Below are 228,659 nucleotides of genomic sequence, written 5' to 3' on the forward strand. Positions count from 1 at the left end.
GACTTTTGGCACGCTGTTGAGTTCTCAAGGAACGGACGCTTCCTTCGAGTCCCTCTCAGGACCCTCCGGGCTTTTCCCTTCGGTCTTGCGTTTCCAACCTTACCAGATCTTTTTCCCGGCCCGTTTCCGGACTTGGCTTTCAATCAGGCGGCCGATTGGAGTGGCCTTTTGCCTTTCGGCTTGATCCGACTTTATCAGAAGATTCTGAGTCGGAATTCCGGCCCTCGTTCGGGGTGTTTGCCCAGACGCACGAGTGCGTCGGGTTCCCTGCGAGGCGGAGCCGTAAACGTACTGGAGCGGGGCGCCCGGATGCAAATCCAGGCGCCCCGCTCCATGAAGTACGACGTCAGGAGGTCAGACCTCGATGACGACCGGGAGGATCATCGGGCGGCGGCGGTAGGTGTCGGACACCCACTTGCCCACCGTCCGACGCACCAACTGCTGGAGTTGGTGCGGCTCGGCGACGCCGTCGGAGGCGGACCGGCCGATCGCCTCCTCGATCTTCGGGATGACGTCGCCGAAGATCGAGTCGTCGATGCCGGAGCCGCGGGCCTGCACGTGCGGGCCGCCGACGACCTTGCCGGTGGTGGAGTCCACCACGACGAAGACGGAGATGAAGCCCTCGTCGCCCAGGATGCGGCGGTCCTTGAGGGAGGACTCGGTGACGTCGCCGACCGAGAGGCCGTCCACGTACACGTAACCCGCCTGGACCTTGCCGACGATCCTGGCCTTGCCGTCGACCAGGTCGACGACCACGCCGTCCTCGGCGATGACGATGTGGTCCTTCGGGACGCCGGTGAGGGCGCCCAGCTCGGCGTTGGCCCGCAGATGGCGCCATTCGCCGTGCACCGGCATCAGGTTCTTCGGCCGGCAGATGTTGTAGAAGTACAGCAGCTCGCCGGCGGAGGCGTGGCCGGAGACGTGGACCTTGGCGTTGCCCTTGTGGACCACGTTCGCGCCCCATCGGGTCAGGCCGTTGATCACGCGGTACACCGCGTTCTCATTGCCCGGGATGAGCGAGGACGCCAGGATCACCGTGTCGCCCTGGACGATCCGGATCTGGTGGTCTCGGTTGGCCATCCGGGAGAGCGCGGCCATCGGCTCGCCCTGTGAGCCCGTACAGACGAGGACGACCTCGTCGTCCGGCAGGTCGTCGAGGGTCTTGACGTCGACGACGAGTCCGGCCGGGACCCGGAGGTAGCCCAGGTCACGGGCGATGCCCATGTTCCGGACCATCGAGCGCCCGACGAACGCGACACGCCTGCCGTACTCGTGGGCCGCGTCCAGGATCTGCTGGATCCGGTGCACGTGGCTGGCGAAGCTCGCGACGATGATGCGCTTCTGTGCGCTGGCGAAGACCTGGCGCAGCACGTTGGAGATGTCGCGCTCGGGCGGGACGAAGCCCGGGACCTCCGCGTTCGTGGAGTCCGACAGCAGGAGGTCGATGCCCTCCTCGCTGAGTCGGGCGAAGGCGTGCAGGTCGGTGAGCCTGCGGTCCAGCGGGAGCTGGTCCATCTTGAAGTCGCCCGTGTGCACCACCATGCCCGCGGGGGTGCGGATGGCGACGGCCAACGCGTCCGGGATGGAGTGGTTGACCGCGATGAACTCGCAGTCGAAGGGGCCGATGCGTTCGCGCTGCCCCTCGACGACTTCGAGGGTGTACGGACGGATGCGGTGCTCCTGGAGCTTCGCCTCGATCAGGGCGAGGGTGAGCTTGGAGCCGATCAGGGGGATGTCCGGCTTGAGCCGGAGCAGGTAGGGGACGCCGCCGATGTGGTCCTCGTGGCCGTGCGTGAGCACGATGCCCTCGACGTCGTCGAGGCGGTCCCGGATGGTGGTGAAGTCCGGAAGGATCAGGTCGATGCCGGGCTGCTCCTCTTCGGGGAAGAGGACGCCGCAGTCGACGATGAGCAGTCGGCCGTCGTACTCGAAGACCGTCATGTTCCGGCCGATTTCACCGAGGCCACCGAGGGGGGTGACGCGCAGTCCCCCCTTCGGGAGCTTCGGCGGCAGGCCGAGTTCGGGATGCGGATGACTCAAAAGACTCTCCTCACCATGTACGCCACCTGCCGCTCGGGCACGTGGCGTACATGACATTCGTGCATGTGCTGAAGTCCGTGGCCGGCGCGACGGAGGTCGGCCGGCTGGATCTGGTTTCGTTCGCTTATTCAGTTGTCAGGTCGTGCCATGTCTGGGGTCAGAGCTGGACGCCGCCGGCCGCGAGGTCGGCCTTGAGCTGGGCCGTCTCCTGAGGGCTCAGCTCGACGAGGGGCAGTCGCAGCGGGCCGGCGGGCAAGCCCTGGAGGGCGAGCGCGGCCTTGGTGGTGATGACGCCCTGGGTGCGGAACATGCCGGTGAAGACCGGCAGCAGCCGCTGGTGGATCTCGGTGGCCTTCTGGACGTCGCCGCTGGTGTGGGCGTCGATCAGGGCGCGCAGCTCCGGGGTGACCACGTGACCGACGACGGAGACGAAGCCGACGGCACCCACGGACAGCAGCGGCAGGTTCAGCATGTCGTCGCCGGAGTACCAGGCCAGGCCGGAGCGGGCGATGGCCCAGCTGGCACGGCCGAGGTCGCCCTTGGCGTCCTTGTTGGCGACGATCCGCGGGTGTTCCGCGAGCCGGACGATGGTCTCGGTGTCGATCGGGACGCCGCTGCGACCGGGGATGTCGTAGAGCATCACCGGGAGTTCCGTGGCGTCGGCGATGGCCGAGAAGTGCTGGAACAGGCCCTCCTGAGGGGGCTTGTTGTAGTACGGCGTGACGGCCAGCAGGCCGTGCGCGCCGGCGCGTTCGGCTGCGCGAGCGAGCTCGACGCTGTGTCGGGTGTCGTTGGTGCCGATGCCTGCGACGATCCGCGCCCGGTCCCCGACGGCCTCCAGTACCGCCCGGACGAGCTGGTCTTTCTCCGCGTCGCTGGTGGTGGGCGACTCGCCCGTGGTGCCGTTGATGATCAGGCCGTCGTTGCCGGCGTCCACCAGGTGGGCCGCCAGACGCTGGGCGCCGTCGACGTCAAGGCCGCCGTCCGGGGTGAACGGCGTGATCATGGCGGTGAGGACCCGCCCGAAGGGGGTCTGCGGAGTGGGGATCGGAGCCATGGGTTACACGCTACTCGCTGCTCAGTGCGGTGTGGCCCTTGAGGGGACGTGACGTACGCCGTGCTACACGGAGCCCGGCACTGCCTGCTCGGGGGTTCAAGCAGTGCCGGGTCCGTTTGATCAGCCTAGATGAAGTTCACGAAACACTGCAATGCGGACACTTCACCCGGGTAATCCGTACATCTGTACCGCTGAGTGCCTCGACTGAGGGACTCCTTCGGGCGTCTCTCGGCGTGTGGGCGCCGTTCTCGCCGCCGGGCGTCAGGGTGCGATCCGGCCGTTCTTGTTGAACGCGGCATGGGTCAGCGGCATCAGCCGGGCCCAGTGCTCTTCCATCCGCTCGCCGACCATCTCGATCTCGCGCTGCGGGAAGGACGGCACCTTCGCGTTCTCGTGCTGGGTGCGCAGCCCGAGGAAGTGCATCAGGGAGCGGGCGTTGCAGGTCGCGTACATCGACGAGAAGAGTCCGACCGGCAGGACCGAACGGGCGACCTCGCGGGCGATGCCGGCGTCCAGCATCTCCTGGTACGTCTCGTACGAGCGCCGGTAGGAGTCCACCATGGCGTCGCTGACGACCTTGTGCTGCTCCGGGCTGCCGTCGATGAAGACGTACTTGCCGGGGCGGCCCTCCTGGACCAGCTTGCGGTCCTGGGCGGGCACGTAGAAGACGGGCTGGAGCTCCCGGTAGCGGCCCGACTCCTCGTTGTACGACCAACCCACGCGGTGCCGCATGAACTCGCGGAAGACGAAGATCGGGGCGCTGATGAAGAAGGTCATCGAGTTGTGCTCGAAGGGGCTGCCGTGTCGGTCGCGCATCAGGTAGTTGATGAGCCCCTTGGACCGCTCGGGGTCCTTGCTGAGCTCGTCGAGGGACTGCTCGCCGGCCGTGGAGACGCGGGCGGCCCACAGCACGTCGGAGTCGGCGGCGCTGTGCTTCACCAACTCCACGGTGACGTCGCCCCGGAAGGTCGGGGCAGCGGGGTCGGTGGGGGTGTCGGTCACCAGTGAAGGTCCTTTCACCTGGGGCTGGGCGGGGGCGGCAACCACCTTAGTCCACCCCTCCCCGCGCCCTTCTTCGGTTGATTCGTCGAAATCGGGCACCGAATCGCCGTTTCGTGCGTCTGTAGGGGTGAGGGCGTCACAACGGCCCCCGCGGCGTCATCGACCCGACGCCGGCACACCGTCACTGCACGCGCACCGCACCGCACCGCACACACCAAGGAGAGTGGTCTGATGTTCCGCCGGCGGGAAGCCGTCCCGTTCTCGTTCGTCGCCGAGTCCGAGAGCTTCCGCAGCAACGTCACGCCCCCGCCGCGTGAACGCGCCACCGCCTCGCAGCTCACCGGTCGTACGGTGACCGGGCTGCTGATCGTGGCCGGGCTGGTCGGCTCGCTGCTCTTCGGCCTGCCGGCGCTGGAGTCGCCCGAGAGCCCGGCGCACTCCCAGCAGAACGAGGCCGCGGAGCGGCGCTGACCCGTACGGCCCCCCTGGGGTGGTAGGGCGCTGGACGCCTCGGTAGCCTCACCCGTCACAGCCCCCATCCGAGTGTGCTGGTGAGTGAGGAACAGTCGTGCCCCTGCCCTTCTTGACGGCCGACCGCGCGTTCGACGCCAACGCGGAGGATTCCGACGACATCGCATTGCCCTTCGACGACCACGACCAGTGGCGTCGGCCGTACCGGCCGGGGCCCTGGCGGGTGGGCGCGGCGGCGGTGCTCCTGTTGCTGGCGAGCTTCGTGATGCTCGCCGCCATGATCATCGCGTTCGCCGGTGCGATGTCCGGCGCCGGGCTCTGCCTGGCCCTGGGGCTGGTGGTGATCGCGCTGGCCCTGAGACTGCTGAGGGCCGGGGTGTGGGTGAGCCGGCACGGGCTGCGCAGGGTGGGCTTCTTCGCCACCACGACGCTGCCGTGGAGCCAGGTGACCGGGGTGCGCACGGTCCAGCAGCCGGTGCGCTGGCTGGGACTGCCGCGTACGGTCCAGGGGCAGGCGCTGCTGCTGGGCCGGAAGGGGCAGGGCGAGCCTCTGGCGCTGCTGACGGACCACAACGCGGACTTCCTGTCCCGGGTGGAGGCGTTCGAGCGCGCGGCGGACACGGTCGAGGCGTGGGGAGCGGAGTACCGGACGGAAACCCCCTGAACGGACCCGAGACGAGGAAGGGACGGACCCCTGGGGTCCGTCCCTTCCTCGTGTCCGGGGACCTAACTGCTCGTACGGGCTGCCTCGTGCAGGGCGATCGCGCGTTGCATCGCCTTGCGCGCCCGCGGGGTGTCCCGGGCGTCGTGGTACGCCACCGCGAGCCGGAACCAGCAGCGCCAGTCGTTCGGCGAGTCCTCGGTCTCGGCGCGGCGCCGGGCGAACACCTCGTCCGCCGCGTCCCGGTCGATCCGTCCGCTGGGGGTGCGGGCGAGGTCGTCGACCGGCAGGCCGCCTTCGGCGTCGAGTTCGGCGGCCAGGCGGTTGGCCCGGGTGACGAACCGGGTGTTCTTCCAGAGGAACCACACCCCGATGACGGGCAGCATCAGCACGGCGACGCCGAAGGCGACCGTGAGCAGGGTGCCCTGCTGGATGAGCAGGACGCCGCGGCTGCCGACCAGGACGAAGTAGACGGCCAGGGCGGCTGCCGTGATGAAGTACGTGATTTTCGCGCGCATGTCGGTCTCGTCGGGGGCCGGGACGGGGATCGGACGGTCAGTCGAGGTCGAGGAAGTTCTCCAGGCCGACCGTGAGACCGGGCGTGGAGACGACTCGACGGACGCCGAGCAGGATGCCGGGCATGAAGCTGCTGTGGTGCAGCGAGTCGTGCCGGATGGTGAGGGTCTCCCCCTCGCCGCCGAGCAGTACTTCCTGGTGGGCGAGGAGCCCCCGCAGGCGTACGGCGTGCACCGGGACGCCGTCGACGTCGGCGCCGCGGGCTCCGTCGAGGGCGGTCTCGGTGGCGTCCGGCTGCGGGCCGAGTCCGGCCTCCGCCCGCGCGGCGGCGATCAGCTGGGCGGTGCGGGTGGCGGTGCCGCTGGGGGCGTCCGCCTTGTGCGGGTGGTGCAGTTCGACGACCTCGACGGAGTCGAACCAGCGCGCCGCCTGCTGGGCGAACTTCATGGTGAGGACGGCGCCGATGGAGAAGTTCGGCGCGATGAGCACACCGGTGCCGGGGGAGCCGTCGAGCGCGGTGCGCAGCCGTGCGAGGCGGTCCTCGGTCCAGCCGGTGGTGCCGACGACGGCGTGGATGCCGTGGCTCACGCAGAAGTCCAGGTTGTCCTGGACGGCCGCGGGGTTGGTCAGCTCGACCGCGACCTGGGCGCCGGACTCCACCAGGGTCTCCAGCCGGTCGCCGCGCCCGAGGGCGGCGACCAGGTCCAGGTCCTCGGCGGACTCCACGGCCCGTACGGCCTCCGAGCCGATCCGGCCCTTGGCGCCGATGACCGCCACGCGCAGCTTGCTCATCTTTCTCTTTCCTCCGGTGCCTACGGGGACGGGGTCGAGGTGTCTAGGAGACCGTCTCGTGGAGGCGGTCGGCCTGGCGGTCCTTGAGCGGGCCGATGACCGCCAGCGACGGGCGGTGCCCCAGGACGTCCGCGGCCACGGCCCGTACGTCGTCGGGGGTGACGGCGGCTATCCGGGCCAGCATCTCGTCGACGGACATCTGGGCGCCCCAGCACAGCTCGCTCTTGCCGATACGGTTCATCAGCGCGCCGGTGTCCTCCAGGCCCAGCACCGTGGAGCCGGAGAGCTGGCCGATGGCGCGGCCGATCTCGTCGTCGGTCAGCCCCTCGCCGGCCACCCGGTCCAGTTCGTCCCGGCAGATCTTGAGGACGTCGTGGACCTGGCTCGGGCGGCAGCCGGCGTAGACGCCGAAGAGGCCGCAGTCGGCGAAGCCCGAGGTGTACGAGTACACGCTGTAGGCGAGGCCGCGCTTCTCCCGGACCTCCTGGAAGAGCCGGGAGGACATGCCGCCGCCGAGTGCCGTGTTCAGTACGCCGAGGGCCCAGCGGCGGTCGTCGGTGCGGGCGAGGCCCGGCATGCCGAGGACCACGTGCGCCTGCTCCGTCCTGCGGCTCTGCAGGTCCACCCGGCCGGCCGTGCGCAGGCTGCGCCGGCCGTCGCGCGGGGCGAGCGGGGCCGCGTCCGTACGGGTCAGGGCGCCGGCCTTCTCGAAGGCGCGGCGGACCTGGCGCACCACGGCGGCGTGGTCGACGTTGCCCGCGGCGGCGACCACCAGGTGGGTGGGGTCGTAGTGCTTGCGGTAGAAGCGGCGGACCCGCTCCGCGGTGAGCGCGTTGACGGTGTCGACCGTGCCGAGGACGGGGCGGCCGAGCGGGGTGTCACCGAACATGGTCTGCGCGAAGAGGTCGTGCACGCAGTCGCCGGGGTCGTCCTCCGTCATCGCGATCTCTTCGAGGATCACGCCGCGTTCGGCGTCCACGTCCTCCTGGAGGATCAGCGAGCCGGTGAGCATGTCGCAGACCACGTCGATGGCGAGCGGCAGGTCGGTGTCGAGCACCCGGGCGTAGTAGCAGGTGTACTCCTTCGCCGTGAAGGCGTTCATCTCGCCGCCGACCGCGTCGATCGCCGAGGAGATGTCGAGGGCGGACCGCCGTTGGGTGCCCTTGAAGAGGAGGTGCTCCAGGTAGTGCGTGGCGCCGTTGAGTGACGGCGTCTCGTCCCGGGAGCCGACGTGCGCCCAGATGCCGAAGGTGGCGGAGCGCACCGACGGCAGGGTTTCGGTGACGATCCGCAGACCGCCGGGGAGGGTGGTGCGGCGGACGGTGCCGATGCCGTTCTCGCCCTTGAGGAGCGTTTGGGTACGGGCGACGGCCCGCACCTCCTCGGAGGTGCGGGCCGTCGCCTTGAAGCCGCGCGACGTCACTTGGCAGCGTCGTCCTTCTTGTCCGCCGCGTCGTCGCCGTCCTCGCCCTCGATCACGGGGATGAGGGAGAGCTTGCCGCGGGAGTCGATCTCGGCGATCTCGACCTGGACCTTGGCGCCGACGCCGAGGACGTCCTCGACGTTCTCCACCCGCTTGCCGCCGGCGAGCTTGCGGATCTGCGAGATGTGCAGCAGTCCGTCCTTGCCGGGGAGCAGCGAGACGAAGGCGCCGAAGGTGGTGGTCTTGACGACCGTGCCCAGGTAGCGCTCGCCGACCTCGGGCATCGTCGGGTTGGCGATGCCGTTGATGGTGGCGCGGGCGGCCTCGGCGGCCGGGCCGTCGGCGGCACCGATGTAGATCGTGCCGTCGTCCTCGATGGTGATCTCGGCGCCGGTGTCCTCCTGGATCTGGTTGATCATCTTGCCCTTGGGGCCGATGACCTCGCCGATCTTGTCCACGGGGATCTTGACGGTGATGATCCGCGGGGCGTTGGGGGACATCTCGTCCGGGGTGTCGATCGCTTCCATCATCACGTCGAGGATGTGGAGGCGGGCGTCGCGGGCCTGCTTGAGGGCCGCGGCCAGGACGGAGGCCGGGATGCCGTCCAGCTTGGTGTCGAGCTGGAGGGCGGTGACGAACTCCTTCGTGCCGGCGACCTTGAAGTCCATGTCGCCGAAGGCGTCCTCCGCACCGAGGATGTCGGTGAGGGTGACGTAGTGCGTCTGGCCGTCGATCTCCTGGGAGATCAGGCCCATGGCGATGCCGGCGACGGGGGCCCGCAGCGGCACACCGGCGTTCAGCAGCGACATGGTGGAGGCGCAGACGGAGCCCATCGAGGTGGAGCCGTTGGAGCCGAGGGCCTCGGAGACCTGACGGATCGCGTACGGGAAGTCCTCGCGGCTCGGGAGCACCGGCGCGATCGCGCGCTCGGCGAGCGCCCCGTGGCCGATCTCGCGGCGCTTGGGGGAGCCGACGCGGCCCGTCTCGCCGACGGAGTACGGCGGGAAGTTGTAGTTGTGCATGTAGCGCTTGCGGGTCACCGGGGAGAGGGTGTCCAGCTGCTGCTCCATGCGGAGCATGTTGAGGGTGGTGACGCCCAGGATCTGGGTCTCGCCGCGCTCGAACAGGGCGGAGCCGTGCACCCGCGGGATGGCCTCGACCTCGGCGGCCAGGGTGCGGATGTCGGTGACGCCGCGGCCGTCGATGCGGACCTTGTCCTTGATGACGCGCTCGCGCACCAGGGACTTGGTCAGGGAGCGGTAGGCGGCGGAGATCTCCTTCTCGCGGCCTTCGAACTGCGGGAGCAGCTTCTCGGCGGCGACCGCCTTGATGCGGTCCAGCTCCTCTTCGCGCTCCTGCTTGCCCGCGATGGTGAGCGCCTGGGCCAGCTCGCCCTTGACGGCGGCGGTCAGGGCGTCCAGGACGTCGTCCTCGTAGTCGAGGAAGACGGGGAACTCGCCCTCGGGCTTGGCGGCCTTGGCGGCGAGGTCCGACTGGGCCTTGCACAGGACCTTGATGAAGGGCTTGGCGGCCTCCAGGCCGGCGGCGACGATCTCCTCGGTCGGGGCCTCGGCACCGCCCTTGACCAGCTCGATGGTGCGCTCGGTGGCCTCGGCCTCGACCATCATGATCGCGACGTCGCCGTCCTCCAGGACGCGACCGGCGACGACCATGTCGAAGACGGCGTCCTCAAGCTCGGTGTGCGTCGGGAAGGCGACCCACTGGCCCTTGATCAGGGCGACGCGGGTGCCGCCGATGGGGCCGGAGAAGGGCAGGCCGGCGAGCTGCGTGGAGCAGGAGGCGGCGTTGATGGCGACCACGTCGTAGAGGTGGTCGGGGTTGAGCGCCATGACCGTCTCGACGATCTGGATCTCGTTGCGCAGGCCCTTCTTGAAGGAGGGGCGCAGCGGGCGGTCGATCAGGCGGCAGGTGAGGATCGCGTCCTCGGAGGGCCGGCCTTCGCGGCGGAAGAAGGAGCCGGGGATCTTGCCGGCGGCGTACATCCGCTCTTCGACGTCGACGGTCAGCGGGAAGAAGTCCAGCTGGTCCTTGGGCTTCTTGGAGGCCGTGGTGGCCGACAGCACCATGGTGTCGTCGTCCAGGTAGGCGACGGCGGAGCCGGCGGCCTGGCGGGCGAGGCGGCCCGTCTCGAAGCGGATGGTGCGGGTGCCGAAGGTGCCGTTGTCAATGACGGCCTCGGCGTAGTGGGTCTCGTTCTCCACTAGCGTGTTCTCCGTTACGTTTCGTTACGTTGTCGTCTTTTCGTCCCCGGGCCCGTGTGGCGGGGGGACGGGTGGAGAAGCGCTCGTACGGGGCCGGTCTTCGATCGAAGCACCCGGGGTTCGAGTCCCGGGCGCCACTACCGAGGACCGGCGTCGGCGAGTCGGCCTTCTCACGTCTTCTGTCTGTTGTTGTGCGACCAGACTAAAGGCCGGGTGGCTGGTCGCGCACGCACAGCGGGCACGTACGGCGAATCGGTCGCCGCGCGCGGTGTGCGATCCGCACTCCGACGTGCGTGCCGGGTGCGGGCCGTATAACGAAGAGGAGCGGTCCCCTAGGGCGGGAACCGCTCCCCTTCACGGCGTCTTACTTGGCGCCGCCGGCCGCACCGCGGCGGATGCCGAGGCGGTCGACCAGCGTACGGAAGCGCTGGATGTCCTTCTTGGCCAGGTACTGCAGCAGGCGGCGGCGCTGGCCGACGAGGATCAGCAGACCACGGCGGGAGTGGTGGTCGTGCTTGTGGGTCTTCAGGTGCTCGGTCAGGTCCGAGATGCGGCGGGAGAGCAGCGCGACCTGGACCTCGGGGGAACCGGTGTCGCCCTCCTTGGTGCCGAACTCGGTCATGATCTGCTTCTTGACGGCGGCGTCGAGAGACACTCGGTACTCCTCATGTGATGTTCGAAGCGCCTTCGAGTGCCCCTGGCGTGTTCTCAGGAGGGCTTCCGTGACTCGGAGGCGAAGGTCCGATGGGCGCTGTTCCCAGGAGGCCGGTCCCCGGGGTGCGGGGTCCGGTCGAGTCCGGGAACGCGTACACAAACGGCCGTCACACAGCGTACCAGCCCCTCGGAGCTGCCCGCCCCGCAATTCGGCCCCCTGACCTTTGCGCTGGTCAGGGGGCCGATGACGGTGAGCTGCCAGGGGGTTACGAGGTCAGGGCGCGGATCGAGTGGTAGACGTCGAAGACCGCGAGGCACAGGGGCAGCAGGGTCAGCAGGACGAAGGTCTCCGCGATCTCCAGGAAGCGGCCCCAGAAGGGGGTGACGCCCTTGCCGGGCACGATGAGGCCGATGGCGGTGATCACCGCGGCGACGCCGGCGACGGCCGCGGCGAGCCAGACCGTACGGATGTCCAGTGCGGTGGTGTCGCCGCGGAGCGCGTCCGCCATCAGCTCGATCGGCGGGTTGATCGCCAGGCCGAGGCCGAGGGCGACCAGGGAGGCGAGGCCGGCGGCGAGGGCGCAGCCGACCTGCGCGGTGTAGCGGAAGAGGTGGGCGCGCATCAGCATGGCGACGCCGGTGGCGAGGGCGAGGAGCTGGCCCCACACGTTGCTGGAGAAGCCGAGGACCACGGCGGAGCCGGCGGCGACCAGGGCGCAGCCGCCGACGAGGCCGACGAGGAGCTCGTGGCCGCGGCGGGCCTTGGCGGCGATGCGCTCGCCGTCGACCGGGCCGGCGGGCTCGGGGTCGGTGCCGTAGTCGCCGACGGTGGTGCGCGGCGGGTCGAAGCCGATGGGGAGGCGGGCGAAGCGGGTGGACAGGCCCGGCAGGAAGGCGAGGGCGCCGACGGCGAGCGGGGAGCACATCGCGGCGGTCTCGACCGGGGTCAGCTTCTGGAGGATCGCGACGAAGGTGGCGATCACGCCGATGGTGGCGGCGAAGACGAAGGCGACGAAGGGGCCGTCGCCGCCGGGGGCGACGATCGTGAGGATCACGGCGAAGAGCAGCACCGCGGCGCAGGCCAGCAGGAACTGGAGCTTGCCGACGCCTTCGCCGTCGGCGGGCGGCAGCAGTCCGGTGCCGCCGATCGCGGCGTTCGCCATGGCGCCGACGCCGAGGGCGACGGCGGACGCGCGGTCGTCGTAGACCCGGGCGCGCACGCAGGCGAGCGCGAGCAGGAGCACGGCCATGACACCGGCGAGGACGCCGGACAGCCCGTGCATCTCGTTGCGCGGGTCGGAGGTCCACAGCACGAAGGCGAGCAGGAGCAGCAGCACGGAGCCGCCGAAGAGGCCCGCGCCGCGCATCAGGCCGTCGCTCCACAGCGTGCGGTCCTTGGCGACCGCGGAGGCGACCGCGTCGGAGACGTCGTCGAAGACGGCCGGGGGCAGCGACTCGGCGAAGGGGCGCAGCGACAGCAGTTCGCCGTCGAGGATGCGCTGGACGCCCAGGGAGCGGGCGCTGTCGAGGACGGTGCCGTCGCGGCGTACGAGGTGGTAGCCGACGGGGGCGCCGGGCTCGGGGCTCTGTCCGGACAGTCGCAGGATCTCCGGGTAGAGGTCCGCGATGGCGATGTCCTCGGGCAGGGCGACGTCGACGCGTCCGTCCGGCGCGACGACCGTCACCCGGCAGAAGCCGGTTCCACTGCTGGACGGGGTCACGGGTCCCGGGGAACCGGGTCCGTGCGCCGCCGCTGAGGCCGTCATACTCACCTGCTGCATCCCCTCGTGTTCTTCACCTGCACCGGCTCGCGCGTGCCGCACGCCCGGACGTGGCCGGTCGTACGGCCGGACCGTCCGCACGGGGTGATCGCCCGCGCGGGGTCGGCGCCGCGTACGGCGTCGACATGGGTACGGGTCGTTGGTACGGGGTGATCGCGCGCATTGTCAGTGCGCACACCGACTTCATACAGAGGCTTCACACTTCACCTGCATACGACCCCCGCGCCGCAGCTCCGTACCAAAGGTCCGGCTTTGCACCGCTCCCGAACGACCTGAATTCAGACACTCGACCCGAATTCATTTCGTCCGGGGCATTTAGCGGTCAGTACGGTCAGTTCGGCGTGACGACTTCGCATCGTCCCGCCCGACCGCCCCGTTCGCACCCCGTTCACCACGGCTGTTCGCGGCAGTTCGCGGCTGTGCCCCCGCATCTCGTCACCCTACCGCCCACCGGCGGGGGCGGGCGCAAGTAGGATCCCTGACCGCGGGTGGAAGCCGTCGCCACGGGGGCGCCGAAAGGAACTTATCCGCCCGGCGAGGGAATTGGTGAGCTTGTGAGTCAGATCGTCGTCAAGCGCCCACCACGGGCCCTGCCTTCGGAGGTGCCGAGCGAGCACCTGCAACTGCAACCCCCTCCGGAACTGCCCCGCGGGCAGCAGGAGGGCGCGCTCATGCAGTTGCTGCCGATGCTGGGCATGGGCGGATCGGTCGTGTTCTTCTTCATGACCCCGAATCCGATCATGCGGATCATGGGCATGGTGATGATCGCGTCGACGGTCGCCATGGCGATCGCCATGCTGGTCCGGTACCGGCGCGGCACCCAGGGCGAACTGGCCGACCTGCGGCGCGACTATCTGAAGTACCTCAACCAGACCCGGCGTCAGGTGCAGCGCACGGCCCGGCTCCAGCGGGACGCGCAGTACTACCTCCACCCGTCGCCCGAGCAGCTGTGGGCGCTGGTCGCCGAGGGCAGCCGGGTGTGGGAGCGGCGCGTCGGCGACGCCGACTTCGGCCAGGTGCGCATCGGGCTGGGCGTACAGCAGCTCGCGACCCCGATCGTGGCACCCGAGACCGCGCCGGTCGACGAGTTGGAGCCGCTGACGGCGAGCGCCATGCGGCAGTTCCTGACCGCGCACAGCACCCTCGACGGGCTGCCGATGGCGGTGTCCCTGCGGGCCTTCTATCACGTGACGGTCAGCGGGCGCCCGGACTCCGCACGCTCCACGGCGCGCTCCTTGGTGGCTTCGCTGGCGTCCCTGCACTCCCCCGACGACCTGGTCGTCGTCATCGCCACCGGGCGGGATTCGGCCGAGCACTGGGAGTGGGCGAAGTGGCTGCCGCACGTCCAGGCGCCGGGCGAGGGCGACGGCGCGGGCAGCCGACGGCTGATCACCTCCGACGCGCGCGACCTCGACGACCTGCTGCTGGGCCGGCTCGACGGCCGGCCGCGCTTCCAGAGCGGCGGACAGCCGCTGCTCGACCAGCCGCACGTGGTCGTCGTCCTGGACGGCCAGTCGGTGTCGCCGACCTCGCCGCTGGCGTCCCCCGAAGGACTCCAGGGCGTCACGGTCATCGAGGTCGTCCCGGGTGAGGTCACCGGCCAGCGCGGCGGCCTGTCGGTGGTCGTGCAGCCCGAGGCGCTGCGGCTGGAGTCCGGGCACGGCCTGGTGTACGACGGGCTGCCGGACCTGCTGAGCGTGGAGGCCGCGGAGGCCCTGGCGCGCCAGCTCGCGCCGCTGCGGATGGGCACCGGCGGGGACGACGACGAACCGCTGCTCGCCAACCTCGACTTCACCGACCTGCTGAACCTGGGCGACGCGGCGTCCGTCGACGTCAGCCGGACCTGGCGGCCCCGCTCCCAGTCGGAGCGGCTGCGCGTCCCGATCGGCGTCGGCGAGGACGGCGTGCCCGTGATGCTAGACCTGAAGGAGGCGGCGCAGGAGGGCATGGGTCCGCACGGACTGTGCGTGGGAGCGACCGGTTCCGGAAAGTCGGAGCTGCTGCGCACCCTCGTGCTGGGCCTGGCGGTCACCCACTCGTCGGAGACCTTGAACTTCGTCCTCGCGGACTTCAAGGGCGGTGCGACCTTCGCCGGCATGTCCCAGATGCCGCACGTCGCCGCCGTGATCACCAACCTGGCGGACGACCTGACGCTGGTGGACCGGATGGGCGACTCCATCCGCGGCGAGCTGAACCGCCGACAGGAGATGCTGCGCGACGCCGGCAACTACGCCAACATCCACGACTACGAGAAGGCGCGCGCCGCGGGCGCCCCGCTCCAGCCGATCCCCTCGCTCGTCCTGGTCATCGACGAGTTCAGCGAGCTGCTGACCGCGATGCCGGACTTCATCGAGATGTTCGTGCAGATCGGCCGGATCGGCCGGTCCCTCGGCGTGCACCTGCTGCTGGCCTCGCAGCGCCTGGAGGAAGGGCGGCTGCGCGGCCTGGAGACGTACCTCTCGTACCGCATCGGTCTGCGGACCTTCTCCGCGGCGGAGTCGCGGGCCGCGATCGGCGTGCCCGACGCGTACACGCTGCCGAACGTCCCCGGCTCCGGCTATCTGAAGTTCGGCACGGACGAGATGGTGCGGTTCAAGGCGGCGTACGTCTCCGGCGTGTACCGCGAGGCCGGCAGCCGGACCGTCACCGCCGGCGGACCGCTGCCGGTGGACCGTCGGCCGGTGGCGTTCACGGCCGCGCCGGTGCCGGTGCGCTACGTCCAGCCCACCGCGCGCCCCGCCGTACCGGACGCCCGGACGCAGGAGGACGACGCGCTCGCCGACTCGGTGCTCGACGTGATCGTGCGCCGGTTGGAGGGGCGCGGCGTGGAGGCGCACCAGGTGTGGCTGCCGCCGCTGGACAACCCGCCGCCGCTGGACGAGGTCGTCCCCGGTCTGGCGAACGTCGAGGGGCGCGGGCTCACCCAGCCCGGGTACGAGGGCGCGGGCCGGCTCGTCGTCCCGCTGGGCGTCGTCGACAAGCCGTTCGAGCAGCGTCGCGACACGCTGTACCGGGACTTCTCCGGCGCCGCGGGACACATGCAGATCATCGGCGCCCCGCAGTCCGGCAAGTCCACCCTGCTGCGCACGCTGATCTCGGCGTTCGCCCTCACCCACACCCCGCACGAGGTCCAGTTCTACGGGCTGGACTTCGGTGGCGGCGGCATGTCGGCGGTCGCGGGGCTGCCGCACGTCGGCGGCATCGCGTCCCGGCTCGACCCGGAGCGGGTACGGCGCACGGTCGCCGAGGTGTACGGCATCCTCAGCCGGCGCGAGGAGTACTTCCGCAGCGCCGGCATCGACTCGATCGCCTCCTTCCGCTCCATGCGGGCGCGCGGCGACATCTCGGTGGTGGACCAGCCGTGGGGCGACGTCTTCCTGGTGATCGACGGTTGGGGCAACTTCCGCACCGACTACGAGAGCCTGGAGCCGGCGGTGCTGGACATCGCGGCGCGCGGGCTGGGCTACGGCATCCACCTCGTCATCGCCGCCGGCCGTTCGATGGAGGTCCGGGCCAATCTGAAGGACCTCCTGATGAACCGGCTGGAGCTGCGGCTCGGTGACACGATGGACTCCGAGCTGGACCGCAAGGTCGCGGCGAACGTGCCGACGGGGGTGCCGGGGCGCGGTCTGACCCCGGAGAAGCTGCACTTCATGGCGGCGGTGCCGCGGATCGACGGCATCACGTCCGACACCGACCTGTCGGAGGCGACGTCCGCGATGGCCCAGGAGGTCACCCGCCACTGGACGGCGCCCGGCGCGCCGGGCGTACGGCTGCTGCCGCGCGAACTGCCGGCGGAGAACCTGCCCAACGGCCAAGCGAACCCGCAGCGCGGCGTCGCCTTCGCCATCGACGAGAACAACCTGGAGCCGGTCTTCGTCAACTTCGAGCGCGACCCGTTCTTCCTGGTGTTCGGGGACAGCGAAACGGGCAAGTCGAACATGCTGCGGCTGCTCATCAAGCAGCTGACCGAGCGGTACGACGGGGATTCGGCGAAGTTCTTCGTCATCGACAACCGCCGTGCGCTGCTGGACGCCACCCCCGCCACGCACCTGGCGGAGTACGTCCCCATGTCCAACAACATGGAGCACCACGTCGACGCGCTGGCGGACCTGATGCAGCGGCGGACGCCGTCGGCGGACGTCACCGCCCAGCAGTTGCGGGACCGCAGCTGGTGGCGGGGTCCGTCGGTGTACGTGGTGGTCGACGACTACGACCTGGTGTCCACCTCCAGCGGCAATCCGCTCAGCAGGCTGACGGAGCAACTGCCGTTCGCGCGCGACGTCGGAGTCCGGTTCATCATCGCGCGGAGCGCGGCGGGCGCGAGTCGCGCCTCGTACGAGCCGTTCATGCAGCGGATGATGGAGCTGGGCGCGCAGGGGGTGCTGCTGTCGGGTGACCCGACGGAGGGCGACATCCTCGGCGGGGTGCGGATGCGGCCGATGCCGGCGGGTCGGGGCATCTTCGTGTCGCGTCAGCGGGGGAACCCCTTGGTGCAGACCGGTCTCATGCCGGAGCATCTGGGCTGAGCGTACGCAGCACGGGTTGGGGCGGTGCTCAGGCACCGCCCCAACCCCTTTTTTGGCGAGCTCGTTTGGCGAAGCTGTCGGGTGAAGGTGCCGAGGGAGAAGTCGGGCATGGCGTGGGAAGAGTGGGACCAGTTGAAGGCGACGGCCGCGGACCGCGGCAACCAGCAGATGCAGCTGAACGGGTTACCGCCGGGAGAAGGGGGCGGTTCGAGTGGCGGTCAGGGCGTTCTCCGGGCGTCCCAGACCGACCTCGCGGCGGTCGGCGACCACGCGTTCAAGCTCTACGACCGCCTCTGGCCGGAGGCGCGGACGCCGATCGCGCGCAGCACCGGCCGGGCGGCGGACGACCTGGTGGCCAAGTCCTTCGCGCTGGGCGGGGCGCTCAGGCACGTGGCCGCCCGCTGGGACAAGCAGCTCGGCACGCTCATGGACGCCTGTGCGCACATCTCGAACCACATGGACTTCACGAAGAAGACGCACAAGGACGACGACGAGCACATCAAGCGCAACATGAGCAGCATCGCGATGCTGGATCGGGGGTTCGACGAGTCGTACGCCCCCGCGGGCAAGAAGAAGACGTAGGCCATTTCCAGGTCCGCGCCCGCACGGCGACGAGCAGCCTGGCACTGCTCGACGGACCGATCGCCGGACAGACGGTTGGACGCACAGAAGGCAGTGGAGCCACCCTTGGAATTCGATTCCTTACGCACATTCAACTTCGAGTCGCTCAACAACGCGGTGGACGACTGGTCGAAGGTCGTCAAGAGCCTGGAAGAGTTGGCGGACAGCGCCGACAAGGGGCTCCGCACCCGGGCCAACAAGGCGAACTGGTCCGGTGTGAACGCGAAGGTGTCACGTCAGTTCATCGGCAAGACGGCGGGGGAGTTCTCCGACGCCAACGCCCAAGCCACCTCCATCCGCAACATCCTGCGGGACACACGTGGTGAGCTGCAGACTTTCCAGGGTCAGCTCAAGGCCGCGCTGGAGCGCGCCAGCAGCAAGAACCTCACGGTGGCCTCGACCGCCGACGGCGGTTTCACCGTCACCAAGGTCGTCCATCCCGATCGAGCGGCGAAGGGGACCGATGTCCCCGCCGGCTCTCCCGATGACGCCACGACCCTCCGCGACGAGATCCAGGCCATCCTCGACAGGGCCACCGAGAGCGACACGAGCGCAGCCCGGGTCCTCAAGGCCCTCGTCGACCAGACCGACCACGGCTTCTCCGGCGCCCGGTACGCCGACCGGGACGCGGGAGCGAACGCGCTCAAGGAAGCCGACCGGCTCGCGGCGCTGGCGAGGAAGAAGCCCGCGGACATGTCCGTCGAGGACTTCGACGCCATCAACGCGGGCCTGAAGAAGTACGGCACCGACGAACTCTTCGCGGAGCGCTTCGCCACCGTTCTCGGCCCCAAGGGGACCCTGGACTTCTGGGCCGGGTTGAACGATCCGCAGCGGAACATGGAACTCACCAGCCGTCGCGCCGACGACCTCGACGACCTGCAGAAGCACCTCGGCATCACCCTGGCCACCGCTTCGCACGGCGACGCCCTCGCTATGACGACTTGGAAGCGCGAGATGGTCGACCTCGCCGGCCAGCCGCTGAACCGGGATACCCACGTCATGGGCGCCCAGGTGATGAGCAACCTGATGCGCTGGGGCGACTACGACGACCGCTTCCTCGGGGAGTACGGCGCCGAGCTCGTCAGGACCGAGAAGAAGCTGAGCGACAACGGCAGCCACGTCCCCATGGGATGGCAGCACATGGCCGCGGACCCGCTCCTCAACCGCACCGGCACCGACTCGGGCTCGGACCCCATGACGGGCTTCCTGAAGGCGCTCGCCAACAACCCCGGGGCCGCGACGGACTTCTTCGGCGAACCGTTCACCACCGACGACGACGGCAAGCAGGAACTCAGCAACTTCCAGTACTTCTTCGAGGAGCGCGACTGGCCCGAGGGCCCCGGCGAAGGCGAGAACGACGCCAAGACCGGCCGCGACTACATGGCCGAGGCCCTGGAGTCGGCCCTCACGGGCCACCCCGCCGGCGAACTCCCGACCCCGGACACTCCCCAGCACACTCCACAGCAGGCCGCCCTGATGAAGAGCCTGGTCGAGTCCATCTCCGATGAGCCGGAACGGTTCACGGACCACATGTACATGGGCGACAGCATCGGGCAGATCACGTCGGAGTACCTGCCGGACATCAACCGGTCCCTACGCGGCGAGGGGCTGGGCAACACGAACCAGCTGCTCCCCATCGCTGGGGCAGCCATCGAACTCGGCCAGCAGCACTCCACCCGGTTCCTGGTCACGATCGGCCAGTCCCCGGAGGCGTACGCGGCGGTGGAGGTCGGCCAGGCCAGGTACACGGCCGATCTCATGGACTACCACCTGAACCCCAACCTCCCGGAGGACCGCCGCTTCCCCCACCCACCCAAGGACACCATCGAGGCCATCGCCCACCAGACCGGCCACATCAACGGAACCCTGGCCATCGGTCGCCAGGAGGCCGTGACAGGAGCGGCCGCACAAGAAGTGGCCGCCTTCACCGACTCGATCGACCAGCAGAAGAACATCTGGTCGGGCGCGATCGGCACGGGCGTGGGCGTCGGCGTCAGCTTCATCGCAACCCCCGTAGGCGGCGCGATCGCGGGTGGCGTGGCGAGCACCGTCGGCAGCGTGGTGCTGGAGGGAATCTTCAAGCAGTCCGAGACGGACGCGCTTCAGAATGCAGGGAAAGAGGCCGCGGATCTGTGGGCAGTGAGCCAGCAAAACTCGGTCGCTCATGTTCAGGCGGCTGCTGAAATAGCAGCAGGGGCCCACGATGCGACCTACCAGGATCAAGTCCGGGAGTGGATTTTGGTAGCAACCAAGTCCGGTTTCACCGAGGCTTCTGCGGGCGCCCAGCACATGGCCGACGACTTGACCACGGAGATCCAGCCATGAAGCACCTAGTTCCTCGAACGTCGCCAACCCACTCTGCAGCCAGAGCATCATCTCGGTTTACATCCGCGAAGGCCACCATAGCGGCGATCACCATCCTCGGCCTCGCACTATCCGCTTGCTCTTCGGATGAGCCACGGAAGAAGTCGTACACCGCCCCCACGACACTCTGTGGCGCGGCTGTCCCACCCGAAATCCTCACAGCCGTCCTCCCTCCCGGAAAGGAACTCCGCACCGAGTTGACGAAAACCGGATACCTGCAGAGCACCTGCCGCGTATTCATCGACGACGAGCCGGTTCTCGCAGCCCACTACGACTGGATGCTGAAGGAGCGCACCGTATTCGATGCCACGGCGCCCCTACTGAGGCTTGACGCCGAGAAGGACGTGAACCCAGAGGGAACATTCGGCTACACGGAAAAAGGAGGCGTCACTAGAGTAGCGTGCCCCAATCCCTCTGAAAGCAAATACAAGACATGGCAGCTCTTCGCCTACATCATCGCCTATGACAACGACGGAACAAAAGAAGACGTGAAGAACCTCGTGGCTGCGTACGGCAAAGGCATGACCGAGTCAAGCGAATGCGCGAGCAAGAGTAGAACGACCTGATTCACGATCAAAACACAACAGGGTGGGCATCTCCCGCGCATGCCCACCCTGTTGCTGTTCTGTTTTGATTGTACGCAAAGACCGACTAGAAGTTGCCAGCGGCCTTCTTGTCGCCCGCCTGGTACGCCGGGCCCGCGTCGCGGACCGCGCGGGAGATACCCTTCAGCGCGTTGTGAATCTGACGCGTCCCGCACCCCACATCTTGCACGCGCCGCCAGCAGCGACCTTCTCCTCACCCTCAGAGACGCTGGAGGGAATCTTCAAGCAGTCCAAGACCGACGCGCCTTCAAAACGCGGGGATAAATACCGCGGCTGCTGAAACAGCGGCGAGGGCACACGACGCAACCTATCAAGACCAAGTACAGGACTGGGCATTCAAAGGGACCAACTCCGTTTTTCGCGAGGCAGATGCTGGTGCCACAGAAATGGCCGACGACTTGACCACGGAGATCCAGCCATGAATCACCTAGCTCCTCGAACGTCGCCAACCCACGCTGCAGCCAGAGCATCTTCCCGGCCCGCATCCGCGAAGGCCACCATCGCAACGATCACCACCCTCAGCCTCGCACTATCCGGCTGCTCTTCGGATGAGCCGCCAAAGCCAAAGAAGTTGTACACCGTCCCCACAACACTCTGCGGTGCAGCTGTCCCACCCGACCTCCTCACAGCCGTCCTCCCCCCAGGAAAGAAACTCCACACCAAGCCGTGGACATCTGGATACAACCAGAGCACCTGCCGTGTATTCATCGACAACGAGCCAGTTCTCGTAGCCCAGTACGACTGGCAGCGGAAAGAACGCACCATTTTCGATACCGCACCGTCCCTCACGGGGCTTGACCGCAAAAAGGACGTGAACCCGGAGAGGACGCTCGGTTATACGGAAAAGGGAGGCGTCACTAAAGCAGCCTGCCCCAATCCCGCAAGAAGCGAATACAAAACATGGCAGCTCTTCGTCTACATCACCACCTACAAAGATGAGGGCACAAAAGAAGACATGAAAAACCTCGTGACTGCCTACGGAAAAGGCATGACCGAGTCAAGCGAATGCACGAGCAAGGGCAGAACGACCTGATTCACGATCAAAACACAACAGGGTGGGCATCTCCCGCGCATGCCCACCCTGTTGCTGTTCTGTTTTGATTGTGCGCAAAGACCGACTAGAAGTTGCCAGCGGCCTTCTTGTCGCCCGCCTGGTACGCCGGGCCCGCGTCGCGGACCGCGCGGGAGATGCCCTTCAGCGCGTTGTGGATCTGACGCGTCCCGCACCCCACATCTTGCACGCGCCGCCAGCAGCGACCTTCTCCTCACCCTCAGAGACGCTGGAGGGAATCTTCAAGCAGTCCAAGACCGACGCGCCTTCAAAACGCGGGGAGAAATACCGCGGCTGCTGAAACAGCGGCGAGGGCACACGACGCAACCTATCAAGACCAAGTACAGGACTGGGCATTCAAAGGGACCAACTCCGTTTTTCGCGAGGCAGATGCTGGTGCCACAGAAATGGCCGACGACTTGACCACGGAGATCCAGCCATGAATCACCTAGCTCCTCGAACGTCGCCAACCCACGCTGCAGCCAGAGCATCTTCCCGGCTCGCATCCGCGAAGGCCACCATCGCAACGATCACCGCCCTCGGCCTCGCACTATCCGGCTGCTCTTCGGATGAGCCATCAAAGAAGTCGTACACAGTCCCCACGACACTCTGCGGCGCGGCTGTCCCACCCGAAATCCTCACAGCCGTCCTCCCTCCAGGAAAGAAACTCCGCACCAAGCTGTGGAAATCTGAATACAACCAGAGCACCTGCCGTGTATTCATCGACGACGAACCAGTTCTCGCAGCCCACTACGACTGGCGGCTGAAGGAAAACACCATTTTCGATGCCGCGCCGGCCCTCATGGAGCTTGACCGCAATAAGGACGTGAACCCGGAGGGAACATTCGGTTACACGAAAAAAGGAGGCATCACTAAAGCAGCCTGCCCGAATCCCGCAAGAAGCGAATACAAAACATGGCAGCTCTTCGCCTACATCATCACCTACGAAGATGAGGGCACAAAAGAAGACATGAAAAACCTTGTGACCGCCTACGGAAAAGGCATGACCGAGTCAAGCGAATGTACGAGCAAAGGTAGAACGACCTGATTCACGATCAAAACACAACAGGGTGGGCATCTCCCGCGCATGCCCACCCTGTTGCTGTTCTGTTTTGATTGTGCGCAAAGACCGACTAGAAGTTGCCAGCGGCCTTCTTGTCGCCCGCCTGGTACGCCGGGCCCGCGTCGCGGACCGCGCGGGAGATGCCCTTCAGCGCGTTGTGGATCTGACGCGTCTCCGCGTCCCACTTCTTGTGCGCGCCGTCAGCGGCGGTCTTCGCCTCACCCTCGAAGGTGCTGGAGACGCTACGGATCTTCGTCTGCAGCGCTTCCAGGGTGTCGTCGAGGCGCTTGGCCTGCTTGTCGATGGTGCTCGCGGCCTCCTCAAGCGAGGCGTACGTGACGAGCATGAGGCCGGGATCGGACATGGGGTCCTCCAACTAGCTGCGGAAAAACTGGGGTCTGCGGGGTGATCTGCCGTACGCGTGCCGAGCCGTAGCCGAAGCGGACGTACGACTCAGTACGCGGCGAGCTTCGACGTGGGAGCTCCCCCACCGCCGCCCGAGCCGCCCGCGCCCGCCGAGGCGTCGACGCTCTGCATCGAGGCGCGCACGTCCTCATCCGTGCCGGCCGCGGTGGTGCGGGTGACCGCGATCGCTTCCTGGAAGTCCGCCAGCAGCTTGGCGATGCGCACCATGCCCTGGTTGATCTCCGCCTGCTTCCCGTCGAAGGCACCGGCGCCGATGCCCTTCCAGCGGCCCTCCAGGCTGTCGATCACGCCCTGGAGCTGCTGCACCTGCCCCTTGATGTCATCGAACTGCCGGGAGATTTCGTCCTGGAAATCCTTGAGACTCTGATCTCCAACCTTCTGGACTCCTGCCATGTCCCCGTATTCCTTTCCTTTTGTTGAACTGAGGTGGTACTTGGTGGTGCGTGGGGCGGTACGCGGCTATGCGGCGCGACGGCGCAGGAGGAAGAAGGCCCCTCCCGCAACGACGACCACGGCCGCGATTCCGCCGATGATGAGTCCGGTCGAACTGCCGCCGTCCTCACTCTTGTTCTTGCTGGAGCCTGCCACGACAGCCCCGTCCTGAGAATCGCCCTTCGGCGGTTGTGACGAGGCTGGTGCAGACGGCGCGGTGGACGCGGGAGCACCGCCCGTCTTCTGGTTCGTCAAGGGGCTGACGTCCGGAGCACCGGGGTCGCCCTTCCCGTCGACGAGAATCTGCCGCGGGCGGATCAGCCCGTGCCCGAGGTAGGTGCTGCGGGTGTCCTTGGCCCAGTCGCGCCCTGCGGTGTCGATGAGGGCACGGAGAACCTGGTTGCCGGTCCAGTCGGGGTGAGCCGACCAGACGAGGGCTGCAGCGGCAGAGGCGATCGCCGTGGCGGAACTGGTTCCACCGTCGCCGTCACAGTAGGACTTGAACGACGTGTCGCACCAGCGCGGCATGCCCCTTCCGGGCGCGGTGATGTCGACGTTGTCACCGTGCTGGGAGTACTCGGCAACAGTGCCCTTGCTATCGGCCGAGGCAACCCCCACCACGTCCGGATAGGCAGCCGGGAACTGAGGCTTGTTGCCTTCCTTGGCATTGTTGCCGGCTGCGGCGAAGAACAGCTTGCCCTTCTTCGCTGCGTACTCCGCCGCAGCACGCTCCTCCCGAGAGGAGTAGTCACTGCCGAACGACATGCTGATGATCTTCACGTCGCTGTCGGCCGCGGCTCTAATGGCGTCGACAGTGTCCTGGGCATTCGTCTTCTCCCTGTTCTGCAGGTCCGTGTCAGAAATCCGCATGGGAACCAGCTGGGCACCAGGGGCGAGACCTCGGATACCGCCGCCCTTCCCTGTACCGGCGATCAGCTCAGCCATTGTGGTGCCGTGGCCGTCGTAGTCGTCGGTCTCGTCGCCCTTGGCTCCGGAGGCGTCAAGGCCCTTGAGTACCTGCCCCTGCAGAGTGGGAGTTGAAGAATTCACTCCTGTGTCGATAACGGCGATCTTGACACCTTTGCCGGTGGAGACTTTCCAAATATCCTCGGCCCCCATGGCGTCCAGGTGCCACTGCTTGGGCTGTCCAGGCGCAGCCACGGCAGCCGGTGCCATCGTGGGAACGGTACCGGCCCACATAAAGACCGCGGCCAGCGAGCACAGCAAACCTCGCCGCAGGGCTCGGGGCGTGCCCGACTGCCGCGCCTGGAACATTCCTGCCGTCATCCTGGCTTCCGAGCCTTCCGTGTGCCTACTCGATGACCGGCGGCGTCGTGTCGCGCCGCCGGTCCGTCCACGTCTCTTCGTCTTCTGTCAGGTAGTCCGGGCGCGTGGACTCGTTGTCGTCCGATTCCTTGTCGGAACGCTTCTGTCCCGGACGTCCGCCGACGAGCCCGGATCCACCAGTCGTGAATCCGCTCTTCCCAGGTCGGGGGTTGACTCCGCCCTGCTGGCGCGGGGCTCCCACGACTCCGTTCACGCTCGGCGTTCCCCGTCCGGTGGGCCGGTTGGCGTTCCCCATCGGGTTGGCGCCGACCACACCGGACTGTCCCGGGCGCCCTTGCGTTGCCCTAGTCGCTCCGGGGCCTTCGGCACCGATGACCGTGCCCTTGGGCACCCGGGACCCTGAGGGGCTGCCGGTGGTCCGCTGTGGCGTGCCACCGACGATGCCCTGCCCCTGGCGCGTCCCGCCGCCGGTGCGACCGGTCGCAGGCTGGCCCTGCATGGGACCACCGGCCGTGTTCGGACGACCGGTCATCGACTGCTGATTCCCGGTGTACGGACCACCCGCACCAGGGCCGCTGGGGCGTCCAACGGGTCCCTGGGAGGAGGAAGGGCCGGCTGTCATCGGGCCCGAGGGCCGTCCAACCGGACCGTTGGTCGACGGCGTGGCCGTGGTGGGGTTGCCGGTGATGCTCGGGCGTCCCGGCACTCCAGGCTGCCCGGTGGCTGTGAACGGAGGCGCGCCACCCGTCTTCCCAGGGCCACCCGTGGCTTTCGAGACGACGGGGGACGTCGGCACCGGTCCCCCGGTCTTGGCCGTCACTGGCCCGGTCACGGGACCGACGGGCGAGATCGGAGCAACGGGCGGAGTGCCCGTCGGCCCGGTGGGTGGTGCCACCGGGGCCACGGGAGTCACGGGTGGTGCACTGTTGAGGTTCGTCGAAGGGGAAACGGCCGGTGGTGCCACGCTGTCGATCACCGTTGCCGGGTCACGCTCCACGTTGGCCGACGGAGGCATTCCGGGGATCTCAGTTGGTCGGTCACTCCTCGGCTGCGACTCGTCACCGTACTTCCGCGCCGGCTGGACAGAGGCCGTGCCCGGTTTGGTGGATCTACTCGTGCTTGAAGGGGGCAGGAACTCCTTCCCCCGGGGCCGCGGAACATCAGCCTGGAGAATCTTCTCGAACTTCGGCGGATCCTGATTCGCCAACGTCTGTTCCGACACCGCGTAGTACGACGCCAGTCGGTTCATCTGGTTGATGGCCTCTTGGCGATCCTGCTCGACCTTCTTCGCCGCTACGTAGTCAGGGTTGGTGTCAACCTGCTGAGGCATCGGCATCTTCCGCACGTCGTGCCTCACCAGGCGCGTGTCCCGCGGCGGCATCGAACTGCGCACCGAGGCCAGGCCCATGCCCGCGGCCGTGATCTGCGTCCCCGCGATGCCGGCGAAGGTGCCCAGTCCGTCAGCGTGAGCCGCAAGCGCCTTGCCGAACTCGCGGAACGCCTCGGCGCTCTCGCCCTCCCAGTGGACCCTTCCGATCTCGGCCTCAAGCTCACGGCCGGCCTTCTTGAGGTCGTCGCGTGCCTTGCGGAGGCTCTCGCCCGCGTTTTCGAGGTCGACCGGCTTGGCGTTCTCCACCAGGTCGACCATGACGTTGAGGTCGTGTCCCTCGAAGTCGGTACGGGCGTGCGGCCCGTTGCCGCCGAAGATGGAACCGACCACGCGGGTGACGTCGGTGAAGACGTTCTGCGCCTGCGCCTGGGCGAGGTCCTGCTTCTCCTGCTCCTCAGGCGTCAGCGGCTTGGTGTCCTTCTCTTGTTCGGTCATGTCAAGACCACCCGGAGTCAGAGGACTTGTCCTGGACGGTCTTCGGCGCCTGAGGCTGCTGAGCGGACTTGTCCAGATCGCTCTTCACAAGCGCTGTCTGGATCTCGGCGAAGCGAACGCGCCGCTCCTCGTCCACGTTGTCCGTCCCCACGTCCGCCGCGTGCACCGCGATGTTCAGCGCCTCGATCTGCAACCCGAGGTCCCGGGAGAGGTCGGTGAGCGCCTGCTGGACGCGGTTGTACTGCGTGAAGAGACCATCCGCCTCGGCGAACGGCGCGTTGCCCCCGCTGAGGGCACCGCGCGGGACCCTCTGCTCGGAGATCGCCGTCTTGCCGCCCGCGCCCTTGTTCAGGTCCGCGAGGATGACGTTCACCTTGCGTTGGAAACTACTGAGTGCGGCGATCCCTTTGACAAGGTCAGCCATGGCTCTGCCCTCGGACCCCGCCGTCGGTTGGATAACCCACGATGCCCACGATGCCCGTTCCTCCCCGTTGATCCAGCTGCACCACGTCGCAAGCGTGGCGAATCGGCCATCTTCCAGGCCGCATACCACTTTAGCTACTGGCTATGACAAGCCCCAAGTGACATACACGTCATCCGACTTCCGGGGGCCCGCCCAGGAAGGCCCGGGTCGCCGGGCTCGGCTGTCGAATCGGTCACTCGGTGACTCGTTCGCTCGCTCGCCACTCGTCCACCGGCCCGTGGAGCGGGCGTCGCCACGTCCGCACGCGGTTGCGTCAACCATCTCATCATGTCCGCTTCACCGACGTCTCTTTGCGGGCGTTCTCTCCTCGGTTTCTCCCCAAAGCGTTCCCCTCAAAGGGGCCGGAGCGCCTCCCCGACCCCTCAGCCCCCGGCCACCCGGCTCGCCCGCCGCCGTGCGTCACGCACCGCCACCGCGCCGCCCGCGACCGCCGCGACGAGGACGCCGCCACCGATCACCACGTACGTGGCGAGGCGGGCGTTGCGCTCGGCCGCCGTCTCGCCCAGGTCGTGCTTGACCGGAGTCGGGCCCTCGGCCTGGGTGAGTCCGCCGCCCTCGGTGGGCTCCTCGATCGGCTCCTCGTCCTCGGTGAGGGCGCGCAGGGGGTCGACCACGCCCCAGCCGACGAGCGAGTCGTGGCCCGCGGTGGCGCGCTCCGCGGTCTGCTGCATCTGGGCGACGATCTGCTGCGGGGTCCACGTCGGGTGCTTCGCCTTGATGAGGGCGGCGATGCCGGCGACGTACGGCGCCGAGAAGCTGGTGCCGTTGTCCGCGCAGTGGCCCTTGCCGGGGACCGTGCTGACCATGTCCACGCCGGGCGCCGCAATGCCGACGAAGTCGCCGGACTGCGAGAAGGGGGCGCGTTCGTTGTTGCGGTCGGAGGCGGCGACGGCGAGGACGCCGGGGAACGACGCGGGATACGTCTTCTTCCTGTTGCCGCCGGCGCCGTCGTTGCCCGCGGAGGCGACGACCACGACGTCCTCGGCCAGGGCGCGGTTGACGGCCTGCTTCAGCGCGGGGTCCGGTTCCACGGCGTTGGCGGTGTCCTGGGAGATGTTGATGACGCCGGCGCCCTTGTCCACGGCGTGATCGATGGCGTCGGCGAGGGTTCCCGCGCTGCCGTTCCCGTCGGAGTCGTTCTGCTTGATGGGGATGATCTTCGAGTCGGGTGCGAGGCCGACGAAGCCGGTGCCGTCGACCTTGCGGGCGGCGATGATGCCGGCGACCTTGGTGCCGTGCCCGACGGAGTCGTCCGTGCCGTCGGCGTTGCCGCGGTCGAGTTCCTCGCCCTTCTTGTTCTTCTTGGGCAGCAGGTTCGCACCGCTCTTGGCGTCGACCGCGGCTTTGAGCTGCGGGTGTTTGATGTCGACGCCGGTGTCGATGACGGCGACCTTCACCCCCGCCCCGGTGGACTGCTTCCACAGTTCCTCCAGCATGACGCGCTGGAGCGACCAGGGGACGCCCCGGTACTGCTTGGAGGGGTCGCACTGGGTGGTGTCGGCGGCGGCCGGGGCGATCGGCAGGCCGATCACGGCGAGCGCGGTGGCCGCGGTCACCACGGCGACTCGGCGGCCGCGCCCCGCGGCGAAGGCGGTGACGGTGGTGGTGGTGGTGGAGTGGGTCATCTGCCGACCGCCTCAGGATCCCTGGGGTTGGTTCGCGTCACCGATGGACAGCCGCGGCCCCCTCGGCAGGAACTCGGTCCACGCCTTGGGCACCGGTACCGGCCGCACGTCCTTGTACCCGAGCTGTCGCTGGGCGAGTTGGGTCTGGGCCTCCAACTGCTGCTTCTTCTCCTCGTCGGAGCCGGCGCCGGGGTCGGCGCTCGCGCTGTCGCTGTTGGACTGCATGGCGTAGCGCAGTCCGGTGTCGGTGACGAGGAAGAGGAGTCCGACGTCCGTGCCCTGGCCCTGGAACTGGCGGAACAGCAGCCCCGATCCGGGGGTGACGTACGCGCTGCTCGACCCGATCGGCAGCTGGGCCGGGAAGTCGTTGCCCGCCCAGGTGCTCAGCGTGGTGGTGCCCTTGTCCCGGTCGACGTCGCGCAGCACGCTGCACACGGCGTTGCGCTTGCCCTCGCCCGCACTCGGGTCGTTCACCGCGACGGGTGCGCTCTGGGGCCACTTCCTGTCGTCGCCGAACCGCTCGCCCGCCTGGAACTCGGAGGCGCTGACCTTGCGGGCCTTCCCGTTCTGGTCGAGGTCCTTCAGGGGCTTGCTGTTGATGAGCAGCTTGGCCATGAAGTCGGAGATCGGGGCCACCCGGTCCTTGAGGACGACGTACTGCTGTTCCTTGGTGCCGTCCGTCGCCTGGAGGATCATGCCGACCTTGCCGAGGCCGGACTCCAGACCGGAGACGTCGGCGTCGTCTCCGGGGGTGCCGGGGATCGTCGGCATGCTGATCGCCTGGCCGTCGTGCAGGGTGTCCACCCACTCCTTGGAGACCTTCTGGGGAGTGCGGTTCTGCCCGACGACGAGTTGGCGCACCAGGTCGTCGCCCTCCTTGAGGGCGTACTTCGTGCCGTTCGCGTCCACGACGTACTCGACGCCCGCGGCCTCGACGTAGAGGAGTTCGCCGCCGGTGAGGCGGTTGTCGCCGTCGACCTTGCCCTTCTCCCGGTCGGCGAGCACGAAGGCCGCCTTCTGCGTCGTCGCCCGGCCCTCGCCGGGGCGTTCGCACACGGCCCACCGCTTGGCGGTGCCGGCGTCCTTCGCCTTCGGGAGCCGGTCGGGGGCGTAGGGAATTCCCACGGTGACGCCGTGCGGGATTTTCCCGCTGTCGAGGACGGACTCGGAGACGTTGATCACCTTCCCCCTGTCGAGATTCAGGAGAAGTTTTGCGGAGGCCATGTTGAGAACGGGATGGAGTTGCTTCTTTCCGTCCGTCTCCAGCACCACATATCGGGTGGTGGACTTGCTGGCGACGATGACGTTCTCACCGGGCTTGTCCCAGCCCTTGGGCGCCACGGGCTTGAACATTCCCCAGGCCCCGAACCCGGCGAGGATCACCACCCCGATGATGGCTCCGGGCACCACGGCCCGCAGCGGGCGCGGTGCGCCCTCCTCCGAGCCGGTGGCGTTGGGCTGGAGGAACTGCGCCACCAACCGCCGTTTGGCGAAGGTGTAGGCGTTGAGTTCGTCCCGACGTGATGCCATCTGTCCGCTGTCCCTCTCCCCGCTTCGCGGCCAGGCTCCCCTGTTCATCGAATCGGCCTGCCGCCGTATCGGCCCCTACTATGCCTGCTGAAGCCGGTCACGCACCGCTCAGGTAGGGTGATCGGCCTGTCAACACCCAGTGGAAATTAGGAATTCTGGGAATTACGGACACGAGGGGGCATCGCGGCGATGGCAACGGGGACGCGCGCGCGAAATGGGCGAACGCCCGAACGACGCGCGCAGGGCGCGCGCGGCGATCGGGGTCGTAGCTCCTCCCGGGAGCCCCGGGGGGCCCGGGGCACTCGTGCACCACAGGGCGGCCGGGGCAGCGGCGGATCGCGCGGGCCGGCGCCCGCGCCCGCGAAGACGACCCTGCGCCCGCTGTCCCGTACGAGCCGGGTCGGTCCGCTCCAGTTGCGTCAACTCGCGCTCGTCGAGATCGCCCTCGGCATCGCCGCCGTCGGTGCGGTGCTCGGCGGGCTGTGGCTGATCCCCGCCGTCGCCGTGGCGTGCGTGCTGGTGCTGTTGGCCTTCATCCGCCGCCGCGGCCAGGCCGTCCAGGACTGGATGGCGACGGCGTTGGCGCTGCGGGCGCGCAAGCGGATCGCCGGCCCGGCGCCGGCGGAGACCGACCCGTCGATCGCGCCGGTGGTGGAGGGCGTCCCGGAGCTTCGCCCGCATCCGTACGTCGACAAGAACCGGCGCACGGTCGGCATGCTGGGCGACGGCACGTTCCTCACCGCGGTGGTCCGGGTCGAGGCGAGCGGCGCCGCGCTGCGGCCCGCCTTCGGCGCCCGCTCGCTGCCGCTGACCCTCCTCGGCGGGGCGCTGGAGGTCGACGACATCGTGCTGGAGTCGGTGCAGTTGGTGCAGCAGGTGCGTTCCGCGCCGGCACCGCACCTGCCGCAGCAGTCGGTCGCCCGGCTGTCGTACGCCCCGCTCCAGGAGCGCACCGGCGCACCCGCGCTGCGGATGACGTGGGTCGCGGTGAAGCTGAATCCGGAGCTGTGCCGGGAGGCCGTGGAGGCGCGCGGTGGTGGCGTCCAGGGTGCCCAGCGCTGTCTCGTCCGGGTCGCCGACCACATCGCGAGCCGGGTCGCCGGCGCCGGTTTCCAGGCCGTGGTGCTGGACCAGCAGGAGCTGAACTCCACGCTCGCCACGGCCGTCTGTGCGAGTCCGCGGCTGGCCGTCCGGGCGAGTCGGCCGGACGCGACGCCGCTGCAGCGGACGGCGGAGACGGCGCGGGTGTGGCGCTGTGACGACCGCTGGCACACCACGTACGCGGTGGGCCGCTGGCCGGAGTTGGGGCGCGGGGCGGCGCCGCTGCCGAAGGTGGTGTCGCTGCTGACGGCCGCGCCCGCGTACGCGACGACCTTCAGCGTCACGGTGCGGCGGGGCGAGCGTCAGGGAGCGTTGTCCCTGGCCGGCCACGTCCGGGTGACGGGCGGTTCGGACACGGAGTTGATCGGGGTGCGCAGGACGTTGGAGCAGCACGCGCGGACCGCGAAGGTCGGTCTCGTCCGGTTGGACCGGGAGCAATTGCCCGGGGCGTTCGCCACGCTGCCGCTGGGAGGTGCCCGGTGAGCGGAGTGATGGGAGCGGTGCGCCGGCTCGTCGGTCCGCGCCATCCGGGGCACACGGTGGCGGCCGACCACCTCGGCGCGCTGTCGCTGCCCGTCGGTGACGACGGCGTGGTGATCGGCGAGGACACCGAGAGCCGTCCGCTGATGGTGGGCTTCCACCGTTCGACGCCGTACGACGTTGTGCTCATCGGCGGGTTGTGGACGGCGCAGGTGATGGCGCTGCGGGCGGCGGGCACGGGCGCCCGGGTGGCCGTGGAGACCGGGCGCGCCCAGGCGTGGACCGGGCTCGCGCAGGCCGCGGGCGCGGGGCTGGACTGCATCACGCTGTACGAGGTGGGCCGGGTGCCGCCGATGGGCGCGACGGTCGGCAGCCCGGTCGTGGTGATCCGGGACTGCGGCATGCGTCCGCCGCGCGGGCGGGTCGTCTCGGCGCCCTGGCAGTCGGTGTTGACGCTGCTGCCGTATCTGAGTCCGGTGGCGCCCCGGTTGTTGCGGGCCGCGACGCTCGTCGGCGTCCAGCGGGTCTCGCCCCAGGAGGCCGAGCAGATCGGCGAGATCCTCGGGCTTTCGGAGGCGGAGCGCGGTGCCCTGCCGACGCTGGCGGACGGGGTGACCCTGTGGGTCGCCGGCCGGGAACGGCACTGGGTGATGACCAGCGGTACGGACGCCGAGGCGGGGTTGCTGGGCGTCGCCCGGCGCATGGACTGACGCGGACGCTGCCGACCGCGGACTCCGCTGGACGTGCCCGTCGTTGGCTGTCCGTGGGCGTCGTTGGCCATGGGCGTCGTGACCGTGGACGTCGTTGACCGGAGTCCGGCATGGCGTGGCAGTACGGACGCGGGCCCGGCACCCGGTACGTACGGGCTTTCGACACCGACGTCCGTTCGATGGCACATGCGTTCCCGTTGCGCTCCGTCGGCGTGAAGCAGGCGGGGAGTACGGCGGGAGTTCACGGGGATCTTCCGTGATCTCGCCCCGGGCGGTGGGGCCGGTGTCCGTAAAATCCGTCGCGTAAGACGTATGACGTGACGCGGCCGTGCCGGCCGTGACGACGAAGGGGAGCGTGACCGGTGGGGAGCGAGAAGGAGAAGGACGAGCTGTACGCCCTCGACATCTCCGGCGTCGAGTGGGTGAGCGCACCGGGTACGAGCGAGGACGAGGAGCGCGTCGAAATCGCCCATCTGCCGGGCGGCGCGGTGGCGATGCGTTCGTCGTTGGACCCGGACACGGTGCTGAGGTACACGGAGGCTGAGTGGCGGGCGTTCGTGCTCGGCGCTCGGGACGGGGAGTTCGACCTGCGCTGAAGCGCCAAGACGCTGAAGCCCTGCCGCGCTCCCGCAGTGGTGCCGTGCCGCGCGGCCGGGTACGGCGGAGCGAACGCGCGGGCGGTGCGCGGTGGTCGTGCGCCCGGCGCGCGCCGCCGGCGGGCGCACGAAGTGCTCACGACACCGAGACCGGATTGTTGGGCGGTGTTCGCCGGGTGTTCACGGCCACGGATCGAGCCAGCGTTTACCGGGGAGTTGTACCGCTTTGCCCGGTCGCCTTCCGTGTCCCTCGCCACCTGCCGCCCGCCCGGGATCCCCGAGTGGCCTGCGGTGCGTCGGCCGGAGCGCGCTCGGGCCTGCCGGCCTGTCGTCGTTGGCGTTTAGGGTGGTAAGAAGCGGCGGATCGAACCCGCGAGCACCCCGCCGCGGCACGACGGGGCGGGCCGGCCGGGACACAGCGGTCGCCCCCCACCCCGCAACGGCACCCAGGGTGCTCGACCACACCAGGAGGCACAGTGAACAGCGATCGGGACGGGATCCGCGGGGGATGGGACCTTCCCGCCGACGAGTCCGACGCGGATCCCGCCGAGATGACGGGTGAGTTCACCATCGACTACACCCCGCCGGCCTGGTACACGCAGAACGCGTCGGGGGACAGCGGCGACACCCCGCCGCCGCCCCCGCCGAACGGCCCGCCGGTCGCCGTGCCGGGACTCCCTTCGGACGGCGGCTTCCAGCCGCAGTGGACGCCGAACGCCCCTGCGTCGAACGCCCCTGCACCGTCCGCCCCGCCCCAGCAGCAGGAACCGGCCCAGGCGCAGTCGCAGGTCCCGCCGTCGATGGGCGAGGAGCCGTCGGAACCTGCCCCCGACCCTGCCCCCGAACGGCCGGCTCCCGCCGCCGAGCCGTTCGGCGGCGGTGACGTGGAGAGCGGCGCCACCATGCGCTTCTCCCCCGCCGCCTTGAAGCGCGAGATCGCGGAGCGCGACGCCGCTGCCCGTCGGGCCGAGGAAGCAGCCGACGCCGCGGCGTCCGACGCTCCGTCAGGCACCGGTGCGGATGACGCGTCGGACGCGACCCGGGACGCCGGCGACGCTGCCGCCTCCACCCCGGACGCCGGCGCCGCTGTCGACGCCGCTCCCGAGGAGGGTCACGACGGCGTCGACGCCCCGCACGACGCGGCGGCCCCGTCCGTCGCGCCTCCGCCGCCGGTCGCTCCGCCCGCCGTCCCGCCGGTGCCCGCCCCGGCCGACGCCGCGTCTGACGCCGCATCGGGCGCCGCGCCGCACTGGTCGCCCGCGCAGGGCTCGCCGCTGCCGCTGCCGCCCGCGTTCCAGCCGGCCGCCCCCGCGTCCGCGCCCCAGTGGCCGGTGTCGCCGCAGACGTCCGACCAGTCCGCGCCTCCCCCGCTGCCCGCCGCGCCGCACGCCGGGCCCCCGCAGCCGCCGGCCGACCAACAGCCGGGGTACGGATTCCCGCCCCCCGCGCAGCCGCCGCATCAGCAGCCGCCGGCCGACCAGCAGGGCGGTTACGGCTTCCCGCACCAGGCCCCGCAGGTCGCACCGCCCCCGGCAGCGCCCGTGGCGCCTCAGCCGCCCGCCGTGCCGGCCGCGTCGCAGCAGCCGTACGCCCAGCCCGCACCGGACGCCCAGGGCCACCAGCCCGGGTACGCGTACCCCCCGGTCCAGCCGCCGCAGCCACAGCCCGACGTGCAGCCGCCGTCGGCCCCGCTGCCGCCGGCCGTCCCCCAGGCCAGCGCGCCGCCGGTGCCGCAGCAGAGCGGCTACGGATTCCCGCAGCCCGCACAGCCGCCCCAGCAGCCCCAGCAGCCGCACCCCGCGCAGCCGGGGCCGGAGCAGGGTCAGCAGCCGCCCGTCGACCCGCGGTCCGGCACGGCCTGGCCCACGCCGGTCACCCACGACCAGCGCGAGCGCTCCGTTCCGGGCGCCCCCCTCGGCTACACCGCCGCCGTCGAGCTCTCCTCCGACCGCCTGCTGCGCAACACCCGGCAGAAGGCCAAGTCGAGCCGCAATCCCTCGGCGTCGTCCCGGTTCAAGCTGGGCGGCAAGAAGGAGGAGGCCGAGCGGCAGCGCAAGCTGGAGCTGATCCGTACGCCGGTGCTGTCCTGCTACCGGATCGCGGTCATCAGCCTCAAGGGCGGCGTCGGCAAGACGACCACGACGACCGCGCTGGGGTCGACGCTGGCGACCGAGCGGCAGGACAAGATCCTGGCGATCGACGCCAACCCGGACGCCGGCACGCTCGGGCGCCGGGTGCGGCGCGAGACCGGAGCGACCATCCGCGACCTGGTCCAGGCGATCCCGTACCTGCACTCGTACATGGACATCCGCCGTTTCACCTCGCAGGCGCCCTCCGGGCTGGAGATCATCGCCAACGACGTGGACCCGGCCGTCTCCACGACCTTCAACGACGAGGACTACCGCCGGGCCATCGAGGTCCTCGGCCGGCAGTACCCGATCATCCTCACCGACTCCGGGACCGGGCTGCTCTACAGCGCGATGCGCGGCGTGCTGGACCTCGCGGACCAGCTGATCATCATCTCGACCCCGTCCGTCGACGGTGCGAGCAGCGCGTCCACCACGCTCGACTGGCTCTCCGCCCACGGGTACGCGGAGCTGGTGCAGCGCTCCGTGACGGTGATCTCCGGGGTGCGCGAGACCGGCAAGATGATCAAGGTCGAGGACATCGTGGCGCACTTCCAGACGCGCTGCCGCGGCGTGGTCGTGGTGCCGTTCGACGAGCACCTCGCCGCCGGTGCGGAGGTCGACCTGGACATGATGCGACCCAAGACGCGCGAGGCGTACTTCAACCTCTCCGCGCTGATCGCCGAGGACTTCGCCCGGGCCCAGCAGCAGCAGGGGCTGTGGACCGCGAACGGAAACCCCCCGCCAACCATGGCGCCGCCGATGCCGGGCCACCCCCAGCAGCCGGCTCCGGGCGGCTACCCCGGCCAGCCGTACGGCGGCCAGCAACCGTATCCGCAGGGCGGTCAGCCCCAGCCGTACGGTGGTCAACCGCCCCAGCAGCCCTATCCACCGCAGGCACCGCCCCAGGCGCACCAGGCTCCGCCGCCCCAGCCGCAGGGCTGGCCCCAGCAGCCGCCGGCAGCGCAGCCGGGGCAGCAGCCACACCCGGGTCAGCCGGGTCAGCCGCCGATTTCCGGTGATGCGGCGCAGCCCGACGCATCCGGTCAGGCGCCGCCCCCAGGCTGGCCGCAACTGCCCCCGCAGGCACCGCCAGCCCCTCAGCAGTAGGGCGACACAGGACTGGACCAATGAGGGCCCGCACCGCTACGACGGTGCGGGCCCTCGGTCTGTTCTCGCAGCCCAGGCGGGGTGTCAATCTGGCGTTGACGGGACTGGAGCACCGCTGGTACAACCACGCTCCACCCGTTGGCCACTGCTCCCATCAGCCCGCCCGCTCCCCGTGAGCGCTGACGCGAGGTCATGCCCATGGTCATCAAGGTCCCGTCGCCCCCGGCGACACCACCCGCCCCACGGCTCTCGACCCGCACCCGCACCCGCTCCCTGCTGGCCTTATGCACCGTCAGCGCCCTGCTGGCGGCGGTGCCCCCGGCCGCCCACGCCCGGTCCGCGGACCGGGCCCCGAAGGTCCTCACCATCGCGGTGTCGCAGAGCGTGGACTCCCTCAGCCCCTTCCTGGCCCAGCGCCTGGTCTCCACCAGCGTCCACCGACTGGCGTACGAGTACCTGACGAATTACGACGTGAAGGACGGGCGGACCGTCCCGGGCTTCGCCACCGCGTGGAGCGCCTCCCCCTCCAAGCTGACCTGGACCTTCACCGTCCGCGGTGACTCCCGCTGGTCCGACGGCCGGCCCGCGACCGCCGAGGACGCCGCCTGGACCTTCAACACGATGATGTCGGACCCCAAGGCGGCGACCGCGAACGGCGCCTTCACCGCCAACTTCCGCAAGGTGACCGCGCCCGACCCGACCACCTTGGTCATCGAGCTGAAGAAGCCCCAGGCCACGATGACCGCCCTGGACGTCCCGATCCTGCCCAAGCACGTCTGGGAGGGGGTCGACGACTTCTCGGCCTTCAACAACGACGAGCGGTTCCCCCTCGTCGGCAACGGCCCCTTCGTCATCACGGACTTCAAGGTCGACCGGTACATCCGGCTGAAGGCGAACAAGAACTTCTGGCGCGGTGCGCCGAAGGTCGACGAGCTGCTGCTCAAGTACTACAAGGACGGTGACGCGGCCGTCGCCGCGCTGCGCAAGGGCGAGGTGTCCTTCGTCCAGGGCCTCACCCCCGCCCAGGCCGCCTCCCTCAAGAGCGCGCCGGACGTCGCGGTGAACGACGCCCCCGGCCGTCGGTTCTTCGCCCTCGCCACCAACCCGGGCGCCCGTTCCCGGGACGGCAAGACCTTCGGCAACGGCCACCCGGCGCTCCTCGACCCGGCCGTGCGCAAGGCCCTCTTCCACGCCACGGACCGCAGGACCCTCGTCGAGCGGGTCTTCCGCGGGCACGCCGTGGAGGGCCAGGGCTATCTGCCGCCGCGCTTCGGCCCGTACTTCTGGCGGCCCTCCGCGGCGCAGCGGATCGACTACGACCCCGCGAAGGCGGCGGCCCTGCTGGACGGCGCGGGGTACCGCAAGGCCCGCGGGGGCAAGCGGCTCGGCAAGGACGGCCGTCCGCTGTCCTTCAGGATCCTGTGCCACGCCACCGACCCCAACGACAAGGCGGTCGGCAAGTACCTCCAGGAGTGGTGGGGCGCGCTCGGCATCGGGCTGCGGATCGACTGCCTCGACAACGTCTCCGACCCCTGGCTCAAGGGCGACTACGACCTCGCCTTCGACGGCTGGTCCGTCAGCCCGGACCCGGACCTCGTGCTGTCCATCCACACCTGCGCGGCGCTGCCCGCGACCCCCGCGGACACCGGTTCGACGGACAACTTCATCTGCGACCGGCAGTTCGACGAGCTGTACGCCCGCCAGAGCGCGGAGTACGACCCGGCGAAGCGGGCCGATCTGGTGAAGCAGCTCCAGTCCCGGCTGTACGACACGGGCTACATGAACGTCCTCGCGTATCCGAACGCGGTCGAGGCGTACCGTACCGACCAGATCTCGTCCATCACGACGATGCCCGAGGCCGCGGGGAACATCTGGGGCCAGGACGGCTACTGGAGCTGGTGGTCGGCGGTCCCCGCCGACGGATCCGGCGACGGCGGCTCGGACGACGGCTCCCGGACCGCGCTGGCGATCGGGGCCGGTGCCCTCGCGGTGCTGGTCGCCGCGGTCGCCGGACTGGTCGCGGTACGGCGTCGCGCCACCGTGGAAGACCGTGAATAGCCATGACCTCCACCTCGCCATCGACGTCGTCGCCCCCGCCGCCGGCCGAAGCCGCCCCGCGGGAGCCGGTCGCCGCACGGGAGCGGCGCGGCGCGGGCCCGGCGGTCCGCGCGTACCTGCCCTACACGGCGCAGAAGGTGGGCGGGGCGCTGGTCTCCCTGCTCGCGGTCCTGGTGACCAGCTTCTTCCTGTTCCGGATCGTCCCGGGCGACCCGGTGAAGACCATGACGCACGGCCGGCCGACGTCGGCCGAGCAGTTGGCGGAGCTGCGTCGACAGTTCGGGCTCGACCAGCCGCTGTGGCGGCAGTTCACGGACTACTGCGCGGCGGCGCTCACCGGTGACTTCGGTACGTCGTACCAGTTCCGGGCGCCCGTCGGGGAGCTGATCGCCGAGAAGGTGCCGGCGACGCTGCTGCTGACCGGGGTGGCCGTGGTGCTCTACTCGGCGCTCGGGCTCTGGCTGGGCACCCGCTCGGCGTGGCGGCACGGCGGGCTCGGCGACCGGGTGAACACGGGGCTGGCGCTCACCCTGTGGTCGGTGCCGTCCTTCTGGCTGGGGCTGCTGCTGATCATCACCTTCTCCGTGGGCATCGGCCCGGTCCCCGGACTGTTCCCGACCGGCGGCATGGAGTCCGGTGACGAGACGGGGCTGGCGTACGTGCTGGACGTGGCCCACCACATGGTGCTGCCGGTGCTGACCCTGGTCGCGGTCGGATACGCGCAGACGCTGCTGGTGATGCGGGCCTCGCTGCTCGACGAGATGGGCGGGGACTATCTGACGACGGCGCGGGCGAAGGGGCTGCGGGACGCCGCGGTGCGCCGCCGCCATGCGGTGCCGAACGCGCTGCTGCCCACCGTGACCATGGTCTTCATCAATCTGGGCCATGTGGCGGCCGGATCGATCCTGGTGGAGACCGTCTTCTCCTGGCCCGGGCTCGGCGGGCTGTTCTACCAGGCGCTCAGCGTCCCGGACCTACCGCTGGTGCAAGGGCTGTTCGTCGTCTTCGCGGGAGCCATGATCGTGATGAACCTCCTGGCCGACCTGGTGTATCCGCTGCTCGACCCCCGGGTGGCCCGATGAGCACCGCGTCCCTGTCCCGGGCCCGTCGCCGGGCGTCCGCGGGCCGCTTCTGGCGCTCGTACCGCACCCATCGGGCCGGGCTGTTCGGCCTCGGCGTGCTGGGGCTGATCGCCGTGGTCGCGCTCGCGGCGCCGCTGCTGGTCGACGGTGACGTACGGAGCGTGACCCGGGCGCCGGGCGGGCCGCTGGAGTCGCCGAGCGCCGAGTTCCCGCTGGGTACGGACCAGTTCGGCCGCTCCCTGCTGGGGCTGCTGGTGTGGGGGGCGCGGATCTCGCTGACCGTGGGGCTGCTGGCGGCGGCCCTGTCGGTGGCGATCGGCACCCTGGTCGGCATCGTCGCGGGGCACTACGGCGGCTGGTTCTCCACCGTGCTGATGCGGGTCACGGACTGGTTCCTGGTGATGCCGGCGCTGGTGCTGGCGATCGTGCTGGCGACGGTGCTGTCCCGCAGCGTGTGGACCGTGGTCCTCGCGATCGGGGTGACCAGTTGGCCCACCACGGCCCGGCTGGTGCGGGCACAGACCATCGCGGTCGAGTCCCGCCCGTACATCGAACGCGCACAGGCGCTCGGCGGCGGACACGGCCACGTCATGAGCCGGCACGTGATGCCCAACGTGATGCCGCTGGTGCTGGCGCAGACCACCCTCGGCATCTCCACCGCCATCCTCACCGAGGCCACCCTCGCCTTCCTCGGGCTCGGCGACCCCTCGGTCGTCTCCTGGGGCGGCATGCTCCAGGACGCCCGGGAGGCGGGCGCGGTCTCCTCCGGCCACTGGTGGTACCTGGCTCCGCCGGGGCTGGCGATCGCCCTGGTGGCGCTGGCGTTCACGCTCTGCGGCCGGGCCGTGGAGCGGGTCCTCAACCCGAAGCTGGGGGTGCGGTGATGACCCGGCCGCTGCTCCAGGTGCGCGACCTGCACGTGACGTACGGCTCCGGGCCCGACGCGGTGCCCGCCGTCCGCGGCGTCGACCTCGACCTGGCCCGGGGACGGAAGCTGGGCGTCGCCGGGGAGTCGGGGTGCGGCAAGTCGACCCTGGCGCTGGCGCTGCTGCGGCTGCTGCCCCCGTCGGCCCGGATCACCGGCCGGATCCTCCTCGACGGCGAGGACGTGCTCACCATGCGCTGGGGCCGGCTGCGCGCGGTCCGCTGGGCGGGGGCCTCCCTCGTCTTCCAGGGCGCGATGCACTCCCTGAACGCCGTGCACCGCGTCGGCGACCAGATCGCGGAACCGATCCTGCTGCACCAGCGGGCCACCCCGGCGCAGGCCCGGGAACGCGTCGCGGAGTTGCTGCGCCAGGTGGGGCTGCCCGCGGCGCGCGCCCGCGCGTATCCGCACGAGCTCTCCGGCGGTCAGCGCCAACGCGTGATGATCGCCATGGCGCTCGCCTGCGACCCCGAGTTGATCGTCGCCGACGAGCCGACCACCGCGCTCGACGTGATGATCCAGGCGCAGATCCTGCGCCTGGTCGAACAGCTCGTCGCCGACCAGGACATCGGCCTGCTGATGATCAGCCACGACCTGGCCGTGCTCGCCGAGACCTGCGACCGGCTGGCGGTGATGTACGCGGGGCGGGTCGTCGAGGAGGGCCCGGCGGGCGCGGTCCACACCGCGGCCCGCCACCCCTACGGGCAGGCGCTGGCGGCCGCGTTCCCCCGCGTCGGGGACCCCGCGTCGCGCCGGGCGCCGCGCGGACTGCCCGGCGATCCCCCGGACCCCGCCGCCCTGCCTCCCGGCTGTGCCTTCCACCCGCGCTGTCCCGTGTCGCTGCCCGGCTGCACGACCGACGACCCGGTGCTGACCGGCGTCGTCGACCACCGGGCGGCCTGCGTCCATGCGAAAGGCGGCCCCGCGTGACCACGTCCGCTCCCCTGCTCCACGCCGACGGGCTCCACGTCACCTTCCCGCCACGGCGCGGTCGACCGGCGGCCCGCGCCGTCGACGGGGTCGACCTCGCGGTGGGGACCGGTGAGATCGTCGCCCTCGTCGGTGAGTCGGGCTGCGGCAAGACGACCCTCGCGAGAACGCTGCTGGGGCTGGTGCCGCCCACGTCCGGCCGGGTCAGCTTCGCCGGCCGGCCCCTGGAGTACTCCACCGCCGCCCTGCGCGCGTACCGCCGCCGCGTGCAACTCGTCCTCCAGGACCCCAGCGGCTCCCTCAACCCGCGGCACACCGTGTACGACGCGGTCGCGGAGGGCCTGCGCATCCACGGCCACCGCGGCGACGAGCGCGAAGCGGTCGGCCGGGCGTTGGCCCGCGCCGGTCTACGTCCGCCGGAACGGTTCTTCCTGCGCTATCCGCACGAGCTTTCCGGCGGCCAGCGCCAACGCGTCGTCATCGCCGGCGCGCTGGTGCTGGACCCGGAACTGATCGTCGCGGACGAGCCCGTCGCCTCGCTGGACGCGTCCGTGCGCGGGGAGATCCTGGCGCTGCTGCTGCGGCTGCGGGACGACCTCGGGCTCTCCGCCCTCGTCGTCACCCACGACCTGGGGCTCGCCTGGAACGTCGCGGACCGGGTCGCGGTGATGTACCTGGGGCGCATCGTGGAGGAGGGCCCGGTCGACACGGTCCTCACCGCGCCCCGGCACCCCTACACCCGGGCCCTGATGTCGGTGCTCCCCAACTCCCCGACGCCGCCGACGGTGCTGACGGGAGAGCCGCCCGACCCCACGCGCATCCCGCCCGGCTGCCGCTTCCACCTGCGCTGCCCGGCGCTGGCGTCGGGCGAGGCGGAACGGGCGGGCGTCGCGTCCGCCTGCCGCACCCGCGACCCCCTGCTGCGCCCCGACACCGCGGTGGCCTGCCATCTATAGCCTCGGCCGACGCGGTCCCGCCGTGCGGCGAGCTGTGTTACGGCGTCTGCGGCCCGGTGGAGGGTTGCTCGCGCAGTTCCGCCCTCCATGCCCAGAGGGCATGGAGGGCGGAACTGCGCGAGAAGCCACAGACGGGCCGCAGAGACCAACGCATCCGCAGGGAAACGGCGAGTACGTCCACCCGCACACAACCTACGGCGCCGCTGTCAGCTCGCGGCACTTCTTGACGTCCCGCGCCATCGCATCCAGCAGGTCCTCCACCGAGGCGAACTTCTGCATCGGACGGACGTACGCCAGGAACTCCACGGCCGCGTGCAGCCCGTACAGATCGAGGTCGACCCGGTCGATCGCGTACGCCTCGACGCTGCGCGCGGTCCCGTCGAACTGCGGGTTCGTCCCGACGGAGATCGCCGCCGGCATGCGCTCGCCGGCCGCCGTCAGCCAGCCCGCGTACACCCCGTCCGCGGGGACCGCGGTGTGCGGCAGCGTCTCCACGTTCGCCGTGGGGTAGCCCAACTCGCGCCCGCGCTGCGCACCGCGCACCACGACGCCCTCCACCCGGTGGGGGCGGCCCAGGATCTCCCCCGCGCCCTCGACGTCGCCCGCCGCGACCAGCCGGCGCGCCAGCGTGGAGGAGAACGGCTCCCCGCCGCCGGCCTCGCCGCTGACGTGGAGGTCGATCACCTCCACGTCGTAGTCGTACGTGGCCCCCAGCTCCGCCAGGTACGCCACGTTGCCCGCGGCCTTGTGGCCGAAGCGGAAGTTCGGCCCCTCCACGACCGCGCGGGCGTGCAACTTGTCGACGAGGACCTTCACGATGAAGTCCGCCGGCGAGAGCTTCGAGAACTCCGCGGTGAAGGGCAGGATGAGCACCGCGTCGACGCCCAGCTCGGCCATCAGCTCCGCCCGGCGGTGGTGCGGCGCGAGCAACGGCGGATGACTGCCGGGGCGCACCACTTCGCTGGGGTGCGGGTCGAAGGTGACCACGACGGACGGCACGGACAGCTCCCGCGCCCGCTCCACCGCCCGCCCGATGATCAGCTGGTGACCCCGGTGCACCCCGTCGTAGGAGCCGATGGTGACGACGCTGCGTCCCCAGTCCTGGGGGATGTCCTCCAAGCCGCGCCAGCGCTGCACTGTGACCGCTCCTCGCCGAACTTCATGTGTTCCCGACCAGTATTCGCAGCTCTAAGACTGCCATGCCCCCGCCCGCCGATCCGCATCGGCCCGTGACCTGCGGGCGCGGGCCGGCGGGTCAGCCGAAGACGGCGAGGCTCTTGGCCTTGCCCTTCTGGTCCTCGACGAGTGCCAGCAGCCGGTCACCGGGGCCGAAGACGGCCACGGGCGACCGGTCGAAGGCCGGCATGTCGAGGCGTACGCCGTTGGTGAGCAGCCGGGCCCGGCGCTCGTCCACGTCCCAGCGCTCGAACGCTGCCGACGCCGCCTGTGCGACGGGCATCACGGTCAGCTCCTGCTGGAGCTGGTCCAGGGTGCGCGCCGCGTCGATGCCGTAGGGCCCCACGCGGGTGCGCCGCAGCGCCGTGAGGTGACCGCCGACGCCGAGCCCCGCGCCGAGGTCCCGGGCCAGGGCCCGGATGTAGGTCCCCGACGAGCAGACCACGGAGACGACGAGGTCCAGGACGGGGGTGCCGTCCTCGGCGACCGCCTCGCGCACGTCGTAGACGCGGAAGGAGGAGACCGTGACCGGGCGGGCCGGGATCTCGAAGTCCTCGCCGCCGCGCACCCGGGCGTAGGACCGCTTGCCGTCGATCTTGATGGCGCTGACCTTCGACGGCACCTGCATGATGGCGCCGGTCAGGGCCGCCACACCGGCGTCGATCGCCTCGCGGGCGATCCCGGAGGCGTCCGCGGAGGCCGTGATCTCGCCCTCGGCGTCGTCCGTCACGGTCGACTGACCGAGGCGTACGGTGCCCAGGTACTCCTTCTCCGTGAGCGCGAGGTGGCCGAGCAGCTTGGTGGCCCGCTCGACGCCGAGCACGAGCACCCCCGTGGCCATCGGGTCGAGGGTGCCGGCGTGGCCCACCCGGCGGGTCCGGGCGATGCCGCGCATCTTGGCCACGACGTCGTGCGAAGTGAAGCCCGACGGCTTGTCGACGATGACGAGGCCGTCGGGCACTGGGGTGTGCTGGGTCATCCGGAGGTGCTGTCCTCACCGTTGGCGGAAGCCGCTTCGTCGGAGTCCCCGCCGTCGGCGTCCTCGGGCTTGCGGTACGGGTCGGCCCCGGCCGCGTACTTGGCGCCGGAGGACTCCTCGCGCACCCGGGCGTCGGAGGCCCGCGCCCGGTCCAGCAGGTCCTCGATGGTCCGGGCGTTCTCGGGGAGCGCGTCCGCCACGAAGCTCAGGGTCGGGGTGAACTTGGTGCCGGCCGCGGCCCCGACCGCGCTGCGCAGCACGCCCTTGGCGCTCTGCAGGCCGGCGGCGGCGTTGGCCCGGTCCTCGTCGTCCCCGTAGACCGTGTAGAAGACCGTGGCCTCCCGCAGGTCCCCGGTGACCCGGGTGTCGGTGATGGTCACGTGGGAGCCGAGCCGCGGGTCCTTGATGCCGCGCTGTAGCTTCTCGGCGACCACTTCCCTGATGAGGTCGGCCAGTTTCCTCGCCCGCGCGTTGTCGGCCACTGGTTCTTCTCCTTCTTACCTGCTTGCCTTGCCATCGCTTCAGTCTTCGTCACTGTGGAACCTGCGTCGAACGGACAGCAGCTCCACCTCCGGCCGGCCGGCGACGAAGCGTTCGCACCGGTCGAGCACGTCCCTGAGGTGGCCCGCGTCGCCGGACACCACGGCCAGGCCGATCTCGACCCGGCGGTAGAGGTCCTGCTCACCGGTCTCCGCCGCGCTCACCACGAATTTCCGTTGGAGCTCGGCGACGATCGGGCGGACCACGGAACGCTTCTCCTTCAACGACCGTACGTCGCCGAGGAGCAGGTCGAAGGACAGGGTCCCCACATACATGGATGCATCCGGATGTCCCGCCGGTTCGGGTTCAGGTGCGTCTGCCGTCGTTTCGGCAGAACAGCAGAACCGTACACGCGGCGGCCGGGGCGGATCGACGGAAAATCACTCCGCAGACCCGCCCCGGCCGACCGCACGCACGTTCGGTCGCGTACCGGCCGACGTACGGCCGGCCGGTACGCACTCCGCGCGTCAGACGCGCGGCTTCTCGCGCATCTCGTAGGTCGCGATGACGTCGTCGACCTTGATGTCGTTGAAGTTTCCGAGGTTGATACCGCCCTCGAAGCCTTCGCGGATCTCGGTGACGTCGTCCTTGAAGCGGCGCAGGCCCTCGATGTTGAGGTTCTCCGCGATGACCTTGCCGTCCCGCAGGAGGCGGGCCTTGGTGTTCCGCTTGACCTCGCCGGAGCGGATGAGGACACCCGCGATGTTGCCCAGCTTGGACGAGCGGAAGACCTCGCGGATCTCCGCCGTGCCCAGCTCGACCTCTTCGTACTCCGGCTTGAGCATGCCCTTGAGGGCCGCCTCGATCTCCTCGATGGCCTGGTAGATCACCGAGTAGTACCGGACGTCGACGCCCTCGCGCTCCGCCATCTGCGCGGCACGGCCGGCCGCGCGGACGTTGAAGCCGATGACGATGGCGTCGGAGCCCATCGCCAGGTCGATGTCCGACTCGGTGACGGCACCCACACCACGGTGGAGGACGCGGATGTCGACCTCTTCGCCGACGTCCAGCTGGAGCAGCGAGGACTCGAGAGCCTCCACCGAACCGGACGCGTCACCCTTGATGATGATGTTGAGGTCCTGCACGAGGCCGGCCTTGAGCACCTTGTCCAGGTCCTCCAGGGACACCCGGCGGGTGCGCTTGGCGAACGCGGCGTTCCGCTCACGGGCGGCGCGCTTCTCGGCGATCTGCCGGGCCGTGCGGTCCTCGTCGACGACGAGGAAGTTGTCGCCGGCGCCCGGGACGTTGGTGAGGCCGAGGACGAGGACCGGGGTCGAGGGACCGGCCTCCGTCACGTTCTCGCCCTTGTCGTCGAGCATGGCCCGGACGCGACCGTAGGCGTCGCCCACGACCATCGTGTCGCCGATGCGGAGGGTGCCGCGCTGGACCAGGACGGTCGAGACGGCGCCACGACCGCGGTCGAGGTGGGACTCGATCGCGATGCCCTGCGCGTCCTGCTCCGGGTTGGCCCGCAGGTCGAGCGAGGCGTCCGCGGTGAGGACCACGGCCTCCAGCAGTTCCTCGATGTGCAGGCCCTGCTTGGCGGAGATGTCGACGAACATGGTGTCGCCGCCGTACTCCTCGGCGACCAGGCCGAACTCGGTCAGCTGACCGCGGACCTTGGTCGGGTCGGCACCCTCGACGTCGATCTTGTTGACCGCGACCACGATCGGCACGTCGGCCGCCTTGGCGTGGTTCAGCGCCTCGATCGTCTGCGGCATGACGCCGTCGTTGGCCGCCACCACGAGGATCGCGATGTCGGTCGACTTGGCACCGCGGGCACGCATGGCGGTGAACGCCTCGTGACCGGGGGTGTCGATGAAGGTGATCTTGCGCTCGTCGCCGTTGACCTCGGTCGCGACCTGGTAGGCACCGATGTGCTGGGTGATGCCACCGGCCTCGCCCGCGACCACGTTGGTCTTGCGGATCGCGTCGAGCAGACGGGTCTTTCCGTGGTCGACGTGGCCCATGACGGTGACCACCGGCGGACGGGAGACCAGGGCCTCGTCGCCGCCCTCGTCCTCGCCGAACTCGATGTCGAAGGACTCCAGGAGCTCCCGGTCCTCCTCCTCCGGGCTGACGATCTGAACGATGTAGTTCATCTCGCCGCCGAGCAGATGGAGCGTCTCGTCGGAGACGGACTGCGTGGCAGTGACCATCTCGCCGAGGTTCATCATGACCGCGACCAGGGACGCCGGGTTGGCGTTGATCTTCTCGGCGAAGTCGGTGAGGGAGGCACCGCGCGACAGGCGAATGGTCTCGCCGCCGCCGCGGGGCAGCATCACGCCGCCGACCGACGGGGCCTGCATGGCCTCGTACTCCTGGCGCCGCTGCCGCTTCGACTTGCGACCGCGACGGGCCGGGCCGCCGGGGCGACCGAAGGCGCCCTGCGTGCCACCGCGGCCACCGGGGCCGCCGGGACGTCCACCGAAGCCGGGACGACCGCCGAAGCCGCCGCCACCGCCACCGGGACCGCCGCCACCGGGACGACCGCCGAAGCCGCCGCCACCACCGGGACGACCGCCGCCGCCACCGGGACCGCCGGGACGACCGGCGAAGCCGGGACGACCGCCGCCGCCACCGGCACCGCCGGGACGACCGCCGGCACCGGGGCCGCGACCGCCGGGGCCACCGCCGGGACGGGGGCCGGCAGCGGGACGCTGCGGCATCATGCCCGGGTTCGGACGGTTACCGCCGGGGCCGCCGCCGGGACGGGGCGCCTGCGGACGCGGCATCGCGCCGGGCGTGGGACGGGGACCGCCCTGGCCCTGCGGACGCGGGGCGCCGCCGGGGCCGCCCTGCGGACGCGGAGCACCGGCACCGGGGCCACCCGGACGGGGGGCGCCGGGACGGGGCGCCTGCGGGCGCGCCATGCCGGTGGAGCCACCGGACGTGAAGGGGTTGTTGCCCGGACGGGGACCGGCCGGACGGTTGCCGCCGGGGCGGGGACCGCCCTGGCCGGGCGCGGGACGCCCGGGACGGTCGCCGCGGTCGCCGCGCTCACCGCGGCCGCCGTCGCGCTGACCGCCCGACGGACCCGGACGGGCGCCGGGGCGCGGGCCGGGAGCGGCCGGGCGCGGCGCCTGCGGGGCGGCGGGCTGGGCCGGCGCCGGAGCGGAGAACTCCGCGGCGACGGGGGCCGCCGGAGCGGGCCGTGCCGGAGCGGGCCGCGGACCCGGACGCGGGCCCGGGGTCGGCGCGCTGGAGGGGGTGCCGCTGGGCGCCTCGGACGCGGCAGGCTTGGGAGCCTGCGCGCCGGGCTTGGGCGCGGCGGGACGGGGCGCGGCCGGAGTCGGCGCGCCGGGGGTGGGGCCACCCGGACGGGGGGCGGGGGACGGCGCTGCCTTGCGGGGCGCGCCGGGCTTGGCAGCGGTCTTGCCGGCGCTCTGGCCGGACCCCTGCAATGCGTCAGTCAACTTGCGCACGACCGGCGCCTCGATCGTCGAGGACGCCGAACGGACGAATTCACCGAGTTCCTGGAGCTTGGCCATGACGACCTTGCTCTCCACACCGAACTCCTTGGCGAGTTCGTATACCCGGACCTTAGCCACTTCGCTCCTTTTAGGTCCGGTTACCGCCGGACCGTCGCTACTTCATGGGCGTACTCATCGCGTACTCATCGAGTGCTCATCGCAATCTCGACCTACTTCCGACTCGCGAGGTACCTGACCGCACGGGAATCCGTGCCGTACTTCTTCTTACACATCCTGCTCCGCCGCCCGTTCCGCCTCGTGCACGTACTGCCGTACGGCAGTCGTGTCGAGCGGACCCTCGGCCCGCAAGGCCCGGGGGAACGCCCGGCGGCGGACCGCCAGATCAAGACAGACCACGGCGGGGTGTACATACGCACCCCGGCCGGGCAGCGTACCGCGATCGTCGGGGACGCACTCGCCCCCGACCCTCACGATGCGCAGCAGATCGCTCTTGGCCGTCCGACTCCGGCAGCCCACACAGGTGCGTTCAGGGCATACGCCGACGTCCGTCCGGCCAGACACGGTTAAGTCTACCTCCCCGTAGCGACCTCACCCCTTTGGGGCAAAAATCGAACACCCATATGTCTTGATCGACTGTCTTGACCGACCGCGCCCCGCGGCGGAGCGCCGCGAGGCGGTCCGCTCCGAGGCCGGTCGGCGGCCGGCTCAGTCGGCGGCCGGTCCCGGCTCCCGCTCGCCTTCGCCCTGCTCGGTGTCCGGGCGGATGTCGATGCGCCAGCCGGTCAGCCGGGCGGCCAGCCGGGCGTTCTGCCCTTCCTTGCCGATGGCCAGCGAGAGCTGGTAGTCGGGGACGGTCACCCGGGCGGAGCGGGCGGCGAGGTCGACGACCTCCACCTTGCTCACCCGGGCCGGGGAGAGCGCGTTCGCCACCATCTCGGCCGGGTCGTCCGACCAGTCGACGATGTCGATCTTCTCGCCGTTCAGCTCGCTCATCACGCTGCGCACCCGGCCGCCCATCTGACCGATGCACGCGCCCTTGGCGTTCAGCCCGGCGCGGGTGGGGCGCACCGCGATCTTGGTGCGGTGGCCGGCCTCCCGGGCGATCGCCGCGATCTCGACGCTGCCGTCCGCGATCTCCGGGACCTCCAGCTCGAAGAGCTTCTTGACCAGGTTCGGATGGGTGCGCGAGAGGGTCACGGACGGGCCGCGCACCCCCTTGGCAACCCGGACGACGTAGGTGCGCAGCCGCAGCCCGTGGTCGTACGTCTCGCCGGGCACCTGCTCCTGCACGGGCAGGATCGCCTCCAGCTTGTCGTCCAGCTTGACCAGGACGTTCTTGGGGTCCTTGCCCTGCTGCACCTGGCCGGAGACGATGTCGCCCTCGCGCCGGGCGTACTCGCCGAGGGTGGCGTCGTTCTCCGCGTCCCGCAGCCGCTGCTGGATCACCTGGCGGGCGGTGGTCGCCGCGATCCGCCCGAAGTCGGTGGGGGTGTCGTCGAACTCCTTGGGCTCCTTGCCCTCGGGCACGTCCGCGGGGTCCTCCTTGGCCCACACGGTCACGTGCCCGGAGTCCCGGCTGATCACCACCCGTGCGTGCCGGCGGCTGTCCGGGGTGCGGTGGTACGCGATGAGGAGGGCCGACTCGATCGCCTCGACCAGGAGGTCGAAGGGGATCTCCTTCTCCTGTGCCAAGCCCTTCAGGAGCTTTACGTCGATGTCCACGGCTACGCCTCCTCTTCCTTCTTGTCCTTGCGGTTGAACTCGATCTCCACGCGGGCCTTCGCGACCTCGTCGAAGGCGAGTCGACGGGCGGTGGGCTTGCGGCCCTTGACCCCGGGCACCTCGACGTCGACCCCGTCGCCGTCGACGACGAGCACCCGGGCGACGAGTTCCCCGCCGTCGTGCAGCTGGAACTTCACCAGCCGGCCGGCGGCGCGCACGTAGTGGCGGTGCTCCGTCAGGGGGCGGTCGGCGCCGGGCGAGCTGACTTCGAGGGTGTACTCCTCGTCGCCCATGGCATCGCTCTCGTCGAGCTTCTGGGAGATCTCGCGGCTCAGCTCCGCGCACGCGTCCAGGGTGGGGCCCTCGTCGGAGTCGACGGTGATCCTGAGCTGCCGGCGACGGCCCGCCCGGCCCACCTCGACCTCTTCGAGGTCCAGTCCAGCGGCGCGCACGAGCGGCTCCAGCAGCCCGCGCAGCCTCTCGCTCTGGGTGGTGCTCATCCGGGTGACTCCTCGGCCGCGTGTGCTGTTGTGGGAACGCTGTGCTCGTCGCGTGTCTGATGGACGTCTGGACAACGTCAGCCCACAGCCTATCCGGTCCCGCAGGGTGTTGCCGTCCACCGCAGGGGGACCCGCGGGTACGCTCGCCTGCGGCGATGATCACCGAGATGTCGAGGGAGACACCCGTGGGGCGCACCGGAACGACACGAAGACGGGCCCTGCTGGTGACGGGCGCGGTGGCCGGCGCCGCGGCTGCGGGAGTGTTGTCGGGCTGCTCGGGCGAGCGGTCCGAGCCGGGCGCGCGCTCCAGCGCGCAGGGCGCGGGGGCAGCGCCCGAAGGGGCGGAAGCGACCGATGCCGCCGTGAGGAAACGGTTGGCCGCCGCCAGCGGGGCGCTGCGGGACCAGTACGACGCGGTGATCGCGGCCCATCCGACGTTGGCCGCCCGGCTCACCGCGCTGCGCACCTCCGTCGCCGCGCACGCCTCGGCGTTGGGCGGGACGGCGCGGGCGGCCGGCTCGCGCCCGGTCGCCGTCGAGCCCGCAGCGGCGCTCAAGGAGCTGGCGGCGGCGGAGCGCCGCACCTCCGACGCGCTGACCGCGGCCATCGGCGGCGCCCGGCCCGAGCTGGCGCGGCTGCTGGCCTCGGTCGCCGCGGCCGGCGCCGCCCACGCGTACTTGCTGACGGCGCCCGCCGCCGGCGGTGCCCGGTGAACGCCCGGGAGCCCGCGGACGCACCGGACCCGCAGGAGCTGCTGGCCGCGGTGCAGGCGGCGCTCGCCGCCCAGCACGCGGCGGTGTACGGCTACGGCGTGGTCGGCGCGCGGGTGGACGCCGGGCGGGAGGCGGAGGCCCGGGCCGCGTACGCCGCCCACCGGGCCCGGCGCGACGCCCTCGCCCGCACCGTGCGCGACCTCGGCGGCGCGCCGGTCACCGCCGCGCCCGGGTACGCGCTGCCGTTCCCCGTGACCGACGCCGCCGCCGTCCTGCTGCTGGCGGCGCATCTGGAGGACCGGGTGGCGGGGGCGTGCTCGGACCTCGTACGGGCCGCGGAGGGGCGGCTGCGGCAGGAGGCGGCGGTGGCGCTGCGCGAGGCCGCCGTGCGCGCGGTGCGCTGGCGCGGCAGCGGCGTAGCCTTTCCTGGGCTCGTCGAGCGGGCGCCCCGGGGCTGACCACCTGGCGGACCGCGTCCGCGGGGCGGCGTGCCGGTGTCGAGTGGAGTGAGAGGAAGTCGCGTACGCATGGATCTGCAAGCGCCTGGACGTCTGGTGCGGGCGCTCGGCGAGCGCGGCGGCGAGGGTGACGGGGCTTGGCTGGAGGGGCTGGCGGAGCTCGTCGAGGAGACCGCGGCCCGGGCTCGGCTGGACGTCGAACGGGTCGTGGTCCCCGGTGGGCGCAGGGGGCTGGTGCTCCTGGTGCGGCTCGCCGACGGGACGCCCGCCGCGTTGAAGCTGGCGCCGCCGTCCGCGGCCCCCGATCTGGAGCGGGCGGCGCTGGAGCTGTGGGACGGCTTCGGGGCGGTGCGGGTGCTGGGCGCCGTCGACGGGGGGACGGTGCTGGAGCGGCTGCGTCCCGAGGTGTCCCTGCGGTCGCTGCCGGAGGCGAAGGCGCTGTTGGAGGCGGCCGGGACGGTGCGGCGCCTGTGGGTGCCGCCGCCGGCCGGGCACGGTTTCGAGTCCGTCGCCGAGCGGACGGAGGCGCGGGCCGGGCTGTTGCGGGCGGACGCCGGGGACGAGCCGTTGGTGTCGGCGGCGCTGAGCGCGCGGGACGAGTTGGTGGGCTCGGCGCCCGAGGACGACAGCTTCGTGCTGCACGGCCGGTTCCGGCAGGGCAAGGTGCTGGCCGGTGAGCGGGCGCCCTGGCTGACGGTGGGGCCCGAGCCGCTGGTCGGCGAGCGCGCCTACGACCTGGCGCGGCTGGCCCGCGACCGGGCGGAGGACCTGGTGGCCGCCGCGTCCGGGGCGTCCGCGGCGCGGCGCCGGGTGAACAAGCTGGCGGACTCCTTGGACCTGGACGCGGACCGGCTGCGCGGCTGGACGCTGTTCAGGGCGGTGGAGTCGGCGCTCCGGGCGGTGCGGGCGGGCCGCCGGCAGCAGGGCGAAGGGCTGTTGGAGTTCGCGTCCTGGCTGTGACCGGCCGGGGCGCGCGGTCCCCGTGACGTCGCGAAGGCCGCGTCCCCTCAACGGGGGCGCGGCCTTCGGAGCGTCCGGGCGGGCGGTGCGTCAGGAGGCGCTGAGCTTGGCGACGGCCTCCGCCAGCGGCAGTTCCTCGCGCTCGCCGGTGCGGCGGTCCTTCAGTTCGACGATCCCGTCGCCGGAGCGACGGCCCGCGACCAGGATCTTCGGGACGCCGATCAGCTCGGCGTCGGTGAACTTGACGCCGGGCGAGACGCCGGGGCGCTCGTCGACCAGGACGCGCAGGCCGGCGGCGGCGAGCTGCTCGGCGGCCGTGAGGGCGAACTCCGTCTGCAGGGCCTTGCCGGCGGCGACGACGTGGACGTCCGCGGGGGCGATCTCGGTGGGCCAGCACAGGCCCTGCTCGTCGGCGGTCTGCTCGGCGAGGGCGGCCACGGCGCGCGAGACGCCCACGCCGTACGACCCCATGGTGACGCGCTCGGGCTTGCCGTTCTGGCCGAGGACGTCGAGCTGGAAGGCGTCGGCGTACTTGCGGCCGAGCTGGAAGATGTGGCCGATCTCGATGGCGCGGTCCAGCTTCAGGCCGGTGCCGCACTTGGGGCAGGGGTCGCCCTCCTCGACGACGACCACGTCGAGGTAGGCGTCGACCTCGAAGTCCCGGCCGACGACCACGTTCTTCGCGTGCACGCCCTCCTTGTTGGCGCCGGTGATCCAGGCGGTGCCGGCGGCCACCCGCGGGTCGGCGAGGTAGCGCACCTTGTCCAGGCCCTGCGGGCCGACGTAGCCGCGGACCAGGTCGGGGCGGCCGGTGAAGTCCTCGGCGGTGACCAGCTCCACCTCGGCGGGGGCGAAGTGGTCGCCGAGCTTGCCCAGGTCGACCTCGCGGTCACCGGGGACGCCGACCGCGACGATCTCGCCGTCGACCTTGACGAGGAGGTTCTTCAAGGTGGCGGACGCGGGCACGCCCAGGTGCGCGGCCAGGGTCTCGATGGTGGGGGTGTCGGGGGTGTCCAGCTCCTCGACGGCGCCGACCTCCCCGGCCGGGGCGACCCCGGCGGTGAAGGTGACGGCCTCGGTGTTCGCCGCGTAGTCGCAGGCGGGGCAGTCGGCGAAGGTGTCCTCGCCGGCCGCGGCGGGCGCCAGGAACTCCTCGGACGCCGAGCCGCCCATGGCGCCGGAGACGGCGGAGACGATCCGGTGGTCCAGGCCCAGCCGCTCGAAGATCCGGATGTACGCCTCGCGGTGCAGCGCGTACGACTGCGCCAGACCCTCGTCCGTGGTGTCGAAGGAGTACGAGTCCTTCATCAGGAACTCGCGGCTGCGCAGGATGCCCGACCGGGGGCGGGCCTCGTCGCGGTACTTCGTCTGGATCTGGTAGAGGATCACCGGCAGGTCCTTGTAGGACGTGCACTGGTCCTTGACGAGGAGGGTGAAGATCTCCTCGTGGGTGGGGCCGAGGAGGTAGTCCCCGCCCTTGCGGTCCTTGAGGCGGAACAGCTCGGCGCCGTACTCGTCCCAGCGGCCGGACGCCTCGTACGGCTCCTTGGGCAGCAGCGCGGGCAGCGTCACCTCCTGGGCGCCGATGGCGTCCATCTCCTCGCGCACCACGCGGGTGATGTTCTCCAGCACCTGCTTGCCCAGCGGCAGCCAGGACCAGATGCCGGCCGCGTTGCGGCGTACGTAACCGGCGCGGACCAGCAGCTTGTGGCTGAGCGTCTCCGCGTCCGCCGGGTCGTCGCGCAGTGTCTTGACCATCAGACGGGACATGCGCTGGACCTGGGCTGCCATGGGGAATCTCCTGCGTGAAGAACCTGAAGGTGGTGTGCAGGAGGTTAGCCCCCTGGCGGCGGGGGGCGGTAATCAGTTGCCGCGCAGCAGCGGCAGCGGGGCGCCCATCACGGCGTAGGGGCGGGGGGCGCTCGGGAAGTGGACCTGGCGGGCGAGGTCGGCGTAACCCAGGCTCCGGTACAGGCCGCGGGCGGGGGACTCGGTGTCGATGGCGGAGAGGATGGACCGGGGCTCGACGGCGGCGTCGGTGATCGTGGTGATCAGCGCGCGGCCGATGCCGCGCCCCTGGAAGCGGGGGTGGACGTGCAGTTCGGTGATGACGAACGCGTCGTCGAGCCACTCCTCGGTGCCGGTGCGGCGCAGATGGGGTTCGACGACGGTGGACCACCAGTGGCTGCGGTCGTTGGGCATCCCGTAGACGAAGCCGACGAGGCGGTCGGTGTCGGTGAGCGCGCCGAGCGCGCGGGCGCCCGGCTGCTGGAGGTGGCGGTGGACGATGTGGCGCCGTACGTCGATCTCGCCCTGGGTGAGGCCGAAGGCGAGGGCCTGCACCATGAGCGCTTCGTCGAGCCGGGAGGCGAGGTCGACGGTGGCGACCGTGACGTGGGGGAACTGGGCCGGGCCGCCGGGGACTGATGCCATGGGCGCACCCTACTGGCCGGGGCGCCGGCCCCGAACGGCCGGTCCGCGCCGCGGAGCACGGGGCGGGGCGGTTCAGAACAGGACGCTCATGAACGCGCCCACCTCGCGGAAGCCGACGCGGCGGTAGGAGGCCCGGGCGGGGGTGTTGTAGTCGTTGACGTAGAGGCTCACGACGGGCGCGACGTCGGCGAGGGCGTAGCGCAGCACGGCGGCCATGCCGACCTCGGAGAGGCGTCGGCCGCGGAACTCGGGGTCCACCCAGACGCCCTGGATCTGGCACGCCTGGGTGGTGGCGGCGCCGATCTCGGCCTTGAAGACGACCCGGCCGTCCTCGATCCGGGCGAAGGAGCGGCCGGAGCCGACGAGTTCGGCGACCCGGGCCTGGTAGAGCAGTCCGCCGTCGCCGGCCATGGGCGAGACGCCGACCTCCTCGGTGAACATGGCCACGCACGCGGGCATGATCACGTCCATCTCGTCCTTGCGGATGCGCCGTACGTACGGGTCGGGCTCGACGTCGGCGGAGGGGCCGTCGGCCACCATCAGCGGCTGGCGGGGGCGCACGTCCCGGGCGGGGCCCCAGCTCGGCTCCAGCAGCCGCCACAGCTGGGCGGTGGGCTCGGCCGGGCCGACGATCGAGGAGCAGCGGCGGCCGGTCCTGCGGGCCCGGTCGGCGAAGGCGCGCACGGCCTCGGGGGTGGCGCAGACCGGCACCAGGTTGGCGCCGGAGTAGCAGAGCGAGCGGAGCCTTCCGTCCGCGTACCAGCCCCACATCTCGCCGCCGAGGCGCCAGGGGTCGAGCCCGGCGACCTGGACCCGGGAGGTGACGAAAGCATTCGCCACGGGCTCGCTCTCCAGCACCGCGAGCGCGGCGCCGAGGTCGCCGGGTTCGAGGACCCGGGTGGTGGTCTGCGTCAACACGTGGGGGGCCTCACCGTACGGTCTGCTGATCTCCGCACTGTACCCGGCGTCCGTGCCGGGTGCCGAGCGATGGATACGGCCCCCTCGTTCCCGGGAACGAGGGGGCCGGGGGTCCGTACGGCGCGGGCGGAGGCGTCAGACGCCGATCGAGACGGAGGGCTCGCCGGAGGCGACGCCGTCCTTCTCCATCTGCTCGGCGATCTTCATCGCCTCGTCGATGAGGGTCTCCACGATCTTCGACTCGGGGACGGTCTTGATGACCTCGCCCTTGACGAAGATCTGGCCCTTGCCGTTGCCGGACGCGACGCCGAGGTCGGCCTCGCGGGCCTCGCCGGGGCCGTTCACCACGCAGCCCATCACGGCGACGCGCAGCGGGACCTCCATGCCCTCCAGGCCGGCGGTGACCTCGTCCGCGAGCTTGTAGACGTCGACCTGCGCCCGGCCGCAGGACGGGCAGGAGACGATCTCCAGCCGGCGCTGGCGGAGGTTGAGCGACTCCAGGATCTGGATGCCGACCTTGACCTCTTCGGCGGGCGGCGCGGAGAGGGAGACCCGGATGGTGTCGCCGATGCCCTCGCTCAGCAGCGCGCCGAAGGCGACGGCGGACTTGATCGTGCCCTGGAAGGCGGGGCCCGCTTCGGTGACGCCGAGGTGCAGCGGGTAGTCGCACTGGGCGGCGAGTTGGCGGTAGGCGTTCACCATCACGACGGGGTCGTTGTGCTTCACGGAGATCTTGATGTCGGTGAAGCCGTGCTCCTCGAAGAGGGACGCCTCCCACAGCGCCGACTCGACGAGGGCTTCGGGGGTGGCCTTGCCGTACTTCTCCAGCAGGCGGCGGTCCAGGGAGCCGGCGTTCACGCCGATGCGGATCGGGGTGGCGGAGGCGGACGCCGCCGCCGCGATCTCCTTGACCTTGTCGTCGAACTGCTTGATGTTGCCGGGGTTGACGCGGACCGCGGCGCAGCCGGCGTCGATGGCGGCGAAGACGTACTTGGGCTGGAAGTGGATGTCGGCGATCACCGGGATCTGCGACTTGCGCGCGATGGTGGCGAGCGCGTCCGCGTCGTCCTGCGTCGGGCAGGCGACCCGCACGATCTGGCAGCCGGAGGCGGTGAGCTCCGCGATCTGCTGGAGCGTGGCCCCGATGTCGGAGGTCCGCGTGGTGGTCATGGACTGGACCGACACGGGGGCGTCGCCGCCCACCGCCACGGAGCCGACCTGGATCTTGCGGCTGACGCGGCGGTCGGCGAGCTTGGTCGGAACGGACGGCATACCGAGAGAAATCGCGGTCATCTGCTGTGCAACCCCAAGGTGTGGATCGTGGCCCCGGAAATCGGCGGGCTCCGGTTTTCGAGATTACGTCACAGGGGTTACAGGGAGCACATCGCACGCCCGAACCGTGCGCAATTGTCACGGCGACCGAGCACATGTGCGCCCGGTCGCCGTAGCGTGTCCGGTCCGCGTGGTCGCGCGGACACGGACCGTGCCGACGGGCCCGTACTAAGTGATCTTGACGGGGTTGACGATGTCGGCGACGAGGACGAGCAGGGTGAAGCAGATGAAGACGCCGGCGACCACGTACGCGACCGGCATCAACTTGGCCACGTCGAAGGGGCCGGGGTCGGGCCGGCGGAAGAGCCGGGCCACCTTGCGCCGCAGCGACTCCCACAGCGCACCCGCCATGTGCCCGCCGTCCAGCGGCAGCAGCGGCAGCATGTTGAAGAGGAACAGCGAGAGGTTGAAGCCCGCGAGCAGCATCAGGAACATCGCGAAGAGGTTCTGCGCGGGCGCGTCCAAGGTCATGACCTCGCCGCTGATGCGGGCCGCGCCGACGACGCCGACCGGGGAGTCCTCCTTGCGCTCGCCCTCGCCGAAGGCCGCGTTCCACAGGTCGGGGACCTTGGACGGCAGCGCGACCATCGACTCCACGCCGTTCTCGATCATGCCGCCCATGCGGTCGACGGAGTCGGTGAAGGAGAGCGGCAGGATCTCGGTCCTGGCGGCGAAGCCGAGGTAGCCGGCGGGGACGAACTCCCCGGGCACGACCTCGCCGTCCGCGTCCTTCTTGGCCACCATGTTCTTTTCGAGCTTGGCGTTCAGGACGACTTCCTGGCCGCCGCGGTCGACGGTGAGGGTGGCGGGGCCGATGGTGTCGCGGATGCGGTCGGAGAGGGTGGACCAGTCCTCGACGGGCTTGCCGTCGAAGGCGACGATCTTGTCGCCCTCCTGGAGCCCGGCCGCCTTGGCCGGCGAGACCGGGTCGCTCGCGACGCAGGTGTCCCGGTTGTCGCTCTGGGCGATCACGCACTGCTGGACGCCGGCGACCTCGGTGGTCTGGGTGGAGAAGCCGAAGCTCATCGCCACCCCGAGGAAGATCGCCACGGCGAGGACCAGGTTCATGAACGGCCCGGCGAACATCACGATGAGCCGCTTCCACGGCCGTCGCGTGTAGAAGAGCCGGTGCTCGTCGCCGGGCTCCAACTCCTCGTACGCCGCCGAACGCGCGTCCTCGATCATGCCGCGCCAGGGCGAGGTGGAGCGGGCCTCGATCCGGCCGTCCACGCCGGGCGGGAACATCCCGATCATGCGGATGTAGCCGCCGAGCGGGATGGCCTTGATGCCGTACTCCGTCTCGCCCTTCTTCCGGGACCACAGGGTCGGGCCGAAGCCGACCATGAACTGCGGCACGCGGATGCCGAACATCCGGGCGGTGGTGAAGTGGCCCAGTTCGTGCCAGGCGATGGAGAACAGCAGCCCGACGGCGAACATCACGATGCCCAGCACCGTCAACAACATCGTCATGCGCGCGCCTCCGCGGTGGCCTTCGCCGCCAGTTCACGGGCCCGGGCCCGCGCCCAGGTCTCCGCCTCCAGAACGTCGTCGACCGTGAGGAGGGTTCCCCCGGCGGGGGTGCCGTGTTCGGCGACGACATCCGTGACCGTATCCATGATTCCGTTGAACGGCAGCCCGCCGGCCAGGAATGCGTCAACGCACTCCTCGTTCGCCGCGTTGAAGACCGCGGGGGCCGTGCCGCCCAGTTCGCCCACGTGCCGGGCGAGCGAGACGGAGGGGAAGGCGACCGTGTCGAGGGGGAAGAACTCCCAGGTGGAGGCGGTGGTCCAGTCGAATGCGGGGGCCGCGTCCGGGATGCGCTCGGGCCAGCCGAGGCCGATGGCGATGGGGCCGCGCATGTCGGGCGGGGTGGCCTGGGCGACGGTGGAGCCGTCCGTGAACTCCACCATCGAGTGGACGTAGGACTGCGGGTGGACGACGACCTCGATGCGGTCGAACGGGATGTCGTACAGCAGATGGGCCTCGATCACCTCCAGGCCCTTGTTGACCAGGGTGGCGCTGTTGACCGTGATCACCGGGCCCATGGCCCAGGTGGGGTGGGCGAGGGCGTCGGTGGGGGTGACGTCGGCGAGCTCCGCGCGCGTACGGCCGCGGAAGGGGCCGCCGGACGCGGTGACGACGAGCTTGCGCACGTCGGCGCGGGTGCCGGCGGCGAGGGCCTGGAAGAGGGCGGCGTGCTCGGAGTCCACCGGGATGATCTGCCCGAGCGCGGCCAGTTCCCGCACCAGCGGGCCGCCGACGATGAGCGATTCCTTGTTGGCGAGGGCGAGGGTGCGACCGGCGCGGAGCGCGGCGAGGGTCGGGGCGAGGCCGATGGAGCCCGTGATGCCGTTGAGGACGGTGTGGCAGTCGGAGGCGGCGAGGTCGGTGGCGGCGTCCGGGCCGGCCAGGACCTCGGGCTGCGGCTCGGTCCCGTACCGGGCGGCGAGCGCCTCGCGCAGCGCGGGCACGGTGTCCTCGCGGGCCACGGCGACCGTCGCCACCCGCAGCCGGTGCGCCTGCTCGGCCAGCAGTTCGGCCCGGGTGCCCGCGGCGGACAGCGCGGTGACGCGGAACCGGTCGGGGTTGCGCAGCACGAGGTCGATGGCCTGGGTGCCGATGGAGCCGGTGGAGCCGAGGACGACGACGTCCCGGGGGCCCGTGCCCGTGTCCGGGGCGAAGACGACGTGCGGATCGGCAAGGGGGGATGGGCGGTCGCTCATCCCCCCATTGTGTCCGCCCGCCACGCCCGGGGCGCCGGGGGATCCCCAAACGCGGCCGGATGGTGCAGCGCGTCCCCGCCGCGGCACCCCGCGTGCGGCACCGGTGCCGCACGCGGGGTGCCCGGCCGGTCGGGCTCAGCGGATCGGCCGGTGGACGTTCTCCCGCTCGGCGGGGCCGGGAGCCGCGTCCGCGATCCAGGGCCCGTCGCCGCTGGGGTCGAGGACGCCCTCCTCCAGCCAGGCGTACGCACCGGAGAGCACCTTGGCGACGACCTTGCGGTCCAGGTCGTCGGTGTTGCGCCAGAGCCGGTCGAAGAGTTCTTCCACCCGGATCCGGGACTGCCGGCAGAAGGCGTCCGCGAGCTGGTACGCCTCCCGGCCGTGGCCCTCGCCGGCGCGCAGCAGCTCCGCGCGCACGCACGCGGCGCTCATGGCGAACAGTTCGGCCCCGATGTCCACGATCCGGCCGAGGAAGCCCTGTTTCGTCTCCATCCGGCCCTGCCAGCGCGCCATGCCGAGGAAGGTGGCGCGGGCGAGCCGGCGGGAGGCGCGCTCCACGTACCGCAGGTGGGTGGCGAGGTCGGCGTGGCCGGTGGGGTGGAACTCCTGGTACGAGCCGGGGAGCCGGCCGGGTCCCGCCATCAACTTCGGCAGCCAGCGCGCGTAGAACGCGCCGGCCTGGGCGCCTGCCTTCGCCTTGTCGCCCAGGGACTTGTCCGGGTCGATCAGGTCGCCGGCGACCTTGAGGTGGGCGTCGACGGCCTCCCGGGCGATCAGCAGGTGCATGATCTCGGTGGAGCCCTCGAAGATCCGGTTGATGCGCAGGTCGCGGAGCAGCTGCTCGGCGGCGACGGCCCGTTCGCCGCGCTCGGCCAGCGAGGCGGCCGTCTCGTAGCCCCGTCCGCCGCGGATCTGGACGAGTTCGTCGGCCATCAGCCAGGCCATCTCGGAGCCGTAGAGCTTGGCGAGGGCCGCTTCGATGCGGATGTCGTTGCGGTCCTCGTCGGCCATCTGGGAGGCGAGGTCGACCACGGCCTCCAGGGCGAAGGTGGTGGCGGCGATGAAGGAGATCTTGGCGCCGACGGCCTCGTGGCGGGCGACCGGCCGGCCCCACTGCTCGCGCACGGCGGCCCACTCGCGGGCGATCTTCAGGCTCCACTTGCCGGCGCCGACGCACATCGCGGGCAGCGAGAGCCGGCCCGTGTTCAGGGTGGTGAGCGCGATCTTGAGGCCGGCGCCTTCGGGGCCGATGCGGTGCGCGGCCGGGACCCGGACCCGGTGGAAGCGGGTGACGCCGTTCTCCAGGCCGCGCAGGCCCATGAAGGCGTTGCGGTGCTCGACGGTGACGCCCTCGCTGTTCGCCTCGACGACGAAGGCGGTGATGCCGCCCTTGTGCCCTTCGGAGGCGGGGACGCGGGCCATCACGACGAGCAGGTCGGCGACGACGCCGTTGGTGGTCCACAGCTTGACGCCGTCGATGACGTAGTCGTCGCCGTCGGGCACGGCGGTGGTGGCCAGCCGCGCCGGGTCCGAGCCCACGTCCGGTTCGGTCAGCAGGAACGCGGAGATGTCGGTGCGGGCGAGCCGGGGCAGGAAGGCGTCCTTCTGCTCCTGGGTGCCGAAGAGCTTCAGCGGCTGCGGCACGCCGATGGACTGGTGCGCCGAGAGCAGCGCCCCGATCGCCGGGCTGACGGAGCCGATCAGCATCAGGGCCTTGTTGTAGTAGACCTGGGTGAGGCCGAGGCCGCCGTACTTGGGGTCGATCTTCATGCCGAGCGCGCCGAGTTCCTTGAGGCCGCGGACGACCTCGTCGGGGATGCGGGCCTCGCGCTCGATCAGGGCGCCGTCGACCTCGGTCGCGCAGAACGCGCGGAGCCGGGAGAGGAACTCCTCGCCGCGTCGGACGTCCTCGCCGGACGGCAGGGGGTGCGGGTGGATCAGGTCGAGCCGGAAGCGGCCGAGGAAGAGCTCCTTGGCGAAGCTCGGCTTGCGCCAGTCCTGTTCCCGAGCGGCTTCGGCGACCTGCCGGGCCTCGCGCTCGGTGACCCTGGGGGGTCGGTCCTTCTCCAGTGGTGCGGTCATGAGGTCCACCTCGCCGCGGTTGGGTTGCGGACGTTCGGGCGGCCGGGGTGCGGCCGCCGACCGGTTCTCCTCATCTGGTACTACCCGATGGTAGGCGGCGGCACCATCTCTCCGGCGCCGGTGGAGGTACGCACCGGGCCGCGGGAACGGACGACGGCCGGAGCCCCCGCACAGTAGGGCTCCGGCCGTCCGGTCCGGTGGGGACCGAGGGTCAGAGGGCGAGACCGGTCAGGACCAGCACGCGCTCGTAGGTGTAGTCGTCCATCGCGTAGGCGACGCCCTCGCGTCCGACGCCGGACTGCTTGGCCCCGCCGTACGGCATCTGGTCGGCGCGGTACGAGGGTACGTCGCCGATGATCACGCCGCCCACCTCCAGCGCGCGGTGGGCGCGGAAGGCGGTCTGGACGTCGTGGGTGAAGACGCCGGCCTGGAGGCCGTACTTGGAGTCGTTGACGGCGGCGAAGGCCGCGGCCTCGCCGTCCACCTTGGTGACGGTCAGCACCGGTCCGAAGACCTCCTCGCTGGCGAGGGTGACGTCCGCGGGGACGTCCGCGAGCACGGTCGGCGCGTAGCTGGCGCCGTCGCGCTTGCCGCCGGTGAGCAGGGCTGCGCCCGCGGCGACGGCCTCGTCCACCCAGGACTCGACGCGTCGGGCGGCGTCCTCGCTGACCAGCGGGCCGACGTCGGTGGCCTCGTCGGAGGGGTCACCGGTGACCTGCGCCTCGACCGCCGCGACGAGCTTGGGCAGCAGCCGGTCGTACACGGCGGCGTCCGCGATCACCCGCTGGACGGAGATGCAGGACTGGCCGCCCTGGTAGTTGGAGAAGGTGGCCATCCGGCTCGCCGCCCAGTCCAGGTCGGCCTCGCTGGACCAGTCGCCGAGGACGACGGCGGCGCCGTTGCCGCCCAGTTCCAGGGTGGTGTGCTTGCGCGGGACCGACTCCATGATCGCGTAGCCGACCGGGCCGGAGCCGGTGAAGGAGATCACCGGCAGCCGCTCGTCCTGGACGAGGGCGGGCATGCGGTCGTTGGGAACCGTCAGCACGGACCAGGAGCCGGCCGGCAGGTCCGTCTCGGCCAGCAGTTCGCCGAGGACCAGGGAGGAGATGGGGGTGGCCGGCGCGGGCTTGAGGATGATCGGGGCGCCGACGGCGATGGCCGGGGCGACCTTGTGCGCGCTGAGGTTCAGCGGGAAGTTGAAGGGCGCGATGCCGAGGACGACGCCCCTCGGGACGCGGCGGGTGAGCGCGAGGCGGCCGACGCCGCCGGCGTCGGTGTCCAGGCGCTGGGCCTCGCCGCCGTTGTAGCGCCGGGCCTCCTCGGCCGCGAAGCGGAACACCGAGACCGCCCGGCCGACCTCGCCGCGGGCCCACTTGATCGGCTTGCCGTTCTCGGCGGAGATCAGCGCGGCGATCTCCTCGGTGCGCTCGGCGAGCCGGCGCGATACGTGGTCGAGCGCGGCGGCGCGGACGTGCGCCGGGGTGGCGGCGAACTCGTCCCGCACCGCGTGCGCTGCGGCGACGGCCTCCTCGACCTGCGCATCGGTGGGCACCGAGACCGTGCCGACGAGGCGTCCGTCCCACGAGTTGGTGACGTCGAACGTGGTCTCGCCGGTGGCCTGGCGACCGGCGAGCCAGAAGGCGTGGGTGGAAGTCATGTCCCGACCCTTCCGAGGTAGAGGTGGCGCGTGCGTGCTCCCACGGTAGGTGCGCGGGGAGCATAGGGGGTTTGTCCGAGGTGGAGTGGTCGGCGTGCGGTACGCGACGCTTTGGCGGGTGGGGCCCCTCGGGAGCCGGCGGCGGCGGCTCAACCGCGGCGTTCGGTGCTCACGATCAGGCAGACCGCGGCCACCACGATCCCGCCGCCGAGCGCGATCGGCCAGGTCACCGGCTCGCTCAGGACGAGGGCGCCGAGCAGTACGGCGACCACCGGGTTGACGTACGCGTACGTCGCCACCAGCGAGAGCGGGGCGGAGTGCAGCAGCCAGGCGTACGCGGTGAAGGCGACGAGGGAGCCGAAGACGACCAGGTAGGCGAGGGCGACCCAGGAGCGGGTGGAGACCTCGGAGAGGGCGAAGTCGAGGTGTTCGCCGCGCCCCAGGCCCACCAGGGCGCAGCCGATGCCGCCGGCGACCATCTCGTACGCGCTGGCGGCGAACGGGTTCGCCGGCATGGGTATCCGGGAGGAGACGAAGGAGCCCACGGACCAGCTCACCGTGGCGCCGATGACGATCAGCACGCCCCACAGGCGCACGTCGCCGCTGAGGCCGGGAAGGGTGAGGACCGCCAGGCCCGCGAGGCCGATGGCGACGCCGGCGTACGCGCCGGCGCCCGGGCGCTCCCCGGTCGCCCGGCGCAGCACGACGACCCAGGCGGGCACGATGGCGACGAGGAGGGCGGCGAGGCCGGAGGGGATGGCGGTCTCGGCGAGGACGACGAGGCTGTTGCCGCCGAGCAGGAGGAGCAGTCCGACGGTTGCGGCGGAGGCGAGTTGGGCCCTGGTGACCTTGAGGGCGGCCGGGCCCTGGCGCCAGGCGACGATGGCGGCGAGCAGCAGGCCGGCGAGGGCGAAGCGGGCGCCGGCGGAGAGGAAGGGCGGCATCGTCTCGACGGTGATCGCGATGCCGAGGTAGGTGGAGCCCCAGACGACGTACACGATGGCGAGCGCGGCCCAGACGGCGCCGGAGATCCGACGGGCGGGGGCGCCGCCCGACGCGGCGGCGGGGGTCTGCGGGGTCTGTGGGGTGCCCGTGACGGAGGAGGCGGGACGGGTCATCTGATCCTTCTCGAAACTACCCGGACGGGACCGGACTTCTACCCGGCCGGCCCTCGTCGGACGTCAGCAACGACGAGACTTTAGGTACTGACAAGCCCGGCTGCCAAGATATTTGCCCGCGTTCGGGCACGGCTGGCGGCTATCGGTCGTCGACCTGGGAGTCCGTTCCGGGAAGGGCGGGCTACCGGGGGGCGGGGCCCGCCGTCGTCTTCAGCGCCAGCCACAGCTCCATGCGGACGTCCGGGTCGTCCAGCGAGCGCCCCAGGATCTCCTCCACCCGCCGCATCCGGTAGCGCAGCGTGTGCCGGTGCACCCCCAGGTCGGCTGCGGCGGCGTCCCACTGGCCGTGCCGCGACAGCCAGGCGCGCAGGGAGGCGACGAGGTCGCCGCGGCCCGTCGCGTCGTGCTCGTACAGCGGGCGCAGCAGTCCGTCAGCGAAGGCGCGCACGGCGTCGTCGGCGAGCAGCGGGAGGACCGAGTCGGCGGCCAGCTCCCCGTGCTCGACGAGCGCGCGGCCGCGGCGCCGGGCCACCGACAGCGCCTGCTCGGCCTGCTGTTGGGCACCGGCCGCCTGTGCCGGGCCGGCCGGGGAGGACAGCCCCGCGAAGAGGGCCGGGCCGTCGGTGTCCTCGACCTCCCGACCCGTGTACGCGGCGCGGCAGGCGGCCAGCACCGCCCCCCCGTCGACGGCGAGCACCACCAGCCGGCCGACGTCCCCGCCCCCTTCGGCGCCCTCCGGTGCGTCCGTCGGCTCCGCCACGACCAGCACGGGCTCGCCGGCCCGCGACGCCGCCGTCTCCAGCGTCTCGACGAGTTCGCCGACGGCCGCGCCCCGCCCGTCCGCCGGCTCGACGACCAGCAGCCGGAAGGGGGCGTCGAGCAGCGTCCCGTACAGCTCGCCGGCGACCGAGCGGGCGTGCTCGGGGGCGCCGGCGAGCAGCATCCGCAACACCGCGGCGCCGAGCCGCTGTTCGGCCCGCTGGAGCGAGCGGGAGCGCTCGGTGGCGAGGGTCAGCAGGGCGACGGCGGAGTGCACCGCGTACCGCTCGGCGGTGCCCAGCGGCGCTCCGGTGCCCACCGCGAGCGCTCCCCTGACCCGGCGCCCGGTGCCCAGCGACTGGATCTCGACCCGGTCGTCCCCGGTGCCGGTGTCCGCGACGACGGCGCCGGCGGGCGCGGCCCGCTCCCGCATCCGCTCCACCTCGACGGCGAGCTTGGCCGCCCGGCGCGCCGCCCACCCCGGCGACGCGGTGACGACCGCGCCGGACGCGTCGTACAGCGCGGCCCAGCCGTCGACGTACCCGGCGAGCTTGGCCACCACCGCGCCCGGGCCTTCGGCGAGCGCGGCGCGCGTCAGCTCCCGCTGGGCCTCGAAGCCCGCGGTCACGGCGCGGTACTGGTCGGCCGCGATGGCCGCCGACACCGCCTTGCTGATGGCGAGGAAGGGCGTGCGGCGGGGCACGGCCAGCAGCGGGAAGTCCGCCTCGCGGGCCGCCGCCAGCAGCGCTTCGGGGACGTCTTCGTGGTGCACGCCGACGCCGAAGCCGAGCCCGACGACGCCCGCGCCGCTGAGCCGACGGACGTATCGGCGCATGGCCTCCCGGTCGTCGACGGGGAGGGTGATGGCGGTGACGAGCAGCAGCTCGCCGCCTTCCAGGTACGGGACGGGGTCGGCCAGCTCACTGACGTGCGCCCAGCGCACCGGTCGCTCCAGTTGGTCCTCGCCGGCGCGCACGGTGAGCTTGAGCGCGGAGTGCTGGGCGAGGCTGGCGAGGGTGGGGGGCATGGACCGTGGTCCCTTCGGACGGTGCACCGGAGACCGGACGGAGCGGGTGGGAACACGCCGTCCCGTATGAACGGCCTGGCTCGATTCTGCCAGCTCGTAGCAGTCCCGGCCGGGCGGCGGCGCCCCCCGGCGGGCGCCGGCCGTCAGGTCCGCAGGTCGACCAGGACCGGCGGCGAGTGCTCCCCGCGCACGGTCGTCAGGGACAGCACCGCGTGCCCCGCCGGCACCTGGTGCGCCAGGTCGGACGCCGACCAGCGGGCCCGTTCCACCTCCCGCACGGTGACCGCCTCGGCGGTGGTCGCCCGCCCGGTGACCAGCCGGCGCATCATGTGCAGCGCCTTGGTCAGCGGCTCGTCGGAGATGATCTGACGGTTGGTGACGTCCCGGGTCTGCACCCACTCGGTGCCCCAGGTCTCCGCGAAGCGGTTGCCGTCCCACGGCGCGAGGCCGGAGAACGCCATCCGGCACCCCACCGCGCCCAGCAGCGGTCCCCGCAACGGCTCCGGCACGTCCTCCAGGGTGCGCAGCGCGAGGACGACGCCCGCGTTGGCCGAGCGCAGCCGCTGGACGGCGCGGACCGCGTCGCCGGTCACGGTGTACGCCGCGTCGTCCAGGACGAGCGCGGCGAACAGGGAGCGGTCGGAGCGGGCCAGGGCCGCCTCCGTGAACTGGGCGAGCACCAGCCGGGCCACGATCCGCGACGCCTCGGCGTGTCCGCGCTCCGGCAGGTCGATGCGGACCCGTAGCGGGTGCTCGATGGCCCGCAGCGAGAACTGCCGGCCGCCGCCGTCGGTGCGGAAGAAGTCCGTGAAGGCGGGGCGGTCGAGGAAGGCGACCCGCTCCGCGAGCAGCACCCCGACGTCGTCCGCGCGCGCCGCCTGTCGCTCCCGGGCGTCCAACTCCCTGAGCTGCGCGGCCGCCGCGGGCCCCGCCTGCGTCTGGAGCGCGGTGCGCAGCGCGTCGAGCGCGGCCGGGGTGCCGCCGAGCAGTTCGCGCAGCTCGGGAACGGCCGGGAAGCGGCCGTGGACGCAGCGGAAGGGGCCGATGAGCTGGGCGAGGGCGGTCGCGGCGCGCCTGCTGTCGCCGCCGGGGAGGGTCACCGCGAGATCGCCGACCAGGGCTTCGGCGAGGGTGCGGGCGGCCTCGTCGGGGTCGTCCGCGCCGCCGTACAGGTCCAGGTCGTGGCTGGCCTCGGGCCGCCCGACGCCGATGACGAGGTCGAAGGCGTCGTCGGGCGCGACCCCCGAGCCGTGCGCGGTGACCGCGACGACGGCGCTGCGGCCGGCGAGCGCGAGCAGGCACAACGACTCCACCACGGGCCGCACCAGGCGCACGCTCTTGCCGGAGCCGGAGGGCCCGACGGCGAGCAGGGACGTGCCGAGCAGGGCGGGGTCGAGCGCGACGCCGGTGGTGCGGCGGGGGTAGGGATTGCGCACGCTGTCGACGGCCGTCCCGATCCGCACCTGTCCGGTCGCCAGGTCGTGGAGGGCGCTGCGCACCGGGAGGTCGCGCAGGCCGGAGGGGTGGGCGCAGGCGGCGGGGCCGTGGGTGCGTACGGTCTCGGTGAAGGCCGCCAGCCGGTCCGGGCGGGCGCCGACCTGCTGCCAGGCCCGGCGGATGCGGGCGTAGTCCACGTCCCCGAGCGCACCGCTGCGGGCCGCGTCCGTCAGCCGCTCGGCGCTCTCGCCGAGCCCGGCGCCGCGCAGTTCGGGCCAGGTGGCGGGGTCGACCTCGGGCTCGGGGGCGGCGGGCTCGGCCGGCCGGCCCGGCAGCCGGCGCCGCACCGCGGGCCACCGGCCGGCGCAGCCGACCGCGGCCACGACGGACGCCACCAGCAGGACGTAGTAGAGGTTCGACGCCCAGGTGAGCCAGGTCGTGGCGCGCGGCATGTCGCGCCAGACGCTCGGCACGACGACGAACAGCGGCCACAGCGGGACGCCGAAGCGCTGCCACACCTCGGACCAGTTGCCCACCCGTCCCATGCCGACCGAGATGAGGGCGATGACCAGGCCGTAGTAGAGGTACGTGACGGCCACGAACAGCTCGAACCGGGGGTGCGTCGCCACCTTCCAGGAGTCGGGGACGAGCCACTCCATCGGCAACAGCCACCAGTTGTCGACGAAGATCCACCACCCCTCCAGGTACCCGTTCCAGAGCAGGGACCACAGCAGCCACCCCGCCAGGAAGGCGATCAGCGCCCCGCTGAAGAGCTGGCGGCCGGGAACCAGGTCGGGCTCCTCGTCCGGGCGGGGCACGTGGCCCAGCCGCCACACGCCCGGACCGGCCGGCGGGCGCGGCGTGCGCAGCCAGTCGACGACGGCGGGGCGGGTCACCGGCGCGTGACCGGGCACGGCCGGTACGGCGGGGCGGGCCGCGGGCGCGTCGGCCCACTCGCCCGCGGGCCGGGGCACGGCCCCCGCGGGGACCTGCGGCGGCGCCGGCGGAAGGGGCGGGGGGCCCTGCGGTACGGGCGGGGGCGGCACCGGTGGTGCGGGGTGCGCGCCGCCCGCGCCGAAAGCGTCGAACGTACCCGCGGAATCCTTCTCCATCTGAACCGCTGCCCCCTGACCAGCCAGGCCCGCCTCTTGTGCACGGCCAATCTAGTGCGTCCGTACGGCCTATGTCCGGCACGGACAAGGAGCCGGCCCCCAACACTCCCGATCGGCGCATGCCCGTGCCCCCGTCCCGCGCCTAACCTGCCGATGAGGAACCGTCCAACCCCGTCCCCAGGAGCCCCCATGACCGCGATCCCGCAGGAACGCCGCATCGTCACCGCCATCCCCGGACCGAAGTCGGTGGAGCTCCAGGCCCGCCGCACGGCCGCGGTCGCCGCGGGCGTGGGCTCCGTGCTGCCCGTCTTCACCGCCCGCGCCGGCGGCGGCATCATCGAGGACGTCGACGGGAACCGTCTGATCGACTTCGGCTCCGGCATCGCCGTGACCAGCGTCGGCGCCAGCGCCGAGGCCGTGGTGCGCCGGGCGTCGGCGCAGCTCGCCGACTTCACCCACACCTGTTTCATGGTCACGCCCTACGAGGGGTACGTGGAGGTCGCCGAGGCGCTCTCCGAGCTGACCCCGGGCGACCACGCCAAGAAGTCGGCGCTCTTCAACTCCGGCGCCGAGGCCGTCGAGAACGCCGTGAAGATCGCCCGCGCCTACACCAAGCGCCAGGCGGTCGTGGTGTTCGACCACGGCTACCACGGCCGCACCAACCTCACGATGGCGCTGACCTCGAAGAACATGCCGTACAAGCAGGGCTTCGGCCCGTTCGCGCCCGAGGTGTACCGGGTACCGGTGGCGTACGGCTACCGCTGGCCGACCGGGGCCGAGAACGCCGGCGCCGAGGCGTCCGCGCAGGCCATCGACCAGATCAGCAAGCAGATCGGGGCCGACAACGTCGCCGCGATCATCATCGAGCCGGTGCTCGGCGAGGGCGGCTTCATCGAGCCCGCGAAGGGCTTCCTGCCGGCGATCGCGCAGTTCGCCAAGGAGAACGGCATCGTCTTCGTCGCGGACGAGATCCAGTCCGGCTTCTGCCGCACCGGTCAGTGGTTCGCCTGCGAGGACGAGGGCATCGTCCCGGACCTGATCACCACCGCCAAGGGCATCGCCGGCGGGCTGCCGCTCGCCGCCGTGACGGGCCGCGCCGAGATCATGGACGCGGCGCACTCGGGCGGCCTCGGCGGCACCTACGGCGGCAACCCGGTCGCCTGCGCCGGTGCGCTGGGCTCGATCGAGACGATGAAGGAGCTGGACCTCAACGGCAAGGCCCGGCGCATCGAGGAGGTCATGAAGGGCCGGCTGGCGGCGATGGCGGAGAAGTTCGACGCCATCGGCGACATCCGCGGCCGGGGCGCCATGATCGCCATCGAGCTGGTGAAGGACCGCGGCACCAAGGAGCCGGACGCCGCCGCCGCTGCGGCGCTCGCCAAGGCGTGCCACGCCGAGGGTCTGCTGGTGCTCACCTGCGGCACCTACGGCAACGTGCTGCGCTTCCTGCCGCCGCTGGTGATCGGCGAGGACCTGCTGAACGAGGGCCTGGACATCATCGAGCAGGCGTTCTCCGCCATCTGAGCGGGACCCGGCCCGAACGGGCCCGGGAAGGGCCGAAAACGGTCCGTTCCAGGGCTTGTCCACCGACCGGAAACGGCCTCCGCGCATCCGTTCGCGGGGGCCGTCTGCCCAACCGTCAGGGCCTGTGAAGAAGTCGTGGCGGGATGGCGGTCCGACTGTCCGCCGCCCTGGCCCCTGCCGTACGGTTTTCGCAGATGAGAGAAACACCCCGCCCGCAGAACTCTGCGGGCGACCCCAAGTCAGAGCCTCCCCAGCCCTGCCTTGGTCGTGCCCTTGCGCACAGCACCGGAGCTTCGGGCTCCGGAACTCCTCACGGATCGGATGGCCGCCCGCCCCAAACCCCCCGGGGCGCGCGGCAGCCCGATCCAGCCGGCTGTTTCGGAACTGTCCCCCCTGTTCCGAGGCAGCCGGCATCCGTCTTTTCCGACCCCCGCGCACGGCTGTATGCCGCCCTGGGGCTGCTCTTCCTCTTCGCGGTCGTGACCTGGCAAGTCGTCGTCGACGGACCGCTGCGTGCGCTGGACGAGCGCGTGGAGTCGGCGGTCGTCGGCCGCGGGCCGCGTCCGCTCACCGAGCTCCTGGCCGACCTGGGCAACATGGGCGTGGCCCTGCCGGTGCTGGCCGCGGCGGTGGCGTACGTGCTGTGGCGGGGCGGCAAGGAGCGCCGCGCCGACGCCCTGTGCGCGGTGCTCGCGATGGCGGCCGTACCGGCGCTGGTGGTGCCCCTCAAGGCGCTCACGGACCGGCCGGGGCCGCTCACCGAGGCCACCGGCTACTTCCCGTCGGGTCACGCGGCGACCGCGCTGGTCGCCTACGGCGGCGCCGCACTGCTGCTGGGGCACGCCCGGCGCTGGGCGATGCCCGCCGCCCTGGTCCTGACCCTGGCGACGGGCATCGGTCTGGTGCTGCGCGGCTATCACTGGCCGCTGGACGTGCTCGGCAGTTGGCTGCTGTGCGGTGCTCTGCTCGCCGGCCGCTGTCGGCCTCAGCTCCAGCGGTAGGCGTCGAAGTTCCGGGAGAACTCGAACTGGTTGAAGCGGTCCCAGTTGATCGACCAGGACATCAGTCCGCGCAGCGCCGGCCAGGTGCCGTGCGTCTGGTACGAACCGCAGTTGACCTTCTTCGTCAGGCAGTCGAGCGTCTTGGTGACCTCGGCCGGAGCGGTGTGGCCGTTGCCCGCCTGCGTGGAGGCCGGCATGCCGATGGCCACCTGCTCGGGCCGCAGCGGCGGGAACATCCGCGCGGTGTTGCCGGCCACCGGGAAGCCGGTGAGCATCATGTCCGTCATGGAGATGTGGAAGTCCGCGCTCCCCATGGTGTGGTACTGGTTGTCCAGGCCCATGATCGGGCCGGAGTTGTAGTGCTGGACGTGGAGCAGGGTCAGGTCGTCCCGCAGGGCGTGGATGACCGGCAGGTACGAGCCGGCGCGCGGGTCCTGACCGCCCCAGGGCCCCGATCCGTAGAACTGGTAGCCGAGCTGGACGAAGAAGGTCTCCGGCGCCATGGTGAGCACGAACTTCGCGCCGTACTTCGCCTTGAGGGTCTTGACCGCCGAGATCAGGTTGACGATCACCGGGGTGGTCGGGGACCGGAAGTCGGTGTCGCCGGTGTTCAGGGAGAGCGAGTGCCCCTCGAAGTCGATGTCGAGGCCGTCGAGCCCGTACTCGTCGATGATCCGCGACACGGAGCTGACGAAGGCGTCCCGGGCGCCCGTGGAGGCCAGTTGGACCTGCCCGTTCTGGCCGCCGATGGAGATCAGGACCTTCTTGCCGGCGGCCTGCTTCGCCTTGATCGCGGCCTTGAAGTCGGCGACGGACTCGACGTTCGGGCACTCGGTCGCCGGGCAGAGGCTGAAGCGGATGTCGCCCGAGGTGACGGAGGTCGGCTCGCCGAAGGCCAGGTTGATCACGTCCCAGGAGTCGGGGACGTCGGCGAGGCGGGTGTAGCCGGAGCCGTTGGCGAAGCTGGTGTGCAGATAGCCGACGAGGGCGTGCGGCGGCAGGCCCCCGTCACCGCCTCCGCCGCTGGTCGTGGTGGCGGCGACCGCGGCCGACTTGGGTGACTCGCCGGCGCTGTTGCTGGCGGTGACCTGGAAGGAGTACGGGGTGGACGGCGCGAGGCCGGTCACGGTCGCGGAGGTGCCGGTGGTCGACAGGACCCGGTCGGCGCCCCGGTAGACGTGGTAGTCGGTGGCGCCGGGCACGGCGCTCCAGTTCAGCGGTACGGAGGTGGAGCCGGGCGAGCCCGCGGCGAGGCCGGTGGGGGCGGCCGGGATCGTGACGGGTCCGCCGCCGGGCCCGAAGAGGGAGACGTCGTCGGCGTGGTAGGCGGGGGTGCCGTACCAGCCGTGGGTGTAGAGGGTGACCGAGGTGGTGTTCGCGCCGGTGCGGAAGGTCGTGCTCAGCTTCTGCCAACTGGGCGCGGAGGGCGTCCAGGTGGCGGTGTCGGTGGTGCCGGTGCCGGTCACGCCGAGGTAGGCGTACCCGCCCTGGACCCAACCGCTGAGCGTGTACGCGGAGTTGGGTTGGACGGTGACGGTCTGGCTGCACCGGGCGTTGTCGCCGCCGCTGGGGGTGGCCTTGAGCGCGGACGTGCCGGTGCGGACCGGGGTGCTGACGGCTGCGCCGCTGCCGCCCGAGCAGCTCCAGCCGGTCAGGCCGGCCTCGAAGCCGCCGTTGACGGCGAGTTCGGCGTCGGCCGCCCGGGCGTCGGTGGTGGTGGCGACGAGGCCGGTCAGGGTGAGTGCGGTCGCCGCGGTGACGGCGAGCAGGGTGCTGAGGCGTTCTCTGGTTCGGCGCGTTCTGGTGCGTACCACAACTGCCTCCAAGAGGTGGGGGGATGGAAGCGGAGCGGGGAGGCACAATTTGGTCCAGACCAATACGGTTGTCAAGACCTGTGGCACGTGCGACCGCGCCGCCCGCTCCCCTCCCCCGGGGGTCTGGCCATCACCCCACCCCGTTCTCCCCCGTCGGCGGCCCTTGCCGGCGGGTCAGGCTCGCGGCGGCCTCGTGCATCGCCAACTCCAGCAGCGCCGGGTCGGACAGGGTGCCCGAGCCGTCGGGGGCGACGAGCCAGCGGACCCCGCCGCCGCCGACCCGACCGGGGTACGGGACGACGATCCAGGTGCCCCGGCCGGCGCTGCGGACCCCGGTGCCGACCCAGCGCGAAGCCGTGCCCGGGGGCACGAAGAAGCCCATCCGGGCGGCGCCGAAGTCGGTGAGGACCGGCCCGGGCCGGTCGACGAGCCGTCGCAGGACGTCGAGCGTGGGGTACCCGAGGTCCCCGGGGACGATCAGTACGTCCCAGCGCCGGCCCGCCGGCAGCAGGGCGACCCCCAGCGGGTTGCGCTCCCACTCCCAGCGGGCGGCGTCGGGGTCCGGCGCCACCGACACCAGCCACTCCACCGCGGTCTTGGCTCCCGAACCTGTCATTTCGCTGCCTCCCTCATGTCCACGTGACGTGCCGTCACGAGGGAGAGGGGCCGGCGGCCCAACTATGACGCGAGTTCCGGCTACCAATCGGTAGTGAACTGCGTCACGCCGAACTGCCCAGCTGTCTGGGGGCGCGGCAGCACCGTGGTGGGTACGCAGCACCGGCGCCTGCGGTCCGGTGGTGAGCCGCTGAGACCAACGCACCCGCAGGGGCTGCGGCGGCCCCGTCCCAAGGCGCAAGAAGGCGCGGACGCGCCCCGGGGCCGGCGCGGTCAGCTGTCGAAACCGAGGCCGAGCCGGTCCATCGTGCGCAGCCAGAGGTTGCGCTGCCCGCCGTCGGCGTCGGCCCGCGCCAGCGACCACTTGGTGAGCCCGATCCCGGCCCAGGCGATCGGCTCCGGCGGAAAGGGCAGGGGCTTGGTCCGCACCATCTCCAGCTCCGTGCGCTCGGTCCGCCGCCCGGCCAGCAGGTCGAGCATCACCTCGGCGCCGAACCGGGTGGCGCCCACCCCCAGGCCGGTGTAGCCGGCCGCGTACGCCACCCGGCCCTCGTGCGCGGTGCCGAAGAAGGCGGAGAAGCGGGAGCAGGTGTCGATGGCCCCGCCCCAGGCGTGGCTGAAGCGCACCCCTTCGAGCTGCGGGAAGTACCGGAAGAAGTGTTGGGCCAGCTTCAGGTACGTCTCGGGCCGGTGGTCCAGCTCGGCGCTGACCCGGCCGCCGAAGGGGTAGATCGCGTCGTAGCCGCCCCACAGGATGCGCCGGTCGGCGGTGATCCGGAAGTAGTGGAACTGGTTGGCGACGTCGCCGAGCCCCTGCCGGCCGCGCCAGCCGACCGAGGCGAGCTGTTCGTCGGTCAGCGGCTCGGTCGTCAGGGCGTAGTCGTACACCGGGACGGTGTACGGGCGCACCCGCTTGACCAGCGACGGGAAGACGTTGGTGCCGAGCGCCACGTGCCGGGCGAAGATCCGGCCGTAGGAGGTGCGGACGGCCATCCGGGGCCCGGGGCGGGCGGGGGCGAGTTGGAGGCCGGCGGTGTTCTCGTAGATCCGCACGCCCGCGTCGACGCAGGCCCGCTTCAGGCCCCACGCCAGTTTGGCCGGGTGCAGCATGGCGGTGCCGCGGCGGTCCCAGAGCCCGCCGAGGAAGAGCGGGGAGTCCACCTCGGCGCGCACGGCGTCCCGGTCCAGCAGTTCCAGCCCGTCCAGCCCCAGCGCGCGGGCCTGCTCGTACTCCTCGGCGAGACCGGCGACCTGGTAGGGCTCGGTGGCGACGTCGATGGCGCCGGTGCGCTCGAAGTCGCAGTCGAGGCCGTACTTCTCGACCGTCTCCTCGATGGCGTCCAGGTTCCGGGCGCCGAGCTCCTCCAGGGTGGTGATCTCCTCGGGCCAGCGGGCGACGCCGTTGCCGAGGCCGTGGGTGAGGGAGGCGGCGCAGAAGCCGCCGTTGCGGCCCGACGCCGCCCAGCCCACCTCGTGGCCCTCGATCAGCACCACGTCCCACTCGGGGTCGCGCTCCTTGGCCAGCAGCGCGGTCCACAGCCCGCTGTAGCCGCCGCCGACGACCAGCAGGTCGCAGTGTTCGTCCCCGGTCAGCGCGGGGAGGGCGGCGGGCCTGGCCGGATCGTCCAGCCAGAAGGAGACGGGCCGGGCGTCGGCGAGGGACGGGGCGACGTTCATGGCTGCTGGGGCCATGGTTTCCACTCCTTAGCGGTGCCCGCCCGGAGGTCCGGGCGGGCGCGGTGGTACGGGTTTCGGGCTGGTCACGCGGTTTTCCTGCGCCGGTTGCTGACGAGCTGTCCGGCCACGACGATCAGCACGGCGAGGGCGAACATGGCCGTGCCGATGACGTTGATCTGAACGGGCGTGCCGCGCTGTGCCGAGCCCCAGACGAACATGGGGAAGGTGACGGTGTTGCCCGAGTTGAAGTTGGTGATGATGAAGTCGTCGAAGGAGAGGGCGAAGGCGAGCAGCGCGCCGGCCGCGATGCCGGGCGCGGCGATCGGCAGCGTCACCCGTAGGAAGGTCTGCACCGGCCCGGCGTACAGGTCGCGCGCCGCCTCCTCCAGCCGCGGGTCCATCGACAGCACCCGCGCCTTGACCGCGACGACGACGAAGCTGAGGCAGAACATGGTGTGGGCGATCAGGACGGTCGTCGGCCCCAGCTCGGCGCCGAGGTTGAGGAAGAGAGTCAGCAGCGACGCGGCCATCACGACTTCGGGCATCGCCATCGGCAGGAAGATCAGCGCGTTGACCGCGCCGCGCGCCGTGAAGCGGTACCGCACCAGCGCGAAGGCGATCATCGTGCCGAGCACGGTGGCGCCGAGGGTGGCGAAGAACGCGATCCGCAGCGAGAGGCCGAGCGAGCCGCACAGGTCGGCCACGCCGCACGGGTCCTGCCAGGCGTCGGTGGAGAACTCCCGCCAGGTGTAGTTGAACTTCCCCGCCGGCTTGTTGAACGAGAACACCATCACGACGAGGTTGGGCAGGATCAGATACCCGAGGGTGAGCAGTCCGGCGATGACGACGACGTTGCGCCGGAGCCAGCCGCCGAGCGACTTGGATGCGGTCATCACAGCAGATCCTCCGTTCCGGCGCGCCGGATGTAGACCGAGACCATGATCAGCACAACGGCCATCAGAAGGAACGACAACGCGGCGGCGGTGGGGTAGTCGAGCACCCGGAGGAACTGCGACTGGATGACGTTGCCGACCATCTTGGTGTCGGTCGAGCCGAGCAGCTCGGCGTTGACGTAGTCGCCGCTGGCCGGGATGAAGGTCAGCAGCGTGCCGGAGACGACCCCCGGCAGGGAGAGCGGGAAGGTCACCTTGCGGAAGGTGGTCGACGGGGAGGCGTACAGGTCCCCGGCGGCCTCGTGCAGCCGCGGGTCGATCCGCTCCAGCGAGGTGTACAGCGGCAGGATCATGAACGGCAGGAAGTTGTACGTCAGACCGGTGACGACCGCGAGCGGGGTGGCGAGCACCCGGTTCCCGTCGGTCATCCCGAGCCAGTTGGTGACGTCCAGGAAGCCGACCGTGCCGAGCACCTCCACCACCGGACCGCCGTCGGCGAGGATGGTCTTCCAGGCCAGCGTGCGGATCAGGAAGCTGGTGAAGAAGGGCGCGATGACGAGGACGAGGAGCAGGTTGCGCCAGCGGCCGGCCTTGAAGGCGATCAGGTACGCCAGCGGATAGCCGAGCAGCAGGCACAGCAGGGTGGCGGTGCCGGCGTAGAGCACCGAGCGCACGAAGTGCGGCCAGTACTCGATCAGCGCGTCCCAGTAGGTGGCGAAGTGCCAGGTGACGGTGAAGCCCTCTTCGAGGGAGCCGGTCTGGACGGACGTCGACGCCTGGTAGACCAGCGGCAGGGCGAAGAAGACGACGAGCCACAGGATGCCGGGGAGCAGCAGCCAGTACGGCACCAGCTTGCGGCGCACCGACGGCTTGCGCGGGACGCCCGGTTCGGCCGGGCCCGCCGCCCCTTCCCGCGGGGTCGCGGTGGCGGTGCTCATGCCGCCTCCGCCGCGCCGTCCGCGACGCCGGCCGCGATGTCCTGGGCGGCGTCCAGGCCGAAGGTGTGCGCGGGGTTCCAGTCCAGGACGACGTCGGCGCCGGGGACGAGGCGGGGGTCGCGCTCGATGTTCTGCACGTACACCTGGAGTTCGCCGCAGCCGGGGCTGTCGATGACGTACTGGGTGGAGACGCCGATGAAGCTGGCCGCGGCGATCGTTCCGGTGAAACGATTCCTCGCAGCAGTGGAGCCGGGGGCGTCGTCGGCGTGCGCGAGGGAGATCTTCTCGGGCCGTACGCCGATCAGCAGCCGGCCGCCGACGGCGGGCGCGGTGGCACAGCGGTCCGCGGGCAGCCGCAGTTCGGCGCCGCCCGCGGTGACCTCGACCTCTCCCCCGCCGACGGCCGTGACCTTCGCCTCGATCAGGTTCGAGGTGCCGAGGAAGTTGGCGACGAAGGTGGTCCGCGGGGTCTCGTACAGCTCGGCGGGGGCGCCGAGCTGCTCGACCCGGCCGCCGCTCATCACCGCGACGGTGTCGGCCATCGTCATGGCCTCCTCCTGGTCGTGGGTGACGTGCACGAAGGTGATGCCGACCTCGGTCTGGATGCGCTTGAGCTCCAGTTGCATCTGGCGGCGCAGCTTGAGGTCGAGGGCGCCCAGCGGCTCGTCCAGGAGCAGCACCTGGGGGTGGTTGATGAGCGCCCGGGCGACCGCGACGCGCTGCTGCTGGCCGCCGGAGAGCTGGTGCGGCTTGCGCTGGGCGAGGTCGCCGAGCTGGACGAGCTCCAACATCTCGCCGACCTGCTTCTTGACCGAGCGGATGCCGCGGCGGCGCAGCCCGAAGGCGACGTTCTCGTGGATGGTCAGGTGCGGGAAGAGGGCGTAGCTCTGGAAGACGGTGTTCACCGGGCGCTTGTGCGGCGGCAGGTCGGTGACGTCCCGGTCGCCGAGCAGCACGGTGCCCGTGGTGGGGTCCTCCAGGCCGGCGATCATCCGCAGGGTGGTGGTCTTGCCGCAGCCGGAGGCGCCGAGCAGGGCGAAGAAGGAGCCTTGGGGGACGGTGAGGTCCAGCGGGTGGACGGCGGTGAAGGAGCCGTAGGTCTTGCTGATCCCGGTGAGGCGGACGTCGCCGCTGGCTGAGGTGTCTGTCATGGGTCGCGGTCCCAGGGGTCGGGAGCAGGAGCTCGAAGGAGGATCGGGCGAGGGCCGGGGCCAAGGCGCCGGGCGAGGGCCGGGCTGGAGCGGGCCGGACCGGGGCGGGCTTCCGCCGGAGCGGGGCTTCTGCCGGAGCGGTGCCGTTACGGGAGCAGGGCCGTTACGGGAGCGGGTCAGGCGCCGATGAGCTTGGCGAACTTCTCCTCGTACGCCTTCTCCTCCTCGCTGCTGAGCGAGCGGAAGGCGTGCGACTTCGCCGCCATCGCCTTGTCCGGGACGATCAGGGTGTTGCCCGCCAGCTCGGGGTCGATCTTGGCGAGCTCCTCGGCGACGCCCTCCACCGGACAGACGTAGTTGATGTACGCGGCGAGCCGGGCGGCCACCGGGCGTTCGTAGTAGTAGTCGATCAGCCGGGTGGCGTTGCGCTGGTGCCTGGCCTGCGCCGGCACCAGCAGGTTGTCCGAGGACGTGATGTACCCGGGGGCGGGGATCGCGTACCGGATGTCCGGGTTGTCGGCCTGGAGCTGGATGACGTCGCCGGCCCAGGCGAGACAGGCCGCGAGGTCCCCCTTGGACAGGTCCGAGGTGTAGTCGTTGCCGTGGAAGCGTCGGATCTGCTTCTTGTCGACGCCCTTCTGGAGCCGGCCGATCGCCTCGTCGTAGTCCGCGTCCGTGAACCGCCCGGGCGTCTTCCCCAGGTCGAGCAGGGTCATCCCGACGGTGTCGCGCATCTCGGTGAGGAAGCCGACGCGCCCCTTCAGCGAGGGGTCGTCCAGCAGTTGGCTGACCGAGTCGACCTTCTTCCCGCCGGTCGCCTTCGCGTTGTAGGCGATGACGGTGGAGATCCCGGTCCAGGGGTAGGAGTAGGCGCGGCCGGGGTCCCAGTCGGGCCGGCGGAACTGCGGGGCGAGGTTGGCGTAGGCGTTCGGCAGCAGGGCGGCGTCCAGCTTCTGCACCCAGCCCAGCCGGATCATCCGGGCGGCCAGCCAGTCGGTGACGTTGATCAGGTCCCGTCCGGCGTCCTGGCCGGCGGCCAACTGCGGCTGGATCTTGCCGAAGAACTCGACGTTGTCGTTGATGTCCTCGGTGTACTTGACCTTGATCCCGGTGCGCTTGGTGAACTCGGCGAGGGTCGGCCGGCTCTTGTTGTCCTCGCTGATGTCCATGTACTCGGTCCAGTTGGAGAAGACGACCTGCTTCTCCTTCTCCGAGTGGTCGTCGGCGGCCGCGGCCCCGCCCTCCCGCTTGGCGGGCGGGATGCCGCAGCCGCTCAGGGCGGCGCCGCCGCCGACGGTGAGCGCCCCGACGCCGAAGGCGCGCAGCGCGGTCCGTCGGGACAGGGCGCCCCGGCCGTTGGTCAGGCTGCGGCGTATCGCGGCCAGCTCCACGGCGGACGGGCCGTCGGGCTCGTGGTGGTCCATGCGCTGTGCCCTTTCGCAGTGCGTGCGCCGCCGACGGCGGCCCGGTTATCTGTCCCCGAAGACCGTGCGGTGCCAGTCCTTGCGGACCACCGCGGTGTTGTCGTACATGACGTGCTTGACCTGCGTGTATTCCTCGAACGAGTACGTGGACATGTCTTTTCCGAAGCCCGATGCCCGATAACCGCCGTGCGGCATCTCGCTGATGATCGGAATGTGGTCGTTGATCCAGACGCACCCGGACCGGATCTCGCGGGTGGCGCGCCCGGCCCGGTACACGTCGCGGGTCCAGGCGGAGGCCGCGAGGCCGTACGGGGTGTCGTTGGCAAGCGCGATGCCCTCGTCGTCGGAGTCGAACGGCAGGATCGTCAGCACCGGTCCGAAGATCTCGGCCTGGACGACCTCGCTCTCCTGCGGCGCGTCGGCGATCAGCGTCGGCAGGTAGTACGCGCCGTCGTTCTGCGGTGCCGCTCCCCCGGTGACCACGGTGGCGTACGCCCTGGCCCGCTCCACGAAGCCCGCGACGCGGTCGCGCTGGGCGTGCGAGACCAGCGGGCCGAGGTCGGTGCAGGGGTCGAAGGGGTCGCCGACGCGCACGGTCGCCATCGCGTCCGCGATGCCGTCGCGCACCTGTTCGTACAGGGCGCGCTGGACGTACACCCGGGTGGCGGCGGTGCAGTCCTGCCCCGAGTTGATCAGCGAGCCGGCGACGGCGCCCTGGATCGCGGCCTCCGGGTCGGCGTCGTCGAAGACGACGAAGGGGGCCTTGCCGCCGAGTTCGAGGTGGAGCCGCTTCACCGAGGCGGTGGCGAGCTCCGCGACCCGCCGACCGACGGCGGTGGAGCCGGTGAAGGAGGTCATCGCCACGTCGGGATGGCTCACCAGGTGTTCGCCGACGTCCTTGCCGGCGCCGGACACCACGTTGACGACCCCGGCCGGAATGCCCGCGTCCGTGGCCGCCCGGGCGAACATCAGCGAGGTCAGCGGGGTGATCTCGGCCGGCTTCAGCACGATCGTGTTGCCCGCCGCGATCGCCGGGAGGACCTTCCAGGCGGCCATCTGGAGCGGGTAGTTCCAGGGTGCGATGGAGCCGACGACGCCGATCGGCTCCCGGCGCACGTAGGAGGTGTGGTCGGCGCTGTACTCACCGGCCGACTGGCCTTGGAGGTGGCGGGCGGCGCCGGCGAAGAAGGCGGTGTTGTCGACGGTGCCGGGCACGTCGAACTCGGTCGACAACTTGATCGGCTTACCGCACTGGAGGGACTCGACCCGGGCGAAGTCGCCGGCCCGTTCGGCGAGGACGGCGGCGAAGCGGTGCAGTGCGTCGGAGCGTTCGCCGGGCGTCGCCCCCGCCCACCCGGGCAGCGCCGCGCGCGCCGCGGCGACGGCCGCGTCCACGTCGTCGGTCCCGGCCAGTTCGTAGCGGTGGACGGTGTCGCCGCTCGCCGGGTCGACGACGTCCTGCGTACGTCCCGAGCTGCCGGGCCGCAGCTGTCCTCCGACGTACTGCGCGCCGTCCGCGAAGCGGTCCAGCACTGGGAATCGGTTCCCCATGACGCTCTCCGTAGTCCCGGCCCGAAAGCCGTCGCATGAAATGCCGTCGTGGACGTGCAATTGCACGCCGCGGTCCGCCGCCGTCCGCGCATTCACCGATTGAATGTGGAACGAGCGGTAAGTGAGTGCCGATCCTGGCAGAGCGACAGTTCGCCAACAAGTGATTCCGTAGTTGCCTTTTGATTACGCAACGGATTCGGTCGACCAAGTGTCGCGTCGGCGGGCAAATACCGATACGGAATGTCAGTGGCAGCTGCGACACTCGCATGCATGTCCAGAGAAGAGCTGATCCAGCAGGTCAGACGTGGTGAGCGGCGGAAGTACGTGTTCTTCTGGGGCGCCGCCCCGCGCCCCGACGGCCGGGTGGGCGCGAGTTGCCTGAGCCAGTGGTGGCCGTCACCCTTCGCGGTCGACGGCGTGCGCTACGCCACCGCGGAGCACTGGATGATGGCGGAGAAGGCGCGCCTGTTCGAGGACCCGCAGGCCGAGCGGATGGCGCTGGACGCGGTGCATCCGGCGGAGGCGAAGCGCGCCGGCGGTCTGGTGCGCGGCTTCGACGAGGCGGTCTGGCGGCGGGAGCGCTCCGGAATCGTCCGCACGGGCAACGTGCACAAGTTCGCCCACCACCCGGACCTGCGCGACTTCCTGCTGGGGACGGGCGATCGGGTCCTGGTGGAGGCGAGCCCGATGGACCGCATATGGGGCATCGGACTGGCGGCGGACGACGAGCGGGCCGGGGATCCGGAGCGTTGGCGCGGCTTGAATCTGCTCGGCTTCGCGCTGATGGAGGCCCGGGAAGAGTTGCGCGCCCGCGGTCGGGGGACCACGGGCGCGCAGAGCTAGCGGGGGGAGGGCGTTGGTGCGGCTCAGCGGCTCCCGGCGGTCGCCTGGAAGGGGGCGATCGGCTCCTGGTCGAGGACGAGCGACAGGGAGTACGTGTCGTCGGTGACTTCGGTGATGGTGTCCTGGTCCGAGTCGTCGGTGAAGTCGGTCGACACCAGCCAGATCAGGAAGGCGAGGAAGGCCGCGCCGAGCACGATGCCGATGGCGCCGGTGATGATGCCCGCGAGCGCCTGACCGGGGTTGTTCGCCTCGCCCCTGCCCGCCCGCCGGCGGCCGATGACGCCGAGGATGACCGCGATCACACCGAGGACGAAGCCGAAGATCCCGTAGATGTAGAAGGTCGCCAGCGAGCAGATGCCGAGCACCATCGCGGCGATGCCCATGCCGTTCTGCGGCTCGCGGGGCAGTTGCCAGCCGCCCTGCGGGTACGCCTGGTAGCCCGGGTAACCGGGGTAGCCCGGGTTCGCGGCGCCGGGGGTGAAGGCGCCGTACGCCTGGGCACCGGGGTTGGGACCACCGGGGCCCGGGTTCGGTTGGGCGAAGCCGGCGGGGCCGCCTGCCGCTCCGGCTCCGGGGTAGCCGTACGACGGCGGCTGCGTCGGGCCGCCGGGCGCGGTGGGCGGCGGAGGTGCGGCTCCGTCGCCGGGCACGGAGGTCATCGTCGGCATGGAGTGCACGGGCGGAGCCCCGGCCCCGGCCGGTGCCTCGGGCCCGCTCGGCGCCGCGGCGCCGGCCGGCTCCTTCGTCAGGCCGACGCGCTGCGCCGCGTCACGGGCCGCGCTGCTCTCCGGCGGCGCCCATGGGTCGCGGTCGCGGGGCTCGGCCCCGTCATTCGGTTGTGACATGGAAGTTCTCCCCCCGATCGTGGTCCGGCCATGCTACGGCGTTCGCCGGCCCGACCACCCGAGCCCCTACGATGATCGGGCCCCTCGTCTCGGGGCCGATCAGCCGATCACACGAGAAGGAATCCCGATGGCCGACCTCACCCCGTTCATCGCGGGCCTCCCCAAGGCCGAGCTCCACGTCCACCACGTGGGATCCGCGTCGCCGCGCATCGTCGCCGAGTTGGCCGCGCGGCACCCGGACTCCAAGGTCCCCGCCGACCCGCAGGCCCTGGCCGAGTTCTTCACCTTCACCGACTTCGCCCACTTCATCGACATATACCTCTCGGTCGTGGACCTGATCCGCACCCCCGAGGACGTACGGCTGCTGACCTTCGAAGTCGCCCGGGACATGGCCCGGCAGAACGTCCGCTACGCGGAGCTGACGATCACCCCGTACAGCTCGGTCCGCCGCGGCATCGACGAGCGCGCGTTCATGGACGCCATCGAGGACGCCCGCAAGGCCGCCGAGGCCGAGTTCGGCGTCGTGCTGCGCTGGTGCTTCGACATCCCCGGCGAGGCCGGCCTGGAGTCCGCCGAGGTGACCACCCGGCTCGCGGTGGACCTGCGCCCCGAGGGCCTGGTCTCCTTCGGGCTCGGCGGCCCCGAGATCGGGGTGCCGCGGGAGCAGTTCAAGCCGTACTTCGACCGTGCGATCGCGGCCGGGCTGCGGTCCGTGCCGCACGCCGGCGAGACCACCGGGCCGCAGACGATCTGGGACGCGCTCACGCATCTGCGCGCCGAGCGCATCGGCCACGGCACCAGCGCCGTGCAGGACCCCGCGCTCGTGGCGCACCTGGCCGAGCACCGGATCCCGCTGGAGGTCTGCCCCACCTCGAACATCGCCACCCAGGCCGTCGCCGACCTCGACGCCCACCCCATCAAGGAGATGGTGGCGGCCGGCGTCCTGGTCACCGTGAACAGCGACGACCCGCCGATGTTCGGCACGGACCTGAACAACGAGTACGCGGTGGCCGCGCGGCTGCTGGAGCTCGACGAGCGCGGAGTCGCGGAGCTCGCCAAGAACGCGGTCCAGGCGAGCTTCCTGGACGCGCCCGGCAAGTCCCGGCTGGCGCAGGAGATCGACGCGTACACGACGGAGTGGCTCACCCGGGCGTGAGTGAGTGCGCGGACGACGGCGGGGCGCGCCCCGCCGTCGTCCGCGGACGTTGATCGCGGGCGTTGATCGCGGGCATCGCTCATGGGCGTCGATCGGGAGCGTCATCGCCGTACGAGAGCGGTAGCGCAGTACGGGAACGTCAGCGCGGTACCGGAACGCCACCGCAGCAAGGGCCGCCCCGCCGCCGTACGGGATCGTGCGCACCCGCGACAATGCCCCCATGCGACACGTCACCGCCGTCGCGCACCGGGGCGACCCGTACCTCGTGCGCGAGAACACGCTGCCCTCGCTCAGCTCGGCCGTCGCCCGCGGCGCGGACGCCGTGGAGATCGACGTACGGCTGACCGCGGACGGCGTGCCCGTGCTCCTGCACGACGCCACGCTGAAGCGGATGTGGCGGCACGACCGGCCCGTCAAGGAACTCACGCACGCCGAACTGACGGAGGTCACCGCAGGTGGGGTGCCCACCTTGGAGCGGGCGTTGGCGCTGCTGGCGGACCGCCGCGTGATGGTCGACCTGCCGGGGGCGACCGGGGAGTCGGTGCGCACGGTGGTGGGCACCGTCCACGAGTGCGGCGCGGCGGAGCGGGCGTACTACTGCGCCGGGCCCGCGACCATGCTCGCGGTGCGCGCCGCCGACCCGGCCGCGGAGATCGCCCTCACCTGGACCACGTCGGCCCCGCCCCGCCCCGCCCTGCTCGACGCCGTGCGCCCCCGGACGCTCAACTTCCGCTTCGGGCTGGTCAACAAGGCGCTCGCGGAGCGGGTGCACCGGGACGGCCTGTTGGTCTCCGCGTGGACCGCGGACACCCGGCGCACGATGCGCCGGCTCGTCGAAGCGGGCGTCGACTCCATCACCACCAACCGGATCGGCACGCTCCGTTCCGTGCTCGACCCGGCCGCGGTGCCGGGCCGCGGAACCGCGGGCCTCGCGCGCCGTGACGCGTGATCGTGTTGGGCGATCACGTCCGGCATGATGTTCGAAGCACCGGCCGGCACACCGGTCGGCGCGCCGGTCCACGCACCGGCGCGCGCACCGGTCCGCGACGTCGAGGAGCCCCGATGAGCAACGACAGGATCCGCACCGACGTGGCGCACAACGCCCGCGTGTGGAACCACTGGTTGGGCGGCAAGGACAACTACCCGGTGGACCGGGCCGTCGGCGACCACGTCACGGACCTGTACCCGAGCATCGGCGAAGTCGCCCGCGCCGACCGCGCGTTCCTGGGCCGCGCGGTGACGTACCTGACCGCGGAGGCGGGCGTACGGCAGTTCCTGGACATCGGGACGGGCCTGCCCACCGCCGAGAACACGCACGAGGTGGCCCAGCGCATCGCGCCGGAGTCGAAGGTCGTCTACGTGGACAACGACCCCATCGTGCTGGCGCACGCCCGCGCCCTGCTCACCTCCTCGCCCGAGGGCCGCACGGAGTACCTGGACGCGGACGCGCACGCCCCCGAGGCGATCGTCTCGGCCGTCGCGCCCCCGCTCGACCTGCGGGAACCGGTCGCCGTGATCATGCTCGGGATCCTGAACTTCATCATGGACACCGACCGCGCCCGGGGCATCGTCCGCACCCTCATGGACGCCGTGCCGTCGGGGAGCTTCCTGGTGCTGACGCACCCCACGCTGGAGTTGGGCGGCGAGGGGAACGCGGACGCCATGGCGTTCTGGAACGAGAACGCGACCCCGCCGATCACCGCGCGCACCGGCGCGGAGGTCGCCTCGTTCCTGGACGGCCTGGAGGTCCTGGAGCCGGGCGTCGTCTCCTGCTCCCGCTGGCGTCCCGACGCGGCCGCCGCCGAGCCGCCGCTGGTGGCACAGTTCGGCGCGGTGGCCCGCAAGCCGTAGCCGACGGACGGACGGACGGTGCGGCCACGTGGTTTCCGTAGTGCCTTCCGAGGTGCGGACGTCGGCCTGACGCTGCTGGTGATGGCGGCGACGACGATCCCGTTCGTGGTCCCGCGCGCCCCGGAGCTGCCGGCCGCGACCTGGTCCGCGTATCTGTTCACGCTGACGGGCGCCGTCCCGCTGGCGTGGCGGCGCCGGGCCCCGGTGACCGTCCTCGCGGCCGTGCTGCTGGCCGCCGGCCTGTACGGCGGCCTGGCCGACGGGCCCGGTCAGCCGCTGCCGTACGCCGGGCTGCTCGCCCTCTACACCGTCGCCGCGCTGTCCCCGCCCCGCAAGCGGCTGACGACCGCGGTGGCGACGGCCGCGGTCGTCATCGGCTCGGTGCTGTGGCGCACCGGCGACGCACGGGAACTCCTCTTCTCGCTCTTCGTGTTCGGCGCCGCGTACGTGCTCGGGCGGCTCACGGACACCCGGCAGGCGTACCTCGCGGCCGTGGAGGACCGGGCGGCGCAGTTGGAACGGGCCAACCGCATCGAGGCGGAGCAGGCCGCCGCCCGGGAGCGGGCACGGATCGCCCGGGAGATGCACGACGTCCTCTCGCACGCCGTGAGCCTGATGGTGGTCCAGGCGGAGGCCGGCCCGGTCGCGGTGCGCACCGCGCCGGAGCGCGCCGAGGCGGCGTTCGACGCGATATCGGAGGCGGGGCGCGACGCGATGGTGCAGTTGCGCAGCATGTTGGGCGTGTTGCGGGAGGAGTCCGAAGGGAGCGCTGAGGCGCTGCCCGCCTTGCTGGATCGGGTCCGGGAGAGCGGGCTCGCGGTCTCGTACACGGCCGAGGGACCGGTGGCCGGGCTCGCGCCGACGGTGGCGGCGACGGTCCACCGGGTGGTGCAGGAGGCGCTGACGAACGTGGTCAGGCACGCCGGGGCCGGTGCGGTCGAGGTCAGGCTGACCGTGGGCGAGACGGTGACGGTACGGGTCGTGGACGACGGGTGCGGACCAGGTGGTGGCAGTTCCGCGGGCGGGGGCGCGGGCGGTGGGCTCGGGCTGGTCGGCGTGCGCGAGCGCGCGGCGGCGCACGGCGGGACGGCGTACACGGGGGCGGGCCCCGGGGGCCAGGGCTTCGAGGTGCGGATGGAGCTTCCGGGCTCCGCGGCGGAGGAGGAGGTGGCCCGGTGACGATCCGGGTGGTGGTCGCCGACGACCAGGAGTTGGTGCGCAGCGGGTTCGCGATGATCCTCGACGCCCAGCCGGACATCGAGGTCGTGGCGGAGGCGGGCGACGGCGCCGCTGCGGTGGCGGCCGTCCGCGAACTGCGGCCCGACGTGGTGCTGTTGGACATCCGGATGCCGGTCGTGGACGGCATCGAGGCGTGCCGTCGGATCGCGGCGGGGAGCGACTGCCGCGCGGTGATGCTCACGACGTTCGACTCCGACGAGTACGTGTACGAGGCACTGCACGCCGGCGCCAGCGGGTTCCTCCTGAAGGACGTGCGGCGGGACGACCTGGTGCACGCGGTGCGGGTGGTGCGTCGGGGCGAGGCGCTGCTGGCGCCGTCCGTGGCGCGTCGGCTGGTCGAGGCGTACACGCGCGCGCCGCGGGCGCCCCGTCCCGATCTGCTGGTTCACGGGCTGACGGCGCGCGAGCGCGAGACGCTGCTACTGGTGGCGCGGGGGCTGTCGAACGCGGAGATCGCCCGGACGATGATGGTCAGTGACCACACGGTGAAGACGCACGTGGGGAACGTGCTCGCGAAGCTGGGGTTGCGGGACCGGATCCAGGCGGTGATCTGGGCGTACGAGTCGGGGCTGATCGCGCCGGGAAGCGCACGGGACGTGGCGTCTCCCCCGGCCGGGTGAGTCGGCCTCGGGTCAGCTCCCTCGGGCGAGCGAGGGAACGGGGTCGGAAAGATCGCTCATGACGGGGATCCGCGGGCGGACGTCGGTCAACAGGATGGAGGGGTGACGGAGTTCGTCCGTTCTCGCCTTCGATCCCGTCTTCGATCCCGTCTTCGATCCCGTCTTCGATCCCGTCTTCCGGGGAGTGCATCATGATCAGCAGTGGTTACGGTCTCAGCGGCGCGCGCCGTGCGGTCATCGCGACCGCGATGGTCCTGGCGGTGGTGGGGGGTTCGTCGGCCGTCTTGCCCGCGGCGTCGGCCGTCGCGGCGCCTCCGCCGTGTCGCCCCGCGCCCGGCGCAGCCGCTCTCACGGATTCAGCCGCGGGCACGGCGTCGGCTTCGCGTACGAACCCGCACACCCCGCCGAACGGCGCCGCGCTCTCCGCGGCGATCGCCGGCCTGCCCGCGCCGCACACGACCGCCGCGCTGGTCCGCGTCGGGGGCGACGGCAGTTGGCGGGGCAGTTCGGGCGTGCGCGATCTGCGCAGCGGTCGACCGGCCCTGCCCGACGGCCGCTTCCGGGCCGGGTCGACGACGAAGGTGTTCGTGGCGGCGGTGGTCCTCCAACTCGCCGCGGAGGGCAAGGTCTCCTTGGACGCCGCCGCCCGTTCCTATCTGCCCGAGTTGATTCCCCCGGCGTACGGAGCCGTCACCGTACGGCAGTTGCTCAACCACACCCACGGCATCCCCGCCGCCGGCCTCCCGGGCGCCACCCCGGAGGAGGCGTACGCCCACCGGTTCGACCGCCACGACCCGCGGGACCTGGTCCGCAGCGCGACCGCCCGCCCCCCGGAGTTCCGTCCCGGCAGTTGCCAGCGCTACCACAACATGGGGTACACGATCGCGGGCCTGCTGATCGAGCGCATCACCGGCGACTCGTACGAAGCACAGGTCACCCGGCGGATCCTGAGGCCGCTCGGCCTGCGCGACAGCTATCTGCCGGCAGGGGAGGTCCACATACGCGGCCCGCACAACCGCGGTTATCAGTCGCTGAAGACGGGCGACGGCACGGCCACCGAACTGAGGGACGTGACGCGATGGGATCCGACGGACAGTTGGGCGGCGGGCGATCTGATCTCCACCACCGCCGACCTGGAGCGGTTCATCACCGCCCTGTTCCAGGGCCGGGTGGTCCGCGGCCCCCTGCTGGAGGAGATGTTCACCCTCCCCGCAGTACCCGACCGACAGACCGGCGCCCCGGCCGCCTTCAGCGTCGGGCTGTCGGTGCAGCAGTTGGGCGGACGTGAGGTCTGGGGCAAGACGGGCGGGCGGTACGGCTACAACACCGCCATGGCGGCGACCCGCGACCTTTCCCGCACCCTGGTCTACAGCGTCAATGCGACGAACGCCAAGGCACGGGACACGAACCAGGTCGCTGGCGCCCTGGCGGTAGCAACCTTCGGCCGCCCCTAGGGAGTATCCGGAAAGTCCCGCCCCGTCTGCGGCGCCGGGACGGCGCGAGGGGCGCGGACGAAGCGTCCGCGCCCCTCGGGCGGTCATCGCGTGGAGCTCGCGGCTCAGCCTTCGAGCGACGTCATCACGTGCTTGATGCGCGTGTAGTCGTCGAAGCCGTAGGCCGACAGGTCCTTGCCGTAGCCGGACTTCTTGAAGCCGCCGTGCGGCATCTCCGCGACCAGCGGGATGTGGGTGTTGATCCAGACGCAGCCGAAGTCCAGCGCCTTGGACATCCGCATCGCCCGAGCGTGGTCCTTGGTCCACACCGAGGACGCCAGGGCGTACTCGACGTCGTTGGCGTACGTCAGCGCCTGCGCCTCGTCCGTGAAGGACTGCACGGTGATGACCGGGCCGAAGACCTCGTTCTGGATGATCTCGTCGTCCTGCTTGAGGCCGGAGACCACGGTCGCGGCGTAGAAGTAGCCCTTGTCGCCGACGCGCTGACCGCCCGCCTCGACCTTGGCGTGCGCGGGCAGCCGGTCGATGAAGCCGGAGACCTGCGTGAGCTGGTTGGCGTTGTTCAGCGGGCCGAAGGCCACGTCCGCCTCGTCCGGCGCACCGGTCTTCGTCTCGGACGCGACCTTGGCGAGCGCGGCGACGAACTCGTCGTGGATGGACTCGTGGACGAGCACGCGCGTGGCGGCCGTACAGTCCTGACCGGCGTTGAAGTAGCCGGCCTCGGCGATCCCCGCGACGGCCTTCTCGATGTCGGTGTCCTCGAAGACGACGACCGGCGCCTTGCCGCCGAGCTCCAGGTGGACGCGCTTGACGTCCTTGGCGGCGGAGGCCGCGACCTGCATGCCGGCGCGCACGGAGCCGGTGATGGAGGCCATCGCGGGCGTCGGGTGCTCCACCATCGCGCGCCCGGTCTCGCGGTCGCCGCAGATGACGTTGAAGACGCCCTTGGGCACGATCGCACCGATGATCTCGGCGATCAGCAGGGTGGACGCGGGCGTGGTGTCCGACGGCTTCAGGACGACCGTGTTGCCCGCGGCGAGCGCCGGGGCGAACTTCCACACGGCCATCATCATCGGGTAGTTCCAGGGGGCGACCTGCGCGCAGACGCCCACCGGCTCCCGGCGGATGATGGAGGTGAAGCCGTCCATGTACTCGCCGGCGGAGCGGCCTTCCAGCATCCGCGCGGCGCCCGCGAAGAAGCGGATCTGGTCCACCATCGGCGGCACCTCTTCGGTGCGCACCAGGTCCAGCGGCTTGCCGGTGTTCTCCGATTCGGCGGCGATCAGGTCCTCGGCCCGCTCCTCGAACGCGTCCGCGATCTTGAGCAGTACCTTCTGGCGCTCGGCCGGGGTGGTGTCCCGCCAGGCCGGGAAGGCGGCCTCGGCAGCATCCATGGCCGCGTCGACGTCAGCCTGACCGGAGAGCGGCGACGTGGCGTACGCCTCGCCGGTGGCCGGGTTGATGACGTCGATCGTCCGCCCGTCGGCGGCGTCCCGGAACTCCCCGTTGATGTAGTTGCGCAGACGACGCAGCTCGGTGGTCACTGTTGCCACCCCTCCTGTCTGACGGCTGTTCTCCGTGGTGTGGGTGAAGGTCCGCCCTCGCGTCGAGCCGGATGTCGTGGATCTAGGTCACGACGCTCGAACTCACGGGTAAGCCTTCGCCCCCACCCTAACCGTGCAGTGACGCTTTCGTCAGCCCTGACCCACGCCACCTTCGGATTCAGTGAGAATTGAGCTCCTCAACGACGAATTTCATCGCCAAGGGCTTGCGGGACGGCGGAGTCCCGGTGCATGGTGAATTTGTGGCCAGTCGAAGCGCAGACTCCAGGAACGGGACCGCCGGGAACGCTCAGTCCCCGACGATCGACGCCGTGTCCCTAGCGATCATCGAACAGCTCCAGGAGGACGGACGCCGTCCTTACGCCGCCATCGGCAAGGCCGTGGGCCTGTCGGAGGCGGCGGTGCGCCAGCGCGTGCAGAAGCTGCTCGACCAGGGCGTCATGCAGATCGTCGCCGTGACGGACCCGCTCACCGTGGGCTTCCGCCGTCAGGCCATGGTCGGCATCCGCGTCGAGGGCGACCTCGACCCCGTCGCGGACGCCCTGACCGCAATGGCCGAATGCGAGTACGTGGTGATGACCGCGGGCTCCTTCGACCTGATGGTGGAAGTCGTCTGCGAGGACGACGACCACCTGCTCGAAGTGATCAACAAGCGGATTCGTGCACTCCCCGGTGTGCGGTCCACCGAGAGCTTCGTCTACCTCAAGCTCAAGAAGCAGACCTACATGTGGGGAACCCGATAGCCGTGAGCAAGGACCGCAGCGACCTGTCAAAGACCGCCTACGACCACCTGTGGATGCACTTCACCCGCATGTCGTCGTACGAGAACTCCCCCGTCCCCACCATCGTCCGCGGTGAGGGCACCTACATCTACGACGACCAGGGCAAGCGCTACATCGACGGCCTCGCCGGCCTCTTCGTGGTGAACGCCGGTCACGGCCGCGTGGAGCTGGCCGAGACCGCCTACAAGCAGGCCCAGGAGCTGGCCTTCTTCCCGGTGTGGTCCTACGCCCACCCCAAGGCCGTCGAGCTGGCCGAGCGCCTGGCACACGAGGCCCCCGGCGACCTCAACAAGGTCTTCTTCACCACCGGCGGCGGCGAGGCCGTCGAGACCGCCTGGAAGCTCGCCAAGCAGTACTTCAAGCTGCGCGGCCAGCACACCAAGTACAAGGTCATCTCGCGCGCCGTCGCCTACCACGGCACCCCGCAGGGCGCCCTGTCCATCACCGGTCTGCCCGCGCTCAAGGCCCCCTTCGAGCCGCTGGTCCCCGGTGCCCACAAGGTGCCGAACACCAACATCTACCGCGCCCCGATCCACGGCGACGACCCCGAGGCGTTCGGCCGCTGGGCCGCCGACCAGATCGAGCAGCAGATCCTCTTCGAGGGCCCGGAGACCGTCGCCGCGGTCTTCCTGGAGCCGGTGCAGAACGCCGGCGGCTGCTTCCCGCCCCCGCCCGGCTACTTCCAGCGGGTCCGCGAGATCTGCGACCAGTACGACGTCCTGCTCGTCTCCGACGAGGTCATCTGCGCCTTCGGCCGCCTCGGCACGACCTTCGCCTGCGACAAGTTCGGCTACGTCCCGGACATGATCACCTGCGCCAAGGGCATGACGTCCGGCTACTCCCCGATCGGCGCCTGCATCGTCTCGGACCGCATCGCCGAGCCGTTCTACCAGGGCGACAACACCTTCCTGCACGGCTACACCTTCGGCGGCCACCCGGTCTCCGCGGCCGTCGGCATCGCCAACCTCGACATCTTCGAGCGCGAGGGCCTGAACAAGCACGTCCTCGACAACGAGGCCGCCTTCAAGGGCACGCTGGAGAAGCTGTACGACCTGCCGATAGTCGGCGACGTCCGTGGAAACGGCTACTTCTACGGCATCGAGCTGGTGAAGGACAAGGTCACCAAGGAGACCTTCACGGACGAGGAGACGGAGCGCGTGCTCTACGGCTTCCTCTCCAAGGCCCTCTTCGACAACGGTCTGTACTGCCGGGCCGACGACCGCGGCGACCCGGTCATCCAGCTCGCGCCGCCGCTGATCGCCGACCAGTCGACGTTCGACGAGATCGAAGGCGTGCTGCGCACGGTCCTCACCGAGGCGTGGACCAAGCTCTGAGCCCGCGCGACGGCCGATTAGGCCCGGCCCCTGACCGGCCCTTCGACCGAGTCGCACGACGGCCCGGGTGCACCCATCCGAGTGGATGGCAGGCACCCGGGCCGTCGTGTTTCCCGGCACCCCGCATCCTGCTGCCTAGCCTTCCCCCTGCCCGCCCGCGGGCCTGGGAGGACCCCCAGTGACCGATCAGCCCCGAACCTCGTTCCCCCATACGGGGGACGACCGGGGGACGACGCATCTATGCCGACGCATCTGATCAGAACCGAGGTGTACGCCATGGCGGCTCCGCCGGACAACGACGTGCTCTGGGCACGTTCGCTCCACCACGCCCACCGGGGCTCCCCCGCACTCGTCGGCGTCTCGCTCGGGGTGCGGGAGGGCGAGATCCTGTCCGTGCAGGGCCCCCGCGGCTGCGGCAAGACCACGCTGCTGCGCTGCCTGTCCGGACAACTCGTCGCGGATGAGGGCGAAGTGTGGTTCAACGGCGCCCCCGTCCACACCCTGCCCGCGCTCCACCGCGAGCGGCTGCGCCGGGAGCACTTCGCCTGGATCGGCGCCGAACCCACGCTCGTACCGGAGCTCACGGCCTGGGAGAACGCCGCCCTGCCGCTGCTGCTGCGCGGAGTGCCCCACCGGACCGCCAAGACCACCGCCCTGGAGTGGCTGGACCGCCTCGACGTCGGCCAGGTCGCCCGCCGCCGACCGCACGCCCTCACCCAGGCCCAGCGCCAGCGCACCGCCACCGCCCGCGCCCTGGTGGCCGAGCCCGCCGTGCTCTTCGCCGACGAGCCGACGGCGCCGCTGCACAGCGCCGAGGCAGCCCAACTGCTGCGCACGGTGCTGGCGGCGGCCCGCTCCCACCGCATCACGGTCCTGCTGGCCAGCTACGACCCGGACGTGGCGGCGCTCGCCGACCGCACCCTCCCCCTGGTCGACGGCCGTCGCACCGGCTCCGTCACCGCCGAAGCGGAAGGCCGGGCCGAGTGCTCGCTCTCCGTCTAGCCCGCGGCGCCCACCCCCTGGTCGTGCTGCGCCGACTGCTCGTCGCAGCCGCATCGGCAGGGGTCGGCTTCCTGCTGCTGAGTGCCCTCACCCACGCGCTCGCCCACCCGGACGACCCCTCGACGTCCCTGCTGCGACTCTCCTGGTGCCTGGTCCCGCTCGCCGCCGCCGTGCACTTCGCGGTCGCGGTCGCCCGTACGGACCCGAGCACCCGGCCGCGCAGCGGCCTGTCCGCCGCCGGGCTCGGCCCCGGCCAACTCGCCGCCCTCGCCGCATCCGGCACGGCCGTCTCCGCCGCGCTCGGCAGCGTGCTCGCCCTCCTGGTCTTCCTGCACCTACGGGGCGATCTGACGGGTCTGCCGTTCGACGGCGCCGCCGCCGAACTGCTGGCCGCGGACGAGTCGCTGCCGCTCGCTGCGGCGCTCACCCTGCTGGCGGTCGTCCCCTTGGCGGCGACGGTCACCGTCGCCCTCGCACTGCGCTCCCGCATCCGCGCCACCGCCGACGACGAAGCCCCGCCCGAGGAGCCCCCGGCGCCCACTGCCCCGCCCGGCGGGCTGCCGTGGGGCTGCGCCCTGACGGCCGCGGGCCTGGCGATCGGCACGTACGCGGCCCGGGCCCAGTCCGGGGAGGGGCCCCGGCTGCCGGGCGAGTTCGGCTCGAACCCGGCCGGCGTGCTGACGGGCTGGGCCCTCACCGCGGTGGGCCTCGCCGTGGCAGGGCCCGCGCTCACCCACTTCTGCGGCCGTCTGCTGCAAATGGTGCGCCCCAACGCGCTGCGGCTGCTCGCGGGCCGGGTCCTGATGGAAGAGGCCCGTCGGATCGGCCGCCCCATCGGCGTGCTGTGCGCCGTCGCGGCCGCGGTGCTCGCCGGCTGGATGCTGTCCGACAGCGGAGCCCGCCCCTTCGGACCGCTCACCGGCCTGGGCACGACCCTGGTGATCGCCTGCTCGACGGCCACCCTCCTGGTCTCCACGGCCGAGGCGCGCGCCCTGCGCACCACCACCCGCGAGGAACTGCGGCGCCTGGGCACCCCGGCGAACACCCTGCGCACCGCCACGGCCCTGCGGGTGCTGATCCTGCTCGCCGTGTACGCCCCGCTGACCTGGGCGGTCGCCGCCCTGGCCGTGGCCCCGCTACGGGGTTAGGGCCTGCCTTCTCGAAGCCCCGTCCGTCCGGTCGGACGGGGCACCGGGCCCTCAGCCCAGTACGACCACGTCCTCCGGCGCGAAGACGACGCCCACCTCGGCGTGCTCCTCGGGTGCGTCCCGCAACGGCACCTCCGCCTCCAGCACGGGGCCCGTCGCCGGCCTCAGCCGTACGGCCACCCGGTCGCCCCGGAAGGTCCGCGCCACGACCGTGCAGCCCAGGCCCTCCTCCGCGTCCGTCAACCGCACCCCCGCCGGCCGCACCAGCACCTCGCGCTCGCCGTCCCCGGCCGGGCCCGCCAGCGGCAGCTTCCCCCACGCCGTCGTCGCCACCGATCCGCTGACGGTGGCGGCGACCACGTTGTCGAAGCCGAGGAACCGCGCCACGAAGGCGTCCGCGGGCCGCTGCCACACCTCCAGCGGCGCCCCCGTCTGGGCGATGCGCCCCTCCCGCATGATCACCACGCGGTCGGCGAGCGCGAACGCCTCGCCCTGGTCGTGGGTGACCGCCAGCACGGTCGTCCCCAGCCGCCCGAAGAGCGCCCGCAACTCCACCACCAGCCGCTCCCGCAGCCCGCGGTCGAGCTGGCCCAACGGCTCGTCGAGCATCAACAGCCGCGGCTCGGGGGCCAACGCCCGCGCCAGCGCGACCCGCTGCTGCTCGCCCCCGGAGAGGGAAGCGACCGCACGCCGCTCGGCGCCGGGCAGGCCGACGAGTTCCAACAGCTCCGCGACCCGCAACTCCCGCGCCTGCCGCCCGTCACCACGCATCCGCAGCCCGAAGGAGACGTTGCCGCCCGCGTCGTGCTGGGGGAAGAGTTGGTGGTCCTGGAACATCAGGCCCACGCCGCGCCGGTGCACCGGCACGTCCGTCTGGTCGGCGCCGGCGAGCAGCACCCGCCCCCGATCCGCCCGCTGCAACCCGGCGACCACCCGCAACAAGGTGGACTTGCCGCTGCCGCTGGGCCCGAGGACGCAGACGACCTCGCGGTCGGCGACCGTCAGGTCCACCCCGTCGAGCGCCGCCCGCACCCCGAAGCGTACGGTCACGTCGTCGAGTACCAGCATCAGAACTCCCCGGTCGAGCCGTTGGTCGTGCGCAGGCGGATCCGCTCCAACAACAGCAGCGCGCCCGCGCACACCACCATCAGGATCGTGCTCAGGGCCATCGCCTGCCCGTAGTTGAGTTCGCCGGGCCGTCCCAGCAGCCGGGCGACGGCGACCGGCAGCGTCGGGTTGTCGGGTCTGGCGATGAAGACGGTCGCGCCGAACTCCCCGAGCGACACGGCGAACGCGAAGCCCGCGGCGATCAGCAGGGCACGCCGCACCAACGGCAGGTCCACCTCCCGCCACACCCGCAGCGGCGAGGCCCCGAGGACCGCCGCCGCCTCCCGCAGCCGCCCGTCGACCGCGCGCAGCACCGGCAGCATGGTGCGCACCACGAACGGCACGCCGACCAGCGCCTGCGCCAACGGCACCAGGATCCACGAGGCCCGCAGGTCCAACGGCGGCTCGTCGAGCGTGATCAGGAAGCCGAAGCCCACCGTCACCGCCGAGACCCCGAGCGGCAACATCAACAGCGCGTCGAAGCCGCGCACCAGCCGCCCCGCCCCGCGCTCCCGGCCCTCCGGCCCGGGCCGACGGGCCAGCGCCGCCGCCGCGAGCCCGCCCACGACGACCGCGATCGCCGTCGCGGCCAGCGCGTACTTCAGCGAGTTCCCCACGGCGTGCACCGGTGGTACGAGGAACGCGCCCCCGCTCGCGTCCAGCGAGCCGAGCGCCCGGTAGTAGTCGAAGCCGTATCCGTCGGGGGTGGACAGCGACCGTTCCACCAGCACCCCCAGCGGCACCAGCACCAGCAGGGCGACCGTGGTCAGCACCCCGCCGAGCAGCGCCCACTGCCGCACCCCGTGCGGCCGGCGGGCGGTGGACGTGGGGTCCACCAGCGTCAGCGCGCCCTCCCGGCGCCGCACCGTCCACGCGTGCACGCCCAATACCGCGCCGACGGCGGCGAACTGCACCAGGGTCAGGACGGCGGCCGTGCGCAGGTCCAACAGTTGCGCGGTCTGCCGGTAGATCTCCACCTCCAAGGTGGCGAAGCCGGGGCCGCCCAGGATCTGGACCACGCCGAAGGAGGTGAAGGTGAAGAGGAAGACCATCAGCGCCGCGGCGGCCAGGGACGGCGCGAGCGCCGGGAGCGTGACCGTGCGCCAGGCGGCGAAGCGGCCGGCGCCCAGCACCCGCGCCGCCTCCTCCTGACGCGGGTCGAGCTGTGCCCACAGGCCGCCCACGGTCCGCACCACCACGGCGTAGTTGAAGAAGACGTGCGCGAGGAGGATCGCCCACACCGTGGTGTCGAGCCGGATCCCGAACGTCTCGTCGAGCAGTCCGCCGCGGCCCAGCAGCGCGAGGAAGGCGGTGCCGACGACGACGGTCGGCAGCACGAACGGCACGGTCACCACGGCCCGCAGCAGCCGCTTGCCCGGGAAGTCGTAGCGGGCCGTGACGTACGCTCCCGGCAGCGCGACGAGCAGGGTGAGCGCGGTCGACGCGAGCGCCTGCCAGGTGGTGAACCACAGCACGTCGAGGACGTCCGGGCGGCTCAGCACCTCACCGATGCGCCCGAACTGCCAACGACCGCCGTCCCGCAGCCCGCGGCCGACGATCGCGGCCACGGGGTACGCGAAGAAGACGCCGAAGAACGCGACGGGCAGCGCCATCAGGGCGAGCCGCGTCGCGTTCCCCGTGCGGGGCGCCCGGCCGCGGCGGCCCGCCGCGGGCCGGGCTACTTCACCACGAGCGAGGACCACGTCTGAACCCACTGCTCACGGTTCTTGGAAATGGTGTCGGGCGCCAGCGTCGCCGGCTTCTCGACCACCGCGCCGTGCCGGGTGAACAGCTCGGGCAGCTTCGCCCCGCTGACCACCGGGTTGACGAACATGTTCAGCGGCATGTCCTCCTGGAAGGTCTTGGAGACCATGAAGTCCAGCAGGGCCTTTCCGCCGGCCTCGTTCTTCGCGCCCTTCAGCAGGCCCGCGAACTCGACCTGTCGGAAGCAGGTTCCGGTGGCGACGCCGGTGGGCGCCTCGGTCGGCTGCGGCTCGGCGAACAGCACCTCGACCGGCGGGCTGGAGGCGTACGAAACCACCAGCGGCCGGTCCGCCTTGGCCTTCTTTCCGCCGGCGGACCCGGAGAACTCCTCGTTGTAAGCCTGCTCCCAGCCGTCGACGACCTTGACGCCGTTGCCCTTGAGCTGCTTCCAGTAGTCCTGCCAACCGTCCTCGCCGAAGTGCGCGACGGTGCCGAGGACGAAGCTCAGGCCCGGGGAGGACGTGGCCGCGTTCTCCACGACCAGCAGGTCCTTGTACTCGGGCTTGGCCAGGTCCTCGAAGGTCTGCGGCGGCGCGAGCTTCTTGTCCGCGAAGTACTTCTTGTCGTAGTTGACGCAGACGTCGCCGGTGTCGATCGGGGTGACCCGGTGCTTGTCCTTGTCGAGCTGCACGGTGGCCGGCACCTGGTCGAGGCCCTTGGCCTCGTGCGGGGTGAAGACGCCGTTGTCGAGCGCCCGGGACAGCAGGGTGTTGTCGACGCCGAAGAACACGTCGCCCTGCGGAGAGCCCTTCGTCAGGATCTCCTTGTTGAGCGCGACCGCGGTGTCCCCGCTCTTGAGGACCTTGACGGTGTAGCCGGTCTGCCGGGTGAACTCCTTGAGCACGGCCTCGGAGGCGGCGAAGGAATCGTGGCTCACCAGCGTGACCGTCTTCGAGCCCTTGCCGTCGCCGCCCTTGGCACCGGAGTCACCGGAGGACTCGCCGCCGCAGGCGGCGAGCACGCTCACGCCGAGCGCCGCGGCCAGCGCGGCGGCCGTCTTCTTCCTGATACTGCTCACGGATGGATTCCTCCTGGGGGTGGCCAGGAAGAGACGCGGCCCGGCCCGGTCCCGTCGTGGACCCGGGCAGGGCGCAACAGCTTGAGTGGTGACCGAACTTCCTACCCAGAATGACCTGGGCGAGGTTCAGAGGGTCTGCGGTCTGATGGGTACCGCACTCTCAGCGCTGTGGCGCTCCCCTGTCGGATTTATGTAGATGTACGGGTCAGCTTACAAGGTCACCCGCGGACGGCAGCAGGGGTGGGTGGCCGTGCGCACCCTCGCCCCGAGTCCTGCGCCCGCGGCCCGACATCCGAACTCGGCCTCGTGGCCCGCCCTGCTGAGGGACCTACTGAGGGAGCTGCCGTCAGCGCTCGGACGCCGCGAGCTGTCCGCACGCGCCGTCGATCTCCTGACCCCGGGTGTCCCGCACCGTGACCGGAACGCCGTGCGCCGCGATCGCCGCCACGAACGCCTTCTCGTCCTCCGGCCTCGACGCCGTCCACTTCGACCCCGGAGTGGGGTTCAGCGGAATCAGGTTCACATGGACGCGTCGGCCCTTCAGGAGCCGTCCCAGCAGGTCACCGCGCCACGCTTGGTCGTTGATGTCACGGATCAGCGCGTACTCGATGGAGACGCGGCGGCCCGACTTCTCCGCGTACTCCCACGCGGCGTCCAGGACCTCGCGGACCTTCCAGCGGGTGTTCACCGGGACGAGCGTGTCACGCAGCTCGTCGTCCGGGGCGTGCAGCGACAACGCGAGCCGGCACTTGAAGCCCTCGTCCGCGAAGCGGAGCATCGCCGGCACCAGGCCGACGGTGGAGACCGTGATCCCGCGCTGGGACAGTCCGAGGCCGTCGGGCTCGGGGTCGGTGAGCCGACGGATCGCGCCGACCACCCGCTTGTAGTTCGCCAGCGGCTCGCCCATGCCCATGAAGACGATGTTCGACAGCCGGGCGGGGCCGCCGGGGACCTCGCCGTCGCGCAGGGCCCGCATCCCGTCCACGATCTGGTGCACGATCTCCGCGGTCGACAGGTTGCGGTCGAGGCCGGCCTGCCCGGTGGCGCAGAACGGGCAGTTCATCCCGCAGCCGGCCTGGGAGGAGATGCACATCGTCACCCGGTCGGGATAGCGCATCAGCACGGACTCGACGAGCGTCCCGTCGTGCAGCCGCCACAGGGTCTTGCGGGTGGTGTCCTCGTCGCAGGAGATGTGCCGCACCACCGACATCAGATCGGGCAGCAGCTCCGCGGCCAGCTTCTCCCGCGCGGCGGCCGGGATGTCCGTCCACTGCGCCGGGTCGTGCGCGTACCGGGCGAAGTAGTGCTGCGAGAGCTGCTTGGCGCGGAAGGGCTTCTCGCCGATCGCGGCGACGGCGTCCTTCCGCTCGGCGGGCGAGAGGTCGGCGAGGTGCCTCGGGGGCTTCTTGGCTCCGCGAGGCGCGATGAATGTGAGTTCTCCGGGCTTGGGCATGGTCCATCCAGTGTCGCAGAGATACGACGAAGGGCTCGCCATCCTGTGGATAACAAGCCCTTCACCGTGAAGCCGCAGGTCAGCCGCTTCCTACGAACACCACGAACAACAACCAGACCACGGGCGCCGTCGGCAGCAACGAGTCCAACCGGTCCATGATGCCGCCGTGTCCCGGCAGCAGCGTGCCCATGTCCTTGATGCCGAGGTCTCGCTTGATCATCGACTCGCCGAGGTCTCCCAGCGTCGCGCTGACCGCCACCGCGAGGCCCAGCAGCAGACCCTGCCACCAGGTGCCGTCGTCGATCATGAACTGCATGCACAGCGCGCCCGCCACCATGGCGAAGCCCACCGCGCCCAACAGCCCCTCGCGGGTCTTCCCGGGACTGATCCGCGGAGCGAGCTTGCGCTTGCCGAAGCGCCAGCCGACCGCGTACGCGCCGGTGTCGCTGACCACCGTGAGGAGGAGGAACGCGAACACCCGCCAGGCACCGTCGTCGGCCGTGAGCATCATGGCGACGAAGGTCGCCAGGAACGGCACGTAGAACACGGCGAAGATCCCCGCCGTGACGTCCTTCAGGTACCCCTCGGGCGGCTCCGTCATCCGCCACACCAGCACGGCGAGGGCCGTGAGCGCCGTGGCGACCCAGGCGCCCTCCGCGCCGCGCACGTACCCGGCGACCACCATCGCCGCGCCGCCGACGGCGAGCGGCACCAGCGGCGCCTTGATCTCCTTGCGCTCCGCCAGCCGGGAGGTGAGCTCCCACAGGCCGACCACGACGGCGACCACGACGACGCCGACGAACACCGCCTTGACGAAGAAGAGCGACGCGATGATCACCGCACCGAGGCCGACGCCGACCCCTATGGCCGCCCGCAGGTCACGGCCGGCACGCTTCTTCACACCGCTCTCCCCCGTGCGCCGGGCTCCGTGCCGGGCTGCCGGCTGACCGGGCTGCTGCGGCGGCTGCGCCGCGGACGCGACCGGCTCCGTCGGCCCCGTACCGGGAGCTGACGAACCCCCGCCCGCACCCGCACGTCGCTCGTGCCCGGAGCGCCCGCCCCGGTCCTTCTGACCGGACGGGCCGCCCATACGGCGTCTGTGCGACGACTCGGGTGCCGGCGGCTGCGCACCGGCACCCGGCGCCGGCTCCCGCGGGACCTCGTCACGGAACAGCGGACCGTTCAGCCGGGGCGACTCCCGCTCGCCGTCGTCCCTGTGGTCGCGGTCGCCGGGACCGTTGCCGTTGGCGTTTCTACCTGCGTCGGGGAAGTCCGGCACGATGGGCATGGGCCGAGTCTGCTGTGCCTCATGCCCATCGAAGGCGGGACCCGCCGAGGCAGGACCCTGGTCGTGCGGACGCCACCCTCCGGTGTAGTCGGCCCTCTGCGGGGCCCCCCAGGAAGCGTCGTTCATCAGACTTCGAGCAGCTCGGCTTCCTTGTGCTTGAGCAGCTCGTCGACCTGCGCCACGTACTTGGCGGTGGTGTCGTCGAGCTCCTTCTCGGCGCGACGGCCCTCGTCCTCGCCGACCTCGCCGTCCTTGACGAACTTGTCGATGGTCTCCTTGGCCTTGCGGCGCACGGCGCGGATCGAGATCTTGGCGTCCTCGGCCTTGCCCTTGGCGACCTTGATGTACTCGCGGCGGCGCTCCTCGGTCAACTCCGGGAACACCACACGGATGATGTTGCCGTCGTTGCTCGGGTTGACCCCGAGGTCGGAGTCGCGGATCGCCTGCTCGATGTTGCGCAGCGCGGACTTGTCGAACGGCGTGACCACGGCCATCCGCGGCTCGGGCACCGAGAACGAGGCGAGCTGGTTGATCGGGGTCAGCGCACCGTAGTAGTCGGCCACGATCTTGTTGAACATCGCCGGGTGCGCACGCCCGGTGCGGATCGCGGCGAAGTCATCCTTGGCGACCAGGACGGCCTTCTCCATTTTCTCCTCTGCCTCGAGGAGGGTCTCTTCGATCACCACTTGCTCCTGCGTGTCTTGAGTAGGCCCGGCTGACAACTGCCCGGTCGGGCGGAACCTGTGTCGCGTCTTCCCTGCACGGTGTCCGACCGGCAGGGCTCTGTCTATCCCAGGACATCCTCGGGCATCCGTTCCCCGGACGCCCGGGACGCCCCCCGGTTCAGGACCGGGTGCCCTTGTCGCTCACGAGCGTGCCGATCTTCTCACCCCGTACGGCCCGCGCGATATTGCCCTCGGCCAACAGCTCGAAGACGAGGATCGGCAGGGCGTTGTCACGGCAGAGGGTGATGGCCGTGGCGTCGGCGACCTTGAGGTCCTTGGTGATGACCTCGCCGTAGTCGAGCGCGTCGTACTTCACCGCGGCCGGGTTGGTCCTGGGGTCGGAGTCGTACACCCCGTCCACGCCGTTCTTGCCCATCAACAGGGCCTCGGCGTCGATCTCCAGGGCGCGCTGGGCCGCGGTGGTGTCGGTGGAGAAGTACGGCATGCCCATGCCGGCGCCGAAGATGACGACGCGTCCCTTCTCCAAGTGGCGCACGGCGCGCAGCGGGATGTAGGGCTCCGCGACCTGGCTCATGGTGATGGCGGTCTGGACGCGCGAGTCGATGCCCTCCTTCTCCAGGAAGTCCTGGAGGGCGAGGCAGTTCATCACCGTTCCGAGCATGCCCATGTAGTCGGAGCGGGCCCGGTCCATGCCGCGGACCTGGAGCTCCGCACCGCGGAAGAAGTTGCCGCCGCCGATGACGATCGCGATCTGCGCGCCGTTGCGGACGACCGCGGCGATCTCACGGGCGATGGCGTGCACGACGTCGGGGTCCACCCCGAGGCCCCCGCCGCCGGAGAACGCCTCTCCCGAGAGCTTCAGCATGAAGCGTCCGGCACCGGCCTTGGCGTTGGGCTTGGTCACGTCGTGCTTCCCGTCGTGGTCGGTGTTGTCGCCGGCTGCCAGTTTGGCGTCCACGCCCTGGTTCATGGAGATCTCCTCGTGCACATACGAGGAAGGCCATCGCCGCGGGTACTGGTGTCCCTGTCGGCAATGGCCTCCTCGTCACATCTGCGGTCGTTCCGGCGCTCCGGGCGCGGTGGTGGCGCCCGGGGCCCACGCGGCCGATGACTGCGTGGGAAACCCTAGCGGGCTCCCGGATCGATCGCGTACTCGACGTACCCGCGCAGCCGTCCTCGCGGCCCGCGTACGCGAGTACTCGCGTTCTCTGGGTGGCTGATCAGGCGCCGACGCGGATGCGCGCGAAGCGCTTCAGCTCGACACCGGCCTCGTCGAGAACCTTCTTGACGGACTTCTTGTTGTCCTTCGCGAACGGCTGGTCGAGGAGGGTGACCTCCTTGAAGAAGCCGTTGACGCGACCCTCGACGATCTTCGGCAGGGCGGCCTCGGGCTTGCCCTCCTCGCGCGAGGTGGCCTCGGCGACGCGGCGCTCGTTCTCGACGACCTCGGCCGGGACGTCCTCACGGGTGAGGTACTTCGGCGAGAAGGCGGCGATGTGCTGCGCGACGTCCTTGGCGACCTCGGCGTTCTCGGCGCTGAGCTCGACCAGCACGCCGACCTGCGGCGGCAGGTCCGGCATGGTGCGGTGCATGTAGACGCCGACGTACGCACCGGAGAACTGCGCGAAGCGGTCGAGGACGATCTTCTCGCCGAGGTTGGCGTTGGCCTCGTCGACGTACGCCTGGACGGTCTTGCCGGCCTCGATCTCGGAGGCGAGCAGGGCCTCCAGGTCGGCCGGGGAGGTCGCGGCGACGTGCGCGGCCAGGGCGTTGGCGACGGCCAGGAACTTCTCGCCCTTGGCGACGAAGTCCGTCTCGCACTTCAGCTCCAGCAGGACGCCGGAGGTCTTGTCGTCCGAGATGAGGGAGACGACGGCGCCGTTCTCAGCGCTGCGGCCCTCGCGCTTGGCGACGCCCTTCTGGCCCTTGACGCGCAGCAGCTCGACGGCCTTGTCGACGTTGCCGTCGGCCTCGTCCAGCGCCTTCTTGCAGTCCATCATGCCGGCGCCGGTGAGCTCGCGGAGCTTCTTGACGTCAGCGGCGGTGTAGTTCGCCATGTCCTTGAGTCTTTTCTCGAAAGTCGGAAGTCGATCGAAGTCGAGACCGGATCCGGAGATCGTCCGTGGACCCGGTGACGATCCGGTGACGGAATCTACGGGCGGGCGGCGGGGGGCGGTGTCCGTGACACCGTCCCCCGCCGTCCCCACCCGCACGGCTCAGCCGGGCGGTGTCAGCCCTGCTCGGCGTCCGCGGCCGGCTTCTCAGCCTCAGCCTCGGCGGCGGGAGCCTCAGCGGGCTTCTCGGCCTCGGCGGCGTCGTCGGCCTTCTTCTCGCCCTCGAGGAGGTCGCGCTCCCACTCGGCGAGCGGCTCGCCGGCGGCCTTCTCACCCGGCTTGGAGTCACCGGTGGCGACGCCGGAGCGGGCGATGAGGCCCTCGGCGACGGCGTCGGCGATCACGCGGGTGAGCAGCGTGACGGAGCGGATCGCGTCGTCGTTGCCGGGGATCTTGTAGTCGACCTCGTCCGGGTCGCAGTTGGTGTCGAGGATCGCGACGACCGGGATGTTGAGCTTGCGGGCCTCGCCGACCGCGATGTGCTCCTTCTTGGTGTCCACGATCCAGACGGCGCTGGGCACCTTCTGCATCTCGCGGATACCGCCCAGGGTCTTCTCCAGCTTGGCCTTCTCGCGGGAGAGGACCAGGAGCTCCTTCTTGGTCAGGCCGGAGGCGGCCACGTCCTCGAAGTCGATCTGCTCCAGCTCCTTGAGGCGCTGCAGCCGCTTGTAGACGGTGGAGAAGTTGGTCAGCATGCCGCCGAGCCAGCGCTGGTTGACGTAGGGCATGCCCACGCGCGCGGCCTGCTCGGCGATGGCCTCCTGGGCCTGCTTCTTGGTGCCGACGAACATGATGGAGCCGCCGTGCGCGACGGTCTCCTTGACGAACTCGTAGGCGCGGTCGATGTACGACAGCGACTGGAGCAGGTCGATGATGTAGATGCCGTTGCGCTCGGTGAAGATGAAGCGCTTCATCTTCGGGTTCCAGCGACGGGTCTGGTGACCGAAGTGGACGCCGCTTTCCAGCAGCTCCCGCATCGTGACGACGGCCATGGCCGTATCTCCTTGATTTCTCGGTTGTGTCCTGACGCCCCGGCGCGCCTGCCGCGAGGGACCGAGGGGCGCGGCCACCGACCCTGACGGGTGACTGGTGGCGGGGCGTGCGAAGTCGACCCGGTGGCCCGGATCGCCAGAAGAAGTGTACGGGACCCGGACACCGTCGGGTGACGGCGTTGTCCACAACGAGCCCGTTATCCACAGATCCAGACCATGATCCACAACACAGCGGGGGTGTGGGGCACCGTCGTCACATGGGTCGTCACAGGAGTCGTCACAGGGAACGCAGAGTGCCGGAGCGGTACGGGAAGGCGGTCGTCGCGGTGCTGCTCGCGCTGGCGTCGGCGCTCGCCGTCGGGCCCGAGTTCGCCGGGACTGCGGCGTGGGCCGGTGCCTTCGCGGGGGTGGCCGGGTGGGCGGCGCCGAGCGGGCGGGAGACGCCGGAGGGGGTGCGCCGGGCGCAGCGGAGTTGGCCCGTGGGGCCTGCGGGGCCGGCCGGGGCGGCTCGTCCCCGGGTCGTCCGCGGTTGGGAGCCGCCCTCGTCGCCGTACGGGGCCGGGCATCGCGGCGTGGACCTGGCCGCCGCGCCCGGGGCCCGGGTGCGGGCGGTGGGCGCGGGGCGGGTTTCGTTCGCGGGGCGGGTGGCCGGTCGGGGTGTGCTGTCGCTGGCCCTCGCCGATTCGGGGGAGCCGCCGCTGCGGGTGACGTACGAGCCGGTCGAGGCACTGCTGCCGGTGGGGACGGAGGTGGTCGCCGGCGAGGTGGTGGGGCGCCTCGCTGCGGGGCCGTCGCACTGTGCGACCGGCTGTCTGCACTGGGGGCTGCTACGGGGCTCCACCTATCTGGATCCGCTCTCGCTGCTGCCGGCCGACATGCTGCGCCGCACGCCGTCCCGGCTGCTCCCACTGATCGGGACGCCGGCGACTGCGGCCGTGGCACCGACCGCCGCGGGGCGGGCCGGAGCGCTGCACGGGGTGGTGCTGGGAGCTGTGGCGGCGCTGGCGCACCGAGCGTTGCGCCGCCGCGCAGGCGTCTGCCCGCGGTGGTCCGCACGCACGCCGGACCGGCGACGGCGCCGGGCGGCCCGTGGCGTCAGGCCCGGACGCCCCGCAGCGCCATCGAGACCGCCGCGTCAGCGATCACCTGGGGCTCCTCCGCCGCGCCGAGCTCGATGCGTCGCACCGCGGCGTCGACGACCCCCTGGAGCAGCATCGCGGCGAGCCTGGGCTGCTCGTGGCCCAGCTCCCCCAGCGCTTCGACGATCATGGCGATCAGCCCGCCGTGCGCCGCGCGGATCTTCTCCCGGGCCCCGTCGTCGAGCTCTCCCGCGGAGATCGCGACCACCGCCCGGTGCCTGCGATCGCCGACGAGGTCGAGCTGTCGGCGGACGTACGCCTCGATCTTGCCCTCGGCCGTCTCGGCCCGCTCCATGGCGGCCTCGACCTCCGCCGCCCAGACGGGGAAGTCCACCGCGCACAGTTCCTCGACGACGGCGGCGCGGGAACGGAAGTACTCGTACACGGACGACCTGGCCAAGCCGGTGCGTTCCGCGAGGGCGGGGAAGGTCAATGCCTCCGTGCCGCCCTCGGACAGCAGGGAGCGCGCGGCGTCGAGCAGGGCGCCGCGCTGCATGGTCCGGTGCTCGGCCACGGAGGCCGCTCGAATCCTGGGCACCCTTCCACTTTACGGATGCCGCGCAAGAGGCAGGGGCGTTTCCGACTCAACGACCCACGTCAGCAAGTTTCGCCCGTAGCTGGAGCACCGACTTCGTGTGGATCTGACTGACCCTGCTCTCGGTGACCCCGAGCACGTTGCCGATCTCCGCGAGCGTCAGCCCCTCGTAGTAGTAGAGGGTGACGACGGTCTTCTCGCGCTCGGGGAGCGTGTTGATGGCGCGGGCGAGCAGTCGCCGCAGTTCGCGGTCCTCGGCCACCTCGACCGGGTCGTCCGCCGCGGTGTCCTCCAGGGTGTCCATCAGGCTGAGCCGGTCGCCGCCCTCCCCGCCGACGTGCAGCAACTCCTCCAGGGCGACCACGTTCGCCAGGGACAACTGGCTGAAGACGGAGTGCAGTTCCTCGATGCTGATGTCCATCTCGGAGGCGACTTCGCCCTCGGTCGGCGTGCGCCTCAACTGCGCTTCCAGCGTGGCGTACGCCCGCTCGACGGCGCGCGCCTTCTGCCGCACGGAGCGCGGAATCCAGTCCAGGGCGCGCAGTTCGTCGATCATCGCGCCCCGGATGCGGGTGATCGCGTACGTCTCGAACTTGATGGACCGCTCGATGTCGAACTTCTCGATGGCGTCGATGAGTCCGAAGATTCCGGACGAGACGAAGTCCGCCTGCTCCACGTTCGACGGCAGCCCGACGCTCACCCGGCCCGCGACGTACTTCACCAGGGGTGAGTAGTGCAGGATCAACTGCTCGCGGAGCCGCTCGTCCCCGGTGGCCTTGTACGACTGCCACAACTCCTCAAGCGACGAGGGAGCGGGGGGCCGCGCGGTGCCACGGGCAGGGGATGGCACTGCCGCGCGATCAGACCCGGAGGTGTGCTGGGGCATGCGTTGCCTTGAGCCGTTCTGCTGAAGAGGGGGACTCGGTGCGGGTGAACTCGACGAGGGGCGGGTGTCTTGGGGCGGGAATGTGAGCGTAGCGTGACTGCGTGGTCGCGGTGGGCGAAGGCCGTGGCGGCCCCGTGCGCGGTACGGGCCGTGACCCGCGCCGTCGAACCGTCGTCGGCTGTACACGTGCCAGTCCTTCCGGCGCGGCGGAGGACAGCGCAAAGGTCGCCCGCATCACTTTTTCACCCGAATGCTCCAAATCAAGAACCGCCTCGCCGCGCGTTCGACCCCTCGTGCGCCCGGCGCGTCAATCGCCAGCTCCCACCGTGTCGTTCGACGAAACCCAAGGCGTGCAGTTCATACAGCCTGCCGAGCGTTTCATCGGTCGGGGTGCCGGTGTCACGGGCGAGCCGCGCGGCGTCGACCTCCCCACGTGCGGGAAGGGCTTCGAGGACGCAGGCGCTGACGGGGTCAAGGACGTCACGCGGGCGGTCGACACCCCAACGCTCCGGCGCCAACTCGCCCATCCCCCCGACCAGTTCGACCACTTCATCGGCGTCGGTGACCAGCGCCCCCTCGCCCCGCAGCAGTTCGTGCACACCGGCGGAGAGCCCGCTGGTGACCGGGCCGGGAACGCCCATCACATGTCGCCCCAACTCGACCGCGCGCCGTGCGGTGGCGAGCGCCCCGCTGCGGTACTCGGCCTCGACCACGACCGTGCCGCGAGTGAGGGCGGCGATGACTCTGTTCCGCAGGATGAAGCGACTGCGCGTCGGATGGTTCCCCGGCGGTAACTCCCCGACGACCAGGCCCTGTTCCCCGATGCGGCGGATCAGCTCGGCATGGCCCGGTGGATAGGCGACGTCCACTCCGCAGGCCAGTACGGCCACCGTGGCGCCGCCCGCGGAGAGCACGCCCCGATGGGCGGCCCCGTCGATCCCGAACGCCGCTCCCGACACCACCACCCAACCCCGCTCCGCAAGCCCGCTGCCGAGTAGGCCCGCCACGTGCGCGCCGTAGGGCGTGCACGCCCGGGCGCCGACGACGGCGACCGAGCGCACCGCCCAGGTCCGCAGATGGGCACCGCCTCGCACCCAGAGCCCGATGGGGCGGGCGCCCCCGAGGTCGTCGAGCTGGGTCGGCCACTCCCCGTCGCCCGGGCACACGAACCGTCCGCCAGCCACCGCGATCCCTTCCAGGTCCCGCTGTGGGTCAGCAGCTGCCGCCCGTGCCCGATAGCTCGCCAGTCGCCGCTGTGACGCCCCGGGCAGCGTCGCCTCATCGACCTCCACCGCGGTGAGGCGGTCCATCAGCCCCACCGCCCCGAACCGGCTGAGCCATCTGCCGCCGCTCTCGTCCCCCGGCTCGATCACCCTGGTCAGCGCGGCACGGGCGATGCGCTCCCGATCTTCGATGGCGGTCATCGCACGCCGACCCCCTGCCCCGATCCAGGCCCGGGCCTCCACCACGGACGGCAGCGGCAGCCCGCAGAAGCCAGCGGCCCTGCCGCCTCGCAGGCGCGCGGCGCTTGCGTCCCACCGCACCTCATGAGGCACCCCTCGCACCGACCGGCAGCGGAGCGCCGCGCGATACTCCGGTACGCAACTCCAGCGCCAGTTCCACGTCCTGCGGTCCGGGGCAGGCGCGGCCGGCCAGGTCGGCGATCGTCCAGGCGACCCGCAGCACCCGGTCCAGGCCGCGAGCGGTGAGCAGGCCGCGCTCCAAGTCCCGCTCCGGCGCGGCGAGGGCGCCCGGCGCGACGGGCCAGCGGGTGCGCAACTCATGGCCGGGCACTTCGCCGTTGACCGTCCAGGGCGTGCCGTCGAGCCGGGCGGCAGTGCGCTCCCGGGCCGTTCGGATCCGCTCGGCCACCTGTGCGCTCGTCTCGCCACGACCGCCCTGCGCCAGCAGATCCCTTCGGTGCACCGGCTCGACCTCGACCCGTAGGTCGACCCGGTCGAGCAGGGGACCGGACATCCTGGCCGCATACCGCCGGATCACCGAGGGCGGGCACTCACAGCCCGCCCCCTGCGCGGTGTGCTGGCCACAGGGGCACGGGTTCGCGGCGAGGACCATCAGGAACCGTGCCGGGAGCCGAACCACGCCCCCGCTGCGGGCCACCACCACATGCCCCGATTCCAGCGGCTGGCGCAGCGCGTCCAGCACCTTGCTGGCGAACTCGGGCGCCTCGTCCAGGAAGAGCACGCCGCGATGGGCCAGGGAGACCGCACCCGGCCTCGGCAGACCGTTGCCGCCGCCGACGAGCGAGGGCATGGTGGCCGAGTGGTGCGGGGCGCAGTACGGCGGCCGGCTCACCAGGGGCTGACCGGGTGGCAGGATGCCGGCGACCGAGTGCACCGCGGTGACCTCCAGCGACTCCTGCCGCGTCAGCGCCGGCAGCACGCCGACCAGCCGCTCCGCGAGCATCGTCTTGCCCGCACCCGGCGGGCCGGTCAACAGCAGGTGGTGGCCGCCCGCGGCCGCCACCTCCAACGCCAGCCGGGCCATCCGCTGCCCGGCCACGTCCGCGAGGTCCGGTCCCTCGCCCGGCGCCGTCGCAAGCCCGGTGCCGACCCCCGCCCCGGGCACCATCAGCCCGGCCAGCATCGGATCCGGCCCTTCGGGAACGGGCTCCTCCTCGGGCACCGGCTCGTCGTTCAGCACCGCGATCAACTGGCGCAGGCTCCGCACCCCGAGCACCGAGACGCCCGGCACCAACGACGCCTCCCCGACGGTCTGCTCGGGGACCACTACCTGGCGATACCCGGCCTCGGCCGCGGCCAGCACCGCAGGGAGCACCCCGCGCACCGGCCGCACCCGGCCGTCCAAGCCCAACTCCCCGATGAGCACCAGGTCCGTGATGGAGCGCGGGTCCACCCGCTCGGACGCCCCGAGGACGGCGCAGGCCACCGCAAGGTCGAACCCGCTGCCGCCCTTGGGCACGGACGCCGGACTCAACCCCACCGTGAGCTTGCGCTGCGGCCATTCGGCGCCGGAGTTCACCACCGCGGCCCGCACCCGGTCCCGGCTCTCCACCAGGCTCTTGTCCGGCAGACCGACCAGCGTGAACGCCGCCACTCCCGGCTCCAGGTCCGCCTGGACCTCCACCACCACGCCTTCGACGCCGACCAGCGCCACCGAACACGCACGTGCGAACGCCATCACGACACCCCCCGGGCGTGCTCCACCACGGGGGCGCCGCGCTGGGGGACCACCACTCCCACGAGGTCGATCCGCACCCCGCCCGGCGGCGCTTCCCCGTGCCGTTCGAGCCAGCCCTCGGCCAGTCGCCTCAGCCGGGCCATCCTGGCCGGGGTGATCGCCTCCATCGGGTGCTCGAAGGGGCCCGCCCTACGCGTCTTGACCTCGCAGACCACCACGGTGTCGCCGTCACGGGCGACGATGTCGATCTCCCCCGCGCGTCCGTACCGCCAGTTCCTCGCGAGAACCTGCATGCCGGACTCCGCCAGCAGCCGCGCCGCCAGCTCCTCGCCGTACTTCCCCAGTGCCCCGGTCGCGTTCATCTCGGCACCACCTCCTGGCACCGACGATGACGCGACCGCTCAACAAAAGTGGATCTTGGTGGATGAGCAGATGTTTGTGAATAACTCCGTCACCCGAACGGGCGGTTCCGCGGCCCGCCGCTCACGCTGCTCCCGGCCACGTCCGCCGCTCCCCGCCCGCCGACTCAGCCGCTCGGCAGTTCGAGATCGCTCTTGTTCAGCTCCTCAATATTCACGTCCTTGAACGTGAGGACGCGGACCTGCTTGACGAACCTGGCCGGGCGGTACATGTCCCAGACCCAGGCGTCAGCCATCGAGACCTCGAAGAAGACCTCCCCCTGCACCGAGTGGACCTGCATCTCGTAGTCATTGGTGAGATAGAAGCGCCGCTCAGTTTCGATCACGTACTTGAACAGTCCGACGACGTCCCGGTACTCCCGGTAGAGCTTCAGCTCCATCTCGGTCTCGTACTTTTCGAGGTCCTCGGCGCTCATGGCATGTTCCCCTTCAGCCGTGCGTCCCCCTATTGTGCTCCAGTCACTCCCGCCCCTAGGCGATTTCGGGGGCCAAGACCACCGGCACCGGCGGAGGACCCTCGTCGAGCAGCGTGCGCAGCAGCTCGGCGAGCCTGGTCGGGTACACCGTCTCACGCGCCGACGCCAGTTCGGCGGAGGTCCACCACCTCGTCCCCGTGACGCTGCGCCGCTCCTGCTCCGTCAGCCCGAGGGGTTGCGTGCCCGTCTGGTCGGTGCGGGCCAGGAAGTACCACTCGTCCTGCTCCCAGCGGCGCCCGTCGAAGGGGAACGAGCACCTGCGCCGCCACAGCACCGGGCCGAGGTCCACCTCGGTGATGCCGGTCTCCTCGGCCAGCTCGCGCAGGGCGGCCTCGGCCCGCGTCTCGCCCTCCTCCAGCCCGCCGCCCGGGGTGAACCACCAGTTGCTGGCCGGGTCGTCCGGCTCGTACCCGTGCATCAACAAGATCCGGTCCTGGGAGTCGAGCAGCACGACCCGGGCGACCTTCCGCAGTTCCCCGCCGAAGTCGCCGCCCCGCTCCGAGTCCGCGGAGCCGCCCGCGTCACCCGACATCGGCCGCCACCCCACTCCTGCTCCCCCGCCGTCGACGTGCGCGCATCCGCGCCAGCGGCCCGTAGGCCGCCCCCGCGAAGATCAGCACGGCACCGGTCGCAACGGACGCCAGCACCAGCTTCACCGGCCCCGTCTCGGACGTCCCGCCCGGCAGCGCCCCGAACCCTTCGGGCCGCTCCAGGAAGTCCCCGGGCAGCGGCCACGCCACCGCGTCCAACCGGGCCTCCACCGCCGAGCGCGGCACGGAACCCTGCGCCGCGTCCTGAAGGTGGGTCCGGGAGTCCAGCGACACCGTCCGGTCGTCGCCGAGCATGAAGAGCTGCCCCTCGGGGACGGTCGCGCTGAAGCGCGTGGGCGACGCAGGCCCGTCCGCCCGAAGATACGATTCCGCGATCGGCCGGCCGTTCACCCTCAGCTTGCCGTCCGCACCGCAGCAGGAGACCGTGTCGCCCCCGACCCCGACGACGCGCTTCACCATCGGCATGTCGCCCCACTCCTTCTGCCGGAAGACCACCACGTCACCGCGGCGCACCTCGGCGCCGTCGATCCGCTCCGCCAGCACCCGGTCCCCCACGTCCACGGACGGGGCCATCGAGTCCGTCGGCACGGTGTACGGCTGGTAGACCACGGCTCCCCAGACGAAACCTCCGAGGAAGAGCACAGAACCGACGGCCACGACCAGCCCCGACAGCACGCTGCCGAGCCGGCCGTGGCCGTCTTCCGAAGCTCCCTTTCCCATCCCAGGCCCCCACCTCGAAGGTCCCCGCCGGTGCGCGGCCCGCCCGCGCACCCGTGACCTGGGACGGCACCCTACCGGGCGGTATGCCCGGCGGTCAGCCTCCGTCGCCGCCACAGCACCAGCGGCACGGCACCCATGGCGCCCATGACCAGCGGTGCCGACGAGGTGACGATGGACGCCGCCTTGTCGTTGATGCCCGGCTGGTCGTACGTGTCGGGGATCGGGAGGGTCGACCAGCGGTTCACCGGCCAGGCCACCACGAAGGCACGGCCGACGACCTTGTCGACCGGCACGAACCCGCCGTTCGCGTCCGCGGTGTGGTACCGCGAGTCACGCGAGTTGGAGCGGTGGTCGCCCATCACCCAGATCTTGTCGTCGGGGACCTTGAACGGGCCGAAGGGCTGGTCGTCGCAGGGCGTGTCACCGGGGAAGACGTACGGCTCGTCGAGCGGCTTCCCGTTGACCTTGACCGGGCCGCCCTTCTTGCACTCCACGGTGTCGCCGCCGATCGCGATCGTCCGCTTGATCAGGTCCTTCTCCTCGGACGAGGGCATCAGACCGATGAAGCTGAGGAACTTCTGCACCGCGTTCGGCTCGGGCGTCGGCTCGCCTTCCAGCCAGCCGCCCGGGTCGTGGAAGACGACGACCTCGCCGCGCTCGGGCTCGGAGCCGAACCAGGGCGTGAGCTTGTCCACCAGCACCCGGTCGCCGCGCTGGAGGGTGTTCTGCATGGAGTCCGAGGGGATGGAGAACGCCTGCACCAGGAAGGTCTTGATGATCAGCGCCAGGACCAGGGCGATGCCGATCAGGATCGGCAACTCCTTCCAGAACGACCGCTGCGCCTTGCGTCGGGTGTTCCCCGCGCCGTCGCCGTCGTCATCGTCCCCGAAGCCGTCACCGGACGAGGCGTCCCCGCCGGAAGCGCCCGCGGCACCCGCTCCGTCCGCCCCGGAAGTCCCAGAAGGCCCGGAGGCCCCGGGAGGCCCCGAAGGCTTGGCGAAGGCGGAACCCCCGGACGCCGGTCCCGGCACCCCGGCGGCGCCGCCGGAAGCACCCCCGTCGCCTCCGGCGGCGTCCGCGGCGCGCCCCGCTGTGGCGTCCGTCACGGACGCGGAAGACGTCGGCGAGGCCGCAGACTCCGACGAAGCGGAAGACTCCGTCGGGCCCTGGGGCCTGTCTTCCGGCTGTCCTTGTCCGGACCGTGCGCCGACCGCAACGTCCCCCACATCCACTCCTCACTCTGCGCGAACCGTCTGTCTCGGAAACCCGGGAACCTCCGGAGGAGAAACAGACCCACCACTCCGATAACGAGCGAGAGTTCCGCAAGGTTTGGGACGAGGACCATTCCTTTCCGGTCCTGGGACGACAGACTATGCGACGGACCCAGTGCCGCGCCCTCTCCCGGACGCGCGTTCGGCACGGAGGCGTACGTATCGGGCTCGTCCAGCCTGGTCCAGTGCTTGACGGGCCAGGCGATGACGACGGCCCGCCCCACCACCTCGTCCACGGAGACCGTCCCCTGGTTCTCCTCGTCGAGGTGGGCACGGGAGTCCGCGGAGTTCGCCCGGTGGTCCCCCATCACGAAGATCCGCCCGGGCGGGACCTTCACCTCGAAGCTCTGCGCCGATGGCGCGTTCCCCGCGTTCACGTACGACTCGATCAGGGGCACGCCGTTGACCGTGACACGGCCGTCGCGGTCGCAGCACTTGACCGTGTCGCCGCCGACCGCGACGACCCGCTTGATCAGGTCCTGCTCTCCTTCGGACGGCAGCAGTCCGATGAAGGTCAACCCCTGCTTGATCTGCTTGATCCCGACCGGGTCGTCCTTCTTCTGTGCGACCTGCTCGTTCGCGAGCCAGCCGCCGGGGTCCTTGAAGACGACGACCTCGCCGCGTTCGGGCTCCGCGCCGAACCACGGGGTGAGCTTGTCGACCAGCACCCGGTCGTCGATCCGGATCGTCTGCTCCATCGAGCCCGACGGGATCACGAACGCCTGCACCAGGAAGGTCTTGAGCACCAGGGCGATCGCCAGCGCGACACCGATCAGGAGGGGGATCTCCTTGAGGGCGGACCTGCGCCGTCTGCGCTTGACCTTGCGGGCCAGCTTGCGCCGCTCCGCCCGGCCCGGCAGCGCCTGGGCGCCGTCCGTCGGTCTGCTCCCGGTGGGCAGCGGCTCCTCGGCGCGGTGGCCGGCCGGCCGCCCGCGCCTACCCATGGGGCCGCCCGCTTGGGGACGCCCCCGTGGCCGGAACCGCCCCCGCGTCCGGCACGCGCGCGAAGACGTCCGTGCGCTCCAGGGACTGCCAGCGGCCGACCGGCCAGGCGATCCAGTCGGCGCGCCCGATGACCTTCTCCACGGGCACCATCCCGCCGCCGGGGGAACCCAGGTGGTCGCGGGAGTCCCGGGAGTTCGAGCGGTGGTCCCCCATCACCCACAGGGTGCCGTCGGGGACGACGATGTCGAAGGGGACTTCGGAGGGGTCGTCGCCGGGGTGCAGGTAACCCTCGTCGAGCGCGGCGCCGTTCACCGTGATCCTGCCTCCCTTGTCGCAGCAGACCACCCGATCACCGCCGACGCCCACGACCCGCTTGACGAAGTCCGTCTCCGCGGGCTCCGCGAGGCCCAGGGCCGCGAGCGCCCCCCGGGTCGCCTCCTGGACGGGGTTCTCCTGCGCCCCTTCCCGTACGAAGGAGCCAGTGCCGTCGAACACGATCAGGTCACCGCGTTCGGGCACCGAATCGAAACGGTACGCCAGTTTGTTGACCAACACCCGGTCCCCGGTCCGCAGCGTGGGCTCCATGGAGTCGCTGGGGATGTGGAAGGGCTGTACGACAAACCGACTGATCAGCAGGGTGACGCCGAGGCAGACGACGCCCAGCAGGGCCGCCGTGCGCCAGGACGTCCACCCGGAACGCGCAGAGCGCGACCCCTCTTCCCCGGCCCCGTTCTCGGGGTCCGCCCCACCGTCGGGGGTGACCCCGGTGGCGGGGGCCTCCGCGGTGGGTTCCCCACCGTCGGGGCCGGAAGAGCGGTCGCGCTCCATACGTGTCGATTCGGTGTCCATCAAGGGCGAAGCCTAGCCGCCCGGGCTGTGGACCCCTTCTCGTCCCGGTCCGCGGATCGAACCGACCGCGGACCGAGGGGCGCCGGTGGCGCCGCGGGATCAGTTGTCCCGCTTCTCCTTGATCTTCGCGGCCTTGCCGCGCAGCTCACGGAGGTAGTACAGCTTGGCGCGGCGGACGTCACCACGGGTGACGAGCTCGATCTTCTCGAAGATCGGGCTGTGCACCGGGAAGGTGCGCTCGACGCCGACGGAGAAGGAGACCTTGCGGACGGTGAAGGTCTCGCTGACGCCCGCGCCCTGGCGGCGGATGACGACACCCTTGAACTGCTGGATACGGGAGCGGTTGCCCTCGATGACGCGAACGTGGACGTTCACGGTGTCACCGGGACGGAAGGCGGGGACGTCGGTCCGCAGCGAGGCGGCGTTGACGGCGTCGAGCACGTGCGACATGTCGGCTGCTTTCTTCGTCGATGCCACAGGTCATCAACGGGAGAGGGGTGAGTTCCAGGTGGCCGTTCCGTCGGGGCGGGCGTCGTGTCCCCCTGCGGCAGGGGCGCGCGCCGGACGGACGGCAGCGGCCTATTCTTCCACGTCCTGGGGCCTGCGCCAAAATCGGCCGGCGGGCTCGGGGGCCCAGCCCAGGATGGACAGGACTTCGCGGTCCTTGCGGTCGAAGACGGCCGGGTCGCAGCGCTCGATGAGGTCGGGGCGGTTGCGGGCGGTGCGCCGCAGCGCCTCGTCCCTGCGCCAGCGCGCGATCTTGCCGTGGTGACCGCTGGTGAGCACGTCGGGCACCGGGTGCCCGCGCCAGCTCGGCGGCTTGGTGTAGACCGGGCCTTCGAGGAGGTTCGCCATGGCGCCGGGGGCGAACGAGTCGTCCTGGTGGGACTCGGCGTTCCCGAGGACCCCGGGGAGCAGCCTGGCGACCGCCTCGGTGATGACGAGGACGGCCGCCTCGCCGCCCGCGAGGACGTAGTCGCCGATGGACACCTCGTGGACGGGCATCCGGGTGGCGTACTCGTCCATGACCCGGCGGTCGATGCCCTCGTAACGGGCGGGGGTGAAGATCAACCAGGGTTGACGCGCGAGGGCGACGGCGACCTCTTGGGTGAAGGGGCGGCCGCTGGGAGTGGGGACGACCAGGACGGGTTCGTGGGCCCCGGCCTCGTAACCGTCGGCGATCGCCGAGTCCAGCGCGTCCCCCCAGGGCTCGGTCTTCATGACCATGCCGGGGCCGCCGCCGTAGGGGGTGTCGTCGACCGTGCTGTGGCGGTCGTACGTCCAGTGGCGCAGGTCGTGCACGCGGACGTCGAGCTGGCCGCGGGCGCGGGCCTTGCCGACCAGGGAGACGTTCAGCGGCTCCAGGTACTCGGGGAAGATCGTGACGACGTCGAGCCGCATTACTTGGCGTCCCCTGACGTACCCGAAGCGTCCGGGGCGCCCGACGCGTCCGCGTCCCGGGCCGAGGCGATCTCCGCCCGGTCGTCGATGAGCCCAGGCGGCGGCGCGACGACGACGCGCTGGGCCTCCAGGTCGACGGCGGTGACGATCTCCGCCACGAACGGGATCAGGACCTCGGATCCGTCCGGCCGCTCGACGATGAAGAGGTCCTGCGACGGCAGGTGGCTGACCTCGGCGATCCGACCGATCTCGGTGCCGTCGGCGAGGACGACGTCGAGGTCGACGAGTTGGTGGTCGTAGTACTCGTCGGGGTCGTCGGGGGTCTCGTCCGGGTCCACGTCGGCGATCAGCAGGACGTTGCGGAGGGCCTCCGCGGCGTTGCGGTCGCTCACGCCGGCGAAGCGCAGCAACAGCCGTCCGCTGTGCACCCGCCCCTCCGCGATCGTCAGCGGACCCGCGCTCGCCGGATCGGTGGCCAGGACGGCGCCGGGCCCCAGCCGGACCTCAGGCTCGTCCGTGCGCACCTCGACGGTGACCTCGCCCCTGATGCCGTGGGCGCGGCCGACCCGGGCGACTACCAACTGCACTTCGCTGTCTCCTGTCACCGATTGTCACCGATTGTCGGTGAATGCGTCACCGAAGGCTCGGGGACCGACGGGGTCCGTATCCGGAATCCGGGCCGTTCCCGGGCCCATACGACGTCGGGCCGGGGGCGGCCGGAACGGCCTCCCCCGGCCCGAGCCGGTGTTCAACTGCTCAGCGGACCTGGTCCACGTCGACGAGGTCGACACGGATGCCACGGCCGCCGATGGCGCCCACGACGGTGCGCAGGGCGCGCGCGGTGCGGCCGTTGCGGCCGATCACCTTACCGAGGTCGTCGGGGTGCACCCGGACCTCCAGCACCCGCCCGCGGCGCAGGTTGCGCGAGGCGACCTGCACGTCGTCCGGGTTGTCGACGATGCCCTTGACGAGGTGTTCGAGGGCCTCTTCGAGCATGATCAGCCCTCGGTGGACTCGGCGGCGTCAGCGGCGTCGGCCGCCTCGTCCGCCTTCTTGTCGGACTTCTTGGCCTTCTGGGTGATCGCCTCGCCCTTGGGCTCGCCGCCCTCGAGGGACTTGGCGAACTCGTCGAACGCGGCGCGCTTGTCGGCCTTCGGCTCGGCCACCAGCAGCGGCGCCGGGGCCGGCAGGCCCTTGTGCTTCTGCCAGTCGCCGGTGAGCTTCAGGATCGCGAGGACCGGCTCGGTCGGCTGGGCGCCGACGGACAGCCAGTACTGCGCGCGCTCCGAGTTGACCTCGATGCGCGAGGGGTTCTGCACCGGGTGGTACAGACCGATCTCCTCGATGGCCCGGCCGTCACGGCGGGTGCGGGAGTCGGCGACGACGATGCGGTAGTGAGGCGAACGGATCTTGCCCAGACGCTTCAGCTTGATCTTGACTGCCACGGAAGTGGTGTCTCCTGGTCTTGACGTGGTTGGGCACAACGAGATGCCACGTGGGGTTGCGGTACTCGGGTGCCCGATGGACGCGTCAGCCGGAGGAGAGAGGGGTCCTGTGCGGCCGTCGAGTACAGCTAGCCATTGTGCCACACGCCGATGACGCGCTTCCCCCCGGACCTGCACCGCCCCCGTCAGGCGGCCGGCCGAGGGGTCAGCTCGCCGCGGCGACCGGTTCGGGAATGCGGAACGGCTTGCCGCAGCCGCCGCAGACGATGGGCGCCTGGGCGAGGACCGACGGCACGACTCGGACGTTGCGACCGCAGTCGCAGACGGCCTTCACCCGGACGCCCCCGCCCGACGAGCCGTGCCGGGCGGCCGGTCCGCGGAAGGAGCGCTTGGTGTCGGACGCCGTGGCGACGGTGTGCGCCTTCAGGGCGCGCTGCAGTCTCTCGATCGTGGGGCGGTAGCGGCGCTTCGCCTCCGGGCTGAGCACGACCAGCGAGAAGCCGCTGCTGGGGTGCGGCTCCTCGGCGTGGTCGAGGCCCATCTCCTCGGCGATGGCCAGGAATCGACGGTTGTGGTAGCGGCCGGCGCGGGAGGTGTCGCGGACACCTCGCGCGGCGGCGATGCCGTGGACTGCTTCGTGGAGCAGTCGTTCGAAGGAGAGCTCACCGCCGCACGCGGACGACGACTCTCCGATCAGGGACTCTGGCGCGGCGAGATCTGGCAGTTCAGGGTGGTGCCGCTGAATGTCGGCCCACGCCTGTGCCAGCTCTGCGGCGAGAACAGGTGGTGTCGTGCTCACGTCGTGATAACGAGCCGGAAGCGCCCACGGTTCCATTCCGGGGCATCTCAAATATTTTGCACGTACCAGTCAGTTGACGTTGATGGGTTCCGACGAGGGCGGGTACGCCGATGTGCGGAGAAGCCTCACAGCTCGCACCAAGGTGGTACGTAGCACCCGGTGGGCAGGACGGTGTGGGCGCCCGCGACGGGGCACCCTCACCGTATCGAAGCGGACCGTCGCGCGCGGGCGGAGGGGGGGAACAAGATCGGCCAACTCCGGACGGGACCGGGCACGTCGGGGAGAACGGGCCGGGTCCGCCCGGTCAGGCATCGCCCTTCGCCAGCCGCGGAACGCCCGCCGCCCGGTACGCGGCCTCCTCGTCCAGCGTCTCGTTCTCCAGCAGCGCCGCGGCCAGCGAGTCCAACCGGTCCCGGTTCTCCCGCAACTGGTTGCAGGCGCTCTCGTAGCACTCGTCGACGATCCGCCGCATCTCGTGGTCCACGGAGTCCAGCGTCTCGGGGGCCGCCGACAGTCCGTACGGCACCTGGGCGTCCTGGGGGATCGCGGTGAGCCGCCCCACCCGCTCGCTCATCCCCCAGCGCCCGACCATCCCCCGGGCGAGCGCGGTGACCTGCTCAAGGTCGCTCTCCGCACCGGTGGTGATCACTTCGAAGACGACGTGCTCGGCCGCCATCCCGCCCAGCGCGCCGATGATCCGGCCGCGCAGGTACGACTCCGTGTACGCGTACTTGTCCGCCTCCGGCGTGGACAGCGTGACGCCGAGGGCCCGGCCGCGCGGCACGATGGTCACCTTGCGGACCGGGTCGGCGCCGGGTTGCAACATGCCGAGCAGGGCGTGGCCGCTCTCGTGGTACGCCGTGCGGCGGCGCTCGTCCGGCGCCAGCACCAGCGGCCGTTCCGCACCGAGCTGCACCTTCTCCAGCGCGCTGAACAGGTCCGCCTGGGTCACCGCGGTCTGCTTGCGCTTCACCGCGATCAGCGCCGCCTCGTTCGCCAGGTTGGCCAGGTCGGCGCCGGTCATGCCGGGGGTTGACGCGGCGATCCGGGCGAGGTCGACGTCGGCGTCGAGCGGGATCTCCCGGGTGTGGATGCGCAAGATCGCCTCGCGCCCCGGGCGGTCGGGGGGCGATACCTGGACGACGCGGTCGAAGCGGCCGGGCCTGGTCAGCGCCGGGTCGAGCACGTCGGCGCGGTTGGTGGCGGCGAGCACGACCACGCCTTCGGAGCCGGTGAAGCCGTCCATCTCGGTGAGGATCTGGTTGAGCGTCTGCTCCCGCTCGTCGTGTCCGCCCAGGCCGGCGCCGCCGCCGCGGACCCGGCCGATGGTGTCGATCTCGTCGATGAAGACGATCGCGGGGGCGACCTTGCGGGCCTCCGAGAACAGCTCCCGCACCCGTCCGGCGCCCACGCCCACGATCATCTCGATGAACTCGGACGCCGACGCGGAGAAGAACGGCACCCCCGCCTCGCCGGCCACCGCGCGGGCGAGCAGCGTCTTGCCGGTGCCTGGCGCGCCGGCCAGCAGCACGCCGCCGGGCATCCGGGCACCCATCCTGCGGTACGCGTCGGGGTTCTTCAGGAAATCGACGACGTCGTTCAGCTCCCCCTCCACCTCGTCGATGCCGGCGACGTCCGCGAAGGTCGTCCGCTTGCCCGGCAGCAGCGCGACGGGCTTCGGCGGCTCCTTGCGGCCCAGCACCCCGCCGCCGAGCGCGGCGCCCATCCGCCGGGCCGCGAACACCCAGACCGCGATCAGCAGCAGCATCGGCAGGAAGGCGATCAGCAGGCTGGGCCAGAAGCTGGTCTTCTCGACGACCGGTTCGGCGGTGACGGTGACGTTCTGCCGGCTGAGCTCGCCCCACAGGTCGTCCGTGGCGAAGGCCGGCCGCTGGGTCATGAACTTGGTGTAGTCGCCGTCGCCGTCGGGCAGCGGCGCCTTCGTCTTGAGCTCCCCCTCGATCGACTCGTCCTTGGAGTAGATCTTCGCGATGTTCCCCGCCGTGACCTGCTTGTTGAACTCCGTGTAGGAGACCGTGGGCTCCTTGGTGCCCGAGCGGATCAGCGAGATGACGAGGCTGGTGATCAGGTAGACCACGACGGCCATCAGGACGAGCCCCCACCAGCCGCCGGGCATCTTCTTCCGGGGCGGCGGGGGTGGGGGCGCCCCCTCGGAGCGCCACGGGTCGTCGGGGGCCCGACGCGGTGGCACAGGGTTGCTCATACCGGGACGTTAAGCGAGAAGAACGGTGTCGGCATCCGCGCGGAACGCGGCCGTCGACACCGTTCTCAGTCCTGTCCGGACCCGGCCGGGTGCGCCTCAGCGCATGAACTTCTTGAACTCCTCCGGGAGCTCGAAGTCCTGGGCCTGGGCATCGGCGGGGAGCCCGAAGGCGCCGCCCTGCCCGGCCTGCTCGCGCCGCTCGGCGGCGGCCTGCTCATCGGCCTTGCGCTTCATCGGGTTGCCGCTGCGGCGCTTGCCCTTGGCCTGCTTCTGCTGCTTCTTCTGCCGGCCGGGGCCGCCGCCCATGCCCGGGATGCCGGGCATGCCGGGCATCCCGCCGCCCTGGGCCATCCGCGACATCATCTTCCGCGCCTCGAAGAACCGCTCCACCAGGCTCTTCACCGCACTGACCTCGACGCCCGAACCCCGGGCGATACGGGCCCGGCGCGAGCCGTTGATGATCGTCGGCTCGGCGCGCTCGGCGGGCGTCATCGACTTGATGATCGCGGCGGTGCGGTCCACGTCGCGCTCGTCGATGCTGTTGATCTGGTCCTTCATCTGGGCCATGCCGGGCAGCATCCCCAGCAGCTTGGAGATCGAGCCCATCTTCCTGACCTGCTCCATCTGGGCCAGGAAGTCGTCGAGGGTGAAGTCCTTGCCCTTGCTGCTCGCCAGCTTGGAGGCCATCTTGGCGGCCTCTTCCTGGCTGAAGGTCTGCTCGGCCTTCTCGATCAGCGAGAGCACGTCGCCCATGCCGAGGATGCGGGACGCCATGCGGTCCGGGTGGAACGCGTCGAAGTCGTCCAGCTTCTCGCCGTTGGAGGCGAACATGATCTGGCGGCCGGTGACGTGGGCGATGGAGAGGGCGGCACCACCGCGGGCGTCGCCGTCCAGCTTGGACAGCACCACGCCGTCGAAGCCGACGCCGTCGCGGAACGCCTCGGCGGTGTTGACCGCGTCCTGACCGATCATGGCGTCGACGACGAAGAGGATCTCGTCCGGCGAGACCGCGTCGCGGATGTCCGCGGCCTGCTGCATCAGCTCCTGGTCGATGCCGAGGCGACCGGCGGTGTCGACCACGACCACGTCGTACTGCTTCGCCCGGGCGTGCTCGATCGAGTCCTTGGCCACCTGGACGGGGTCGCCCACGCCGTTGCCCGGCTGGGGGGCGTAGACGGCGACGCCGGCGCGCTCGGCGACGACGGAGAGCTGGTTGACCGCGTTCGGGCGCTGGAGGTCACAGGCGACCAGCAGCGGGGAGTGGCCCTGGGCCTTGAGCCAGCGGCCCAGCTTGCCCGCGAGGGTGGTCTTTCCGGCGCCCTGGAGGCCGGCGAGCATGATCACGGTCGGGGGCTGCTTGGCGAACCGCAGACGGCGGGTCTCGCCGCCGAGGATCTGGATCAGCTCCTCGTTGACGATCTTGATGACCTGCTGCGAGGGGTTCAGCGCCTTGGAGACCTCGGCGCCGCGCGCCCGCTCCTTGACGCTGGCGATGAACGCCCGCACGACCGGGAGGGCGACGTCCGCCTCCAGCAGCGCGATGCGGATCTCGCGGGCCGCGCCGTCGATGTCCGCCTCGCTGAGACGACCCTTGCCCCGCAAGGTCTTGAAGGTGTTCGCCAAGCGGTCGGAGAGAGTATCGAACACGGCGCTCTTCGGTCCTCAGAGTCGGGGGCAAGGGGAAATCGCCCTCCAGGGTATCCGGCCGCGCGGACATGCGTGCCGCTCCGGGCTCCCGAAGGCCCGCGCGGGCCCCGCTCCGTCCGCCCCGATCACCCCCCGGCGCACTCCGGGAAGGTGCCCAGAGCGGCCTCCAACGCGGCCTGGAGCCCCAGGGCCAGCGTCGCCGCCGTGGGCTCCGGCAGCGGCTCCCCGTCGGCGGAGGTGACGTAGAAGGCGTCCACGGCGTTCGCGCCCAGCGTGCTCACGCGCGCGCTCCTGACCCGGACGCCCGCGTCCTCCAGGGCGTGGCCGATGCGGTGCAGCAGCCCGGGGGCGTCCGGGGCGCGCACCTCGATCACGGTGGCCCGGTGGGAGGCGTCGGGGGCGACGGTGACCTTGGGCGGCGGAGGGCGGACCCCGCGGCGCCGCGGATGGGCCGCGTCCCGCTCGGCCAGCTTCGCCCGGATGTCCAGGGAGCCGTCCAGGGCCCGTACGAGGTCCGCCCGCAGCCGGGCGGCCTGCGGCAGGGAGCCGTACGCCGCGGCCACGCGCCAGTTCAGTACGAGGACCGGGTCCGGCCCCACCGCACCGGGCAGGTCGACCGCGCGCAGGTCGGCGGCGCGGACGGTGAGCCGGTGGAGGGCGAGCACCCCGGCGACGGCGGGCAGCACCCCGGGCTGCTCGGGCACGGCGACGACCAACTCCACCCCGACGGGCTCGACCGCCCCCTCTTCGTCCTCCCCGCGCGGCTGCTGCGGTGCGTGCAGGGCGAGGGTCGGGCCGCCGGTGCGCAGGGCTTCGATCGCCAGGCGCTCCTGCTCCGCGCCCGGGACCGGGGGGCGCGGTGGCTCCACGGGCGCACCCTCCAGTGCCGCTCCCACCCGTGCGGTCAGATCGGCCACGAGTGAGGCGCGCCACGCGGACCAGGCGGCGGGGCCGGTGGCGAGGGCGTCCGCCTCGCTCAACGCGTGCAGCAACTCCAGGGTTCCCGTGGTCCGTACGGCGCTCGCGACCGCGCGCACGGTCGCCGGGTCGTCCAGGTCGCGCCGGGTGGCGGTGCTGACGAGCAGCAGGTGGTGGCGTACGAGCGAGGCGACCTGGGCCGCGTCGGCCCGGTCGAACCCCATCCGAGCGACCACGTCCCGGGCGATGGTCTCGCCGGCGACGCAGTGGTCCCCGGGCCAGCCCTTGCCGATGTCGTGCAGCAAAGCCGCGACGAGCAGCAGGTCGGGGCGGCCCACCCGCCGGGTCAGCGCGGCGGCCCGGACCGCGGTCTGCACCAGGTGGCGGTCGACGGTCCAGACGTGCACGGCATTGCGCTGGGGACGGCAGCGCACCCGCTCCCAGTCCGGCAGCAGCCGGCTGATCAGCCCTTCGGCCTCCAACGCCTCCCAGACGGCGATGGTCGGCTCCCCCGCCCCCAGGAGGGTCACGAACTCCTCGCGGGCCTCGGCGGGCCACGGGACCGGCAGCGGCGGCGCTGCGGCGAGCCTGCGCACGGCGTGCGGGGAGAGCGGCAGTCCGCACTGGGCGGCGGCTGCCGCGGCGCGCAGCGGCAGGACGGGGTCCTTCTCGGGGCGTGCGGTGCGGGCGAGCACGACCTCGCCGTCCTGTTCGACGACGCCGTCGGCGAGCGGGGTGCGCTCGGGGTCGGGCCGGCGGGCGCCCCCGGTGAGCAGGGTGCGCAGCCGGGGGCGCAGGGCCCTGGCCCGCAGCACCCGGTGCACCTCGCGCCACGTCACGTCCGCGGCGTACGCGATCGTGCCGGCCGCTTCGTACACCCGGCGCAGCAGGGCGTCGGCGTCGAGGAGCGCCAGCTCGGTGGCGACCTGGTCCTGTTCCTGGAGGGCGAGGCGGTCCGTGGCGCGGCCGGTGGTGAGGTGGAGGGCGTCGCGGGTGTCGAGGAGGACGCGGCGGGCTTCGGCGAGGCCGGCGCGGGGGGCGTCGGCGAGCCAGGAGGCGGCGACCGCGCGCAGGGCGGTGGCGTCGCGCAACCCGCCGCGGGCCTCCTTGAGGTCGGGTTCGAGCAGGAAGCGGAGGTCTCCTTGGCGCGTGGCCCGCTCGCGGCACAGCTCGTCGAGTTCGGGGAGGCGTCTGGCGGCCCGGTTGCGCCAGTCGGCGAGTACGGCGGTGCGCAGGGCGGCGACCAGTGCGAGGTCTCCGGCGACGGGTCGGGCGTCGAGCAGGCCGAGGTGGACCTTGAGGTCGTCGGTGGCGGTGGTGCGGGCTTCGCCGGGGGTGCGCACGGAGTGGTCGAGCGCGATGCCCAGGTCCCACACGGGGTACCAGATCCGGTCTGCGAGGGTGGCGACGGCGCCGGCGCCCGCGTTGCCGTCGTGCAGGAGCAGCAGGTCGAGGTCGCTGCGCGGGGAGAGTTCGCCCCGGCCGTAGCCGCCGACGGCGACCAGGGCCGCGCGGCCGACGCCGGTGGCCCGGCAGGCCGCGCCGAACAGTTCGGCCAGCCATTGGTCGGTCAGACCGGCGAGCGCGGCGCGGCGCGGCGGGCCCAGCGGGTCCGTTCCGGTGAGCAGCCGCAGCCGGGCCGCGGCGTAGCCGTCGGGGCGGGTCGGGGCGCCGTCGCCCGCCGGGTCCGTGCGGTCCCGGCCGTCGGTGCCCGTCGTGGGTGTTCCTGGACTCTGCACGACCTCGTACCTCCTCGCTCGCCCGGTTCCGGCGCCGGTGCTCCACCGAGGTGGCGCCGGCGCCGGAACCGGTCTGTCGGCCCGACGGGGGTCCGGGGCCTACAGGGCGTCCGGGCCGCGTTCGCCGGTGCGCACCCGCACCGCCGTGTCGACCGGGACGCTCCAGACCTTCCCGTCACCGATCTTGCCGGTGCGGGCCGCCTTGACGACGACTTCGATGAGCTGTTCGGCGTCGTCGTCCTCGACCAGGACTTCGATGCGGACCTTGGGCACCAGGTCGACGGTGTACTCGGCGCCCCGGTAGACCTCGGTGTGGCCGCGCTGGCGGCCGTAGCCGCTGGCCTCGGTGACGGTCAGGCCGTGCACGCCGAACGACTGGAGGGCCTCTTTGATCTCGTCGAGCCGGTGCGGCTTCACGACGGCGGTGATGAGCTTCATGCGTCCACCTTCTTGTTGCGACCGGCTTCGGCGCGGTCGGTGTCCGTACGGCCTGGTTCCGTACGGTCCGCATCCAAGCGGTCCGCGGCCGGTTGCGCCTCCGTTGCGGCGGGCGTCGTCCTGCGGTTGTGCGTGCCGCCGCCCGCGCCGCTGAAGTCGTACGCGGTCTCCGCGTGCTCCTGCCGGTCGATGCCGGCGACCTCGACGTCCTCGTCCACCCGCATGCCGACGGTCTTGTCGAGGACGAAGGCGAGGGCCGCCGAGACGAGCAGCGAGTAGGCGAGGACGGCGACGACGCCGACGGTCTGCTTGCCGAGCTGTTCGAAGCCGCCGCCGTAGAAGAGTCCCTTGGCGTCGGACTGGACGCCTCCGGTGGCGAAGAGGCCGACCAGGAGGGAGCCGGCGACGCCGCCGACGAGGTGGACGCCGATGACGTCGAGGGAGTCGTCGTAGCCGAACTTGAACTTCAGTCCGACGGCCATGGCGCACAGGACGCCGGCGATCGCTCCGATGGCGATGGCGCCGAGCGGGGAGCAGGAGCCGCCGGCGGGCGTGATGGCGACGAGGCCGGCGACCGCGCCGGACGCTGCGCCCAGGGTGGTGCAGGCGCCGTGCCGGACCTTCTCGTACGCCAGCCAGGCGAGCATCGCGGCGGCGGTGGCGACCTGGGTGTTCAGGAACATGACGGCGCCCACGCCGTCGTCGTTGCCGAGCCAGGACCCGGCGTTGAAGCCGAACCAGCCGAACCAGAGCAGCCCGGCGCCGAGCATCACCAGCGGCAGGCTGTGGGGCCGCATCGGGTCCTTCTTGAAGCCGACGCGCTTGCCGATGACGAGGATGACGCCGAGGGCCGCGGCGCCGGCGTTGATGTGGACGGCGGTGCCGCCGGCGAAGTCGATGACGCCCATCTCGAAGAGCCAGCCGCCGGAGCCCCAGACCCAGTGGGCCACGGGGAAGTACACGACGGTGGCCCACAGGGCGACGAAGAGGGCCCAGGCGGTGAACTTGACGCGGTCGGCGAGCGCACCGCTGATCAGGGCCGGGGTGAGGACCGCGAACATCAGTTGGAAGACGGCGAAGACGTAGACCGGGATGGTGTAGCCGTCCCAGAGTTCGGTCAGGCCCAGTCCGCTCAGTCCGACGTAGTCGGACGACCATCCGATCAGGGAGCCGGAGTCCGTGCCGAACGCCAGGCTGAAGCCGTAGAGCACCCAGAGCACCGTGACGATGCCGAGGCTGATGAAGCTCATCATCAGCATGTTGAGGGTGGACTTGACCCGGACCATGCCTCCGTAGAAGAAGGCGAGTCCGGGCGTCATCAGCATCACCAGGGCGGAGCAGATGAGCATGAAGCCGGTGTTGGCGGCGGACAGCGTCGGGGTCTGCGCGGCTAGCGTCGAGATGCCTGGGGGCATGGGCGTCTCCTCGTGTTGGTACGGCCGCGTGCGGGCGGTCCTGCGGAGCGGGGCTCCGCGGGCTCCGGTGGGGCCGGTGGGTACCGGGCCCAGCGGGCCGGTCATGGGGCACGAGGTTGACGCAGTGCGGTTTCGGACGGTGCCGCACGGTGTTTCGAGCCGGTGACGAAGGGGCCGGGTGTGTTACGCCGCCATGAACGAGCCGTGTCCGTGCCGGCCTGCGGCATGCCCATGGGCTACGGGCTACGGGCTACGGGCTACGGGCTACGGGCTACGACGAATGGGACCGGCCGCGGCGTTCACCCGGGTTGACTTGGCACGGGGGAGCCGAGTCGGGCGGTTCGGGGTGAGCGTCGCGGCCGGGGTCTGGCGCCGTCAGACGGCTTGCGCGGTCTCGGGCAGTTGGGCGGTGAGCTTGTCGGTGAGGTCGACCACCTCGGCCACGTCGCCGTAGTCGCGGGCGGCGGTGTCGACCGTCTTGCGCAACCGGTTGTTGACCCGCTCGGAGCGGACCTTGCGGGCCACGTCGAGGGCGCGCGAGGCCAGCGCCGTGGCCTGCTCGGGCTCCCGCTTCAGCAGGTGGACCGTGGCCATGCCGATGAGGTTCAGTGCGTAGGAGCGCTGGTGCACGGCGTCGTGCTCGAAGAGCTCGACGGCGCGCCTCATCGCCGGCTCGGCTAGCGAGGCGTAGGTGGGGCTGCGGCCGGCCACATAGGCGAGGTCGCGGTACGAGTGCGCGTTCTCGGCGTTCAGCTCGGCCTCGGAGAAGAAGCGGATCCAGTCCGGCTCGGGGCCGCCGTCGAGGTCGGCGTCCGCGAAGGTGTCCTCCGCCATCCGCACCGCCCGCTTGCACTTGCTGGGCTGGCCCATGTTGGCGTAGGCGCGGGCCTCCATCGCGTACAGCATCGACTGGGTGCGTGCGGTGGCGCAGTCCCGGCTGCCGTACTGGGCGAGGTGGATCAGTTCGAGTGCGTCGTCGGGCCGCCCCAGGTGGATCATCTGACGGCTCATGGAGGAGAGGACGAACGAGCCCAGGGGCTTGTCGCCGGACTCCTTGGCCGCGTGCAGGGCGAGCACGAAGTACTTCTGGGCGGTGGGCTGGAGGCCCACGTCGTAACTCATCCAGCCGGCCAGCTCGGCGAGTTCGCCGGCGCAGTTGAACAACCGCTTCGCGGTGGGCTCGGGATGGGACTCCTGGAGGAGGTCGGTGACCTCGTGGAGCTGGCCGACGACGGCCTTGCGCCGCAGCCCCCCGCCGCACTGCGCGTCCCACTGGCGGAACATCACGGTGGTGGACTCCAGCAGCTCCAGCTCCGGCCCGGACAGCCCGCCGGGGCGCTGCCCCGCGCCGGTGCCGGCGACGGCCGCGCGGGGGGGCTGGTCGGCGCCGGGGGTGGGGACGAGCCAGCGCTGCATCGGCTCGATGAGGGCGGGGCCGGCGGCCAGTCCGAGCGAGGTCCCGAGGAAGCCGCGCCGCGCCAGCATCAGATCGCTGCGGGAGAACTCGCTGAGCAGGGACACCGTCTGGGGTCCGGCCCAGGGCAGGTCGACGCCGGAGGTGGACGGCGACTGGTGGGCGGTGCGCAGCCCCAGGTCCTCGATGGCGACGACGGAGCCGAAGCGCTCGGAGAACAGCTCGGACAGGATGCGCGGGATCGGCTCGCGCGGCTGCTCGCCGTCGAGCCAGCGGCGCACCCGCGAGGTGTCGGTGCTGATGTGGTGGGCGCCGAGCTGCCGGGCCCTGCGGTTGACCTGGCGGGCCAGCTCGCCCTTGGACCAACCGCTGCGTACGAACCAGGAACTCAGCCGTTCGTTCGGGCGCTTGCCGGTACCGGCCTTCGCTCCGGCTCCGCTGCCGTCCACTGGTAGGCCCCCATCCGTGAAACCGAAGCACGATCCCTGACCGGGATGCCGTGAGCCCGGGCCGTCCCTGTGGAGGCGGGAACACCGCCAAGACCGCCACAAGGGGGACCGCGCGGGAGAGCGACCTGCCTCCGGCATACCCAACGGCGCACACGACTCCAGGGTCCGCACACCGAAAGTAATCCTACGATCACGGCCGCGCGAGCCGGAATCCAGAAACGCCACCATTCGCCACCCCTTTGAATGAACTCCCCCGTCGCCAGGCGCGATTCACTTGACACACGACGATCAGGAGACGGCGGAACGGTGCGCACAAAGGCGTGCGCCGCCACCCACACTCCCCCTCGCGCCTCGGTAAGCCCCCGGACCATCACCGGCTGCGACGCTGCGTCACGAGGAGACTTCGGGTCGTAACCACCGGCGAATGCGACCCGTTGGAGGGGGCATGGGCTTCACGATCGGCGGCAGCCGGGGGATCCGGGACATCCGGTCCGTCCGGTCCGGCTCTCGGCGCCGCAGCAGGACGGCGGAGTGCACAGTGACGGCGGCGGCCGAGTACACGGGCCTGTGGGGCTGGGCGGTGGTGCCCGGAGCACGGGCGGCGTCCGGCTCGTGCTCCTGCGGCGACGCGACGTGCACGGCGCCCGGGGCGCATCCGCTGCCCTTCGCCCCCGAGATCCTCGCGGGCGCGACGTTGGACGAGGTCACCGGGGTGTGGTCGCAACTACCCGGCGCTGCACTGCTGTTACCGGTGGGGCGCGCCTTCGACGTCCTCGACGTGGCCGCCCCGGCCGGCCGTCGCGCACTGGTGCGGATGGAGCGGATGGGGCTCCCGCTCGGCCCGGTCTCGGCGACTCCGGACGGACGCTGTCAGTTCTTCGTCGCCCCGGGGGCCGCGGCGGCGCTGCCGGAGCTCCTGTACCGGATGGGCTGGGACGACGCGGACCTCGACCTGCACTGCCTGGGCCCCGGCGACCACATCACCGCCCCGCCGTCGGACCACGCGGGGCTCGGGCCGGCCAGTTGGCTGCGACCGCCTTCGCTGGACACCGCGGCGGCACCGCCCGAAGCGCGGCTCCTGCTCGGAACTTTGGCGTACATCTGCCATCGGTCCGTCGCCCAGCCGTTCGTGGGGCATGCTCGATCGTGACGCAGGGTCCGGATACGGGTCCGAGCGGCCGAAAGGGGCCCGGCGCGTCACCCCCCGCGCGCCGGGCCCCTCTTCACAACTCCACAGTGTGTCGTTCGATGTGGTGCGCTGTCCTGTGTTGCGATGCGTTTCGGCCGTGCGCTCAGTCGCCGATGAGCGCGTCGACGAACGCCTCCGGCTCGAAGGGCGCGAGGTCGTCCGCCCCCTCGCCCAGCCCGACGAGCTTCACCGGTACGCCCAGCTCGCGCTGTACGGCGATGACGATGCCGCCCTTGGCGGTGCCGTCCAGCTTGGTCAGCACGATGCCGGTGATGTCGACGACCTCCGCGAAGACGCGCGCCTGGACCAGCCCGTTCTGACCGGTGGTGGCGTCGAGGACCAGCAGCACCTCGTCCAGCGGGCCGTGCTTCTCGACGACGCGCTTGACCTTGCCGAGTTCGTCCATGAGGCCGGTCTTGGTGTGCAGTCGCCCCGCGGTGTCGATGAGCACCACGTCGGCGCCCTCGGCGATGCCCTCCTTGACGGCGTCGAAGGCGATGGACGCCGGGTCGCCGCCCTCCGGGCCGCGTACGGTACGGGCGCCGACCCGCTCGCCCCAGGTCTGGAGCTGGTCGGCGGCGGCGGCGCGGAAGGTGTCCGCGGCGCCGAGGACGACCGAGCGGCCGTCCGCCACGAGGACGCGGGCGAGCTTGCCGGTGGTGGTGGTCTTGCCGGTGCCGTTGACGCCGACGACCATCACGACGCCGGGGGTGTCCGTGCCGCTCTCGGTCTTGACCTCGCGGTCGAAGTCGGTGCCGAGGAGCGTCAGCAACTCCTCGCGGAGCAGGTTGCGCAGTTCTTCGGGGGTCCGGGTGCCCAGGACCTTCACGCGCTCGCGCAGCCGCTCCACCAGCTCCTGGGTGGGCGCGACGCCGACGTCGGCGGTGAGCAGGGTCTCCTCGATCTCCTCCCAGGTGTCCTCGTCGAGGTGCTCACGGGACAGCAGGGTGAGCAGCCCCTTGCCGAGCGTGTTCTGTGAACGGGCGAGCCGGGCCCGCAGCCGGACGAGGCGGCCGGCGGTGGGCTCCGGGATCTCGATCTCGGGTGCGGCTTCGACGGGCGCCTCGGTGACGACCTCCGTACCGGCGGACGTGTCCGCGGTCGGGAGGTCGACCTCCTCGATGGTGCGGCGCGGCTCGTCCCGCGGGGTCTCGGCCTCGTCGCCGACGTGCGGCTCGGCGGGCGGAGCGGTGATGGTCGGGGCGGTCGGCGGAGCGGTCGGCGGCAGCTTCTTCTTCTTGCGGCCACTGACCACGAGCCCGCTGACCGCCGCGACCGCGACCAGTGCGATGACTACGGCAAGGATCAGGATTTCCATAACGGGTCCAGTATCGGTCACGTCCGCCCCGGACCGGTCGGCCACGCCCCGCCGGGACTGCGGGAAACCTGGATGACGGGCCCGACGGGGCCGGGTTAGCGTCCCGGTCATGACCGTCTTGGAGTTTCGGACCATTCCGGATGCGCACCTGGACCGCGCCCTGGATCTGCACTACCTCGCCTTCCTGGAGAAGGACGCCGACGGAGAACTGCGCAAGACGCACCGGGAGATCCTGGAGCACTGCGATCTGATCGGCGGGTACGAAGGGGACCAGCTCGTCGGGCTGCTGGCGGCGCACCGGATGCAGTTGTCCGTGCCGGGCGGGGAGCTGGCGTGCGCCGGCGTGACGTTCGTCTCGGTGGCGCCGACGCACCGCCGCCGCGGGGTGCTCAGCGGGATGATCGCCGAGCTGTGGCGCCGGTGCGCCGCCGCCGGGCAGCCGCTCGCGGCCCTGTGGGTGTCGGAGGCCGGGATCTACGGCCGCTTCGGCTTCGACCCGGCGACGCGGTCGTACAGCCTCGTGATCGACGCCGACCATCCGTTGGACCTGCGCATCGCACCGGACGAGCGCCCCCTGCGGCTGGTGGACCCGGACGAGGCGCCCGAGGTGATCGGGGCGCTGCACCGCGGGGCGCGGGAGGAGCGTGCGGGCCGGGTCTCCCGTGACGACTTCTGGTGGCGCACCCACGTCCTGCGCGGGGACGACGAGGACGACGACGACCTGAGCGCACCGCGGGTCGTGACGATCGGGGACCCGGGCGCCCCGCCCGCCGGCTACGTCTTCTACCGCACCCAGAGCGACGACGAGGGACGCGGGACGCTGCACGTCCGGGAGTTGGAGGCGCAGTCGCCGGCGGTCGCGGCGGCGCTGTGGCGGTACGTGGCCTCGGTCGACCTGGTGGACCGGGTCAAGGCGTGGGGGCGGCCGCTGGACGACCCGCTGCTGCGCTTCGCCGGCGACCGTGACCAGGTGCGGGTGAGCCAGGAGTTCCCGGCGCTGTGGCTTCGGCTGGTGGACGTGGCGGGCGCGCTGACCGGGCGCACCTGGTCCGCGCCGGTGGACGTGGTGCTGGAGGTGACCGACGCGGGCGTCGAGGCGAACGCGGGGCGGTACCGGCTGACCGTCGAGCCGGGATCGGAGCAGGCCGAAGGGGCGGGGCTCACGGCACGGGTGGTGCGCACCGAGGAGGCGCCCGACCTGACGTTGGACGTACGGGAGCTGGCCGCGTGCTATCTGGGCGGTCACGATCCGGCCGAGCTGGTCAGGGCCGGATTGGTCACGGAGCACACCCCGGGTGCAGCCGATCGGCTGGGCGCGGCGTCGCGCACGGCGCTGCTGCCGCACACGACGGACGAGTTCTAGTCGGGCGTCGTCATACGAGGGTCTTGCGAGAGTGGAGGGGACCGGAGAGCCGTCCATCGGATCCGCTGAAGGACGGCACCCCATTCCCATCTGACGCTGCGTCAGTTACCGTACGGGCGCCCGCCCAGCCGGAGGAGTCGTTCCCATGGCCGTCACCACGGTCCGCTTCAATCTCGTCGCTCCCGGGGCGACGCCCGACGAACTCGCCGACCGTTACCGTGCGGCGGTGGACATGGCCGTCTATGCCGATGAGCACGGCGTCGACTCGGTCCAGACGGAGGAGCACCACGGCGCGGAGAACAACTGGATGCCGTCGCCGCTCGCGTTCGCCGGGGCGGCCCTCGGGGCGACGCGGCGGATCGCGGTGACCGTCTCCGCGCTGCTGGGACCGCTGTACGACCCGTTGCGGCTGGCCGAGGACATCGCCGTGCTGGACCTCGTCGGCCGGGGGCGGCTGATCACCGTCGCCGGCATCGGCTACCGCCGTGCGGAGTACGAGCAGCTCGGCGTGGACTGGGACGGGCGCGGGCGGCTCCAGGACGAGCTGTTGGAAACGCTGCTGGCGGCGTGGACCGGTGAGCCGTTCCGCTACCGGGGGCGGACCGTGCGGGTGACGCCCCGCCCGTACAGCCGGCCCCATCCGCCGCTGTTCGTCGGCGGCTCGTCGCGGGCGGCGGCGCGTCGGGCGGCTCGGCTGGGACTGCCCTTCTACCCCAGCGCCCACCTGCCCGAACTCGCCGCGTACTACGCCGAGGAGTGCGCCCGGCACGGCACCGAGGGCTGGACGATGATGCCCGGTCCCCAGACCCCGCTGCTGCACGTGTCGGAGGACCCGGACCGTACCTGGGCGCAGTACGGCGAGCACTTCCTGCACGAGGCGCGCACGTACTCTTCCTGGCAGAGCGCGGATATCCGCTCCGCGGTGCACGCCCGCGCGTCGACGGCGGCGGAGTTGCGCGCCGAGGGGGTGTACCGGGTGGTGACGCCCGAGGAGTGCGCCGCGCTGGATCTCGACGTGCTCGTCCTGCACCCGCTGTGCGGCGGCATGCCGCCGGAGGAGGGCTGGCGCTCACTGCGGCTGCTGTGCGAGAAGGTGCTCCCCCAGCGCGACTGACCGCCGACGACGGCAACCGACCAACGCCGACGGCCACCGGCCCCGGCGGCCCCGCGCGCGGTCAGCCCATCTCCTCCAGCGGTTTGCCCTTGGTCTCCTTCACGCAGAAGACCACGAAGGGGATGGAGAGCACCGCGAAGCAGGCGTAGATGATGTACGTGGCCGAGAGGTTCCACTCCGAGAGGCTGGGGAAGCTCGCGGTGATCGCCCAGTTGGCGAGCCACTGCGCGGAGGCCGCGACGCCGAGCCCCGCCGCGCGGATCTTGTTGGGGAACATCTCGCCGAGGAGGACCCACACCACCACGCCCCAGGACAGGGCGAAGAAGAGCACGAAGACGTGCGCGGCGACCAGCGCCACCGTGCCCTCCACGCTCGGCAGCTTGCCGTTCACCAGCGGCGCGGAGAACGCCCACGCCTCCAGGGCCAGGGCGACCGCCATCCCGATGGAGCCGATGAGGGCGAGCGGCTTGCGACCGATGCGGTCGACGAAGACCATCGCGATCACGGTGCCGATGATGTTCACGATCGAGGTGGTGAAGGAGTAGAAGAAGGAGCCGGTCGGGTCGATGCCGACGGACTGCCACAGCGTCGTGGAGTAGTAGAAGGCCACGTTGATGCCGACGAGCTGTTGGAAGACCGACAGCCCGATGCCGACCCAGACGATGGTCAGGAAGCCGAAGCGCCCGCCCAGCAAGTCCCTGAACGTCGACTTGTGCTCCCGGCGCATCGCGTGTTCGATCTCGGTCACCCGGGCGTCGAGGTCGACGTGCTCGCCCTCGACCTCGGTGAGGACCTTCCGCGCCCGCTCGACCTTGCCCACCGACAGCAAGTAGCGGGGCGACTCGGGGATGGCGAAGGAGAGCAGGCCGTACAGCAGCGCCGGGATGACCATCACGCCCAGCATCCACTGCCACGCCTCCAGGCCGCCGATCTTCCCGCGCTGCTCGCCGTCGGCGAGTTGCAGGATGCCGAAGTTCACCAACTGGGAGATGGCGATGCCGATCACGATGGCCGCCTGCTGGAAGGAGGCCAGCCGCCCGCGGTAGGCCGGCGGCGAGACCTCCGCGATGTACGCAGGACCGATCACCGAGGCCATGCCGATGGCGAAGCCGCCGATGATGCGCCACATCGCGAGGTCCCACAGCGCGAAGGGCAGGGCGGAGCCGACGGCGCTGGCGGCGAACAGGACGGAGGCGATCCGCATGCAGGCGATCCGGCCGATGCGGTCGGCGATGCGGCCCGCGGTGGCGGCGCCGATGGCACAGCCGATCAGCGCGATCGCGATGACCTGGGCGAGTTCGGCCGAGCCGATGGCGTATCGATCGCGGATCGCCTCGACGGCGCCGTTGATGACGGAGCTGTCGTAGCCGAAGAGGAAGCCGCCCATCGCCGCGGACGCGGTGATGAAGACGACGTGCCCGAGGTGTTCGGCATGGGCGTGGGCCGGCGGGGCCCCGGAGGGGGGCGGTGGCTGCGCGCTGCTGGTCACGTCGTCTCCTGGGGCCGGCTCCGGAGGAGTGCGGCCCCTTCCGGAGAAGTGTTTCAAGTGGCGCACACCTCGCCGCGGCCCACCACTTGGGTTGCTGCCTACGAGATGGCGCACCCGTCACCGATCAAGAGGTGTCCGCGCCCCGGCCGGCTGCCGTCGGCGGCCCCGGTCAGCGCAGCCGCTGGCTGATGACCTTGGAGACCCCGTCGCCCTGCATGGAGACGCCGTACAGCGCGTCGGCGACCTCCATCGTGCGCTTCTGGTGGGTGATCACGATCAGCTGCGAGGACTCCTGGAGCTCCTGCATGATCCTGATCAGCCGCTGGAGGTTGGTGTCGTCGAGCGCCGCCTCGACCTCGTCCATCACGTAGAAGGGGCTGGGGCGCGCCTTGAAGATGGACACCAGCATCGCCACCGCGGTCAGCGAGCGTTCGCCGCCGGAGAGCAGGGAGAGCCGCTTGACCTTCTTGCCCGGGGGGCGGGCCTCCACGTCCACGCCCGTGGTGAGCATGTTGTCGGGGTCGGTGAGGATCAAGCGCCCCTCTCCGCCCGGGAAGAGCCGGGAGAAGACCCCTTCGAACTCACGGGCCGTGTCGCGGTACGCCTCCGTGAAAACCTGTTCTACGCGTTCGTCCACCTCCTTCACCACCCTCAGCAGGTCGGCCCTGGTCTTCTTCAGGTCCTCCAGCTGTTCGGAGAGGAACTTGTGGCGTTCCTCCAGGGCCGCGAACTCCTCCAGGGCGAGCGGATTCACCTTTCCGAGTTGCTGATACGCCCGTTCGGCCGCTTTCAGGCGCTTTTCCTGTTCGGCCCGGACGAAACGCGTCGGCTGGTTGCGGGGGTGGGCGGGGTCTTCGGGCAGTTCCTCGCCCTCGGCCGGCGGCGAAGGGGGTACGGGCTGGTCGGGGCCGTACTCGGCGACCAGCCCCGCCGGCTCCACCCCCAGCTCCTCCAGGGCCCGGGTCTCCAACTGTTCGATCCGCAGCCGCTTCTCGGCGCCGAGCACCTCGCCGCGGTGGACGGAGTCGGTGAGCTTGTCGAGTTCCGACTTGAGGTCGCGGCCCCGGGTGCGGGCCGCGCCGAGTTCCCGTTCCCGTTCCGCCTTCGCGGCTTCGGCGGCGGTGCGCTCGGCCTCGGCCCGTACGAGCGACACCTCCACGTGGGCCAACAGCGTGCGGGCGCCGGTCGCCACCGCGGCGGCGACCTCGGCTTCGTGCCGCAGTCGGGCCCGGCGGCGTTCGGCCCGGGCCCGCGCCTCGCGTTCGGCGCGCGCTCCCCGGTCGAGGGAGTCGGCCCGGCCGGCGAGGGCCTTCACCCGCTCCTCGTGGGTACGGACCTGGAGACGGGCCTCCATCTCGGTCTGCCTGGCGTTGGCGCCGTCGGCGGCGAGCCGGTCGCGCACATGGGTGTCGGGTTCGTCCGCCTCCGGCCCCTGCGGGGCGCTCTCCTGGGCCGCGACCAGCCGTTCGGCCAGCTCTTCGGCCTCCTCGCGGGCGCGCTCCCAAGCTTCCTGGGCGCGGGCGACGGCGGCGTCCGTGCGCTCGGCCTCCCCCGCGGCGGCGCGCGCCTGCCCGGAGAGCCGGCCGAGCCGACCGGAGACGGCGGACTTCTCCCGGTCGGCGGCGCGGCGCCGCTCCCCCAGGTCCTCGACGAGCGCGGCGCACTCGGCCCGGCGCTCCGCCGCCCGGTGTTGGGCCGCGGACAGTTCCGCGCAGCGTCCGTCCAGCGCGGTCAGTTCGGCCGCCGCCTCGTCGACGGACGCCTGCACCTCCAACAGGCTGGGCGCACCGGCCGAGCCGCCCTGGGCGAAGTGCGCCCCGAGCAGATCGCCGTCGGCGGTCACCGCGGTCAGCCAGGGCCGGGCGTGGACCAGGTCCTGCGCTTCCTCCAGCGTTCCGACCACCACCGTGTCGCCCACCAGACGGCGCACGGCGGGCATCAGTTCGTCCGGTCCGCGGACCAGGTCGACGACGCGCGGATGGCGGGCGGTGCCGCCCCGGTCCGGGTCGCCCCCTGCCTGCGGTGTGTCCTCGGGGGCACCGCCGAGCAGTATCGACGCGCGTCCCGCTTCGGACTTGCGCAGCAGCCGCAGGGCCTCGGCCGCGGTGGCGGTGTTCGCGACGGCGACGGCGTCCGCCGCTGCGCCCAGTGCGGCAGCGACGGGGACTTCGTAGCCGGGGGTGACGGTCAGCAGCTCGGACGCCGGGCCGAGCAGCCCGCCGAGCCGTTCCTTCGCGGCCAGCAGCGCACCGGTGCCGTCCTTGCGGCGCAGGCCCAGCGCGAGGGCGTCGCGCCGGGCGGAGACGGCGGCCCGATCCCGTTCGGCCGCGGTGAGGGCGTCGCGGGCGGCGGTCAGGGCGCTCTCCGCGTCGGCGAGTTCACGGCGGGCGGCGTCGTGGCGTTCGCCGAGTTCGGTGTCGTCCGCGTCCAAGCCGTCGACCTCGGCCTGGAGCAGTTCGTACTCCTCCTGGGCGGCGACGGCGCGCTCCTTGGCCTCGTCCCGCGCTGAGGTCAGCCGTTCGATCTCGGCCTGGGCGGAAGCGGCCCGGCCGCGGGCCGCGGTGACCTGGCCCCCGAGCCTGGCCAGCCCTTCGCGGCGGTCGGCGATCGCCCGGGCGACGTCCTTGAGGCGGCGCTCCTCGGCGATGAGCTGGCGCTCCAGTTCGGCGCGGTGGGCGACGGTGTCCTCCAGGGCGCGCTCGGCCGCCTCCAGCGCGGCCGCCAGCTCCGCCTCCTGCTCGCGGATGCGGGCCGCCTCGCGCTCCATGTCCTCGGGGTCGCGTCCCCGGCGCTCCTCGGCGGGCCGGTCGGTGGCGCTCTTCACGCGGGCGTCGGCCAGCGAGATCGTGCCGCGGACCCGCTCGGCGAGCCGGGAGAGTTCGTACCAGGTCTGCTGGGCCCGCTCCAGGCGCGGTGCGAGCCGCCGCACCTCGTCCTCCAACTCGGCCTCCCGGGCGAGGGCGGCTTTCAGTTCCCGTTCGGCGCCGTCCTTGCGCTCCTTCAGGGCGGCTTCGTCGGCGATCTCGGTGCGCAACGCTTCCTGGAGCCGTACGAGGTCGTCGGCGAGCAGCCGCAGCCGGGCGTCGCGCAGATCGGCCTGGATGACGGCGGCGCGGCGGGCGACGGCCGCCTGTCGGCCCAGCGGCTTGAGCTGGCGGCGCAGTTCGTCGGTGAGGTCCTGCACCCGGGCGAGGTTGGCCTGCATCGCGTCCAGCTTCCGCAGCGCCTTCTCCTTGCGCTTGCGGTGCTTGAGGACGCCGGCGGCCTCCTCGATGAAGGCGCGGCGCCCCATCGGGTCGGCGTGCAGGACGGAGTCGAGTTGGCCCTGCCCCACGATGACGTGCATCTCCCGGCCGATGCCGGAGTCGGAGAGCAGCTCTTGGATGTCGAGGAGCCGGCAGGTGTCACCGTTGAGCTGGTACTCGCTGCCGCCGTTGCGGAACATGATCCGCGTGATGGTGACCTCGGCGTAGTCGATGGGGAGCGCGCCGTCGGAGTTGTCGATGGTCAGGGACACCTCTGCGCGGCCGAGCGGCGGCCGGCCGGTGGTGCCGGCGAAGATGACGTCCTCCATCTTCCCGCCGCGCAGCGACTTGGCCCCTTGCTCGCCCATCACCCAGGACAGCGCGTCCACCACGTTGGACTTGCCGGAGCCGTTGGGGCCCACCACACAGGTGATGCCCGGTTCGAACCGCAGGGTGGTGGCGGAGGCGAAGGATTTGAACCCGCGGAGGGTCAGGGCCTTGAGGTGCACGCAGCCGGACTCTACCTTTCGGGTCGCTCGACACCCTCACGACGGCCGGTGGACATGTGCGGTTTCACCGTTCAAGGTGCAGGGCACATCTGTCATGAGGGGTGAGATCGCGCATTCGAGTGGTTCGAGTGAAGGCCGCCCGCCATGCCCTCCGGGTATGGGGGGCGGAGCAGTAAAGAAAGAAGGGACGCCGAGGCGTCCCTTGCATATCTTGGTGCGATGGATCTCTGACAGATCCGTGCTCAGGTGAGCGCGGGCTCCGCCTGGGGTACGTCGATGTCGATGCCGTCCAGCAGCGACTCTCGGGGGTGCTGGGCGACGGCAGCGTTCAGCGCGTCGTTCTCGGACTGGATCCGTACGAGCTCGGATTCGAGATCCTGGACGCGCTGCTGGAGCCGTCGCATCTCGGCGAGGAGTCGCGGGTCGGTACCGCCGACGTAACCGAGAAGCGCCTTTGCCATGATGGATGGTCCTCCACACTGAGTGACCGACCGATGCGGTGTGGGTCGTGAGGGATTCGCACCCGCGGTGCTCGACAGTGCTGTTGTGCTTCTGCTGAAACTGCGATTACTACTGCCAAACAGCTAAGGTGCGCGGGGCTTCCAGAGTCTCACCAAAAAGTTTGACGGTCAACACGATCACACCCCGCAGGAGGGGGCGAGCCGGGCGGCGCACGGCCGCGGACGCCGCGGCGGGGCCTCTACTCCGGGCCCCGGGGGCGTGGAGATCATCCTTACGGCCGCAGCCTGGCACGAGACGTCTTTCTTGGCAACCACCAGGCCGTTTCCGCTTTCGGCAGGTGCCCGCGACAACTCCGCCGCACCTCCGTTCGGGTGCCCCGGCTCAGCGGATCGCGAATCCCTCGTAACCGCCGCGCGGCGTGTCCCAGATCTCAGTGACTCCGTCGACACGTCCGGGTGTGTCGCCGGAGCGCAGCCACTCCAGCAATCGGTGGCAATTCTCACGCGACCCTTCCGCCACGACCTGCACACGACCGTCGTCGAGATTGACGGCGAATCCGGTGAGCCCCCCGATCTCCAAAGCATTTGCCCTGGTGAACCAGCGAAATCCCACTCCCTGTACTCGACCGCGTACCCAAGCGGTGAGTCGTGCTGCATCACTCATGGCTGCACGGTAGCCGTCGGATTGCTCACGAAACACTTCCGTCCCGTGACCCATGGCGTACAGTCCCCTCGCAATGGACGTCACCCGTTCGGGTGAGCCCGCTATCGGTTTGCCGTGGTGGCGACCGGTAAGCGATCAGTTCGGCCAGGGGGCGGAGCGACGGCCCCTGTGCGCATGACCGTCGGAATTGGGCACGAGGAAGGCACAGCCAGATGGGACGTCACCGAAGCCCGGCCAAGCGCAGGGGCCGCCCCGTACGCACCGGCCTGCTCGGTGCATCGGCCGCCGTGGCCATGGGCGCCGTTGCGGTCGCATCCGGTTTGCTGCCGGGCGGTGACGTGCTGACGGTCGGCGGGGACAAGTCCCCCGGCGGGCCGATCCGCACCGACGGCCCGGCGACGTTGCAGACCCAGGGCGACTCGGGCGCCAGCCCCACCACCCAGCCGCCCGCCGCGGGCCCCACCGCGCCGCACCTGCCGTCGACCTCGCCGAGCGGCTCCCCCTCGGGCAAGCCGTCCGCGAAGGCCGGCACCGAGACCCCGGGCGCCAAGGCGCCGAAGCCCTCCGCTCCCGGTTCTCCCGAGAAGTCCACGGGGGCCGCCGGGGCGACGGGGGCCGCGGAGAAGAAGACGACCGCCCCGCAGCGCAGCGCGCCGTCCACCGCGTCCTCCTCCCCCGCGCACTCCGCCACCCCGCAGCCGCGCGCGGCGACGTCCTCCGAGACGAAGTTGGAGTCGCAGGTGCTGGCGCTGGTGAACCAGGAGCGCGCCAAGGTGGGCTGTAGCCCGGTGCAGTACGACGCCGCCCTCGCCAAGCTCGCCGGGAACTTCAGCAGCGACATGGCCAAGCGCGGCTTCTTCAGCCACACCGACCCCGACGGGGACACCCCCTGGGACCGCGCCGAGCAGGCCGGGGTGAAGAACCTCGCCGCGGAGAACATCGCCCGCGGCCAGGCGGACGCCGCCGCGGTGATGGAGTCCTGGATGAACAGCGACGGACACCGCGCGAACATCCTCAACTGCGACTACAAGACCCTCGGAGTCGGAGTGCACCTGGGCGACGGCGGCCCCTGGTGGACCCAGAACTTCGGTTTCTGACCCCCTGCGTCCCGGCCGGGTGCCCGCGCGTCACGACGCCGGGCGCCCGCCGGGCTCACGTCTTCGGCGGGCGTTGGCAGCGCGGGCAGAAGTAGCTGGAGCGGTTCATCCACGGGCGGCGCCGGATCGGGGTGCCGCACCGCCGGCACGGCTCGTCCTCGCGACCGTATGCGTCCAACGACCGGTCGAAGTAGCCGGATTCGCCGTTGACGTTCACGTACAGGCTGTCGAAGCTGGTGCCGCCCTCCGCGAGGGCCGCGTTCATCACGTCCCGCGCGTGCTGGAGCAGTTCGGCGGCGCGGGGGCGGGTGAGCGAGGCCGTCGGGCGCTCGTAGTGCAGCTTCGCGCGCCACAGCGCCTCGTCCGCGTAAATGTTGCCGACCCCGCTGATCAGCGTCTGGTCCAGCAGCGCCCGCTTGACCGTGGTGCGGCGCAGCCGCAGCGCGGTGATGAACGCCGCGTCGTCGAAGGCGGGGTCGAGCGGGTCGCGGGCGATGTGCGCGATGACGTCGGGGATGCCGTCCGGGGTGTTCTCGTGCAGCGAGAGGCCGCCGAAGGTGCGCTGGTCGACGAAGCGCAGCTCGGTGCCGATGGTGTCGTCGAAGCGGACCCTGACCCGCAGGTGCCGCTCGTCGGCCGTGCCCTCGGGCTGGACCAGCAGCTGCCCGCTCATCCCCAGGTGGCCGAGGACGGAGGTGCCCGTGGCGCCGAGCGGCAGCCACAGGTACTTGCCCCGGCGGCGAACGATGCCCACGCTGTGCCCGTTCAGCCGGGCGGCGAAGTCCTCGGCGCCGGCCGGATGGCGTCGGACGGCGCGCGGGTGCAGCACCCGCACCTCGGCGATCGTACGGCCGCTGATCCATCGCTGGAGTCCGCGGCGGACGACCTCGACCTCGGGCAGCTCGGGCACGGGCCTCCTTCACAGGATTCACGGATTCACGGATTCACGAATGCGCAGCCGCACCGGGGGTCCAGGTCCGCAGGACGGGCCCCGGGTGGGAACGCCCGCAGCGTACCGCTCGCCGCGGGCCACGAACCTCGGGCCCCCTTCCCCGCGGCGGCGGAAGGGGGCCCGATGGCCTCGTGCGCGCGGGGAGCGCGTGGACTCAAGCCGGCGCGGCCTGATCCGACTCCCCGGTGGACGGTGCGGCAGCCGCGGCGGAGGGCTCGGCGGCCCCCGTCCGTGCGGCGGCGGCCCGCTGGTCGGCGGCGGCGCGGATCTCCCGCCAGGCCGACTCGGCGGCCTGCTGCTCCGCCTCCTTCTTGCTGCGGCCAGTGCCGGTGCCGTACGAGACACCACCGACGCGGGCAGCAGCAGTGAAGGTCTTCTCGTGGTCGGGTCCCGTCTCGGTGACCAGGTACTCCGGCACTCCGAGCCCTTCGGCCGCGGTCAGCTCCTGGAGACTGGTCTTCCAGTCCAGGCCCGCGCCCAGGTTCGAGGACTTCTCGATCAGCGGGTCGAAGAGCCGGTGCACCAGCTCGGACGCCGCGTCGAGCCCCTTGTCGAGATAGACCGCGCCGATCACCGCTTCGAGGGTGTCGGCGAGGATGGATGCCTTGTCCCTGCCGCCCGTGCCTTCCTCGCCCCGGCCGAGCCGGATGAAGGAGCCGAGGTCGAGACCACGGCCGACACCGGCCAGCGCACGCGAGTTCACCACCGCGGCCCGCAACTTGGCCAGTTGGCCTTCCGGCAGGTCGGGGTGGGTGCGATAGAGGGTGTCGGTGACCACCAGGCCGAGCACGGAGTCCCCGAGGAACTCCAGCCGCTCGTTGGTGGGCAGACCGCCGTTCTCGTACGCGTACGAGCGATGGGTCAGCGCACGCACCAGAAGGGCGGACTCGACCTGATAGCCGAGCCGCCCTTCCAGAAGCGTGTGGGACGAGGCTGCGTTGACTGCATTGACGTTGTCCGCCGACTTGCCGGCCTTGGACAGCTCAGACATCGGGCCTCTCACCAGCCGCTCAGACCGCGAGGACCTGGCGCTTGTTGTAGGTGCCACAGCTGGGGCACGCGATGTGCTGCAGCTTGGGCTCCTGGCAGCGCTCGCACGCAACCAGGGTGGGGACCGCAGCCTTCCACTGCGACCGGCGGTGGCGCGTGTTGCTGCGCGACATCTTCCGCTTCGGAACAGCCACGGCTACTTCTCCTGCTTCTCGTCGACGCCAGCTCCGGCGCCGCCCATGTTGTCCTTCTCGCCGTCCTTGATGGTGTCGGCGAGTCCTTGCAGTGCCGCCCAACGGATGTCGAGGGCGTCGTGGTGGTGGTCCGGGTCGTCGTCCAGCCGGACCCCGCACTGGGTGCAGAGGCCGGCACAGTCCTCCCGGCACACCGGCTGCATCGGCAGTGCGAGCACCACCGCGTCACGCAGCACCGGCTCAAGGTCGAACAGGCCGTCCTTGAGCAAGACGATGTCCTCGCCCTCGGCGTCGTCGCCGGCGTCCGCGGCGCGGCCGCGGCTCCGGTCGTCGGCGTCGGGGTACGTGAACATCTCCTGGAACTCCGCGACGACATCGAGGCGCAGCGGCTCCAGACACCTTACGCACTCCCCCTCGGCCGACGCACGGGCGGTGCCCGTGACGAGCACCCCTTCCATGACCGACTCAAGGCGGAGGTCCAGCTCGACGGCCTCGCCCTCGGGGACGCCGACGACCTCCTCGATGCCGAGGTCCTTGGGCGCGGGCACGGAGCGGGTGAGCCGCTGGAGCGCACCAGGACGCCGGCCCAGCTCGTGCGTGTCGAACACGAGGGGGTTGCGGTGGTCGAGGCGGGCGTTCAGGGCTCTTCCTGCTTTCGAGTCGTGCCGACGCTCCGGGCCGGGGCGTCAGGGAGGAGGGGCTACCGCCCTCGGAGAGGGTGCTGGGCAGCCGGGATCGCGAGGATACGCGCGACCGAAGAGCCAGGATACTGGACGGGGCGCCGTCGGCCCAATCCGGCCCCGGACGACCGGTGGCTCAGCGGCCCTGTTCGTACCGTCGCAGTTGCGCCGCGTCGATCATGCCGGTGTCGAAGAGGCTCGTCTCGTCCAGGGCGGCGGGCTGCTGCGGGGGCGTGCGGTCCGGATCGGGGTACGCGTAGGGGCCCTGGGCCGCGTACGGCTGCGGCTGCTCGGCGTACGGCTCCACGGGGCCGCCGTAGCCGGCGTACGGGTCCTGGCCGGCGCCGGTCTCGACGTACGGGTAGGACTCCTGGCCCGCGTACGCCGCGGGCTGCGGGACGGCGGGGGCGTGCAGCGGGTACGGCGGGGCCACCGGCGCCTGCGGCTCGGGCTCCGAAGGGGCCAGCGGGTCGGCAAGTTCCGCGAGACCGGCCAGGTAGTCGGCGTCGCTGGTGGCGGCCGCGTGCCGGGGTGCGCCGGTCGCGCCCTGGGCCGCCAGGTGCTCCCCGAGCCCGTCGCCGGTCGGGCGCCCCTGGAGCTTGAGCCGGCCGCGGCCCACCGCCTCCAGCGTCTTGCCGAGCACCGCTTCGAAGGCGCCGAGCTTGGCCTCCACGTACGCGTCGGCCCGGTCGATCAGCACCTGCGGGTCCGGGGAGTGCTCGGGGGCGTCGGCCTCCGGCAGCCCCTGCTCGTCCAGGCCGGGCCCGCGGCCCAGCAGCTTCTCCCGGCCGCGGTCCACCGAGCCGATGGTCTTGGTGAGGACGACCTCGAAGTTGGCGAGTTTGGAGTCCACGTACTCGTCGGCCTCGGCGCGGATCTCCTCCGCCTCCCGGCGGGCCCCGGCGACGATGCGTTCGGCCTCGTCCTGGGAGTGCCGGGCGACCTGGGAGTCGGCGATCAGCGAGCCCCGCTCGACGTGCGCGCCGTCGATGATGCGCCGGGCCTCCTGGTGCGCGTCGGCGATCTGCCGGTCGCGGTCGCCCAGCACCTCCTGGGCCCGGGCGAGGGAGTCGGGCAGCGCCCGGCGCACCTCGTCCAGCAGGGCGAGCAGTTCGGCGCGGTTGACCACGCACGAGGCCGACATGGGCAGGGACCGGGCGCTGCCGACCGCCTCGACGATCTCGTCGAGCTTCTTGTGCACGTCCACCGTGGTTCGCCACTTCCTGCGCTGTTACGAGACGGACGGCACGACTGTACGGCCAGCGGGGCGGGCCGCGAGGCGTTTCACCGCTCGGCGAGACGCCTGACCAGGGCCTCGTGGACGGCCGGCGGCAGCAGGTGGGAGACGTCGCCGCCCCAGGCGGCGACCTCCTTGACCAGGCTGGAGGAGAGGAAGCTGTAGGTGGGGTTGGTCGGGACGAAGAGGGTCTCGACGCCCGACAGGCCGTTGTTCATCTGGGCCATCTGCAACTCGTAGTCGAAGTCGCTGACGGCGCGCAGACCCTTGACGATGGCGGGGATGTCCCGCTGCTTGCAGAAGTCGACCAACAGTCCGTGGTGGGACTCCACCACGACGTTCTCGTACTCGGCGGTGACCTCGCGGATCAGGTCCATCCGCTCGTCGACCGTGAACAGTCCCTGCTTGGACTTGTTGATCATCACCGCGACGTAGACGACGTCGTACAGCTTGGAGGCGCGGGCGATGATGTCGAGGTGTCCGTTGGTGATGGGGTCGAACGACCCCGGACAGACTGCGCGGCGCACTGGAAGTCCCTCGCTCTCCGGTCCGGTCATGGGGCGTCTTCACATGGGGCTGCCTCGTCGCTGACGGAGGCGGCGCGACCGTACCAAAACGTTCCCTCGCCGTAGCGACGGGACCTCAGGGGTTCGAAACCCCGTGGCCAGCCGAAGGTGCCGCCTCTGGTACTGCGTTCCACGGTGGCGAGCGCATCCTCAGCAAGCCACCCCTGGGTGCGGAGTGTGAGCAGGATCTCCCGAAGATCATCGTCCGTGACGGCGTACGGGGGGTCGAGGAAGACGACGTCGTACGGGGCGTCGGGCGCCGGACCCGTCACGATTTGCTCCGCTCTGCCCGAGCGCACTTCGGCGCCGGGCAGCCCGAGCACCCGGACGTTCTCCCGGACCACGCGCGCGGCCCGGGCGTCGGCCTCCACGAGCAGGGCGTGGGCGGCGCCCCGGGACAGCGCCTCCAGACCCACCGCGCCGGAGCCGGCGTACAGATCGGCGACCCGGATGCCGGTCAGCGTCCCGAGCAGCGACTGCCAGGTGGAGAAGAGTCCTTCGCGCGCGCGGTCGGAGGTGGGGCGGGTGCCGGTGCCGGGCGGGACGGCGAGGCGGCGTCCGCCGGCGGCACCGGCGATCACGCGGGTCATCTCAGTCCTCGGGGTCGAACGGCCGAGCGCGGGGTGCGTCGATCGGCGCGGGCCCGGGGGCGGGTCCGTGCGATCAGTCTCTCAGCCCTTGTCGAGGTATTGCTCCCGCTCCTGGTCGAGAAGGGCGTCCAAGGCGGTGCGCAGCTCGGGCAGCCGCTCCAGCTCCGGATCGCCCTCGACCACCGCGACGGCCTCTTGGCGGGCGGCCTCGATGATCTCCTCGTCGTCGATGACGGCGAGCACCCGCAGCGAGGAGCGGGCGCCGGACTGGGCCTGGCCGAGGACGTCGCCCTCGCGGCGCTGCTCCAGGTCGATGCGGGACAGCTCGAAGCCGTCGAGGGTGGCGGCGACGGCGCCGAGCCGGGCCCTGGCCGGGCTCGCCTCGGGCATCTCGCTGACCAGCAGGCACAGCCCGGGGGCGGAGCCGCGGCCCACCCGGCCGCGGAGCTGGTGGAGCTGGGAGACGCCGAACCGGTCCGCGTCCATGATCACCATCGCGGTGGCGTTGGGGACGTTCACTCCGACCTCGATGACGGTGGTGGCGACGAGCACGTCGACCTCGCCGGCGGAGAAGCGGCGCATCACGTCGTCCTTGTCGTCCGGCGCCATCCGGCCGTGCAGCACTTCGATCCGGAGTCCGGCCAGCGGGCCCCGGGAGAGCTGGTCGGCGACGTCGAGCACGGCGAGCGGGGGCCGCTTCTCCGCGTCGTCGCCCCGGGGCCCTTCGGCCGCCTTCTTCTTCTGCGCGGTCGCGTCCTCGTCGTCGCCGATGCGGGGGCAGACCACGTACGCCTGGTGGCCCTTGTCGACCTCCTCGCGGATCCGCTCCCAGGCGCGCTCCAGGAAGTGCGGCTTGTCCCGGGCGGGCACGACGTGGCTGGCGATCGGGGAGCGCCCGGCCGGGAGCTGGTCGAGTACGGAGGTCTCCAGGTCGCCGAAGACGGTCATCGCGACCGTACGGGGAATGGGGGTGGCGGTCATGACCAGGAGGTGCGGCGGCTGCTTGCCCTTGGAGCGCAGGGCGTCGCGCTGTTCGACGCCGAAGCGGTGCTGCTCGTCGACGACGACCAGGCCCAGGTCGTGGAACTTGACCTTGTCCTCGATCAGGGCGTGGGTGCCGATCACGATCCCGGCTTCGCCGGTGACCAGGTCCAGCAGGGCGGCGCGGCGCGCAGCGGCCCCCATCGAGCCGGTGAGCAGCACGACCTTGGTGCCCTGCTCGGCGCCGCCCAGCATGCCGCCCTCGGCGAGTTCGCCCATCATCTCGACGACGGAGCGGTGGTGCTGCTGGGCGAGCACTTCGGTGGGCGCGAGCATCGCGGCCTGTCCGCCGGCGTCCACCACCGCGAGCATGGCCCGCAGCGCGACCAGGGTCTTTCCCGAGCCGACCTCGCCCTGGAGGAGTCGGTGCATGGGGTGCTCGGTCGCCAGGTCGTCGAAGATCTCGCCGGTGACCTTGCGCTGGCCGTCGGTGAGGGTGAACGGCAGCTTCGCGTCGAAGGCGTCCAGCAGCCCGCCCGCGACGGGTCGGCGGGCGACGGCGGGCAGTTGGGCGTCCGCGTGCCGGCGCCGGGCGAGGGCGACCTGGAGCACGAACGCCTCGTCCCACTTCAGCCGGGCCCGGGCGTCCTCGACGTCGTCCTTGGTGTGCGGCCGGTGGATCTTGAGCAGTGCTTCCGGCAGCGAGGGGAAGCCGCGGCCCTCGCGCAGGACGTCGGGCAGCGGGTCGACCGCGTCCCGGGCGCGCGGCAGCACCGCGTCCACCGCCTTGGCGACCTTCCAGGACTCCATGCCCTTGCAGGCGGGGTAGATCGGGATCAGCGCGCCGGCCCAGGACTCGATCGCGGACGCGTCGGAGGCTTCGGAGCCGTCCGGACCGTCGGCGGCCGTGCCCAGCTTGGCGTACGAGGGGTGGGCGAGCTGGAGCCGGTGGTTGAACACCGAGACCTTGCCGGCGAACATCGCGCGGCTGCCGGGCAGCAGTTCCTTGTGGGGCTTGTGCACTCCGCGGCCGAAGAACACCAACTGGAGCCGGCCGCTGCCGTCCGTGATGGTGACCTCCAGCCGCTGGCCGCGCCCTCCGTTGAAGGTGTGCACCCGGGCGTCGGCGACCTGGGCGACGACGGTCACCTCCTCGTCGAGGGGGAGGTCGGAGAGGTGGGTGAGCTGGCCCCGCTCCTCGTACCGCCGTGGGTAGTGGTGCAGCAGGTCACCGACCGTGTGCAGGCCGAGCTGCTCGCCGAGCACTTTGGCGGTCGCCGGGCCGAGGGTCTTCTTGAGGGGTTCGCTCAGGACGGACACGGGGTCCATTGCACACCACGGCACTGACAAAAGCACTGACGGCGGCCCGGGGCGGGTGGACGGGCGGCGCTCACTCCACGCCGATCAGCAGCGGACTGGTGGCGGGCCCGCCCTCGTACACGACCGTGTCGACCGCGAGGTGCCGCTCGCGCACGTGGCGCTGCAGGCGGACGGCGAGCTGCGGGCCGTCGGGGAGGTCGGCCGCGAGGACCAGGGTCACCAGCTCCCCGCCCGCGGAGAGCATCCGGTCGAGCACGGCGGTCGCGGTGCTCGTCACGTCGGCGCCGATGACGGCCACGTCGCCGTCGATCAGGCCGAGCACGTCGCCGGCCTGGCAGACGCCCGCGGTGGTCCAGGACCGGTGTTCGGCGACGGCGAGTTCGCCGTAGCGGGTGGCGCCCGCGGCGGCGGTCATCGCCACGACGTCCTCGTCGAAGCGGCGTCCCGGCTCGTGGACGGCGAGGGCCGCGATGCCCTGGACGGCGGCCCGGGTCGGGACGAGGGCGACGCGTACGCCTTCGCCGCGGGCCTGCTCGGCGGCGGCCGCGGCGGTGTGCCGCAGCTCGGCCGAGTTCGGCAGCAGGACGACCTCGCGGGCGTGCGCCCGGCGGATCGCCTCCACCAGTTCGCCGCTGGCCGGTGGCTCGCCGGGGCGGGCGAGCACGGCGGTCGCGCCCGCGTCGGCGCACAGCCGGGCGAGCCCCGCGCCGGGCACCACGGCGACGACGGCCCGCTGCGCCCGCTCCGGCGCCGGCACCGCACCGACGCCGGCGGGGTCCACGCCGTCCCGCCCAAGCGCGCGCCCGGTCAGCCGCGCCGCATCGCTGTGGGCGGTGGCGCCGTCGTGAGTGGTGAGGTGGGTGATGCGGATGCGGTGCGGGCGGCCCGCTTCGACACCGGCCTCCACCGCCGCGCCCGCGTCGTCCACGTGCACGTGGACGTTCCACAGGCCGTCGCCGCCGACGACGACCAGACAGTCCCCGAGGGCGTCCAGCCTGCTGCGCAGCCGGGCCACCGCCGCGTCCTCGGCCTCTAGGAGATAGATCACTTCGAAGGCCGGGCCGCCGACGGCGCACGCGTCCGCGGGCAGCGCGGGAACGGGACCCCGCGGTGCCCGCGAGCGGGCGGGTACGGGTGGCGCCTGGCCGGTGACGGCCTCCAGCAGCGCCCCGAGCACCGCCAGGAGCCCTTGCCCGCCGGCGTCCACGACACCGGCCCGTCCGAGCACCGCGAGCTGGGCCGGGGTCGCCGCCAGCGCCGCGCTCGCCCCTTCGTACGCGGCCCGGGCGGCGCTACGGACGTCGGCGGGCGCCGTCGCCGCGGCGTCCGCCGCCGCGGACGCGACCGTGAGGATGGTGCCCTCCACGGGGTGCGCCACCGCCTCGCGGGCCAGCTCGGCGGCCCGCCGCAGCGCGCTCGCCAGGTGGTCGCCGTCGCCCAGCCGGTCCGCCATCCCGCGCAGCAGCTGGGCCAGGATCGTGCCGGAGTTGCCGCGCGCGCCGAGCAGCGCCCCGTGCGCCATCGACCGGATGACCGTGGGCAGGTCGGGGGCGGGGCCGGCGGGGGCCAGGGCCGCCTCGTGGGCGGCGAAGACCGCCTCCACGGCCGTCGCCGCGGACTCCACCGTCAGATACAGGTTGGTGCCCGTGTCCCCGTCCGCGACGGGGTAGACGTTGATGGCGTCGATCTCCTCGCGCTCCTGGCCGAGGGCTTCCAGCGCCTTGGCGCACCAGGCCCGTACCGCCGTGGCGTCGAGGGCGTGCGGCGGCTGGTTCTGCGGCACCTGGACGGCCTCCTGCATCGGGCTCCATCGAGTTCCATCGGGCGGCGCCCTGTCGGGCTCGTTCGGCGGGTCTCCCCGGCGCTCGCACCGCAGGGTAGACCCCGGGGCGGGCGCGGCTGCGGGCAGGTCGGACGCGGAAGGGGTCGTGGTAGTTTCGTCTATGGAACGCAGCCGTTGTATGCTGCTCCGGTTGCCTGATGAAAATCAGGCCGTTCCCCCGGCAAAGCCACCGATCAGTTATTGATTCCGGCACGCCGGAATTCACTGTACGTGCATCTGAAGTCTTTGGAGTGACCCGTGGCTGCCAACTGCGACGTCTGCGGCAAGGGGCCGGGCTTCGGCAACAACATTTCGCACTCGCACCGCCGTACGTCTCGTCGCTGGAACCCGAACATCCAGCGCGTGCGTGCCGTGGTCGGTCGGACGCCGAAGCGGCTCAACGTCTGCACCTCGTGCATCAAGGCCGGCAAGGTCTCGCGCTAACGCCGACGCAGGTCGCTAGCGCAGCCCCTGCGGTTGCCTTGACAGCCGGTCCACCCTCGGGTGGGCCGGCTGTTTTGCCGTGCCCGGGTGGTTGTGGGTGCGGGTCCGTACCCACAACCACCCGGGCAGTACTACGTCGACAGCTTCCACGCGTGCCGGACCGGGCCGATCCCGCCGCCCAGCGGGAAGCCCGCCGCGATCGCGCCGGTCACGTACTCCTTCGCCGTCGCCACCGCGTCCGGCACGGCCCGCCCCTTCGCCAGCTCCGCCGCGATCGCGGACGCCAGGGTGCAGCCGGTGCCGTGGGTGTGGCGGTTGTCGTGGCGCGGCGCGCGGAACCAGTGCTCGTCGACACCGTCCGTGAGCAGGTCCAGGGCGTCGCCCGCGAGGTGCCCGCCCTTGATCAGCGCCCAGCGCGGGCCGAAGCCGAGCACCGCGTCGGCGGCCCGCCGCATCCCGTCCTCGTCGTGCGCCTCGACGCCGGTGAGCTGCCGCACCTCGTCCAGGTTGGGGGTGGCCACCGTCGCCACCGGGAGCAGCCGGTGGCGTACGGAGTCCAGCGCGGCGGTCGCGAGCAGCGGGTCGCCGTGCTTGGAGACCCCGACCGGGTCGACGACGACGGGCGCTTCGGTCGCGGCGAGCAGTTCGGCGACGGTCTCCACCAACTCCGCCGACGCCAGCATCCCGGTCTTCACGGCCTGGACGCCGATGTCGTCGACGACGCTGCGGTACTGGGCGCGCACCGCTTCGGCGGGCAGTTCCCAGTAGCCCTGCACGCCGAGCGAGTTCTGTGCGGTGACGGCCGCTATGACGCTCATGCCGTGGGTGCCGAGCGCGAGCATCGTCTTGAGGTCGGCCTGGATGCCGGCGCCGCCGCCGGAGTCCGAGCCGGCGACGGTCAGCACGCGGGGCGGCGCCTGCGCGGCGCGGACCGTCATTCCGTACCTCCGAAGTGGTCCCAGCCGCTCTTGGTGTGCCAGGGGGCGCCGTCCACGGTGACCTGCGGGGCGGCGGACGGGTGCAGGACCTCCCCGATGACCTTCCAACGGGCGGGCAGCTTCGCGTCGGGCGGGAAGGTCGCCACGATGGCGTGGTCCTCCCCGCCGGTGAGCACCCACTGCACCGGGTCGACGCCGACGGCCTGACCGATGTCGTTCATTTGGGTGGGCACGTCGATCGCGCCGGAGCGCAGGTCGATGCGGACCTTGCTGGACTCCGCGATGTGACCGAGGTCGGCGATCAGCCCGTCGCTGACGTCGCACATGGCGGTCGCGCCGAGCCCGGCCGCGGCGGGGCCCGCGTGGTACGGCGGCTCGGGCCTTCGGTGCGCCTCGACGAAGGCGCGCGGCGAGCGGAAGCCGCGGGAGAGCACCGCGTGCCCGGCGGCGGACCAACCGAGCCAGCCGGTGTACGCGACGACGTCGCCGGGGCGCGCCCCGGAGCGGGTGACGGGCTCGTGCCCCCGCAGGTCGCCGAGTGCGGTGATGGCGAGGGTGATCAGATCGCCGCGGACCACGTCCCCGCCGACCACGGCGGCGCCCGCGACCTGGCACTCGTCCCGGATGCCGTCCATCAACTCGGTCGCCCAGGTGACGGGGAGGTCGGCGGGGACGACGAGGCCCAGGAGGAGGGAGGTGGGCACGGCGCCCATGGCGGCGATATCGGCCAGGTTCTGGGCGGCGGCCTTGCGCCCCACGTCGTACGCCGTCGACCAGTCGCGGCGGAAGTGCCGTCCCTCCAGCAGGATGTCCGTGCTCGCCACGACCCTGCGGTCGGGGGCGGCGACGACCGCGGCGTCGTCACCGGGCCCGATCCGGACCGCCGGGGTGGCGGTGAGCCGGGAGGTGAGCTCTCTGATCAGCCCGAACTCCCCCAACTCCCCCACAGTGCCCTTCACCCGAGTCTCACCTTTCCGTCGTCCCCGCCGGACCACCCGGCCGAGCTGTCGTGCTGTGGTGCCGTCCGTACTCGCGCTCGCGAGCCGCCGTGACGGTGGGTACCGTCAAGAGTTGCGTCAACGTCCGCTCGACGCACGCCACACTACGGACGCCACCCCGCGCGCAGGTCTCCCCGCGACCGGTGGTGACGCGATACCGTGGCGTCCCTTTCTCCCCCCTGGGGCTCCCCCACCGCAGGCACCGAGGGCGCCGGTGGCGAGCGACCCCGGGGCCGCCCTGGAGGTTCCGTGGTACAGGCGTACATCCTGATTCAGACCGAGGTGGGCAAGGCGTCCGCGGTCGCCGAGACCATCGGGAAGATCCCGGGGGTGATCCAGGCCGAGGACGTGACCGGACCGTACGACGTGATCGTGCGCGCGCAGTCCGACACGGTGGACGAACTCGGCCGGCTGGTGGTCGCCAAGGTCCAGCAAGTGGAAGGCATCACGCGAACCCTGACCTGCCCGGTCGTGCACCTGTAGCCCCCGTCTACGCTTGGCCGGTGACTTCCGTTCGCCGGTCCCGGTCCGTCTCCCCGCTCACCAGTGCCGCCGCCGCGGCGGCGGTGCTGCTCGCGCTCGCCGGGTGCACCCGGGCGGACGCGTCGATCACTGCTCCCCGACCGCCCGCCGAGGAGGCGGCCCTGTGCACGGCGTTGGACGGGGCGCTGCCCGACACGGTCGGCGGTGAGGACCGCTCCGACCCCGAGCCCGCTTCGGAGTTCACCGCGGGCTGGGGCGACGCGGCGATCGTACTGCGCTGCGGCGTCCCGCGGCCCGCCGCGATGGGCGACCCCTCGTCGGACGCCGTCGAGGCGAACGGCGTGGGCTGGCTGGTGGAGCGGCTCGCGGACGGTTCGCGCTTCACCACCACGTACCGCGAGACCTACGTCGAGGTGACCATGGGCGGGAAGTTCGCCCAGGACGCGACGCCGCTGGCCCAGCTGGCCGACGCGGTCGAGGAGACCGTGCCGGCCACGCTGGAGCTGCCGTGAGGCACCGGGCGTTCAGCGCAGCCCGGTGGTGCGGCGCAGCGCCGCCTGGATGAGCCGGTCGACCAGCTCCGAGTAGGAGACGCCGGTCTCCTGCCACATCCGCGGGTACATGGAGATCGGCGTGAACCCGGGCATCGTGTTGATCTCGTTGATCACGAACCGGCCCTCCTCGGTGAGGAAGAAGTCGGCGCGCACCAAGCCCTCGCAGGACGTCGCCTCGAAGGCGTCCACCGCGAGCCGGCGCACCTCCGCGGTCTGTTCGGCGGTGAGCGGTGCGGGCACGATCCCGGGCGCCGCGTCGATGTACTTGGCCTCGAAGTCGTAGAAGTCGTGCGACTGGACGCCGGGGATCTCGGCCGGGACGCTGGCGTGCGGGCCGTCCTCGAACTCCAGCACTCCGCACTCGATCTCCCGGCCCCGCACCATCGCCTCGACGATGACCTTCGGGTCGTGGCGGCGGGCCTCCTCGATCGCCTCGTCCAGGCCGGCCAGCGAGTCGACCTTGGTGATGCCGAAGGAGGAGCCGGCGCGGGCGGGCTTCACGAACAGCGGCCAGCCGTGGTCACCGGCGAAGGAGACGACCTTCTTGCGGGCGGCGGCGGGGTCCTGCTCCCACTCGCGCGGGCGGATCACCTCGTACGGCCCGACGGGCAGCCCGTACGAGACGAAGATCCGCTTCATGTACTCCTTGTCCATGGCGACTGCGGAGGCGAGCACCCCGGAGCCGACGTACGGCACCCCGGCGAGCTCCAGCAGCCCCTGGATGGTGCCGTCCTCGCCGTACGGGCCGTGCAGCACCGGGAAGACGACGTCGACCTCGCCCAGCGCCTTGGGCACGGCGCCCGGTTCGGTCAGGACGACCTCGCGGTTGCCGGGCTCGACGGAGAGCACCACGGCGCCCGTGGTGGACTCGGCGATCTGGTCCACGCTCGGGGTGCTGCGTTCGCTGATCGCCATCCGGTCGGGGTCGTCGGTGGTCAGCGCCCAGCGGCCCTCGGCGGTGATGCCGATCGGGACGACGTCGTACTTCGTCCGGTCGATGGCCCGCAGCACGGCACCGGCGGTGACGACGGAGATCCCGTGTTCGGAGCTGCGCCCGCCGAAGACGACGGCCACGCGCGGCTTGCGCGACGGCTGCTGCTCGGGGCTCTGGGGGAGGTTCTCGGTGCTCATATCGCCCTGAGACTACCGTGCGAACCGTCATCCGCACGGGGCGGCACAAGGCCGCTTCAGCGGCGTTCCGCCTTGGCGCTGCGCGACATCAGCTCCTTGAGCGCGACCAGCGGCGGCTTGCCTTCGTGGACGATGTCGACGACCGTCTCGGTGATGGGCATGTCGACGCCGTGCCGACGCGCCAGATCCAGCACCGACTCACAGGACTTGACGCCCTCCGCGGTCTGCTTGGTGACCGCGATGGTCTCCTGGAGGGTCATGCCCTTGCCGAGGTTCATCCCGAAGGTGTGGTTGCGCGACAGCGGCGACGAGCAGGTCGCCACCAGGTCGCCGAGGCCGGCGAGACCGGAGAAGGTGAGCGGGTCGGCGCCCATCGCGAGGCCGAGCCGGGTGGTCTCGGCCAGGCCCCGGGTGATCAGCGAGCCCTTGGCGTTGTCGCCCAGGCCCATGCCGTCCGCGATGCCGACGGCGAGCCCGATGACGTTCTTCACCGCACCGCCGAGTTCGCAGCCGATGACGTCGGTGTTGGTGTACGGGCGGAAGTACTGGGTGTGGCAGGCGGCCTGGAGCCGCTGGGCCACCTGCTCGTCGCGGCAGGCGACGACCGCGGCGGCGGGCCGGCGCTGGGCGATCTCCCGGGCCAGGTTGGGGCCGGTGACCACGGCGACCCGGTCGGCCGGCACCTGGGCGACCTCCTCGACGACCTCGCTCATCCGCTTGGCGGTGCCGAGTTCGACGCCCTTCATCAGGGAGACGAGCACGGTGTCCGCGGGCAGCAGCGGTGCCCAGGAGGCCAGGTTGTCGCGCAGGGTCTGGGAGGGGACGGCGAGCACGGTGAAGTCGGCGCCGTCCAGCGCCTCGGCGGGGTCGGTGGTGGCCCGCAGCCCGGCCGGCAGCTCGATGCCGGGCAGGTAGTCGGGGTTGGTGCGGGTGGTGTTGACGGCCTCCGCGAGTTCGGCGCGGCGGCCCCACAGGGTGACCCGGCACCCCGCGTCCGCGAGGACCATGCCGAAGGCCGTCCCCCAGGAGCCGGTTCCGAAGACGGCGGCCCTGACCGGTCCGGCGCGGTGTGCGGAGTGTGTCACTTCGGTCCTTCCCCTGCGGCCTTGCGCCGCTGTTCTGCACGGGCCTTGCGGTGGTCCCACGGTTCGCCCGGCGCCTTCTCGCCGCGGATCTCCTCCAGCAGCGCGGTGATGTCCGCCATGATCGCCTCGGTGGCCTCGCGCAGCACCTCGGGCGTGGGCTCCAGATCGTAGAACCTGTCGAGGTCGACGGGCGGTCCGGCCAGCACGATCAGGGTCTTTCGAGGGAAGAGCCGCAGTCGGTCCGTGCGCGCGTACGGCGGCATCGCGAGGTTCGCGCCCCACTGGGCGACCGGGACGACGGGGACCCGGGTCTGGAGCGCGATGCGGGCCGCGCCGGTCTTGCCGGCCATGGGCCAGGAATCCGGGTCGCGGGTGATGGTGCCCTCGGGGTAGAAGGCGACGCATTCGCCGCGTTCGATGGCCAAGACCGCGGCGCGGTAGGCGTCCAGGGCGTTGGTGGTCTCGCGGTACACCGGGATCTGCTGGGTGCCGCGGAGCATCATGCCGACGAAGGGGGTTTTGAAGAGCCCGGCCTTCGCGAGGAATCGCGGCACGCGCCCGGTGTTGTACTGGAAGTGCGCGTACGCGAGGGGATCGAGGTGGGAGATGTGGTTGACCGCGGTGATGAATCCGCCGTCGGCCGGCATGTGTTCCATTCCGCGCCAGTCCCGTTTGAACAGAACCAACAGCGGCGGTTTGGCGATGACCGCCGCCAGGCGGTACCAGAAGCCGATTTTTCGGCGGGACACGCGGACACCCTTCCTGTGCGCATGCATGCGCGTCGGCATGCGAGACGTGTACAGACTCGCCGGCGACCGGGCCTTTGCCCGGTTGCCGGGGGTCAAGTGTCGCCCTGGGCCCCCGGTCTGTCGAGGACACCGTACGCCCCGGTCATCGCACCGGCGCCCCGCCCCGGCCCTTGCCACGCCGGGTGCGGGCCACAATGACGGCCGGCGCGCACGGACGGAGAGCTGACCTGGACACCGACCCGACGGGCCACTGGTCACTGGTGGTCCCCTTGAAACCCCTTGCCCTGGCCAAGAGCCGGTTGGCCGGTGCCGCGGGCGGAATTCCGCGCCCGCGGCTGGCGCTGGCGTTCGCCCAGGACACCGTGGCGGCCGCGCTGACCTGCCCGGAGGTCCGGGATGTGGCAGTTGTCACGGACGATCCGGTGGCCGGGGCGGAGCTGGCGGCGCTGGGCGCGCGCATCGTGCCCGACCTGCCGGCCGCCGGGCTCAACGCCGCGCTCGCCCACGGTGCGCAGGCCGTACGGGCACTGCGCGCGGGCACTGCGGTGGCCGCGCTCAATGCGGACCTCCCGGCGCTGCGCCCTGCGGAATTGGCCCGGGTGCTGTCGTATGCCGGGAGATTTTCCCGCGCCTTTCTCACCGATGCGGCAGGTATCGGCACGACATTGCTGACGGCAACGGAAGGCGTCGAATTGCGGCCGGCTTTCGGCGGGGCTTCCCGACGTCGGCATTCGACGTCGGGCGCGGTGGAAATCGCGTTGCCCGACGTCGTCTCCGTACGGCAGGACGTCGATGCGCCCGACGACCTGACGGCGGCGGTGGCGCTGGGCGTCGGTCCGCACACGACGGCGCTGCTCGCGCCCCGCCCGGTGTCCCCGTGCCCCTGAGGGGCCGCAGCACTACGCTTTCGGGCATGCAAGCGACTTCGTACACCTACGATCCCGAGACCCGCAGCGGCAGCGTCCTGCTCGACGACGGGACGCCCGTGGAATTCGACTCGGCCGCCTTCGACGCGGGCGGACTGCTGCTGCTGCGGCCGGGGCAGCGGGTCCGGATCGAGACCGAGGGCACCGGTGACGCGCTGCGCATCACCCTGGTGACGCTCCAAACGCTCTGACCCGCCCGACGGTACGCACCGTGACGGTGCACCGCGCGGGCACCGGACGGGCCGGGAACAGCCGCGGGCCGGGCTCCCCTGGGGGAGCCCGGCCCGGCGTGTGAGTGGCTGTGGCGGCAGGTGCCGCTTACCTCTTCCGCGTGGCGGTCTTCTTCGCGGTCGTACGGGCCGTCGCCTTCTTGGCCGGGGCCTTCTTCGCGGTGGCCTTCTTCGCCGGCGCGGTCTTCTTCGCCGTGGCCTTCTTCGCCGCCGTCGTCTTCTTCGCGGTGGCCTTCTTGGCCGCCGTCGTCTTCTTCGCGGTGGTCTTCTTCGCGGTCGTCTTCTTGGCCGTGGCCTTCTTCGCCGCGGTCTTCTTGGCCGCCGCCTTCTTCGCGGTCGCCTTCTTCGCCGCCGCCTTCGCGGTGGTCCGCGTGGAAGTGCCACCGGAGAGGCTTCCCTTGGGCGCCTTCTTCACGGAGACCTCACCGCTGCGCGGGAGCTTCTTCGCCCCGCTGACCAGGTCCTTGAAGCCCTGACCGGCCCGGAAACGGGGCACCGAGGTCTTCTTCACCCGGACCCGCTCACCCGTCTGCGGGTTACGGGCGTACCGGGCGGGGCGTTCGACCTTCTCGAACGATCCGAAACCGGTGACCGAAACCCGGTCTCCGGCGACGACCGCCCGGACGATCGCGTCGAGCACCGCGTCGACGGCGTCGGCGGCCTGCTGTCGGCCACCGAGCTTGTCGGCAATCGCTTCTACGAGCTGCGCCTTGTTCACGTCTTCCCCTTCGGAGACATTGCCGGACCGAATCTGTCCAGGCTTTTTCGCACGTTAGGCAGATATATACCGCAAATCAAACACGAAACGGGCTAATCACCCTAGTGCCGCAACGAAGTCGACCGTCGAAGTCGCTCCTTCGCGAGTACGGCCGTCAGTCGCCTTCGGGGAATCGGCCCTCGTCGAGGTCCCGCACAAAGCGGTCCAGACGTCGCGCCGCATCCGGCAGATCGTGCTTCGCTGCGGCCGTGATGACCAGCAGCTTCCGGGAGAGCGCCTTCCTTACGCCTTCCGGGACTTGCAGTGCGCGCACCGCTGCGTGCGCATCCTTCAACCGGGCCGCGACCACCTCGTACAGGTCGAGTTGGCTGTCGCGTTCCATGCACCGATTGTGCCATCTGGGGCGAGTTGTCGCCCGGCGGCCCCTCAACAGACGACTGCGCCCCCCGCCGAAGGGCGGGGGGCGCAGTCCAGGAAAAGCGCAGATCAGACCCGATCAGACCGGAAGGGTCCGCGGTTTGAAGGCGGGCCGCGAGATCTCGTAGGCCGCGATGTCCGCTTCGTTCTGAAGGGTGAGACTGATGTCGTCCAGGCCGTTCAGGAGGCGCCAGCGGGCGTTCTCGTCCAGCTCGAAGGAGGCGGTGAGACCGGCGGCGCGGACCTCACGGGCCTGGAGGTCGACGGTGATCTCGACGGTGGGGTCGGCCTCGGTCAGCTCCCAGAGCCGGTCCACCGTCTCCTGCGGCAGAACCACGGTGAGCAGGCCGTTCTTCAGCGAGTTACCGCGGAAGATGTCGGCGAACCGAGCGGAGATGACCGTCTTGAAGCCGTAGTTCTGCAGCGCCCAGACCGCGTGCTCGCGGGAGGAGCCGGTGCCGAAGTCGGGGCCGGCGACCAGCACGGTCGCCCCCTGCCGCTCGGGCCGGTTGAGCACGAACTCGGCGTCCTTGCGCCACGCCTCGAAGAGTCCTTCCTCGAAGCCGTCGCGGGTGACCTTCTTCAGCCAGTGGGCCGGGATGATCTGGTCGGTGTCGACGTTGCTGCGGCGCAGCGGGACGGCCCGGCCGGTGTGGGTGGTGAATGCTTCCATGGTGATCAGACTCCAGCGGGCGTACGGGCGGCGTCGGCGTCGGTGAGGTCCGCCGGGGAGGCGAGGTGGCCGAGCACCGCGGTGGCGGCGGCGACCTGCGGGGAGACCAGATGGGTCCGGCCGCCCTTGCCCTGCCTGCCTTCGAAGTTGCGGTTGGAGGTGGACGCGGAGCGCTCGCCGGGCGCGAGTTGGTCCGGGTTCATGCCCAGGCACATCGAGCAACCCGCGTGCCGCCATTCGGCGCCGGCAGCGGTGAAGACCTTGTCCAGACCCTCCTCGACGGCCTGGAGCGCGACCCGCACGGAGCCGGGGACGACCAGCATCCGTACGCCGTCGGCGACTTTGCGGCCGTCCAGGATCGAGGCCGCCGAGCGCAGGTCTTCGATGCGGCCGTTGGTGCACGAGCCTACGAAGACGGTGTCGACATGGATGTCCCGCAGCTCCTGCCCGGCGGTCAACCCCATGTATTCCAGGGCCTTTTCCGCGGCCAGCCGCTCCGATGCGTCCTCGTACGAAGCGGGGTCGGGGACCCGCGAGCCGAGCGGGGCGCCCTGGCCCGGGTTGGTGCCCCAGGTGACGAACGGGGAGAGCGCGGCGGCGTCGATGACGACCTCGGCGTCGAAGACGGCGTCGTCGTCCGTGCGCAGCGTCTTCCAGTACGCGACGGCGGCGTCCCACTCCTCGCCCTCGGGGGCGTGCGGGCGGCCGCGCAGGTACTCGAAGGTGGTCTCGTCGGGGGCGATCATGCCGGCCCGGGCGCCCGCCTCGATGGACATGTTGCAGATGGTCATGCGGGCTTCCATCGACAGCTTCTCGATGGCCGGGCCGCGGTACTCCAGGACGTAGCCCTGGCCGCCGCCGGTGCCGATCTTGGCGATGATCGCCAGGATCAGGTCCTTGGCGCTCACCCCGTCGGGCAGCTCGCCGTCGACGGTGATCGCCATGGTCTTCGGGCGGGCCATCGGCAGCGTCTGGGTGGCCAGCACGTGCTCGACCTGCGAGGTGCCGATCCCGAAGGCCAGCGCGCCGAAGGCGCCGTGCGTCGAGGTGTGCGAGTCGCCGCAGACCACGGTGGTGCCGGGCTGGGTCAGTCCCAGCTGGGGGCCCACCACGTGGACGACGCCCTGCTCGACGTCGCCGAGCGGGTGCAGCCGCACGCCGAACTCCGCGCAGTTCTTGCGCAGGGTCTCCAGCTGGGCGCGCGAGACCGGGTCGGCGATGGGCTTGTCGATGTCGAGGGTCGGGGTGTTGTGGTCCTCGGTCGCGATGGTGAGGTCCAGGCGCCGCACCCGGCGGCCGCCGAGCCTGAGGCCGTCGAACGCCTGCGGGCTGGTCACTTCGTGCAGCAGGTGCAGATCGATGTAGAGGAGGTCGGGCTCGCCCTCGGCGCGCCGGACGACGTGGTCGTCCCAGACCTTCTCAGCGAGTGTCCTACCCATCGCTTTCCCTCCGGCCGGCCACGGTGCCGGCACTGCTAGAGATCGTGTGCGGCCCTTGATTCCGCCGGTCCGTCCCCGGGTGAACTCCCGGGTCCGTCCCCGGGCCGCCCCTACAGACTGGCTGCTTCTCCAGAAAATTGAACTTGCGTTTCATACTGTGAGACGCGAATATCGTTTCATGGACAACTCTAGCGGCGTCGGCGTTCTCGACAAGGCGGCTCTGGTTCTGAGCGCACTGGAGTCCGGTCCGGCCACCCTCGCCGGGCTGGTCGCGGCCACCGGGCTCGCCCGACCCACGGCCCACCGACTGGCCGTGGCACTGGAACACCACCGTATGGTGGCGAGGGACATGCAGGGGCGGTTCATCCTCGGCCCGCGGCTCGCGGAGCTGGCCGCCGCGGCCGGCGAGGACCGACTCCTGGCGACGGCCGGCCCCGTGCTGACGCACCTGCGCGACGTGACGGGCGAGAGCGCCCAGCTCTACCGGCGGCAGGGGGACATGCGCATCTGCGTCGCCGCCGCCGAGCGGCTGTCCGGATTGCGGGACACCGTCCCGGTCGGCTCCACGCTCACGATGAAGGCCGGGTCGTCGGCGCAGATCCTGATGGCCTGGGAGGAGCCGGAGCGGCTGCACCGCGGGCTCCAGGGCGCCCGCTTCACCGCGACCGCGCTGTCGGGCGTACGGCGCCGGGGCTGGGCCCAGTCGATCGGCGAGCGCGAGCCGGGCGTGGCCTCGGTCTCCGCACCCGTGCGCGGCCCGTCCAACCGCGTGGTCGCCGCCGTCTCGGTCTCGGGACCGATCGAGCGGCTGACCCGCCACCCGGGGCGGATGCACGCCCAGGCGGTCATCGACTCGGCGGCCCGGCTGACCGAGGCCCTGCGCCGCACCAGCTAACAGCGGACCGCCCCGCGGGCCGAGCGCCCGCGTCGAACTCTCCCCGCCCCCGTCCCCGTGTGCTCGCCGTCGCAACCCGGGGGCGGGCGCGGGGAGTTCGCCACGGAGAACTGCAACAGAACGCGAAGAAGCCCTCCGCATCATCGCGGAGGGCTTCTTCCTTCACGTACCCCCGACCGGATTCGAACCGGCGCTACCGCCTTGAGAGGGCGGCGTGCTAGGCCGCTACACAACGGGGGCAAGAAAGTGATCCATCGGATCAGCTGGGCTACCAGGACTCGAACCTAGACTAAATGAACCAGAATCACTCGTGCTGCCAATTACACCATAGCCCATGGTGGTTTAGACCAGTACCCCCGACCGGATTCGAACCGGCGCTACCGCCTTGAGAGGGCGGCGTGCTAGGCCGCTACACAACGGGGGCCCTAGCGATCCTGCGTCGCATGCGTCGGTTGCGATCCGGACGTACGCGCGGGAAGGATCTGTACCCCCGACCGGATTCGAACCGGCGCTACTGCCTTGAGAGGGCAGCGTGCTAGGCCGCTACACAACGGGGGCTTTGCAGATGAGCTCTGCGAGCTGGCCTACCAGGACTCGAACCTAGACTAACTGAACCAGAATCAGTCGTGCTGCCAATTACACCATAGGCCACCAAAGCGCAACCCCCGAGAGGGGGCTTGCTTGGCTTGCGCCTTCCGTCCGGGCCTTTCGGCCCTCTCGGGCGGCGCAGGAAGAACATTACCCGATGGTGGACGGCGCTCCAAAACGGGTATCGCCCGCCAACAGGCCGGGGAGCTGGTCGAGACCGGTGATCCGGATCAGCTCGGGCCGCCCGCCGCGCTCGGTGCGGTCCAGCCAGACGCCGGTCAGCCCTGCGTCGCCGGCGCCACGTGCGTCGATGTCCGGCTCGTCGCCCACGTACAGGACCTCCTGCGGCGGCAGTCCGACGGCCTCGCAGGCGGTGTGGAACGCCTCCGCCGCGGGCTTGGCCACACCCAGGTCGGCCGCGCACAGGACGACCTCGAACCGGTCCCGTACGCCCAGGGTGCGCAGCTTGTGCTCCTGGACGGAGAGCGACGAGTTGGAGAGCACCGCGTGCCGGTAGCCGGCGAGGGCGTCCAGCGCGGGCACGGCGTCCGGGAAGAGGGCCCAGGCGGCTTCGTAGTGCACGACGTACCGGCCGAACCAGGCGTCGGCGTCCGCGTCGTCGAGGGCGAGCCCGGTGAAGGTCCGCACCCGGTCGCGCCGCTGCCCGAGGAAGTCGACCTCCCCGGCGGAGAAGCGCGCCCAGTGCTGGGCCGTGACCCGCTGCCAACGCCCGAGGGCCTGCTCCACGGAGGTTTCTCCGTCGAGCAGGCCCTCGGCGTGCAGGTGGTCGCGCATCCCCGCGAGGTCGGCGCTGCGAAAGTCGAAGATCGTGTCGTCGATGTCCCACAGGACCGCTTTGATGACCATGGCCGAAGCCTAGGGCCCGGCCCCGGAGGCGGGTCTAGGCAGCGGCGGCCAGCTTGGTCAGGGCGGCGTCGATGCGGGTCAGGGTGCGCTCGCGGCCCAGGATCTCCAGGGACTCGAAGAGCGGCAGCCCCACCGTGCGCCCGGTGACGGCGACCCGGACCGGGGCCTGCGCCTTGCCCAGCTTGAGGCCGTGGGCCTCGCCGGCGGCCAGCACGGCCTCCTTGAGGGAGTCGGCGCTGGACCAGTCGGCCGCCGCCAGCTTCTCGCGGGCCGTGGTCAGCAGCTCGGCCGCGCCCGGCTTCATCGCCTTGGTCCAGGACGCCTCGTCCTCGACGGGCTCGGCGAGGAAGAGGAAGTCCACGTTCGCCGTGATGTCGGAGAGCACGGTGAGCCGGGTCTGGGCGTACGGGGCGATCGCCTCCCAGGCCGCCGGGTCGAACTGCTCGGGCGCCCAGTTCGCGTACGGCGCGCGCAGCCAGGGCCCGCACGCCTCGGCGAACGCCGCGACGTCGAGGCGGCGGATGTGGTCGGCGTTGATCGCCTCGGCCTTCTTGAGGTCGAAGCGGGCCGGGTTGGCGTTGACGTCCGCGATGTCGAACTTCTCCACCAGTTCGGCGACGGAGAAGACGTCCTGGTCGGCGGAGAAGGACCAGCCGAGCAGCGACAGGTAGTTCAGCAGCCCCTCGGGCAGGAAGCCCCGCTCGCGGTAGAGGTTGAGGGAGGACTGCGGGTCGCGCTTGGACAGCTTCTTGTTGCCCTCGCCCATGACGTACGGCAGGTGGCCGAAGGAGGGGACCTCCTTGGCGACGCCCAGCTCGATCAGCGCCTTGTAGAGCGCGATCTGGCGCGGGGTGGAGGAGAGCAGGTCCTCGCCGCGCAGTACGTGGGTGATCCCCATCAGGGCGTCGTCGACCGGGTTGACCAGGGTGTACAGGGGGGCGCCGTTGGCCCGCACGATGCCGTAGTCCGGGACGTTCTCCGGGGTGAAGGTCAGCTCGCCGCGCACCAGGTCCGTGAAGGTGATCGGCTCGTCCGGCATCCGGAAGCGGACGATGGAGGTGCGGCCCTCCGCCTCGTACGCGGCGCGCTGCTCGGCGGTCAGGTCGCGGCACTGGCCGTCGTAGCCGGAGGGGCGGCCGGCGGCGCGGGCGGCCTCGCGGCGGACCTCCAGCTCCTCCGCGGTGCAGTAGCAGTGGTAGGCGTGGCCGGCGGCCTGCAGTCGGCCGGCGACGTCGGCGTAGGTGTCCATGCGCTGCGACTGGCGGTACGGAGCGTGGGGGCCGCCCACCTCCGGGCCCTCGTCCCAGTCCAGGCCGAGCCAGCGCAGCGAGTCGAGGAGCTGCTCGTAGGACTCCTCCGAGTCACGGGCCGCGTCGGTGTCCTCGATGCGCAGGACCATGGTGCCGCCGGTGTGGCGGGCGAAGGCCCAGTTGAACAGGGCGGTGCGGACCAGGCCCACGTGGGGGTTGCCGGTCGGCGAGGGACAGAAACGTACGCGGACGTTAGCGTTAGCCACGCTTGATCACCTTGTTGGCGAGAGTGCCGATGCCTTGGATGGTGACGGCGACCTCGTCGCCGACGTTGAGGGGTCCGACTCCGGCCGGGGTCCCGGTGAGGATCACGTCGCCGGGGAGCAGCGTCATGGCCTCGGTGATGTTGACGACCAGGTCCTCGATGGAGTGGATCATCTGGCTGGTGCTGCCGAGCTGACGCTGGTCGCCGTTGACGGTGCACTGGACGGCGAGGTCGCCGGCCGCTTCGAGGCTGAGGCCGGTCTCCACCCAGGGGCCGAGCGGGCAGGCGGTGTCGAAGCCCTTGGCCCGGGCCCACTGCTTCTCGCGCTTCTGGACGTCACGCGCGGTGACGTCGTTGGCACAGGTGTAGCCGAGGATGACGTCCTTGACGCGCTCGCGCGGGACGTCGCGGCACATCCGGCCGATGACCACGGCGAGTTCGGCCTCGTGGTGCAGCTCCTGGGAGAAGGAGGGGTAGGCGATGGCATCGCCGGGGCCGATGACCGAGGTGGAGGGCTTGAAGAAGGCGAACGGCTCGGTCGCGGGCTCGTTGCCGAGTTCGGCGGCGTGCTCCGCGTAGTTGCGGCCGAAGGCGACCACCTTGTTGGGGAGCACGGGCGGCAGCAGCCGCACCTTGCTCAGGGGGACCTTGGTGCCGGAGAGCTCGAAGTCCGCGAACGGGACGCCCTTGATGATGTCGAGGACGAGTCCGTCAGGGGCTTCGCCCTCGACCGCGCCGAAGGCCACGTTGCCGTCGATGGAGAACCTGGCGATGCGCACGGGATGCCGCTGCCCCTCTGTTGCTGGTGACGCTGTTGGAGTCGGACGCTCCAGGCTAACGCGGCGGGGGTGCGGGCTTCGCGCACGGCTGCGCCCGGGGCGGTCGCTCGGACCGGGTCCCGGGCGCAGCGGGGTTCGGGGCGCGTCGTGCGGTCAGGAAACGCAGTCAGGAGACGGGGTCAGGAGACGGGGACGTCCATCAGGGTGGTGCGACGCGGGTTGGCCGTCTGGGTCGGGAGGTCGACGGAGTGCTCCGGACGAGCCGGCACCTCCAGTTCGGCGGCGTCCTTGACGTGCGCGAGGGTGGTGCGGCGGGGGTTGGCTATCGAGCGGGCCGTCGTCGTCTTCATCGGATGCCTTCAGACCTTTCAGACCTAATCGGCTAATTCGGCTAAGGGGTGTCCCGTGAGGCGGGCAGGCGGCTCCGGAGCGGCAGCGGGCCGACCGGCGACTGATCTGCGGGCGGCGCTTTACAACCGGGGCACCTCTGCCCAACGCGACAGGTTAAACATCTAGTTCCCGACAAAGTCGTGGAGAACGTGTGTGACAGGTGTGAGTTTCCTCACCGACCGTCCGGCAATTCGGTCATTACGGACTAGCAACTCACCCCCATAAAGCGGACATTGGCCAATCGAAGCGACTATTCCCCTCCTGATCACTACGACCGGGACAGGCCCCACCTCCGGACGCACTTCGACAACCCGTACAGATAAGTCCGTTTCACCCCCTAAGTCTTTCAACGGCTTGTGACCCGATGCTTACAACGTGTCACCCGGGTCACAGCACGGTGCGCGGCCCTTGTTGGAGATCCGGCACTGTGCTGGAATTCCACGCACCGCCGCAGAACCAGTCCGGCGCGCAAGGGGCGCAACGCAGCGCCGAGCGGCGGCGGGAAAGGGGGAGAGCGCCGGTCACTCAGACCACCCAGAGGCGCGGCGCCGCGCCTCGACAACGCCGACACCGTCCCTTCCGTTCTGCGGAAGGACGCCTGGTCCAGAGGTTGCGACGCTAGTGCAGGGACGTTTCAAGAGAGATGGCGCAGGGCGTCCCCAGGCCCACCAGGGCCATGGGGAAGCCGCGGCAGAGCAGGAGCCGCGCGGCGGGACCGTCCGTGGCTCGTCGCCCCAGCACATCCAGAACCAGGGCCAGGGGCCGACTCCTCAAGGCAACGGCGGCGACCGGGGTCCCGCGCGACCCGGCGCCCGCCCCGCACCCGGTGGACCGAACGGTCCCGGGGCGGCGGGGCCCGGCGGCCCGGGCGGCCGCACCGGACCCGGTGCGAATGCCGGCGGTGCCCCCCAGGGACCCGGCGGCGGCACCCCGACCGGTGCCGCGCCCACCGCTGGTGACGCGGCCGAGGCCGAACCCAAGCTGAAGCCGACCGGCAGCACCGGATCGCGCCTGGCGCTGCGCAACTGGCGCATCAGCACCCGGCTCGTCTCCCTGCTGACCCTCCCGGTCGCCGCCGCGGTGACCCTCGGCGGGCTGCGGATCCAGGAGTCCATGGACCGCATGGACCAGCTGGAGCACATGCAGCTGCTGACGGACATGACGCAGGAGGCGACCAAGCTCGCCGCCGCGCTCCAGAACGAGCGGGACAACACCGCCGGCCCGCTGGCCAACAACGCCAACGCCAGCGACTTCAAGGTGACCGGCCCGCGCGAGGCCACCGACCGCGCGTACGACGCGTTCGTGAAGGCGTCCGAGGGCGTCAACATCCGGGACGGCGCGCAGGACGACGCCCTCGACTCGATCCGCACCACCGTGAGCCAGATCTACGCGCAGCTCCACGGGCTGCGGGGGATCCGGGAGGACGCGTACCAGACGGAGGGCTACAACTCCTTCACCGTCGACGCGTACCACCGGATCATCAACTCCCTGCTGACCCTCTCCTCGGACATGGCCCAGGCCACCAACAACCAGGAGATGATCAAGCGGACGCGCGCCCTGACGGCCTTCTCGGCCGCCAAGGAGTACTCGTCCATCCAGCAGGCGATCATCGCCGCCGCGCTGCCCGGCGGGCCGGGCCAGAAGGGCGACACCCTGAGCGAGGCGGACCGGCTCTACGGCGTCACCGCCCGGACCAACGCCAACTTCCAGGAGACGGCCTTCGCGCCGATCTACTCGTCGCTCGGCGGCGACCCGGCCGAACTCCTCGTCGGCCTGGACTCGGGCAACCCCGACATCAAGCACTCCACCGAGTACGCCGACCGGGTCCTGGGCAAGCAGGGCGGCATCGACACGATGGAGAAGCAGTCCTACTTGGACTGGACCCACAAGTACAGCGCGCGCATGACGGTCATGAAGAACATCGAGGCCACGCTGCTGGACGAGATGGAGGCCAAGGCCCGCCAGCTGCGTGAGGACTCCAAGCAGGACGCGATCCTCAACGGTGCGCTGATCCTCGTGGTCCTCGGCGTCTCGCTGGTCGGCGCCTTCATCGTCTCCCGGTCCATGATCCGCTCGCTGCGCCGGCTCCAGGACACCGCCACCAAGGTCGCCCAGGAACGTCTGCCCGAGCTGGTCAAGCAGCTCTCGGAGACGGACCCGCAGGACGTGGACACCTCCGTGGAGTCCGTCGGCGTCCACTCGCGCGACGAGATCGGCAAGGTGGCCACCGCCTTCGACGACGTGCACCGCGAGGCGGTCCGCCTCGCCGCCGAGCAGGCCCTGCTGCGGGGCAACGTCAACGCGATGTTCACCAACCTCTCGCGCCGCTCCCAGGGCCTCATCCAGCGCCAGCTCTCGCTGATCTCCGAACTGGAGTCCCGCGAGGCCGACCCGGACCAGCTCTCCTCGCTCTTCAAGCTGGACCACCTCGCCACCCGCATGCGCCGCAACGGCGAGAACCTCCTCGTCCTCGCGGGCGAGGAGCCCGGCCGCCGCTGGACCCGTCCGGTCCCGCTGGTCGACGTGTTGCGCGCCGCCGCGTCCGAGGTGGAGCAGTACGAGCGCATCGAGTTGGCCGCGGTCCCCGCGACGGACGTCGCCGGGCGGGTCGTCAACGACCTCGTGCACCTGCTGGCCGAGCTGCTGGAGAACGCCACGTCGTTCTCCTCGCCGCAGACCAAGGTCCGCGTCACCGGTCACGCCCTGCCCGACGGGCGGGTGCTGGTCGAGATCCACGACACCGGCATCGGCCTCTCCCCCGAGGACCTCGCCGCGATCAACGAGCGGCTCGCGTCGCCGCCGACCGTGGACGTCTCGGTCTCCCGCCGCATGGGTCTGTTCGTGGTCGGCCGGCTGTCGCTGCGCCACGGCATCCGCATCCAGCTCCGCCCCTCCGACTCCGGCGGTACGACCGCGCTGGTCATGCTCCCCGTCGACGTCGCCCAGGGCGGACGCAAGCCGATGGGCGGACCCGGCGGTCAGGGCGGCCAAGGCGGTCCGGCAGGTCCGGGCACCGTGTCCGCGCCGAACGGCGTCGCTCCCCTGGGCGGTGGACGTCCCGGTGGCGGCAACGCTCCGCGCGGCGGCGGCCAGGGCGCGCCCGGCGGCGGACTGCTCGGCGGCAACCCTCCGCGCGGCCAGGTCGGCGCGGGCGCCGGTGCCGGTGCCGGTGCCGCGCTGGGAGCCGGGCCGGGTGCCGGTCCCCGCGCGTCCCTGCCGGCCCGCGACGGCGGCCAGGGCCGCCAGGGCGGCGGGCTCGCCAGCGCCTTCAGCGGTCGCGGCGGGCCGCGCAACGCTCCCCCGTCCGGGCCGTCGGCCTCCTCGGCGCCCGGTCTGCCGGCGCGGCCGGAGACGGCCGCGCTGCCCCAGGCCGGCGCCCCGCGGGCCGAACTCCCCGGCGCGGGCCAGCAACGTCCGCAGACCACCAGTTGGGGCAGCGACCAGCGGTCGGGCGCACACGGCGCGGACACCGCGCGCGGCCACGACGACCTCGGGCCCGTCCAGGGCCCCGGTGCCACGGCGGAGATCCCCCGCCAGGACTTCCAGGCGCCCCCGCCCGCCGACTTCGGAGCCCCCGCGCTCCAGGCCGACCCGGCGAACGAGGCAGCCCAGGCAGCCACGCCCGACGGGCCGCGCATGTCGGACACGGGCGAGTTCCCGAGCCCGACGGCCGCGGATTCGGCGCAGCAGCACCGTCCGCCGCACGCGCCGAACGGCCAGTTCGTACGCTCCGACGTCTTCGGCCCGCCCGGCGGCGCCGGTGCGCCGGGCCGTCCGTTGGAGGACGGCGGCCAGTTCGCCCCGCCGCGCGACGGCGGTCCGGGCGGGCTGCGGGACCAGGGCCAGGACCCCGCGTCGACGGGCCAGTTCGCCCGGCCCGACATGGTGGCGCCGCAGCCGCCCGCGCCCGGTCGCGCTCCCGCGCCCCGCGGTTTCGAGGAGCAGGAGGCCCCCGTGCGGGGCGAACTGCCCGCGCAGCCGCAACCCGATGCGCTGCCGCCCGCGCCCGGCCCGGGTGACGGCCGCACCCCGCTGTACGACACGCTGGAGACGGACTGGTTCCGCACCCAGAGCCGCAGCGGGCAGGGCAACCCCGGCCCCGCGGCGTACGAGCAGCCGCAGCAGGGCGGCGATGCGCAGGGCGCCGTCGACGCGACCCAGCAGATCCAGCAGGTCCGGCAGACGCCCCAGGTCCAGCAGGCACCGCCGGCCCCCGAGTTCCAGCAGCCGCAGCACACCCAGCACACCCAGGCGATCCCGCAGATCCCGCAGGCTCCGCACGCCCCTCAGGCACCTCAGTTCCCGCAGGGCCCGGAGAGCCAGCAGGTGCCGCAGACTCCCCCGGCGCCGCAGTTCCCGCAGAATTCGCAGCCGCCCCAGGGCCCCCGGGCCCCGGAGGCTCCGCGCGACCTGCCCGGCGTCGACGGCCCGCTGCCGCGACGCGACGGCGGCGCCTTCGGCACCGTCCCCAACGACGGCCCCGACGGCGGCAACTGGCGCACCTCCCCCAACGACGAGTTGGGGCGCCAGGCCGAACGGATCCGCAAGCCCACCTCCGGCGGCGTCACCACCTCCGGACTCCCCCGTCGGGTCCCGCGGGCCAACCTGGTCGCGGGCACCGCACAGCAGCAGAGCGAGCAGAGCGGCCCGTCGGTCTCGCGTGCGCCGGACGACGTGCGCGGCCGACTGACCAAGCTCCGTCGCGGCATTCAGCAGGGGCGCGAGCAGAACAGCTCGACGACCGGCAGCTTCAACCTCGGCCCCACACACCAGCAGGAGCGTTAGTTGAGCCCGATGAGCCAGGCGGCGCAGAATCTGAACTGGTTGATCACCAACTTCGTGGACAACACCCCCGGGGTGTCCCACACGGTGGTGGTCTCCGCCGACGGTCTTCTGCTGGCCATGTCCGAGGGGTTCCCCAGGGACCGCGCGGACCAGTTGGCGGCGGTGGCCTCCGGACTGACCTCGCTGACCGCGGGGGCGTCCCGGATCTTCGAGGGCGGCACCGTGAGCCAGACGGTGGTGGAGATGGAGCGCGGCTTCCTCTTCCTGATGTCCATCTCCGACGGCTCGTCCCTCGCCGTGCTGGCGCACCCCGAGTGCGACATCGGCCTGGTGGGCTACGAGATGGCCCTCCTGGTGGACCGAGCGGGCAGCGTCCTCACCCCGGACCTGCGCGCCGAACTCCAGGGAAGCCTCTTGCACTGATCAGCACCGGCTTCGAGCCCCGCCGTCCACCACGCGCCACCGCGCCGTCGTTCTCACAGGTCGCCAACCGGCCCCCACCGGCCCGAAGAGACGGCTCGCCACCCACTTGCTGTCCCGTCCGGAGGACCTCATGACCCCGCCACCCACCTCGCACGATCCATACGGTGCCCAATCGGACTACGGGTTCGAGGGGGACCAGCCGCTGGTGCGGCCGTACGCCATGACCGGCGGCCGGACCCGGCCGCGGTACCAGCTCGCCATCGAGGCGCTGGTCAGCACCACGGCCGACCCCTCGCTGCTGGCCGGGCTGCTCCCGGAGCACCAGCGGATCTGCCACCTGTGCCGTGAGGTGAAGTCGGTCGCGGAGGTCTCGGCGCTGCTCTCCATGCCGTTGGGCGTGGCGCGCATCCTCGTCGCCGACCTGGCGGAGGCGGGCATGGTGGCGATCCACCAGCCGGGCAACGGCGACGCCAGTGGCACGCCGGACGTGACGCTGCTCGAAAGGGTGCTCAGTGGACTTCGCAAGCTCTAGCGAGGGTGCGCCCCGGTCGACCACCAGCGCGAAGATCGTGGTGGCCGGCGGATTCGGCGTGGGCAAGACCACGTTCGTCGGCGCCGTCTCGGAGATCAACCCGCTGCGTACCGAAGCCGTCATGACCAGCGCATCCGCCGGCATCGACGACCTCACCCACACCGGCGACAAAACCACCACCACCGTCGCCATGGACTTCGGCCGCATCACCCTCGACCAGGACCTCATCCTCTACCTCTTCGGCACCCCCGGACAGGACCGCTTCTGGTTCATGTGGGACGACCTCGTCCGCGGCGCCATCGGCGCCGTCGTCCTCGTCGACACCCGCCGCCTCGCCGACTGCTTCCCCGCCGTCGACTACTTCGAAAACAGCGGCCTCCCCTTCGTCATCGCCCTCAACGGCTTCGACGGACACCAGCCCTACACCCCCGAAGAAGTCCGCGAAGCCCTCCAAATCGGCCCCGACACCCCCATCATCACCACCGACGCCCGCCACCGCGCCGACGCCAAAAGCGCCCTCATCACCCTCGTCGAACACGCCCTCATGGCCCGACTCAAGTAGACGGCCGGATACGGCAGTTGTCGTATCCACACAAGTGCGGACTGTGTCCTTTGACACGGTCCGCCCCCATGTTCATAACGTTTCGACATGGAATTGCAGCAGTTCGGACACCCGATGCAGCCAAACGGTGCCGCTGCGCTCACGATCGCCCCGCCTTTTGAAGGGGCTCGCTCTTTATGCCCGTTTTATCGCTCGCCGCCACGAGCCGGAATGGCTGATTCCAACTGTTTGGATCGGACCCACTCCGCATGCTGAAATTCGACGAACTTCTGAGTAGTACGGCTCTGAACGAAACACGGCACAACGTAGGTGCCGACGCCGAGAGGTTGTTGGTCGAGTGAGGCGAAGCAACACGAGCTCCGCAGAGCAGCAGGCGCGGGGCAACTTCACCCCGCCGTCGCACGCTGCGGCGCCGCCCGCGGACGAACCCGCACCCCCACCGGCCCCCACCAGTGGCAACAAGAGCCGTCTCGCCCCGCGCAACTGGCGGGTGCCCACCCGACTGAACGCCATCCTCCTCCTGCCCGTGCTCGTCGGCCTCTTCATGGGCGGCTTCCAGGTCAAGGGTTCCATCGACACCTGGGACGAGGCCAGAGACGCCGAGAAGACCGCACGCATCGTTAGCGCCGCAGCCGAATACGGCGCGGCGCTCCTCAACGAACGCGACCTCACCGCCGAGCCGCTGCTCAAGGCGACCACGCCGGAGCAACGCCGGGCCGAGGCGGTGACGAAGGCGTACGCGGCGACGGACGCGGCCAAGGTCAAGTTCGACCGCGCCACCGCGGACATGCCGGCGGGCCAGGGCCTGGAACGCCGGCTCGAACTCTTCAAGCGCGAAGAACCCCGCCTCCAGGACCTGCGCAAGGCCGCGTACACCACCAGCCTGGACCCGGTGGGCACCGAAGAGGGCTACGTACAGGTCCAGCACTCCCTGATGGAGTTCGCCAACGAACTCGGACTCGGCACCGGCAACGTCACCAGCTTCGGCCGGACCGTCTACGCGGTCCAGCTCGCCAAGGCCGCCACGTCCCTCCAGCGCTCCATCGGCGTCCACCTGCTGGTGCGCCCCAGCGACAAGCCCGAGGTCCGGGCCCGCCAGACCATCGCGTTCAACTCGTACAACTACCTGGAGCAGATCGCCGTCGCCGAGTACGTCTCCGGCGGCACCCAGGAGGACGCGGACAAGCTCACCGCCGTCATGAAGCGCAAGGCGGACGAGGGCGGCAAGGAACTCCAGGCGTCCGGGCTCACCCCGGTGGCCGGCGCGGACGGCACGATCTTCGCCGGGATGGCCCACAAGATCGGCTCCGGCGCCTCCCCCGAGGACCTGGCGAAGCAGGACGTCACCCCCGAAACGTGGATGACCACGGCCACCGCCAAGTTCGAGGGCTACCTGGAGGTCGAGCGCGACCTCGTCGACCAGGCCGTCGAGGAGGCCGCGTCGATCTCCGCGGACGCCAAGCGGGACGCCATCCTCAGCGGTGCGATCGTGGTCGTCGCCCTGCTGGTCGCCTTCGTGCTCGCCGCGGCCGTGGCCCGGCAGATGAGCCGCTCGATGCGCCAGCTCCGTTCCGCCGCCTTCGCCATCGCCGAGCAGCGCCTGCCGATGCTGGTCGACCAGCTCTCCCGTACGGAGCCGGGTCGGGTGGACACCCGGGTGCAGCCGATCCCGATCGACACCCGGGACGAGATCGGCGAGGTCGCCCGCGCCTTCGACCAGGTCCACCGGGAGGCCGTGCGGCTCGCCGCCGAGCAGGCCATGCTCCGGGGCAACGTCAACGCGATCTTCACCAACCTCTCGCGCCGCAACCAGTCGCTGATCGAGGGCCAGCTGACCCTGATCACCGAGCTGGAGAACAACGAGGCCGACCCGGACCAGTTGGAGAGCCTGTTCCGGCTCGACCACCTGGCCACCCGGATGCGCCGCAACGGCGAGAACCTGCTCGTCCTCGCCGGCGAGGAGCCCGGCCGCCGCTGGAACCAGCCCGTGCCGCTGGTCGACGTGTTGCGGGCCGCCTCCTCCGAGGTGGAGTCGTACGAGCGCATCGAGCTGACCGGCGTACCGGAGACGGACATCCACGGCCAGGCCGTGACCGACCTCGTCCACCTCCTCGCGGAGCTGCTGGAGAACGCCACCACCTTCTCCTCCCCGCAGACCAAGGTCCGGGTGACCGCCACCCGGCTGCCCGACGGCCGCGTGATGATCGAGATCCACGACAAGGGCATCGGGCTCACCGCCGAGGACTTCGCGGACATCAACCACAAGCTGGCCAACCCGCCGACGGTGGACGTCGCGGTCTCCCAGCGGATGGGCCTGTTCGTGGTCGGCCGGCTGGCCGACCGGCACGGCATCCGCGTCCAACTGCGCCCCTCGGGCGAGCAGGCGGGCACCACCTCGCTGGTGATGCTGCCGGACCCGATCACCCACGGCGGCGGTGGCGAACCGCAGTCCGAAGACGGCGGGGACGACTTCACCGTCTCGCAGATGATCCCGGAGCAGCAGGCGCACGCCCAGGGCGGGCCCGCGCTGACGGCCGCGGACCTGGGCTTCGACGACTCGCGCTACGGCGAGCAGCCGCAGGACCCCGGCAGCGGACAGCCGGCGGCCGGGCCGGGATCGCTGGACCCGGTGGGCCGCTCGCTGGCCCGCGGCGGGCGCCGGGCGGCGCTGGAGCCCCAGGGGCACGGCGGCGACCAGCCGCAGGTGTACCAGGACGCGCAGCAGCAGGGTGCGCAGCACGGGCAGCCGTACGGCACCGGTCAGTGGGGCCATGATCCGCTCGCGGGCCAAGGGCAGGCGCAGGGCGCCCTGGGCGGCTACCCCGCCCAGCCGTCGTACGACGGGTTCCAGGCCGGCGGGTACGGCGAGCCTGCGGTGGAGCAGACGCAACCGATGTCCCCGGTGTACCAGGAAGCCCACGAGGCACTGGCGCCGCAGGCGTCACAGTTGCCGCAGGATGCCCAACTGCCTCCGGGTGCCGGGTATCCGGAAGGCGGGTTCCCGGATCAGAGCCAGCTCGGACAGCCCTACGGCGAGCAGTACGCCCAGCAGCCCCAGCAGGCGGAGTGGCCGGATCAGGGCGGTTTCCCGGGTGCGTACGAGCCTGATTACCGTCCGGAGTCGGAATCTACCCCCGGCGCCCCCACGGATGGCGCCGAGAGCGTAGGCTTCGAGCGTCCGGGACCTTCTCCGAGCAGTGGTCACGAGCTGACCGAGGCCGGTCTTCCTCGGCGCGGCACCAAGCAGCGGTCGCAGCCCGCGCAGGATCGGCCCCAGCCCAGCCAGCAGTGGCAGCAGCCCGGGGACCAGGCCCCGCAAGCGCCGCAGGGCGCCCAGCCCGGGACGGCGACCGAAGGCGGCGACGAGGCCGCCGGAGCCGGTGGCCCGCAGGACTGGCGCTCGGCCAACGACGAGCGCTGGCAGCGGGCGGAGAAGCTGCGCGAGCCGAAGGCGGGCGGGATCACCTCGTCCGGCCTGCCGCGGCGGGTGCCCAGGGCCAACCTCATCGAGGGCACCGCGGAGCAGACGCCGCAGCAGGGACTGCCCCAGGTCTCGCGAGCGCCCGAGGACGTGCGCGGCAGGTTGAGCAACCTGCGCCGCGGGGTCCAGCGGGGGCGCGGCTTGGGAGCGGACACGAACGGACCGGCCACCTACGATCAAAACGGTGACCCGGGTAGTACCTACAACCAGGAGCGTTAGTGTGAGCCCGATGAGCCAGGCGGCGCAGAATCTCAACTGGTTGATCACCAACTTCGTGGACAACACCCCCGGGGTGTCCCACACCGTGGTGGTCTCCGCCGACGGACTCCTGCTGGCGATGTCCGACGGATTCCCGCGGGACCGCGCCGACCAACTGGCGGCGGTGGCCTCCGGACTGACCTCGCTGACCGCGGGGGCCTCCCGGATCTTCGAAGGCGGCGCCGTCAACCAGACGGTGGTGGAGATGGAGCGCGGCTTCCTCTTCATCATGTCCATCTCCGACGGCTCGTCCCTCGCCGTGCTGGCGCACCCCGAGGCCGACATCGGCCTGGTGGGCTACGAGATGGCGCTGCTGGTCGACCGGGCCGGCAGCGTGCTCACCCCGGACCTCAGGGCGGAACTCCAGGGCAGTCTTCTCAACTAACCGGCAGACAGAGCGTTTTACGCCACCGCACCATAGGGTGCGGTGGCGCGGCTCCACAGGGACAGGAACCGGCGGATCGCGGTCGGAGGAGGAAACGTGGCAACACCCCCGGGCGGACGCCCGTATGACGGCGGTGCGCAGCCCCCGTCGGGCGAGCACTCGCACCACGGCTACCCCTTTCCCTCCACGCCGGGCAGAGAGGGCGACCACCTCTCGTCCCACCCGCAGCACCAGCAGCCGCAGCAGTACCACCAGCAGTACCCACCGCAGCAGCCGTACGACCCGGGATACGGCGGCGGGCAGCAGCCAGCCCATCCGCACCAGCCGTCCCACCACCACCACCAGCAGCAGTACCAGGAGCAGCAGCGCTACCAACAGCCCTCGGGCCGGCGCCGCCCCCCTCCGCCCTCGCCCAGCCAGGGCGGCCCCAATCCGCTGGTGCGGCCGTACGCCATGACCGGCGGCCGGACCCGGCCGCGGTACCAGCTCGCCATCGAGGCGCTGGTCAGCACCACGGCGGACCCGATGAGGTTGCAGGGGCAGTTGCCCGAGCACCAGCGGATCTGCCAGTTGTGCTTCGAGATCAAGTCGGTCGCCGAGATCTCGGCACTCCTCTCCATCCCCCTCGGCGTTGCCCGGATCCTCGTCGCCGACCTGGCGGAGGCCGGACTTGTCGCCATCCACCAGCCCGGCGGCGACGAAGCCGCCGGTGGCCAGCCAGACGTGACACTGCTCGAAAGGGTGCTCAGTGGACTTCGCAAGCTCTAGCGGCGGTGCGCCTCGATCGACCACCAGCGCGAAGATCGTGGTGGCCGGCGGATTCGGCGTGGGCAAGACCACGTTCGTCGGCGCCGTCTCGGAGATCAACCCGCTGCGTACCGAAGCCGTCATGACCAGCGCATCCGCCGGCATCGACGACCTCACCCACACCGGCGACAAAACCACCACCACCGTCGCCATGGACTTCGGCCGCATCACCCTCGACCAGGACCTCATCCTCTACCTCTTCGGCACCCCCGGACAGGACCGCTTCTGGTTCATGTGGGACGACCTCGTCCGCGGCGCCATCGGCGCCGTCGTCCTCGTCGACACCCGCCGCCTCGCCGACTGCTTCCCCGCCGTCGACTACTTCGAAAACAGCGGCCTCCCCTTCGTCATCGCCCTCAACGGCTTCGACGGACACCAGCCCTACACCCCCGAAGAAGTCCGCGAAGCCCTCCAAATCGGCCCCGACACCCCCATCATCACCACCGACGCCCGCCACCGCGCCGACGCCAAAAGCGCCCTCATCACCCTCGTCGAACACGCCCTCATGGCCCGACTGCGCTGACCGGTCCGCCGGCCCGGCGCTGCCCGTCGTCGCAAGGAGCCCTCGGCGCTTCCCCTTCCAGGGGAGCGCCGAGGGCTCCTTGCGCAGTGCGCACGGGCGAGCGTGCACGGGCGAGAACGCACCGGCGCCCGCAAGCCGGAGTGACGGCTTGCGGGCGCCGGTGTGACGGTGCGGGGCTGGAACCCGGCGGGGTCAGCCCTGCCAGCTGTGGGAGGGCTGGAAGGCGCGCTGGCGCTCCAGGCGCCGCCAGGGGGCGGTGGAGCGGGCGTGCGCCGCGGGCTCGGCCGGGACGGACGCGGCGCGGGCCAGCAGGACCGCGGTGATCGCGGCCAGTTCCTCGGGCTCGCAGTGGCCCTTCTCGACCCGCAGCAGGGAGGCGTCGGCGGTGGGGGTGCTCATGTCTTGGGGCTCCGTATTCTCCGCAGCGTCACTGCGGGGGGTTGCCGTGCTTGCGCGACGGCAGGTCGGCGTGCTTCGTGCGGAGCATCGCGAGGGAGGCGATGAGCACCTCGCGCGTCTCGGCGGGGTCGATGACGTCGTCCACCAACCCGCGCTCCGCCGCGTAGTAAGGGTGCATCAGCTCGGACTTGTACTCCTTGACCATGCGCGTCCGCATGGCTTCGGGGTCCTCCGCGTCCGCGATCTGGCGGCGGAAGATGACGTTCGCGGCGCCCTCGGCGCCCATCACCGCGATCTCGTTGGTCGGCCAGGCGTACGTCAGGTCGGCGCCGATGGACTGGGAGTCCATCACGATGTACGCGCCGCCGTACGCCTTGCGCAGGATCAGGGAGATCCTCGGCACGGTCGCGTTGCAGTACGCGTACAGCAGCTTCGCGCCGTGTCGGATGATCCCACCGTGCTCCTGGTCGACGCCCGGGAGGAAGCCGGGCACGTCCAGGAGGGTGACGATCGGAATATTGAAAGCGTCGCACATCTGCACGAACCGTGCAGCTTTTTCGGACGCCTCGATGTCCAGGACGCCCGCCAGCGTCTGCGGCTGGTTGGCGATGATGCCGACGACCTGGCCGTCGAACCGGGCCAGGGCGCAGATGATGTTGCGCGCCCAGCGCTCGTGGACCTCCAGGTAGTCGCCGTCGTCGACGAGCTCCTCGATGACCTTGTGCATGTCGTACGGGCGGTTGCCGTCGGCCGGGACGAGGTCGAGCAGGACGTCCGAGCGCCGGTCGGCCGGGTCGGTCGCGGCGACCTGCGGCGGGTTCTCCCGGTTGTTCTGCGGCAGCATCGACAGCAGGTAGCGCACCTCGGCGAGGCAGGTCTCCTCGTCGTCGTACGCGAAGTGCGCGACGCCGCTGGTCTCGGCGTGCACGTCCGCGCCGCCGAGGCCGTTCTGGGTGATCTCCTCGCCGGTGACGGCCTTGACCACGTCCGGTCCGGTGATGAACATCTGCGAGGTCTCGCGGACCATGAAGACGAAGTCCGTGAGGGCGGGGCTGTAGGCCGCGCCGCCGGCGCACGGGCCGAGCATCACCGAGATCTGCGGGATGACGCCGGACGCCTTGGTGTTGCGCTGGAAGATGCCGCCGTACCCGGCGAGGGCGCTCACGCCCTCCTGGATGCGGGCGCCGGCGCCGTCGTTCAGCGACACCAGCGGCGCACCCGCCGAGATGGCCATGTCCATGATCTTGTGGATCTTCGTGGCGTGGGCCTCGCCCAGCGCGCCGCCGAAGATCCGGAAGTCGTGGGCGTACACGAAGACGGTGCGGCCCTCGACGGTGCCCCAGCCGGTGATGACGCCGTCGGTGTGGGGGCGCTTGGCCTCCAGGCCGAAGCCGGTGGCGCGGTGCCGGCGCAACTGCTCGACCTCGTGGAACGAGCCCTCGTCCAGCAGCAGCGCGATCCGCTCGCGCGCGGTCAGCTTGCCCTTGGCGTGCTGGGCCTCGGTCGCGCGGTCGCTCGGGCCGCTGCGGGCCCGCTCGCGCAGTTCGTGGAGCTCGGCCACGCGGCCCCGCGCGTCGGTCGGCTCGCTGGCGGTCTCGTCCACAACTGTCATGGATCGACCCTACGGACCCGAACAAGAAAACTCCGCCGTTGACTCCGTACAGTCTCCGGACGTTTCTCCTGTCAGGCTCGCACATAAGGGTGCGGCGCCCTACCCCTACTGCCAGGCTAGGGGGACTTTTGTTTGTGGGGTGCCCACAAGGCGTTCAGCACAGCGTCACCTCACAGCGACGGCCTGCGCCCGCGGTCCCCCCGTTCAGCCTCAGCCGAATGGCCGCGCCGGTGGCCAGCACCTCGATGTCGGGGTCGGCGAAGGTGACCGCGCGTACCGGGCGGTGCCAGGTGATCTCCACCGGGCGGCCGGTGCGCGCCGGGTCGCTCAGGCACAGGGCGGCGGCGGTGCCGCGCCGGCGGACCAGCACGCTCGCCGGGCCGGTCGCGGCGAGCGGGCCCGCGGTGCCGGCGCGCCAGAAGTTGGCGGCGGTCAGGCCGCGGGAGGGCACCGCGACGGCCTGGTGGGCGGCGCTGTTGTCGAGGACGGCGAGCCAGTGCCGGTCCGCGGCCCGGGCGGCGACCTCGGCGGGGCCGGCGCCGGGCATCAGGAGGTAGGCGTAGCCGGCGTCCTGCGGGTCGGTGCCGTGGTCGAGGTAGAGGGTCTGGTAGCGGCGGGTGACCCGCTCGGTGGCGCCGTTGGCGTTGATGTCGCGCCAGGCGCCGGTGCGGTCCTCGCGCAGGGTCCGCAGTCGGCGGGCGCCGTCCAGCAGGACCCAACCGCCGTGCCCGTCCAGGTGCGCCCAGCGCCGGCCGCGGAGCAGTCGGGACCGGCCGTCGGCGCCGAGGTTGCGGTTGTCCACGACCGTCTCCACGGGGACGCCGTCGGTGCAGGTGATGCCGGCGCCGAGGCAGACGACTGCGTCGTCGACGAAGAACCAGGACTTGTGCGCGACCAGGGTGGAGCCGAGTCCCTTGAGGTGCTGTCCGATCGCCGCGTACTCGCCGTCGGTGACCCCGCCGACCCAGCGGACGGCGGGTCTGGGCTCGCCCCACTCGCCGCCCTCGCGGTCGGCGAGTCGTTTGGTCGACGCGGTGGTGCCGGGCAGCCGGTACGGGTCGACGGTCGGCCAGAACCAGTCGGTGTACTGGTCGCCGTGGGCACCCCGGGGCCACCAGGTGAGCATCCCGGCGCCGGTGTGCCAGCCGCGCGGGTGCTCGCCGTTGCCGCACTCGTAGTACGCGATGCGGTCGGAGCACATCGCGAGGTTGGCGCTCCAGCGGGGTCGGCGGTGGACGGCCCGGTCCATGGCGGTGAAGAGGGTGTGGCCGACGGGCTCGGGCGCGGCGGGCCCGGGCGTCGCGGCGACCGCGTGCAGCCGGGCGAGGTCGGCCACGCCGTACTGGGGGGAGGTGAGGACGGGCAGGGTGGTGTCCCGGGCGATCCACCCCTTGATCCGGGCGTGCCACCGCGCGCGCTCGGCGGGGCTCGCGGCCGGGGCCAGCAGGGCGATCGCGGCGATGACGGCGTGACCGTGGTGGTGGTCGCTGCGCATGATCCGGCGGTCGCCGCCCTTGGGGAGCCCCCGGCTCACCGCGCGGCCGCTGACGCTGTCCATCATCAGCCCGTCGAGGAGCAGGGGTGCGAACGCGCGCTCCACGCCGTCGAGGACGTTCTGCCGGGCCGGGTCGGTGACTTCCCAGGCGGAGCCGGTGAGCAGGGCGAAGAGCCGGCCGAGGCCGTCGAGCAGCACCTGTCCGTACGTGCCCGTGTAGGCGACCCGGGTGTGCTGCACGAAGGACCCGTCGGCGTAGAGGCCGTCGCCGCCGGTGACGTACGGGAAGACGGGCGAGAGCGCGTCCCGGGCCAGGGCGATCTTGGCGGGGTCGCGGCCCAGGACGCCGCGCAGGGCGACGGAGCGGCACAGGTCGACGCGGTTGGCGCCGGTGGAGGTGCCGGAGTAGTCGCGCAGGGCGGATTCGGGGACGAAGTGGTCGACCGCGGCGCAGGCGGCGGCGCGCTGGGCGGGGGTGAGGTGGTCGTACGCCACGGCCACCACGTCCATCAGCAGGCGGGGGCTGCCGATCTGCCACTCCCACCAGTTGCCGTAGCGGGTGGTGCCGGGGTGGTACACGGTGGCGGCGAGGTGGTCGAGGCCGCGGACGGTGTCGGCGAGCAGCCACGGGTCCGGCTCGGGCGCGTACGCGTACGCCCGGGCCATCGTCCACAGCCGACCGTAGCTGCGGGTGATCCCGGCGGGCGGGTCGTAGGGGCAGTCCGGCCAGAGCGAGCCGGGCGTCGGGGCCATCGTCGCGCGGACGGCGGCGGCCAGTCGGGCGGTTTCGGCGATGCGGGCGGCGTAGGGCTCGGCGGCGGGGTCGTAGCCGGCGCCGAGGGCGATGGTCAGCCAGCGGCGACGGAGGGTTTCGTACGGGTCCCGCGGCTCGGCCTGCGCCGGGACCGGGGCCGCGGCGGGCAACGCGAGGGCGAGGGCACCGGCGCCGGTCGCGCCCATGAAGACGCGACGGGACCAGGGGGACGGCAGGGGCACGTACACCTCCCGAAGCGGTGGTGGCACTGCGGACACGGGCCCGGCTGCCGAGGGAAGCACGATGCCGCCGGGCCTTCAAGGGCCGCGGCACAGATACTGAAAGCGCTTGCCCTCAGACGCCCCGGCCGCTCACCCGCGAGGAGTCATTTCCGGCCACACCCAGCGAAGAAGTTGAACTTTCAACCTCAGGGGTCTACAGTCCTCATCGTTGAACATTGAACCATCCTCTTCCGTCCCCCAAGGAGTTCGTCATGGGCATCTTCAACCGCAAGTCCGACGCCGCCGACGCCGCCGCCCCCGTGGACCCCGCCCTCGCGGCCCTCTCCGGTGACTACACGATCGACCCGGCGCACAGCAGCATCGGCTTCACCGTGCGGCACGCCATGGTGACCAACGTCCGCGGCGCCTTCGACGAGTACGACGGCAAGCTGTCGCTGAACGGCGCCGACCCGGCCGCCTCCGCGGCCAGCATCGACGTCAAGATCGCCAGCATCGACACCGCTAACGAGGACCGCGACAACCACCTGCGCAGCCCCGACTTCTTCGACGCCGAGAAGTTCCCCACCATGACGTTCCGCTCCACCCGCGCGGAGGAGGCCGGCGGCGGCACCTACCGCATCATCGGGGACCTGACCATCAAGGACGTCACCCGGCCGCTCACCATCGACCTGGAGTTCAACGGCTCCGCGAAGGACGCCTTCGGCAACGAGCGCGTCGGCTTCGAGGGCGGCGCCACCATCCTGCGCTCCGACTGGGGCCTGACCTGGAACGCCGCGGTGGAGACCGGTGGCGTCATGGTCAGCGACAAGGTGAAGCTGAACTTCGACATCTCCGCGATCAAGAACTCCTGACGGCGCGCCGCACCCGGCGGACGTCCTCTTCGAGCCCGGCCGCGGACCGGGCGGCCGGAGCGACCCCCTCCACCGCCAGGTACGCCTCGACGGCGACGTCGCCGTCGAGGCGCCCGGCGCGTTCCCAGGCGAGCAGCCGGTGCAACCCGTCCAGGTGGATCAGGCCCGCCACGGCTTCGAGCCGCTCGTAGTCGGGCCCCGGCACGGGCCGGGTGGAGAGGTAGACCGGCCCCATCGGCGCCCGCTCGTGGTGCGCCAGCTTGGCGGCGCAGCGCGGATTGCCGCGCAAGTACGGCTCGCCCAGCTCCCGCAGCCGGGCGGCGGCCGCGGCCACCGTCATGCCGGCGGGCGGGATCAGTTCGTGCTCGCCGTACTCGCCCATGTGCCAGGGCAGTACGACGTCGAGGACCTCGGCGCGGTCGAGCGCGACGTGCTGCCAGCCGCCGAGGGCGAGCTGGGCCAGGCACAGGTTCTCCTCGGCGTCGTCGTTGGTGTTGTCCTCGTCGTCCACGCCCTCCATCACGTGCGGATGGTCTTTCAGGAAGTCCCTCAGGACCTGCTCGAACGGGATGCTGGCGAGGATCCTCATCGGGGTCCTTTGTTCGGAGGGCGGAAGGGGAACCTATCCGACGGCCCCCAAGCGCATGCGCGTCGCACGCACGATGGCCGAGAACGGCGTGTGACGCCCGGGTCGGACCGGCACCCGGTCCGCCGCGCTCAGAACTCGCCGTGCGCAGAGCCTGCCGGGCTCAGAACCCGCCGCCGAAGTCCCCGCCGCCGAAGTCTCCCCCGCCGGCACCGAAGTCCGAAGCGCCGAAGTCGGCCCCGGAGGCGTCGCCGCTGCCGAAGTCCCCGCCGCCGTACTCCGCCGCGTACGCGGGTGACGCCAGCACGCCGCCGAGCATCGTGCCCACCAGGAGCGCGGGCAGCAGGCCGCCGGCGAAGTAGCCGCCCGCCCAGGGGCCGTACGCCGGACCCGCCTCCCAGTATGGCCGGCGCCCGGTCTCCGTCTCCACCGTCCGGGCCATCGGGTCGAGACCGTCCGCGAGCCGTGCCTCGTCCGCCGCGCACACCGGCACCTGCCGGGTGGGGCCGCCGGCCGGCGTCCAGTCCACGTCGGTGACGGACGGGCCGTGGCGGGGGTCGAAGAAGCACGGCGGCCGGCGTTCGGGCAGCTCGCGACCGGTGCGGCGGGCGTCCAGGACGGCCAGGCTGAAGCGGCCGTCCGCCAACTCCCCCGTCACCGCCCGCACGTCGGACGGCCGCTCCGCCGAGCCCATCAGGGACTTCGCCCGTTCGTACGCGTCGAGGGCCCGCTCGTAGTCGGCGCGCATCGCGTCGTCCGCGCCCGGCTCCGCGGGGTGGAAGTCCAGCCGGTCCAGCTCTTCCCCGTACGCCGTGATGTCCTCGTCGACGACCACGCGCAGCTTGTCCAGCGCGGCCCGCTCCTCCGCGGCCTTGCGGCGGCGGTTTCGCTGGACGACGGCGAACGTCCCTCCGGCGCCCGCGGCCAGCAGCGCGCCGAAGGCGATCAGCGCACCGGTGTTCATGCTGCCGTCGCCCGCGGCGGCCCAGGAGGCGGGGGCACTGCCCCGTAGCTGCGGCAGCGCCTGGTCGGCGAAGGCGTTCAACTGCGTGGCGGCGTCCGCGCCGGTCGGCGTCTTCACCGCGGTGACCAGGCTCTGCACCTGCTGCGCGGGCATCACTGCGCCGTCCGCGCCGGCGTTGAAGCCGTCACCGAGCCGGACCGCGTACAGCCCCGCCGCGCCGGTGTCGGCGCGCAGGGTGCGCAACACCGAGTCCGCGGGGAAGTCCGCAGTGTTCGGCAGCACGGCGACGAACAGCGGTTTGTCCGCGTCCCTGATCTTGTCCGCGAGCGCCTTGGCGTCGCCCGCGGACAGTTGGTCCGCGGCGCGCGGATCGACGTAGACGGGCCCGTTGCGCAGTGCCTCGGCCGCCGTCTTCGGGCCGAGGGCCGGAGCCTCGGCGGCGGGGGGCGGACCGGGGTCCGCGAGCGCCCCGGGCGCCGCCGCGAAGGCGAAGCCGCTGAAGCCGAGGAGCGCCGCCAGCGTGCCCACGAGTGCGGAGGGGAGCCTGATGCTCATACCTCGACGCTACCCGAAAGGGTGAAACCGAACCTTTCGGGCAGCGTGTGCGGTGGCGGGTCCGCCGGACGGACCCGCGCCGGTCACTCGACGGGCTCGACCCCGGCCCGCAGCAGGCCGTAGGTGTACGCGTCCTCCAGCGCCTGCCAGGAGGCGGCGATGACGTTGTCCGCCACGCCCACCGTGGACCACTCCCCCGCGCCGTCGCCCGTGGTGATCAGCACCCGGGTGGTGGACTCGGTGCCGTGCCGCCCTTCGAGGATGCGGACCTTGTAGTCCACCAGCTCCAACTTGGCGAGCTGGGGGTAGAAGCGCTCCAGGCCCACCCGCATCGCCCGGTCCAGGGCGTTCACCGGGCCGTTGCCCTCGGCGGTGGCGACGATGCGCTCGCCCTTGACCCACAGCTTGACCGTGGCCTCGTTGGCGTGGGAGCCGTCGGGGCGGTCCTCGACGATGGCCCGCCAGGACTCGGTGCGGAAGTAGCGGCGCGCCCGGCCCTCGGCCTCGGCCCGCAGCAGCAGTTCGAAGGAGGCGTCCGCCGCCTCGTAGGTGTACCCCTTGAGCTCGCGCTCCTTCACCCGCGCCACGACCCGGCCGACCAGCTCGCGGTCGCCGCCGAGGTCGATGCCGAGCTCCCGGCCCTTGAGCTCGATGGAGGCCCGGCCCGCCATGTCGGAGACCAGCATCCGCATGGTGTTGCCGACCCGCTCGGGGTCGATGTGCTGGTACAGGTCCGGGTCGACCTTGATCGCGGAGGCGTGCAGCCCGGCCTTGTGCGCGAACGCGGAGAGGCCCACGTACGGCTGGTGCGTGGAGGGGGTGAGGTTCACGACCTCGGCGATCGCGTGCGAGATCCGGGTCATGTCGGCGAGCGCGCCCTCGGGCAGGACCTGCTTGCCGTACTTCAGCTCCAGCGCGGCGACGACGGGGAACAGGTTGGCGTTGCCGACGCGCTCGCCGTAGCCGTTCGCCGTGCACTGCACGTGGGTGGCGCCGGCGTCCACCGCGGCGAGGGTGTTGGCCACGGCGCAGCCGGTGTCGTCCTGCGCGTGGATGCCGAGCCGGGCGCCGGTGTCCGCGAGCACGGTCGCCACGACGGCCTGGACCTGCGCGGGCAGCATGCCGCCGTTGGTGTCGCAGAGGATCACCACGTCCGCGCCGGCCTCGGCCGCGGTGCGGACGACGGCCTTGGCGTACGCGGGGTTGGCCCGGTACCCGTCGAAGAAGTGCTCGCAGTCCAGGAACACCCGCCGGCCCTGCTCGCGCAGGTGGGCCACGGTGTCCCGGACCATCTCCAGGTTCTCGTCCAGGGTGGTGCGCAGCGCCAGTTCCACGTGCCGGTCGTGCGACTTGGCGACCAGCGTGATCACGGGCGCGCCGGATGCGAGCAGCGCCTGGACCTGCGGGTCCTCGGCGGCGGTGGTGCCGGCGCGGCGGGTCGCGCCGAAGGCGACGAGCTGCGCGTTCTTGAAGGTGATCTCCTGCCGGGCCCGGGCGAAGAACTCCGTGTCCCGGGGGTTGGCCCCCGGCCATCCCCCCTCGATGAACCCCACGCCGAAGTCGTCCAGGTGCCGGGCGATGGTGAGCTTGTCGGCGACGGTGAGGTTGATGCCCTCGCGCTGGGCGCCGTCGCGGAGGGTGGTGTCGAAGACGTGGAAGCTGTCGTCCGTCGTCGGTGCCGGCTGCGACTGTGGCTTCGGCTTCGGCTCGGTGTTCATGGCTTGTGCTGCTCCTGTCGGATGGGCGGGTCCCGGAATGACTGGATCCACTTGCCCCTATCCTCTCGCGCGGGGCGCCTGCGGCGGGGGTGGGGCCGGGGCGCGGAGCGCTGCGAAAAAGCAAAAAACCCCTCGCGGGTGCGAGAGGTCTGCGCGCGGGTCTGGGGCACGGTGGCACGGCGTACGGATGGTGACGTACGGGGTGTCACGGCGGACCGGCGCGCCTGCCGATAATCATGGCGAGGGTAGGCACGGTCGCATCCTGCCACACGCCTCCGGCGCGGGCGGCAGGGTCTCACCATCCGGGACGCCGATCTCGACCGCACCCCGGCCCCGCCCCGACGCTTCCCCTGCGCTTCCCTTGCGGGAGCGCTGATCCCTGCGGGCCGTGGCGGGCCGCAGGGATCAGCTCATCCGCAGGGGAAGCGCGCGGCGGGTCTCGACGTCAGGCGGGCGGGACCCTGGAGGCTTCCGGGGTGGAGGGCGCCGCAGGCGACGCACGGCCCACGGACTTCAGGTCGATGTCGCGCGTCTCGCGCATCGTCAGGTACACCACCAGCGACACCGCCGCGCACCCCGCCACGTACCAGTAGTAGCCGGACTCGACCCCCGCGTCCTTGAACCAGAGCGCCACGTACTCCGCCGTGCCGCCGAACAGCGCGTTGGCGATCGCGTACGGCAGGGCCACGCCCAGCGCCCGCACCCCCGTCGGGAACAGCTCCGCCTTCACGCAGGCGTTGATGGAGGTGTAGCCGGTGATGACCACCAGCGCCAGCAGCGAGAGGCCGAACGCCGGCCAGAAGGAGCCGGCGTGCTGGAGCAGGGTCATGATCGGGACGGTCAGGAACGTGGAGCCCAGCGCGAAGGTGATCAGCAGGGGACGACGGCCCACCCGGTCCGACAGCGCGCCCGCCAACGGCTGGAGGCAGGCGAAGACGATCAGCGCGCAGAAGGAGACCAGCGTCGCCGTCTGCTTCGACAGGCCCGCGGAGTTGGAGAGGTACTTCGTCAGATAGGTGGTGTACGTGTAGTACGCGACCGTGCCGCCCATCGTCAGCGCGATCACCAGGACCGCTTCCCGCTTGTGCGCGAGCAGCCCCTTGATGGTGCCCTTCTCCTGCTCGGGGGTGGCCTCGTCGTCCTCCTCGTACACGTCCGTCTCCAGCATGTTGCGCCGCAGGTAGAAGACGACCGCGGCGCCCAGCGCGCCGATGATGAAGGGGATGCGCCAGCCCCAACTGTGCAGTGCGTCGTCGGACATGGTGCGCTGGAGGATGATCTGGAGGCCGAGGCCCAGGATCTGACCGACGGTCATGGAGACGTACTGGAAGCTGGAGGCGAGGCCGCGGCGGCCGGGGGCGGACGCCTCGGTGAGGTAGGTCGCGCTGGCCGCGTACTCGCCGCCGACGGAGAGCCCTTGGAGGAGTCGGGCGACCAGCAGGACGGCCGCGCCGCCGTAGCCGGCGACCGAGTACGTCGGGGCGACGGCGATGAGCACCGCGGACGCGGACATCAGGGTGACGGTGAGCGTCAGCGCCGCCTTGCGGCCCTTGCGGTCGCCGACCCGGCCGAGCAGCCAGCCGCCGACCGGCCGCATGAAGAAGCCGACGGCGAAGATGCCGGCGGTGTTCATCAGCTTGGCGGTCTCGTTCCCTTCGGGGAAGAACGCGCCCGCGAAGTACGTGGCGAAGCTGGCGTACACGAACCAGTCGAACCACTCGACCATGTTCCCGGCGGAGCCGACCCAGATCTTCTTCCAGTGCTCTCGTCCCATGGGCGAAAACCGTGCCGGAGGCCCGTCGGCAGCGACAAGGGTTGCATCGGCAACGATCGGGAGTACTTGCGTGCGTTGCGTTCCCCACCACGGCGATCGATGCCCCGCGACCGACGACCGGCCAGCGGGGGGCTCAGTGCGCAGCGGTGCGCAGCAGCGAGTCGTCGAGGAAGTCGGCCGCGTGCGCGAGCGCGCTCTCGCGGTCCGTGCCCGGCAGCCCCACCGCCACGTGCACGCTGAGCCCGTCGAGCAGCGCCCGCAGCCGGGTGGCGAAGCGGTCCGGCTGCACGGGGCGGAACTCGCCCTGCGCGACGCCCTCGACGAGCAGGGCGACCAGGTCCCGGTGCCACGCGTCCTCCACCGCGGCCTGCCGGGCGCGGGCCGCGTCGTCCGCGTACGCCGAGCGGTTCCACACCTCCAGCCACAGCGTCCAGTGCGGGTCGCGCGGTCCGTCGGGCAGGTAGAGCCGTACGTACGCGTCGAGCCGCGCCGCGGCCGGCGCGGGCCGGGCCAGCAGCGCGCCGCGCTCCGTGCCGAGGCGGCCCTCGCTCCACTCCAGGGTGCGCAGCAGCAACTCGTCCTTGGTGCCGAAGTAGTAGAGGAGGTGGCCGCTGCTCATGCCGACGTCCCGACCGAGGCCCGCCATGGTCAGGGCGTCGAGGCCGCGCTCGGCGATGGTGTCCATGGCGGCGCGGAGCACGGCCTCGCGGGGCGGCGCGACGTTGCGCCGCCGGGCGGGTGGGGTCATACGGCGGCCTCTGCCTTTCTGGCTTCCGGACTCTTCGGCGCACTGGTTCTGCGCCGGCGCCGGCGGCCGGCGCTGATTCACCCGTACGTTCTACCCGATCGGCCGGGCCGACTCATGTGGAAGGGAACAGGTTCTCGTACAGGTCCGCCACGCAGGACTCGTGCAGGTAGGGATCGAGCGCGGCGCGCACGCCCAGCACGTCGCCGCACGCCTCGATGTGCTCCAGGGAGCGGCAGGCGTAGCCGCACGCCTCGTACTCCTCGCCCTCGGCCGCTTCGACGGCGGCCAACCCCAGGTAGAACAGGGAGCGTTGGGCGTGCTCGTCGGGGGCCAGCGGGGCCATCGAGTACAGCAGGGTGCGGCGGGCCTGGCTGGTCAGGCCGGCCTGGAGTTGGACCAGGCCCTTGAGGACGCCGAGCCCGCTGGGGGTGCACCAGTCCAGCCAGTCCTGGGCGTCGCTTCCGGCCGCGGCCAGGGAGGTCTCGGCGTCGGATATCAGCCGCAGGGCCCGTTCGTTCTCACCGGCGCCGGCGGCCCGTTCTGCTTCGACGGCGTCCAGCCAGGCGGTGACGCGGCCGGTCGGCGCACCGCGGCCGGCGAGCGCCCGGGCCTCGGCCAGGACGTCCGCCCCGGCGTCGTCCGACGCGTCGGCGAGGAGCGCCAGGTGACCGAGGGCGGCCGCGCCCAGCAGGGGGTTCCCGGCCTCGTCGGCCGCTTGGCGGGCCTGTCGGAAGCTGAGCTCGGCGCCTTCCCGGTCCTTGAGGCCGTGGTACTGGATGCGGCCGGCGATGAGCCGGGTCTCCGCGAGCGCATCGGCCAGCGCGCGCCGCGCCTCGCCCGCGCGCTCGCCCTCCCCCTCGGCCTTCGCCAGCAGGGCCCCGCCCTCGGCGGCGTGGTCGGTGACGGGCCCGATGAGTTCGGCCGGTTCCGTCGTCCAGTACTGCGCGCGCAAGGACCGGGTGTCCGTCTCGAAGTCCGCGGCGGCCACGGCCTGGACCTCGTGCGCGCCGCCGGTTCCGGGCGCGCTGCCGGCGCCGCGTCGGGCGTCGTCTGCGGTCGGGGACAAGCTCTCTTCACCTCCGGGGAGGGCGGCCCGCATCCCGCCGGCGGGGCCGCCCGATCCGTCAATTGTCCCCCGAACTCCGGTCGACCGCGGGCTGCTGCTGGGTGATGCAGTGGATCCCGCCACCGCCGGCGAAGATCTTCCGGGCGTCGACGAGGGTGACCTCGCGGTCGGGGTAGAGCCGTCGGAAGATCTGCGCGGCCTGCTCGTCGCGGGGGTCGTCGAAGGCGCAGAGCACCACTCCCCCGTTGCACACGTAGTGGTTGATGTACGAGTAGTCGGCCCAGCCGCCGTCCTCGTCGTGCAGGACGGTCGGCGCCGGGACCTCGACGACCTCGATCGGGCGGCCCTTGGCGTCGGTCTGGCTGCGCAGGAAGGCCACGTTCTCGGCGCAGGGTTCGTGGTCGGGGTGGGCCGGGTCGGGCTGGGTGTGGGCGACGATCACCCCGGGTCCGGCGAAGGCGGCGACGATGTCGACGTGGCCGAGGGTGCCGTAGCCGTTGGTGGGGGTCTCGCCGCGGCCGGCCGGCGGCGCGGGGTAGTCGGCGGTCAGCCCGCGGCGCAGCCAGATCGCCTTGGTGGTGCCGAGCTTGGCGTGGATCTCGGCCTCGACCTGCTCCTTGGTCCAGCCCGGGTTGCGCTCGGGGCCGAGTTGGACGGTCTCGGTGAGCAGTACGGTGCCTTCGCCGTCGACGTGGATGCCGCCGCCCTCGTTGACCAGCGGGGAAGCGTGCACGGGGGCGCCGACGAGGTCGGCGACGGCGCGGGCGATCTTCGCGTCGTGCTCCCAGCGGGCCCACGGCTGGGCGCCCCAGCCGTTGAACACCCAGTCCACGGCGGCAAGTCGGGTGCCGTCGGTGACGAACGTCGGGCCGATGTCCCGCATCCAGGCGTCGTCGAGTGCGCGCTCGACGACGTCCACGTCGGGGCCGAGGAGGGCACGGGCGTGGGCTCGCTGGCCGGGTCCGACGACCACCGTCACCGGCTCGTGGCGGCGCACGGCGCGGGCGACGGCGGCCCAGGCGCGCCGGGACTCCGCCAGGTCGTCGCCGGTGAAGGTGGTGTTGGGGACGGGCCAGGCCATCCAGGTGCGCTCGTGCGGGGCCCACTCGGGCGGCATGCGGAACACGGCGGGACTCCAAAGGGGAGGCGGTCAGAGGAAGTAGAGGCGGTTCAGGGAGACGGAGTCGGCCGGCTCCGAGCGGATCGGGGCGCCGTCCAGGGTCACCAGACCGGTGCGGCCGTCGACCCCGACGTCCCCGGTGCGGGAGTTCAGCAGCAGGTCGGCGGGGCCGATGCCGCGGGTGCCGCGGACGGCGACGCGCCGGCGGCGGGTGGGCAGCCGGTCGCCGCCGAGGTCGATCGCGGCCCGGGCGACGAACGCCACGGACAGCTCGGCGGGGGTGGCGCCGTGCGCGCCGAACTGCGGCCCGAGCACCAGGGGTTCGCAGGTGTCGGTGGCCGCGTTCGGATCGCCGGTCACTCCGTACGCCGGGAAGCCGGCCTTCAGTACGAGTTGCGGCTTCGCGCCGAAGTAGCGCGGGTGCCACAGCACGATGTCGGCGAGCTTCCCGGTCTCGATGGAGCCGATCTCGTGGGCGAGGCCGTGCGCGATGGCCGGGTTGACGGTGAGTTTGGCGAGGTAGCGCAGCACGCGCGCGTTGTCGTCGTGGGGGCCGTCGCCCGCCAGCGGGCCGAGTTCGGCCTTCATCTTGCCGGCCATCGCGAAGGTGCGGCGCACGGTTTCGCCGGCCCGGCCCATGCCCTGGGCGTCGGACGAGGTGATGCCGATCGCGCCCAGGTCGTGCAGCACGTCCTCCGCGCCCATGGTGCCGGCGCGGATGCGGTCGCGCGCCATGGCGGCGTCGCCCGGCAGGTCGGTCTTGAGGTCGTGGACGGAGACGATCATGCCGTAGTGCTCGGCGACGGCGTCCCGGCCGAAGGGGAGGGTGGGGTTGGTGGAGGAGCCGATGACGTTCGGCACCCCGGCCATCTTGAGCACGTTGGGCACGTGGCCGCCGCCGCACCCCTCGATGTGGAAGGCGTGGATCGTACGGCCCTCCAGCACCCGCAGGGTGTCTTCGACCGACAGGCACTCGTTCAGGCCGTCGCTGTGCAGCGCGACCTGGACGTCGTGCTCGTCGGCGACGCGCAGCGCGGTGTCCAGGGCGCGGGTGTGGGCGCCCATGTCCTCGTGCACCTTAAAGCCGGACGCGCCGCCCTCCGCGAGCGCCTCGACCAGCGGCGCGGGGTGGGAGGACGAGCCGCGGGCGAGGAAGCCGATGTTCACCGGCCAGGCGTCGAAGGCGCCGAAGGCGTGCCCCAGCGCCCAGGGCGAGTTGACGCCGACGCCCCACACCGGGCCGAACTCCTGGCCGATGACCGTGGTCACCCCGGAGGCGAGGGACGCCTCCATGATCCGCGGGGAGAGCAGGTGGACGTGGGTGTCGACGGCGCCGGCGGTGGCGATCAGCCCTTCGCCGGAGACGATGGTGGTCCCGGTGCCGGTGACGACGTCCACCCCGTGCAGGGTGTCCGGGTTCCCCGCGCGTCCGATGCCGGCGATCCGGCCCTCCCGGATGCCGATGGACACCTTGCGGATGCCCTGGACGGCGTCGATGACCAGGACGTTGCTGATGACGACGTCGCACGTGTCGCGGACGGCGGCGGCCTTGAGGTGCAGCCCGTCCCGGGCGGTCTTGCCGAAGCCGGCGAGGAACTCGTCGCCGGGGTGCTGGGAGTCGGACTCGACGCGCACGACGAGTCCGGTGTCGCCGAGGACGACCCGGTCACCGGCGCGCGGGCCGTGCACGGAGGCGTACTCGTACGGGTCGATCGTGCGGCCGGCCCGACCGTGTTCGCCCCGACGGCGGTCGTCCCGACCGTGCTGGTCCCCGGCGTGGTCATGGCGCCCGCTCATCGGTCCGCTCCCAGGTAGCCGCAGGCCGTCGCCTTCCGCAGGGCCTCCTCCTTGGCGCCCGGTGCGTCCAGCGGTCCGTCCACCAGCCCGGCGAAGCCGATGGCGACGCGGGCGCCGCCGATCGGAACGAGCCCGACCTCACTCTGCCCGCCGGCGTCGAAGCGCACGGAGGAGCCCGCCGGTACGCACAGCCGCATGCCGTACGCCGCCGAGCGGTCGAAGTCGAGCCGCGGATTGGCCTCGAAGAAGTGGAAGTGCGAGGTGACGCTGACGGGGACCGCGGCGGTGTTGCGCACGGCGAGCACCACGGCGGGCACCGGTTCGGGCCCCGCGGGGCCCGGCAGGATCGCCCCGGGCGCGGCGGGGCCGAGACCGGCGCCCGCGATGGGGTCGGAGACCACGGCCAGCCGGGACCCGTCGTCGAAGACGGCCTCCACGTGCACCTCGGTCACCACGTCCGCGACGCCGGGCAGCACGTCGTCCGGCCCGAGCACGGACCGGGCCGCCTCGACGGCCTCGGCCAGCCGCCGGCCGTCCCGCGCCGCCTCGCACACCGTGTCCGCGATCAGCGCGGTGGCCTCGGGCACGTTGAGCCGCAGTCCGCGCGCACGGCGCGCCCGGGCCAGTTCTGCGGCGCTGAAGAGCAGCAGCCGGTCCCGCTCCGTGGGGGTCAGTCGCATTCCGCCACACACCTCCTTTTAGAGCGCCACTCTAAAAGCTGGACGCGCCGAAGAGAAGGATCGACGGGCAAGTTTTCGAGCAGCGCTCAAAAGAAGGCGGCGGTGTCAGTCGAGGGTGCGGTCGAGGTCGGCGGCGTAGTACGCGATGGCCCGGCCGAACTCCCGCACGGTGGGGTCCTCGCTGGTGGTCGCGAGCAGTTGGAGCAGGAGGCGCACGGACTCCTCGTACCGCCCGGTGTTGTAGAGGGCCATGGCCCAGAAGGTCCGCAGCCCGCCGTGGTCCGGGAAGGCGGCGACGGCCTCCCGCAGCGTGGCCTCCGCCTCCTCGTACCGACCGAGCACCCGCAGGGTGCTGCCGAGTCCGAGCAGCGCCTCGCAGCGGTCGGCGGCGGCGAGGCCGTCGCCCGCCAGGGCGCGGCGGTAGTGGGGCACCGCCTCGGCCTCCCGTTCCAGGACGTCGTGCGCCCAGGCGGTCTGGTAGGCCACTTCGGCGTCGTCCGGCCACTGCCGGGAGAGCGCGAGGAGCCGCTGCCGGGCCACCTCCTGCGACTCCCGGTCACCCCGCTCCCGCAGCCGTATCGCCTCGGCCAGCGCGGTGTCCCGCTCTGCCCGCCGTGGTTCCGCTGGTCCTGCCGATGCAGTCATGCCCCCATCCTCACCATCGCGGGAGGACGGGGGCATGACGGGGCCCGGACCCTTCGGGATCAGCCCAACTCGTGCATCCAGCCGTGGCGGTCCTCGGCGATGCCCCGCTGGACGTCCAGCAGGCCCTGGCGGAGCTTGAGGGTGACCTCGCCGGGCGTGCCGTCGCCCTGGACCCACTCGGCACTCTCGGACTTGACCCGGCCGACGGGGGTGATCACCGCGGCGGTGCCGCAGGCGAAGACCTCGGTGAGCGTGCCGTTCGCGGTGTCCCGCGCCCACTGCTCGGTGGAGATCCGGCCCTCTTCGGCCTCGTATCCGAGGTCCGCGGCGAGGGCGAGCAGCGAGTCACGGGTGATGCCGGCGAGCAGCGAGCCGGTCAACTCGGGGGTGACGATCTTGTTCCCGTACACGAAGTACAGGTTCATGCCGCCCATCTCCTCGACCCACTTGTGCTCCAGGGCGTCCAGCCAGACGACCTGGTCGCAGCCCTTCTCGGCGGCTTCGGCCTGGGCGAGCAGGGAGGCGGCGTAGTTGCCGCCGGTCTTGGCGAAGCCCATGCCGCCGGGGACGGCACGGACGTAGTCCTCCGAGAGCCAGACGGAGACCGGCTTGACGCCGCCGGAGAAGTAGGCGGCGGCCGGGCAGGCGATGACGACGAAGAGGTACTCGTTCGCCGGCCGCACGCCGAGGCCGACCTCGGTGGCGATCATGAACGGACGCAGGTAGAGGGACTCCTCGCCCCCGTGCGCCGGCACCCACGCCTTGTCCGCCTGGACGAGGGCGTCACAGGCGGCGACGAAGGTCTCGACCGGCAGCTCCGGCATCGCGAGCCGGCGCGCGGAGGTGCGGAAGCGCTCGGCGTTGGCCTGCGGACGGAAGGTGGCGACCGACCCGTCCGGACGCCGGTACGCCTTCAGTCCCTCGAAGATCTCCTGCGCGTAGTGCAGGGTCATGTTCGCCGGGTCGAGCGAGAGCGGCGCGTACGGGGTGAGCTGGGCGTCGTGCCAGCCGAGCCCCTCGCTCCACTTGATCGTCACCATGTGGTCGGTGAAGTGGCGACCGAATCCGGGGTCGGCCAGGATCGCCGCGCGCTCGGCGTCGGAGAGCGGGTTCGAGGAGTGCTTCAACTCGATCGTGGGCGTCGTCATGAGTGCTGTGTCCTTCACCGTTGGTTGATCGGACCGCGCACACGCCGCTCGTGGTGCTAGGTCGTGTCCGGAAAGTCCCGCCTGGCCTGCGATGCCCTTCGAGCTCAGGGCGCTGCTTTCCGGCCACACCCTAGGACGTCCGAGCAATCCCGTAAGCCACGGCCCGGTTTCGATTATCGCCCTCGGGGCGCGTGCTCGAAACGGGTGGTACGGGGGGAATGTGCGGTCCGGAGTGCTGACTGGTGGATCAGTGCACCCGGGGCCGCACAGGAGGAAGCCGCCGGGCGCTTCGCGACCCGGCGGCTTCGTGGTGGAGTCGTCGGGTCAGGTCGCCACGCGTACCGCGAGCGCGTCGCCGATCTCGTCCGTCGTGCGGAAGGTTCCATCGCGCTGGGCCAGGTCGGCGGAGGCGGCCTCCTCGATGCGGCCGGCCTCGGCGTCGAAGCCGAGGTGACGCAGGAGGAGGGCGACGGAGAGGATCGTGGCCGTCGGGTCGGCCTTGCCGGTGCCCGCGATGTCGGGCGCGGAGCCGTGGACCGGTTCGAACATCGACGGGAAGGCGCCCGTCGGGTTGATGTTGCCGGAGGCCGCCAGGCCGATGCCACCGGTGACGGCGGCGGCCAGGTCGGTGAGGATGTCGCCGAAGAGGTTGTCGGTGACGATGACGTCGAAGCGCTCCGGCTGGGTAACGAAGAAGATCGTCGCGGCGTCGACGTGCAGGTAGTCGGTGGTGACCTCGGGGTACTCCTGCCCGACCCGGTCGAAGATGTTCTTCCACAGGTGACCGGCGTACACCAGGACGTTGTTCTTGTGGACCAGCGTCAGCTTCTTGCGGGGGCGGGAGTTGGCCCGCTCGTACGCGTCGCGGACGACGCGCTCCACGCCGTACGCGGTGTTCAGGCTGACCTCGGTGGCGACCTCGGCGGGCGTGCCGGTGCGCAGCGAGCCGCCGTTGCCCGTGTACGGGCCTTCGGTGCCCTCGCGCACGACGACGAAGTCGATCTCGGGCCGGCCGGCGAGCGGGGTCGCCGTGTTCGGGAAGAGCTTCGAGGGGCGCAGGTTCACGAAGTGGTCGAAGGCGAACCGCAGCTTCAGGAGGAGCCCGCGCTCCAGGACGCCGGAGGGCACGGAGGGGTCGCCGATGGCCCCGAGCAGGATCGCGTCGTGCTCCTTGAGGGCCGCCAGCTCCGCGTCGGGAAGGGTCTCACCGGTGCGGTGCCAGCGCTGGGCGCCGAGGTCGTACTCCTTGGTCTCCAGCTTCACGTCCTGCGGGAGGACGGAGGTCAGGACCTTGAGGCCCTGGGCGACGACCTCTCGGCCGATGCCGTCACCGGGGATCACTGCGATGTTGAGGCTGCGGGGCATGGGGGCACCCTACTGGCTGTCCCACCCCATGACACGAGCTGTCCAGCTTTTGGACAGCACGGCTGCCGGGGCGACCTTCACAGGCTCGGGGAACCGCCGTTGTCGCGACGGTCGAGCGCGCGCTGCAGGGCCGCGGCGGCGTTCTTCCGGTCGGACTCGGTGGTGCGGACGTGACGGACGCGGACGCGACGGACGCTCGGTGCGGACATGGTGGATCGACTCCTTGAGATCGCGGGGATTTCGAGGCGCCGGGCGGGGCGGTGCGCCTGCCCCAGGGGTGACCTGGCAATGGCACGGGCGCGAACCGCCGTTCGCTGGATCGAGCGAGGCGTTCGGCTCCTACAAAAGTAGGGCAGCGGAGCGTCGCTGTCTCTACAAATAGTTGGGCTTCCTACTATCTGAGACGGAGATCATGGAACCCGCAGGTCAGAGGGGGCCGGCCGGGCGCTGATCAACTCACTCGATTGGAGGTCCGGCCGTCAGGCCAGCTGCTGGAGACCGACGACCCGTAGCAGCCGCAGTTGCTCGTACGCCTCAGAGCACGTCGCCGTCGCGCCAGTCGAAGCCGAGGGTGCCCTCGCGGGCCGGGAGCGTGCCCCACACATAGGTGGAGCCCTCCTCGTCGGGGAAGGGCACGGCGCCTTCGGGGCCGATGCCCTCGATCCGGCCGGGCCAGGGCCACCAGCCGCGCGAGCGGTACAGGCCCGCGCCCTCCGGGGACGCCGACAGTGCGCCGAAGTCGTACGCGCGCTCGATGACCTGTTCCAGGGCGGCCATCACCCGCCCGCCCAGCCCTCGGCGCTGGAGCGGGGCCGTCACGCCCAGGGCCTCGACGTATCCCACGCGGTACCAACGGCCGCCGTGGCTGACCCGGCGCATGATCACCGAGCCGTGGGCCACCAGGCCGCCGTCGGAGCCGTTGACCAGTACGTGCACCCCGCCGAGGCCGTGGTCGAAGTCCTCGTCGGAGAAGTCCCCTTCGAAAGCCTCGTCCATCAGGACGCGGATCTCGGCCAGTTCGGCCGGGGCGAGTTGGAAGGTGTGCAGGACGCGTAGTTCGGCGCCCGCGGGGATGGCGGAAGTGTGGGGCATGGCCCCAGCCTTCCAGCCGATGTGCCCGGGTACGTACTCATTTTCCAACTGAGTACCCGGTCCGTGGTGAGGCCGCGGCCGCCGGAGAAGAGTGGACGGCATGAACGGCCTCTACGCTCTCAAGCCCTGGTACGCGGCCCGGCTCGCCGGGGTCCACGGGGCGCTCGCCCGACGCGGGGTGTCGCCCGACGCGCTCACCGTCGCGGGCGTCGCGTCCGCCGCGGGCGCCGCCGCGGCCCTCGCCTGGCTGCCCGCGCCGCTCGCTGCGCTCCCGGTCGCCGCGCTCCTCGCGGCCCGGCTCGCCTTCGCCAACCTCGACGGCGCCCTGGCCCGGTCCACCGGCCGCACCACGCGGCGCGGTGCACTGCTGAACGAACTAGGCGACCGGGCGGCGGACTTGGTGGTGCTGGCGGGCTTCCTCGCCATCGCACCGCTCTGGTTGGTGGGCGTCGCCGCACTGGCGGCCACCCTGCCGTCCTGGGTGTCCCTGGCGGGCGCCGCGGCGGGCGCGCCCCGGCTGAACGGCGGTCCGGTCGGCAAGACGGAGCGCTGTCTGCTGGCGGTGGTGGCCGCGGCGACGGGCTGGGCGGTGCCGGTGCTCGTCGTCCTGGCGGTCGGCTCCGCGCTGACCGCGCTGGTGCGACTGGGTCGGCTGTGGCGGGAGTTGGGCGCATGAGCGGGTCGACGCTGGTCGCCGGCGAGGCGGTGGGGCGGGCCCTGCCGCTGGTGGCGGGGGCGCTGGGAGCGGGCGGCATCGCGGTCGCCGCGCTGCCCGCGCGGATCCGGATGCGGGCCGAGTTGCGCCGTCGCTGGCGCACCTGGGCGATCGCGGCGCCGGTGTTCTTGGGGGCGCTCTTCCTGGGCGCGGGCGGGGCGTTCGCGCTGGCGGCGCTGCTCGGGGTGGTGGCGGTGGGCGAGTACGTGCGCCTCGCGGGCCTCGCGCGCGCCGACCGCGCGGTGCTGCTGGCCGCGGCGGTCGGGCTGCCGGCGCTCGGATGGCTGGCGCCGGGGGCGCTGGACGCACGGGCCGCGGGGCTGTTGCTGTTGGCCGCGGCGGTGGCGCCGGTGTTGTCGGGTGACGGTGCCTCGGGGTTCACCCGGGCCGCGCGCACCGCGTTCGGACTGCTGTGGATCCCGCTGTCGCTGACCGGTCTGGTGACGCTCGGCGAGACCGCGGTCGCGGTGGGCCTGGCGGTGGCGCTGGGCGACGTGGGCGCCTGGTGCGGGGGTACGGCGCTGGGGCGGCGCGGGCCACTGGCCCGTCCGCTGTCGCCGCTGTCGCCGAACAAGACGTGGGCCGGGGTCGCGGGCGCGGCCGTCGCCACGGGCCTGGTGCTGCTCGCGGTCGACGCCTTCTCCCCCGCCCTGTGGGCGGCGGTGCTCGCCGGGTGCGTACTCGGCGACCTGTTGGAGTCCATGGTCAAGCGGGAGGCGGGCGTCAAGGACGCGGGCAGTTGGCTGCCGGGCTTCGGCGGCCTGTTGGACCGGATCGACTCGCTGCTGCCCGCGCTGTTGCTGGCGGCGGTGGTGACCGGATGAGGCCCGGGACGTTCGGGACGGACGGCGCCGCGAACGGGCCGCCGGCCGGCGGAGCCGTACGCGGGGCGATGGAGGAGGACGCACGGATGAGCGACGGGAAGGACGCAGCGGCGACCGCGGTCGACCGGGGCGGGGAGCCGACGGAGGGGACCCGCACGTCCGCGGGTGGTGCAGCCCGCGCTGTGGCTGTCGGCCGAACCGGCGCCGCCCCCGCGCCCCGTACGCCCCGTGCCACCGCGGCCGGGAAGACCACCGGCCGCGCCGACGACGCACGGTCGTGGGCGCCGCCCCGCTCCGGGCTCGCCTCCGCGCTGCGACGCGCGCTGTGGTGGTGCGTGTTGACCCTCACCGGTGGCGTGGAGCGGCGCGGACGGCTGCCGCGCGGCGGCTGCGTCGTCGTCGCCAACCACGCGTCGCACGCCGACACCGCCGCCCTGCTCGCCGCGCTCGACGCCCGGCACGCCCCCGCGATCGGCGCGGCGGCCGACTACTGGTTCGCCTCCCGCTGGCGCAGCCGGATCTGTCGCCGGTTGGCCGCCGGCTTCCCGGTCCGCCGCACCGGCGGCGGCCTGGACGATCTGCTCGCCATGACCGACGACCTGCGGGCGGGGCGGGCAGTCGTGCTGTTCCCGGAGGGGACGCGCGGCGCGGACGGCGCGCTCGGCTCGTTCCACCGCGGCGCCCTGGTGCTGGCCGCCGAGGCGGGCGTCCCGGTGGTGCCCGTCGGCATCGCGGGCACGGACCGGCTGCTGCCGAAGCACGGTCGACTGCGCGCCTCGCTCGTACGGGTGCGGATCGGCGCGCCGCTGCCGCCGTCGGTCACCCCGGATGCGGCGCGCGACGCGGTCGCCGGGCTGCACCGCCGCACCAGCGCCGAGGCGCTGCGGGACTCGACCGTCCGACGGCGCGTCGCGGCCGTCGCCGCCGGCCGCTGGGGGCTGCTGATCGCCTTCGTGTGGGCCTTCGCCGAGGCGCTGAGTTGGCCGCTGATGCCGGAACTCCTGCTGGGCGCGGCCTGTTTCGCGGCGCCGGCAGCGGCGCTGCGGCTGTCGGCGACCGCGCTGGCGGGCAGCCTCGCCGGCTCGCTGCTGGCGCTGGAACTCGCGGCCTTCGGCTTCGCCCTGCCGGCGCCGCTGACCACGGACCGGATGCGCGTCGAGGTCGGGCACGCGCTGTCCGTACGGGGCGCGGACGCGGTGGCGCAACAGCCGTGGAACGGCGTCCCCTTCAAGGTGTACGCGGCCGAGGCGGGCCGCGCGGAGGTCCCCAGGGACGACTGGCTGGCGGCCTCCGCGGCCGCCCGGGGCTCGCGCACCCTGACCGTGGGCCTCGCCTTCGCGGCGCTCGGGGTGCTGCTGCGCCGCTACCGCCGCTTCTACCTGCTGTATCTGGGCCTGCTGGGCGCCGGTTTCGCCGTCGGGCTCTCGTTGATCGTGGCCGGCTGGCGCTGACGTCGCGCCCGCCGGGTGCGGGGCTTCAGCCGGACCCCTGTCCCGTACGGCACAGGTCCCGCGGGCCGTGCAGCCCGATCGCCTGGAGGTAGCCGCCGGGGCGGCCGATGCCGTGGTCCACCCGGGCCTGCTGCGGCAGGTGCGCCACCACCTCGGCCCGCGGGCGCCCGAAGAGGTCCACGCCCCGGTACACCACCGGCACCAGCGCGGGCCCGGTCGGCTCCGCGCCCGTCGCGTCCGCGGGCTCCCGCCCCACCTCCACGTATTCGAGCCCTCCCCCGCGCTCCGCACCGCGCGGGACGCGTTCGCCGCGCGCCGTGAGGGTGAGACCCAGGTAGTCCCCGGTGAACGCCCAGTCGGCGGCGGCGCCCCCGAGCACGTGGATCTCGCAGAGCATCGAGACCGCCCACTGGGCCGCGTACTCACTCATGCCGAACCGCAGCGTGCCCGCACGGTGCGGCAGCACGAGTCCGGTTCCCGGCAGGAGTACGAACACCCCACAAGTCAACCACCGCTCCGCCGGTCGCCCCGTCCCCGGGCGCCACGATCCAGACACGCAACCATGCGGTTGCAACACGAGTCCTGAAATGCAACCATGAGGTAGCACATCAAGTACGACGGCATTCGCACGAGGAGCCGACCATGAGCGAGATCCAGCACTCCCAGGCCCCCGACAGCACCGACACCGCCGCCTCGCAGCGGGACCGGATCGAGAAGGAGATCACCATCGCGGCGTCGCCCGAGCGCGTCTGGGCGGTGCTCACCGAGCCGAAGCACGTGGGGAACTGGTTCGGCATGGGCGAACCCACCCCGGTGGACCTGCGGCCCGGCGGCACGATGCTCCTCGACCACGGGGAGTACGGGACCTTCCCGACCACCATCGTCGAGGTCGACCCGCCGCGCCGGTTCGCCTACCGGTGGGCGTCCGCCCACCCCGGCGAGCAGGCCGTCGAGGGGAACTCGACGCTCGTGGAGTTCACCCTCGTCCCCGACGGCGAGGGCACCCACCTCACCGTCGTCGAGACCGGCTTCGCGGCGCTCGACATCCCCGCGAAGAGCAAGGAGACGGCCTCCTACGAGAGCCATGAAGGCGGCTGGGCCGGCCAGGTCGTCAACATCAAGAACTATGCGGAGACGGGGCGGACCGATGGGACGACCGGGGGTGACTGCGAAGGGTCGGGGTCCTAGGCGCGAGAATCGAGCCATGACTACAGGCACGGGCGAGCCGGCGGCGGGGTCCGCCGCGCCGCTCGACACGGCGGACGCCATGTCCGAGGTGCTGTCGGCGCTCGCCGACCCCACCCGACGGCGGATACTCGACGCGCTCGCCACCCACGGCAGCGCGACCGCGACCGCCCTCGCCAAGGAGCTGCCGGTCAGCCGGCAGGCGATCGTCAAGCACCTCGGGGTCCTCAGCCGCGCGGGCCTGGTGACGAGCCGGCGCTCGGGCCGCGAGGCCCAGTTCACCGTGCTGCCCGCCCGGCTGAACGCAGCGGCCGGCTGGATGGCCAGGGTCGCCTCCGACTGGGACTCCCGACTCCACGCGATCAAGCGCCTCGCGGAGACCCCGCGCGTGGACTGACCGGGGCGACCTCGCCGCCGGCACGGGCGCATCTCCAGCCGGCGCGATCCCACCGTGGGCGACCAAGCCACCTTTGCGCCTACAGCCCATCTGTGGCTGCTCGCACAGTTCCGCCCCCTCGGCCCAGCGGGCTTGGGGCCCAGCGCCCCTGAAGACCTCCACATCCAGCCCGCGGACAACTGACGGGCCAAGCGATCAGGGGCGCTGGGGTCCCCCCGTGCTCGCAGGGCACGGGGGGAGGAACTGCGCGAACAACCGACCACCGGGCCGCAGACGCTGCCATCGCGCCACCACCGCGGCGCCACCGCGCCCCGCCAAGCACCCCGCACGGAGTCCCCCGCACCCCGCACGGGGCAACCGCACCCCGCACGAGGACACCGCCCCCGCCAATGGAAACCGCCCCCGAACCGGCGTGGGGGCCGGAACGGGGGCGGTTGCTCGGGAGGGGGAAGGCCCCGGGGCTGCGTCGAGCCCGCGGGGTCAGCCCATGTGCGGGTAGCCGTACTCGGTCGGCGGCACCAGCGTCTCCTTGATCGCGCGGGTCAGCGTCCAGCGCATCAGGTTCTGCGGCGCACCCGCCTTGTCGTTGGTGCCCGACGCCCGACCGCCGCCGAAGGGCTGCTGCCCGACGACCGCACCGGTCGACTTGTCGTTGATGTAGAAGTTGCCCGCGGCGTAGCGCAGCTTCTCCATCGTGTGCGCGGCGGCGGCGCGGTCGTTCGCGATGACCGAGCCGGTCAGGGCGTACGCGGAGACGGACTCCAGCTGCGCCAGCACGGCGTCGTAGCCCTCGGGCGACTCGTCGTCGTAGACGTGCACCGCGAGGATCGGGCCGAAGTACTCGGTCGTGAAGACCTCGTTCTCCGGGTCCGTGCAGACGATGACGGTCGGGCGGACGAAGTAGCCCTCCGAGTCGTCGTAGCTGCCGCCGGCGATGATCTCGCAGGTCGGGTCGGCCGCGGCGCGGTCGATCGCGGCCTTGTTCTTGGCGAAGGACCGGTCGTCGATGACGGCGCCGATGAAGTTCGACAGGTCGGTGACGTCACCCATCTTGATCCCGTCGACCTCGGCCGCGAACTCCTCCTTGAAGCCGGAGTTCCAGATCGAGGCGGGCACGTACGCCCGGGAGGACGCCGAGCACTTCTGGCCCTGGAACTCGAAGGAGCCCCGGGTCAGCGCGGTCTTCAGCACCGCGCGGTCCGCGCTGGGGTGCGCGACGACGAAGTCCTTGCCGCCCGTCTCGCCGACGATCCGCGGGTAGGAGCGGTACTTCTCGATGTTGTTGCCGACCGTCTTCCACAGGTGCTGGAAGGTCCGGGTGGAGCCGGTGAAGTGGATACCCGCGAGGTCCGGGTGGTTCAGCGCCACCTCGGAGACGGCGATGCCGTCGCCGGTCACCAGGTTGATGACGCCCTTGGGCAGGCCCGCCTCCTCCAGGAGCTGCATCAGCAGCACGGCGGAGTGCGTCTGGGTCGGGGACGGCTTCCACACCACGACGTTGCCCATCAGGGCGGGGGCGGTGGGCAGGTTGCCCGCGATGGCGGTGAAGTTGAAGGGCGTGATCGCGTAGACGAAGCCCTCCAGCGGACGGTGGTCCAGCCGGTTCCACACGCCCGGGGAGTTCGCCGGCGGCTGCTCGGCGAGGATCTGCCGGGCGTAGGCCACGTTGAAGCGCCAGAAGTCGACCAGTTCGCACGGGGTGTCGATCTCGGCCTGCTGGGCGGTCTTCGACTGGCCCAGCATGGTGGAGGCGGCCAGCGTCTCGCGCCAGGGGCCGGCCAGCAGCTCGGCCGCGCGCAGGATGATCGCGGCGCGGTCGTCGAAGGACATCGCGCGCCAGGCCGGGGCGGCGGCGAGCGCGGCGTCGATCGCGTCCTGGGCGTCCTGCTGGGTGGCGCCGGCGAAGGTGCCGATCACGGCCTTGTGGTTGTGCGGCTGCACGACGTCGACCCGCTCGCCGCCGCCCATCCGCCGCACGCCGCCGATCGTCATCGGCAGCTCGATCGGGTTCTCGGCCAGCTCCTTGAGCTTCGCCTCCAGGCGGGCTCGCTCGGGGCTGCCGGGCGCGTAGGAGTGAACCGGCTCGTTGACCGGCGCGGGGACCTGGGTTACGGCGTCCATCGTTGCCGACAACTCCTTCGTTCGTGGATCGGTTGGGGGATTCAGCCGCGGCTGGCGAGCGAGCGCAGGAAGAAGGCCAGGTTGGCGGGGCGCTCGGCGAGCCGACGCATGAAGTAGCCGTACCAGTCGGTGCCGTAGGCGATGTACACCCGCATCCGGTGTCCCTCGGCGGCCAGCCGGTGCTGCTCGGCCTCCCTGATGCCGTAGAGCATCTGGAACTCGTAGTCCTCCAGCTTGCGGCCGGCCCGGTGGGCCAGCTCCTGGCTGATGGAGATGATGCGCGGGTCGTGGGACCCGATCATCGGGTAGCCCTCGCCGTCCATCAGGATCCGCAGGCAACGGACGTACGCCTTGTCGACCTCGGCCTTGTCCTGGTGGGCGACGGACGCGGGCTCCTTGTAGGCGCCCTTCACCAACCGTACGCGCGAACCGGCCTCGGCGAGCATCCGGCAGTCGTCTTCGGTCCGGAACAGGTACGACTGGACGACGGCACCGGTGCGCGGGAAGCGCTGGCGCAGGTCGGCGTGGATCGCCAGCGTCGAGTCGACGGTGGTGTGGTCCTCCATGTCGAGGGTGACCGTGGTGCCGATCTCGGCGGCGGCCTCGACGACCGGGGTGACGTTCTTCAGGGCCAGGTCGTGGCCGCCGGCCAGGGCCTGCCCGAAGGACGACAGCTTCACCGACATCTCGACGCGCTCCCCGAGGCCGAGCGGGCGCAGCGCCTCGATCAGCTCCAGGTAGGCGTCGCGGGCGCGCAGCGCCTCGGCCGGGTCGGTGACGTCCTCGCCGAGGACGTCGAGGGTGACCTCAAGGCCGCGGCTCGCGCTGTCCACGACGACGGGCACGGTCTCCTCGACCGACTCGCCGGCGATGAAGCGATTCACCACCGGCTTGGTGATCGGCGCTGCCGAAATGATGCGACGCATCCGGTCGCTGCGCGACGCGGCGAGGATCACGGGACCCAACACGGGGACCTCCACGAAGGTGTACGAGCAGGCCGACCCGGACCGCGGGGAAGACGATCCGGAACGGCACGAAGAACCACCGTGAAATCTAAGGATCGCTCCGATCCTCAGCCATCGACAGACGTCACGCATCCGTGGCCGAGATCTCAGACACCTGTCTGAAGGCACCGCCCGGGCGTGCCAGAATGTCCGGGTGAAGGGCGATTACCAGGACCTCGTCGACGAGATCTCGGCCCTGTTGGGGGCCCCGGCGACGCTGGAGAACCGCGACTTCGGGCTGATCGCGTTCGGCGTCCACGACAGCGGGTTCGACGGGGCCGCCCTGGACCCGGTGCGCACCCGCTCGATCCTCACCCGCACGTCCACCCCGGCGGTCCGCGCCTGGTTCGAGGGCTTCGGCATCGCGCGGGCGACCGGCCCGGTGCGCATCCCGGCCTCTCCGGACGCGGGCGTCCTGCGCGACCGGCTGTGTCTGCCCGTACGCCATCGGGGTGTCGTCCTCGGGTACGTCTGGCTGCTCGACACCACCCCGGGCCCCAGCGATGCCCAGCTCGCCGCCGCCATGGAGGTGGCCGCCCGCATCGGCGTGCTGCTGGCCGACGAGGAGCGCGCCGACGCCGACCTCGCGCGCGAGTTGCGCGCGGTGCTCACCGCCGAGCGCGGCTGGCAGTACGACATGGCCGTGGCGGCACTGCGGACCGCGTTGCGAGGGGCCGAGGGTGGGGCGAACGGCCCGCACGCGGTGCTGTGCGTGGCGCCCTGGCCTGCGGCGGACGCCCCGTCGGCGCGGTCCCTGCCGGGGGTGTCGGCGCTGTGCACGGTGGCGGTGCCCTGGGCGCCGCGGCCGGCGGGGTCCGCGACCACCCGGGTGCTCGCCGTCCTGGTGCGGCTGCGGGCCGTGGACACCACCGGTCCCGCGCTGACCCTGGCGGACCAGTTGATCGGCGCCGCCCAGGGCCTGACCGCCGGGATCGCCGCCCCGCGCCCCGGGCTGGCCGAGCTGAACGCGGCCTGGCACGAGGCGGCGTCCGCGGCCCGCGCCGCCCACGCCGAGCCGGGGTCGCCCCCGGTGGCGGAGTGGGGCGCCATCGGCCCGTACCGCATGCTGACCTCGCTGGCCGACGGCCCCGCCGCGGACGACCCCGCCGTCCGCCCCCTGCTCGCCCCCGCCCACCGCGAACTGGCCCGCACCGCCGAGGTGTTCCTTGACTGCGCGGGGCAGGCGAGCCGCACGGCCGCCGTACTCGGCATCCACCGCCAGACGCTCTACTACCGCCTCTCCCGCGTCGAACAACTCACCGGCCTGCACCTCACCTCCGGCCAGGACCGCCTGCTCCTGCACATGGCCTTGAAGGCGGCGCGGCTGTAGTGGGGGCGTTCTAGTGCCCCTCCCGGCAAGCTTTGCCCTGTCGTCCCGTCCGGCACGCACCCTCGCCGCGTTGGCCGGAAGCTCTGGTAGGCCCCCTGTGCCCTGCGGGCACGGGAGGTACCCCCACCGCTACCAGAGCTTCCGGCCGCCTTGCGATCGCACGCACCGGACGACACTCCTCACGGGCAAACATTGCCGGTCACGGCACTAGGAGCTGGCACCCCACGCCCTCCGATCGATGTCGTCGCTCCAGCGGGCGCGAGACCGCCGTGGATGGCCAGGCAATCGTGGCGACCACAGCCCGGTGGTGGGTTGTTTGCGCAGTTCCCCGCGCCCCTGTCTTGCTGCCCCCGTCATGTGGCTGCGGGCCGGGTACGGGTTTGCCCCTACGCCCGCAGGGCGTGGGCCATGAGGGGCGCTGGAGGTCCCCCATGCTCTCTGGGCATAGGGGGCAGAACTGCGCGACCAGCCCGCCACCGGGCCGCAGACAGCAATGCTCCCGCGGGGAAACGGCGGACGGGAGCCTTGGAGGCTGGGGTCCCCGCGCCCGCAGGGCAACAGGTGGGGGGCCCTCCACGCCCTCCGGGCGTAGGACGCGTCAGGCGGCGCAGGGGTCCGCGCCGCACACCTCGTCGTCCCGGAGCGTCCCCAAAGACACCGGGGCCCGGCCCACCGCAACGGTGGGCCGGGCCCCGGGCACGCATTAGACGCGCGTACGCGAAACGCGTCAGTCGACCAGGTTCACCGAACGCGCCGAAACCGCACCGATCTCCGCGGCGATCTCCGCCACCACCGGCTGCGGCACGGTGTCGTCGACGGTCAGCACCACCAGCGCCTCCCCGCCTTCCTCCGCCCGCGAGACCTGCATGCCCGCGATGTTCAGACCGGCCTCGCCCAGGATGCGGCCGACGGTGCCGACGACACCGGGACGGTCGTCGTAGCGGAGCACGAGCATGTGCTCGGCGAGCGCCAGGTCCACGTCGTGCTCGCCGATGGCGACGATCTTCTGGACGTTCTTCGGGCCGGCCAGCGTGCCGGAGACCGAGACCTCCTCGCCGCCCCCGAGCGTGCCCCGCACGGTGACCACGTTGCGGTGGTCCGGCGACTCGGAGCTGGTGGTCAGCCGCACCTCCACCCCGCGCTCCTGGGCGAACAGCGGCGCGTTCACGTACGACACGGTCTCCGCCACGACGTCCTCGAACACGCCCTTGAGCGCGGAGAGTTCGAGCACCTTGACGTCGTGCTGGGTGATCTCGCCGTACACCTCGACGTCGAGGCGGACCGCGACCTCGCCGGCGAGCGCGGTGAAGATCCGGCCCAGCCGCTCGGCCAGCGGCAGCCCGGGCTTGACGTCCTCGGCGATCACGCCGCCCTGGACGTTCACCGCGTCCGGCACCAGCTCGCCGGCGAGCGCGAGGCGCACCGAACGGGCCACCGCGATGCCGGCCTTCTCCTGCGCCTCGTCCGTGGACGCACCGAGGTGCGGGGTGCACACGACCTGGTCGAACTGGAACAGCGGGGAGTCCGTGCAGGGCTCCTTCGCGTACACGTCCAGGCCCGCGCCGGCGACCCGGCCCTCCTTCAGCGCCGAGGCCAGCGCCTCCTCGTCGACGATCCCGCCGCGCGCGGCGTTCACGATGCGGACGGTCGGCTTGACCTTGTGCAGCGCCTCGTCGCCGATGAGCCCCACGGTCTCCGGCGTCTTGGGCAGGTGGACCGTGATGAAGTCGGCGGTCTCCAGCAGTTCGTCGAGCGTGAGCAGCTTGACGCCCATCTGGGCCGCGCGCGCCGGCTGCACGTACGGGTCGTACGCGACGACCTTCATCCCGAACGCGGACATCCGCTGGGCGACCAGCACGCCGATGCGGCCGAGGCCGACGACGCCGAGGGTCTTCTCCGCCAGCTCGACGCCGGTGTACTTGGAACGCTTCCACTCGCCGTTCTTCAGGGCGGTGTTGGCCTGCGGGATGTTGCGGGCGGTGGCGATCAGCAGACCGCAGGCGAGCTCGGCGGCGGTGACGATGTTCGACGTCGGCGCGTTCACCACCATCACACCGGCCTTGGTGGCGGCGGAGACGTCGACGTTGTCCAGGCCGACGCCGGCGCGGGCGACGACCCTGAGCTTCTTCGCGGCGGCGATCGCCTCGGCGTCGACCTTGGTGGCGGAACGGATGAGAATCGCATCGACGTCGGCGATCGCGGGGATCAGCTGGGCACGGTCGGCGCCGCTGCAGTGCCGGATCTCGAAGTCCGGACCGAGCGCGTCCACGGTGGCGGGCGACAGCTCTTCGGCGATCAGTACGACGGGTTTACGAGCAAGCTCAGCGCTCACGTGAGTCCTCACAAGTCCAAAGATGCCGCACGGGCTCGCAAAGCCACGGCGGGAGTCGGCCGTCCCGACGGCCGCAGGCGGTGGAGGGGCTAGCCGCGTGGAAGACGCACGACACTGTGGGCCTGACGCGTGTTGTTCAGAAGTGTAGTGGTGTCCGGGGGTCGGTCTTGCGCCTTCTCGGCAGGATCACCCGTCCGTGGGTGGACGAAGTGGTCAACGACGGCGAAGGGCCGTCACGCCCCCGTTCCCCGGGGTGTCACGGCCCTTCGCCACGGGCTCACGCCTCGTCGTCGACCCAGCTCATGAGCTTGCGCAGCTCCTTGCCGGTGGTCTCCAGCAGGTGGTTCTCGTCCTGCGTCTTGTACTCGTTGTACTTCTTCAGGCCGCCGTGGTACTCGTCCATCCAGTTCTTGGCGAAGGTGCCGTCCTGGATCTCGGCGAGGACCTTCTTCATCTCGACCTTGGTCTGGTCGGTGATGATCCGCGGGCCGGTGACGTAGTCGCCCCACTCGGCGGTCTCGGAGACCGACCAGCGCATCTTCTCCAGGCCGCCCTCGTACATCAGGTCCACGATCAGCTTCAGCTCGTGGAGGCACTCGAAGTACGCGATCTCCGGCTGGTAGCCGGCCTCGACCAGGGTCTCGAAGCCCGCCTTGACCAGCGCGGCGGTGCCGCCGCAGAGCACGGCCTGCTCGCCGAAGAGGTCGGTCTCGGTCTCCTCGGTGAAGGTGGTCTTGATGACGCCGGCGCGGGTGCCGCCGATGCCCTTGGCGTACGACAGCGCCAGCTCGAACGCCTTGCCCGAGGCGTCCTGCTCGACGGCCGCGATGCACGGGACGCCGCGGCCCTCCTCGTACTGGCGGCGGACCAGGTGGCCCGGGCCCTTCGGGGCGACCATGGCGACGTCGACGCCGGCCGGGGGCTTGATGAAGCCGTAGCGGATGTTCAGGCCGTGCCCGAAGAACAGCGCGTCGCCGTCCTTGAGGTTGGGCGCGATGGACTCCTCGTAGACCTGGGCCTGGATCGGGTCCGGGACCAGGATCATGATGACGTCGGCCTCGGCGGCGGCCTCGGCGGGGGTGACGACGCGCAGGCCCTGCTCCTCGGCCTTGGTCTTGGACTTGGAGCCCTCGTGCAGACCGACGCGGACGTCGACGCCGGAGTCACGCAGCGACAGCGCGTGGGCGTGGCCCTGGCTGCCGTAGCCGATCACCGCGACCTTGCGGTTCTGGATGATGGACAGGTCGGCGTCGGCGTCGTAGAACAGCTCGGCCACTGGGATATCTCCTTGGGTGCAGATGGTGCGTCCCACCGTACGGCGGGGAGGGGGCGGGGCGCCCGGGGGTCTCGCGATCCGGGCGGGGGCGCGGGCGGTGCGGCCTCAGGCCGTGCGGTCCAGGGCGCGCAGGGACCGGTCGGTGATGGACCGGGCGCCACGCCCTATGGCGATCGTGCCGGACTGGACCAGTTCCTTGATGCCGAACGGCTCCAGCATCCGGAGCATCGCCTCCAGCTTGTCGCTGGAGCCGGTCGCCTCGATCGTGACGGCCTCGGGCGAGACGTCGACGGTCTTGGCACGGAAGAGCTGGACGATCTCGACGATCTGGGACCGGGTCTCGTTGTCCGCCCGGACCTTGACCAGCACGAGCTCGCGCTGGATCGCAGCGCTGGGCTCCAGTTCGACGATCTTCAGGACGTTGACCAGCTTGTTGAGCTGCTTGGTGACCTGCTCCAGGGGCAGTCCCTCGACATTGACCACGATGGTGATGCGGGAGATGTCGGGGTGCTCGGTGACGCCGACGGCGAGCGAGTCGATGTTGAAGCCGCGGCGGGAGAAGAGGGCGGCGATCCGGGCCAGGATGCCCGGGGTGTTCTCCACCAGGACGGAGAGCGTGTGCTTGGTTGACATGACTTGGGTCTTCCGTCTCTCTCTGCGCGCTCAGTCGTCTTCGTTGTCGCCGAAGTCGGGGCGCACCCCGCGGGCGGCCATGACCTCGTCGTTCGAGGTGCCGGCGGCGACCATCGGCCAGACCATGGCGTCCTCGTGGACGATGAAGTCGATCACGACGGGGCGGTCGTTGATCGCGTTCGCCTCGGCGATGACCTTGTCCAGGTCGTCCGGGGACTCGCAGCGCAGGGCGTAGCAGCCCATGGCCTCGGAGAGCTTGACGAAGTCCGGGACGCGGGTGCCGGCGCTGGGCTCCTTGCCGGTGGCTCCGGGGCCGGAGTGCAGCACGGTGTTGGAGTAGCGCTGGTTGTAGAAGAGGGTCTGCCACTGGCGGACCATCCCGAGCGCGCCGTTGTTGATGATGGCGACCTTGATCGGGATGTTGTTGAGCGCGCAGGTGGTCAGTTCCTGGTTGGTCATCTGGAAGCAGCCGTCGCCGTCGATGGCCCAGACGGTGCGGTCGGGGGCGCCCGCCTTGGCTCCCATGGCGGCCGGGACGGCGTAGCCCATCGTGCCGGCGCCGCCGGAGTTCAGCCAGGTGGCGGGCTGCTCGTAGTTGATGAAGTGGGCCGCCCACATCTGGTGCTGACCGACGCCGGCCGCGTAGATGGTGTCCGGGGGCGCCAGTTCGCCGATGCGCTGGATGACCTGCTGGGGCGAGAGGCTGCCGTCCTCGGGCTGGTCGTAACCGAGGGGGTAGGTCTCGCGCCAGCGGTTGAGGTCCTTCCACCAGGCTGCGTATCCCGTCCGGGCGGCCTCACCGATGTGGCCCTCGCTGTGCTCGGCCTGGACCGCCTGGACGAGGTCGGCGAGGACCTCGCGGGCGTCGCCCACGATCGGGACGTCCGCGGCCCGGTTCTTGCCGATCTCGGCGGGGTCGATGTCGGCGTGGACGACCTTGGCGTACGGGGCGAAGCTCTCCAGCTTGCCGGTGACGCGGTCGTCGAAGCGGGCGCCGAGCGCCACGAGCAGGTCGGCCTTCTGGAGCGCGGTGACGGCGGTGACCGAGCCGTGCATGCCCGGCATGCCCACGTGCTGCGGGTGGCTGTCGGGGAACGCGCCCAGCGCCATCAGGGTGGTGGTGACGGGGGCCCCGGTCAGCTCGGCGAGGACCTTCAGCTCGGTGGTGGCGCCGGCCTTCAGGACGCCGCCGCCGACGTACAGCACCGGGCGCTTGGCCTGGACGATCAGCTTGGCGGCCTCGCGGATCTGCTTGGCGTGCGGCTTGGTGACCGGGCGGTAGCCGGGCAGGTCCTGGGAGGGCGGCCAACTGAAGGTGGTCTTGGCCTGGAGGGCGTCCTTGGCGATGTCGACGAGGACGGGCCCGGGGCGGCCGGTGGAGGCGATGTGGAACGCCTCGGCGATGGTGCGCGGGATGTCCTCGGCCTTGGTGACCAGGAAGTTGTGCTTGGTGACCGGCATGGTGATGCCGACGATGTCCGCCTCCTGGAAGGCGTCCGTGCCGATCGCGTGGGACGCGACCTGGCCGGTGATCGCGACCAGCGGGACGGAGTCCATGTGGGCGTCGGCGATCGGCGTGACCAGGTTGGTGGCGCCCGGGCCCGAGGTGGCCATGCAGACCCCGACCTTGCCGGTGGCCTGGGCGTATCCGGTGGCGGCGTGCCCGGCGCCCTGCTCGTGGCGGACCAGGACGTGGCGGACCCGGGTGGAGTCCATCATCGGGTCGTACGCGGGGAGGATGGCGCCACCGGGGATGCCGAAGACGGTGTCGGCACCCACTTCCTCAAGAGAGCGGATGAGGGACTGCGCACCTGTCACGTGCTCGACTGCGGGGGTCGGCTGCCCGCCGCCACGGGCGCGCGGCTGGGGATGGTGGGCCCCGGTGGCCTGCTCGGTCATCGGCATTCTCTTCTCGAAGCAGAGGGATTGCTGGTGGGTGCTGCGGTGCTGCTGCCGGTCTGGTCGGTTCGTCGCTCGGGTGCTGGGCGGGCGCCGCACCGGCCTGCTGGTGCTTTGCTCGGTCTTGCGGTGGTTGGCGCCGGTACGCCGCCCGGTGCCGATGCAACAAAAAACCCCTCGTGCCGTAGGGCAAGCGAGGGGAGCGCGTCGGGAGGAGTCCGCGGGGTCCTTGGTGGGGATCCCGCTCAGCCGACGCGCTGTCCAAGTACGAGAATTCGGGTGCGCATGGCAAAGACCCTCCCCCCGACGCACTATCACTGTCAAGCCAGTGGGATGCACGTCTCATCATGTGAGCCGCGGCTTGTGCGAACCGCGTCCCATTCCGAAGGATCCGCCGGCCGCGCCGCCCATCAGGGCGGGCAGCGCCATCGCGCCGGGCACCGTGAAGTCGTCCCTGACCAGGGCGCGGCGCAGCCGGTACTCGTCGAGGGCGCCGGAGAAGGCCATCCCCTGGCCGTGGCTGCACCCCATGGCCCGCAGGGCGAGCACCTGCTCCGGGGAGTCCACCCCTTCGGCCACGGACTGCATCCCCAGGTCGTTGGCGATCCGCAGCAGCCCGCTGGTGATCTTGTGCAGTCGGGCGGACTCGACGATGCCGTCGACCAGCCCCCGGTCCAGCTTCAGCACGTCCACGGGGAGCCGGCGCAGCGCGTTGATGGCCGCGTAGCCGCTGCCGAAGCCGTCCAGGGCGATCCGCACTCCGAGGCGGCGCAGCGCCACCAGTCGCTGTTCCAGGTCGTCGAAGGAGTTCCGCGGGTCGTGGTAGATCCGGGGGTCGTTGTCGGACAGCTCGACGATCAGCGAGCCGGAGGGCAGGCCGTGCCGGGTGAGCAGGCCCTCGATGCTGCCGAGCGGCAGCGACCGGTCCAGCAGTCGACGCGCGGAGATCCGTACGGACACCGGGACGCAGTGGCCGTGCCGGCCGCGCTCGGCGGCCTGCGCCACGGACTCCTCCAGCAGCCAGCGGCCCAGCTCGGCGGCGCGGTCCACGTCGTCGGAGACCCGGAGGAACTCGGCGGGCGTGAAGAGGATGCCCTGGGCCGAGCGCCATCGGGCCTGGGCGGCGACGGCGTCGATCCGGCCGGTGGCCAGGTTCACCACGGGCTGGTGCAGCAGCGCGAACTCGCCCTCGTGCAGGGCGCTGCGCAGCCGGGCGGCCAGTTCGGTCCGGCGGACGACTTCGGCCTGCATCTGCGGCACGTAGAGCTCGACCCGGTCCTTGCCGCCGGCCTTCGCCCGGTACATCGCGAGGTCGGCGTTGCGCATGAGGTCCGAGGGGCCGCAGCCGGGCTCGGCGAAGGCCACCCCGATGGAGGCGGCGACCCTGACGTCCTGGCCGTCGATGCGGTACGGCTGGGAGAGCGTGAGCCGCAGCCGGTCGGCGATCTCGACGACCTGCGCCTCGCGGGTGACCCGGTCGCGGGTGCCGTCGCCGGCGATCAGGGCGGCGAACTCGTCGCCGCCGAGGCGGGCTGCGGTGTCCCCGGCGCGCAGGGACTCGGCCAGCCGGCCCGATGCGGCGATGAGCAGTTCGTCGCCGGCCTGGTGGCCGAGGCGGTCGTTGACGCCCTTGAAGCCGTCGAGGTCGATGAAGAGCACGGCGGTGCCCGCGTCGCCGGAGCGCCGGCCGGACAGGGCCTTGCGGACCCGCTCGGTGAACAGCGCCCGGTTGGGAAGGTCGGTGAGCGGGTCGTGCTCGGCGCTGTGCTGGAGCTGGGCTTGGAGCCTGACCCGCTCGGTGACGTCCCGGCTGTTGAAGAGCAGCCCGCCCTGGTGGCGGTTGACCGTGGACTCCACGTTGAGCCATTCGCCGGCGCCGGAGCGGAAGCGGCACTCGATCCGGGTGGTGGGCTCCTCCGCGGCCGGCGCGGCCAGGAACCGCCGCACCTCGTGGACCACCCGGCCGAGGTCCTGCGGATGGACCAGACAGGCCAGCTCGGAGCCGATCAGCTCCTCCGCGTCGCGTCCGTAGACCCCGTTGGCCGCGGGGCTGACGTAGCGCAGCACTCCGGAGGGCGCGGCGATCATGATCACGTCGCTGGAGCCCTGGACCAGGGAGCGGAAGTGGTTCTCCTTCTGGGCCAGTTCGTGGGTGAGCGCGATGTTGTCGAGGAGCATGATCCCCTGACGTACGACCAGGGCGAGCACGACGGTGCACGCCGTGATCACCACGACCCGGTCGACCCGGCGCCCCTCGACCACGTTGTACAGGATCCCCAGGGTGCAGACCGCGGCGGCCAGGTACGGAGTGAGGGCGGCCAGGGAGCCGGCCACCGGGCGGGTGGGCGGGCGCGGCTGGGGCGGTCTGACGGTCTCGGTCGGCCGCGGCACGCCCCACGGCGCGTACGCCAGCAGGAGCGATCCGGCGAACCAGCCGGCGTCCAGGAGCTGTCCGGAGCGGTAGGTCTCGCGCAGCAGCGGCGAGGTGAACAGCGCGTCCGACACCACCGTGAGCGCGAGCGCGGCGACCGCGGTGTGCACCGCCGAGCGGTTGCCGGCGGAGCGGCGCAGGTGCAGTGCCAGCACCATGCTGACCAGCACGATGTCCAGCATCGGATACGCCAGGGAGAGCGCGGCCGGCGCCACGCTCTCGCCCTGGACGTGCGCCGTGTGGGCGAGGGCGAGGCTCCAGGAGATGGTCAGCAGGGAGCCGCCGATCAGCCAGGCGTCCAGCGCGAGGCAGACCCAACCGGCCCGGGTCACCGGCCGCTTGGCGAGGACGAGCAGGCCCACGATGGCGGGCGGCGCGAAGCAGAGGAAGAACACGTCCGCGGTCGAGGGGCTGGGCACCGGTCGGTCCAGCACGACTTCGTACCACCCCCAGACGCCGTTGCCCAGGGAGGCCATGAGGGAGGAGAGCGCGAACAGCAGCCACGCGGGCCTGCGCCGCGCGGGGACTCGGCGCGCGTAACAGAAGCACGAGACGGCGGCGATCAGGGCGGCGGCACTGAGGCCGAAGTCGCCCATGATCAGAGCGAGTTCGCGGGAGCCCCAGCCGACGGCGGCCCCGACGGCGTAACCGACGCAGAGGAAGGCGAGGAGGAGGGGGGCCAGGAGCCCCTGCCCGCCGCCGGACACCGCCCGGCCGGCCGCCAGCGCCTCCTGGGCGCTCACCGTCCCGCTCCCCGAGACCCCGGGTGTCGTCGACGACATCCCCGCCGCGTTGGATCATTGGTCCATTGGCCGTGCATCGCCCGTCGCCCCCCTCGGAATCCAATCGACAGTCAGGCTGCGCCACCGCACCGCCCCATGCTGGGTGCAACCCCCAAGTCGGGACTTTACACCAGGATGGTCACTCAGGGACATAGCCCCTCTACTCTCCGTGACCATGGTCGAGCGCGCCGACGCGCCGGGTGATCGGAGGACTTCGCAGCGTTTCCGGCTGTGACGAGGTCGGACCGGGGGTCCGGATGGCGCGAACCGTACGGTCCGACCCTGCCCGCGATCTCCTGGTGCTACGCCGGGGGGCCGGTGGTGAGGACGACGTTGTCCAGCGGCTCGCCGGCAACGAAGCGGTTGAGCTGCCGGGCCAGCAGCCGCTTGGCGCGCGGCATGAACGCCGACGTGGACCCGCCGACATGGGGGCTGATCAGCACTCCGGGCACGTGCCAGAGGGGGTGCCCGGCAGGCAGCGGCTCGGGATCGGTGACGTCGAGCGCCGCGGTGATGCGTCCGCTCGTCACCTCCGCGAGCAGCGCTCCGGTGTCGACGACGGCGCCGCGGGCGACGTTCACCAGGAGCGCGCCGTCCTTCATCGTTGCCAGGAACTCCGCGTCCACCAGGCCCTTAGTGGTGGCGGTCAAGGGCACCGACAAGATCACCACATCGGCTTCGGGGAGCAGTGCGGGCACATCGGTGAACGGGCGCACCGCACCGCGCGCGGTGGTGCGCGGGGAGCGTGCGACGCGTTCCACGCGCGCGCACTCAAAGGGCGCGAGCCGGTCCTCGATCGCGGCCCCGATCGCCCCGTATCCGATGATCAGCACCGACTTGTCGGCGAGCGCCGGGTAGAAGCCGGCGCGCCACTCCTCGGCGTCCTGGCCCCGGACGAAGCCGGGGAGGCCGCGGAGGGAGGCGAGGACGAGCGCGAGGGTCAGTTCGGCCGTGGACGCCTCGTGCACGCCGCGGGCGTTGCAGAGGCGTACGCCGGAAGGCAGGTGTCCGAGCCCCGGTTCGACGTTGTCGGTCCCTGCGGAGAGTGTTTGCACGACCCTGACGGAGGACATCGCGGGCAGCGGACGGGTCGCGGTCCACGCCATCGACATGTAGGGGACCGCGTAGAAGACGCAGTCGGCCGGATCGGCGGGGAAGTCCTCGCCGCCGTTCCAGTGCCGGTAGGTGAGGCCCGAGTCGGCGACCGGGGGCAGGCCCTCGATCTCCTCGGCCGGTATGGGCAGCCAAACGTCGGAAGTCATGATCACCACGGTAGGCCGGGTCTTGTGGATCTTGCTGGGTTGGAGGTGGAAGACCGTTTGGGGTTGGTTAGTTTGGTGGGCGTCCGGCGACGGACGAGGAAGCGGAGGGTACGGGCGGGTGGAGCTCAGGACGATCGGCGCGGCGGCGCTGCGGGTGGGCGCGGTGGGGCTGGGCTGTATGCCGATGAGCTGGGCGTACGCCACTTCGCAGCAGCGCGGGGACCGTTCCTTGCGCACGGTGCACGCGGCCCTGGACGCGGGCTGCACCTTGCTGGACACCGCCGACATGTACGGACCGTTCAAGAATGAGCTCCTGCTCGGCCGGGTCCTGAAGGAGCGGCGGGCGGACGCGTTCGTCGCGACGAAGGTCGGGCTCCTGGTGGGCGATCAGCACGTCGTCGCCAACGGCCGGCCCGGGTACGTGCGCCGGGCGTGCGACGCGTCGCTGCGACGGCTCCAGACGGACGTGATCGACCTGTACCAACTGCACCGGCCCGACCCGGAGGTCCCCGTGGAGGAGACCTGGGGCGCGATGGCGGAGTTGGTGACGGCGGGGAAGGTGCGGGCGCTCGGGGTCTGTGCGACGGGGGCCGACGACGCCCGGGCGCCCCGGCGCGGTGCGGCGCACCCCGGCGCGCCCGCCGGGCCGTACGGCAAAACGATCCGGCTGCTGGAGCGGGTGCAGCAGGTGTTCCCGGTGGCCGCGGTGCAGGCGGAGTTGTCGGTGTGGTCGCCGGACGCCCTCGCGCAGTTGCTGCCGTGGTGCGGGGCCAGGGGCGTCGGCTTCCTGGCGGCGATGCCGCTGGGCAGCGGGTTCCTCACCGGGACGCTGACTCCGGGGCAGGGCTTCGAGCCGGACGACCCGCGGGCCCGGCACCCCCGCTTCACGGCGGAGATGATGGCGGCGAACCAGCCGGTGGTCGCCGGGCTGCGGCGGGTGGCCGGGCGGCACGGCCCCGACGTCACCCCGGCGCAGGTCGCCCTCGCGTGGGTGTTGGCGCGCGGGCGGCACGTGGTGCCGGTGCCGGGCGCCAAGCGCGAGGGCTGGGCGGTGGAGAACGCCGGGGCGGCGGGGCTGCGGCTCACGGAGCGGGACGAGGCGGAGATCGCGGCGCTGCCGGCGGCGCAGGGTTCCTGGGACTGAGCGGCGCGCCCCGGCGGCGGCGCGGGACGCCCCGGGATCGTGCGGTCGGGAACGCTCGGGCGGGAACCGTTCGGGCCCGGGCGGTGTAAGAAGGGTAGTCATCCGCCCATCCGACGAAGGGATCGCGATCGTGCGACGTCCTGGAACGACGGCCGTTGTGGCCACCGCCGTGCTGCTGCTGGCCACCGCGTGCTCGTCCGACGGCGACGGGACGCCGAGCGGCCGCGGTTCCACCTCCGCCTCCGGTCCGGCCGGCGCCGCATCGGGCTCCCCGTCGCCGACGGGCCCACCGGCGCAGGGCTCCGTGAAGGTGGCGGGGACGGTGACCGAGGGGCTGAAGTCCCCGTGGGGCGCGGTCGCCCTGCCCGACGGGGACGTGCTGGTCGCCTCGCGCGACGAGGCCACGATCACCCGGGTCGACGGGGAGAGCGGCGAGCAGACGCAGATCGGCTCGGTCCCGGGCGTCGCCGCGAACGGCGAGGGCGGGCTGCTGGGCCTCGCCGTCTCCCCCGACTTCGCCGCCGACCGCCAGGTCTACGCGTACTTCACGACGGAGTCCGACAACCGCATCGCCCGGCTGCGTTACGACGAACAACGCCCCGCGGGGAAGCAGTTGGGCGCCCCCGACACGATCCTGCGGGACATCCCCAAGGGCGTCGTCCACAACGGCGGCCGGATCGCCTTCGGGCCGGACAAGATGCTGTACGCGGGCACCGGCGAGGTGGGGCAGACGGGCCTGTCGCAGGACCCGGAGTCGCTCGGCGGGAAGATCCTTCGGATGACCGCGGACGGGCGCCCCGCGCCGGACAACCCCCGCCCCGACTCCCTCGTCTACTCGCTGGGACACCGCAACGTCCAGGGGCTCGCCTGGGACTCCGACAAGCGGCTGTGGGCCAGCGAGTTCGGCCAGAACACCTGGGACGAGCTCAATCTGATCCGCCCCGGCGAGAACTACGGCTGGCCCGACGTCGAGGGCAAGGGCGGCAAGGACGGCTTCGTCGACCCGGTGGCCCAGTGGAAGACGGAGGAGGCGTCCCCGAGCGGCATCGCCTACGCCCAGGGCTCCATCTGGATGGCCGGACTGCGGGGCGAGCGGCTGTGGCGCATCCCGCTCGCCGGCGGGGAACCCTCCGCCGCCCCCCAGTCGTTCCTGAAGTCGGAGTACGGCCGACTGCGCACCGTCGTCGCGACGAGCGGCCCCGAAGTCCTGTTGATCACCAACGAGACCGACGGCAGGGGCTCGCCCGAGGCCGGGGACGACCGGATCCTCCGCCTGGAGGTGAAGTAAGGAGTGCCCCACCGATGTTCAACGTCTTCGAGCAGATCTTCGCACCGGGCCGGAAGCACACGGACGAAGAGCACAACCGGCTCGCCCTGACCCGGGAGGACGTGGGGGACGCGGATCCCGCGCGCGGCCCGATCGACCTCACGTCCGGCAAGGTCGTCGTCCGCCGCTGCGGCGAGGACGCCCCGCCGGCTGCCACCGAGAGGGACTGATCCGGCACGGCATCCTGCTCCTACGGGGGAGGCGGGGGCCGACCGGGCGGAGCGGCCGGCCTTCGGGCGGGTTTCCACGGCCGGTGGCGTCAGACGCCGGTCTCCTCCAGGGGGAAGAGCCGGAGCCGGTGCGCCACCGCCGCGGCCTCGCCCCGGCCCGAGACGTTCAGCTTGGCCAGGATGTTGGACACATGGACGCTCGCGGTCTTCGGGGATATGTACAGCGCCTCGGCGATCTGGCGGTTGCTGCGGCCCGCGGCCACCAGCCGTAGGACGTCCCCCTCGCGCGGGGTGAGCCCGAAGGCGGAGCCCGGGGAGGGGTCGACTCCGGCGCAGGCGCCGGCTCCGTCGGGCGTCGCGGGCGACTGCGGCTCCAGCGGGATGCGGGCGCGCTGGGCGAGCAGCGCGTTGTCCTGGACGAGCGGCCGGGCACCGAGGCGTACGGCGGTGTCCTGGGCCCCCCGCAGCAGCTCCGCGGCCCGCGCGCGGTCCGTCGACAGCAGGGACTCCGCCCAGCGGTGCCGCACCAGCGCCAGCCCGTAGGGGTGGGCCACCCGCTCGAACGCCTCGCCGGCCTCGGCCCAGTCCTCCGGTCGGTCCTCGCCCCGGGCCCGGCGCAGCTCGACGCGCACCCAACGCTCGTACGCCACCCACATGGGGACGGCGGCGGGCAGGGTGCGGACCAGTGCGGCGATCCGGTCCAGGGCTTCGGCGCGGCCCTCTTCGGCGGCGGGCAGCCCCCGTGCGTCGCCCTCCAAGGTCGCGGCGACGCGCAGCAGCGGCCAGGCGTACCGCTGCGTGCCGGGCGGGAAGCCGTCGGCGGTCACCCGGGCGAACTCGGCGCGGGCGTCCGCCACCCGACCCTCCGCCGCGGCGATTGCGACCTCGATCATGTCGAGGCTGACGGTGCTCTGCGGGGTGGGGTCCTTCGTGCCGAAGTGCTCGCGGGCCTCGCGCAGCCGTCGGGCGGCCGACGCGGTGTCGCCGCGGCCCAGGTCCAGCAGGGCGAGCCCGGTGGCGGCCCAGGCGCGCGGCTTGGGGCTCTGGGCGACGGTCAGGGACCGCTCCGCCACCTCCTTGACGTCGTCCCAGCGGCCGAGGGCGAAGTACGAGTCGGCCAGATTGCCGAGGACCCACGCCTCGGTGCCGACCAGTTCGTGGCTGGCGGCGACCTCCAGCCCCGTCAGCAGGACGTCGACGGACTCCTGGGAGCGGCCGACGCCCTCCAGGGCGTGCGGCAGGTTCACATGGCTGTTGGAGATCAGGGTGGGGATGTTGAGCGCCAGGGAGCGGTCCTTGACGGCGTACATCTCGGCGAGTCCCTCGTCGACGTGGCCCGCGTCCACGAGGAGGCCGCCCAGGGAGAGCCGGGCGGCGAGTTCGGTGTTCTCGTCGCCGACCATCCGGGCGTACTCCACGGCCCGTTCGGCGATGGCGAGGCTCTCGGGGCCGGGGGTGTGGATGCGGTACCAGGCGGCGGCCTCGGCGAGGACCTGGGCGTGCACCGGCGACGGCGGCAGGCCGCGCACCGCTTCCTTGGCCTCGGCGAGTTCGGCCCAGCCGTCGCCGCGGCCGAGCACGGAGACCAGCCGGGAGCGCTGGACGGCGAACCATGCCGCGCTGAGCGGGTCCTGCTCGGCGGAGGCCAGCCGCTGGCCGCGCTTGGCGATCTGGAGGGCGCGCTCCCGCTCCCGGCTGAGGCGACCGGCGGTGGTGGCCTCCGCCATCAGGTCGAGGAAGCGCAAGGGGGTCTCGGGGTCGCAGCCGTGCGGGGGATACGCCTCCGCGTAGTCCAGGGGGCGCAGCTCCGCGCGGACGTCGGCGGGCGCGCCGTCCCACAGCTCCATGGCCCGCTCCAGCAGCCGCAGTTGCTCCGAGTAGGCGCGGCGACGGCGGGCTTCGACGGAGGCGCCGAGCACGGCCGGCAGCGCCTTCGCCGGGTCGTGCGCGTGGTACCAGTAGCTGGCGAGCCGCATGGCCCGCTCGTCGTTCCGCACCAGCGCGGGGTCGGCCTCCAGCGCCTGGGCGTACCTGCGGTTGAGCCGGGAGCGCTCGGGGGGCAGCAGGTCGTCGCTGACGGCCTCGCGGGCCAGCGAGTGGCGGAAGCGGTAGCCGTCGCCGTCGGCGGAGGGCTGGAGGATGTTCGCCTCGACGCCGGCGCGCAGGGCTTCGATGAGGTCGTCCTCGGCGAGGCCGGTGACGGCGAGCAGGAGGCCGTACTCCACGGTGGAGCCGCCTTCGGCGAGGACGCGGGCGGCCCGCTGGGCGGACTCGGGCAGCGCTTCGACCCGTACGAGCAGGATGTCGCGCAGCGAGTCGGGCAGGCCGCAGGGGTCGTCGGCGACGATGCTGCGGGCCAGCTCCTCCACGAAGAAGGCGTTGCCGTCGGAGCGGTCGAAGATGTTGTCGACCAGGTCGGGGGCGGGCTCGGCGGCGAGGATGCCGACGAGTTGGCGTTGCACCTCGCCGCGGGTGAACCGGGCCAGCTCGATGCGCTGGACGGTGCGGGTGCGGTCCAGTTCGGCGAGGAAGGGGCGCAGCGGATGGCGGCGGTGGACGTCGTCGGAGCGGTACGTGGCGATGAAGACGAGCCGGCCGCGGCGCAGGGTGCGAGTGAGGTAGGTGATCAGATGGCGGGTGGAGGCGTCGGCCCAGTGCAGGTCCTCCAGCACGAGGACGACGGTCCGCTCGGCGGCGACGCGCTCCAGCAGGCGGGCGGTCAGCTCGAAGAGGCGGGCCAGCTCGCCGTCGTCGTCGCCGCTGCGCCCGCCCCTCGGGTACTCCCCCAGCTCGGGCAGGAGCCGGGCCAACTCCTGCTCGTGGCCGGCGGCCGCGGCCGCCATCTCGTCGGGCATCAGCCGGCGCAGGGCGCGCAGGGCGGTCGAGAAGGGGGCGAAGGGCAGTCCGTCGGCGCCGATCTCGACGCAGCCGCCGACGGCGACGACGGCGTCACGCCGTCGGGCCTCCGCCCACAGCTCCTCGATCAGCCGGGTCTTGCCGACGCCGGCCTCGCCGCCGACGAGGAGCGCCTGCGGCTCCCCGCAGCTCTCGGGGCCGTCGCCGGCGGCGCGGGTGAGCGCGTCGGTGAGCGCCGACAGCTCGCCCGCGCGCCCGACGAACACCGGACTGACGGATCTTGTCTCCACGCTGCCGAGCATCGCACAGGCGTCTGACAGCGGAGCGCCCCCGACGGTCTTCGTCGGGGGCGGGCCTTCGGTGGCGCCGGGCTCCCACGGGTGCGCGGGGGCCGCGACGCCGGCCGCGTTCACGCGGCGGGGGCGTAGCGCTGCGCGGGACTCACCCCGCCCTCCTCCGGTTCGGCGCCGGGTTGTTCGACGCGGCGGTCGAGGCGTGCCCGGCGCGCCAGTCGGTACGCCTCGGCCCGGCGGACGAGTTCCTCGTGGTGCGCCCGGGCGGCCTCCCGGTGGTGGGCGTGGGTCGTGAAGGCGAACATGTCCCGCTCCTCGGGTCGGTGGTGGGTCGGCTTTCCGCCGTGCCACCACTCTCGGTTCCCAGTCGGGTCCGGCGCATCGGAAGGGTGCCGCATCCTCGCGCGGACGGGGTCCTTAGGCCCGGGCGGCGGTCGGGGCGGGGCGTCCCAAGCGGCCTGAGGAGGGCCACCGGGTGCCTTAGAAGCCCCGCGCCGTTGCCCTAGGCCGCTGCCTTGGCAGGCGCGGTGGCGCCGTGATGCGTGTGCGGTCATGGCGTATGCGGCCGCCCTGTGGCTGGTGGAGACCGACGCACCGCAGGGAATCGGCGGCTACGTCCAGGGGTGCAGGAACATGAGCGGGACCTCGCGGGCGCGGCCTACGCGGTGCCTCGGGGGCGGGTGAACTGTTCGCGTAGGTGGCCGGCGAGCGCGGTGAGTTGGCGGTTCGTGCGGTCGGTGCGCCAGACCAGGCCGAGTTGGGACGGCTCGTCGAGCCCGTCGACCGTGAGGTAGCGGACGTCGCTGCGGGTGGTGCGTTCGCTCAGCGGGCGGCAGATGAGCATGCCGTGTTCGCCGGTGGCGACGCGCGCCAGGCCCTCGTGGACGGTGGCGATGCCGGTGCTGGAGCCGATGGGGGTGCCGGCGGGGGTGGCGTGCGGCACCTGGGCCGTCATCCAGTAGTCGGGGGCGTCCCCGACGGGCCGCAGCAGGTCGAGTCCCCCGAGGTCCTCCACGTCGACGCGGCCCTCCGCGGCCAGCGGGTGGGAGTCGGCGACGGCCAGCAGCCGGTCCTGCGGCGGGAAGCGGAATCCGGTGGTCAGGGCGGGCTCGTGGACGGGCAGTTCGACCACGACGGCGTCCAGCCGGCCGCCGAGCACGGCGGTGAAGGGCGAGCCCCAGGGGATCTCGCTCAGCTCCATCGTCACGTCCTCATCGGCGCGCAGCCGCCGGAACGCCTCGGTGACCTCTTCGTACACGCTGCCGTGGAAGCCGATCCGCAACCGGCACAAGGTGCCCCTGCGCGCCCGCTCCCGGGCGCCGGTGAGCGCGGTGTCCAGCGCGTCGTAGGCCGGGCGCACCTCGTCGACGAACTGGGCGCCGAACCGGCTGAGCGCCACCCGGCGGCTGGTGCGGTCGACCAGCCGGACCCCGACCCGGCGTTCGAGGGAGCCGATCAGTTGGCTCACCCGGCTCTGGGAGACGCCCAGGCGGGCGGCGGTACGGCCGAAGTGCAGCTCTTCGGACAGGGCGAAGAGGCACTCCAGCTCCTGCACGTGGACCTGGTTCATCCGCGGTCTCCCAGCGCTGCGCCGATTGATTACTCCAGCTCATCGAACCCTGAGAAGTTCGGCGTTGTTCCCGCTCGGGGGCGCTGCTTGGTTGGAACGCATGGAATCCCCCGCACCACTCCCCGACACCAACACCGGCTCTGGTCCGGCGCGCACCACACCGTGGCAATGGGCGGCGGTCGCCGTGCTCTCGCTCAGCACGTTCGTCGTCGTCACCTCGGAGATGCTGCCGATCGGCGTGCTGACGCCGATGGCCGACGACCTGGAGATCAGCCGGGGTGCGGCCGGAGCGAGCCTGACCGTCACCGGCCTGGTGACCGCCGTGACCGCCCCCTTCGTGTCGCGGCTGCTGGGCTCGCTCGATCGACGCGTGGCGCTCGCCGCGGC

195 protein-coding genes, 5 tRNA genes, 2 pseudogenes and 1 riboswitch (1 of these 203 running past the window's edge) are annotated in these 228,659 nt (G+C 71.8%); of the genes and pseudogenes, 63 read left to right on the top strand and 139 right to left on the bottom strand.

Translation table 11 applies throughout. The annotated features are described in order from the left end of the window. Positions 1–354 precede the first annotated feature (354 nt). The 3 genes from ACH4E8_RS00005 to thyX form a co-directional block, all read right to left on the bottom strand. A complete protein-coding gene (locus ACH4E8_RS00005; RefSeq protein ID WP_398442733.1) occupies positions 355–2,040 on the bottom strand; it encodes a ribonuclease J in 1,686 nt (561 codons plus the stop codon). Between the two features lie 157 nt (positions 2,041–2,197). Beyond that, on the bottom strand, positions 2,198–3,097 hold the full coding sequence (gene dapA, locus ACH4E8_RS00010) for a 4-hydroxy-tetrahydrodipicolinate synthase (protein ID WP_398442735.1): 900 nt from the start codon (positions 3,095–3,097) through the stop codon (positions 2,198–2,200). 261 nt (positions 3,098–3,358) lie between these two features. Then, positions 3,359–4,099, bottom strand: a complete 741-nt coding sequence (thyX, locus tag ACH4E8_RS00015) for an FAD-dependent thymidylate synthase (protein ID WP_398442737.1) — start codon at positions 4,097–4,099, stop codon at positions 3,359–3,361. A gap of 231 nt (positions 4,100–4,330) precedes the next feature. On the opposite strand from thyX, the gene ACH4E8_RS00020 reads away from it, so the two are divergent. Together ACH4E8_RS00020 and ACH4E8_RS00025 are read left to right on the top strand one after the other, a co-directional pair. After that, positions 4,331–4,570, top strand: a complete 240-nt coding sequence (locus ACH4E8_RS00020) for a hypothetical protein (RefSeq protein ID WP_398442739.1) — start codon at positions 4,331–4,333, stop codon at positions 4,568–4,570. Positions 4,571–4,667: 97 nt separating this feature from the next. After that, complete coding sequence (locus ACH4E8_RS00025; RefSeq protein WP_398442741.1) at positions 4,668–5,234, top strand: PH domain-containing protein; 567 nt, start codon at positions 4,668–4,670, stop codon at positions 5,232–5,234. Between the two features lie 62 nt (positions 5,235–5,296). Here ACH4E8_RS00025 and ACH4E8_RS00030 read toward each other — a convergent pair whose 3' ends face one another. From ACH4E8_RS00030 to eccD, 6 genes are all read right to left on the bottom strand, one after another. Further along, positions 5,297–5,749 (bottom strand): hypothetical protein, encoded by a 453-nt coding sequence (locus ACH4E8_RS00030; RefSeq protein ID WP_398442742.1) that lies wholly within the window; start codon positions 5,747–5,749, stop codon positions 5,297–5,299. Positions 5,750–5,786: 37 nt separating this feature from the next. After that, positions 5,787–6,539, bottom strand: a complete 753-nt coding sequence (gene dapB / locus ACH4E8_RS00035; protein ID WP_398442744.1) for a 4-hydroxy-tetrahydrodipicolinate reductase — start codon at positions 6,537–6,539, stop codon at positions 5,787–5,789. Positions 6,540–6,582: 43 nt separating this feature from the next. Beyond that, entirely contained in the window at positions 6,583–7,962 is a 1,380-nt protein-coding gene (locus ACH4E8_RS00040; protein ID WP_398442746.1) for a M16 family metallopeptidase, read from the bottom strand. Continuing rightward, positions 7,959–10,184, bottom strand: coding sequence for a polyribonucleotide nucleotidyltransferase (locus ACH4E8_RS00045; RefSeq protein WP_398442748.1), 2,226 nt, complete (start codon positions 10,182–10,184; stop codon positions 7,959–7,961). Before ACH4E8_RS00045 ends, ACH4E8_RS00040 begins: the two co-directional genes overlap by 4 nt. A gap of 364 nt (positions 10,185–10,548) precedes the next feature. After that, entirely contained in the window at positions 10,549–10,839 is a 291-nt protein-coding gene (rpsO, locus tag ACH4E8_RS00050) for a 30S ribosomal protein S15 (protein ID WP_398442750.1), read from the bottom strand. A 265-nt stretch (positions 10,840–11,104) separates the two neighbouring features. Then, entirely contained in the window at positions 11,105–12,604 is a 1,500-nt protein-coding gene (eccD, locus tag ACH4E8_RS00055) for a type VII secretion integral membrane protein EccD (protein ID WP_398442752.1), read from the bottom strand. Positions 12,605–13,173: 569 nt separating this feature from the next. On the opposite strand from eccD, the gene eccCa reads away from it, so the two are divergent. The 5 genes from eccCa to ACH4E8_RS00080 all read left to right on the top strand — a co-directional run bounded on the left by eccCa (position 13,174) and on the right by ACH4E8_RS00080 (position 21,771). Then, entirely contained in the window at positions 13,174–17,148 is a 3,975-nt protein-coding gene (eccCa, locus tag ACH4E8_RS00060; protein WP_398442753.1) for a type VII secretion protein EccCa, read from the top strand. Positions 17,149–17,256: 108 nt separating this feature from the next. After that, entirely contained in the window at positions 17,257–17,730 is a 474-nt protein-coding gene (locus ACH4E8_RS00065) for a hypothetical protein (protein WP_398442755.1), read from the top strand. 105 nt (positions 17,731–17,835) lie between these two features. Continuing rightward, positions 17,836–20,094 (top strand): DUF6571 family protein, encoded by a 2,259-nt coding sequence (locus tag ACH4E8_RS00070; RefSeq protein WP_398442757.1) that lies wholly within the window; start codon positions 17,836–17,838, stop codon positions 20,092–20,094. Then, on the top strand, positions 20,091–20,699 hold the full coding sequence (locus ACH4E8_RS00075; protein WP_398442759.1) for a hypothetical protein: 609 nt from the start codon (positions 20,091–20,093) through the stop codon (positions 20,697–20,699). Before ACH4E8_RS00070 ends, ACH4E8_RS00075 begins: the two co-directional genes overlap by 4 nt. Before the next feature lie 457 nt (positions 20,700–21,156). Next, positions 21,157–21,771 carry a hypothetical protein gene (locus tag ACH4E8_RS00080; protein ID WP_398442761.1) on the top strand — a complete coding sequence of 205 codons (615 nt, stop codon included), beginning with the start codon at positions 21,157–21,159 and terminating at the stop codon, positions 21,769–21,771. A gap of 85 nt (positions 21,772–21,856) precedes the next feature. On the opposite strand, the gene ACH4E8_RS00085 is transcribed toward ACH4E8_RS00080, so the two are convergent. Next, positions 21,857–21,979, bottom strand: coding sequence for a hypothetical protein (locus ACH4E8_RS00085; protein WP_398442763.1), 123 nt, complete (start codon positions 21,977–21,979; stop codon positions 21,857–21,859). 249 nt (positions 21,980–22,228) lie between these two features. On the opposite strand from ACH4E8_RS00085, the gene ACH4E8_RS00090 reads away from it, so the two are divergent. Further along, the gene (locus ACH4E8_RS00090; protein ID WP_398442765.1) at positions 22,229–22,837 is read left to right on the top strand and encodes a hypothetical protein; all 609 of its coding nucleotides are present in this window, start codon (positions 22,229–22,231) and stop codon (positions 22,835–22,837) included. 85 nt (positions 22,838–22,922) lie between these two features. Here the strand turns inward: ACH4E8_RS00090 and ACH4E8_RS00095 are convergent, their stop codons facing one another. The 7 genes from ACH4E8_RS00095 to eccB all read right to left on the bottom strand — a co-directional run bounded on the left by ACH4E8_RS00095 (position 22,923) and on the right by eccB (position 30,461). Further along, complete coding sequence (locus ACH4E8_RS00095; protein ID WP_398442766.1) at positions 22,923–23,216, bottom strand: WXG100 family type VII secretion target; 294 nt, start codon at positions 23,214–23,216, stop codon at positions 22,923–22,925. Positions 23,217–23,305: 89 nt separating this feature from the next. Then, a complete protein-coding gene (locus ACH4E8_RS00100; protein WP_398442768.1) occupies positions 23,306–23,671 on the bottom strand; it encodes a WXG100 family type VII secretion target in 366 nt (121 codons plus the stop codon). A gap of 66 nt (positions 23,672–23,737) precedes the next feature. Further along, on the bottom strand, positions 23,738–24,997 hold the full coding sequence (locus ACH4E8_RS00105; protein ID WP_398442770.1) for a S8 family serine peptidase: 1,260 nt from the start codon (positions 24,995–24,997) through the stop codon (positions 23,738–23,740). A gap of 25 nt (positions 24,998–25,022) precedes the next feature. Then, the gene (locus ACH4E8_RS00110) at positions 25,023–26,717 is read right to left on the bottom strand and encodes a hypothetical protein (protein WP_398442772.1); all 1,695 of its coding nucleotides are present in this window, start codon (positions 26,715–26,717) and stop codon (positions 25,023–25,025) included. Between the two features lie 106 nt (positions 26,718–26,823). Further along, positions 26,824–27,246, bottom strand: a complete 423-nt coding sequence (locus ACH4E8_RS00115; protein WP_398442774.1) for a hypothetical protein — start codon at positions 27,244–27,246, stop codon at positions 26,824–26,826. 422 nt (positions 27,247–27,668) lie between these two features. Beyond that, positions 27,669–28,931 carry a type VII secretion-associated serine protease mycosin gene (gene mycP, locus ACH4E8_RS00120; protein WP_398442776.1) on the bottom strand — a complete coding sequence of 421 codons (1,263 nt, stop codon included), beginning with the start codon at positions 28,929–28,931 and terminating at the stop codon, positions 27,669–27,671. 12 nt (positions 28,932–28,943) lie between these two features. Next, a complete protein-coding gene (eccB, locus tag ACH4E8_RS00125; protein ID WP_398442779.1) occupies positions 28,944–30,461 on the bottom strand; it encodes a type VII secretion protein EccB in 1,518 nt (505 codons plus the stop codon). 189 nt (positions 30,462–30,650) lie between these two features. Between eccB and eccE the strand changes: the two genes are divergently transcribed. The 9 genes from eccE (at position 30,651) to ACH4E8_RS00170 (ending at position 42,535) form a co-directional block, all read left to right on the top strand. Then, positions 30,651–32,045: a type VII secretion protein EccE gene (eccE, locus tag ACH4E8_RS00130; RefSeq protein ID WP_398442781.1), complete on the top strand. Its 1,395-nt coding sequence runs from the start codon at positions 30,651–30,653 to the stop codon at positions 32,043–32,045. An 8-nt stretch (positions 32,046–32,053) separates the two neighbouring features. Continuing rightward, complete coding sequence (locus ACH4E8_RS00135; RefSeq protein ID WP_398444656.1) at positions 32,054–32,752, top strand: hypothetical protein; 699 nt, start codon at positions 32,054–32,056, stop codon at positions 32,750–32,752. Between the two features lie 362 nt (positions 32,753–33,114). Continuing rightward, positions 33,115–33,348: a DUF397 domain-containing protein gene (locus tag ACH4E8_RS00140; protein ID WP_361538927.1), complete on the top strand. Its 234-nt coding sequence runs from the start codon at positions 33,115–33,117 to the stop codon at positions 33,346–33,348. Positions 33,349–33,824: 476 nt separating this feature from the next. Continuing rightward, entirely contained in the window at positions 33,825–36,584 is a 2,760-nt protein-coding gene (locus ACH4E8_RS00145) for an SCO5717 family growth-regulating ATPase (RefSeq protein ID WP_398442783.1), read from the top strand. A 198-nt stretch (positions 36,585–36,782) separates the two neighbouring features. Further along, on the top strand, positions 36,783–38,642 hold the full coding sequence (locus tag ACH4E8_RS00150) for an ABC transporter substrate-binding protein (protein WP_398442785.1): 1,860 nt from the start codon (positions 36,783–36,785) through the stop codon (positions 38,640–38,642). 2 nt (positions 38,643–38,644) lie between these two features. Then, positions 38,645–39,724, top strand: a complete 1,080-nt coding sequence (locus ACH4E8_RS00155; protein WP_398442787.1) for an ABC transporter permease — start codon at positions 38,645–38,647, stop codon at positions 39,722–39,724. Then, the gene (locus ACH4E8_RS00160) at positions 39,721–40,608 is read left to right on the top strand and encodes an ABC transporter permease (RefSeq protein ID WP_398442789.1); all 888 of its coding nucleotides are present in this window, start codon (positions 39,721–39,723) and stop codon (positions 40,606–40,608) included. Before ACH4E8_RS00155 ends, ACH4E8_RS00160 begins: the two co-directional genes overlap by 4 nt. Beyond that, positions 40,608–41,579 carry an ABC transporter ATP-binding protein gene (locus ACH4E8_RS00165; protein WP_398442791.1) on the top strand — a complete coding sequence of 324 codons (972 nt, stop codon included), beginning with the start codon at positions 40,608–40,610 and terminating at the stop codon, positions 41,577–41,579. Before ACH4E8_RS00160 ends, ACH4E8_RS00165 begins: the two co-directional genes overlap by 1 nt. Continuing rightward, positions 41,576–42,535: an ABC transporter ATP-binding protein gene (locus tag ACH4E8_RS00170; protein WP_398442793.1), complete on the top strand. Its 960-nt coding sequence runs from the start codon at positions 41,576–41,578 to the stop codon at positions 42,533–42,535. Before ACH4E8_RS00165 ends, ACH4E8_RS00170 begins: the two co-directional genes overlap by 4 nt. A 192-nt stretch (positions 42,536–42,727) precedes the next feature. On the opposite strand, the gene ACH4E8_RS00175 is transcribed toward ACH4E8_RS00170, so the two are convergent. The 8 genes from ACH4E8_RS00175 to rimP all read right to left on the bottom strand — a co-directional run bounded on the left by ACH4E8_RS00175 (position 42,728) and on the right by rimP (position 50,886). Then, positions 42,728–43,672 (bottom strand): bifunctional riboflavin kinase/FAD synthetase, encoded by a 945-nt coding sequence (locus ACH4E8_RS00175; protein WP_398442795.1) that lies wholly within the window; start codon positions 43,670–43,672, stop codon positions 42,728–42,730. A 118-nt stretch (positions 43,673–43,790) separates the two neighbouring features. After that, the gene (truB, locus tag ACH4E8_RS00180) at positions 43,791–44,690 is read right to left on the bottom strand and encodes a tRNA pseudouridine(55) synthase TruB (protein ID WP_398442797.1); all 900 of its coding nucleotides are present in this window, start codon (positions 44,688–44,690) and stop codon (positions 43,791–43,793) included. Further along, positions 44,687–45,172 carry a 30S ribosome-binding factor RbfA gene (rbfA, locus tag ACH4E8_RS00185; RefSeq protein ID WP_398442799.1) on the bottom strand — a complete coding sequence of 162 codons (486 nt, stop codon included), beginning with the start codon at positions 45,170–45,172 and terminating at the stop codon, positions 44,687–44,689. The genes truB and rbfA overlap by 4 nt, the downstream gene beginning before the upstream one ends. A 39-nt stretch (positions 45,173–45,211) precedes the next feature. Then, the gene (locus tag ACH4E8_RS00190) at positions 45,212–45,505 is read right to left on the bottom strand and encodes a DUF503 domain-containing protein (protein ID WP_398442801.1); all 294 of its coding nucleotides are present in this window, start codon (positions 45,503–45,505) and stop codon (positions 45,212–45,214) included. 192 nt (positions 45,506–45,697) lie between these two features. Further along, on the bottom strand, positions 45,698–48,781 hold the full coding sequence (gene infB / locus ACH4E8_RS00195; protein WP_398442803.1) for a translation initiation factor IF-2: 3,084 nt from the start codon (positions 48,779–48,781) through the stop codon (positions 45,698–45,700). 147 nt (positions 48,782–48,928) lie between these two features. Then, positions 48,929–49,225 carry a YlxR family protein gene (locus ACH4E8_RS00200; protein WP_398442805.1) on the bottom strand — a complete coding sequence of 99 codons (297 nt, stop codon included), beginning with the start codon at positions 49,223–49,225 and terminating at the stop codon, positions 48,929–48,931. A 144-nt stretch (positions 49,226–49,369) separates the two neighbouring features. Continuing rightward, entirely contained in the window at positions 49,370–50,386 is a 1,017-nt protein-coding gene (gene nusA / locus ACH4E8_RS00205; RefSeq protein ID WP_398442807.1) for a transcription termination factor NusA, read from the bottom strand. 2 nt (positions 50,387–50,388) lie between these two features. Continuing rightward, positions 50,389–50,886: a ribosome maturation factor RimP gene (gene rimP, locus ACH4E8_RS00210; RefSeq protein ID WP_398442809.1), complete on the bottom strand. Its 498-nt coding sequence runs from the start codon at positions 50,884–50,886 to the stop codon at positions 50,389–50,391. 167 nt (positions 50,887–51,053) lie between these two features. Here rimP and ACH4E8_RS00215 point away from each other — a divergent pair, with 167 nt between their 5' ends. The 3 genes from ACH4E8_RS00215 to ACH4E8_RS00225 all read left to right on the top strand — a co-directional run bounded on the left by ACH4E8_RS00215 (position 51,054) and on the right by ACH4E8_RS00225 (position 53,017). After that, a complete protein-coding gene (locus tag ACH4E8_RS00215; protein ID WP_398442811.1) occupies positions 51,054–51,599 on the top strand; it encodes a hypothetical protein in 546 nt (181 codons plus the stop codon). Then, positions 51,596–52,057 (top strand): ferritin-like domain-containing protein, encoded by a 462-nt coding sequence (locus ACH4E8_RS00220; RefSeq protein WP_398442813.1) that lies wholly within the window; start codon positions 51,596–51,598, stop codon positions 52,055–52,057. The genes ACH4E8_RS00215 and ACH4E8_RS00220 overlap by 4 nt, the downstream gene beginning before the upstream one ends. A 69-nt stretch (positions 52,058–52,126) precedes the next feature. Continuing rightward, positions 52,127–53,017 (top strand): aminoglycoside phosphotransferase family protein, encoded by an 891-nt coding sequence (locus ACH4E8_RS00225; protein WP_398442815.1) that lies wholly within the window; start codon positions 52,127–52,129, stop codon positions 53,015–53,017. Between the two features lie 90 nt (positions 53,018–53,107). Here the strand turns inward: ACH4E8_RS00225 and ACH4E8_RS00230 are convergent, their stop codons facing one another. The 11 genes from ACH4E8_RS00230 to ACH4E8_RS00280 all read right to left on the bottom strand — a co-directional run bounded on the left by ACH4E8_RS00230 (position 53,108) and on the right by ACH4E8_RS00280 (position 69,615). After that, the gene (locus ACH4E8_RS00230) at positions 53,108–54,808 is read right to left on the bottom strand and encodes a proline--tRNA ligase (RefSeq protein WP_398442817.1); all 1,701 of its coding nucleotides are present in this window, start codon (positions 54,806–54,808) and stop codon (positions 53,108–53,110) included. Positions 54,809–54,880: 72 nt separating this feature from the next. Further along, positions 54,881–55,450, bottom strand: a complete 570-nt coding sequence (locus ACH4E8_RS00235; protein ID WP_398442818.1) for a GNAT family N-acetyltransferase — start codon at positions 55,448–55,450, stop codon at positions 54,881–54,883. Positions 55,451–55,522: 72 nt separating this feature from the next. Next, a complete protein-coding gene (locus ACH4E8_RS00240; RefSeq protein WP_398442820.1) occupies positions 55,523–56,368 on the bottom strand; it encodes a GNAT family N-acetyltransferase in 846 nt (281 codons plus the stop codon). 135 nt (positions 56,369–56,503) lie between these two features. Beyond that, positions 56,504–57,661 carry a flavodoxin-dependent (E)-4-hydroxy-3-methylbut-2-enyl-diphosphate synthase gene (ispG, locus tag ACH4E8_RS00245; protein WP_361960685.1) on the bottom strand — a complete coding sequence of 386 codons (1,158 nt, stop codon included), beginning with the start codon at positions 57,659–57,661 and terminating at the stop codon, positions 56,504–56,506. A 207-nt stretch (positions 57,662–57,868) separates the two neighbouring features. Next, entirely contained in the window at positions 57,869–59,170 is a 1,302-nt protein-coding gene (locus ACH4E8_RS00250) for a M50 family metallopeptidase (protein ID WP_398442822.1), read from the bottom strand. Then, entirely contained in the window at positions 59,167–60,423 is a 1,257-nt protein-coding gene (gene dxr, locus ACH4E8_RS00255) for a 1-deoxy-D-xylulose-5-phosphate reductoisomerase (RefSeq protein ID WP_398442824.1), read from the bottom strand. The genes ACH4E8_RS00250 and dxr overlap by 4 nt, the downstream gene beginning before the upstream one ends. A 135-nt stretch (positions 60,424–60,558) precedes the next feature. Then, the gene (locus tag ACH4E8_RS00260) at positions 60,559–62,505 is read right to left on the bottom strand and encodes an acyl-CoA dehydrogenase family protein (protein ID WP_398442826.1); all 1,947 of its coding nucleotides are present in this window, start codon (positions 62,503–62,505) and stop codon (positions 60,559–60,561) included. A 211-nt stretch (positions 62,506–62,716) separates the two neighbouring features. Beyond that, entirely contained in the window at positions 62,717–64,162 is a 1,446-nt protein-coding gene (locus ACH4E8_RS00265) for an aldehyde dehydrogenase family protein (RefSeq protein WP_398442827.1), read from the bottom strand. A gap of 149 nt (positions 64,163–64,311) precedes the next feature. After that, positions 64,312–65,280, bottom strand: a complete 969-nt coding sequence (locus ACH4E8_RS00270; RefSeq protein ID WP_398442829.1) for an EamA family transporter — start codon at positions 65,278–65,280, stop codon at positions 64,312–64,314. Positions 65,281–65,461: 181 nt separating this feature from the next. After that, entirely contained in the window at positions 65,462–67,066 is a 1,605-nt protein-coding gene (locus tag ACH4E8_RS00275) for a PucR family transcriptional regulator (protein ID WP_398442831.1), read from the bottom strand. Between the two features lie 143 nt (positions 67,067–67,209). Then, a complete protein-coding gene (locus ACH4E8_RS00280) occupies positions 67,210–69,615 on the bottom strand; it encodes an ATP/GTP-binding protein (protein WP_398442833.1) in 2,406 nt (801 codons plus the stop codon). A gap of 189 nt (positions 69,616–69,804) precedes the next feature. On the opposite strand from ACH4E8_RS00280, the gene gabT reads away from it, so the two are divergent. Together gabT and ACH4E8_RS00290 are read left to right on the top strand one after the other, a co-directional pair. Continuing rightward, positions 69,805–71,139: a 4-aminobutyrate--2-oxoglutarate transaminase gene (gene gabT / locus ACH4E8_RS00285; protein WP_398442835.1), complete on the top strand. Its 1,335-nt coding sequence runs from the start codon at positions 69,805–69,807 to the stop codon at positions 71,137–71,139. A 479-nt stretch (positions 71,140–71,618) separates the two neighbouring features. Next, entirely contained in the window at positions 71,619–72,140 is a 522-nt protein-coding gene (locus ACH4E8_RS00290; protein ID WP_398442837.1) for a phosphatase PAP2 family protein, read from the top strand. On the opposite strand, the gene ACH4E8_RS00295 is transcribed toward ACH4E8_RS00290, so the two are convergent. The 8 genes from ACH4E8_RS00295 to ACH4E8_RS00330 form a co-directional block, all read right to left on the bottom strand. Further along, positions 72,125–73,954 carry a chitinase gene (locus tag ACH4E8_RS00295; RefSeq protein WP_398442838.1) on the bottom strand — a complete coding sequence of 610 codons (1,830 nt, stop codon included), beginning with the start codon at positions 73,952–73,954 and terminating at the stop codon, positions 72,125–72,127. The genes ACH4E8_RS00290 and ACH4E8_RS00295 overlap by 16 nt on opposite strands. 130 nt (positions 73,955–74,084) lie before the next feature. Continuing rightward, positions 74,085–74,570: a hypothetical protein gene (locus ACH4E8_RS00300; protein WP_398442840.1), complete on the bottom strand. Its 486-nt coding sequence runs from the start codon at positions 74,568–74,570 to the stop codon at positions 74,085–74,087. Between the two features lie 272 nt (positions 74,571–74,842). Next, a complete protein-coding gene (locus tag ACH4E8_RS00305; protein ID WP_398442842.1) occupies positions 74,843–76,261 on the bottom strand; it encodes an NAD(P)/FAD-dependent oxidoreductase in 1,419 nt (472 codons plus the stop codon). Between the two features lie 68 nt (positions 76,262–76,329). After that, positions 76,330–77,139: an ABC transporter permease gene (locus tag ACH4E8_RS00310; RefSeq protein ID WP_398442844.1), complete on the bottom strand. Its 810-nt coding sequence runs from the start codon at positions 77,137–77,139 to the stop codon at positions 76,330–76,332. Further along, positions 77,139–78,077: an ABC transporter permease gene (locus ACH4E8_RS00315; protein ID WP_398442846.1), complete on the bottom strand. Its 939-nt coding sequence runs from the start codon at positions 78,075–78,077 to the stop codon at positions 77,139–77,141. The genes ACH4E8_RS00310 and ACH4E8_RS00315 overlap by 1 nt, the downstream gene beginning before the upstream one ends. Further along, on the bottom strand, positions 78,074–79,228 hold the full coding sequence (locus tag ACH4E8_RS00320) for an ABC transporter ATP-binding protein (RefSeq protein WP_398442848.1): 1,155 nt from the start codon (positions 79,226–79,228) through the stop codon (positions 78,074–78,076). Before ACH4E8_RS00320 ends, ACH4E8_RS00315 begins: the two co-directional genes overlap by 4 nt. Positions 79,229–79,404: 176 nt before the next feature. After that, complete coding sequence (locus tag ACH4E8_RS00325) at positions 79,405–80,652, bottom strand: PotD/PotF family extracellular solute-binding protein (protein ID WP_398442850.1); 1,248 nt, start codon at positions 80,650–80,652, stop codon at positions 79,405–79,407. A gap of 45 nt (positions 80,653–80,697) precedes the next feature. Then, complete coding sequence (locus ACH4E8_RS00330) at positions 80,698–82,203, bottom strand: gamma-aminobutyraldehyde dehydrogenase (protein ID WP_398442852.1); 1,506 nt, start codon at positions 82,201–82,203, stop codon at positions 80,698–80,700. 270 nt (positions 82,204–82,473) lie between these two features. Here ACH4E8_RS00330 and ACH4E8_RS00335 point away from each other — a divergent pair, with 270 nt between their 5' ends. Further along, on the top strand, positions 82,474–83,046 hold the full coding sequence (locus ACH4E8_RS00335) for an NADAR family protein (protein WP_398442854.1): 573 nt from the start codon (positions 82,474–82,476) through the stop codon (positions 83,044–83,046). A 23-nt stretch (positions 83,047–83,069) separates the two neighbouring features. Here the strand turns inward: ACH4E8_RS00335 and ACH4E8_RS00340 are convergent, their stop codons facing one another. Continuing rightward, complete coding sequence (locus ACH4E8_RS00340) at positions 83,070–83,891, bottom strand: DUF4190 domain-containing protein (protein ID WP_398442855.1); 822 nt, start codon at positions 83,889–83,891, stop codon at positions 83,070–83,072. Between the two features lie 16 nt (positions 83,892–83,907). Here ACH4E8_RS00340 and ACH4E8_RS00345 point away from each other — a divergent pair, with 16 nt between their 5' ends. The 6 genes from ACH4E8_RS00345 to ACH4E8_RS00370 all read left to right on the top strand — a co-directional run bounded on the left by ACH4E8_RS00345 (position 83,908) and on the right by ACH4E8_RS00370 (position 90,211). Continuing rightward, a complete protein-coding gene (locus ACH4E8_RS00345; protein WP_398444658.1) occupies positions 83,908–85,047 on the top strand; it encodes an adenosine deaminase in 1,140 nt (379 codons plus the stop codon). A gap of 220 nt (positions 85,048–85,267) precedes the next feature. Beyond that, complete coding sequence (locus ACH4E8_RS00350) at positions 85,268–85,996, top strand: glycerophosphodiester phosphodiesterase (protein WP_398442857.1); 729 nt, start codon at positions 85,268–85,270, stop codon at positions 85,994–85,996. 113 nt (positions 85,997–86,109) lie between these two features. Then, a complete protein-coding gene (locus ACH4E8_RS00355) occupies positions 86,110–86,898 on the top strand; it encodes an SAM-dependent methyltransferase (protein WP_398442859.1) in 789 nt (262 codons plus the stop codon). 81 nt (positions 86,899–86,979) lie between these two features. Further along, entirely contained in the window at positions 86,980–88,077 is a 1,098-nt protein-coding gene (locus tag ACH4E8_RS00360) for a sensor histidine kinase (protein WP_398442861.1), read from the top strand. Then, positions 88,074–88,757, top strand: a complete 684-nt coding sequence (locus ACH4E8_RS00365; RefSeq protein WP_398442863.1) for a response regulator — start codon at positions 88,074–88,076, stop codon at positions 88,755–88,757. The genes ACH4E8_RS00360 and ACH4E8_RS00365 overlap by 4 nt, the downstream gene beginning before the upstream one ends. A 191-nt stretch (positions 88,758–88,948) precedes the next feature. After that, positions 88,949–90,211: a serine hydrolase domain-containing protein gene (locus ACH4E8_RS00370; protein WP_398442865.1), complete on the top strand. Its 1,263-nt coding sequence runs from the start codon at positions 88,949–88,951 to the stop codon at positions 90,209–90,211. Positions 90,212–90,315: 104 nt separating this feature from the next. Here the strand turns inward: ACH4E8_RS00370 and ACH4E8_RS00375 are convergent, their stop codons facing one another. Continuing rightward, positions 90,316–91,755 carry a gamma-aminobutyraldehyde dehydrogenase gene (locus tag ACH4E8_RS00375; RefSeq protein ID WP_398442867.1) on the bottom strand — a complete coding sequence of 480 codons (1,440 nt, stop codon included), beginning with the start codon at positions 91,753–91,755 and terminating at the stop codon, positions 90,316–90,318. Positions 91,756–92,000: 245 nt separating this feature from the next. Here ACH4E8_RS00375 and ACH4E8_RS00380 point away from each other — a divergent pair, with 245 nt between their 5' ends. From ACH4E8_RS00380 to ACH4E8_RS00395, 4 genes are all read left to right on the top strand, one after another. Beyond that, a complete protein-coding gene (locus tag ACH4E8_RS00380; protein WP_398442869.1) occupies positions 92,001–92,516 on the top strand; it encodes an Lrp/AsnC family transcriptional regulator in 516 nt (171 codons plus the stop codon). Continuing rightward, entirely contained in the window at positions 92,501–93,889 is a 1,389-nt protein-coding gene (locus ACH4E8_RS00385; protein WP_398442871.1) for an aspartate aminotransferase family protein, read from the top strand. The genes ACH4E8_RS00380 and ACH4E8_RS00385 overlap by 16 nt, the downstream gene beginning before the upstream one ends. A 276-nt stretch (positions 93,890–94,165) precedes the next feature. After that, positions 94,166–94,891: an ABC transporter ATP-binding protein gene (locus ACH4E8_RS00390; protein ID WP_398442873.1), complete on the top strand. Its 726-nt coding sequence runs from the start codon at positions 94,166–94,168 to the stop codon at positions 94,889–94,891. Beyond that, complete coding sequence (locus tag ACH4E8_RS00395) at positions 94,873–96,039, top strand: hypothetical protein (RefSeq protein WP_398442875.1); 1,167 nt, start codon at positions 94,873–94,875, stop codon at positions 96,037–96,039. Before ACH4E8_RS00390 ends, ACH4E8_RS00395 begins: the two co-directional genes overlap by 19 nt. A 51-nt stretch (positions 96,040–96,090) precedes the next feature. On the opposite strand, the gene ACH4E8_RS00400 is transcribed toward ACH4E8_RS00395, so the two are convergent. The 9 genes from ACH4E8_RS00400 to rpsB all read right to left on the bottom strand — a co-directional run bounded on the left by ACH4E8_RS00400 (position 96,091) and on the right by rpsB (position 106,461). Continuing rightward, entirely contained in the window at positions 96,091–97,107 is a 1,017-nt protein-coding gene (locus ACH4E8_RS00400) for an ABC transporter ATP-binding protein (RefSeq protein WP_398442877.1), read from the bottom strand. Next, positions 97,107–98,759 (bottom strand): ABC transporter permease, encoded by a 1,653-nt coding sequence (locus tag ACH4E8_RS00405; protein ID WP_398444660.1) that lies wholly within the window; start codon positions 98,757–98,759, stop codon positions 97,107–97,109. The genes ACH4E8_RS00400 and ACH4E8_RS00405 overlap by 1 nt, the downstream gene beginning before the upstream one ends. 65 nt (positions 98,760–98,824) lie before the next feature. Continuing rightward, entirely contained in the window at positions 98,825–99,928 is a 1,104-nt protein-coding gene (locus ACH4E8_RS00410; protein WP_398442879.1) for a thiamine ABC transporter substrate binding subunit, read from the bottom strand. Between the two features lie 80 nt (positions 99,929–100,008). Continuing rightward, positions 100,009–100,119, bottom strand: a riboswitch (TPP riboswitch). 155 nt (positions 100,120–100,274) lie between these two features. Further along, positions 100,275–101,381, bottom strand: coding sequence for a 23S rRNA (adenine(2503)-C(2))-methyltransferase RlmN (gene rlmN, locus ACH4E8_RS00415; protein ID WP_398442881.1), 1,107 nt, complete (start codon positions 101,379–101,381; stop codon positions 100,275–100,277). A 79-nt stretch (positions 101,382–101,460) separates the two neighbouring features. Further along, positions 101,461–102,795 carry a phosphatidate cytidylyltransferase gene (locus tag ACH4E8_RS00420; protein ID WP_398442883.1) on the bottom strand — a complete coding sequence of 445 codons (1,335 nt, stop codon included), beginning with the start codon at positions 102,793–102,795 and terminating at the stop codon, positions 101,461–101,463. Beyond that, positions 102,795–103,352, bottom strand: coding sequence for a ribosome recycling factor (gene frr, locus ACH4E8_RS00425; protein WP_361960745.1), 558 nt, complete (start codon positions 103,350–103,352; stop codon positions 102,795–102,797). The genes ACH4E8_RS00420 and frr overlap by 1 nt, the downstream gene beginning before the upstream one ends. 160 nt (positions 103,353–103,512) lie before the next feature. Further along, entirely contained in the window at positions 103,513–104,325 is an 813-nt protein-coding gene (pyrH, locus tag ACH4E8_RS00430) for a UMP kinase (RefSeq protein ID WP_398442885.1), read from the bottom strand. A gap of 250 nt (positions 104,326–104,575) precedes the next feature. Next, positions 104,576–105,412 carry a translation elongation factor Ts gene (gene tsf, locus ACH4E8_RS00435; protein WP_398442887.1) on the bottom strand — a complete coding sequence of 279 codons (837 nt, stop codon included), beginning with the start codon at positions 105,410–105,412 and terminating at the stop codon, positions 104,576–104,578. Between the two features lie 173 nt (positions 105,413–105,585). Continuing rightward, positions 105,586–106,461: a 30S ribosomal protein S2 gene (rpsB, locus tag ACH4E8_RS00440; RefSeq protein WP_398442889.1), complete on the bottom strand. Its 876-nt coding sequence runs from the start codon at positions 106,459–106,461 to the stop codon at positions 105,586–105,588. Between the two features lie 257 nt (positions 106,462–106,718). Here rpsB and ACH4E8_RS00445 point away from each other — a divergent pair. Then, positions 106,719–107,255: pseudogene (locus ACH4E8_RS00445) on the top strand (peptidoglycan DD-metalloendopeptidase family protein); the annotation flags it as partial. A gap of 301 nt (positions 107,256–107,556) precedes the next feature. Here ACH4E8_RS00445 and ACH4E8_RS00450 read toward each other — a convergent pair. The 23 genes and pseudogenes from ACH4E8_RS00450 to ACH4E8_RS00560 form a co-directional block, all read right to left on the bottom strand. Next, positions 107,557–108,114: a TetR/AcrR family transcriptional regulator gene (locus tag ACH4E8_RS00450; protein WP_398444662.1), complete on the bottom strand. Its 558-nt coding sequence runs from the start codon at positions 108,112–108,114 to the stop codon at positions 107,557–107,559. 70 nt (positions 108,115–108,184) lie between these two features. Next, positions 108,185–109,021 (bottom strand): RNA polymerase sigma factor WhiG, encoded by an 837-nt coding sequence (gene whiG, locus ACH4E8_RS00455; RefSeq protein WP_398442891.1) that lies wholly within the window; start codon positions 109,019–109,021, stop codon positions 108,185–108,187. A gap of 260 nt (positions 109,022–109,281) precedes the next feature. Continuing rightward, positions 109,282–110,445: a DNA-processing protein DprA gene (dprA, locus tag ACH4E8_RS00460; RefSeq protein WP_398442893.1), complete on the bottom strand. Its 1,164-nt coding sequence runs from the start codon at positions 110,443–110,445 to the stop codon at positions 109,282–109,284. A 121-nt stretch (positions 110,446–110,566) separates the two neighbouring features. Then, on the bottom strand, positions 110,567–112,183 hold the full coding sequence (locus ACH4E8_RS00465; RefSeq protein WP_398442895.1) for a YifB family Mg chelatase-like AAA ATPase: 1,617 nt from the start codon (positions 112,181–112,183) through the stop codon (positions 110,567–110,569). Then, entirely contained in the window at positions 112,183–112,545 is a 363-nt protein-coding gene (locus tag ACH4E8_RS00470; protein ID WP_398442897.1) for a YraN family protein, read from the bottom strand. Before ACH4E8_RS00470 ends, ACH4E8_RS00465 begins: the two co-directional genes overlap by 1 nt. Before the next feature lie 164 nt (positions 112,546–112,709). Next, positions 112,710–113,018: a DUF2469 domain-containing protein gene (locus ACH4E8_RS00475; protein WP_003993268.1), complete on the bottom strand. Its 309-nt coding sequence runs from the start codon at positions 113,016–113,018 to the stop codon at positions 112,710–112,712. Positions 113,019–113,073: 55 nt separating this feature from the next. Beyond that, on the bottom strand, positions 113,074–113,610 hold the full coding sequence (locus tag ACH4E8_RS00480; protein WP_398442900.1) for an NUDIX hydrolase: 537 nt from the start codon (positions 113,608–113,610) through the stop codon (positions 113,074–113,076). Beyond that, positions 113,600–114,349 (bottom strand): signal peptidase I, encoded by a 750-nt coding sequence (gene lepB, locus ACH4E8_RS00485; RefSeq protein ID WP_398442902.1) that lies wholly within the window; start codon positions 114,347–114,349, stop codon positions 113,600–113,602. Before lepB (ACH4E8_RS00485) ends, ACH4E8_RS00480 begins: the two co-directional genes overlap by 11 nt. A 71-nt stretch (positions 114,350–114,420) precedes the next feature. Further along, on the bottom strand, positions 114,421–115,575 hold the full coding sequence (gene lepB / locus ACH4E8_RS00490) for a signal peptidase I (protein WP_398442904.1): 1,155 nt from the start codon (positions 115,573–115,575) through the stop codon (positions 114,421–114,423). Beyond that, positions 115,496–116,564: pseudogene (gene lepB / locus ACH4E8_RS00495) on the bottom strand (signal peptidase I); the annotation flags it as partial. The pseudogene lepB (ACH4E8_RS00495) and the gene lepB (ACH4E8_RS00490), both read right to left, overlap by 80 nt. Then, complete coding sequence (gene lepB / locus ACH4E8_RS00500; protein WP_398442906.1) at positions 116,557–117,414, bottom strand: signal peptidase I; 858 nt, start codon at positions 117,412–117,414, stop codon at positions 116,557–116,559. The pseudogene lepB (ACH4E8_RS00495) and the gene lepB (ACH4E8_RS00500), both read right to left, overlap by 8 nt. A 99-nt stretch (positions 117,415–117,513) precedes the next feature. Next, positions 117,514–117,864, bottom strand: coding sequence for a 50S ribosomal protein L19 (gene rplS, locus ACH4E8_RS00505; RefSeq protein ID WP_361538753.1), 351 nt, complete (start codon positions 117,862–117,864; stop codon positions 117,514–117,516). A gap of 129 nt (positions 117,865–117,993) precedes the next feature. Then, a complete protein-coding gene (trmD, locus tag ACH4E8_RS00510) occupies positions 117,994–118,815 on the bottom strand; it encodes a tRNA (guanosine(37)-N1)-methyltransferase TrmD (protein WP_398442908.1) in 822 nt (273 codons plus the stop codon). After that, a complete protein-coding gene (rimM, locus tag ACH4E8_RS00515; protein ID WP_398442910.1) occupies positions 118,815–119,402 on the bottom strand; it encodes a ribosome maturation factor RimM in 588 nt (195 codons plus the stop codon). The genes trmD and rimM overlap by 1 nt, the downstream gene beginning before the upstream one ends. A gap of 169 nt (positions 119,403–119,571) precedes the next feature. Further along, the gene (locus tag ACH4E8_RS00520) at positions 119,572–119,811 is read right to left on the bottom strand and encodes an RNA-binding protein (protein ID WP_005311361.1); all 240 of its coding nucleotides are present in this window, start codon (positions 119,809–119,811) and stop codon (positions 119,572–119,574) included. 2 nt (positions 119,812–119,813) lie between these two features. Continuing rightward, positions 119,814–120,260: a 30S ribosomal protein S16 gene (gene rpsP / locus ACH4E8_RS00525; protein ID WP_398442912.1), complete on the bottom strand. Its 447-nt coding sequence runs from the start codon at positions 120,258–120,260 to the stop codon at positions 119,814–119,816. A 205-nt stretch (positions 120,261–120,465) separates the two neighbouring features. Then, complete coding sequence (locus ACH4E8_RS00530) at positions 120,466–121,095, bottom strand: hypothetical protein (RefSeq protein WP_398442914.1); 630 nt, start codon at positions 121,093–121,095, stop codon at positions 120,466–120,468. 268 nt (positions 121,096–121,363) lie between these two features. After that, positions 121,364–123,283 (bottom strand): ATP-dependent zinc metalloprotease FtsH, encoded by a 1,920-nt coding sequence (ftsH, locus tag ACH4E8_RS00535; RefSeq protein WP_398442916.1) that lies wholly within the window; start codon positions 123,281–123,283, stop codon positions 121,364–121,366. Positions 123,284–123,379: 96 nt separating this feature from the next. Further along, positions 123,380–124,930: a signal recognition particle protein gene (gene ffh / locus ACH4E8_RS00540; protein WP_398442918.1), complete on the bottom strand. Its 1,551-nt coding sequence runs from the start codon at positions 124,928–124,930 to the stop codon at positions 123,380–123,382. Positions 124,931–125,055: 125 nt separating this feature from the next. Beyond that, positions 125,056–127,587, bottom strand: a complete 2,532-nt coding sequence (locus ACH4E8_RS00545; RefSeq protein ID WP_398442920.1) for a [protein-PII] uridylyltransferase — start codon at positions 127,585–127,587, stop codon at positions 125,056–125,058. A gap of 99 nt (positions 127,588–127,686) precedes the next feature. After that, positions 127,687–128,025 (bottom strand): P-II family nitrogen regulator, encoded by a 339-nt coding sequence (locus ACH4E8_RS00550; RefSeq protein WP_361538737.1) that lies wholly within the window; start codon positions 128,023–128,025, stop codon positions 127,687–127,689. Continuing rightward, positions 128,022–129,440, bottom strand: coding sequence for an ammonium transporter (locus ACH4E8_RS00555; RefSeq protein WP_398442922.1), 1,419 nt, complete (start codon positions 129,438–129,440; stop codon positions 128,022–128,024). The genes ACH4E8_RS00550 and ACH4E8_RS00555 overlap by 4 nt, the downstream gene beginning before the upstream one ends. Before the next feature lie 375 nt (positions 129,441–129,815). After that, positions 129,816–131,303 (bottom strand): hypothetical protein, encoded by a 1,488-nt coding sequence (locus ACH4E8_RS00560; protein WP_398442923.1) that lies wholly within the window; start codon positions 131,301–131,303, stop codon positions 129,816–129,818. A 445-nt stretch (positions 131,304–131,748) separates the two neighbouring features. Between ACH4E8_RS00560 and ACH4E8_RS00565 the strand changes: the two genes are divergently transcribed. Beyond that, positions 131,749–132,453 (top strand): bifunctional DNA primase/polymerase, encoded by a 705-nt coding sequence (locus tag ACH4E8_RS00565; protein ID WP_398442925.1) that lies wholly within the window; start codon positions 131,749–131,751, stop codon positions 132,451–132,453. Positions 132,454–132,595: 142 nt separating this feature from the next. On the opposite strand, the gene ftsY is transcribed toward ACH4E8_RS00565, so the two are convergent. Next, positions 132,596–133,810: a signal recognition particle-docking protein FtsY gene (gene ftsY, locus ACH4E8_RS00570; protein ID WP_398442927.1), complete on the bottom strand. Its 1,215-nt coding sequence runs from the start codon at positions 133,808–133,810 to the stop codon at positions 132,596–132,598. Positions 133,811–133,919: 109 nt separating this feature from the next. Here ftsY and ACH4E8_RS00575 point away from each other — a divergent pair, with 109 nt between their 5' ends. Beyond that, the gene (locus tag ACH4E8_RS00575; protein WP_398442929.1) at positions 133,920–135,173 is read left to right on the top strand and encodes a GNAT family N-acetyltransferase; all 1,254 of its coding nucleotides are present in this window, start codon (positions 133,920–133,922) and stop codon (positions 135,171–135,173) included. Positions 135,174–135,318: 145 nt separating this feature from the next. Next, positions 135,319–136,287 (top strand): LLM class flavin-dependent oxidoreductase, encoded by a 969-nt coding sequence (locus ACH4E8_RS00580; RefSeq protein WP_398442931.1) that lies wholly within the window; start codon positions 135,319–135,321, stop codon positions 136,285–136,287. A gap of 61 nt (positions 136,288–136,348) precedes the next feature. On the opposite strand, the gene ACH4E8_RS00585 is transcribed toward ACH4E8_RS00580, so the two are convergent. The 4 genes from ACH4E8_RS00585 to ACH4E8_RS00600 all read right to left on the bottom strand — a co-directional run bounded on the left by ACH4E8_RS00585 (position 136,349) and on the right by ACH4E8_RS00600 (position 142,655). Then, positions 136,349–137,776 (bottom strand): sugar porter family MFS transporter, encoded by a 1,428-nt coding sequence (locus ACH4E8_RS00585; protein WP_398442933.1) that lies wholly within the window; start codon positions 137,774–137,776, stop codon positions 136,349–136,351. 169 nt (positions 137,777–137,945) lie between these two features. Next, a complete protein-coding gene (smc, locus tag ACH4E8_RS00590; protein WP_398442935.1) occupies positions 137,946–141,530 on the bottom strand; it encodes a chromosome segregation protein SMC in 3,585 nt (1,194 codons plus the stop codon). 242 nt (positions 141,531–141,772) lie between these two features. Beyond that, positions 141,773–141,991 (bottom strand): hypothetical protein, encoded by a 219-nt coding sequence (locus ACH4E8_RS00595; protein ID WP_361538719.1) that lies wholly within the window; start codon positions 141,989–141,991, stop codon positions 141,773–141,775. Positions 141,992–142,373: 382 nt separating this feature from the next. After that, entirely contained in the window at positions 142,374–142,655 is a 282-nt protein-coding gene (locus tag ACH4E8_RS00600; RefSeq protein ID WP_398442937.1) for an acylphosphatase, read from the bottom strand. Between the two features lie 212 nt (positions 142,656–142,867). On the opposite strand from ACH4E8_RS00600, the gene ACH4E8_RS00605 reads away from it, so the two are divergent. Continuing rightward, positions 142,868–143,752 carry a CAP domain-containing protein gene (locus ACH4E8_RS00605; protein ID WP_398442939.1) on the top strand — a complete coding sequence of 295 codons (885 nt, stop codon included), beginning with the start codon at positions 142,868–142,870 and terminating at the stop codon, positions 143,750–143,752. A gap of 55 nt (positions 143,753–143,807) precedes the next feature. On the opposite strand, the gene mutM is transcribed toward ACH4E8_RS00605, so the two are convergent. The 9 genes from mutM to ACH4E8_RS00650 form a co-directional block, all read right to left on the bottom strand. Beyond that, positions 143,808–144,662: a bifunctional DNA-formamidopyrimidine glycosylase/DNA-(apurinic or apyrimidinic site) lyase gene (mutM, locus tag ACH4E8_RS00610; protein ID WP_398442941.1), complete on the bottom strand. Its 855-nt coding sequence runs from the start codon at positions 144,660–144,662 to the stop codon at positions 143,808–143,810. 196 nt (positions 144,663–144,858) lie between these two features. Next, the gene (gene rnc / locus ACH4E8_RS00615) at positions 144,859–145,695 is read right to left on the bottom strand and encodes a ribonuclease III (protein WP_398442943.1); all 837 of its coding nucleotides are present in this window, start codon (positions 145,693–145,695) and stop codon (positions 144,859–144,861) included. 19 nt (positions 145,696–145,714) lie between these two features. After that, positions 145,715–145,888, bottom strand: a complete 174-nt coding sequence (gene rpmF / locus ACH4E8_RS00620; RefSeq protein WP_361538710.1) for a 50S ribosomal protein L32 — start codon at positions 145,886–145,888, stop codon at positions 145,715–145,717. A 2-nt stretch (positions 145,889–145,890) separates the two neighbouring features. Further along, positions 145,891–146,496, bottom strand: a complete 606-nt coding sequence (locus ACH4E8_RS00625) for a YceD family protein (protein ID WP_398442945.1) — start codon at positions 146,494–146,496, stop codon at positions 145,891–145,893. Positions 146,497–146,704: 208 nt separating this feature from the next. Next, on the bottom strand, positions 146,705–147,775 hold the full coding sequence (locus ACH4E8_RS00630; RefSeq protein ID WP_398442947.1) for a cell division initiation protein: 1,071 nt from the start codon (positions 147,773–147,775) through the stop codon (positions 146,705–146,707). Positions 147,776–147,852: 77 nt separating this feature from the next. Continuing rightward, positions 147,853–148,332, bottom strand: a complete 480-nt coding sequence (gene coaD, locus ACH4E8_RS00635) for a pantetheine-phosphate adenylyltransferase (RefSeq protein WP_398442949.1) — start codon at positions 148,330–148,332, stop codon at positions 147,853–147,855. A 26-nt stretch (positions 148,333–148,358) separates the two neighbouring features. Continuing rightward, positions 148,359–148,961: a 16S rRNA (guanine(966)-N(2))-methyltransferase RsmD gene (rsmD, locus tag ACH4E8_RS00640; RefSeq protein WP_398442951.1), complete on the bottom strand. Its 603-nt coding sequence runs from the start codon at positions 148,959–148,961 to the stop codon at positions 148,359–148,361. 81 nt (positions 148,962–149,042) lie between these two features. Further along, entirely contained in the window at positions 149,043–151,271 is a 2,229-nt protein-coding gene (gene recG / locus ACH4E8_RS00645) for an ATP-dependent DNA helicase RecG (RefSeq protein ID WP_398442953.1), read from the bottom strand. 61 nt (positions 151,272–151,332) lie between these two features. Beyond that, positions 151,333–153,063, bottom strand: coding sequence for a DAK2 domain-containing protein (locus ACH4E8_RS00650; protein WP_398442955.1), 1,731 nt, complete (start codon positions 153,061–153,063; stop codon positions 151,333–151,335). Between the two features lie 279 nt (positions 153,064–153,342). Between ACH4E8_RS00650 and rpmB the strand changes: the two genes are divergently transcribed. Beyond that, positions 153,343–153,528: a 50S ribosomal protein L28 gene (gene rpmB / locus ACH4E8_RS00655; protein ID WP_003957616.1), complete on the top strand. Its 186-nt coding sequence runs from the start codon at positions 153,343–153,345 to the stop codon at positions 153,526–153,528. A 131-nt stretch (positions 153,529–153,659) separates the two neighbouring features. On the opposite strand, the gene thiD is transcribed toward rpmB, so the two are convergent. Both thiD and ACH4E8_RS00665 read right to left on the bottom strand, forming a co-directional pair. Next, positions 153,660–154,466 (bottom strand): bifunctional hydroxymethylpyrimidine kinase/phosphomethylpyrimidine kinase, encoded by an 807-nt coding sequence (gene thiD, locus ACH4E8_RS00660; RefSeq protein WP_398442957.1) that lies wholly within the window; start codon positions 154,464–154,466, stop codon positions 153,660–153,662. Continuing rightward, positions 154,463–155,425, bottom strand: a complete 963-nt coding sequence (locus tag ACH4E8_RS00665; RefSeq protein ID WP_398442959.1) for a thiamine-phosphate kinase — start codon at positions 155,423–155,425, stop codon at positions 154,463–154,465. Before ACH4E8_RS00665 ends, thiD begins: the two co-directional genes overlap by 4 nt. 288 nt (positions 155,426–155,713) lie before the next feature. On the opposite strand from ACH4E8_RS00665, the gene ACH4E8_RS00670 reads away from it, so the two are divergent. Both ACH4E8_RS00670 and ACH4E8_RS00675 read left to right on the top strand, forming a co-directional pair. Then, on the top strand, positions 155,714–155,947 hold the full coding sequence (locus tag ACH4E8_RS00670) for an Lrp/AsnC family transcriptional regulator (RefSeq protein WP_398442961.1): 234 nt from the start codon (positions 155,714–155,716) through the stop codon (positions 155,945–155,947). 20 nt (positions 155,948–155,967) lie between these two features. Further along, the gene (locus ACH4E8_RS00675) at positions 155,968–156,459 is read left to right on the top strand and encodes a DUF3515 domain-containing protein (RefSeq protein WP_398442963.1); all 492 of its coding nucleotides are present in this window, start codon (positions 155,968–155,970) and stop codon (positions 156,457–156,459) included. Positions 156,460–156,471: 12 nt separating this feature from the next. On the opposite strand, the gene ACH4E8_RS00680 is transcribed toward ACH4E8_RS00675, so the two are convergent. The 3 genes from ACH4E8_RS00680 to ACH4E8_RS00690 are packed head-to-tail and all read right to left on the bottom strand — an operon-like array spanning position 156,472 to position 159,466. Next, positions 156,472–157,632, bottom strand: coding sequence for a D-alanine--D-alanine ligase family protein (locus ACH4E8_RS00680; RefSeq protein ID WP_398442964.1), 1,161 nt, complete (start codon positions 157,630–157,632; stop codon positions 156,472–156,474). A gap of 56 nt (positions 157,633–157,688) precedes the next feature. Then, entirely contained in the window at positions 157,689–158,717 is a 1,029-nt protein-coding gene (locus tag ACH4E8_RS00685) for an NAD(P)H-dependent glycerol-3-phosphate dehydrogenase (RefSeq protein WP_398442966.1), read from the bottom strand. Continuing rightward, entirely contained in the window at positions 158,714–159,466 is a 753-nt protein-coding gene (locus tag ACH4E8_RS00690; RefSeq protein ID WP_398442968.1) for a lysophospholipid acyltransferase family protein, read from the bottom strand. Before ACH4E8_RS00690 ends, ACH4E8_RS00685 begins: the two co-directional genes overlap by 4 nt. A gap of 194 nt (positions 159,467–159,660) precedes the next feature. On the opposite strand from ACH4E8_RS00690, the gene cofC reads away from it, so the two are divergent. Further along, positions 159,661–160,353, top strand: a complete 693-nt coding sequence (gene cofC, locus ACH4E8_RS00695) for a 2-phospho-L-lactate guanylyltransferase (protein ID WP_398442970.1) — start codon at positions 159,661–159,663, stop codon at positions 160,351–160,353. A 26-nt stretch (positions 160,354–160,379) separates the two neighbouring features. Continuing rightward, positions 160,380–160,583, top strand: coding sequence for a hypothetical protein (locus ACH4E8_RS00700; protein WP_398442972.1), 204 nt, complete (start codon positions 160,380–160,382; stop codon positions 160,581–160,583). Between the two features lie 127 nt (positions 160,584–160,710). Here the strand turns inward: ACH4E8_RS00700 and ACH4E8_RS00705 are convergent, their stop codons facing one another. The 4 genes from ACH4E8_RS00705 to leuC form a co-directional block, all read right to left on the bottom strand. Continuing rightward, positions 160,711–161,340 (bottom strand): HU family DNA-binding protein, encoded by a 630-nt coding sequence (locus ACH4E8_RS00705; protein ID WP_398442974.1) that lies wholly within the window; start codon positions 161,338–161,340, stop codon positions 160,711–160,713. Positions 161,341–161,494: 154 nt separating this feature from the next. Beyond that, positions 161,495–161,722 carry a hypothetical protein gene (locus tag ACH4E8_RS00710; RefSeq protein ID WP_398442976.1) on the bottom strand — a complete coding sequence of 76 codons (228 nt, stop codon included), beginning with the start codon at positions 161,720–161,722 and terminating at the stop codon, positions 161,495–161,497. A 114-nt stretch (positions 161,723–161,836) separates the two neighbouring features. Next, positions 161,837–162,430, bottom strand: a complete 594-nt coding sequence (leuD, locus tag ACH4E8_RS00715) for a 3-isopropylmalate dehydratase small subunit (RefSeq protein WP_398442978.1) — start codon at positions 162,428–162,430, stop codon at positions 161,837–161,839. A gap of 5 nt (positions 162,431–162,435) precedes the next feature. Continuing rightward, entirely contained in the window at positions 162,436–163,869 is a 1,434-nt protein-coding gene (gene leuC / locus ACH4E8_RS00720) for a 3-isopropylmalate dehydratase large subunit (protein ID WP_398442980.1), read from the bottom strand. Positions 163,870–164,047: 178 nt separating this feature from the next. On the opposite strand from leuC, the gene ndgR reads away from it, so the two are divergent. Then, positions 164,048–164,764 (top strand): IclR family transcriptional regulator NdgR, encoded by a 717-nt coding sequence (gene ndgR / locus ACH4E8_RS00725; protein ID WP_398442983.1) that lies wholly within the window; start codon positions 164,048–164,050, stop codon positions 164,762–164,764. A 167-nt stretch (positions 164,765–164,931) separates the two neighbouring features. Here ndgR and ACH4E8_RS00730 read toward each other — a convergent pair. From ACH4E8_RS00730 to ACH4E8_RS00770, 9 genes are all read right to left on the bottom strand, one after another. Further along, positions 164,932–165,004 (bottom strand) — tRNA-Glu (locus tag ACH4E8_RS00730). A 23-nt stretch (positions 165,005–165,027) separates the two neighbouring features. After that, positions 165,028–165,099 (bottom strand) — tRNA-Gln (locus ACH4E8_RS00735). A gap of 16 nt (positions 165,100–165,115) precedes the next feature. Continuing rightward, a tRNA-Glu gene (locus tag ACH4E8_RS00740) sits at positions 165,116–165,188 on the bottom strand. Between the two features lie 61 nt (positions 165,189–165,249). Continuing rightward, positions 165,250–165,322, bottom strand: a tRNA-Glu gene (locus tag ACH4E8_RS00745). Positions 165,323–165,343: 21 nt separating this feature from the next. Next, positions 165,344–165,415: transfer RNA gene (locus ACH4E8_RS00750), tRNA-Gln, on the bottom strand. A gap of 87 nt (positions 165,416–165,502) precedes the next feature. Continuing rightward, a complete protein-coding gene (locus ACH4E8_RS00755; protein WP_398442985.1) occupies positions 165,503–166,219 on the bottom strand; it encodes an HAD family hydrolase in 717 nt (238 codons plus the stop codon). Between the two features lie 34 nt (positions 166,220–166,253). Further along, positions 166,254–167,735 (bottom strand): glutamate--tRNA ligase, encoded by a 1,482-nt coding sequence (gltX, locus tag ACH4E8_RS00760; RefSeq protein ID WP_398442986.1) that lies wholly within the window; start codon positions 167,733–167,735, stop codon positions 166,254–166,256. Next, positions 167,728–168,513 (bottom strand): fumarylacetoacetate hydrolase family protein, encoded by a 786-nt coding sequence (locus ACH4E8_RS00765; RefSeq protein ID WP_398442988.1) that lies wholly within the window; start codon positions 168,511–168,513, stop codon positions 167,728–167,730. The genes gltX and ACH4E8_RS00765 overlap by 8 nt, the downstream gene beginning before the upstream one ends. 179 nt (positions 168,514–168,692) lie before the next feature. Continuing rightward, positions 168,693–168,863, bottom strand: a complete 171-nt coding sequence (locus ACH4E8_RS00770; protein WP_398442990.1) for a hypothetical protein — start codon at positions 168,861–168,863, stop codon at positions 168,693–168,695. A gap of 661 nt (positions 168,864–169,524) precedes the next feature. On the opposite strand from ACH4E8_RS00770, the gene ACH4E8_RS00775 reads away from it, so the two are divergent. From ACH4E8_RS00775 to ACH4E8_RS00810, 8 genes are all read left to right on the top strand, one after another. Then, positions 169,525–173,688 (top strand): nitrate- and nitrite sensing domain-containing protein, encoded by a 4,164-nt coding sequence (locus ACH4E8_RS00775; protein ID WP_398442991.1) that lies wholly within the window; start codon positions 169,525–169,527, stop codon positions 173,686–173,688. 9 nt (positions 173,689–173,697) lie between these two features. Next, positions 173,698–174,111 (top strand): roadblock/LC7 domain-containing protein, encoded by a 414-nt coding sequence (locus ACH4E8_RS00780; RefSeq protein WP_361538991.1) that lies wholly within the window; start codon positions 173,698–173,700, stop codon positions 174,109–174,111. 130 nt (positions 174,112–174,241) lie between these two features. Further along, positions 174,242–174,643 carry a DUF742 domain-containing protein gene (locus tag ACH4E8_RS00785; RefSeq protein WP_398442993.1) on the top strand — a complete coding sequence of 134 codons (402 nt, stop codon included), beginning with the start codon at positions 174,242–174,244 and terminating at the stop codon, positions 174,641–174,643. Continuing rightward, positions 174,624–175,205, top strand: a complete 582-nt coding sequence (locus ACH4E8_RS00790; protein WP_398442995.1) for a GTP-binding protein — start codon at positions 174,624–174,626, stop codon at positions 175,203–175,205. Before ACH4E8_RS00785 ends, ACH4E8_RS00790 begins: the two co-directional genes overlap by 20 nt. Before the next feature lie 337 nt (positions 175,206–175,542). Further along, the gene (locus ACH4E8_RS00795) at positions 175,543–178,905 is read left to right on the top strand and encodes a nitrate- and nitrite sensing domain-containing protein (RefSeq protein WP_398442997.1); all 3,363 of its coding nucleotides are present in this window, start codon (positions 175,543–175,545) and stop codon (positions 178,903–178,905) included. Positions 178,906–178,915: 10 nt separating this feature from the next. Beyond that, positions 178,916–179,329 (top strand): roadblock/LC7 domain-containing protein, encoded by a 414-nt coding sequence (locus tag ACH4E8_RS00800; RefSeq protein ID WP_358825178.1) that lies wholly within the window; start codon positions 178,916–178,918, stop codon positions 179,327–179,329. 96 nt (positions 179,330–179,425) lie between these two features. Beyond that, entirely contained in the window at positions 179,426–180,097 is a 672-nt protein-coding gene (locus ACH4E8_RS00805; RefSeq protein WP_398442999.1) for a DUF742 domain-containing protein, read from the top strand. Beyond that, complete coding sequence (locus tag ACH4E8_RS00810; protein ID WP_130585192.1) at positions 180,078–180,659, top strand: ATP/GTP-binding protein; 582 nt, start codon at positions 180,078–180,080, stop codon at positions 180,657–180,659. The genes ACH4E8_RS00805 and ACH4E8_RS00810 overlap by 20 nt, the downstream gene beginning before the upstream one ends. 192 nt (positions 180,660–180,851) lie before the next feature. Here ACH4E8_RS00810 and ACH4E8_RS00815 read toward each other — a convergent pair whose 3' ends face one another. The 3 genes from ACH4E8_RS00815 to ACH4E8_RS00825 all read right to left on the bottom strand — a co-directional run bounded on the left by ACH4E8_RS00815 (position 180,852) and on the right by ACH4E8_RS00825 (position 185,125). Then, the gene (locus ACH4E8_RS00815) at positions 180,852–181,058 is read right to left on the bottom strand and encodes an acyl-CoA carboxylase subunit epsilon (RefSeq protein ID WP_398443001.1); all 207 of its coding nucleotides are present in this window, start codon (positions 181,056–181,058) and stop codon (positions 180,852–180,854) included. Between the two features lie 28 nt (positions 181,059–181,086). Next, the gene (locus tag ACH4E8_RS00820) at positions 181,087–182,670 is read right to left on the bottom strand and encodes an acyl-CoA carboxylase subunit beta (RefSeq protein WP_398443003.1); all 1,584 of its coding nucleotides are present in this window, start codon (positions 182,668–182,670) and stop codon (positions 181,087–181,089) included. 154 nt (positions 182,671–182,824) lie between these two features. Next, a complete protein-coding gene (locus tag ACH4E8_RS00825) occupies positions 182,825–185,125 on the bottom strand; it encodes a polysaccharide lyase 8 family protein (RefSeq protein ID WP_398444664.1) in 2,301 nt (766 codons plus the stop codon). 287 nt (positions 185,126–185,412) lie between these two features. Here ACH4E8_RS00825 and ACH4E8_RS00830 point away from each other — a divergent pair, with 287 nt between their 5' ends. Next, complete coding sequence (locus ACH4E8_RS00830; protein ID WP_398443004.1) at positions 185,413–186,012, top strand: YceI family protein; 600 nt, start codon at positions 185,413–185,415, stop codon at positions 186,010–186,012. On the opposite strand, the gene ACH4E8_RS00835 is transcribed toward ACH4E8_RS00830, so the two are convergent. The 14 genes from ACH4E8_RS00835 to ACH4E8_RS00900 all read right to left on the bottom strand — a co-directional run bounded on the left by ACH4E8_RS00835 (position 185,999) and on the right by ACH4E8_RS00900 (position 201,270). Beyond that, a complete protein-coding gene (locus tag ACH4E8_RS00835; protein ID WP_398443006.1) occupies positions 185,999–186,601 on the bottom strand; it encodes a DUF6309 family protein in 603 nt (200 codons plus the stop codon). The two genes, ACH4E8_RS00830 and ACH4E8_RS00835, sit on opposite strands and share 14 nt — an antisense overlap. 160 nt (positions 186,602–186,761) lie before the next feature. Further along, positions 186,762–188,117: a hypothetical protein gene (locus ACH4E8_RS00840; RefSeq protein WP_398443008.1), complete on the bottom strand. Its 1,356-nt coding sequence runs from the start codon at positions 188,115–188,117 to the stop codon at positions 186,762–186,764. 83 nt (positions 188,118–188,200) lie between these two features. Continuing rightward, a complete protein-coding gene (cimA, locus tag ACH4E8_RS00845) occupies positions 188,201–189,835 on the bottom strand; it encodes a citramalate synthase (protein ID WP_398443010.1) in 1,635 nt (544 codons plus the stop codon). A 445-nt stretch (positions 189,836–190,280) separates the two neighbouring features. Continuing rightward, the gene (locus ACH4E8_RS00850; protein WP_398443012.1) at positions 190,281–191,609 is read right to left on the bottom strand and encodes an MFS transporter; all 1,329 of its coding nucleotides are present in this window, start codon (positions 191,607–191,609) and stop codon (positions 190,281–190,283) included. A 133-nt stretch (positions 191,610–191,742) separates the two neighbouring features. Then, positions 191,743–192,357, bottom strand: a complete 615-nt coding sequence (locus ACH4E8_RS00855; protein WP_398443013.1) for a TetR family transcriptional regulator C-terminal domain-containing protein — start codon at positions 192,355–192,357, stop codon at positions 191,743–191,745. 112 nt (positions 192,358–192,469) lie between these two features. Then, a complete protein-coding gene (locus ACH4E8_RS00860; RefSeq protein WP_398443015.1) occupies positions 192,470–193,423 on the bottom strand; it encodes a transcriptional regulator in 954 nt (317 codons plus the stop codon). A 58-nt stretch (positions 193,424–193,481) separates the two neighbouring features. Beyond that, positions 193,482–194,540, bottom strand: a complete 1,059-nt coding sequence (locus tag ACH4E8_RS00865; RefSeq protein ID WP_398444666.1) for an agmatine/peptidylarginine deiminase — start codon at positions 194,538–194,540, stop codon at positions 193,482–193,484. Positions 194,541–194,573: 33 nt separating this feature from the next. Next, complete coding sequence (locus ACH4E8_RS00870) at positions 194,574–196,340, bottom strand: urease subunit alpha (protein ID WP_398443018.1); 1,767 nt, start codon at positions 196,338–196,340, stop codon at positions 194,574–194,576. Further along, a complete protein-coding gene (gene ureA, locus ACH4E8_RS00875) occupies positions 196,337–197,020 on the bottom strand; it encodes an urease subunit gamma (RefSeq protein ID WP_398443020.1) in 684 nt (227 codons plus the stop codon). Before ureA ends, ACH4E8_RS00870 begins: the two co-directional genes overlap by 4 nt. 105 nt (positions 197,021–197,125) lie before the next feature. Further along, positions 197,126–197,665 carry a tetratricopeptide repeat protein gene (locus ACH4E8_RS00880; RefSeq protein ID WP_398443022.1) on the bottom strand — a complete coding sequence of 180 codons (540 nt, stop codon included), beginning with the start codon at positions 197,663–197,665 and terminating at the stop codon, positions 197,126–197,128. Between the two features lie 59 nt (positions 197,666–197,724). Continuing rightward, a complete protein-coding gene (locus tag ACH4E8_RS00885) occupies positions 197,725–198,813 on the bottom strand; it encodes a branched-chain amino acid aminotransferase (RefSeq protein ID WP_398443024.1) in 1,089 nt (362 codons plus the stop codon). 324 nt (positions 198,814–199,137) lie between these two features. Next, on the bottom strand, positions 199,138–200,178 hold the full coding sequence (locus ACH4E8_RS00890) for a 3-isopropylmalate dehydrogenase (protein WP_398443026.1): 1,041 nt from the start codon (positions 200,176–200,178) through the stop codon (positions 199,138–199,140). 77 nt (positions 200,179–200,255) lie between these two features. Further along, the gene (locus ACH4E8_RS00895) at positions 200,256–200,387 is read right to left on the bottom strand and encodes a hypothetical protein (protein ID WP_361536953.1); all 132 of its coding nucleotides are present in this window, start codon (positions 200,385–200,387) and stop codon (positions 200,256–200,258) included. Positions 200,388–200,712: 325 nt separating this feature from the next. Continuing rightward, a complete protein-coding gene (locus tag ACH4E8_RS00900; protein WP_398443028.1) occupies positions 200,713–201,270 on the bottom strand; it encodes a GNAT family N-acetyltransferase in 558 nt (185 codons plus the stop codon). Positions 201,271–201,370: 100 nt separating this feature from the next. Here ACH4E8_RS00900 and ACH4E8_RS00905 point away from each other — a divergent pair, with 100 nt between their 5' ends. The 3 genes from ACH4E8_RS00905 to ACH4E8_RS00915 all read left to right on the top strand — a co-directional run bounded on the left by ACH4E8_RS00905 (position 201,371) and on the right by ACH4E8_RS00915 (position 204,260). Continuing rightward, the gene (locus tag ACH4E8_RS00905) at positions 201,371–201,946 is read left to right on the top strand and encodes a CDP-alcohol phosphatidyltransferase family protein (RefSeq protein WP_398443030.1); all 576 of its coding nucleotides are present in this window, start codon (positions 201,371–201,373) and stop codon (positions 201,944–201,946) included. After that, a complete protein-coding gene (locus tag ACH4E8_RS00910) occupies positions 201,943–202,809 on the top strand; it encodes a phosphatidate cytidylyltransferase (RefSeq protein WP_398443032.1) in 867 nt (288 codons plus the stop codon). Before ACH4E8_RS00905 ends, ACH4E8_RS00910 begins: the two co-directional genes overlap by 4 nt. Positions 202,810–202,895: 86 nt before the next feature. Next, a complete protein-coding gene (locus ACH4E8_RS00915) occupies positions 202,896–204,260 on the top strand; it encodes a lysophospholipid acyltransferase family protein (RefSeq protein ID WP_398443034.1) in 1,365 nt (454 codons plus the stop codon). Between the two features lie 25 nt (positions 204,261–204,285). On the opposite strand, the gene ACH4E8_RS00920 is transcribed toward ACH4E8_RS00915, so the two are convergent. After that, positions 204,286–204,756, bottom strand: coding sequence for a hypothetical protein (locus ACH4E8_RS00920; protein WP_398443035.1), 471 nt, complete (start codon positions 204,754–204,756; stop codon positions 204,286–204,288). 146 nt (positions 204,757–204,902) lie between these two features. Here ACH4E8_RS00920 and ACH4E8_RS00925 point away from each other — a divergent pair, with 146 nt between their 5' ends. After that, the gene (locus ACH4E8_RS00925; protein ID WP_398443037.1) at positions 204,903–205,448 is read left to right on the top strand and encodes an SRPBCC family protein; all 546 of its coding nucleotides are present in this window, start codon (positions 204,903–204,905) and stop codon (positions 205,446–205,448) included. Positions 205,449–205,527: 79 nt separating this feature from the next. Further along, positions 205,528–205,842, top strand: coding sequence for an ArsR/SmtB family transcription factor (locus tag ACH4E8_RS00930; RefSeq protein WP_398444668.1), 315 nt, complete (start codon positions 205,528–205,530; stop codon positions 205,840–205,842). Between the two features lie 480 nt (positions 205,843–206,322). Here ACH4E8_RS00930 and pruA read toward each other — a convergent pair whose 3' ends face one another. Both pruA and ACH4E8_RS00940 read right to left on the bottom strand, forming a co-directional pair. Next, positions 206,323–207,963, bottom strand: coding sequence for an L-glutamate gamma-semialdehyde dehydrogenase (pruA, locus tag ACH4E8_RS00935; protein ID WP_398443039.1), 1,641 nt, complete (start codon positions 207,961–207,963; stop codon positions 206,323–206,325). Between the two features lie 41 nt (positions 207,964–208,004). Continuing rightward, positions 208,005–208,931: a proline dehydrogenase family protein gene (locus tag ACH4E8_RS00940; protein ID WP_398443042.1), complete on the bottom strand. Its 927-nt coding sequence runs from the start codon at positions 208,929–208,931 to the stop codon at positions 208,005–208,007. 190 nt (positions 208,932–209,121) lie between these two features. Here ACH4E8_RS00940 and ACH4E8_RS00945 point away from each other — a divergent pair, with 190 nt between their 5' ends. Beyond that, positions 209,122–210,297 carry a PucR family transcriptional regulator gene (locus ACH4E8_RS00945; RefSeq protein ID WP_398443045.1) on the top strand — a complete coding sequence of 392 codons (1,176 nt, stop codon included), beginning with the start codon at positions 209,122–209,124 and terminating at the stop codon, positions 210,295–210,297. Positions 210,298–211,024: 727 nt separating this feature from the next. Here the strand turns inward: ACH4E8_RS00945 and serA are convergent. The 6 genes from serA to ACH4E8_RS00975 form a co-directional block, all read right to left on the bottom strand. After that, on the bottom strand, positions 211,025–212,629 hold the full coding sequence (serA, locus tag ACH4E8_RS00950) for a phosphoglycerate dehydrogenase (RefSeq protein ID WP_398443046.1): 1,605 nt from the start codon (positions 212,627–212,629) through the stop codon (positions 211,025–211,027). Positions 212,630–212,906: 277 nt separating this feature from the next. Beyond that, positions 212,907–213,905 (bottom strand): ketol-acid reductoisomerase, encoded by a 999-nt coding sequence (gene ilvC, locus ACH4E8_RS00955; RefSeq protein ID WP_361960915.1) that lies wholly within the window; start codon positions 213,903–213,905, stop codon positions 212,907–212,909. A gap of 105 nt (positions 213,906–214,010) precedes the next feature. Beyond that, positions 214,011–214,538, bottom strand: coding sequence for an acetolactate synthase small subunit (ilvN, locus tag ACH4E8_RS00960; RefSeq protein WP_361536977.1), 528 nt, complete (start codon positions 214,536–214,538; stop codon positions 214,011–214,013). Between the two features lie 30 nt (positions 214,539–214,568). Continuing rightward, positions 214,569–216,443 carry an acetolactate synthase large subunit gene (locus tag ACH4E8_RS00965; protein ID WP_398443050.1) on the bottom strand — a complete coding sequence of 625 codons (1,875 nt, stop codon included), beginning with the start codon at positions 216,441–216,443 and terminating at the stop codon, positions 214,569–214,571. A 339-nt stretch (positions 216,444–216,782) separates the two neighbouring features. Next, positions 216,783–219,611, bottom strand: a complete 2,829-nt coding sequence (locus tag ACH4E8_RS00970; RefSeq protein ID WP_398443052.1) for a putative bifunctional diguanylate cyclase/phosphodiesterase — start codon at positions 219,609–219,611, stop codon at positions 216,783–216,785. A 341-nt stretch (positions 219,612–219,952) separates the two neighbouring features. Then, positions 219,953–220,912 (bottom strand): 2-hydroxyacid dehydrogenase, encoded by a 960-nt coding sequence (locus ACH4E8_RS00975; protein ID WP_398443054.1) that lies wholly within the window; start codon positions 220,910–220,912, stop codon positions 219,953–219,955. 118 nt (positions 220,913–221,030) lie between these two features. Here ACH4E8_RS00975 and ACH4E8_RS00980 point away from each other — a divergent pair, with 118 nt between their 5' ends. The 3 genes from ACH4E8_RS00980 (at position 221,031) to ACH4E8_RS00990 (ending at position 223,553) form a co-directional block, all read left to right on the top strand. Beyond that, positions 221,031–222,056: an aldo/keto reductase gene (locus ACH4E8_RS00980; RefSeq protein ID WP_398443056.1), complete on the top strand. Its 1,026-nt coding sequence runs from the start codon at positions 221,031–221,033 to the stop codon at positions 222,054–222,056. A gap of 130 nt (positions 222,057–222,186) precedes the next feature. After that, positions 222,187–223,344, top strand: a complete 1,158-nt coding sequence (locus ACH4E8_RS00985; RefSeq protein ID WP_398443058.1) for a PQQ-dependent sugar dehydrogenase — start codon at positions 222,187–222,189, stop codon at positions 223,342–223,344. Between the two features lie 14 nt (positions 223,345–223,358). Beyond that, positions 223,359–223,553 carry a DUF6191 domain-containing protein gene (locus ACH4E8_RS00990; protein WP_398443059.1) on the top strand — a complete coding sequence of 65 codons (195 nt, stop codon included), beginning with the start codon at positions 223,359–223,361 and terminating at the stop codon, positions 223,551–223,553. Between the two features lie 89 nt (positions 223,554–223,642). Here the strand turns inward: ACH4E8_RS00990 and ACH4E8_RS00995 are convergent, their stop codons facing one another. The 3 genes from ACH4E8_RS00995 to ACH4E8_RS01005 all read right to left on the bottom strand — a co-directional run bounded on the left by ACH4E8_RS00995 (position 223,643) and on the right by ACH4E8_RS01005 (position 228,272). Continuing rightward, positions 223,643–226,711, bottom strand: coding sequence for an AAA family ATPase (locus tag ACH4E8_RS00995; RefSeq protein ID WP_398444670.1), 3,069 nt, complete (start codon positions 226,709–226,711; stop codon positions 223,643–223,645). Positions 226,712–226,818: 107 nt separating this feature from the next. Continuing rightward, entirely contained in the window at positions 226,819–227,007 is a 189-nt protein-coding gene (locus ACH4E8_RS01000) for a hypothetical protein (protein ID WP_398443061.1), read from the bottom strand. Positions 227,008–227,360: 353 nt separating this feature from the next. Beyond that, on the bottom strand, positions 227,361–228,272 hold the full coding sequence (locus ACH4E8_RS01005) for a LysR family transcriptional regulator (protein WP_398443063.1): 912 nt from the start codon (positions 228,270–228,272) through the stop codon (positions 227,361–227,363). Between the two features lie 100 nt (positions 228,273–228,372). Here ACH4E8_RS01005 and ACH4E8_RS01010 point away from each other — a divergent pair, with 100 nt between their 5' ends. Then, positions 228,373–228,659, top strand: the 5' portion of a protein-coding gene (locus ACH4E8_RS01010) for an MFS transporter (protein WP_398443065.1). The gene runs 1,045 nt beyond the window's last position; only the first 287 of its 1,332 coding nucleotides appear in the window; the start codon lies at positions 228,373–228,375; its stop codon lies off the right edge, out of view.

It is taken from the genome of Streptomyces sp. NPDC017979, from assembly GCF_044328175.1.
Lineage (GTDB): Bacteria > Actinomycetota > Actinomycetes > Streptomycetales > Streptomycetaceae > Streptomyces.

What these genes read in the sequence shown, in the direction of transcription:
- dapA (WP_398442735.1), bottom strand. Translation starts at nt 3,097, where the DNA reads ATGGCTCCGATCCCCACTCCGCAGACCCCCTTCGGGCGGGTCCTCACC.
- ACH4E8_RS00020 (WP_398442739.1), top strand. Translation starts at nt 4,331, where the DNA reads ATGTTCCGCCGGCGGGAAGCCGTCCCGTTCTCGTTCGTCGCCGAGTCC.
- ACH4E8_RS00030 (WP_398442742.1), bottom strand. Translation starts at nt 5,749, where the DNA reads ATGCGCGCGAAAATCACGTACTTCATCACGGCAGCCGCCCTGGCCGTC.
- dapB (WP_398442744.1), bottom strand. Translation starts at nt 6,539, where the DNA reads ATGAGCAAGCTGCGCGTGGCGGTCATCGGCGCCAAGGGCCGGATCGGC.
- eccD (WP_398442752.1), bottom strand. Translation starts at nt 12,604, where the DNA reads ATGACGGCCTCAGCGGCGGCGCACGGACCCGGTTCCCCGGGACCCGTG.
- ACH4E8_RS00065 (WP_398442755.1), top strand. Translation starts at nt 17,257, where the DNA reads ATGGCGTGGGAAGAGTGGGACCAGTTGAAGGCGACGGCCGCGGACCGC.
- ACH4E8_RS00075 (WP_398442759.1), top strand. Translation starts at nt 20,091, where the DNA reads ATGAAGCACCTAGTTCCTCGAACGTCGCCAACCCACTCTGCAGCCAGA.
- ACH4E8_RS00080 (WP_398442761.1), top strand. Translation starts at nt 21,157, where the DNA reads ATGAATCACCTAGCTCCTCGAACGTCGCCAACCCACGCTGCAGCCAGA.
- ACH4E8_RS00090 (WP_398442765.1), top strand. Translation starts at nt 22,229, where the DNA reads ATGAATCACCTAGCTCCTCGAACGTCGCCAACCCACGCTGCAGCCAGA.
- ACH4E8_RS00095 (WP_398442766.1), bottom strand. Translation starts at nt 23,216, where the DNA reads ATGTCCGATCCCGGCCTCATGCTCGTCACGTACGCCTCGCTTGAGGAG.
- ACH4E8_RS00100 (WP_398442768.1), bottom strand. Translation starts at nt 23,671, where the DNA reads ATGGCAGGAGTCCAGAAGGTTGGAGATCAGAGTCTCAAGGATTTCCAG.
- ACH4E8_RS00105 (WP_398442770.1), bottom strand. Translation starts at nt 24,997, where the DNA reads ATGACGGCAGGAATGTTCCAGGCGCGGCAGTCGGGCACGCCCCGAGCC.
- ACH4E8_RS00115 (WP_398442774.1), bottom strand. Translation starts at nt 27,246, where the DNA reads ATGGCTGACCTTGTCAAAGGGATCGCCGCACTCAGTAGTTTCCAACGC.
- mycP (WP_398442776.1), bottom strand. Translation starts at nt 28,931, where the DNA reads ATGACCCACTCCACCACCACCACCACCGTCACCGCCTTCGCCGCGGGG.
- eccB (WP_398442779.1), bottom strand. Translation starts at nt 30,461, where the DNA reads ATGGCATCACGTCGGGACGAACTCAACGCCTACACCTTCGCCAAACGG.
- eccE (WP_398442781.1), top strand. Translation starts at nt 30,651, where the DNA reads ATGGCAACGGGGACGCGCGCGCGAAATGGGCGAACGCCCGAACGACGC.
- ACH4E8_RS00135 (WP_398444656.1), top strand. Translation starts at nt 32,054, where the DNA reads ATGGGAGCGGTGCGCCGGCTCGTCGGTCCGCGCCATCCGGGGCACACG.
- ACH4E8_RS00150 (WP_398442785.1), top strand. Translation starts at nt 36,783, where the DNA reads ATGGTCATCAAGGTCCCGTCGCCCCCGGCGACACCACCCGCCCCACGG.
- ACH4E8_RS00155 (WP_398442787.1), top strand. Translation starts at nt 38,645, where the DNA reads ATGACCTCCACCTCGCCATCGACGTCGTCGCCCCCGCCGCCGGCCGAA.
- ACH4E8_RS00160 (WP_398442789.1), top strand. Translation starts at nt 39,721, where the DNA reads ATGAGCACCGCGTCCCTGTCCCGGGCCCGTCGCCGGGCGTCCGCGGGC.
- ACH4E8_RS00165 (WP_398442791.1), top strand. Translation starts at nt 40,608, where the DNA reads ATGACCCGGCCGCTGCTCCAGGTGCGCGACCTGCACGTGACGTACGGC.
- truB (WP_398442797.1), bottom strand. Translation starts at nt 44,690, where the DNA reads ATGACCCAGCACACCCCAGTGCCCGACGGCCTCGTCATCGTCGACAAG.
- ACH4E8_RS00190 (WP_398442801.1), bottom strand. Translation starts at nt 45,505, where the DNA reads ATGTATGTGGGGACCCTGTCCTTCGACCTGCTCCTCGGCGACGTACGG.
- rimP (WP_398442809.1), bottom strand. Translation starts at nt 50,886, where the DNA reads ATGAGCACCACCCAGAGCGAGAGGCTGCGCGGGCTGCTGGAGCCGCTC.
- ACH4E8_RS00215 (WP_398442811.1), top strand. Translation starts at nt 51,054, where the DNA reads ATGTCGAGGGAGACACCCGTGGGGCGCACCGGAACGACACGAAGACGG.
- ACH4E8_RS00225 (WP_398442815.1), top strand. Translation starts at nt 52,127, where the DNA reads ATGGATCTGCAAGCGCCTGGACGTCTGGTGCGGGCGCTCGGCGAGCGC.
- ACH4E8_RS00230 (WP_398442817.1), bottom strand. Translation starts at nt 54,808, where the DNA reads ATGGCAGCCCAGGTCCAGCGCATGTCCCGTCTGATGGTCAAGACACTG.
- ACH4E8_RS00235 (WP_398442818.1), bottom strand. Translation starts at nt 55,450, where the DNA reads ATGGCATCAGTCCCCGGCGGCCCGGCCCAGTTCCCCCACGTCACGGTC.
- ispG (WP_361960685.1), bottom strand. Translation starts at nt 57,661, where the DNA reads ATGACCGCGATTTCTCTCGGTATGCCGTCCGTTCCGACCAAGCTCGCC.
- ACH4E8_RS00250 (WP_398442822.1), bottom strand. Translation starts at nt 59,170, where the DNA reads ATGACGATGTTGTTGACGGTGCTGGGCATCGTGATGTTCGCCGTCGGG.
- dxr (WP_398442824.1), bottom strand. Translation starts at nt 60,423, where the DNA reads ATGAGCGACCGCCCATCCCCCCTTGCCGATCCGCACGTCGTCTTCGCC.
- ACH4E8_RS00260 (WP_398442826.1), bottom strand. Translation starts at nt 62,505, where the DNA reads ATGACCGCACCACTGGAGAAGGACCGACCCCCCAGGGTCACCGAGCGC.
- ACH4E8_RS00265 (WP_398442827.1), bottom strand. Translation starts at nt 64,162, where the DNA reads ATGACTTCCACCCACGCCTTCTGGCTCGCCGGTCGCCAGGCCACCGGC.
- ACH4E8_RS00270 (WP_398442829.1), bottom strand. Translation starts at nt 65,280, where the DNA reads ATGACCCGTCCCGCCTCCTCCGTCACGGGCACCCCACAGACCCCGCAG.
- ACH4E8_RS00275 (WP_398442831.1), bottom strand. Translation starts at nt 67,066, where the DNA reads ATGCCCCCCACCCTCGCCAGCCTCGCCCAGCACTCCGCGCTCAAGCTC.
- ACH4E8_RS00280 (WP_398442833.1), bottom strand. Translation starts at nt 69,615, where the DNA reads ATGGAGAAGGATTCCGCGGGTACGTTCGACGCTTTCGGCGCGGGCGGC.
- gabT (WP_398442835.1), top strand. Translation starts at nt 69,805, where the DNA reads ATGACCGCGATCCCGCAGGAACGCCGCATCGTCACCGCCATCCCCGGA.
- ACH4E8_RS00300 (WP_398442840.1), bottom strand. Translation starts at nt 74,570, where the DNA reads ATGACAGGTTCGGGAGCCAAGACCGCGGTGGAGTGGCTGGTGTCGGTG.
- ACH4E8_RS00305 (WP_398442842.1), bottom strand. Translation starts at nt 76,261, where the DNA reads ATGGCCCCAGCAGCCATGAACGTCGCCCCGTCCCTCGCCGACGCCCGG.
- ACH4E8_RS00310 (WP_398442844.1), bottom strand. Translation starts at nt 77,139, where the DNA reads ATGACCGCATCCAAGTCGCTCGGCGGCTGGCTCCGGCGCAACGTCGTC.
- ACH4E8_RS00315 (WP_398442846.1), bottom strand. Translation starts at nt 78,077, where the DNA reads ATGAGCACCGCCACCGCGACCCCGCGGGAAGGGGCGGCGGGCCCGGCC.
- ACH4E8_RS00320 (WP_398442848.1), bottom strand. Translation starts at nt 79,228, where the DNA reads ATGACAGACACCTCAGCCAGCGGCGACGTCCGCCTCACCGGGATCAGC.
- ACH4E8_RS00325 (WP_398442850.1), bottom strand. Translation starts at nt 80,652, where the DNA reads ATGGACCACCACGAGCCCGACGGCCCGTCCGCCGTGGAGCTGGCCGCG.
- ACH4E8_RS00330 (WP_398442852.1), bottom strand. Translation starts at nt 82,203, where the DNA reads ATGGGGAACCGATTCCCAGTGCTGGACCGCTTCGCGGACGGCGCGCAG.
- ACH4E8_RS00335 (WP_398442854.1), top strand. Translation starts at nt 82,474, where the DNA reads ATGTCCAGAGAAGAGCTGATCCAGCAGGTCAGACGTGGTGAGCGGCGG.
- ACH4E8_RS00340 (WP_398442855.1), bottom strand. Translation starts at nt 83,891, where the DNA reads ATGTCACAACCGAATGACGGGGCCGAGCCCCGCGACCGCGACCCATGG.
- ACH4E8_RS00350 (WP_398442857.1), top strand. Translation starts at nt 85,268, where the DNA reads ATGCGACACGTCACCGCCGTCGCGCACCGGGGCGACCCGTACCTCGTG.
- ACH4E8_RS00355 (WP_398442859.1), top strand. Translation starts at nt 86,110, where the DNA reads ATGAGCAACGACAGGATCCGCACCGACGTGGCGCACAACGCCCGCGTG.
- ACH4E8_RS00360 (WP_398442861.1), top strand. Translation starts at nt 86,980, where the DNA reads ATGGCGGCGACGACGATCCCGTTCGTGGTCCCGCGCGCCCCGGAGCTG.
- ACH4E8_RS00370 (WP_398442865.1), top strand. Translation starts at nt 88,949, where the DNA reads ATGATCAGCAGTGGTTACGGTCTCAGCGGCGCGCGCCGTGCGGTCATC.
- ACH4E8_RS00390 (WP_398442873.1), top strand. Translation starts at nt 94,166, where the DNA reads ATGGCGGCTCCGCCGGACAACGACGTGCTCTGGGCACGTTCGCTCCAC.
- ACH4E8_RS00400 (WP_398442877.1), bottom strand. Translation starts at nt 97,107, where the DNA reads ATGCTGGTACTCGACGACGTGACCGTACGCTTCGGGGTGCGGGCGGCG.
- ACH4E8_RS00405 (WP_398444660.1), bottom strand. Translation starts at nt 98,759, where the DNA reads ATGGCGCTGCCCGTCGCGTTCTTCGGCGTCTTCTTCGCGTACCCCGTG.
- rlmN (WP_398442881.1), bottom strand. Translation starts at nt 101,381, where the DNA reads ATGCCCAAGCCCGGAGAACTCACATTCATCGCGCCTCGCGGAGCCAAG.
- ACH4E8_RS00420 (WP_398442883.1), bottom strand. Translation starts at nt 102,795, where the DNA reads ATGAACGACGCTTCCTGGGGGGCCCCGCAGAGGGCCGACTACACCGGA.
- pyrH (WP_398442885.1), bottom strand. Translation starts at nt 104,325, where the DNA reads ATGAACCAGGGCGTGGACGCCAAACTGGCAGCCGGCGACAACACCGAC.
- tsf (WP_398442887.1), bottom strand. Translation starts at nt 105,412, where the DNA reads ATGGCGAACTACACCGCCGCTGACGTCAAGAAGCTCCGCGAGCTCACC.
- rpsB (WP_398442889.1), bottom strand. Translation starts at nt 106,461, where the DNA reads ATGGCCGTCGTCACGATGCGGGAGCTGCTGGAAAGCGGCGTCCACTTC.
- whiG (WP_398442891.1), bottom strand. Translation starts at nt 109,021, where the DNA reads ATGCCCCAGCACACCTCCGGGTCTGATCGCGCGGCAGTGCCATCCCCT.
- dprA (WP_398442893.1), bottom strand. Translation starts at nt 110,445, where the DNA reads ATGACCGCCATCGAAGATCGGGAGCGCATCGCCCGTGCCGCGCTGACC.
- ACH4E8_RS00465 (WP_398442895.1), bottom strand. Translation starts at nt 112,183, where the DNA reads ATGGCGTTCGCACGTGCGTGTTCGGTGGCGCTGGTCGGCGTCGAAGGC.
- ACH4E8_RS00470 (WP_398442897.1), bottom strand. Translation starts at nt 112,545, where the DNA reads ATGAACGCGACCGGGGCACTGGGGAAGTACGGCGAGGAGCTGGCGGCG.
- ACH4E8_RS00475 (WP_003993268.1), bottom strand. Translation starts at nt 113,018, where the DNA reads ATGAGCGCCGAGGACCTCGAAAAGTACGAGACCGAGATGGAGCTGAAG.
- ACH4E8_RS00480 (WP_398442900.1), bottom strand. Translation starts at nt 113,610, where the DNA reads ATGTCGGGTGACGCGGGCGGCTCCGCGGACTCGGAGCGGGGCGGCGAC.
- lepB (WP_398442902.1), bottom strand. Translation starts at nt 114,349, where the DNA reads ATGGGAAAGGGAGCTTCGGAAGACGGCCACGGCCGGCTCGGCAGCGTG.
- lepB (WP_398442906.1), bottom strand. Translation starts at nt 117,414, where the DNA reads ATGGACACCGAATCGACACGTATGGAGCGCGACCGCTCTTCCGGCCCC.
- rplS (WP_361538753.1), bottom strand. Translation starts at nt 117,864, where the DNA reads ATGTCGCACGTGCTCGACGCCGTCAACGCCGCCTCGCTGCGGACCGAC.
- trmD (WP_398442908.1), bottom strand. Translation starts at nt 118,815, where the DNA reads ATGCGGCTCGACGTCGTCACGATCTTCCCCGAGTACCTGGAGCCGCTG.
- ACH4E8_RS00520 (WP_005311361.1), bottom strand. Translation starts at nt 119,811, where the DNA reads ATGCTCGAAGAGGCCCTCGAACACCTCGTCAAGGGCATCGTCGACAAC.
- ACH4E8_RS00530 (WP_398442914.1), bottom strand. Translation starts at nt 121,095, where the DNA reads ATGGAACCGTGGGCGCTTCCGGCTCGTTATCACGACGTGAGCACGACA.
- ftsH (WP_398442916.1), bottom strand. Translation starts at nt 123,283, where the DNA reads ATGAGCAACCCTGTGCCACCGCGTCGGGCCCCCGACGACCCGTGGCGC.
- ACH4E8_RS00550 (WP_361538737.1), bottom strand. Translation starts at nt 128,025, where the DNA reads ATGAAGCTCATCACCGCCGTCGTGAAGCCGCACCGGCTCGACGAGATC.
- ACH4E8_RS00555 (WP_398442922.1), bottom strand. Translation starts at nt 129,440, where the DNA reads ATGCCCCCAGGCATCTCGACGCTAGCCGCGCAGACCCCGACGCTGTCC.
- ACH4E8_RS00565 (WP_398442925.1), top strand. Translation starts at nt 131,749, where the DNA reads ATGGGCTTCACGATCGGCGGCAGCCGGGGGATCCGGGACATCCGGTCC.
- ftsY (WP_398442927.1), bottom strand. Translation starts at nt 133,810, where the DNA reads ATGGAAATCCTGATCCTTGCCGTAGTCATCGCACTGGTCGCGGTCGCG.
- ACH4E8_RS00575 (WP_398442929.1), top strand. Translation starts at nt 133,920, where the DNA reads ATGACCGTCTTGGAGTTTCGGACCATTCCGGATGCGCACCTGGACCGC.
- ACH4E8_RS00580 (WP_398442931.1), top strand. Translation starts at nt 135,319, where the DNA reads ATGGCCGTCACCACGGTCCGCTTCAATCTCGTCGCTCCCGGGGCGACG.
- ACH4E8_RS00595 (WP_361538719.1), bottom strand. Translation starts at nt 141,991, where the DNA reads ATGGCAAAGGCGCTTCTCGGTTACGTCGGCGGTACCGACCCGCGACTC.
- ACH4E8_RS00600 (WP_398442937.1), bottom strand. Translation starts at nt 142,655, where the DNA reads ATGAGTGATGCAGCACGACTCACCGCTTGGGTACGCGGTCGAGTACAG.
- ACH4E8_RS00605 (WP_398442939.1), top strand. Translation starts at nt 142,868, where the DNA reads ATGGGACGTCACCGAAGCCCGGCCAAGCGCAGGGGCCGCCCCGTACGC.
- rnc (WP_398442943.1), bottom strand. Translation starts at nt 145,695, where the DNA reads ATGTCTGAGCTGTCCAAGGCCGGCAAGTCGGCGGACAACGTCAATGCA.
- rsmD (WP_398442951.1), bottom strand. Translation starts at nt 148,961, where the DNA reads ATGACCCGCGTGATCGCCGGTGCCGCCGGCGGACGCCGCCTCGCCGTC.
- recG (WP_398442953.1), bottom strand. Translation starts at nt 151,271, where the DNA reads ATGGACCCCGTGTCCGTCCTGAGCGAACCCCTCAAGAAGACCCTCGGC.
- ACH4E8_RS00650 (WP_398442955.1), bottom strand. Translation starts at nt 153,063, where the DNA reads ATGCAGGAGGCCGTCCAGGTGCCGCAGAACCAGCCGCCGCACGCCCTC.
- thiD (WP_398442957.1), bottom strand. Translation starts at nt 154,466, where the DNA reads ATGACGGTCCGCGCCGCGCAGGCGCCGCCCCGCGTGCTGACCGTCGCC.
- ACH4E8_RS00680 (WP_398442964.1), bottom strand. Translation starts at nt 157,632, where the DNA reads ATGAGCACCGAGAACCTCCCCCAGAGCCCCGAGCAGCAGCCGTCGCGC.
- cofC (WP_398442970.1), top strand. Translation starts at nt 159,661, where the DNA reads ATGACGGCCGGCGCGCACGGACGGAGAGCTGACCTGGACACCGACCCG.
- ACH4E8_RS00700 (WP_398442972.1), top strand. Translation starts at nt 160,380, where the DNA reads ATGCAAGCGACTTCGTACACCTACGATCCCGAGACCCGCAGCGGCAGC.
- ACH4E8_RS00710 (WP_398442976.1), bottom strand. Translation starts at nt 161,722, where the DNA reads ATGGAACGCGACAGCCAACTCGACCTGTACGAGGTGGTCGCGGCCCGG.
- leuD (WP_398442978.1), bottom strand. Translation starts at nt 162,430, where the DNA reads ATGGAAGCATTCACCACCCACACCGGCCGGGCCGTCCCGCTGCGCCGC.
- leuC (WP_398442980.1), bottom strand. Translation starts at nt 163,869, where the DNA reads ATGGGTAGGACACTCGCTGAGAAGGTCTGGGACGACCACGTCGTCCGG.
- ndgR (WP_398442983.1), top strand. Translation starts at nt 164,048, where the DNA reads ATGGACAACTCTAGCGGCGTCGGCGTTCTCGACAAGGCGGCTCTGGTT.
- ACH4E8_RS00755 (WP_398442985.1), bottom strand. Translation starts at nt 166,219, where the DNA reads ATGGTCATCAAAGCGGTCCTGTGGGACATCGACGACACGATCTTCGAC.
- ACH4E8_RS00770 (WP_398442990.1), bottom strand. Translation starts at nt 168,863, where the DNA reads ATGAAGACGACGACGGCCCGCTCGATAGCCAACCCCCGCCGCACCACC.
- ACH4E8_RS00780 (WP_361538991.1), top strand. Translation starts at nt 173,698, where the DNA reads ATGAGCCAGGCGGCGCAGAATCTGAACTGGTTGATCACCAACTTCGTG.
- ACH4E8_RS00785 (WP_398442993.1), top strand. Translation starts at nt 174,242, where the DNA reads ATGACCCCGCCACCCACCTCGCACGATCCATACGGTGCCCAATCGGAC.
- ACH4E8_RS00800 (WP_358825178.1), top strand. Translation starts at nt 178,916, where the DNA reads ATGAGCCAGGCGGCGCAGAATCTCAACTGGTTGATCACCAACTTCGTG.
- ACH4E8_RS00815 (WP_398443001.1), bottom strand. Translation starts at nt 181,058, where the DNA reads ATGAGCACCCCCACCGCCGACGCCTCCCTGCTGCGGGTCGAGAAGGGC.
- ACH4E8_RS00820 (WP_398443003.1), bottom strand. Translation starts at nt 182,670, where the DNA reads ATGACAGTTGTGGACGAGACCGCCAGCGAGCCGACCGACGCGCGGGGC.
- ACH4E8_RS00825 (WP_398444664.1), bottom strand. Translation starts at nt 185,125, where the DNA reads ATGGGCGCGACCGGCGCCGGTGCCCTCGCCCTCGCGTTGCCCGCCGCG.
- ACH4E8_RS00830 (WP_398443004.1), top strand. Translation starts at nt 185,413, where the DNA reads ATGGGCATCTTCAACCGCAAGTCCGACGCCGCCGACGCCGCCGCCCCC.
- ACH4E8_RS00835 (WP_398443006.1), bottom strand. Translation starts at nt 186,601, where the DNA reads ATGAGGATCCTCGCCAGCATCCCGTTCGAGCAGGTCCTGAGGGACTTC.
- ACH4E8_RS00840 (WP_398443008.1), bottom strand. Translation starts at nt 188,117, where the DNA reads ATGAGCATCAGGCTCCCCTCCGCACTCGTGGGCACGCTGGCGGCGCTC.
- cimA (WP_398443010.1), bottom strand. Translation starts at nt 189,835, where the DNA reads ATGAACACCGAGCCGAAGCCGAAGCCACAGTCGCAGCCGGCACCGACG.
- ACH4E8_RS00850 (WP_398443012.1), bottom strand. Translation starts at nt 191,609, where the DNA reads ATGGGACGAGAGCACTGGAAGAAGATCTGGGTCGGCTCCGCCGGGAAC.
- ACH4E8_RS00855 (WP_398443013.1), bottom strand. Translation starts at nt 192,357, where the DNA reads ATGACCCCACCCGCCCGGCGGCGCAACGTCGCGCCGCCCCGCGAGGCC.
- ACH4E8_RS00865 (WP_398444666.1), bottom strand. Translation starts at nt 194,540, where the DNA reads ATGCCGCCCGAGTGGGCCCCGCACGAGCGCACCTGGATGGCCTGGCCC.
- ACH4E8_RS00870 (WP_398443018.1), bottom strand. Translation starts at nt 196,340, where the DNA reads ATGAGCGGGCGCCATGACCACGCCGGGGACCAGCACGGTCGGGACGAC.
- ureA (WP_398443020.1), bottom strand. Translation starts at nt 197,020, where the DNA reads ATGCGACTGACCCCCACGGAGCGGGACCGGCTGCTGCTCTTCAGCGCC.
- ACH4E8_RS00880 (WP_398443022.1), bottom strand. Translation starts at nt 197,665, where the DNA reads ATGACTGCATCGGCAGGACCAGCGGAACCACGGCGGGCAGAGCGGGAC.
- ACH4E8_RS00885 (WP_398443024.1), bottom strand. Translation starts at nt 198,813, where the DNA reads ATGACGACGCCCACGATCGAGTTGAAGCACTCCTCGAACCCGCTCTCC.
- ACH4E8_RS00890 (WP_398443026.1), bottom strand. Translation starts at nt 200,178, where the DNA reads ATGCCCCGCAGCCTCAACATCGCAGTGATCCCCGGTGACGGCATCGGC.
- ACH4E8_RS00895 (WP_361536953.1), bottom strand. Translation starts at nt 200,387, where the DNA reads ATGTCCGCACCGAGCGTCCGTCGCGTCCGCGTCCGTCACGTCCGCACC.
- ACH4E8_RS00900 (WP_398443028.1), bottom strand. Translation starts at nt 201,270, where the DNA reads ATGCCCCACACTTCCGCCATCCCCGCGGGCGCCGAACTACGCGTCCTG.
- ACH4E8_RS00905 (WP_398443030.1), top strand. Translation starts at nt 201,371, where the DNA reads ATGAACGGCCTCTACGCTCTCAAGCCCTGGTACGCGGCCCGGCTCGCC.
- ACH4E8_RS00910 (WP_398443032.1), top strand. Translation starts at nt 201,943, where the DNA reads ATGAGCGGGTCGACGCTGGTCGCCGGCGAGGCGGTGGGGCGGGCCCTG.
- ACH4E8_RS00915 (WP_398443034.1), top strand. Translation starts at nt 202,896, where the DNA reads ATGAGCGACGGGAAGGACGCAGCGGCGACCGCGGTCGACCGGGGCGGG.
- ACH4E8_RS00925 (WP_398443037.1), top strand. Translation starts at nt 204,903, where the DNA reads ATGAGCGAGATCCAGCACTCCCAGGCCCCCGACAGCACCGACACCGCC.
- ACH4E8_RS00930 (WP_398444668.1), top strand. Translation starts at nt 205,528, where the DNA reads ATGTCCGAGGTGCTGTCGGCGCTCGCCGACCCCACCCGACGGCGGATA.
- pruA (WP_398443039.1), bottom strand. Translation starts at nt 207,963, where the DNA reads ATGGACGCCGTAACCCAGGTCCCCGCGCCGGTCAACGAGCCGGTTCAC.
- ilvN (WP_361536977.1), bottom strand. Translation starts at nt 214,538, where the DNA reads ATGTCAACCAAGCACACGCTCTCCGTCCTGGTGGAGAACACCCCGGGC.
- ACH4E8_RS00965 (WP_398443050.1), bottom strand. Translation starts at nt 216,443, where the DNA reads ATGCCGATGACCGAGCAGGCCACCGGGGCCCACCATCCCCAGCCGCGC.
- ACH4E8_RS00975 (WP_398443054.1), bottom strand. Translation starts at nt 220,912, where the DNA reads ATGACTTCCGACGTTTGGCTGCCCATACCGGCCGAGGAGATCGAGGGC.
- ACH4E8_RS00990 (WP_398443059.1), top strand. Translation starts at nt 223,359, where the DNA reads ATGTTCAACGTCTTCGAGCAGATCTTCGCACCGGGCCGGAAGCACACG.
- ACH4E8_RS00995 (WP_398444670.1), bottom strand. Translation starts at nt 226,711, where the DNA reads ATGCTCGGCAGCGTGGAGACAAGATCCGTCAGTCCGGTGTTCGTCGGG.
- ACH4E8_RS01000 (WP_398443061.1), bottom strand. Translation starts at nt 227,007, where the DNA reads ATGTTCGCCTTCACGACCCACGCCCACCACCGGGAGGCCGCCCGGGCG.
- ACH4E8_RS01005 (WP_398443063.1), bottom strand. Translation starts at nt 228,272, where the DNA reads ATGAACCAGGTCCACGTGCAGGAGCTGGAGTGCCTCTTCGCCCTGTCC.